The 208,127-nt window shown below is 42.7% G+C and carries 201 protein-coding genes, 4 tRNA genes and 7 pseudogenes; 74 read left to right on the plus strand and 138 right to left on the minus strand.

Annotated elements, in window-relative coordinates:
* Positions 1-169: 169 nt before the first annotated feature.
* Positions 170-1,588: a glycoside hydrolase family 43 protein gene (locus WA325_RS09235; RefSeq protein WP_336183511.1), complete on the minus strand. Its 1,419-nt coding sequence runs from the start codon at positions 1,586-1,588 to the stop codon at positions 170-172.
* 69 nt (positions 1,589-1,657) lie between these two features.
* Positions 1,658-2,647: a Gfo/Idh/MocA family protein gene (locus WA325_RS09240; RefSeq protein WP_326326589.1), complete on the minus strand. Its 990-nt coding sequence runs from the start codon at positions 2,645-2,647 to the stop codon at positions 1,658-1,660.
* 227 nt (positions 2,648-2,874) lie between these two features.
* Here WA325_RS09240 and hutP point away from each other — a divergent pair, with 227 nt between their 5' ends.
* The 6 genes from hutP to WA325_RS09270 all read left to right on the plus strand — a co-directional run bounded on the left by hutP (position 2,875) and on the right by WA325_RS09270 (position 10,349).
* Entirely contained in the window at positions 2,875-3,321 is a 447-nt protein-coding gene (hutP, locus tag WA325_RS09245) for a hut operon transcriptional regulator HutP (protein WP_127696305.1), read from the plus strand.
* A 112-nt stretch (positions 3,322-3,433) separates the two neighbouring features.
* Complete coding sequence (gene hutH / locus WA325_RS09250) at positions 3,434-4,960, plus strand: histidine ammonia-lyase (protein WP_101865013.1); 1,527 nt, start codon at positions 3,434-3,436, stop codon at positions 4,958-4,960.
* Entirely contained in the window at positions 4,957-6,615 is a 1,659-nt protein-coding gene (gene hutU, locus WA325_RS09255) for a urocanate hydratase (RefSeq protein WP_202853170.1), read from the plus strand. The genes hutH and hutU overlap by 4 nt, the downstream gene beginning before the upstream one ends.
* 12 nt (positions 6,616-6,627) lie before the next feature.
* On the plus strand, positions 6,628-7,893 hold the full coding sequence (hutI, locus tag WA325_RS09260) for an imidazolonepropionase (RefSeq protein WP_336183512.1): 1,266 nt from the start codon (positions 6,628-6,630) through the stop codon (positions 7,891-7,893).
* Entirely contained in the window at positions 7,886-8,845 is a 960-nt protein-coding gene (gene hutG / locus WA325_RS09265) for a formimidoylglutamase (RefSeq protein WP_336183513.1), read from the plus strand. The genes hutI and hutG overlap by 8 nt, the downstream gene beginning before the upstream one ends.
* A gap of 76 nt (positions 8,846-8,921) precedes the next feature.
* Positions 8,922-10,349 carry an amino acid permease gene (locus WA325_RS09270; protein WP_336183514.1) on the plus strand — a complete coding sequence of 476 codons (1,428 nt, stop codon included), beginning with the start codon at positions 8,922-8,924 and terminating at the stop codon, positions 10,347-10,349.
* A 42-nt stretch (positions 10,350-10,391) separates the two neighbouring features.
* On the opposite strand, the gene WA325_RS09275 is transcribed toward WA325_RS09270, so the two are convergent.
* From WA325_RS09275 to WA325_RS09360, 18 genes and pseudogenes are all read right to left on the minus strand, one after another.
* Complete coding sequence (locus WA325_RS09275; RefSeq protein WP_227598482.1) at positions 10,392-11,693, minus strand: pyrimidine-nucleoside phosphorylase; 1,302 nt, start codon at positions 11,691-11,693, stop codon at positions 10,392-10,394.
* Positions 11,694-11,721: 28 nt separating this feature from the next.
* Complete coding sequence (gene nupC / locus WA325_RS09280) at positions 11,722-12,903, minus strand: nucleoside permease NupC (RefSeq protein ID WP_024123414.1); 1,182 nt, start codon at positions 12,901-12,903, stop codon at positions 11,722-11,724.
* Between the two features lie 92 nt (positions 12,904-12,995).
* Positions 12,996-13,667 (minus strand): deoxyribose-phosphate aldolase, encoded by a 672-nt coding sequence (deoC, locus tag WA325_RS09285; RefSeq protein WP_059353261.1) that lies wholly within the window; start codon positions 13,665-13,667, stop codon positions 12,996-12,998.
* Positions 13,668-13,772: 105 nt separating this feature from the next.
* The gene (gene deoR / locus WA325_RS09290) at positions 13,773-14,714 is read right to left on the minus strand and encodes a DNA-binding transcriptional repressor DeoR (protein ID WP_336183515.1); all 942 of its coding nucleotides are present in this window, start codon (positions 14,712-14,714) and stop codon (positions 13,773-13,775) included.
* 132 nt (positions 14,715-14,846) lie between these two features.
* The gene (locus WA325_RS09295) at positions 14,847-15,677 is read right to left on the minus strand and encodes a DUF1206 domain-containing protein (RefSeq protein WP_336183516.1); all 831 of its coding nucleotides are present in this window, start codon (positions 15,675-15,677) and stop codon (positions 14,847-14,849) included.
* Positions 15,678-15,741: 64 nt separating this feature from the next.
* Positions 15,742-16,851, minus strand: coding sequence for an ethanolamine utilization protein EutH (gene eutH / locus WA325_RS09300; protein ID WP_336183517.1), 1,110 nt, complete (start codon positions 16,849-16,851; stop codon positions 15,742-15,744).
* A gap of 72 nt (positions 16,852-16,923) precedes the next feature.
* Positions 16,924-18,270 (minus strand): MmgE/PrpD family protein, encoded by a 1,347-nt coding sequence (locus WA325_RS09305; protein ID WP_336183518.1) that lies wholly within the window; start codon positions 18,268-18,270, stop codon positions 16,924-16,926.
* A complete protein-coding gene (locus WA325_RS09310; RefSeq protein WP_326326567.1) occupies positions 18,267-19,409 on the minus strand; it encodes a M20 peptidase aminoacylase family protein in 1,143 nt (380 codons plus the stop codon). The genes WA325_RS09305 and WA325_RS09310 overlap by 4 nt, the downstream gene beginning before the upstream one ends.
* 15 nt (positions 19,410-19,424) lie before the next feature.
* Complete coding sequence (locus tag WA325_RS09315) at positions 19,425-20,174, minus strand: amino acid ABC transporter ATP-binding protein (protein WP_105954550.1); 750 nt, start codon at positions 20,172-20,174, stop codon at positions 19,425-19,427.
* A 12-nt stretch (positions 20,175-20,186) separates the two neighbouring features.
* Positions 20,187-20,861 (minus strand): amino acid ABC transporter permease, encoded by a 675-nt coding sequence (locus WA325_RS09320; protein WP_024123423.1) that lies wholly within the window; start codon positions 20,859-20,861, stop codon positions 20,187-20,189.
* Positions 20,862-20,883: 22 nt separating this feature from the next.
* Positions 20,884-21,678, minus strand: a complete 795-nt coding sequence (locus WA325_RS09325; protein ID WP_095712644.1) for an amino acid ABC transporter substrate-binding protein — start codon at positions 21,676-21,678, stop codon at positions 20,884-20,886.
* A 23-nt stretch (positions 21,679-21,701) separates the two neighbouring features.
* Positions 21,702-22,199 (minus strand): GNAT family N-acetyltransferase, encoded by a 498-nt coding sequence (locus WA325_RS09330; RefSeq protein WP_095712643.1) that lies wholly within the window; start codon positions 22,197-22,199, stop codon positions 21,702-21,704.
* Positions 22,200-22,212: 13 nt separating this feature from the next.
* Entirely contained in the window at positions 22,213-23,538 is a 1,326-nt protein-coding gene (locus WA325_RS09335) for an LLM class flavin-dependent oxidoreductase (RefSeq protein WP_336183519.1), read from the minus strand.
* 186 nt (positions 23,539-23,724) lie between these two features.
* A pseudogene (locus tag WA325_RS09340) lies at positions 23,725-23,932 on the minus strand (hypothetical protein).
* Positions 23,928-24,914: a penicillin V amidase gene (gene yxeI / locus WA325_RS09345; RefSeq protein ID WP_227598479.1), complete on the minus strand. Its 987-nt coding sequence runs from the start codon at positions 24,912-24,914 to the stop codon at positions 23,928-23,930. The pseudogene WA325_RS09340 and the gene yxeI overlap by 5 nt, the downstream one beginning before the upstream one ends.
* A gap of 150 nt (positions 24,915-25,064) precedes the next feature.
* Positions 25,065-25,877 carry a sugar-phosphatase gene (gene yidA, locus WA325_RS09350; protein ID WP_336183520.1) on the minus strand — a complete coding sequence of 271 codons (813 nt, stop codon included), beginning with the start codon at positions 25,875-25,877 and terminating at the stop codon, positions 25,065-25,067.
* Positions 25,878-25,916: 39 nt separating this feature from the next.
* Complete coding sequence (locus WA325_RS09355) at positions 25,917-26,477, minus strand: hypothetical protein (protein WP_305934203.1); 561 nt, start codon at positions 26,475-26,477, stop codon at positions 25,917-25,919.
* Positions 26,467-26,889: a DUF3255 family protein gene (locus tag WA325_RS09360; RefSeq protein WP_044160075.1), complete on the minus strand. Its 423-nt coding sequence runs from the start codon at positions 26,887-26,889 to the stop codon at positions 26,467-26,469. The genes WA325_RS09355 and WA325_RS09360 overlap by 11 nt, the downstream gene beginning before the upstream one ends.
* A 104-nt stretch (positions 26,890-26,993) precedes the next feature.
* Between WA325_RS09360 and cotNE the strand changes: the two genes are divergently transcribed.
* Positions 26,994-27,359: an inner spore coat protein CotNE gene (cotNE, locus tag WA325_RS09365; protein ID WP_095712641.1), complete on the plus strand. Its 366-nt coding sequence runs from the start codon at positions 26,994-26,996 to the stop codon at positions 27,357-27,359.
* Positions 27,360-27,605: 246 nt separating this feature from the next.
* Positions 27,606-27,959 (plus strand): hypothetical protein, encoded by a 354-nt coding sequence (locus WA325_RS09370; protein ID WP_105991057.1) that lies wholly within the window; start codon positions 27,606-27,608, stop codon positions 27,957-27,959.
* Between the two features lie 43 nt (positions 27,960-28,002).
* Here WA325_RS09370 and WA325_RS09375 read toward each other — a convergent pair whose 3' ends face one another.
* Positions 28,003-28,401, minus strand: a complete 399-nt coding sequence (locus WA325_RS09375) for a hypothetical protein (RefSeq protein WP_105991058.1) — start codon at positions 28,399-28,401, stop codon at positions 28,003-28,005.
* A 176-nt stretch (positions 28,402-28,577) separates the two neighbouring features.
* Here WA325_RS09375 and WA325_RS09380 point away from each other — a divergent pair, with 176 nt between their 5' ends.
* The gene (locus tag WA325_RS09380; RefSeq protein WP_336183521.1) at positions 28,578-29,543 is read left to right on the plus strand and encodes an iron-hydroxamate ABC transporter substrate-binding protein; all 966 of its coding nucleotides are present in this window, start codon (positions 28,578-28,580) and stop codon (positions 29,541-29,543) included.
* A 41-nt stretch (positions 29,544-29,584) separates the two neighbouring features.
* Here the strand turns inward: WA325_RS09380 and WA325_RS09385 are convergent, their stop codons facing one another.
* From WA325_RS09385 to iolA, 15 genes are all read right to left on the minus strand, one after another.
* A complete protein-coding gene (locus tag WA325_RS09385; protein WP_227598475.1) occupies positions 29,585-29,932 on the minus strand; it encodes a YxeA family protein in 348 nt (115 codons plus the stop codon).
* Between the two features lie 13 nt (positions 29,933-29,945).
* Positions 29,946-31,814, minus strand: coding sequence for an ABC transporter permease YxdM (gene yxdM, locus WA325_RS09390; RefSeq protein ID WP_336183522.1), 1,869 nt, complete (start codon positions 31,812-31,814; stop codon positions 29,946-29,948).
* Positions 31,789-32,562, minus strand: coding sequence for an ABC transporter ATP-binding protein YxdL (gene yxdL, locus WA325_RS09395; RefSeq protein WP_014115765.1), 774 nt, complete (start codon positions 32,560-32,562; stop codon positions 31,789-31,791). The genes yxdM and yxdL overlap by 26 nt, the downstream gene beginning before the upstream one ends.
* 143 nt (positions 32,563-32,705) lie before the next feature.
* Entirely contained in the window at positions 32,706-33,683 is a 978-nt protein-coding gene (yxdK, locus tag WA325_RS09400) for a two-component system sensor histidine kinase YxdK (RefSeq protein WP_105954561.1), read from the minus strand.
* The gene (gene yxdJ, locus WA325_RS09405) at positions 33,680-34,369 is read right to left on the minus strand and encodes a two-component system response regulator YxdJ (protein WP_105954562.1); all 690 of its coding nucleotides are present in this window, start codon (positions 34,367-34,369) and stop codon (positions 33,680-33,682) included. Before yxdJ ends, yxdK begins: the two co-directional genes overlap by 4 nt.
* 107 nt (positions 34,370-34,476) lie before the next feature.
* On the minus strand, positions 34,477-35,349 hold the full coding sequence (gene iolJ, locus WA325_RS09410) for a 6-phospho-5-dehydro-2-deoxy-D-gluconate aldolase (protein ID WP_336183523.1): 873 nt from the start codon (positions 35,347-35,349) through the stop codon (positions 34,477-34,479).
* Positions 35,350-35,369: 20 nt separating this feature from the next.
* Complete coding sequence (gene iolI / locus WA325_RS09415) at positions 35,370-36,206, minus strand: 2-keto-myo-inositol isomerase (RefSeq protein ID WP_336183524.1); 837 nt, start codon at positions 36,204-36,206, stop codon at positions 35,370-35,372.
* 86 nt (positions 36,207-36,292) lie between these two features.
* On the minus strand, positions 36,293-37,162 hold the full coding sequence (locus WA325_RS09420) for a sugar phosphate isomerase/epimerase family protein (protein ID WP_059335278.1): 870 nt from the start codon (positions 37,160-37,162) through the stop codon (positions 36,293-36,295).
* Positions 37,163-37,183: 21 nt separating this feature from the next.
* Positions 37,184-38,218, minus strand: a complete 1,035-nt coding sequence (gene iolG, locus WA325_RS09425; protein WP_305934196.1) for a bifunctional inositol 2-dehydrogenase/D-chiro-inositol 1-dehydrogenase — start codon at positions 38,216-38,218, stop codon at positions 37,184-37,186.
* Between the two features lie 22 nt (positions 38,219-38,240).
* Positions 38,241-39,560, minus strand: a complete 1,320-nt coding sequence (locus WA325_RS09430; protein WP_105991065.1) for an MFS transporter — start codon at positions 39,558-39,560, stop codon at positions 38,241-38,243.
* A 14-nt stretch (positions 39,561-39,574) separates the two neighbouring features.
* Entirely contained in the window at positions 39,575-40,468 is an 894-nt protein-coding gene (gene iolE, locus WA325_RS09435) for a myo-inosose-2 dehydratase (protein WP_095712630.1), read from the minus strand.
* Positions 40,469-40,483: 15 nt separating this feature from the next.
* Entirely contained in the window at positions 40,484-42,397 is a 1,914-nt protein-coding gene (gene iolD, locus WA325_RS09440; protein WP_336183525.1) for a 3D-(3,5/4)-trihydroxycyclohexane-1,2-dione acylhydrolase (decyclizing), read from the minus strand.
* Between the two features lie 32 nt (positions 42,398-42,429).
* Positions 42,430-43,407 (minus strand): 5-dehydro-2-deoxygluconokinase, encoded by a 978-nt coding sequence (gene iolC, locus WA325_RS09445; RefSeq protein ID WP_336183526.1) that lies wholly within the window; start codon positions 43,405-43,407, stop codon positions 42,430-42,432.
* A gap of 23 nt (positions 43,408-43,430) precedes the next feature.
* Positions 43,431-44,246, minus strand: coding sequence for a 5-deoxy-glucuronate isomerase (gene iolB / locus WA325_RS09450; RefSeq protein WP_336183527.1), 816 nt, complete (start codon positions 44,244-44,246; stop codon positions 43,431-43,433).
* Positions 44,247-44,320: 74 nt separating this feature from the next.
* The gene (gene iolA / locus WA325_RS09455) at positions 44,321-45,784 is read right to left on the minus strand and encodes a methylmalonate-semialdehyde dehydrogenase (protein WP_105954570.1); all 1,464 of its coding nucleotides are present in this window, start codon (positions 45,782-45,784) and stop codon (positions 44,321-44,323) included.
* Between the two features lie 407 nt (positions 45,785-46,191).
* On the opposite strand from iolA, the gene iolR reads away from it, so the two are divergent.
* The 6 genes from iolR to WA325_RS09485 all read left to right on the plus strand — a co-directional run bounded on the left by iolR (position 46,192) and on the right by WA325_RS09485 (position 51,436).
* Complete coding sequence (iolR, locus tag WA325_RS09460; RefSeq protein ID WP_024123450.1) at positions 46,192-46,947, plus strand: myo-inositol utilization transcriptional regulator IolR; 756 nt, start codon at positions 46,192-46,194, stop codon at positions 46,945-46,947.
* 53 nt (positions 46,948-47,000) lie between these two features.
* Entirely contained in the window at positions 47,001-47,933 is a 933-nt protein-coding gene (locus WA325_RS09465) for an aldo/keto reductase (RefSeq protein ID WP_024123451.1), read from the plus strand.
* 214 nt (positions 47,934-48,147) lie between these two features.
* Entirely contained in the window at positions 48,148-48,798 is a 651-nt protein-coding gene (locus WA325_RS09470; protein ID WP_024123452.1) for a hypothetical protein, read from the plus strand.
* 3 nt (positions 48,799-48,801) lie between these two features.
* Positions 48,802-49,110 (plus strand): DUF2653 family protein, encoded by a 309-nt coding sequence (locus WA325_RS09475; protein ID WP_024123453.1) that lies wholly within the window; start codon positions 48,802-48,804, stop codon positions 49,108-49,110.
* A gap of 210 nt (positions 49,111-49,320) precedes the next feature.
* Complete coding sequence (locus WA325_RS09480) at positions 49,321-49,896, plus strand: CGNR zinc finger domain-containing protein (protein WP_336183582.1); 576 nt, start codon at positions 49,321-49,323, stop codon at positions 49,894-49,896.
* 154 nt (positions 49,897-50,050) lie between these two features.
* The gene (locus WA325_RS09485; protein ID WP_336183528.1) at positions 50,051-51,436 is read left to right on the plus strand and encodes a sugar porter family MFS transporter; all 1,386 of its coding nucleotides are present in this window, start codon (positions 50,051-50,053) and stop codon (positions 51,434-51,436) included.
* 44 nt (positions 51,437-51,480) lie between these two features.
* Here WA325_RS09485 and htpG read toward each other — a convergent pair whose 3' ends face one another.
* Positions 51,481-53,361, minus strand: a complete 1,881-nt coding sequence (gene htpG / locus WA325_RS09490; protein ID WP_024123457.1) for a molecular chaperone HtpG — start codon at positions 53,359-53,361, stop codon at positions 51,481-51,483.
* Positions 53,362-53,550: 189 nt separating this feature from the next.
* Positions 53,551-53,802 carry a hypothetical protein gene (locus WA325_RS09495; protein ID WP_024123458.1) on the minus strand — a complete coding sequence of 84 codons (252 nt, stop codon included), beginning with the start codon at positions 53,800-53,802 and terminating at the stop codon, positions 53,551-53,553.
* Positions 53,803-53,920: 118 nt separating this feature from the next.
* Here WA325_RS09495 and WA325_RS09500 point away from each other — a divergent pair, with 118 nt between their 5' ends.
* On the plus strand, positions 53,921-54,742 hold the full coding sequence (locus WA325_RS09500) for an SDR family oxidoreductase (protein ID WP_248337789.1): 822 nt from the start codon (positions 53,921-53,923) through the stop codon (positions 54,740-54,742).
* A gap of 147 nt (positions 54,743-54,889) precedes the next feature.
* Here the strand turns inward: WA325_RS09500 and WA325_RS09505 are convergent, their stop codons facing one another.
* From WA325_RS09505 to WA325_RS09520, 4 genes are all read right to left on the minus strand, one after another.
* A complete protein-coding gene (locus tag WA325_RS09505; protein ID WP_024123460.1) occupies positions 54,890-55,114 on the minus strand; it encodes a Blp family class II bacteriocin in 225 nt (74 codons plus the stop codon).
* Between the two features lie 16 nt (positions 55,115-55,130).
* Positions 55,131-55,361, minus strand: coding sequence for a hypothetical protein (locus tag WA325_RS09510; RefSeq protein WP_024123461.1), 231 nt, complete (start codon positions 55,359-55,361; stop codon positions 55,131-55,133).
* A 192-nt stretch (positions 55,362-55,553) separates the two neighbouring features.
* Positions 55,554-55,979, minus strand: a complete 426-nt coding sequence (locus WA325_RS09515) for a DUF6773 family protein (RefSeq protein ID WP_095431017.1) — start codon at positions 55,977-55,979, stop codon at positions 55,554-55,556.
* Positions 55,969-56,187 carry a helix-turn-helix transcriptional regulator gene (locus WA325_RS09520; protein WP_105954576.1) on the minus strand — a complete coding sequence of 73 codons (219 nt, stop codon included), beginning with the start codon at positions 56,185-56,187 and terminating at the stop codon, positions 55,969-55,971. The genes WA325_RS09515 and WA325_RS09520 overlap by 11 nt, the downstream gene beginning before the upstream one ends.
* A 413-nt stretch (positions 56,188-56,600) precedes the next feature.
* Here WA325_RS09520 and WA325_RS09525 point away from each other — a divergent pair, with 413 nt between their 5' ends.
* Positions 56,601-58,784, plus strand: a complete 2,184-nt coding sequence (locus tag WA325_RS09525) for a peptidase domain-containing ABC transporter (RefSeq protein ID WP_105954577.1) — start codon at positions 56,601-56,603, stop codon at positions 58,782-58,784.
* Complete coding sequence (locus WA325_RS09530) at positions 58,785-60,254, plus strand: HlyD family efflux transporter periplasmic adaptor subunit (protein ID WP_336183529.1); 1,470 nt, start codon at positions 58,785-58,787, stop codon at positions 60,252-60,254.
* Between the two features lie 332 nt (positions 60,255-60,586).
* Here WA325_RS09530 and WA325_RS09535 read toward each other — a convergent pair whose 3' ends face one another.
* A complete protein-coding gene (locus WA325_RS09535) occupies positions 60,587-61,729 on the minus strand; it encodes a TetR family transcriptional regulator (protein ID WP_248337785.1) in 1,143 nt (380 codons plus the stop codon).
* Positions 61,730-61,870: 141 nt separating this feature from the next.
* Here WA325_RS09535 and WA325_RS09540 point away from each other — a divergent pair, with 141 nt between their 5' ends.
* On the plus strand, positions 61,871-63,208 hold the full coding sequence (locus WA325_RS09540; protein ID WP_105954580.1) for an aldehyde dehydrogenase family protein: 1,338 nt from the start codon (positions 61,871-61,873) through the stop codon (positions 63,206-63,208).
* A gap of 122 nt (positions 63,209-63,330) precedes the next feature.
* Here WA325_RS09540 and WA325_RS09545 read toward each other — a convergent pair whose 3' ends face one another.
* From WA325_RS09545 to WA325_RS09555, 3 genes are all read right to left on the minus strand, one after another.
* Positions 63,331-63,756: a DUF5391 family protein gene (locus WA325_RS09545; protein WP_105954694.1), complete on the minus strand. Its 426-nt coding sequence runs from the start codon at positions 63,754-63,756 to the stop codon at positions 63,331-63,333.
* Positions 63,757-64,008: 252 nt separating this feature from the next.
* On the minus strand, positions 64,009-64,254 hold the full coding sequence (locus WA325_RS09550; RefSeq protein WP_336183530.1) for a hypothetical protein: 246 nt from the start codon (positions 64,252-64,254) through the stop codon (positions 64,009-64,011).
* The gene (locus tag WA325_RS09555) at positions 64,193-64,435 is read right to left on the minus strand and encodes a MerR family DNA-binding transcriptional regulator (RefSeq protein ID WP_326327207.1); all 243 of its coding nucleotides are present in this window, start codon (positions 64,433-64,435) and stop codon (positions 64,193-64,195) included. Before WA325_RS09555 ends, WA325_RS09550 begins: the two co-directional genes overlap by 62 nt.
* 157 nt (positions 64,436-64,592) lie before the next feature.
* On the opposite strand from WA325_RS09555, the gene WA325_RS09560 reads away from it, so the two are divergent.
* A complete protein-coding gene (locus WA325_RS09560) occupies positions 64,593-65,048 on the plus strand; it encodes an RDD family protein (protein ID WP_326327205.1) in 456 nt (151 codons plus the stop codon).
* Positions 65,049-65,101: 53 nt separating this feature from the next.
* On the opposite strand, the gene WA325_RS09565 is transcribed toward WA325_RS09560, so the two are convergent.
* The 3 genes from WA325_RS09565 to yxaF form a co-directional block, all read right to left on the minus strand.
* Positions 65,102-66,304, minus strand: a complete 1,203-nt coding sequence (locus WA325_RS09565) for a DUF418 domain-containing protein (protein ID WP_105954581.1) — start codon at positions 66,302-66,304, stop codon at positions 65,102-65,104.
* A gap of 150 nt (positions 66,305-66,454) precedes the next feature.
* Positions 66,455-67,468 carry a quercetin 2,3-dioxygenase gene (locus WA325_RS09570; protein WP_336183531.1) on the minus strand — a complete coding sequence of 338 codons (1,014 nt, stop codon included), beginning with the start codon at positions 67,466-67,468 and terminating at the stop codon, positions 66,455-66,457.
* Between the two features lie 89 nt (positions 67,469-67,557).
* Complete coding sequence (gene yxaF / locus WA325_RS09575; RefSeq protein ID WP_202853702.1) at positions 67,558-68,133, minus strand: transcriptional regulator YxaF; 576 nt, start codon at positions 68,131-68,133, stop codon at positions 67,558-67,560.
* 130 nt (positions 68,134-68,263) lie between these two features.
* Between yxaF and WA325_RS09580 the strand changes: the two genes are divergently transcribed.
* Positions 68,264-69,334, plus strand: coding sequence for an SDR family oxidoreductase (locus tag WA325_RS09580; protein ID WP_105954583.1), 1,071 nt, complete (start codon positions 68,264-68,266; stop codon positions 69,332-69,334).
* Positions 69,335-69,405: 71 nt separating this feature from the next.
* Here the strand turns inward: WA325_RS09580 and WA325_RS09585 are convergent, their stop codons facing one another.
* Positions 69,406-69,837: a MarR family winged helix-turn-helix transcriptional regulator gene (locus WA325_RS09585; RefSeq protein WP_095712611.1), complete on the minus strand. Its 432-nt coding sequence runs from the start codon at positions 69,835-69,837 to the stop codon at positions 69,406-69,408.
* A 223-nt stretch (positions 69,838-70,060) separates the two neighbouring features.
* Between WA325_RS09585 and WA325_RS09590 the strand changes: the two genes are divergently transcribed.
* Positions 70,061-70,465 carry a CidA/LrgA family holin-like protein gene (locus tag WA325_RS09590; protein WP_095712610.1) on the plus strand — a complete coding sequence of 135 codons (405 nt, stop codon included), beginning with the start codon at positions 70,061-70,063 and terminating at the stop codon, positions 70,463-70,465.
* Positions 70,435-71,127 (plus strand): LrgB family protein, encoded by a 693-nt coding sequence (locus WA325_RS09595; RefSeq protein WP_336183532.1) that lies wholly within the window; start codon positions 70,435-70,437, stop codon positions 71,125-71,127. Before WA325_RS09590 ends, WA325_RS09595 begins: the two co-directional genes overlap by 31 nt.
* Positions 71,128-71,258: 131 nt before the next feature.
* Here WA325_RS09595 and WA325_RS09600 read toward each other — a convergent pair whose 3' ends face one another.
* On the minus strand, positions 71,259-71,759 hold the full coding sequence (locus tag WA325_RS09600) for a DUF1433 domain-containing protein (RefSeq protein ID WP_198098237.1): 501 nt from the start codon (positions 71,757-71,759) through the stop codon (positions 71,259-71,261).
* Between the two features lie 61 nt (positions 71,760-71,820).
* Between WA325_RS09600 and WA325_RS09605 the strand changes: the two genes are divergently transcribed.
* Both WA325_RS09605 and WA325_RS09610 read left to right on the plus strand, forming a co-directional pair.
* A complete protein-coding gene (locus WA325_RS09605; RefSeq protein ID WP_336183533.1) occupies positions 71,821-73,290 on the plus strand; it encodes a lipase in 1,470 nt (489 codons plus the stop codon).
* Positions 73,291-73,304: 14 nt separating this feature from the next.
* A complete protein-coding gene (locus WA325_RS09610) occupies positions 73,305-73,715 on the plus strand; it encodes a hypothetical protein (RefSeq protein WP_336183534.1) in 411 nt (136 codons plus the stop codon).
* Between the two features lie 146 nt (positions 73,716-73,861).
* Here WA325_RS09610 and WA325_RS09615 read toward each other — a convergent pair whose 3' ends face one another.
* Together WA325_RS09615 and WA325_RS09620 are read right to left on the minus strand one after the other, a co-directional pair.
* Entirely contained in the window at positions 73,862-74,893 is a 1,032-nt protein-coding gene (locus WA325_RS09615) for a polysaccharide pyruvyl transferase family protein (RefSeq protein WP_105991082.1), read from the minus strand.
* Positions 74,894-74,981: 88 nt separating this feature from the next.
* A complete protein-coding gene (locus WA325_RS09620; protein WP_336183535.1) occupies positions 74,982-76,130 on the minus strand; it encodes a glycerate kinase in 1,149 nt (382 codons plus the stop codon).
* Between the two features lie 193 nt (positions 76,131-76,323).
* On the opposite strand from WA325_RS09620, the gene gntR reads away from it, so the two are divergent.
* From gntR to ahpF, 6 genes are all read left to right on the plus strand, one after another.
* The gene (gntR, locus tag WA325_RS09625) at positions 76,324-77,055 is read left to right on the plus strand and encodes a gluconate operon transcriptional repressor GntR (RefSeq protein ID WP_202853706.1); all 732 of its coding nucleotides are present in this window, start codon (positions 76,324-76,326) and stop codon (positions 77,053-77,055) included.
* Complete coding sequence (gene gntK / locus WA325_RS09630; RefSeq protein ID WP_336183536.1) at positions 77,048-78,589, plus strand: gluconokinase; 1,542 nt, start codon at positions 77,048-77,050, stop codon at positions 78,587-78,589. Before gntR ends, gntK begins: the two co-directional genes overlap by 8 nt.
* A 28-nt stretch (positions 78,590-78,617) precedes the next feature.
* Positions 78,618-79,964: a gluconate permease GntP gene (gene gntP / locus WA325_RS09635; RefSeq protein WP_044160144.1), complete on the plus strand. Its 1,347-nt coding sequence runs from the start codon at positions 78,618-78,620 to the stop codon at positions 79,962-79,964.
* Between the two features lie 25 nt (positions 79,965-79,989).
* Positions 79,990-81,402: a decarboxylating NADP(+)-dependent phosphogluconate dehydrogenase gene (gene gnd / locus WA325_RS09640; RefSeq protein ID WP_248337757.1), complete on the plus strand. Its 1,413-nt coding sequence runs from the start codon at positions 79,990-79,992 to the stop codon at positions 81,400-81,402.
* 290 nt (positions 81,403-81,692) lie between these two features.
* On the plus strand, positions 81,693-82,256 hold the full coding sequence (ahpC, locus tag WA325_RS09645; RefSeq protein WP_024123485.1) for an alkyl hydroperoxide reductase subunit C: 564 nt from the start codon (positions 81,693-81,695) through the stop codon (positions 82,254-82,256).
* Positions 82,257-82,269: 13 nt separating this feature from the next.
* On the plus strand, positions 82,270-83,799 hold the full coding sequence (gene ahpF, locus WA325_RS09650; protein ID WP_059292151.1) for an alkyl hydroperoxide reductase subunit F: 1,530 nt from the start codon (positions 82,270-82,272) through the stop codon (positions 83,797-83,799).
* Positions 83,800-83,910: 111 nt separating this feature from the next.
* Here ahpF and WA325_RS09655 read toward each other — a convergent pair whose 3' ends face one another.
* The 3 genes from WA325_RS09655 to WA325_RS09665 form a co-directional block, all read right to left on the minus strand.
* Positions 83,911-85,263: a polysaccharide pyruvyl transferase family protein gene (locus WA325_RS09655; RefSeq protein ID WP_336183537.1), complete on the minus strand. Its 1,353-nt coding sequence runs from the start codon at positions 85,261-85,263 to the stop codon at positions 83,911-83,913.
* A gap of 290 nt (positions 85,264-85,553) precedes the next feature.
* Complete coding sequence (bglA, locus tag WA325_RS09660; protein ID WP_336183538.1) at positions 85,554-86,993, minus strand: 6-phospho-beta-glucosidase BglA; 1,440 nt, start codon at positions 86,991-86,993, stop codon at positions 85,554-85,556.
* 13 nt (positions 86,994-87,006) lie between these two features.
* Entirely contained in the window at positions 87,007-88,875 is a 1,869-nt protein-coding gene (locus tag WA325_RS09665; protein WP_248337753.1) for a beta-glucoside-specific PTS transporter subunit IIABC, read from the minus strand.
* A 157-nt stretch (positions 88,876-89,032) separates the two neighbouring features.
* Here WA325_RS09665 and WA325_RS09670 point away from each other — a divergent pair, with 157 nt between their 5' ends.
* The 3 genes from WA325_RS09670 to fbp all read left to right on the plus strand — a co-directional run bounded on the left by WA325_RS09670 (position 89,033) and on the right by fbp (position 92,137).
* Positions 89,033-89,743: a GntR family transcriptional regulator gene (locus WA325_RS09670; protein WP_336183539.1), complete on the plus strand. Its 711-nt coding sequence runs from the start codon at positions 89,033-89,035 to the stop codon at positions 89,741-89,743.
* A 69-nt stretch (positions 89,744-89,812) separates the two neighbouring features.
* Positions 89,813-89,971 carry a hypothetical protein gene (locus tag WA325_RS09675; RefSeq protein ID WP_105954597.1) on the plus strand — a complete coding sequence of 53 codons (159 nt, stop codon included), beginning with the start codon at positions 89,813-89,815 and terminating at the stop codon, positions 89,969-89,971.
* Positions 89,972-90,211: 240 nt separating this feature from the next.
* A complete protein-coding gene (gene fbp / locus WA325_RS09680) occupies positions 90,212-92,137 on the plus strand; it encodes a fructose-1,6-bisphosphatase (RefSeq protein ID WP_336183540.1) in 1,926 nt (641 codons plus the stop codon).
* 868 nt (positions 92,138-93,005) lie between these two features.
* Here the strand turns inward: fbp and WA325_RS09685 are convergent.
* The 7 genes from WA325_RS09685 to WA325_RS09715 form a co-directional block, all read right to left on the minus strand.
* Positions 93,006-94,472 (minus strand): DNA cytosine methyltransferase, encoded by a 1,467-nt coding sequence (locus tag WA325_RS09685; protein WP_336183541.1) that lies wholly within the window; start codon positions 94,470-94,472, stop codon positions 93,006-93,008.
* Between the two features lie 393 nt (positions 94,473-94,865).
* Positions 94,866-95,510, minus strand: a complete 645-nt coding sequence (locus tag WA325_RS09690) for a phospholipase D-like domain-containing protein (RefSeq protein WP_336183542.1) — start codon at positions 95,508-95,510, stop codon at positions 94,866-94,868.
* 23 nt (positions 95,511-95,533) lie between these two features.
* Positions 95,534-97,318, minus strand: coding sequence for a DUF1998 domain-containing protein (locus WA325_RS09695; protein WP_336183543.1), 1,785 nt, complete (start codon positions 97,316-97,318; stop codon positions 95,534-95,536).
* Positions 97,308-100,649 (minus strand): DISARM system helicase DrmA, encoded by a 3,342-nt coding sequence (gene drmA, locus WA325_RS09700; protein ID WP_336183544.1) that lies wholly within the window; start codon positions 100,647-100,649, stop codon positions 97,308-97,310. The genes WA325_RS09695 and drmA overlap by 11 nt, the downstream gene beginning before the upstream one ends.
* 15 nt (positions 100,650-100,664) lie before the next feature.
* On the minus strand, positions 100,665-103,001 hold the full coding sequence (drmE, locus tag WA325_RS09705; protein ID WP_336183545.1) for a DISARM system-associated protein DrmE: 2,337 nt from the start codon (positions 102,999-103,001) through the stop codon (positions 100,665-100,667).
* A 35-nt stretch (positions 103,002-103,036) separates the two neighbouring features.
* Positions 103,037-103,516, minus strand: a complete 480-nt coding sequence (gene rlmH, locus WA325_RS09710) for a 23S rRNA (pseudouridine(1915)-N(3))-methyltransferase RlmH (RefSeq protein WP_336183546.1) — start codon at positions 103,514-103,516, stop codon at positions 103,037-103,039.
* An 80-nt stretch (positions 103,517-103,596) separates the two neighbouring features.
* Complete coding sequence (locus WA325_RS09715; RefSeq protein WP_003236479.1) at positions 103,597-103,767, minus strand: CxxH/CxxC protein; 171 nt, start codon at positions 103,765-103,767, stop codon at positions 103,597-103,599.
* Positions 103,768-103,951: 184 nt separating this feature from the next.
* Between WA325_RS09715 and WA325_RS09720 the strand changes: the two genes are divergently transcribed.
* Entirely contained in the window at positions 103,952-104,365 is a 414-nt protein-coding gene (locus WA325_RS09720) for a hypothetical protein (protein WP_326325109.1), read from the plus strand.
* Between the two features lie 32 nt (positions 104,366-104,397).
* Here WA325_RS09720 and fdhA read toward each other — a convergent pair whose 3' ends face one another.
* The 6 genes from fdhA to WA325_RS09750 all read right to left on the minus strand — a co-directional run bounded on the left by fdhA (position 104,398) and on the right by WA325_RS09750 (position 108,850).
* Positions 104,398-105,624, minus strand: a complete 1,227-nt coding sequence (fdhA, locus tag WA325_RS09725; RefSeq protein WP_336183547.1) for a formaldehyde dehydrogenase, glutathione-independent — start codon at positions 105,622-105,624, stop codon at positions 104,398-104,400.
* A 62-nt stretch (positions 105,625-105,686) separates the two neighbouring features.
* Entirely contained in the window at positions 105,687-105,857 is a 171-nt protein-coding gene (locus tag WA325_RS09730) for a hypothetical protein (protein ID WP_024123503.1), read from the minus strand.
* 195 nt (positions 105,858-106,052) lie between these two features.
* Positions 106,053-106,301: a DUF2651 family protein gene (locus WA325_RS09735; RefSeq protein ID WP_336183548.1), complete on the minus strand. Its 249-nt coding sequence runs from the start codon at positions 106,299-106,301 to the stop codon at positions 106,053-106,055.
* Positions 106,302-106,319: 18 nt separating this feature from the next.
* Positions 106,320-107,483 carry a hypothetical protein gene (locus WA325_RS09740; protein ID WP_336183549.1) on the minus strand — a complete coding sequence of 388 codons (1,164 nt, stop codon included), beginning with the start codon at positions 107,481-107,483 and terminating at the stop codon, positions 106,320-106,322.
* Positions 107,484-107,492: 9 nt separating this feature from the next.
* Entirely contained in the window at positions 107,493-108,230 is a 738-nt protein-coding gene (locus tag WA325_RS09745; RefSeq protein ID WP_336183550.1) for a YiiX/YebB-like N1pC/P60 family cysteine hydrolase, read from the minus strand.
* 149 nt (positions 108,231-108,379) lie between these two features.
* Entirely contained in the window at positions 108,380-108,850 is a 471-nt protein-coding gene (locus WA325_RS09750) for a GNAT family N-acetyltransferase (RefSeq protein WP_336183551.1), read from the minus strand.
* A gap of 109 nt (positions 108,851-108,959) precedes the next feature.
* Between WA325_RS09750 and WA325_RS09755 the strand changes: the two genes are divergently transcribed.
* Both WA325_RS09755 and WA325_RS09760 read left to right on the plus strand, forming a co-directional pair.
* Entirely contained in the window at positions 108,960-110,057 is a 1,098-nt protein-coding gene (locus WA325_RS09755; RefSeq protein ID WP_336183552.1) for a Rap family tetratricopeptide repeat protein, read from the plus strand.
* Positions 110,058-110,174 (plus strand): Phr family secreted Rap phosphatase inhibitor, encoded by a 117-nt coding sequence (locus WA325_RS09760; protein WP_010332587.1) that lies wholly within the window; start codon positions 110,058-110,060, stop codon positions 110,172-110,174.
* 40 nt (positions 110,175-110,214) lie between these two features.
* Here WA325_RS09760 and rocF read toward each other — a convergent pair whose 3' ends face one another.
* From rocF to rocD, 3 genes are all read right to left on the minus strand, one after another.
* The gene (gene rocF / locus WA325_RS09765; RefSeq protein ID WP_336183553.1) at positions 110,215-111,105 is read right to left on the minus strand and encodes an arginase; all 891 of its coding nucleotides are present in this window, start codon (positions 111,103-111,105) and stop codon (positions 110,215-110,217) included.
* Positions 111,106-111,178: 73 nt separating this feature from the next.
* Positions 111,179-112,582, minus strand: a complete 1,404-nt coding sequence (locus tag WA325_RS09770; RefSeq protein WP_095712589.1) for an amino acid permease — start codon at positions 112,580-112,582, stop codon at positions 111,179-111,181.
* Between the two features lie 224 nt (positions 112,583-112,806).
* On the minus strand, positions 112,807-114,012 hold the full coding sequence (gene rocD / locus WA325_RS09775) for an ornithine aminotransferase (protein WP_336183554.1): 1,206 nt from the start codon (positions 114,010-114,012) through the stop codon (positions 112,807-112,809).
* A 240-nt stretch (positions 114,013-114,252) separates the two neighbouring features.
* On the opposite strand from rocD, the gene rocR reads away from it, so the two are divergent.
* Complete coding sequence (rocR, locus tag WA325_RS09780) at positions 114,253-115,635, plus strand: arginine utilization regulatory protein RocR (protein ID WP_024123512.1); 1,383 nt, start codon at positions 114,253-114,255, stop codon at positions 115,633-115,635.
* A 223-nt stretch (positions 115,636-115,858) separates the two neighbouring features.
* Here rocR and htrC read toward each other — a convergent pair whose 3' ends face one another.
* The 13 genes from htrC to dnaB all read right to left on the minus strand — a co-directional run bounded on the left by htrC (position 115,859) and on the right by dnaB (position 127,119).
* On the minus strand, positions 115,859-117,058 hold the full coding sequence (htrC, locus tag WA325_RS09785; protein ID WP_336183555.1) for a serine protease HtrC: 1,200 nt from the start codon (positions 117,056-117,058) through the stop codon (positions 115,859-115,861).
* Positions 117,059-117,139: 81 nt separating this feature from the next.
* Positions 117,140-117,934 carry an MBL fold metallo-hydrolase gene (locus tag WA325_RS09790; protein ID WP_024123515.1) on the minus strand — a complete coding sequence of 265 codons (795 nt, stop codon included), beginning with the start codon at positions 117,932-117,934 and terminating at the stop codon, positions 117,140-117,142.
* Between the two features lie 14 nt (positions 117,935-117,948).
* Positions 117,949-118,794, minus strand: a complete 846-nt coding sequence (locus WA325_RS09795; protein WP_105991103.1) for a two-component system regulatory protein YycI — start codon at positions 118,792-118,794, stop codon at positions 117,949-117,951.
* Positions 118,781-120,148 (minus strand): two-component system activity regulator YycH, encoded by a 1,368-nt coding sequence (gene yycH, locus WA325_RS09800; RefSeq protein WP_336183556.1) that lies wholly within the window; start codon positions 120,146-120,148, stop codon positions 118,781-118,783. The genes WA325_RS09795 and yycH overlap by 14 nt, the downstream gene beginning before the upstream one ends.
* On the minus strand, positions 120,138-121,973 hold the full coding sequence (gene walK, locus WA325_RS09805; protein WP_044160205.1) for a cell wall metabolism sensor histidine kinase WalK: 1,836 nt from the start codon (positions 121,971-121,973) through the stop codon (positions 120,138-120,140). Before walK ends, yycH begins: the two co-directional genes overlap by 11 nt.
* A gap of 6 nt (positions 121,974-121,979) precedes the next feature.
* The gene (walR, locus tag WA325_RS09810; RefSeq protein WP_010332599.1) at positions 121,980-122,687 is read right to left on the minus strand and encodes a cell wall metabolism DNA-binding response regulator WalR; all 708 of its coding nucleotides are present in this window, start codon (positions 122,685-122,687) and stop codon (positions 121,980-121,982) included.
* 383 nt (positions 122,688-123,070) lie between these two features.
* Positions 123,071-123,143, minus strand: a tRNA-Phe gene (locus WA325_RS09815).
* A 35-nt stretch (positions 123,144-123,178) separates the two neighbouring features.
* A tRNA-Asp gene (locus tag WA325_RS09820) sits at positions 123,179-123,255 on the minus strand.
* Between the two features lie 82 nt (positions 123,256-123,337).
* A tRNA-Glu gene (locus WA325_RS09825) sits at positions 123,338-123,409 on the minus strand.
* Between the two features lie 10 nt (positions 123,410-123,419).
* Positions 123,420-123,495, minus strand: a tRNA-Lys gene (locus tag WA325_RS09830).
* Positions 123,496-123,717: 222 nt separating this feature from the next.
* Positions 123,718-125,010: an adenylosuccinate synthase gene (purA, locus tag WA325_RS09835; protein ID WP_336183557.1), complete on the minus strand. Its 1,293-nt coding sequence runs from the start codon at positions 125,008-125,010 to the stop codon at positions 123,718-123,720.
* Positions 125,011-125,216: 206 nt separating this feature from the next.
* On the minus strand, positions 125,217-125,636 hold the full coding sequence (locus tag WA325_RS09840) for a VOC family protein (protein WP_336183558.1): 420 nt from the start codon (positions 125,634-125,636) through the stop codon (positions 125,217-125,219).
* Between the two features lie 118 nt (positions 125,637-125,754).
* Positions 125,755-127,119, minus strand: coding sequence for a replicative DNA helicase (dnaB, locus tag WA325_RS09845; RefSeq protein ID WP_024123520.1), 1,365 nt, complete (start codon positions 127,117-127,119; stop codon positions 125,755-125,757).
* A 170-nt stretch (positions 127,120-127,289) separates the two neighbouring features.
* Between dnaB and WA325_RS09850 the strand changes: the two genes are divergently transcribed.
* A complete protein-coding gene (locus WA325_RS09850) occupies positions 127,290-127,490 on the plus strand; it encodes a DUF2188 domain-containing protein (RefSeq protein ID WP_038954329.1) in 201 nt (66 codons plus the stop codon).
* 51 nt (positions 127,491-127,541) lie between these two features.
* Here WA325_RS09850 and WA325_RS09855 read toward each other — a convergent pair whose 3' ends face one another.
* Entirely contained in the window at positions 127,542-127,745 is a 204-nt protein-coding gene (locus WA325_RS09855; protein WP_105991105.1) for a hypothetical protein, read from the minus strand.
* A 117-nt stretch (positions 127,746-127,862) separates the two neighbouring features.
* On the opposite strand from WA325_RS09855, the gene WA325_RS09860 reads away from it, so the two are divergent.
* From WA325_RS09860 to WA325_RS09870, 3 genes are all read left to right on the plus strand, one after another.
* The gene (locus WA325_RS09860; RefSeq protein ID WP_003242786.1) at positions 127,863-128,003 is read left to right on the plus strand and encodes a YycC family protein; all 141 of its coding nucleotides are present in this window, start codon (positions 127,863-127,865) and stop codon (positions 128,001-128,003) included.
* 72 nt (positions 128,004-128,075) lie between these two features.
* Entirely contained in the window at positions 128,076-129,284 is a 1,209-nt protein-coding gene (locus WA325_RS09865; RefSeq protein WP_336183559.1) for a CynX/NimT family MFS transporter, read from the plus strand.
* A gap of 135 nt (positions 129,285-129,419) precedes the next feature.
* A complete protein-coding gene (locus WA325_RS09870) occupies positions 129,420-131,495 on the plus strand; it encodes an ArnT family glycosyltransferase (protein WP_336183560.1) in 2,076 nt (691 codons plus the stop codon).
* A 36-nt stretch (positions 131,496-131,531) separates the two neighbouring features.
* Here WA325_RS09870 and rplI read toward each other — a convergent pair whose 3' ends face one another.
* The 4 genes from rplI to WA325_RS09890 all read right to left on the minus strand — a co-directional run bounded on the left by rplI (position 131,532) and on the right by WA325_RS09890 (position 135,297).
* Positions 131,532-131,981, minus strand: a complete 450-nt coding sequence (gene rplI, locus WA325_RS09875) for a 50S ribosomal protein L9 (RefSeq protein ID WP_010332608.1) — start codon at positions 131,979-131,981, stop codon at positions 131,532-131,534.
* Positions 131,978-133,957: a cyclic-di-AMP phosphodiesterase GdpP gene (gene gdpP, locus WA325_RS09880; RefSeq protein WP_105954631.1), complete on the minus strand. Its 1,980-nt coding sequence runs from the start codon at positions 133,955-133,957 to the stop codon at positions 131,978-131,980. Before gdpP ends, rplI begins: the two co-directional genes overlap by 4 nt.
* A 36-nt stretch (positions 133,958-133,993) precedes the next feature.
* A complete protein-coding gene (locus WA325_RS09885; protein ID WP_336183561.1) occupies positions 133,994-134,923 on the minus strand; it encodes a YybS family protein in 930 nt (309 codons plus the stop codon).
* A 224-nt stretch (positions 134,924-135,147) separates the two neighbouring features.
* Complete coding sequence (locus tag WA325_RS09890; RefSeq protein WP_010332611.1) at positions 135,148-135,297, minus strand: hypothetical protein; 150 nt, start codon at positions 135,295-135,297, stop codon at positions 135,148-135,150.
* Positions 135,298-135,442: 145 nt separating this feature from the next.
* Between WA325_RS09890 and WA325_RS09895 the strand changes: the two genes are divergently transcribed.
* The gene (locus tag WA325_RS09895; protein WP_024123527.1) at positions 135,443-135,928 is read left to right on the plus strand and encodes a spore coat protein; all 486 of its coding nucleotides are present in this window, start codon (positions 135,443-135,445) and stop codon (positions 135,926-135,928) included.
* A 29-nt stretch (positions 135,929-135,957) separates the two neighbouring features.
* Here WA325_RS09895 and WA325_RS09900 read toward each other — a convergent pair whose 3' ends face one another.
* The gene (locus WA325_RS09900; protein ID WP_024123528.1) at positions 135,958-136,335 is read right to left on the minus strand and encodes a winged helix-turn-helix transcriptional regulator; all 378 of its coding nucleotides are present in this window, start codon (positions 136,333-136,335) and stop codon (positions 135,958-135,960) included.
* A gap of 209 nt (positions 136,336-136,544) precedes the next feature.
* Between WA325_RS09900 and WA325_RS09905 the strand changes: the two genes are divergently transcribed.
* On the plus strand, positions 136,545-137,474 hold the full coding sequence (locus tag WA325_RS09905) for a manganese-dependent inorganic pyrophosphatase (protein ID WP_336183562.1): 930 nt from the start codon (positions 136,545-136,547) through the stop codon (positions 137,472-137,474).
* Between the two features lie 33 nt (positions 137,475-137,507).
* On the opposite strand, the gene WA325_RS09910 is transcribed toward WA325_RS09905, so the two are convergent.
* Positions 137,508-137,957 (minus strand): DUF6376 family protein, encoded by a 450-nt coding sequence (locus tag WA325_RS09910; protein WP_105991108.1) that lies wholly within the window; start codon positions 137,955-137,957, stop codon positions 137,508-137,510.
* Between the two features lie 435 nt (positions 137,958-138,392).
* On the opposite strand from WA325_RS09910, the gene WA325_RS09915 reads away from it, so the two are divergent.
* Both WA325_RS09915 and WA325_RS09920 read left to right on the plus strand, forming a co-directional pair.
* Entirely contained in the window at positions 138,393-139,703 is a 1,311-nt protein-coding gene (locus tag WA325_RS09915; RefSeq protein ID WP_059292131.1) for an MFS transporter, read from the plus strand.
* Between the two features lie 155 nt (positions 139,704-139,858).
* Positions 139,859-140,593 carry a MerR family transcriptional regulator gene (locus WA325_RS09920; RefSeq protein ID WP_336183563.1) on the plus strand — a complete coding sequence of 245 codons (735 nt, stop codon included), beginning with the start codon at positions 139,859-139,861 and terminating at the stop codon, positions 140,591-140,593.
* 45 nt (positions 140,594-140,638) lie between these two features.
* Here the strand turns inward: WA325_RS09920 and WA325_RS09925 are convergent, their stop codons facing one another.
* Positions 140,639-141,433, minus strand: a complete 795-nt coding sequence (locus tag WA325_RS09925) for a hypothetical protein (RefSeq protein ID WP_336183564.1) — start codon at positions 141,431-141,433, stop codon at positions 140,639-140,641.
* A gap of 107 nt (positions 141,434-141,540) precedes the next feature.
* Positions 141,541-141,924: a YybH family protein gene (locus WA325_RS09930; RefSeq protein WP_105991110.1), complete on the minus strand. Its 384-nt coding sequence runs from the start codon at positions 141,922-141,924 to the stop codon at positions 141,541-141,543.
* A 161-nt stretch (positions 141,925-142,085) separates the two neighbouring features.
* Here WA325_RS09930 and WA325_RS09935 point away from each other — a divergent pair, with 161 nt between their 5' ends.
* Positions 142,086-142,934, plus strand: a complete 849-nt coding sequence (locus WA325_RS09935) for a pentapeptide repeat-containing protein (RefSeq protein WP_336183565.1) — start codon at positions 142,086-142,088, stop codon at positions 142,932-142,934.
* A gap of 80 nt (positions 142,935-143,014) precedes the next feature.
* Here WA325_RS09935 and WA325_RS09940 read toward each other — a convergent pair whose 3' ends face one another.
* Positions 143,015-144,214, minus strand: coding sequence for an MFS transporter (locus WA325_RS09940; protein WP_202853284.1), 1,200 nt, complete (start codon positions 144,212-144,214; stop codon positions 143,015-143,017).
* Between the two features lie 189 nt (positions 144,215-144,403).
* Here WA325_RS09940 and WA325_RS09945 point away from each other — a divergent pair, with 189 nt between their 5' ends.
* The 3 genes from WA325_RS09945 to WA325_RS09955 all read left to right on the plus strand — a co-directional run bounded on the left by WA325_RS09945 (position 144,404) and on the right by WA325_RS09955 (position 146,308).
* The gene (locus WA325_RS09945; RefSeq protein ID WP_202853285.1) at positions 144,404-145,300 is read left to right on the plus strand and encodes a LysR family transcriptional regulator; all 897 of its coding nucleotides are present in this window, start codon (positions 144,404-144,406) and stop codon (positions 145,298-145,300) included.
* On the plus strand, positions 145,297-145,740 hold the full coding sequence (locus WA325_RS09950; protein WP_105954642.1) for a GNAT family N-acetyltransferase: 444 nt from the start codon (positions 145,297-145,299) through the stop codon (positions 145,738-145,740). The genes WA325_RS09945 and WA325_RS09950 overlap by 4 nt, the downstream gene beginning before the upstream one ends.
* An 82-nt stretch (positions 145,741-145,822) precedes the next feature.
* On the plus strand, positions 145,823-146,308 hold the full coding sequence (locus WA325_RS09955; RefSeq protein WP_105954643.1) for a DUF2798 domain-containing protein: 486 nt from the start codon (positions 145,823-145,825) through the stop codon (positions 146,306-146,308).
* Positions 146,309-146,503: 195 nt separating this feature from the next.
* Here the strand turns inward: WA325_RS09955 and WA325_RS09960 are convergent, their stop codons facing one another.
* Positions 146,504-147,184, minus strand: a complete 681-nt coding sequence (locus tag WA325_RS09960; RefSeq protein WP_105954644.1) for an ArsR/SmtB family transcription factor — start codon at positions 147,182-147,184, stop codon at positions 146,504-146,506.
* Between the two features lie 89 nt (positions 147,185-147,273).
* Between WA325_RS09960 and WA325_RS09965 the strand changes: the two genes are divergently transcribed.
* Both WA325_RS09965 and WA325_RS09970 read left to right on the plus strand, forming a co-directional pair.
* Positions 147,274-147,897, plus strand: a complete 624-nt coding sequence (locus WA325_RS09965; RefSeq protein WP_044160235.1) for a flavin reductase family protein — start codon at positions 147,274-147,276, stop codon at positions 147,895-147,897.
* Between the two features lie 99 nt (positions 147,898-147,996).
* Entirely contained in the window at positions 147,997-148,407 is a 411-nt protein-coding gene (locus tag WA325_RS09970) for a hypothetical protein (RefSeq protein ID WP_202853287.1), read from the plus strand.
* Positions 148,408-148,858: 451 nt separating this feature from the next.
* Here the strand turns inward: WA325_RS09970 and WA325_RS09975 are convergent, their stop codons facing one another.
* The 15 genes and pseudogenes from WA325_RS09975 to WA325_RS10045 all read right to left on the minus strand — a co-directional run bounded on the left by WA325_RS09975 (position 148,859) and on the right by WA325_RS10045 (position 162,139).
* Positions 148,859-149,872, minus strand: a complete 1,014-nt coding sequence (locus WA325_RS09975; RefSeq protein ID WP_124058657.1) for an NADP-dependent oxidoreductase — start codon at positions 149,870-149,872, stop codon at positions 148,859-148,861.
* A gap of 430 nt (positions 149,873-150,302) precedes the next feature.
* Positions 150,303-150,455: a hypothetical protein gene (locus WA325_RS09980; RefSeq protein WP_223203944.1), complete on the minus strand. Its 153-nt coding sequence runs from the start codon at positions 150,453-150,455 to the stop codon at positions 150,303-150,305.
* A 15-nt stretch (positions 150,456-150,470) separates the two neighbouring features.
* The gene (locus WA325_RS09985) at positions 150,471-151,220 is read right to left on the minus strand and encodes an SDR family NAD(P)-dependent oxidoreductase (protein WP_227598405.1); all 750 of its coding nucleotides are present in this window, start codon (positions 151,218-151,220) and stop codon (positions 150,471-150,473) included.
* Positions 151,221-151,531: 311 nt separating this feature from the next.
* Positions 151,532-152,317 carry an SDR family NAD(P)-dependent oxidoreductase gene (locus WA325_RS09990; RefSeq protein ID WP_087990794.1) on the minus strand — a complete coding sequence of 262 codons (786 nt, stop codon included), beginning with the start codon at positions 152,315-152,317 and terminating at the stop codon, positions 151,532-151,534.
* A gap of 74 nt (positions 152,318-152,391) precedes the next feature.
* Positions 152,392-152,550 carry a hypothetical protein gene (locus tag WA325_RS09995; RefSeq protein WP_181185725.1) on the minus strand — a complete coding sequence of 53 codons (159 nt, stop codon included), beginning with the start codon at positions 152,548-152,550 and terminating at the stop codon, positions 152,392-152,394.
* A gap of 109 nt (positions 152,551-152,659) precedes the next feature.
* Entirely contained in the window at positions 152,660-153,718 is a 1,059-nt protein-coding gene (locus WA325_RS10000) for an alkene reductase (RefSeq protein ID WP_105954648.1), read from the minus strand.
* A 14-nt stretch (positions 153,719-153,732) separates the two neighbouring features.
* A complete protein-coding gene (locus WA325_RS10005; protein ID WP_105954649.1) occupies positions 153,733-154,581 on the minus strand; it encodes an alpha/beta fold hydrolase in 849 nt (282 codons plus the stop codon).
* A 109-nt stretch (positions 154,582-154,690) separates the two neighbouring features.
* On the minus strand, positions 154,691-155,266 hold the full coding sequence (locus WA325_RS10010; RefSeq protein WP_105954650.1) for a TetR/AcrR family transcriptional regulator: 576 nt from the start codon (positions 155,264-155,266) through the stop codon (positions 154,691-154,693).
* A gap of 218 nt (positions 155,267-155,484) precedes the next feature.
* Positions 155,485-155,649, minus strand: a pseudogene (locus WA325_RS10015) (tryptophan--tRNA ligase); the annotation flags it as partial.
* A gap of 211 nt (positions 155,650-155,860) precedes the next feature.
* On the minus strand, positions 155,861-156,865 hold the full coding sequence (locus tag WA325_RS10020) for an NADP-dependent oxidoreductase (RefSeq protein WP_336183566.1): 1,005 nt from the start codon (positions 156,863-156,865) through the stop codon (positions 155,861-155,863).
* 11 nt (positions 156,866-156,876) lie between these two features.
* Positions 156,877-157,181, minus strand: a pseudogene (locus WA325_RS10025) (zinc-binding dehydrogenase); the annotation flags it as partial.
* Positions 157,177-157,420: pseudogene (locus tag WA325_RS10030) on the minus strand (TetR/AcrR family transcriptional regulator); the annotation flags it as partial. The pseudogenes WA325_RS10025 and WA325_RS10030, both read right to left, overlap by 5 nt.
* Positions 157,421-157,992: 572 nt before the next feature.
* Positions 157,993-160,167 carry an MMPL family transporter gene (locus WA325_RS10035; protein WP_202853832.1) on the minus strand — a complete coding sequence of 725 codons (2,175 nt, stop codon included), beginning with the start codon at positions 160,165-160,167 and terminating at the stop codon, positions 157,993-157,995.
* Between the two features lie 117 nt (positions 160,168-160,284).
* Positions 160,285-160,926, minus strand: a complete 642-nt coding sequence (locus tag WA325_RS10040; protein ID WP_101865099.1) for a response regulator — start codon at positions 160,924-160,926, stop codon at positions 160,285-160,287.
* Entirely contained in the window at positions 160,919-162,139 is a 1,221-nt protein-coding gene (locus WA325_RS10045; RefSeq protein ID WP_105954653.1) for a sensor histidine kinase, read from the minus strand. The genes WA325_RS10040 and WA325_RS10045 overlap by 8 nt, the downstream gene beginning before the upstream one ends.
* Before the next feature lie 429 nt (positions 162,140-162,568).
* Here WA325_RS10045 and WA325_RS10050 point away from each other — a divergent pair, with 429 nt between their 5' ends.
* The 9 genes and pseudogenes from WA325_RS10050 to WA325_RS10090 all read left to right on the plus strand — a co-directional run.
* Positions 162,569-162,739: a hypothetical protein gene (locus WA325_RS10050; protein WP_105954654.1), complete on the plus strand. Its 171-nt coding sequence runs from the start codon at positions 162,569-162,571 to the stop codon at positions 162,737-162,739.
* Positions 162,740-162,973: 234 nt separating this feature from the next.
* A pseudogene (locus WA325_RS10055) lies at positions 162,974-163,066 on the plus strand (DUF255 domain-containing protein); the annotation flags it as partial.
* A 63-nt stretch (positions 163,067-163,129) separates the two neighbouring features.
* The gene (locus WA325_RS10060) at positions 163,130-163,690 is read left to right on the plus strand and encodes an adenylate kinase (RefSeq protein WP_105954655.1); all 561 of its coding nucleotides are present in this window, start codon (positions 163,130-163,132) and stop codon (positions 163,688-163,690) included.
* Positions 163,691-163,941: 251 nt separating this feature from the next.
* Positions 163,942-164,760 carry a MerR family transcriptional regulator gene (locus WA325_RS10065; protein ID WP_202853955.1) on the plus strand — a complete coding sequence of 273 codons (819 nt, stop codon included), beginning with the start codon at positions 163,942-163,944 and terminating at the stop codon, positions 164,758-164,760.
* A gap of 80 nt (positions 164,761-164,840) precedes the next feature.
* Positions 164,841-165,530, plus strand: a complete 690-nt coding sequence (locus tag WA325_RS10070) for a DUF554 domain-containing protein (RefSeq protein ID WP_105954659.1) — start codon at positions 164,841-164,843, stop codon at positions 165,528-165,530.
* Positions 165,531-165,625: 95 nt separating this feature from the next.
* On the plus strand, positions 165,626-166,501 hold the full coding sequence (locus WA325_RS10075) for an AraC family transcriptional regulator (protein WP_336183567.1): 876 nt from the start codon (positions 165,626-165,628) through the stop codon (positions 166,499-166,501).
* A gap of 516 nt (positions 166,502-167,017) precedes the next feature.
* Entirely contained in the window at positions 167,018-167,356 is a 339-nt protein-coding gene (locus WA325_RS10080; RefSeq protein ID WP_105991122.1) for a DUF4870 domain-containing protein, read from the plus strand.
* Between the two features lies 1 nt (position 167,357).
* On the plus strand, positions 167,358-168,089 hold the full coding sequence (locus WA325_RS10085; protein WP_336183568.1) for a MerR family transcriptional regulator: 732 nt from the start codon (positions 167,358-167,360) through the stop codon (positions 168,087-168,089).
* Between the two features lie 225 nt (positions 168,090-168,314).
* A pseudogene (locus WA325_RS10090) lies at positions 168,315-168,473 on the plus strand (DUF255 domain-containing protein); the annotation flags it as partial.
* A gap of 63 nt (positions 168,474-168,536) precedes the next feature.
* Here WA325_RS10090 and WA325_RS10095 read toward each other — a convergent pair.
* Complete coding sequence (locus tag WA325_RS10095) at positions 168,537-169,373, minus strand: helix-turn-helix transcriptional regulator (protein ID WP_105954664.1); 837 nt, start codon at positions 169,371-169,373, stop codon at positions 168,537-168,539.
* 104 nt (positions 169,374-169,477) lie between these two features.
* Here WA325_RS10095 and fabF point away from each other — a divergent pair, with 104 nt between their 5' ends.
* Entirely contained in the window at positions 169,478-170,710 is a 1,233-nt protein-coding gene (gene fabF / locus WA325_RS10100; RefSeq protein WP_105954665.1) for a beta-ketoacyl-ACP synthase II, read from the plus strand.
* Between the two features lie 595 nt (positions 170,711-171,305).
* Here the strand turns inward: fabF and WA325_RS10105 are convergent.
* The 4 genes and pseudogenes from WA325_RS10105 to WA325_RS10120 form a co-directional block, all read right to left on the minus strand.
* Positions 171,306-171,743, minus strand: coding sequence for a terpene synthase (locus WA325_RS10105; RefSeq protein ID WP_105991125.1), 438 nt, complete (start codon positions 171,741-171,743; stop codon positions 171,306-171,308).
* A gap of 20 nt (positions 171,744-171,763) precedes the next feature.
* Positions 171,764-172,234, minus strand: coding sequence for a hypothetical protein (locus WA325_RS10110; protein WP_105991126.1), 471 nt, complete (start codon positions 172,232-172,234; stop codon positions 171,764-171,766).
* 240 nt (positions 172,235-172,474) lie between these two features.
* Positions 172,475-172,736: pseudogene (locus WA325_RS10115) on the minus strand (protein rep); the annotation flags it as partial.
* Between the two features lie 119 nt (positions 172,737-172,855).
* Entirely contained in the window at positions 172,856-173,188 is a 333-nt protein-coding gene (locus tag WA325_RS10120) for a cystatin-like fold lipoprotein (protein ID WP_433961238.1), read from the minus strand.
* 161 nt (positions 173,189-173,349) lie between these two features.
* On the opposite strand from WA325_RS10120, the gene WA325_RS10125 reads away from it, so the two are divergent.
* Both WA325_RS10125 and WA325_RS10130 read left to right on the plus strand, forming a co-directional pair.
* The gene (locus WA325_RS10125; protein WP_336183569.1) at positions 173,350-174,036 is read left to right on the plus strand and encodes a hypothetical protein; all 687 of its coding nucleotides are present in this window, start codon (positions 173,350-173,352) and stop codon (positions 174,034-174,036) included.
* A gap of 14 nt (positions 174,037-174,050) precedes the next feature.
* Positions 174,051-176,120 carry a thioredoxin domain-containing protein gene (locus tag WA325_RS10130; RefSeq protein WP_336183570.1) on the plus strand — a complete coding sequence of 690 codons (2,070 nt, stop codon included), beginning with the start codon at positions 174,051-174,053 and terminating at the stop codon, positions 176,118-176,120.
* Here the strand turns inward: WA325_RS10130 and WA325_RS10135 are convergent.
* Positions 176,117-177,016, minus strand: coding sequence for a CPBP family intramembrane glutamic endopeptidase (locus tag WA325_RS10135; RefSeq protein WP_336183571.1), 900 nt, complete (start codon positions 177,014-177,016; stop codon positions 176,117-176,119). The two genes, WA325_RS10130 and WA325_RS10135, sit on opposite strands and share 4 nt — an antisense overlap.
* 229 nt (positions 177,017-177,245) lie before the next feature.
* On the opposite strand from WA325_RS10135, the gene WA325_RS10140 reads away from it, so the two are divergent.
* A complete protein-coding gene (locus tag WA325_RS10140; RefSeq protein ID WP_336183572.1) occupies positions 177,246-178,598 on the plus strand; it encodes an MFS transporter in 1,353 nt (450 codons plus the stop codon).
* A 31-nt stretch (positions 178,599-178,629) separates the two neighbouring features.
* Here WA325_RS10140 and WA325_RS10145 read toward each other — a convergent pair whose 3' ends face one another.
* The 11 genes from WA325_RS10145 to WA325_RS10195 all read right to left on the minus strand — a co-directional run bounded on the left by WA325_RS10145 (position 178,630) and on the right by WA325_RS10195 (position 187,293).
* Entirely contained in the window at positions 178,630-179,184 is a 555-nt protein-coding gene (locus WA325_RS10145) for a maltose acetyltransferase domain-containing protein (protein WP_248339728.1), read from the minus strand.
* Positions 179,185-179,202: 18 nt separating this feature from the next.
* Positions 179,203-179,583 carry a VOC family protein gene (locus WA325_RS10150; RefSeq protein ID WP_059335345.1) on the minus strand — a complete coding sequence of 127 codons (381 nt, stop codon included), beginning with the start codon at positions 179,581-179,583 and terminating at the stop codon, positions 179,203-179,205.
* A gap of 56 nt (positions 179,584-179,639) precedes the next feature.
* Positions 179,640-180,575 carry a LacI family DNA-binding transcriptional regulator gene (locus WA325_RS10155; RefSeq protein WP_336183573.1) on the minus strand — a complete coding sequence of 312 codons (936 nt, stop codon included), beginning with the start codon at positions 180,573-180,575 and terminating at the stop codon, positions 179,640-179,642.
* A 61-nt stretch (positions 180,576-180,636) separates the two neighbouring features.
* Positions 180,637-181,395 carry an exodeoxyribonuclease III gene (xth, locus tag WA325_RS10160; protein WP_105991133.1) on the minus strand — a complete coding sequence of 253 codons (759 nt, stop codon included), beginning with the start codon at positions 181,393-181,395 and terminating at the stop codon, positions 180,637-180,639.
* Positions 181,396-181,456: 61 nt separating this feature from the next.
* Positions 181,457-181,696, minus strand: a complete 240-nt coding sequence (rpsR, locus tag WA325_RS10165; protein ID WP_010332656.1) for a 30S ribosomal protein S18 — start codon at positions 181,694-181,696, stop codon at positions 181,457-181,459.
* Between the two features lie 42 nt (positions 181,697-181,738).
* Complete coding sequence (ssbA, locus tag WA325_RS10170; RefSeq protein ID WP_010332657.1) at positions 181,739-182,257, minus strand: single-stranded DNA-binding protein SsbA; 519 nt, start codon at positions 182,255-182,257, stop codon at positions 181,739-181,741.
* A 40-nt stretch (positions 182,258-182,297) separates the two neighbouring features.
* The gene (rpsF, locus tag WA325_RS10175; protein ID WP_105991134.1) at positions 182,298-182,585 is read right to left on the minus strand and encodes a 30S ribosomal protein S6; all 288 of its coding nucleotides are present in this window, start codon (positions 182,583-182,585) and stop codon (positions 182,298-182,300) included.
* A gap of 110 nt (positions 182,586-182,695) precedes the next feature.
* Positions 182,696-183,796 (minus strand): redox-regulated ATPase YchF, encoded by a 1,101-nt coding sequence (gene ychF / locus WA325_RS10180; RefSeq protein WP_024123566.1) that lies wholly within the window; start codon positions 183,794-183,796, stop codon positions 182,696-182,698.
* Positions 183,797-183,922: 126 nt separating this feature from the next.
* Entirely contained in the window at positions 183,923-185,926 is a 2,004-nt protein-coding gene (locus WA325_RS10185) for a molybdopterin-dependent oxidoreductase (protein ID WP_336183574.1), read from the minus strand.
* Positions 185,927-185,976: 50 nt separating this feature from the next.
* Positions 185,977-186,183 carry a DUF951 domain-containing protein gene (locus WA325_RS10190; RefSeq protein ID WP_095712546.1) on the minus strand — a complete coding sequence of 69 codons (207 nt, stop codon included), beginning with the start codon at positions 186,181-186,183 and terminating at the stop codon, positions 185,977-185,979.
* A 93-nt stretch (positions 186,184-186,276) separates the two neighbouring features.
* Positions 186,277-187,293 (minus strand): YkvI family membrane protein, encoded by a 1,017-nt coding sequence (locus tag WA325_RS10195; RefSeq protein WP_049809975.1) that lies wholly within the window; start codon positions 187,291-187,293, stop codon positions 186,277-186,279.
* Between the two features lie 512 nt (positions 187,294-187,805).
* Between WA325_RS10195 and yyaC the strand changes: the two genes are divergently transcribed.
* Positions 187,806-188,423: a spore protease YyaC gene (gene yyaC / locus WA325_RS10200; protein ID WP_024123571.1), complete on the plus strand. Its 618-nt coding sequence runs from the start codon at positions 187,806-187,808 to the stop codon at positions 188,421-188,423.
* Between the two features lie 38 nt (positions 188,424-188,461).
* On the opposite strand, the gene spo0J is transcribed toward yyaC, so the two are convergent.
* On the minus strand, positions 188,462-189,310 hold the full coding sequence (spo0J, locus tag WA325_RS10205) for a stage 0 sporulation protein Spo0J (RefSeq protein ID WP_044160288.1): 849 nt from the start codon (positions 189,308-189,310) through the stop codon (positions 188,462-188,464).
* Positions 189,303-190,064, minus strand: a complete 762-nt coding sequence (gene soj / locus WA325_RS10210; protein WP_010332665.1) for a sporulation initiation inhibitor protein Soj — start codon at positions 190,062-190,064, stop codon at positions 189,303-189,305. The genes spo0J and soj overlap by 8 nt, the downstream gene beginning before the upstream one ends.
* Before the next feature lie 249 nt (positions 190,065-190,313).
* Between soj and WA325_RS10215 the strand changes: the two genes are divergently transcribed.
* Positions 190,314-190,754 (plus strand): PH domain-containing protein, encoded by a 441-nt coding sequence (locus WA325_RS10215; protein ID WP_202853611.1) that lies wholly within the window; start codon positions 190,314-190,316, stop codon positions 190,752-190,754.
* A gap of 43 nt (positions 190,755-190,797) precedes the next feature.
* Here WA325_RS10215 and noc read toward each other — a convergent pair whose 3' ends face one another.
* The 8 genes from noc to rpmH all read right to left on the minus strand — a co-directional run bounded on the left by noc (position 190,798) and on the right by rpmH (position 198,290).
* Positions 190,798-191,649, minus strand: coding sequence for a nucleoid occlusion protein (noc, locus tag WA325_RS10220; protein ID WP_003219249.1), 852 nt, complete (start codon positions 191,647-191,649; stop codon positions 190,798-190,800).
* A 121-nt stretch (positions 191,650-191,770) separates the two neighbouring features.
* On the minus strand, positions 191,771-192,490 hold the full coding sequence (rsmG, locus tag WA325_RS10225) for a 16S rRNA (guanine(527)-N(7))-methyltransferase RsmG (protein ID WP_024123575.1): 720 nt from the start codon (positions 192,488-192,490) through the stop codon (positions 191,771-191,773).
* Positions 192,491-192,503: 13 nt separating this feature from the next.
* Positions 192,504-194,390, minus strand: a complete 1,887-nt coding sequence (gene mnmG / locus WA325_RS10230) for a tRNA uridine-5-carboxymethylaminomethyl(34) synthesis enzyme MnmG (protein ID WP_202853610.1) — start codon at positions 194,388-194,390, stop codon at positions 192,504-192,506.
* A 20-nt stretch (positions 194,391-194,410) separates the two neighbouring features.
* On the minus strand, positions 194,411-195,790 hold the full coding sequence (mnmE, locus tag WA325_RS10235; protein ID WP_024123577.1) for a tRNA uridine-5-carboxymethylaminomethyl(34) synthesis GTPase MnmE: 1,380 nt from the start codon (positions 195,788-195,790) through the stop codon (positions 194,411-194,413).
* Between the two features lie 294 nt (positions 195,791-196,084).
* Positions 196,085-196,732 (minus strand): RNA-binding cell elongation regulator Jag/EloR, encoded by a 648-nt coding sequence (gene jag, locus WA325_RS10240; protein WP_105954684.1) that lies wholly within the window; start codon positions 196,730-196,732, stop codon positions 196,085-196,087.
* Positions 196,729-197,514, minus strand: coding sequence for a YidC family membrane integrase SpoIIIJ (gene spoIIIJ / locus WA325_RS10245; protein ID WP_081638392.1), 786 nt, complete (start codon positions 197,512-197,514; stop codon positions 196,729-196,731). Before spoIIIJ ends, jag begins: the two co-directional genes overlap by 4 nt.
* Positions 197,515-197,655: 141 nt before the next feature.
* On the minus strand, positions 197,656-198,009 hold the full coding sequence (gene rnpA / locus WA325_RS10250) for a ribonuclease P protein component (RefSeq protein WP_024123579.1): 354 nt from the start codon (positions 198,007-198,009) through the stop codon (positions 197,656-197,658).
* A 146-nt stretch (positions 198,010-198,155) separates the two neighbouring features.
* Positions 198,156-198,290: a 50S ribosomal protein L34 gene (gene rpmH, locus WA325_RS10255; protein ID WP_003178075.1), complete on the minus strand. Its 135-nt coding sequence runs from the start codon at positions 198,288-198,290 to the stop codon at positions 198,156-198,158.
* Between the two features lie 630 nt (positions 198,291-198,920).
* Here rpmH and dnaA point away from each other — a divergent pair.
* From dnaA to gyrA, 7 genes are all read left to right on the plus strand, one after another.
* Positions 198,921-200,261, plus strand: coding sequence for a chromosomal replication initiator protein DnaA (gene dnaA, locus WA325_RS10260; protein WP_003242674.1), 1,341 nt, complete (start codon positions 198,921-198,923; stop codon positions 200,259-200,261).
* Positions 200,262-200,452: 191 nt separating this feature from the next.
* Positions 200,453-201,589 carry a DNA polymerase III subunit beta gene (dnaN, locus tag WA325_RS10265; protein WP_024123581.1) on the plus strand — a complete coding sequence of 379 codons (1,137 nt, stop codon included), beginning with the start codon at positions 200,453-200,455 and terminating at the stop codon, positions 201,587-201,589.
* Positions 201,590-201,720: 131 nt separating this feature from the next.
* Entirely contained in the window at positions 201,721-201,936 is a 216-nt protein-coding gene (gene rlbA / locus WA325_RS10270) for a ribosome maturation protein RlbA (RefSeq protein ID WP_003219264.1), read from the plus strand.
* A 15-nt stretch (positions 201,937-201,951) separates the two neighbouring features.
* Entirely contained in the window at positions 201,952-203,064 is a 1,113-nt protein-coding gene (recF, locus tag WA325_RS10275; protein ID WP_024123582.1) for a DNA replication/repair protein RecF, read from the plus strand.
* A 17-nt stretch (positions 203,065-203,081) separates the two neighbouring features.
* Positions 203,082-203,327 carry an extracellular matrix regulator RemB gene (gene remB, locus WA325_RS10280; RefSeq protein WP_024123583.1) on the plus strand — a complete coding sequence of 82 codons (246 nt, stop codon included), beginning with the start codon at positions 203,082-203,084 and terminating at the stop codon, positions 203,325-203,327.
* 55 nt (positions 203,328-203,382) lie between these two features.
* Positions 203,383-205,299: a DNA topoisomerase (ATP-hydrolyzing) subunit B gene (gene gyrB, locus WA325_RS10285; protein WP_105954686.1), complete on the plus strand. Its 1,917-nt coding sequence runs from the start codon at positions 203,383-203,385 to the stop codon at positions 205,297-205,299.
* A 211-nt stretch (positions 205,300-205,510) separates the two neighbouring features.
* Positions 205,511-207,982 carry a DNA topoisomerase (ATP-hydrolyzing) subunit A gene (gyrA, locus tag WA325_RS10290; protein ID WP_105954687.1) on the plus strand — a complete coding sequence of 824 codons (2,472 nt, stop codon included), beginning with the start codon at positions 205,511-205,513 and terminating at the stop codon, positions 207,980-207,982.
* The last annotated feature ends 145 nt before the right edge of the window (positions 207,983-208,127 follow it).

Consider the following 208,127-nt stretch of genomic DNA (forward strand, 5'->3'; position numbering starts at 1 on the left):
TATAAATTCGATATCTGCAATTTTATAGCGGGGATAATAAGCACAAGGAGGACTTTTCATTTAGGTCTTTAACCTCATTTATCATTCTATTTTTTTCTTCCGTTGGACTATTGCTTATAGTCAATAAAGACGATAAAAAACGCCTTCCTACGAAGGCGCCTTCTCTATCTTATTTAGATCCCCATACAGCCTCACCGCTGCCATTCAACACACTAAATGTCATCACATTCTTCTCTCTCACCGAATCCCACTGGTGTAAAAATACGCCATTATACGTCTTGCCGGCTAGCGTGATGTCGGCTGTATCATCTCCAGTTTTCTTCCACGTTCCGGTCATTTCCCCGGAAATGGTGTGGTCTTGGTTAAGCTGAATGTTGATGGTTTTTTTGATGTCGGCTGAGATGTCTTTTCCGTGCTGGATGAGTTTGTATGTTCCTGTGATGTCCTTTTGTTTTACTTTTTTCAAGGTTTCACCTGCGTATCGATATGGCGCTGCTACCGGCCAGCCGTCTTTGTTCATGAACATTTGGTGGACTCTGACTTCGTGTTCTTCACCTCTTCCCGGAAAGCGGGTGTGGAAGATTAAATAAGAACGGCCGGTTTTTTTGTCATAATAGGCTGAGTTGTGGCCCGGTGAGACGTATCCGGCTCCTTTTTCAGTTTCTGTTTCAAATGAATAGCTGCCCATGAGTTTGACGCCGTACGGCTCAATGGAGCGGTCATCGAAGAATGTGCCTTCTTTGCCTTTGACATCAATCATTGGATTGCCCTCTGCATCATAATACGGGCCATCTGGTTTTTTGGAGCGGGCGACACGGATGTTGTAGCCGCCTGTTGCGTCTAGACCGCCATATGATAGGTATAAGTAGTAGTAGTTGGTGTCTGGATTGTAGAGGATATATGGGCCTTCGATTCTGCTGTGGTTGCCGCCGAGCAGTTTTTTGCCGTACCCCTGTCCAGGGAGCGGGAAGCCAGTTTTCGGATTCATTTCCAGGATGAAAATGCCGCCTGAATATGAACCGTACACCATCCACAGCTTGCCGTTTTTATCAAAAAAGGTGTGCGGGTCTACGACGTTCGGGTGTTTTGTTGCGTCATACGGTGTTCCGTCATTGCTTGTGCCTTCCATGCCTGATTTCAAAAAGAGGCCTTTGTTTTTATAGGGTCCTTCGATGTTGTCAGCGACGGCCACTCCCATGGCGGATCTTGGTGAGTCACCGCGGCAGGCATTGTAGTACATATAGTATTTGCCGTCCGCCAGCTGCGCGACATCAGCCGCCCACAGGGTATCGGATTGCGCCCATTCGAAGGTATCTTTTAATTCTTCATAGACATTGGGAATAAGAGGGTTATTGTTGCTGACACTGCCAGTCAGCTGCTGCCATTGAATGAGGTCATTTGTTTTCGCTGAAGCTAAATGAGATCCGAAAACGTAAAAGGTGCCGTTCGTCTCAATGATGGAAGGATCATGGACGCTGACTTCTTTAAAGACGGGTTTTTCTGCCTTTTGTGCATGGATAGCGTTTGGAAGGGTGAAAGCCGTGAGAAGAGCAGCAAGAAAACATACACGAAACAATCGGTTGAACATCTGTACAGTTCGCCTCTCTTTTTTATTAAATTTTTAAGTGCTTACATTTTATGAAGGAACACCGGCCCTTTAGGAAGGCCGGATGTTTTCATATTCAAACGGGTAGGTGATTCCCCACTGTTGTCTTACATTGTCCATGATGCTCATGACATCCAGGGAGAGACTGATGGTTTGGCTGCCTGTTTGATGCAGGACTGCATTTTGCATATCCTCTACTTCATAGTTCAACCCTTTTGCGGTTTCTCCTTCTTCAATCATCTCTGTTTTTCCATTGGCGTACGTAATGAGTGCTTTGTCCGGCCTTGTAAAATCGTCGACTGTGATAAAGCCGTTTTCTCCAGCGACTACGCCTCTTTTTGGCATTTTTGCGCGCATGGTCAGCGATATGACGGCCATTTCATTGTCGGTGTTTTTTAGGATGATGCCTGACTGCTCGTCTACACCTGTATCAGCCGGCTTGGCCGTGCTGAGGATCTCATTCGGCTGGCTCGTGAGAAAATATCTTGCGAACGAGAGCGCATAGGCTCCTGTGTCTAAGAGTGCGCCGCCAGCCAGTTCCTGATTAAAGAACCGGTTTGTGACGTCGTATGGCTTGCACGTTCCAAAGGAGACTTGAACCATTTTAAGGGGCCCGATGCGACCGGCCTTTACGATCTCCCGGAGTTTTTTATACAGCGGCATATGGTAGATGGTCATCGCTTCAGATACAATAAGCTGTTTTTCTTTAGCCAAACCGATGATCTCCTTTAGCTGTCTCGCATTGACGGTAATGGCTTTCTCACAAAGAACATGCATGTGATGCTGAAGGCTTTTCATCATATATTCATAGTGGTTTGAATGCGGAGTGGCAATGTAGACAATATCAACATTCTCATCTAGCAGCAGTTCTTCGTAGCTGCCATAGGCTTTTTCGACATGATGCTCCTTGGCGAACACCTTGGCTTTATCCAAGCTTCGTGACCCTGCAGCATAGACCGTTCCGTTTACTTCTCTCAGCGCTTTGGCGAAATCTGAGGCGATTGCGCCAAGGCCGATGATTCCCCAATGTAAGCTCTTCACTGCACTTCGCTCCCCTTCTATTTGAACTCATATCTAGAGTACGACAGCAGCCGCCCGCACACCTGTCTGGCTATGGTGTGCAATGTGCTAGATTTCTGCGTCACGATATCACAATACCAATCTAACTTGTTAAAGACTGTAAAAAACCTTTTGACTTCTATTGCTGAAACAATTAATATAATACTCAGTTAATAGTTATCAGAATTTTTAGGAATTGAGTGATTCATATGACACTGCACAAAGAGCGCCGTATTGGCCGGCTGTCTGTTCTTCTGCTGCTTCATGAAGCTGAGGAACGTTCACAGGTCGAGGAGCTGGAGCGAGATGGATGGAAGGTCTGTCTCGGCAAGGTAGGATCAATGGACGCGCATAAAGTAGTAGCCGCAATTGAAACCGCTTCCAAAAAGAGCGGGGTCATTCAATCTGAGGGTTACCGTGAGTCACATGCGCTTTATCATGCGACGATGGAGGCCTTGCATGGCGTGACCAGAGGTGAAATGCTGCTTGGATCACTGCTTCGGACGGTTGGCCTGAGGTTCGCCGTTTTGAGGGGAAATCCTTATGAAAGTGAAGCGGAAGGCGATTGGATTGCTGTCTCGCTTTACGGAACAATCGGGGCGCCGATTAAAGGACTTGAGCATGAAACATTCGGCGTTGGAATTAATCACATATGAAACAGCCCATAGATCTTAGACGATAGGGGGCTATGCGTGAAATCAGAATTTCACAGCATAGCCCCTTTTTGTATGGGCGCTTTATCAAAGTAAAGACAAAGGAGTTGGGTTTATGGTGACATTAGACGGTTCTTCATTGACAACAGCCGACGTCGCGCGAGTGCTGTTTGATTTTGAAGAGACAGCGGCTTCCGAAGAAAGTATGGAGCGTGTGAAAAAAAGCAGAGCGGCAGTGGAGCGGATTGTTCACGAAGAAAAGACAATATACGGCATTACCACCGGATTTGGCAAATTCAGTGATGTCCTGATTCAGAAGGAAGACTCGGCGGCGCTGCAGCTGAATTTAATTCTTTCTCATGCCTGCGGAGTCGGCGATCCTTTTCCTGAGTGTGTTTCCAGGGCAATGCTGCTTTTGCGCGCCAATGCGCTGTTAAAAGGGTTTTCCGGTGTGCGTGCTGAGCTGATTGAGCAATTGCTTGCTTTTTTAAATAAACGTGTCCATCCTGTCATTCCCCAGCAGGGATCACTTGGTGCAAGCGGAGATCTGGCGCCGCTCTCCCATCTGGCGCTTGCGCTGATCGGGCAAGGAGAAGTCTTTTTTGAGGGAGAAAGGATGCCGGCAATGAAAGGCTTGAAAAAAGCCGGCATTCAGCCGGTAGCGCTGACATCCAAGGAAGGGCTTGCCTTGATTAATGGGACTCAGGCCATGACTGCTATGGGTGTGGTTGCATACATTGAAGCGGAAAAACTAGCCTATCAAACAGAGCGCATTGCCAGCTTAACGATTGAAGGGCTCCGCGGGATTATCGATGCGTTTGACGAGGATATTCACTCCGCCCGCGGCTATCAGGAGCAGATCGATGTCGCAGAACGAATCCGTTTTTATCTATCTGACAGCAGCCTGACGACCTCTCAAGGAGAACTGCGGGTCCAGGATGCCTATTCATTGCGCTGTATTCCGCAAGTGCACGGTGCGACCTGGCAGACGTTAGGCTACGTGAAAGAAAAATTAGAGATTGAGATGAATGCAGCTACGGACAATCCTCTTATTTTCAATGATGGTGACAAAGTCATTTCTGGCGGAAACTTTCACGGGCAGCCGATCGCCTTTGCCATGGATTTTCTAAAAATCGCAGTATCAGAGCTTGCGAATATCGCAGAGCGCAGGATCGAGCGCCTTGTGAACCCGCAGCTGAATGACCTGCCGCCATTCCTAAGCCCTCATCCCGGTCTGCAATCCGGTGCAATGATCATGCAGTATGCCGCTGCCTCGCTTGTTTCTGAAAATAAAACACTGGCCCATCCCGCAAGTGTGGATTCTATTCCGTCATCCGCCAACCAAGAAGACCATGTCAGCATGGGAACCATCGCCGCGCGGCATGCTTATCAAGTGATCGCAAATACAAGGAGAGTCATTGCGATTGAAGCAATTTGCGCATTGCAGGCTGTTGAATACAGAGGCATAGAACATGCAGCGTCCTATACCAAACAGCTTTTTCAAGAAATGAGAAAAGTCGTGCCGTCTATTCAGCAGGACCGCGTATTTTCCTATGACATCGAACGCTTGACTGCCTGGCTGAAGAAGGAATCTTTATTACCATATCAACAGAACGAAGAATTGAGGGGGATGAACATATGACTGATGTAAAAAAATCAATCCGTGCCAACCGGGGGACAGAGCTTGAATGCTTAGGGTGGGAACAAGAGGCGGTGCTTCGGATGCTTCGCAACAACCTTGATCCAGATGTCGCCGAGAAGCCCGAGGACCTAATCGTATACGGCGGGATTGGCAAAGCCGCTCGGGATTGGGATGCATTTCGCGCCATTGAGCATTCTCTGAAAACACTAAAACATGATGAGACATTGCTCGTGCAATCCGGAAAGCCCGTTGGCATGTTCCGTACGCACCAGCAGGCACCGCGCGTGCTTTTAGCAAACTCTGTTCTTGTTCCAAAGTGGGCGAACTGGGAGCATTTCCACGAGCTTGAGAAAAAAGGGTTAATGATGTACGGGCAAATGACAGCTGGCAGCTGGATTTACATTGGCTCACAAGGCATATTGCAAGGAACGTATGAAACCTTCGCTGAGCTCGCGAGACAGCATTTCGGAGGAACCTTAAAAGGGACATTGACGCTGACAGCAGGTCTCGGCGGAATGGGAGGCGCCCAGCCGCTGTCTGTCACGATGAATGACGGAGTTGTGATTGCCGTCGAGGTTGATGAAAAACGAATCGACAAACGAATTGAAACAAAATACTGTGACCGTAAAACAGCGTCGATTGAGGAAGCCTTAGCGTGGGCTGAAGAGGCAAAGCTGGCAGGAAAACCTCTCTCCATCGCTCTTCTCGGAAATGCGGCAGAGGTTCACCATACCCTTCTGAACCGCGGCGTCACCATTGATATCGTCACCGATCAGACGTCTGCCCATGACCCATTAATCGGTTACGTTCCCGAGGGCTATTCACTTGATGAAGCCGATCGCTTGCGCCAAGACAATCCAGACCTTTATGTGCGCCTTGCGAAACAAAGCATGAAAAAACATGTGGAAGCCATGCTGGCATTTCAACAAAAGGGCTCAGTTGTATTTGACTACGGCAACAACATCCGGCAAGTTGCTAAAGATGAAGGCCTGGAGAATGCCTTTGATTTTCCGGGATTTGTCCCTGCTTATATCCGTCCCTTATTCTGTGAAGGAAAAGGACCATTCCGCTGGGCGGCACTTTCCGGTGATCCGGCAGATATTTACCGTACGGATGCGTTATTAAAAGAACTGTTCCCGGCAAACAAGGCCCTTCACCGCTGGATCGATATGGCACAGGAAAAAGTCACGTTCCAAGGCTTGCCGTCCCGCATTTGCTGGCTTGGATATGGAGAACGAAAAAAGATGGGCCTTGCCATTAACGAATTGGTCCGAAACGGGGAGCTAAAAGCGCCTGTCGTGATTGGGAGAGATCATTTGGACTGCGGGTCTGTCGCCTCTCCAAACCGGGAAACTGAAGCGATGATAGACGGAAGTGACGCTGTCGGCGATTGGGCTGTGCTAAATGCGCTTGTCAACACGGCGGCGGGGGCAAGCTGGGTTTCCTTCCACCATGGCGGCGGCGTCGGAATGGGCTATTCCCTGCATGCCGGTATGGTCGCAGTTGCCGATGGAAGTGAGCTGGCTGACGAACGGCTCGCCAGGGTCTTAACGAGCGATCCGGGGATGGGCATTATCCGCCATGCGGATGCGGGTTATGAACGTGCCGTTGAAGTAGCGAAGAAGCAGGACATTATCGTGCCGATGCAAAAATAAGGGAGTGATAACATGCCGAAACAAATTGATACGATTCTCATCAACATCGGTCAGCTTTTGACGATGGAAAGCAGCGGCCCGCGCGCGGGCAAAAGCATGCAGGATCTTCATGTGATCGAAGACGCTGTTGTCGGAATCCACGAACAGAAGATTGTGTTCGCGGGAAAAAAAGGGGCTGAAGCCGATTACGAGGCAGACGACATCATTGACTGTTCGGGACGGCTTGTAACGCCGGGCCTCGTCGATCCGCATACCCATCTTGTATTTGGCGGATCTCGGGAAAAGGAGATGAATCTAAAGCTTCAGGGCATCTCCTATTTAGATATTCTGGCGCAGGGCGGCGGTATTTTGTCCACTGTCAAAGATACCCGGGCCGCCTCAGAAGAAGAGCTGCTGCAAAAAGGCCGTTTTCATCTGCAAAGAATGCTGTCATACGGCACGACCACGGCTGAAGTGAAGAGCGGCTACGGCTTAGATAAAGATACAGAGCTGAAACAATTGCGTGTCGTGAAAAAACTGCATGAGAGCCAGCCCATTGACCTTGTCTCCACTTTCATGGGAGCTCATGCCATTCCTCCTGAAGATAAGGACAGCCCCGATGAATTTTTAGATCGCATGCTGGATCTCTTGCCAGAAATAAAAGAGGAAGAGCTCGCAGCCTTTGCAGATATTTTTACAGAAACAGGCGTTTTTACAGTCAGTCAATCCCGCCGTTATTTACAAAAAGCAGCTGAGGCGGGATTCGGATTAAAAATCCACGCTGATGAAATTGATCCTCTTGGAGGAGCTGAATTAGCGGCTGAGCTAAGAGCTGTCTCAGCCGATCATTTGGTGGGCGCCTCTGATGAAGGCATACAGCAAATGGCTGAATCAGGAACCATCGCCGTCCTCTTGCCGGGCACGACATTTTATCTCGGCAAACACACATATGCCAGGGCAAGAGACATGATTGATGCGGGTGTACGTGTGAGCCTGGCAACGGACTTTAACCCGGGCAGCTCCCCAACTGAAAATATTCAGCTGATCATGTCGATTGCCGCGCTTCATCTGAAAATGACCGCAGAAGAAATATGGCACGCGGTCACTGTCAATGCCGCATATGCCATAGGGAAAGGAGAAGAAGCAGGGCAGCTTAAAGCTGGCCGCTCAGCAGATCTTGTCATTTGGCAAGCCTCGAATTACATGTATATTCCGTATCACTACGGCGTCAATCATGTACATCAAGTCATGAAAAACGGAACAATTGTTGTCAACAGGGAGGGAGCCATTCTTGGATAATTACCCTTTTCTCAGAGAGGCCGGTTCATCGTTTAAAGACCGGGATGTAACGAAAATGAGCGATCTGATAGAAAAATGGGATGGCCAAGGCATTAAGGGGCCGGCGCTGATAGGTGCCCCCCTGTCAAAATCATCCATCAGTCATTCCGGCGCTTCCTTTGCCCCCGGAACAATCCGCCAGGCTCTAAAGCATTCATCTGCTTATTCTGCGGAGCTTGGAGAACATGTCGTATCAGATTTTCTTTATGATCTGGGGGATGTCGATATTCATGTGACTGATATCGTGAAATCACATGATCAAATCTTCCAAACCATGCATGCTCTGCTTTCAGATCACCCAGATTGGGTACCGCTCATACTTGGGGGAGATAACTCCATCAGCTACTCCACCATAAAAGCGATTGCGCAAACGAAAGGAACGACAGCCGTTATTCAATTTGATGCCCATCATGATGTGCGGAACACGGAGGACGGAGGGCCGACAAACGGCACCCCCTTCCGCCGCCTTTTGGATGAAGAGATCATAGAAGGCCAGCATTTGATTCAACTGGGTATCAGAGAATTCAGCAACAGCTTGGCTTATGAAACATACGCGAAAAATCATCACGTGGACATCCGCACGATGGGAATGATTCGTGAAAAAGGACTGATCCCGACCATTAAAGAGATCCTGCCTGCCGTTCAAACAAGAACAGACTTCATTTTCATATCTGTTGATATGGATGTCTTAGATCAGTCCCATGCACCCGGCTGTCCAGCGATTGGCCCGGGCGGCCTCTATACAGACGAATTACTCGAAGCAATCAAGTACATCGCACAAGAGCCCAATGTCGCAGGGATCGAAATCGTTGAAGTTGATCCCACCCTCGATTTTCGAGATATGACAAGCAGAGCCGCAGCTCACGTTCTGTTACACGCATTAAAAGGAATGAAACGCTCCCGATTCAAGTGATCTTCCGGCAGGTTGTATTTTGGTTACAAGAAAACTCATCTGCCTGATCAACGGCAGCTAAAAGGAGGACGAAACGGTGGGTCTTCAAGAGAAAAGCGGCCATCAGCTAAAACGGACAATGAAAAGCAGGCACTTATTTATGATTTCATTGGGAGGCGTCATCGGAACAGGACTTTTCCTCAGTACGGGCTATACGCTCAGCCAAGCCGGTCCCGGCGGTACAATACTCGCTTATGTAATCGGCGGATTGATGATGTACCTCGTCATGCAATGTCTCGGTGAATTGTCGGTCGCCATGCCGGTGACCGGTTCCTTTCAAAAATACGCCACAACATTTATCGGGCCATCTACCGGTTTTATGGTCGGCATCATGTACTGGGTGAATTGGGTGGTGACGGTAGGTTCAGAGTTTACCGCATCCGGTATTCTCATGCAGCGCTGGTTTCCTGACAGCAGCGTATGGATGTGGAGTGCGATTTTTGCAGCTCTCCTTTTCGTATGCAACGCATTTTCAGTCAAATTATTTGCGGAAACTGAATTTTGGTTTTCGAGCGTGAAGATTGTCACCATCATTTTATTTATCATTTTAGGAGGCGCCGCCATGTTTGGCTTGATCTCTTTAAACGGGACGGCTGATGCCCCTATGTTTTCAAATTTCACAGGTCATGGAGGATTGTTTCCGAACGGCTTTCTCGCTGTATTTATCGCCATGATATCTGTGAGTTTTGCCTTTTCCGGAACAGAATTAATCGGAGTCACAGCAGGAGAATCCGCAAATCCTCAAAAGGATATTCCGCGCTCCATCCGTAATGTCGCATGGCGGACAGTCATTTTTTTCATCGGTGCCGTCTTCGTATTATCCGGACTGATTTCATGGAAAGAAGCAGGAGTAATTGAAAGCCCCTTTGTAGCAGTATTTGCAGAAATCGGAATCCCGTACGCCGCAGATATTATGAATTTTGTTATATTAACAGCCTTGCTGTCCGTTGCCAATTCAGGCCTATATGCCTCAACCCGTATGCTGTGGTCGTTAGCAAATGAAAACATGATCAGCTCTCGTTTTAAAAAAGTCACATCTAAAGGCATTCCACTCAATGCCTTAATCATCAGTATGGCTGTATCTTGTTTATCTCTCGTTTCCAGTATTGTGGCGCCTGGAACTGTTTATGTGGTGATGGTAGCGATTGCTGGATTTGCAGGGGTCGTGGTCTGGATGAGCATTGCGCTGTCTCAACTCTTGTTCCGAAAGAGATTTCTTAAAAAAGGGGGGAATGTAAAAGATCTGACATTTCGCACACCGCTTTATCCTCTTATGCCTATAGCCGCTCTTTTATTATGTTCAGCTTCTTGTATCGGTCTCGCTTTTGATCCCAATCAAAGAATCGCTCTCTTCTGCGGAATTCCTTGTATCATTCTATGCTATCTCATCTACTATTTCAGAAGAAATCTTACGAAAGCAAAAAAAATCGGACAAGAGGAATATCAGGTTGATCACATCCTTTAATCAAAACAGCACACCCCACTCAGGATGGGATGTGCTTTATTTTTATTCTGTAATTAACGTATGAATCAGCTTCGGTGCCTTCGCCTCCGCTGCGATACGGATATTGTCATATACTTTCGCGATGACTTCATCGACATTTTCCCGGTTGGCATAGAGCGTAACGAGAGGTTCGCCTTTTTCAACCTTGTCGCCGACCTTTTTGCGGAGCATGATGCCGACGGCTAAATCGATTTCGTCTTCTTTTGTGGCGCGTCCGGCACCTAACAGCATGGCTGCGACGCCGATTTCGTCTGCGACAATTTCGGAGATGACACCCGCTTCTTTGGCTGGCACATCAATGTGATAAGCCGCTTGCGGAAGCTTAGACGGATCATCAACAATCGAGCTGTCACCGCCTTGGTTTTTCAAGAAATCTTTGAATTTCTCAAGCGCTTTGCCGTTTTTCATGACCTCTTCAAGCTTTGCTCTTGCTTCGTCTAATGTACCTGCTTTTTTCGCAAGCACGACCATCTGGCTGCCGAGTGTTAAGACAAGCTCGTGCAGGTCTTCAGGGCCTTCGCCTTTGAGCGTGTCAATCGCTTCTTTCACTTCAAGCGCATTTCCGATCGCAAAGCCGAGCGGCTGGGACATGTCGGAGATGACAGCCATCGTTTGGCGGCCAACCTTGTTGCCGATTCGTACCATTGCTTTCGCGAGTTCAGCCGCATCTTCCTCTGTTTTCATGAAGGCGCCCGCTCCCGTTTTCACGTCAAGCACGATCGCGTCTGCTCCGGCAGCGATTTTTTTGCTCATAATGGAGCTAGCGATAAGCGGGATGGAATTCACCGTACCCGTTACATCTCGCAGGGCGTACAGTTTTTTATCCGCCGGCGTTAAGTTGCCGCTTTGGCCAATGACGGCAACCTTGTCGCGGTTCACAAGCTTAATAAATTCTTCCTTTGACAGTTCCACGTGAAACCCGTCGATCGCCTCTAATTTATCAATTGTTCCGCCTGTATGGCCGAGGCCGCGGCCGGACATTTTGGCAACCGGCACATCAAGAGCCGCGACAAGCGGTGCAAGCACGAGTGTTGTCGTGTCGCCGACACCGCCGGTTGAATGTTTATCCACTTTAATTCCTTCGATGGCAGAAAGATCAATCGTTTCACCGGAGTTCACCATAGCCATTGTTAAGTCCGCCCGTTCACGATCACTCATATCCTGGAAGAAAATCGCCATGGCAAGCGCGCTTGCCTGATAATCAGGAATGCTTCCGTCCGTATAGCCGTTCACGAAAAACTGGATTTCTTCTGTGGTGAGTTCTTTTCCGTTTTGTTTTTTGATGATAATATCTACCATTCTCATTATAGTCACCGATCCTTTTCGATTATGTTCAGTAAATCAGACCTACAACTGCCGCTGTTAAAAAGCTGACAAGCGTGGCACCGTATAATAATTTCAGACCGAAGCGAGCAACGACGTTTCCTTGCTTTTCATTCAGACCCTTTACAGCACCGGCAATGATACCGATGGAAGAGAAGTTCGCGAACGAAACGAGGAATACTGAGACAATCGCTGTTGTACGGCCGCTGAAATGAAAACCGTTTTGCGAAAGAGACGTCATGGCGACAAATTCGTTCGATACCATTTTTGTTGCCATAATGCTTCCGGCGTTAACAGCTTCATTCCATGGAATACCAACAAGAAAAGCGAATGGAGCAAACACATATCCAAGCAGGTCTTGGAAGGAAATACCGAGTACAGCGTTAAAAATACCATTGATCAAAGCAATAATCGCGACAAATCCGATCAGCATCGCTGCGACAACAACCGCTACTTTGAAACCATCTAAGATGTATTCTCCGAGCACTTCGAAGAAGGATTGTTTTTCTTCATTTTCTACACGAAGCATATCCTCATCTTTTGCGACCTCGTAAGGATTAATAATAGAGGCAATGATAAAACCGCCAAATAAGTTCAATACAAGAGCCGTTACGACGTATTCAGGCTTCAGCATCGTCATGTAAGCACCGACGATTGACATGGATACGGTTGACATCGCAGAAGCGCAAAGCGTGTACAACCGCTGCTGTGACAGTAAACCGAGTTCTTTCTTTAAGGAGATAAATACTTCTGATTGCCCTAAAATCGCAGATGCAACAGCATTGTACGACTCCAGTCTTCCCATCCCGTTAACCTTGCTGAGGGCAAGGCCGATGTATTTAATAATAAACGGGAGGATCTTCCATTTTTGCAGAATCCCGATGAGTGCTGAAATAAATACAATCGGCAAGAGAACGTTCATAAAGAATGTCGATTGATCCGCATTCACCAAACCGCCAAACACAAAGTTGATTCCTTCTGCCGCATAGCCAAGCAGGTAGCTGAATCCTTGTGCAAATCCTCCGACGAGAAAATTCCCGATCCCCGTATTGAGGAGAATGTAACCGAGAATAAACTGCAAAATGAGCATGACAATAATTGGGCGGATCTTAATTCTTTTTTTGCCGCTGCTCGCGATCCACGCAAGGCCTAAAAACACGATTAAACCGATAATCCCAATCAAATACTTCATATGTGTTTCTCCTTTATTCGTATTCGCTTACATTATTATTTCCCCGGAAAGAAAAGAAGGGCACGGAAAGCGAAGTGCCTTCCGTCTGCTTCTTAATAATTATCTCCGCCGGCTCCGTTCTCTCCTTTTACAATGGAAACGCCTGCGCTTGCGCCAATGCGGCTTGCACCTGCTTCGATCATCGTGTCTACATCTTCTTTCGTTCTGATACCCCCGGATGCTTTTACGCCGATATCAGGGCCTACTGTTTTGCGCATTAAAGCGATATCTTCCTTCGTTGCGCCGCCTGTTGAGAAGCCTGTTGAAGTTTTCACGAAATCCGCTCCCGCAGAAACCGCTAAACGGCATGCACGCTCTTTTTCTTCATCTGTCAGCAGGCATGTTTCAATAATAACTTTGACAAGCGCTTTTCCGGCTGCAGCTTCCACCACACCGCGAATATCCGCTTCCACTACGTCGTCTTCTTTGTCTTTCAAAGCAGCGATGTTAATGACCATGTCCACTTCAGTGGCGCCTTTTGAAATCGCATCCTTCGTTTCGAACGCTTTTGTTTCTGTTGTGTTGGCGCCGAGCGGGAAGCCGATGACTGTACATACGTCAACTCCTGTGCCCTCAAGCTCTTTTGCAGCCAGCTGCACCCATGTCGGGTTTACACATACAGAAGCGAATTTGTATGTTTTCGCTTCTTCTATTAATTTCAAAATATCCGCTTTTTGTGTATGCGGTTTCAAAGCTGTATGATCAATTTTATTGGCTAATGTCATCCTTCGCACACTTCCTTTTTTGTTAAGATATTTTTTAGCATACCCGACTTTTGAACATATGTAAATTGGTAATTGAAATTTTGTTCAGCGAACGGTCTGAAGGTGTCACAAATCATTAACAAGTGCCCTTGCGGTATGCTGGTCAATGATTAACACATTGGCATATTTTCCTGTTAACGCACCATGGATGGAGGACACTTTTCGGCTTCCGCCGGCCACTAGTATAGAGCGTTCCTTCAGCCTCAGATCCTCAAGCTCGACGCCGATGGTCCGGTCATTGATGGCGGTGCTGCAAATCTTCCCTTCCTCGTCAAAGAAACGCGAACAGATATCTCCGACAGCCTGATGTTTCAGCAACGCTTTCTCTTCTTCGTTAAAATAGCCGAGCCGGAATAACAGCGCTTCGTCACGGACTGTTCCCACCGTGAAAAGAGCGATATTCGCCTGCTTGCCCATCTCAATGATCCGCTCGATATGACGGTCTTTCTCCACCATTTTCTTCACATCCGCATTATCAAACACGACGGGAAGCGGAAGATAGCGCGGCATCGTTTGAAAAGCCTCTGCAAACAGCTGAATCGTTTCAGCTGAATAGGTGTTTACCCGGGAATGGCTGATGCCGCCTTTCAGCTGGACGACCTCTACGCCTTTTACCTGCTTTGGCTGCATGTTTTGCGCGATCTGATACATGGTGGTTCCCCAGCTGACGCCGACGATGTCGCCGTCTTTTACCATTTCATGCATATATTCTGCACCGTAACGGCTCAAGCCATGTGTGATTGCTGCATAGTCCGGTGTCGGAGAAAACACAACGTGCGCTTCGAGAAGCCCGTATTTCTCTTCCAGCATGGAACCGAGCGCATCTAAATCCTCAAAAGGGTCCATCACGCGAATTTGGACAAATCCTTTTTCTTTTGCGTATTGCAGCAATCGGGAAACGGTCGGCCTCGAAATGCTGAGCTGCTCTGCGATTTGCTGCTGACTGTAGTCAGACTGATAATAAAGCCTTGCCGCTTCTATGCTTAATTGTTGTTTTTCCCGATCCATTCCGCACCTCCCTTGGATCAGTTCATGGTGAACCTGCTTTTGATTTGCTTTTATTATACAGGCTGGCAACAGCTTTCATCCACCTGATTTGCAAGAAACTGAAAAACGCTCTGGAACAGATCTGCCCAGAGCTTATTTTTCCCACTTCATATATTGATAAATGCCTTTCATGTTGGCGTATATTCCATATAACACAAGCCCGCACGCCAAAAAGATCAGAATCACTCTGCCATGCGGCTGCTGCGCGAGCTCGGCGAGCGCCCCGTCAAAGCCTCTTGTGTCGTCCGGATCAGAGGTGAGAGCGGTTTTTATGAGAAAGAAGCCGATGGCTGAGAAAATAATGGCACGGGCGATGTTGCCTGCGCGTCCTGTGTTTTTTGCAATACATATCATCTCTTTGCTCATTTTTGACATATCGAATTCTCTCATAAAAGAAGCCCGGATACCTTTCATGAATTGAACCATCGCAAATAGGATAAATCCCGCTCCTGTGAGTCCCGTCAGCCACTGGCCAAACGGCTGCGCCAATACATAAGCGGACCACGTCTGTTCTGAAGTGCTGCCGCTCCCATGATCAAAGACAAACCGAAGAGCATTCCAGGCAATCGATGCGTATACGGCGGCGCTGAATAAATTTCCCGTTCTTCGCGACAGGCCCCGTCTTCCCGTGCCATGGCCCTCTGTATCCTTAATCGCACTCAGCACCATCCATATGACATACCCGATGAGTCCAATCCCGATGAAGAAAAGCAGAATCGATCCGTATGGCATGCGTGATAAGGTTTGGAGCGCTCCGCTTGAATCCTTTGCCCCGCTGCCAGCTCCGGCAGCCATCATCAATGCCAGAATGCCGAGCAAGATAAAAACGCCGCCGAATGTAAAATAACCAAGCCTTCCGAATCTCTGTATCCAAGGCTTGGTTTCCTGTTTTATTTTAGAGATGCACTGGTCCTTCGCATCCATGTGCCCAACCCTCTTTCCGGAAACGTTACTGTATCATTTCCCGAATGAGGAGAGTTGAAACAGACTATCCTTCAAGAGAATCGTGTCTTTGCTTTTTGGCCGTATAGGCGGGTGTCGTCCACGCAGCTGCCGCGACAGCCGTAATGCCGCCAGCTAATTTCCCGATGATCATGGCCGCTGCCATTTCTTTCTTCATTCCCGCCACAAAGCCGAGATGGCTGCCGAGCACAAAGGCTGCGCTGACCGCAAACGCGACATTGATAACCTTTCCTCTCGGCGTCATGTCTTTTAATAAGGCGAGCATGGGGATAAGATGTGCCAAAGCAGCAACCATTCCCGCTGTCGCTGCCTGATCTAAGTGTAACAGCCTGCCTAATGTATGGAGCGGTTTCTCAAAAGCTTTTGTGATAAAAGCTGTCAGCGGAAAAGCGCCCGCCAATACAACCGCGATGGTGCCTACGGTTTGGATGCCTGTTTCAATCTTTTCGAGGCCAGGTATTAATACAAAGCCTGTCATTGTTTCAATCGAGACAGCAACAAGTCCAATGATCGCAACAATACTGACAGCCTTCCCGAAAACGTGAAATACGCGGATTGTCTTGTCGGTGCAGAGCCATAGTCCAAAAGCGATAACCGCAGAAAAAAGACTTGGAATCAGAATGTTTTTCAGAATTAATACCAGCTCAAATCCCGCAGCTAACCCGCCTGCGAAGCATCCGATCGGCACAGTGCACAGTCCGATTAAAATGCCTTTTGCAAAATACGGGTGATCCTGTTTTTCAATCATGCCGAGAGCGACGGGAATGGTGAACACGATCGCCGGCCCCATCATCGTCCCCAGAAATACCCATGAAAACAAGCCTGCGTCCGGATCTTTCGCCATTTCTTCTGCCAGCGCATAGCCTCCCATATCAATGGCCAAAATGGTGTTGGCAAAGGAGGAAGGGTCTGCGCCAATGGCGGCATAGACCGGAGACACGACGGGAATCAGTATGGCCGCAAGCACTGGCGCCAGCGACACAATCCCGACCATTGACAGCGCAAGCGGCCCCATGGCATTAAAGCCATCCGCAAACCGCTCGCCAAGCCCCCACCTGTTTCCCAAGCAATAATCGGCTGCTCCCACTAATAAAAAGACTGCCAGAATACATACAACCGCATCATTCACCGTCATGGCCTTTCTCCTTTTTCAAACGTATGATTTGGCTTTATCATATCATCTGAAGGAGGGGATGAGAGGCGGATTCTAATCTAAATACGATATAAATTCTTTCATGTCAGCGCGCTCAATGGCCCCTATGATATGCGATGCTTTTTGCACATCACTTGGCAGCGCTGATTTTAATTTTTCTTTTACATCTTCTTCAGACAGACCGTTTCCGGGAGCTCCCTTCGGGCAGTCCACCCGCGCTTCACATATGCGTCCATCTGATAAAAACGCCCGAACAATGGTGAAACGGCCTTTCGGAACCGCTTGAGAGGCTGGCTGAATGCGATTGTCATACACACGCTGAATATGACGCATTGCGGCCTGCATATGATTTGGTATGGGCTCGCTGTTGAAATGTTCAGCAATCAGCTTCTGTCCGTGCAGGGCAAGGGCAATGACATATTCAACGCTGAAGCGGCCTTCCTCTCCTGTTTTTGGTGATCTTGCCGTTAATGCAGCATCTCCGCCAGGCGGAAAAACGACTTCAATCCGTTCTGTATTGTCAGCAGAAATGGCTTCCTGAGAGATAAGCTCGCGAATGGCATCTGCCGCGTGGTGCGCCGCAGAACAAAATGGATAGATTTTAAACCATAAACCTGGCTTCACGATTCTCCATGGTTTGCCCCAATGGCTTAACAGCGTGGTTTGAGCCTTGTCTACATCACCGTATAGGCTGAAGAAACCTTTTTCTCCATCCAGTGCCGTACGAGAGCCTCCAACATCAGATTGGGCCAGCTTAACAGCAAGCAAGCCTGATTGAGCTGCCAGCCCTGCGTGCAGCGGTTTCATTTCTGTACCGAATTGCACCCTCATTCCGGCAGACTGCGTTGCGGCAAAACCGATTGCTTTTTCCATTTCTTCTTGAGTGAGTTCCTCCGCGTACCCTACAGCACAGGCGGCGGCTATGGCCCCGAGCGTTCCTGTATTGTGCCAGCCTTTTTCATAGTGCGGGCTGCCAATCGCCTCCCCAAGCCTTGCCATTACTTCCACACCGACAATATAAGCGCCAAGAAGCCGCTCGTCACTTTCTCGAGCGGCAGCTGAAGCAATGAGTGCCGGCAAAATAACTGCACTCGGATGTCCCCTTACATCGGAATGGACATCATCGAAATCCAGCGCATGGGCGATAAATCCATTGAGCAGCGCAGATTGTAATGGCGCTGCCTTTTTCCCTTGTCCAATAATAGGGACAAGTGGCGTGCCGCCTTCCTCTTCGATCAGATGCAAAAGCTTTTGAATACCGTTTTCTTCTCTTCCGGCAAATGATGCGGCTGTAAAATCGAGCAATCCCTTTTTGGCTTCACGCATCGCGTCAGTGGCGTTCTCAGGCTGTGATAATCTTACGGCCTCAGCAAGACCTGCTGTCAGTTCTGTTTGGATCATTTGATTGACCCCAGTACAATAACAGCCAGTTCAGCAAAGTAGCTGGATGCAACTTGCAGTGCGCCTTCATCCAATGTAAACGCCGGGTGATGCCACTCCTCTGTACCGTTCGTCCCCATCCACACAAAAAATCCCGGGATCTTCTCTTGATACAGAGCGAAGTCTTCTCCGCCCGGAGATTGCTCCGCATGAACCGTTTGATAGCCAAGCCGGGCCGCAGCTTCTGACGCCGCGTTCAAAAACGTGCCGTCATTCTGAACGGACGGCAAATAAGGAAACCACCGGAATTCGGCCTGTGCCCCGAAGCCCGCGGCGATTCCTTCAGCCACTCGTTTCATATGCTCCGGAACGGCCTTTCTCGCTTCTTTTTGGAAGGTGCGAACGGTGCCCTCCATTTCAGCCTGGTCCGGAATCACGTTCCATGAACTGCCTGCCTGTAATCTTGTGATACTGACGACCGCGTTTTGCAGTGAGCTGATGTTGCGGCTGACCACAGATTGCAGACCGCTGACCATTTGGCCTGCCGCTGCTATGGGATCAATGCTGTTATTGGGAATGCCGGCGTGTCCGCCTTTTCCTTTCACAACAATCTCAAACCGGTCTACGCTTGCCATAAGCGGACCTTCCTTTATCCCAATGGTGCCGACAGGCAAATCAGGCTTATTGTGCATGCCAAAAATGGCAGAAACATCATCCAGCACGCCTGCTTCTATGACTTTCCTTGCTCCTGCGGCGATTTCTTCCGCTGGCTGAAAGATAAAGCGGACCGTGCCTTTCAGCTCGTCTCTTCTTTTATTCAGCAAAATGGCCGTGCCGATAATGGAAGCTGTATGAAAGTCATGCCCGCACGCATGCATCGCGCCGTCAATCTTAGAGGCAAACGGCAGGTTCGTTTGTTCTTGGATCGGGAGCGCATCAATGTCCGCTCGTATCGCGATCACAGGTCCGTCTGACTGCCCTTTGATTTCCGCAATTACACCTGTTTCTAATTGAGGAACGTCAAGAATCTCTATATGTTCTTCCTCGAGCCAGCGGCGGATTTTTTTTGTCGTTTCAAACTCTTCAAATGAAAGTTCAGGGTGTGCATGAAGGTCACGCCGCATATTGATTAAACGTGTATGAAACGTTTCTTCGGCCATTCTTCTTCTTCCCTTCTATATAAGCTCTGCAGGCTCTCCCACCTGCTTGATAAATCGTTTCGTCCGTTCGTTTTTCGGATGGTCAAACAGTTCTTCAGGCGTTCCCTGCTCGATAATATGGCCGTCTGCCATAAAAATCACTTTATCGGCAACCTCTCTTGCAAATGCCATTTCGTGGGTGACGATGATCATTGTTGTTTGTTTTTCCGCAATCGATTTGATGACCTGAAGCACACCCGCCACGAGCTCCGGGTCAAGCGCCGAAGTCGGTTCATCCAGCAAAATCGCATGCGGATTAACCGCAAGTGCCCGCGCGATGCCGATTCGCTGCTGCTGGCCGCCGGACATTGTGATCGGGTAGCTGTCAGCTTTATGCTCTAAACCAACCTGCCTCAGAATCTCCATCCCAATACGGTTCGCTTCATCTCGTGATTTTCTTTGAGCCGTGATTAAAGCCTCAGTAATGTTTTGCAGGGCGGTTTTATTTTTAAACAGATTGTAATTTTGGAAGACCATGGCCGTTTGCTGACGGAGCTGGTACGCTTCCTTGCGTGTAAACTTTTCCGCGTTCAGTTTGGCTTCTCCAATTTCAATGATGCCTTGATTAGGGCGCTCCAATAGATTCAAGCACCGAAGAAGCGTTGATTTTCCGGAACCGGACGGACCGATGATCGCCACCACTTCTCCGCGTTTTACTTCAAGGTCGATTCCGTCCAGCACGACCAGATCTTTAAACGCTTTGCGAATATTTTTTACTTTTATCAACTAATATCACCTCTAAGTCCGGTATGGCTTGCTCATGGCGCGTTCAAACAAGTCCTGCAGGATGCTGTAAATGATTGTAAGAACCCAGTAGACAATCGCAACCGCCAAATAGGTTTCAAAATACTTCAGATTTCCTGATGCATACATCTTGCCTTGCGCAAACATCTCCATGACACCCAAAGTAAATGCCAATGAGGTTTCTTTTAGGAGGCCGATAAATGTATTACCCGTTGCCGGTATCGCATTTCTGACTGCTTGCGGAAGGATAATTCGTCTGTAAGCCTGAAGTTTCGTCATACCGACAGACAGGCACGCCTCCAGCTGCCCTTCATCAACAGAGTTAAGAGCGGCGCGGAAGATTTCTGCCAAATAGGCGGCGTTTTTTAAACTTAAACCGATAATGGCAGCTGTGAGAGCTGTCATCTTGCTCATCTCCGGAAACAGCTGCGGCAGCCCGTAATAAATTAAGAACAGCTGCACAAGTGTCGGCACGCCCCGGAAAAATGAGATATACAGCTTTGACAGCTGATGAAGCACTGGAATTTTGTTTTTTGTAATGAGTGCGAGAATAAGTCCTCCGATAATCGCAAAAATCATAGCTGCTACAGCCATAAACAATGTAATCGGAAGGGCCTGAATTAAAGTCGGGAATGCTGAGATCATGAATTCCCAATCAATCGTATTCATTCTGGTGGTTCACCGCCGTTTCTTAATGCTTCTGTTCTGCTGTGATATCTTCGTTAAAATATTTTTCTGAAAGCTTTTTAAGCGTTCCGTCTTTGCGCAGTTCATCGAGCGCTTTATTGACTTTTTTACGGGTCTTGTCGTGCGCGTCATCCTTGGCAAATGGGAATGCGACTTGCTCGTACACAATCGGATCTCCGGCTAGCTTCAACGGCAAGCCTGTTTTCTTAATTTGTGCGATCAGCACACTTCGGCTGTTTACGTAAGCGTCCACACGTCCGTATGCGACATCCTTCAGCGTGCCTTCTTGTGTTTCGTATGTTTTGATATTGATTTTTTTGTCAGGATCTTTGCTTTCAAGATTTTTCGCGTGATTTGAACCTAAAACAGCAGCTACTGTCTTTCCTTTTAAATCGTCTGCTGATTTGATGTCGTTGTTGTCTTTTTTGACGACAATCTGTGTTCCTGCATAAGAGTACGGTTCTGTGAAGTTGTACATTTCCTTGCGTTCATCTGTCACCGCTACCTGATTGGAAATGGTGTCAAGCTTGCCTGTTTGAAGCTCTCCCATCAGACCGCTGAATTCGAGCAGCTTCCAGTCCAGTTTCATGCCGATTTTCTTTGCAACAGCTTCCATTACTTCTACATCAAAACCTGTCAGCTTTCCGTCTTCTTTATAAGCGAATGGGTAGCTCTGTCCGGTCGCACCCACATGAAGTACGTTGTCATCCTCTTTACTGCTGCTGTTTCCATTGCCGCAAGCTGATAGCACGGCTAATAACGCAGCAACTAACAGCACAGTCCATTTTTTCATTTTCATTTGATTTTCCCGCCTTTTATCTTTTATAGGTCATGTCGCAGTTGTTTTTTCATATAGACTGTCATATGTCCTTTGCCCAGATCCTTCTCGCCTGCTCGGACATATCCTTTTCTTTCATACATCTCGATCAGCCACGGGTGCTTATCCGCTGTTCCTAGCGATACAAACGGAACCTTTAGCGTATCGCGCAGGATGGTCTGCTCAAGCCATTGAAGCAGCTTTGTCCCGACTCCCTTTTGCCCGGTTTCAGGATCAACAGCGAACCACCAGATATGAGGAACGCCATACGGTCCAGGCTGCTGCCCCCAAGGCATTCGTAAGGAGATGGTCGCGATGATCCGCCCGTCTTCTTCCATGACGTAACAGGCGTTTTTTCGGATATTGTTTAGGACCAGATCCAGATCCGCTTGGGCCGCGGCAAAACGAATGCCGAGCTTTCGAATCGGTTCATAGGCGCGCCATGTCAGTTCGAGAAGCTGTTCGGCATCACGTTCAGCTGCGAGGCGATATTGCGTCTTCATCGAGCGTTCCTCCTTACTTCGCATAACGGTTTACCGGTTTTTCTAAACCAAAATGCTCTCTCAATGTTGTGCCTTCATATTCGTTTCTGAACACGCCGCGCTCCTGTAAAATCGGAACCACTTTGTCAACGAACAGTTCAATTCCTTCCGGAAGAAGCGGAGGCATGATATTAAATCCGTCACAAGCTTTATGATCGACCCATTCCTGCATCTTGTCGGCAAGCTGTTCCGGCGTTCCGACAAAAATGTGATGGCCTCTGGAGCCTGCAACGTATTTGTAAAGCTCACGTATTGTCATATTGTCTCGTTCAGCCATTTCTTGAACAAGCTTAAATCGGCTCTTCACCGCATTGGATGCATTCGCGTCAAGCTTTGGCAGCGGCCCGTCAAGCGGATATGCAGATAAATCAATACCGCCTAAATAATTCTGCAGGATTTGCAGACCGACAGATGGAATGATTAAATCTTGAAGCTCTTGATATTTAGCCCGCGCCTCTTCTTCAGTGTCTGCGATGACCGGAAAAATGCCCGGCATGATCGCAATTTTCTCAGGATCGCGGCCAAACTCGGCTGCCTGCTTTTTAATTGATTGATAAAATTCCTGTGCCGATTCCAAATGGTTTTGCGCCGTGAAAATCACTTCAGCCGTTTTGGCAGCCAGCGCTTTCCCATCCCCTGATGAGCCCGCCTGAATAATGACCGGCTGGCCCTGCGGCGTTCTTGAAACGTTCAGAGGCCCGCGGACTGAGAAATAATTTCCTTTGTGGTTGAGCTCGTGCATTTTTTCTTTATCGAAGAATTCACCTGTTTCTTTATTGCGGATAAAGGCGTCCTCTTCCCATGAATCCCAAAGCCCTTTTACGGCCTCGACAAATTCTTCTGCCCGCTGATAGCGCAAGTGGTGTTCGAGATGCTTTTCCCCGCTGAAATTCTGCGCTGTTGACTCAATGGATGAGGTCACGACATTCCATCCGGCACGGCCGTTGGACAGGTGATCCAGTGAGGCGAATTGTCTGGCAATATGAAACGGCTCGCTATAAGTAGTAGAAGCTGTCGCTGTCAGGCCAATTCTTGAAGTCACCTGCGCCAGAGCTGAAAGCAAAGTAAATGGCTCAAACCTTGTAAGCACATTCGGATGCGATTTGCTGTCGATTGACAGGCTGTCTGCTAAAAACAGCATATCCAGCTTGCCCCGCTCCGCTGTTCTCGCCAGCTCTTTAAAATAATCCAAGTTCATACTCGCATCCGCAGGCGCGTCCGGATGCCGCCAAGACGCAACATGATGTCCGGTCCCCGCAAGAAAAACTCCTAATTTGATTTGCTTCTTTTTGCTTGTCATGACGTTACTCCTTTTATAATGTTTTTAGGCTGAAAAGTCCGAAAAATAAACTCCTATATTCCTAGTCGTTTAATATGAATAAATCAAAATGTACATTTGTATTGCGAGTTTGTCAATGAGTTGAGATTAATTTTTTCTATTTAAGCTGAAAAGACCCTTGCGTAACCATAAGGGAACGGCATTGGTTCATTCAACTAGTGCAATAACCTCTATATCGGCAAGAAAACTGAGTCTGATGAAGCAAAGACTCAGTTTTTATATAAGATTTCGCCATTTCCTTGCCTTTTCTTTCGCTTTTAGCAAACTGCCTATCCACTCAGACGCCGTAACGATCGTATAAAAAAACAGCTGACTCCGGATTCAAACCGGAATCAGCTGATTGATGTGAATTAATTAAGCTCGTGAATACTTTCTTCTGCTTTAGCGGAAAACACTTTAGGCTCCAAACAGTCAAGGTCTTCATGAAATAAATTTACTTTTTGGATTTGCCGATTGTCATAGTGGTGGAAATAGTAGTTTCCCGTGTCGTTACACATCACGGAAGTATATTGCGTATAATGAATTTCGTCTTTTTCCGTTATCACTGCGCCCTTGGGTATCGTCATATTTGCCAAAATTTGAAGAGCGGCTGTTACACCTTTCGTTTCATCGGCCGCCGGCACTAGGTGTTCTTTCAAATACACAGCTCTGACAAACCGGGAGGGCGGTGTATAGTCCCCCGGCAGGCCTACAGTTCCTAAGCCTTGGCCAAAAGCGGAAAGGGCTAATCCGCCCAGCTCTTTGCTCTCTAATTGCTTCGGTCTGATTCCTGTATATTGCTGCAGATTGGTTACATGCCATATAAAGTCGGGGCTGTTCGTCATGACACCAGGCTGATTGTCATAGACTTTGAGGCCATCTGCTCTCGGTTCTATCGTCAGGCTGCGTCCCGTCCGGTCTGACAATATCCAGTGAAGCGGTAAAACCGTATCCAATAGATCTAATTTTTTCTCTACAATCGTTAAAGATCGAATCTTTTCTTTCACGTCATCCAAAGACTTACAGACTGACAGCGCCCATGTCACAAACTCATGCGGGGCAATGTGTACGGTGTCTTCCCGTATCGTTTTTTCGTACTCCGCGTAGCCCGGAAAATAAAGTGCAGCACACGATAAACCGTTTTCATTAACGCCGTCTGCAAATAAAATATTACCAAGTTTTCTCCCCATACCGATAAATGCGTACTGTGTCTGATGGGCCTTTCCGTCAGCTTCACTACTCCAACTGTAACGGCGCGGATAGAGAATAACCTCTGTCCCCAGCTGAAATGCAAAATCCATTGTTCTCGCTAATACATGTTTACAGTCAGCAGTTTCCAATGTAAGACTTGTGCACATCTGATCAGTCCCCTTTTCAATTCAGATTAATATCATACATATTGTGAACGAATTGGTTTTATCAGCATAACGAAAGTCAAATCGATTCGTCAAAGAATTGACATTATATCAATAAAACGAAAAAATCCAGCCTTTAAAAGGCTGGATTTTTTATTTAGCCAAAACAAGCTCGTGAATCGCATGCGCAACGCCATGTACATTATTGGAGCGCGTTTGAAAGTTTGCGGCCTCAAGCACTTCCGGAATGGCGTTTGCCATGGCAACGCCGCAGCCGGCCCATTCGATCATTGTCAGATCGTTGCCGTTGTCGCCTATGCTCATGACTTCAGCCTGCTCGATTCCGAGCAGATTCGCCAGCTGACGCACAGCGTTTCCTTTGCTTGCTTCCGGATGTAGAATTTCGTAAAAGAAAGGAGCGCTTCTGACCATCGTATACTTTTCTCTCACGTCTTTCGGTATCGATGTAATGACGCGGCTTAAGTGCTCTGGTTGATCAATAAACATCACTTTCGGAATGAGAATGTCTTTAGGCATTTCCTCAATCTTGCGGTAATGAAGCGGCACCTGTGTCACGTACGACTCATATACGGTAAATTCACTGATATCACGGTTAGGCGTATACAGGTTGGCTGAGTCGAAGAAGTGCATCGGTGTCTTCAGCTCTAAGCTCAGATCATATAATGATGCCAAATCATCATAGCCTAGAGACAATTCCGTCACCACTTCTTTTGTATGCGTATTTTGAACAAGCGCCCCATTATAGGCAATGACGTAGTCGCCTTCCTCAATTAAATTGAGTTCATCTAAGTATCTCCGAACACCTCCGATAGGCCGGCCGGTGCAAAGGACAATTTTTACCCCTTCCGCTTTTGCGGCATGCAGTGCGTCGCGGACCTCCGCCGTCACTTCATGATGATCATTTAAAAGTGTTCCGTCCATATCAATTGCTATTAATTTGTACATCCTGCATCTCCTTCGTGTCGTTTTCAGGCTATAGTCCCATCATATCGTTTTTTCTTTTTGATATTCAACTGAAAGCGATGATTTTCTCCTGTTTCTGTTTAGACGTCTGCCTTGTCTCCGGATCCGCGTGCGCGGCTTTCGCTTTGGTTCTGCATCCTTTTCGCCGGTTTCTGCTTGTTTCTGTTTCATCAGCAGGAAGCCGGCAGCTAAAAATGGAATACCTGTGATATTTAAGATTGCAAGCTTCACACCCGCCGCCGTCAAAAAATATGCCCATGAAGATGAAGGATTCCGTCTGATCATCACATAAGCAGCCATTTCCAGAACAATCATGACCGCATGAAGCACTAAACAATAGATAAGCAATGCAATCACAAAAAACAGAACATAATTCACCATGGCGCCCGAGTACATCATAGAACGCAGCATTTGCATAAACGATAACGACTGCATCGTTCCGTTTATGACATTCGGATTGTAGATCGTATAGTCACTAAATAAATGTTTGATTTTGAGAAAAGCCCATAATACCAACAACCACTGAATGATATGTAAAATAAGGCCTGTTAACACCAGTCTTTCCGCTTTTTTATTTCTCATGTTTCTCCTCCTTGCGGGCCTTTGACTCGATTCTTGTCATCGTTTTTTCCTGACCATTTTGCTCCCATATCAACGTCCCGTCTTTCCCTCTTTTCAGTTTGCTTTTGAGCGGATAATAGGAGCCAAGGTACTGGATCTCAATGGAACCGTCAGCGCTTTGAGATATTACCTTGTATTCCATAAAGGGCAGCTGCACCTCTCCTCTCCCTTCAATCACCTCCGTCTCCAGCACCTTGTCTTTGGTAAATGTGACCGTTGCTGATTTCACGCCATCCATGGGACCGGGGATAATGCCCTCATCCCAAGTTCCGTAATAAAACGGCGTCTCGTCTTTTGGCTGCTGACAGCCCGAAATGATGAGACATACAGCAGACAGGAACACAATAACAGGTCCTTTTCTGCTCAGCGTCATCACCGTCCTTTCTTACTTTTTTAGGCGAATGCCGTGGCACTGTGCCAATGACTACATAGATTATAAGGAATTCACCCACATTACTTTTTAAGGAGATTGATTACATGAACCCTTATCAATATTACAGCCCGCAGCTCCCTCAGCAGGAACCCTACTATAGCCAATATGAATACAATCCATATCCGCAGCAGGATGTATACCAGCCATACCAGACGGACAGACAGCCGGCATTGGAAAGAAGAATCGCTGCTCTTGAACGGCAAAACGAACAGCAGACAAGAGAATTAACCCGTCTGTCGAATGAGGATCGCCGTCAAAACCGGGAAATTGCAAGAATGGCCGATCAGGTCAATCAGCTAAGCCAGACTGTTGAACGCCATACACGCCGCTTAAACCGGCTCAATCAGCGCCTCCGCGCGGTAGAAAACAGATTAAATATCCCATTTACTGCGGGCGAAGGCGGTTTCTGAAGCAAGAAAAGAAAAAAGCGGAATACGATTCTCCAGATTTCGGAGTTTCGTTTTCCGCTATTCTTATGTGCAGAGCGGGATATTTACATAAAAAGGGTTTTTACAAGTATACAATCTTTTCCGATTTCATTCAAAGATAGAGGGGGGAAGGAAAATAATTGTAGTTCCCCTTTTGCAGAATTTCTTTTGGTTCGGGTCGCATGATAATACCGACAAATGTCAATTGAACATACGGAGGGGTCATTTATGCACAATACGCAACACAGCCTGCAGCAGCTGAACCAGTGCCGCCAGACAGCTCAGCAGCTTATTCAGCAAACACAGCAAAGCAGCAACCAATATCGTCAAATGCTTCATCAGGAGCAGCAAAACATCCAAATGCTGCAACAGATTCTAAACCACGAACAACAAGCTGCACATACCATTCAGCAAGCGCTGCACGGACATGACACAGCCATTCAAAAATGTCAGCAGGTTGTCAACATGTGCAACCAAATGCAGCAGGAACTTACTGGGCAATCCAGCATGATGAATACGAATGTGTCTACACTTCCATTCGGTCAACAAACGCCATTCCAGCAGCAGTCCTATCAGCAGTAGCATATAAAAAGCTCAACACAATGTTTAGTGTTGAGCTTTTTTCTTACCGTTCTTTGCGAATATGTATATCTTGAATAGACTGTTTCGGCGCATGAAATCTGCTCTCGGCTTCACTTCTTGCCTCAGCAAAGGCCCGTGCCTCCACATTGTCTTTGTAGACATCCAGCTGAATCAGATACAGCGGACGCACTTTAAAACCGTGAATAATCGTCACAGCCCACAATGGGAGCACAATAAGCAATCCGGGCGGATCAGGCAGCACAAAAGCAAACGCAAATACGAAAAAATAAATGATTCCGTATATGATCCACTTTTTATTTCTAACTTTAATGCCAATAAATAAAAAGGCAAAAAAACTGGTAATGGCAAAAGGCATGAAAATAAACAGCATCCACCAGCTATGCAGCCATTCCCATGCGGCACCTCTTTTTGTGATTTCCATATTTTCCTCCTCCTATTTACCTATAATAATCGATTAATCATACCTCGTCACCCATAAACAGGAAAAACTTTCTCCCTTAAAAATAGTGATAGACGGAGAACAGGTTTCTTGCTATATTATTAATTGATAATGATAATCATTACTAATGAATCAAAATACATATTGGAGGGTTCTTGATGAAAAAGAACACATTGCTCGCGGGCATGCTGGTGCTGCTTCTCATGTTTGTCAGTGCTTGCAGCGGCACGGCTTCGAAAGGAAGCTCAGGTGATTCAGCTTCCGAAAAGACAGAAATGAGAACATACAAATCAACAAAAGGGAACGTCAACATTCCTGCACATCCGAAACGCATCGTCACTGATTTTTATGCTGGGGAATTGCTGTCTGTCGGGGCAAATGTGGTCGGCTCGGGCTCATGGTCATTTGACAATCCATTTTTAAAATCAAAGCTGAAAGATGTAAAGGATGTCGGTGATCCGATCAGCGTTGAGAAAGTAATGGAGCTTCAGCCTGACTTGATTGTTGTCATGAATGAAGAGAATGTCGATAAATTAAAGAAAATCGCTCCAACCGTTGTCGTTCCTTATAACACCGCGAAAAACGTCGAAGATACTGTAGCAATGTTCGGAGATATTGCGGGCGCCAAGGATAAAGCAAAAGCATTTATGGCTGACTTTAACAAAAAAGCGGAAGCAGCCAAAAAGAAAATAGCCGGCGTCATCGACAAAGATGCGACCTTCGGCATTTATGAAAACACGGACAAGGGCGAATTCTGGGTCTTCAATGACAATGGCGGTCGCGGCGGCCAAGCTGTATACAACGCGCTTGGGTTAAAAGCGCCTGAAAAGATTGAACAAGATGTCATCAAAAAAGGCGAGATGAAACAGCTCTCTCAAGAAGTGATTCCTGAGTATGCCGCAGATTATATGTTCATTACGGACTACAATCCGAAAGGCGAAAGCAAAACACTCGACAAGCTGAAGGAATCCTCCATTTGGAAAAACCTAGACGCTGTGAAACATAACCGTGTGTTTATGAATGATTTCGACACCTTCTATCCGTACGATCCGATTTCCGTCAGCAAACAGGTGGATATCATCACCGACATGCTGATCAAACGGGCCGAAGAAAATAAAAAATAAAGAAAATGGCACAGTTATGACACTGTGCCATTTTTTATGATTCACTTTAATGCTGACTGTACGGAGTGCGGCATATCTTCAAACCTGACTTCTTCCCAAGTCTCGACATACTTTCCTTTTGCCTTCACCTTCAAATATGCGTTCTTCCGAAGGTCTTTACCGGCGAAAAAGGTCACTTCTTCTTTTTTTCCGGATGCATGATATCCGTCTAATGTATACTCAGTACCGCCTGGGCTAAGATGTTTACCATCTCGATCAATCTGCACATAGACATCTTGCTGGTGAATAAACGGATTAAATCTGTCTGTAACATCGTTATGAAAAAAGAGAAGCCCGCATATTACGGCAGCAGCCGCCAAAACGACCAGGATTGCCAATGCTTTTTTCATCTTTACCCTCCCCTTACTTGTTCATTTTTTTCAAATAGCTTGACCGCACCGCGAGGAAGAATAGAAGCTGAAAAAGGAAAAAACCTCCGATGGTGAGACTGAGCGGCCCCGCTACATCGGAATAGCCATCCACGGCCAATGTTCTCAAGGCAAACAGCGTATGCATAACAGCAATGACAAATGGAAAGAAAAAGAGAATCGCCAATTGTATCGTCATGCTTTGTGACATCTCACGCTCACTCAAACCGATTTTGGCCAGCGAACGGTAGCGCTCCCGATCTTCTTCTAAATCGGTGAACAGCCTGAAATATAAGAAACTTGCTGCCGCGACAAAGAAGACGATCGCGATAAACAGGCCGATGAATAAACTCAAGCTCGGCAGCTGCACCGTATCATAGTAGGTGCCGGCTTTTGCCATAAAATCAGAATGCACATCAATATAGTTGCCGTAAATCTCATTTTTCAAGGATTGGCTGATCCCAAGACTGTCTTTCCAATGATCATAGCTGTAGCCGTATAATGACGCTTTATCACCGAGTGATTTGAGCTGATCAAAGGTTTTATCGTTCACCGCGATGATGGCGTTCAATGAGATCAGCGGTTTTTTAACTTCTTTTACTGACAGTTTTTGTCCGGACAGCTTGCCTTTTTGGTTCAGCAGCTTCAGCTGATCCGGCGCTTCGTTTTTGAAATTTCGGTCATACGTGCCCGGGAAAAAGATAGCCTCATCATTTTTCAGGCCGTTCAGCTTGACATGGAAGTATTTTGATACATCCGATTCGCTGATCATGTAAACAGGGGGAACAGTTTCTCCTTCCTGATAGCGAACATAAGAAACATTTATTTCGTCTTTCTTATACGTAAAACCGTGTGTTTTCAGTTCATGGTCAATTTTTTTCAAATGAGTCTCTTCTTTTGGATTGCCGCTGTAAGATATATACTCCATCTCATAAGCGGACTCTTCCGCCCCGACGGTCGATTTGTACATCGCGAGCACACCCGTAGCAGTAAACGCAACCGCGGAAATAATGCTGACAATAAAGAACAGGCGGGCGTTGTCTTTTAAACGATAGACAAGATCAGAAACCCAAATGACATTTTTCCCGCGCAGATAAAAGGTTTTCCACTTCTTCAGCGCGCGCAGAATCCATATGCTGCTTTGGCTGAAAAAGAAATATGTTCCGATGACGGTGAGCAGTAAAATGATAAACGGTTCGGCCCCGTGGACATTGCCTTTAAGAACCATGCCGTACCCGCCGCAAAGACAGGCGATGCCGAATAAGGACAGAAGCACGGACGGCTTAGGCTCCGGCTTAATCTTGTCAGTGCCCTTTATTAATTTGATAACCGTATTTGATCTGACAAAAAGGATCGTAAACTGCGATAAAAAGAAAAATAAGAGCAGAAATCCGCCGGCCGTAATACCGAGCGCTTTCCAGGGCATATACAAAGGCAGCGCGTCCATTTCTAAAATATAAGCGCCGACCGTAAAGAACGTCTTTGAAAAAATGAATCCTCCGATTATGCCGGCTGCAATTGACATGACGCCGATGATCATGTTTTCCGCAGTAATGAGCTTTCTCAGCTGCCCCGGCGTGATGCCCTGCATGAGCAGGATGCCGAATTCTTTATTTCTTGATTTCAAAAATGCGTTAACCGAATACAGAACAAATAAGAAAGAAAAAACAAAGATCATCCATTCCGCAGCGGTTAAGCCTTTTTTGGCGATATTATTCAGGTAGCCTTCCTTTAATGCCGGATGAAACAGGAACATCGCAAAGGTAAAGAAAATCAAAACGGAAAAAGCGCTGCTTAAAAAGAATGCAAGATAGGCCCTTTTGTTTCTCGTGACGTTTTTATAAGCGAACTGAAGAAAGGTCATTTGCGTTCCCCCCCAGCATAGATAGCACATCGAGAATTTGTTCATAAAATACTTGGCGGTTTTCTCCGCGGTAAATCTCATTAAACAGTTCGCCGTCTTTTATAAAGATGACGCGGCGGCAGTAGCTTGCCGCAACAGGATCGTGGGTCACCATCAAAGCCGTGACATGATCATCCTGATTCAGGCTCTGCATCGTTTCCATGACGTCTTTTGACGCTTTGGAATCAAGGTTGCCCGTCGGTTCATCGGCCAGGATGAGTGACGGCTTATGAATGACCGCTCTTGCGATGGCGGCACGCTGGCGCTGTCCTCCGGATACTTCAAACGTCCGTTTGTTGAGCAGGTTTTCGATACCGAGCTTTGCCGCGATGCCTTGCAGTTTTTCTTCCATTACAGATGGTGCTTCTTTTTCAAGCGTTAACGGCAGCATGATATTTTCACCGATTGTCAGCGTGTCCAGAAGGTTGAAATCCTGAAACACAAATCCGAGCTGCTTGCGGCGGAAATGAGCGAGCTTTGTCCGCTTCAGGCGATGCGGGTTTTCTCCGTGAATCAGGATATCGCCTGAATCCGGACGGTCGATCGTTGAAATGATATTCAAAAGCGTTGTTTTCCCGGACCCGGACGGCCCCATCACCGCCGTAAACTCGCCTTCTTCTATTGAAAATGAAATTTGCTTTAAGGCTTGATAGGATACTTGTCCTTTATAAGTTTTATTTATATGTTTGACTTCAAGCATATTCGCCATGAGAATCCTCCTTATGGTTTTATTCTTGTTGATCTGGGCTGCTTTCATGTAGTGCCGGGACGTTCAACATAAAAATCCCCTTGACATAAATCCATGTTATCAAGGGGAAACAAAGCGGGCTATGTTGTTTTCTTAACGCAGCCTTACATTTTTGTAAGAAATGAAAATCGAACTGATGTCCCTTCACCGGGAGACGAGCTGATGTCCACAGTATGATTGAGCTTACTTGTAATTTCTTTGACGAGATGGAGGCCGATTCCCGTAGATTCTTGGTAACGCCGCCCGTTTTCACCGGTGTAATAAGGGTCAAATACCCGCTTGATGTCTTGCGAGGGAATCCCGACGCCGTAATCTTTGACTTCAAGCACCGTCCTGTCTTCATCGCGGAAGACATTCAGCTCAAGTCTGTCACTCTTGCCCGCTGAATACTTGACCGCATTTGTGACCACTTGGCCGATCGCAAATTTGAGCCATTTTGCATCGGTGTAAATCTGATGATCATCGCAAACGTTCATTTTCGGATAAACGCGATATTGAATAAAAAATCGTTTATAGCTTTGAATAACTGATTGAAGAAGCTCGGACAGGGAAACCGCTTCAATTTTAAAATCCCGTTCAAACAGGTCGAGCCTTGAAGAATAAAGAAGCGTCTCCAGCCCGAATTCAATCTGCCGGACTTCTTTTTTGATTTGTTCAAAAACGGGCTCATCCTCTTCCTGAATGATTAAATTAATGACCGACAGCGGCGTCTTTACTTGATGCACCCATTGATTCATATACGTCACCCGCGCGTCAAGCTTGGCTTCGGTCTCATGGAGCTTCTGGTGCTGAAGCCGGATCAGCTCCATCTGCTTTTCATACAGCTCTGAACAAAACACTGAAGAACCGAGATACGGGATGTCCGTCCCTTCCTGTCCTGAACTGAGCCAATGATACACGCCGCGGTCTTTGTACCAGCGATAGGCAAGATAACCCGCCAAAATAAGAAGCTGCACGCCCAATATGTAAAACAAGTGAGAAAAAGAATGAAGACCCGCAAACCAGTAATAAAAGAAGACAAACAGCCCTTGAAGGAGAAAAAGCAGAATCAGCACTGCATGAGACCGGAGAAACAGCTTCATGACAGCGCCCTCAGCTGGTAGCCTTCGCCCCGCACCGATTCAATCGAAACAGGCGCATTCAGCTCCCGCAGTTTTTTCCTGAGCCGCGTGATATACACGTTAAGTGTATTATCATCGACGAAAATGTCGGTGTCCCACGCTTTTTCCATGAGCCGGTCTCTTCCCGTCACCTTTTCTCCCCGCTCCAGCAGCACTTCCAAAAGCTTACTTTCTTTTTTAGAAAGCTCGCTTTTTTCTTCATGAAAGCGCAGTTCAAACCGTTCCACAAAGAGCTGCACGCCGGCATATTCAACCACTTTCTCCCCCTGTTTTGCGGCGTACTCTCCGTATGCCCTGCGGATCTGGCTTTTGATTTTCGCCAGCACAATATCGTAGGAAAACGGTTTTTCGATATAATCGTCTCCGCCGTTTTCAATCGCCAGCACCTGATCCATTTCCCCGCTTCTGGCTGAAATGAAAATGATCGGGCTTGTGGAGTGCTGGCGGATCTGGCGGCACCAATAATAACCGTCATAGGACGGTAGGTTGATATCAAGCAGCACCACATCAGGCTTTTCTCGCAAAAAGACATCAAGAACAGCCGTGAAATCCGCGGCGACCACGGTTTGGTATCCGTATTTTTCAAGATAATTCTGCAATAGTCCGCGAATGTCTTCACTGTCTTCCACAATCATGATTTTATTCAAACTGAACCACTCCCGTTTCTTACACTGCTGCCATCATCATAATCGTTTCGGGGGTACGGACGCAACACCGCACAAAAAAACCGCCATCTCGGCGGTTTCAGGTCTCTTCAGCCGACCTGCTGCTTAGCTGCTTTACCGGCTGATTCGAACTCTCTCATTTTGCTTCGCACTGTCTCTTCCACGGCTCCAATGCCGGGTGTCATATAGCCGCGCGGTTCGTACAGATCGCTGTTTTCCTGAAACATGCGGCGTGTTTCGTTTGTCCAGGCTACCATACATTCCGTATTGATATTGACCTTCGCGTGGCCGAGCGTGATGGCTTTTTTGATCTGATCCCGCGGAATCCCGGATGCCCCGTGAAGAACGAGGGGAATATCAGTCATGCGGGAGATAGCCTCCATTTCCTTAAATCCGAGATTCGGCTCACCCTGATATTTGCCGTGTACAGAGCCGAGGGCAGCGGCTAGCGCGTCGATATTGGTTTCTTTGACGATCCGCTCACATTCCGTGATATCGGCATAGCGGACCCCGCCGACCAGCCCGTCTTCCATTCCTCCGACCGTGCCGACTTCGGCTTCTACTGACACACCGTACTTTGCGGCATAATCGGTGACTTCTTTTGTCATCGCGATATTCTCGTCAATCGGCTGATGAGAGCCGTCAATCATCACTGAGCTAAATCCGGCATCAATTGCCTGTCTGCAGCGTTCCGCACTGCTTCCGTGATCAAGATGAAGCACCACGGGAACGGTAATCGCCATTTCCTCCATTAACGCGCCGACCATGGCGGCAATCGTTTTAAATCCGCCTAAATAGTCGACAAGGCGATCGGAAGCCGCGGCGATGACTGGTGATTGCTCCTTTTGCGCCGCCTGCAAAATCGCCTTCGTCCACTGCAGGCCGTTGATATTAAACTGTCCGATCGCGTATTGCTCCCGCTTTGCATCTTCAAGAAGCTCTTTCATCGATACAAAAGCCATGTTCACCCCTCCTTTATCCATTACATGCTGAAATATTTTGATACCGCATCAATTGTAGTTTCTTTCGCTGTTTGAATTGTTTCTTCCGCACTGAGCTTATAGTATTCAGGCCGGAACAGCTCAACGGATACCACCTCAGAGAAGCCGATTTCCTTGAGGGCTGATAAGTGGGCATCCAAGTCAATCGCCCCTTGGCCGGGCCATACGCGATCTTCATCCGTTAAAAAGCCGATTGGGAAATCTTCCGTATCGTCAATATGATAAATAAAGATTTTCTTCCCGTCCGCCTGCTTTAAGCTTTCAATATTTGATCCCATCGCATGGAAGTGGAAGCTGTCAAAGACAAGCCCGACATTGTCGCGGCTGACAGTATTGATGATGTCATACGCCTGTTCAAATGTATTGACCGTACATTGCGGATGGCCGACAAACTCAAGGGCGATTTTTACGCCGTACGGTTCGGCAATATCAGAAAGCTCAGTCAGAACCTCTACACAGCTCTTTTTGATCTCTTCTTTTAAGATTTTCTGCTCTGTCACAAGCGGAACGGCCACCACATATTGCACACCGAGGGTTTTGCAGGTTTCCATCATGCCCTTAAATTCAGCAATGATCTCCTGATAGCCCTTTTCATCACGGTTATTGAAGAAAACGAGTGCGTTTAAGGCAAGCGGTTTGATGTGATGGGTTTGAAAGTATTCCGCAAGATCGGCCAATGAATGGTCTTTTAAGTACTCCGGCAGCTTATCCATTGTGCGGATTTCAATATAATCATAGCCATGCTTTTCGCATAGCTCTAAATCCTGTTTAAGATTTGAGTTTTCCAATGTTGTTGCTTCATTAAAACAAAGTTTCATGTCAGACTCCCCCATCTGCGTTTTAGATACGAAGGGAGTTCGGCAGGAAGGCTGTTCGCCATATCCCGCCGAACTCCATGCTCAGCTTATGCCAGACCTAATTCTTCTTTCATTTTTTTAAGCATAAATCGGCTTGATTCATCCGCTCTTTCGTCGACCCAAGCAAACACGGCATTCGTCGCAATTCCGTCGAACTTCATCTCTCTCAGTTTTCTGAAAATCGTATCAAAATCAACCTCGCCTTGACCAATGTCCAAATGCTGGTGAACCGTTACTTTCGCGTCAGGCGGATTGACGATGTAGCGCAGGCCGTGAGCCGCTTTATGATTAAAGGTATCTGCAAATAAAACATGTGTGAGACGGTCGCCGGCTTCGTCAAACATTGTCGCGATATCTCCTTTTCCGTCATCATAGAAGAACGTATGCGCAGTCGAGTAGACAAGGTTGATCCAGTCCTTGTCGAGCGCGCGGATCATATCCATCGCACCTTTGTGCGTTTCGATAAAATCGTACGGATGGGCTTGAAGATTGAGTTTAATGCCTTCTTTTTCAAAGACTGGCAGAAGCTCATCCATGGATTTGATAAATTTTTCTTCGCTTGTTAAAGGATCATATTTTGAACCGCTGAATTCACTGTTCATCAAATCCACTTCAAGTTCAACCGCAATTTCGATCGCCCTTTTCCAGTTGCGCACCGCAGCCTGGCGGCGGTCTTCTTCAGGACCCGCCCAGTGGTAAAGCGGAAGGAGTGATGAAAGCTTAACACCTGTATCCCTTAAAAGCCGCTTTAATTGTTTGATCTTTGCTGAATCGACTTTCGGATATTTATAGAATGGACAAAAATCCTCGCGCGGGGAAAGTTCGATATATTCATAGCCAAGCTCCGCCGTTTTATAGACCATTTCCTCCAACGTTAAATCATCTCGATACATCGATGGATCCAATGCTAATTTCATTTTTTTCACTCCTCCATATTCCTAGTTTTCCACTGTTGTAAAAGATTGATAGAATTCCGGTTTTTCCTTCAATTCAACCTTTTCTTTTTGTCCAGATTCCTGGGCTTTTACACACGCGTCAGTCGTAACGGCAGCAATATAGCCGTCCCATGCCGTCGGCCCGCTGACTTCGCCTTTTTTCTGGATCGAATCAATGAAGTCTTGGATTTCCACATCGTACGCGTCCACAAAGCGTCTCTGCCAATCCATCAGGATATTTGTGCTGAATTTGCCTTCTTTTCTCATGCTGATGCTTGATGGTTCAGGAAGCTTGATGATGCCGTCTTCTCCAACGATCTCACATTGAATGTCATAGCCGTATTTACAGTTCACATAGATCTCAGCATTGATGACGATACCGCCTTTTGTTTCAATGACTACGATTTGCGGATCTTTTAGATGCGGCAGCGCATTTTTCGATTTTTTCGGATAGATGACTTGAACGGACTCGTAGTCATCATTGACGAGCCAGTGCAGCACATCAATTTCATGAACAAGTGTATCGACAACGGCCATATCCGTTGTATAGTTATCAGCTACACTTGGGTTGCGGTGCGCGCAGTGAATCATAAGCGGCTCGCCGATGACATTGTTGTCGAGCGCCTCTTTCAGCTGTACGTAACCGCTGTCATAACGGCGCATAAAGCCGACTTGAACGAGGCGTTTCCCCGTTTTCATTTCCTCTTCAACGATGCGCATGCATCCTTCAGCCGTTGTCGCAAGCGGCTTTTCACAGAACACATATTTCTGGGCTTTAATGGCTTTCAGCACACTCGATTCATGCGCAGGCCCCCAGCTAGTCACTAGGACAGCGTCTACATTTTCATCTGCCAGAAGGCTGTCATCATCAGGATATACTGCTGCGTTTAATTGGTAGTGCTCGACGACGTTCTGTGCGGCTTCTTGATTCACATCCGTTACAGCTACAATTTCTGCGCCGGACAGTTTGTTTGTGATGCGGTTAATATGTTCTTTTCCGATTGCTCCAGTTCCAATTACGCCAATACGTAAACTCATTGACAGCCACTCCTTCTGTTAGTTACATCATTTTGCTTTCAGTTTCTTGCTTTACTTGGCTCCGAGGAGATCCGTAGAGTTCCTCTTGAATTTGTTCAAGCGACTTGCCAGATGTATTCGGCGCGAAAAGAAGCCCGATCATCATGCTGGCCGTCACACACCCGAGGAGAATTGCAGCCATCGTTCCAATGCCGAAATGGCTGATAATCATTGGGACAAACAGACTCCAAATCCCTATTGAGATACGAACAAGAAAAAACATCAGTCCTTGTGCGGAAGCACGGTATTGAGTAGGGAAAATTTCGCTGGCCCATAATTGATAATTCGCCTGCTGGCCGGCTCCGTTATTGATCCCCATCACCACGATAAACAGAAGCAGGACCGGCATTCCTTCAACCGGGAGCAGAAACAGCGTCCAGCCGATGACGGCCATAAAAGCAGCGATTCCAAAAACCGTTTTTCTATATTGATCTGCAAAGGGCATAAAAATCAGAGCGACCCCAAGGCCGGTAAAGATAAACAGACCCATTTGCAAAAGATTTGCCATGTTGGCAGATACCCCGCCAACCTGCTGATAAATGTAAGGCATAAAGAAGCCCATAACGCCGGCGGCTAAGTTCCAAACCAAGTACACACCCATTAAAAACAGAATGCTTTTTACATACTTAGGCTTGAGCAAATCAAAATACGAGGTTTTGTGTAATACAGCCGGCTTCTCTGCCTCCTGTATGTCTGCGGGCTTATTTTTCTGCTGCCACGCGTCTGACTCAGGAAGCCTGATTCTGAGGACGTACGTAATCAGCGCAATCACCAGCAGATGAGCAAACACAATTTTATTTCCCAACAGACCTAAATCACCGACCAACACAGAGAGAAGCAGAACAGCGACTGCCCCTGCGGCCCACGCAACCTGTGCCACGCCGCAGTGGCGGGCCCGGTTTTTCTTAGGCGCGTTTTCCGCGATGATCGTCCATGAGGCGGTGATATCAGCGCCAACTGATAGCCCGATAATCATGTAACCGCTTAACAGCATGGGGAAGTTAACACTAAACAGGACGAAACAAATCCCCAGCGCATAAATCAGCATGCTGTTCGTATAAACAGCTTTTCGCCCGACTTTATCCGCCAAAAATCCGCCGAGCAAAGCGCCGACAGCGGCAGAGATGGCATTCGCGCTCAACGCGCCGAGCAATCCGATTTGGGTATCTGACAGCTTCAGGTAACTGACCCATAACGATAAACCAGCAGATCCAGCCACAATCGAACCGGCATCAATGTAGTTAGCCAATGCTGCCGCGATTGTCCGTTTATTGAAGGCCGAATCTGCATTGGTATTGCTCATATATCCAGTCCCCATTACGCCAGATCCAGCAACTGCTCATCAATATAGTTTCTCGCGATCAATGCATACTCAAGCGGGTTTGCGACATCGGGGTCCTGTTCAGCTTCAATGACAATCCATCCGGAATAATTGTGTTTTAACAGCAGCTGATATACGTCTCTAAAATCAATGCATCCGTCACCGGGAACCGTAAACATGCCTTGTAAAAACGCTTGCTGAAACGATTTCCCTTCGAGTTTGCATTTTTCCATGACATTCAGCCGGGCGTCTTTAAAATGGACATGTTTAATGCGATCGATATGCTTTTTCAGCATGCCCATGTAGTCGCCGTCAGAAATATACGCATGGCCCGTATCGTAGAGAAGGTGCACATGTGCAGGGTCTGTTCCCTCCATCAGGCGGTCCACTTCAGCCGCTGTTTGGACGCCGGTGCCGAGATGGTGATGATATACCAGCTTTAAGCCATGCTGATCGGCAATTTTCCCAAGATGATTTAATCCTTCACAAAGCCGTTCCCATTCCTCATCAGTAAAATGCGGTTTCTCTGTGAACACGTTTTTCTCCAGACTTTGCACGCTGTAGGTTTGTTCAGAGACAACTGCGACATCCGCATTGACTTGCTGCAAATACTCACAATGCAGGGTAAATGCCTTCGCCGCTTCACCAAGTCCGTCACGCAAAATAAAACTGCTGAACCATTTTCCCGCAATGCGTAAATTCCGAAGCTTAAGCTCTTTATTAAGAATGGAAGGCTCGGGGAAAAAGCCCCCGACTTCCGTACCTTGAAAACGCGCGACAACAATATCACTTAACAAATGCTGAAGTGTATTTCCCGCTCCGATTTCAGGCATATCATCATTCCGCCACCCAATGGGAGCGATCCCCCACAGGATTTCATGTTTGCCCATCATGATGCCTCCCCTCTAATACTGCTTAGCAGATTCGAGCATGTTCTCTTTTGCTTCATATGCTTTTTGAACGCTTTCTTGTTCAGATACCTCAGCCACTCCGACATGCCACCAGCTGTCATAGCCGTCAGTCATTGTTTTTGGCAGCACTTTCATTTCAATCAACGTTGATACGTCTTGTTTCTTCGCATCCTCTAACGCCGCTTTTAACTCTTCTACTGTGTTAGCACGGTACGTTTTCGCGCCGTAACCCTCAGCGACTTTCGCGTAATCGACATTTAAGATTTGGTTGTCATCTGTGCGGAACTCACAGTAGTAGCTGCCGCTTCCGTGGTCCATTTGCAGGTTGTTGATACATCCGAATCCTGAGTTGTCAAAAAGCAGCACATTGATCTTCTTGTTATACTGAATCGCTGTGATCAGTTCGGAATGAAGCATCAGGAAGCTGCCGTCTCCGACAATCGTATACACTTCTCTGTCTGGGTGAGCCAATTTAAGCCCCAGTGTTCCGGACACTTCATAGCCCATGCAGGAATATCCGTACTCCAGGTGATACGTATTCGGGACATTGGAGTGCCACAAACGCTGCAAATCTCCCGGGAGAGAGCCTGCCGAACAGATAATCACGCTGTCTTCAGGAATGGTCTCGTTAATCGTCAGCAATGCCGTTGTTTGCGGAAGCTCGGTATTCAACGCATCAGCGTACTCGTTTAGAATCTCTTGAGAGAAATGATGTTTGATTTCCGGATCAAAATCTTCCCGTTTAAATGTCACTTTGCTGAGGCGTTCGCGTTCAGCGAGCCATTCGTCCTTCAGCTCTTGAATCGTTGAGCCGAATTCACTCTTATAGCCTTCAAGCAGGCCGTGCAGTTTGCCAAGCGTCACTTTCGCATCCGCCACCACTTGGAACGCATCGAGTTTATACGCCTGCATTCGGCTGACATTGATGTTCAGAAACTTCGCTTTATCAAAATCAAAAGCGGTCTTAGAGGATGTCGCAAAATCCGTATATCTTGTGCCGATACCGATAATCAAATCAGCCTGGCGGGCCGCCTTATTTGCCGCGAGTGTTCCTGTGATGCCCATTCCGCCCAAGTTGTTCGGAAAATCAGCTTCCACAGTCGATTTGCCTGCCTGTGTTTCAACCAGCGGAATGTCACAGGCCTCAGAAATGGCGATTAATTCATCGCGCGCACCGGAATATTTCGCGCCTCCGCCTACGAGGATCACAGGGTTTTTGCTGGCTTTAATCAGCTCCGCCGCACCTAGAAGCTCACGCTCGCTCGGCTGCATGCGATCAATATAGTGAACCCGTTTGACGAAGAAACTTTCATCGAAATCGTACGCTTCGCCTTCCACATCCTGAGAAATGCAAATGGTCGCCGGACCCGCTTTTGCCGGATCAGTCATGACTTCAAAAGCGCGAAGCAAGCTGCTCATCAGCTGCTCAGGGCGTGTAATGCGATCCCAGTATCTCGATACAGGCTTCAATGCATCGTTTGTTGTAACCGCCGCACTGTACTCTTGCTCCATTTGCTGCAGTACAGGGTCGGGCTGTCTTGTCGCAAATGTATCTGCCGGAATGAAGAGAACCGGGATATTGTTTGCCAATGCAGTGCCGGCTGCCGCCACTAAGTTGGCCGCTCCCGGCCCGACTGATGTAGAGACTGCATATATTTTTCTTCTCAGCATTTGCTTGCTGTACGCCATTGCGGCATGCGCCATTCCCTGTTCATTTTTCCCTTGGTACACTTTTAAATGGCCAGCATCCTGCTCAAGCGCCTGCCCAATCCCTAAAACATTTCCATGACCGAAAATCGTGAAAATCCCTTCTACGAAAGGCTCTTCCTTGCCATCAACATGGATGTACTGCTGGTTTAAGAATGTAATCAGCGCTTGTGCTGTTGTTAAGCGAATTTTCTTCCCCACAAACGATCCCACCTTTACTCGATCTTTTTCAATTATGACTGTGCTTCAATAAGCTGAGCGATTTCATCCGCCGTCGGCATGGCTTCCGATGAGCTGTGCTTGCTGACAACAATGGAGGCTGAGGCGCTTCCGTATTTCAATGCCGTTTCAATGTCTTTGCCGCTGACAAGTCCGTAGATAAAGGCCGAAGCATATGAATCACCGGCTCCGAAGGTTTTCAGCACTTTTGTCTTGTACGCTTGGGCGCGGAAGACTTCGCCGGATTTGCTGTATGCGTAAGAGCCTTCTACGCCATGCTTGATGACGACGAGGTCGGCTGAATGGTCAAATAAAGAATCGACAGACTCTTCATTGCTGCCGCCTGTGCGGTTTTCCATGACATCGAATTCATCCCGTGTTCCGATGACGATATCGGACTGCTCAGCGACCAAAGAATAGTAAACAGCTGTTTCATCGGCTGACTGCCATGTATATGGGCGATAATCCAGTTCGAACACGACTTTTACCTGGTGCTTTTTCGCATATTGAACGGCTTTTAACACCGCTTCCCGTGACGGGCTTTTAGCGAGCGCTGTCCCGGAAACGAGCAGCATTTTCGCATTTGCGATGTAGTCCTCACTTACCTCTGAAGGCTCAAGATAAAGATCGGCCACGTCATCGCGGTACATTAAGATGCTGCATTCTTCCGGGCTCAGAATTTCAGTAAATGCGAGACCGGCTTTATGCCCTTCCTTATCAACGACCATATGCGTTGTGTCTACGCCGGTTTTTCTCATATAGGACTCTATGAATCTGCCATGCTGGTCATCTGGAATTTTGCCGATAAAGCCCGCTTTTAAGCCGAGCTTTGAGCTGCCGATCGCGATATTCGCAGGCGAACCGCCGACGTATTTCGAAAATGTCATCGTTTCTTCCATTGGGCGATTGTATTCAACCGCATTCAGATCAATACACGCCCGGCCGATGGCAACAATATCAAAGTCCTTCTCTTCATTGAATGTATACTTCATCGTAAACAGCCACTCCTCACTTGTTAGCGTTTTAAAATCCACTCATGAGCCGGATCATTATGAAACTTCCATTTTCGTGTCGGTCCTGCCATGACATTTAAATAGTAGGACGTATATCCGTCCGGCACACCTACCGGGTGATATCCCGCAGGAACGATGACAACGTTTTCATTTTCTACAGTCATTGTCTCGTCAATGGAGCGGTCATCTGTGTAAACGCGCTGAAATACAAAGCCTTGGCCCGGATCTAATTCATGGTAGTAGGTTTCTTCCAAGAAGGACTCCTCCGGCAGGTTGTCTTGATCGTGTTTATGAGGCGGGTAGCTGGACCAGTTTCCGCTGTCTGTATACACTTCAACCACTAAGAGGCTGTTAGCTGAAGGATCTGAATCCGGAAGAATATTGTGAACGGTCCGTTTGTTGGAAAACTTTCCGCGATGTTCAATCCCGTTGTCTTCCGCCTTGATCAGCTTTGTCGGAAGCTGTTTCTCTGATGGCGAATAGCAAAGCGCCACTCGCGCATCACGCTCTGCCGTAATCTCAAAGGCACGGTCATTGGAGATATAGACGCTGTCTGTCGGTTTTCTCTCAAATACGCTTTCACGCGTACCGATATGTTCAAACGTAGATTCATGATCCGTCACTGTGATTTTTCCCGTCACTGCCACAATGCAGATTTCTTGTTTTTTCAATTCTTCTGTATAGCTTGAACCGGATGAGAGTTCTAACACTTTGAACTCGACATAGGTAAGATCTGAGTTTGATTTCGTTACTTCATGCACAAGTTTGACGCCTTTTGATACTTCATTCGACTGCGGCTTACGCAACAAATGACTCATGGTTAAGCCCTCCTCTTTCTATGGTAAGAATGAGTCCGAACAGCGCAGAGACACGCCGTTCGGCTGTTCGTCGTTTAGTTAAAATCAGGTGCCGGGTATCTTGCTGTCACCACTTTTTTACGCGTGTAGAAGTCAACGCTGTCTTTACCGTTCGCGTGCAGCGTTCCGAAGAATGAAGACTTCCAGCCGGAGAATGGGAAGAACGCCATCGGTGCCGGCACACCCAGGTTGATGCCGAGCATTCCCGCGTCAATATTTTCACGGAAGTAGCGGATGGCATTCGAATTGGATGTGAACAGGCAGGCGCCGTTCGCAAATTCAGACTTGTTGGCAATCTCAATGGCTTCTTTCAGGTTTTTCACACGAATGACGGATAGGACGGGAGCAAAGATTTCATCTTTCCAGATCGTCATCTCTGTTGTGACATTATCGAAGATTGTCGGGCCGACAAAGTAGCCGTCGTCAGACACATTTTCACGTCCGTCACAAACGAGTCTCGCGCCTTCTTCCAGCCCTTTTTCAATGTAGCTGAGCGTGCGTTTCTTGTTGTCCTCACGAATAACCGGTCCCAAGAACACGCCGTCATCAAGGCCGTTTCCGATTTTAATCTCAGCGGCTTTTTCCTGAAGCTTCGCCATGAATTCATCAGCGATACCTTCTTCAACTGTCACAACCGCACAAGCCATGCAGCGTTCTCCGGCTGAACCGAAGGCTGCTCCGATGATGTTTGTGATCGTGTCTTCGAGATTCGCATCATTCAGGACAATCGTGTGGTTTTTCGCGCCTGTCAGAGATTGAACACGTTTTAAGTTTTCGCTTCCTTTTTTGTAGACGTATTCACCGACCGGCTTTGAGCCTACGAATGAAATCGCTTTAATTTCAGGATGCTCGAGGATGCCATTCACAACGTCATGCGCACCGTATACGACGTTGAAAACACCTTTTGGAAGGCCCGCTTTTTCAAACAGCTCAACCAATTTCTCCGTTAACAGCGGCGTACGCTCAGACGGCTTTAAAATAAATGTGTTGCCGAGTGCAATGGCCATTGGGAACATCCAGCAAGGAACCATCATCGGGAAGTTAAATGGTGCGATTCCGCCGACAACTCCAATCGGGTAGCGGTAGTTGGCCGCTTCCACATCCGTCGCAATAGAAGCAAGTGAGTCACCCATCATCAGAGAAGGCGCGCCTGCCGCGAACTCAACGTTTTCAATCCCGCGTCCCACTTCCCCCAGAGCTTCTTTTGTGTTTTTGCCGTTTTCGATGGTAATCAGATGAGCAAGTTCTTCTTTATGCTGAGACAGCAGCTGCTGGAAGTTAAATAGAATTCTCGCACGGCGCGGAACCGCCACTTTCGACCATGTTTTAAATGCCTCACCCGCTGTTTGAGCCGCGTAATCAATATCTTCTTTTGTAGAAATCGGCACTTGGCACAGCACTTCTTTCGTAGCCGGATTGATAACGTCTTCATATTGATCCGTTTTGCTTTCAACCCATTCACCGTTGATATAGTTTTTTAATTTTCTGATTTCTGCCATTCTTATTGCCTCCTTCATTAGTAAACACATACACTTGTATGGATGGTTCAGGATAGATTCATAAGATAACAATTAAACGCTTTCAAAAAAACAAAAAAATCAATGGTTAGATACACTTTTTATGTAAGCAACCATATCATCACTGAAATCACACACAACAGGTTACTTCTTGGTCATTTCTTGGTTATATTCTAATCGTATAATACCCATAAGTCAATCATAAACACTACATTTTTTCATTATTTTTATTATACTAATCTTTCAGTAATGCAAGAGACCGCCTGGAAGTCCGGCGAATCTTGCAAAAGATACATACCAATGTTATCATTTTTTAAGCAACTATTGATCAACTTTTGGTTTTTATTATATATTTACATTACTTTAAGATTCAAAAAGGAGTTTTTTGTATGAAACTGATGCGGATACAGGAAATGGAGGAGTACATTTTATCGCATGGCACTGTTTCCTTAGATGAGCTGTGCCAGGTTTTCAATGTCTCGAAAAACACAGTCAGACGCGATATCAACAAGCTGACGGAAAAGGGTGCGATCGAAAAAGTATACGGCGGCGTAACATCAATTGAGAAAACCGCACTTGTTCCTTTTGAGAATCGCACCATCCAGCACCAAGATGAGAAAACAAAAATTGCCCATTATGCTTCCCGGTTTATTGAAGACCATGACTTAATCTTCATTGACTCAGGAACAACGACCAAATCGATTCTCGATACGCTTGATCCGAACAAAAATGTCACCATTTTAACCAACAGCTTGGACATTATCAATGCGGCATCTGCTATGAAGAATATCAACTTAATCATTATCGGAAACAACTATAAAAGAAAAACACGCTCCTTTGTCGGCATGGATGATCCGGGCACTTTGGAGAAGTACAATATCAATAAAGCCTTTATGTCTGCAACCGGAACAACACTGACACACGGACTGACCAATTCGGACCTGCTCGAGTATGACATTAAAAAGAGGATTTCTGAAAAAGCGAAAGAAGTGTATTTATTGGCCGACCATTCAAAATTCGGAAAATCAACGCTGCTGACCTATGCGCCCTTTGACAGACTGCACTGTATTGTGACCTCTCAGCCGTTAGATGACGAGTACACGCAGTACTGCCATGAGCACCAAATCGGCATTCATCTGGCCTAACGTTTACAATAGTGTTGAGAGTCTTTCATCAATTTTATTCCAGGAGGTAGATCATGAAAAAAGCAACGCTCGGAAAATCAGACTTGCAGGTATTCCCTATCGGATTAGGAACAAATGCTGTCGGAGGACATAACCTCTACCCGAATCTGAATGAAGAAACCGGAAAAGAATTGGTTCGCGAGGCCATTCGTAATGGCGTGACCATGTTAGACACTGCTTATATTTATGGCATCGGCCGTTCGGAAGAGCTAATTGGTGAAGTGCTGCGCGAGTTCAATCGTGAAGATGTCGTCATTGCCACAAAAGCCGCGCACAGAAAAGAAGGAAATGACTTTGTTTTTGATAATTCGCCTGAGTTTCTGAAAAAATCAGTTGATGAAAGCCTGAAACGTTTGAATACCGATTATATCGATCTGTTCTACATTCACTTTCCGGATGAACATACGCCGAAGGATGAAGCGGTTAACGCACTGAATGAAATGAAGCAAGCCGGAAAAATCCGTTCCATCGGTGTCTCCAATTTCTCTCTGGAACAGCTGAAGGAAGCCAACAGAGACGGTTTGGTCGATGTGCTTCAAGGTGAATACAACCTGTTAAACCGTGAAGCGGAAACAACCTTCTTCCCGTATACGAAGGAACACAATATTTCATTCATCCCTTACTTCCCGCTTGTATCAGGATTACTGGCCGGAAAATATACGGAAGATACGACGTTCCCTGAAGGAGACCTGCGAAACGAACAGGAACACTTCAAGGGCGAGCGTTTCAAAGAAAATATCAGAAAGGTCAACAAACTGGCGCCGATTGCTGAAAAGCACAACGTGGACATCCCTCACATCGTATTGGCTTGGTATTTGGCAAGACCGGAAATTGATATTTTAATCCCTGGAGCAAAACGGGCCGATCAGCTGATTGATAACATCAAAACAGCTGATGTAACGCTTTCTCAAGAGGATATTTCGTTTATTGATAAGCTGTTCGCATAAGAAAAAAACAGCCTTCTCCATGGGGAAGGCTGTTTTTTTTGCCCATAAATTGGTTTGATTTTGATGCAAAACTTACAAAAAGAGCCATGAATCCGATAAAATAAAGGTAGTTTATCTCAGAAAGAAAGTGATTGAAAAAGCTAAACATGATATGAAAGATTGATATGATTCAAACCAGAAATAACGGGCCGTTGCGGTCTACGGAGGAAACAGAATGAAACTGAAATATGTAAAAGCCTTAGTTGCAGTAACCGTTGCTTTAGGTGTACTGCTGCCATCAGCCATGTCTCATGCAAAAAGTTTTAGCGGCCGCTCATCATCCAGTCACAGCAGCCGAAGTTCAAGCTCGTCATACAGCGGAAGCTATAAATCCAGCCCGAAATCAAGCTACAGTTCAGGATCAAGCTCTTCAAGCAAAAAGTCCAAAACGTCTGATGATTCATCATCATCGATTTCGCTGAAAAAGAAATCTTCCGAAAAGACAAGCTCATCAAGCTCTAAAAAATCGTCAGGCACGTTTTCCGGCGCCACATCAAAAGTAAGCGGAAAGACATACAGCGGAAAAACATCTAAAGCTTATGTTGGCGGACGTTATGTTTCAGTAAATCATTATTATAATGCAGGATTCTCGCCATCAGGATGGTTTGGCTATTATAGCGGATTCACAACGAGTATGTTCATGATCAGCATGATGCACCCTTGGGGTTACACCTATCATCCAGTCGGGGGCCCGGGCTATGTTTCTTATGGCGCTTCACCCATTGCCTGGATCGTTGATGTCATCGCTTTGATCATTATTTTAATCATTGTCATCGCACTGATTCGCGCATTTAAAACACCGAAGACGTACAGAAGGAGCTTTTAGGTCATGAAGTTAGTATTAAATGAGCAAGAAATTGTAGACGGGATTTGTGTGTATATTTCTAATGAAGAAGAGATTTACCCTGAGGACGTTGAAGTAAAAGAGCTGTCTTACAACAAGCGTACAGGATTCTTCGCTGAAGCCAAATATGGCCTGCATCACAAGCAGCTTGAGTCAGATGACATTTCAGAAGGCATTATTCAGTTCTTAGAGGAATACCACAACTTCAATCCAGACGTTACCGTCGTTGAATTGCAATTTGATAAGAAAAAAGGATTCTCCGCCTTGGTTTTCGTCAACGAGGGTGAAGAATAAAAATGTCCTAATCAGAACCTTACTCCGGGCGAGTAAGGTTTTTTATGATGTTTTTTGAAATGCAGGTACAGAAACGGCTGTTTCCGGTCATGGGAGAGCACCATCCCTAATGATCAGCAGACTGCCTGACAGATAAAATGGGAAAAAGCCTCCTTTTACTCATATCCTTGCGTGAAAAAGGTTTTGGCGCTTACAATGATTTTGAAAGGAATGATTACATTGGCAAATGCTCAATTCCCTCTTATCACACAAAACCTTTCTCTCGATCTCGTTAATACTGAAATCATAAGCTATGATAAACGGCACGATCTCATCCAGTCAGAAAAAGATCTGATGGCATGGTTTGAAATAATGGGAGAAACTGCTCCTTTTCTCAAGTCTTTTACGCTGCAGCAAGTCCAAGAACAATTGCAACGGATTCATCAATTCCGCGCTGAGCTGAGAAAACATTTTGAGAGTATCGCCGAAGGCAGTAAACCTTCTCTAGCTTTTATCGCTTTCCTGCAAGATCAAATCGCCGCCGCTCCTTTTTCTTATCAAATCTTAGATGACAAACTTGCCCGCATTCCGAATGGAAAACCAGATGATTCTATTTTATCGCTTATCGCTTACGATGCATTATGGCTGATTCATACAAAAGAAATCCAACAGCTGAAACGGTGCGCAAACGAAAAGTGCATTTTGCTTTTTCTTGATAAAACAGGAAGGCGAAAATGGTGCTCCATGAAGATATGCGGCAACAGACAAAAAGTCTCACGCCATCATAAAAAAGTCAATAATGAGTAAAAATCCGTTCCCCAGAGAACGGTTTTTTTATCGAAATCAAAACTAACCATTAAAAATAAAAATGTTTCAAATCGATTAGGAGAAGGGTACTAATCTATTAACTTTGTTACACATCGTACATACTCATTGGCTCAAAGACTGAGGAGGAACATTTGTGAAGACAAACACAAGGAAATATATGATCTACTTTTTCGGCGCTTTAGGGGGGCTGCTTTACGGTTACGATACGGGCGTTATCTCGGGAGCGCTGCTGTTTATCAACAATGATATCCCTTTAACAACACTGACAGAAGGATTGGTTGTCAGCATGCTGCTCCTCGGCGCGATTTTCGGTTCCGCCTTAAGCGGCACGTGCTCCGATCGCTGGGGCAGGAGAAAAGTCGTATTTGTTTTATCCATCATTTTTATCGTCGGGGCGCTTGCTTGTGCATTTTCTCAAACCATTACCATGCTGATCGCGTCTCGGGTCATTCTCGGCTTGGCTGTAGGCGGTTCAACGGCGCTGGTGCCTGTATATCTTTCAGAAATGGCACCGACAAAAATCCGCGGAACACTCGGCACGATGAACAATTTAATGATTGTCACCGGTATTTTACTTGCATATATCGTAAACTATCTATTCACACCGTTTGAAGCGTGGCGCTGGATGGTGGGGCTGGCTGCGGTGCCTGCCGTGCTTTTATTAATCGGGATCGCATTTATGCCTGAATCACCAAGATGGCTCGTGAAGCGCGGGCGTGAAGATGAAGCGAAACACATCATGAAAATCACTCATGATCAAGAAGATATTGAACGTGAACTGGCAGATATGAAACAAGGGGAAGCAGAGAAAAAAGAAACAACACTCGGCTTGCTAAAAGCCAAATGGATTCGCCCTATGCTTCTCATTGGCGTCGGCCTCGCCGTTTTCCAGCAGGCTGTCGGAATTAACACGGTTATCTACTACGCGCCAACCATTTTCACTAAGGCCGGTCTCGGCACATCGGCATCGGTGCTCGGCACAATGGGAATCGGCGTACTCAACGTCATCATGTGTATTACAGCTATGATTTTAATCGACCGCATCGGCCGCAAAAAGCTGCTGATCTGGGGAAGCGTCGGCATTACGCTAAGCTTGGCCGCACTATCGGCTATACTCCTGACGCTGGGGCTCTCAACATCAACAGCTTGGCTGACCGTTGTTTTTCTCGGAGTTTATATCGTATTCTACCAGGCAACATGGGGTCCGGTTGTATGGGTTCTGATGCCTGAGCTCTTCCCATCCAAAGCGCGCGGGGCCGCGACGGGCTTTACCACTTTGGTGTTATCGGCAACCAACCTGATCGTGTCACTGGTCTTCCCGCTGATGCTCAGCGCCATGGGCATCGCATGGGTGTTTACAATTTTTTCAGTCATTTGTCTTCTCTCATTTTTCTTCGCCCTTTACATGGTTCCTGAAACCAAAGGGAAAAGCTTAGAAGAAATTGAAGCAAGCCTGAAACAACGTTTTAAAAGAAAGAACAACAGACAAAGCCGTATGCTCAATGAACGGACGTCATAAATAGAAAAAGGAATCGTCTCATCGGGACGATTCCTTTTTTATGGTTACACCATCACCTTGCACATATTGTTCGTAAATTCCACAGGGTCCTGAATCGGCAGACCTTCGATCAGAAGCGCCTGGTTATACAGGAGATTTGTGTACAGGCTTAGTTTCTCTTTATCTTGTTCGAAAGCGTTCTGCAGCGTCTTGAATACCTCGTGATTCGGGTTGATTTCCAGCACTTTGTCCGCTTTTACATTTTGGCTGTCCGGCATCGCGTTTAAGATTTTTTCCATCTCGATTGTCACTTCACCGTCAGCTGCAAGGCAGACCGGATGAGATTTAAGGCGTTTCGATACTCTGACGTTTTTCACTTTGTCAGACAGAATATTTTTCATTTCCTCAAACAGATCCTTGTACTTGCTTTCCTCTTCTTCAGACTGCTTTTGATCCTCTTCTGAATCGATGCCAAGATCGCCGCTTGATACAGATTTGAACTCTTTTTCTTGATATGAAGCGAGCATTTTGATCGCAAATTCATCGATGTCCTCTGTAAAGTAAAGAATTTCATAGCCTTTGTCCGCTACCATTTCCGTTTGCGGCAGTTTTTCAATGCGATCGTATGAATCACCGGTCGCGTAGTAGATATATTTCTGCTCTTCAGGCATTCTGGATACGTACTCGTCCAGGCTGACCAGTTTTTTCTCTTTGGAAGAGTAGAATAATAAAAGATCCTTCAATTGATCTTTATTCGCGCCAAAATCATTGTACACGCCGAACTTCAGCTGTCTGCCGAACGATTTGTAGAAGGTCTCATATTTTTCTCTGTCTTTTTTCAGCAGGCTCTGCAGCTCGCTTTTGATCTTTTTGCTGATGTTTTTCGCAATCAGCTTCAGCTGGCGGTCATGCTGCAGCATTTCTCTGGAAATGTTCAGCGACAGGTCCTCAGAATCGACCATACCCTTCACAAAACTGAAGTGGTCCGGAAGCAGATCCGCGCATTTGTTCATGATGAGCACGCCGTTGGAATAGAGCTCCAAGCCTTTCTCATATTCCTTAGAATAATAGTCAAACGGCATGTTTTCAGGAATAAATAAAATGGCGTTGTAGCGCACGGCACCGTCAACACTGATATGGACATGAGTGAGCGGTTTATCAAATCCGTAATGCTTTTCAGCGTAGAACGTTTCATAGTCCTCATCTGTCAGCTCGCTCTTGTTTTTTCTCCAGATCGGCACCATGCTGTTAACCGTCTGTTCCTCCTGCACCTCTTCAAATTCATTGTCGCTGCCTTCCTTCGGCTTATTAACCGTTGTATCCATTTTGATCGGGTAGCGAATGAAGTCAGAGTACTTTTTGATGATCGCTTTTAAACGATATTCTTCTAAAAACTCATCATAGCTCTCATCTTCCGTGTTCTCTTTGATCTTCAGGATAATGTCTGTGCCGACAGAATCCTTTTCACACGGCTCAATTGTATAGCCGTCTGCGCCAGCAGATTCCCATTTATACGCTTCTTCGCTGCCGAGCGCCTTACTGATAACGGTCACCACATCGGCAACCATAAACGCCGCATAAAATCCGACACCGAATTGCCCGATGATGTCATGGCCGTCCTTCAGTTCGTTTTCTTTTTTAAACGCAAGAGAGCCGCTTTTCGCAATCGTACCGAGGTGCTGTTCAAGCTCGTCCTTTGTCATTCCAATCCCTGTATCCGTAATGGTCAGTGTTCTCGCGCCTTTGTCAGCCGCGACTTTTATGTAGTAATTGTCTTTATCGAAGGTTAGCGCATCATCCGTCAGCGCCTTGTAATAGATTTTGTCAATCGCGTCACTCGCATTGGAAATTAACTCGCGAAGAAAGATTTCTTTTTGAGTGTAAATGGAGTTAATCATCATATCCAGCAGTCGTTTGGACTCTGCTTTAAACTCTTTTTTGGCCATTCAGCTCGCTCCTTTTTCATGCTTTGTGATGTTATGTAAACTCTTTTCAGCATCTATTTATCATAAATGACGACTCATGTCAATACGGTTTTCATCAAAGATTGATAGATGCATATATATGTAAATTTAACATTAGTTGGGTGTGTTTTCACTATTTTTTCTAGACATTCAGATACGAAAAAGAGAGGATCATCCTCTCTTTTGTCCTGCATCATTCCATCGGCTAAACTCCCGCTTCATCCAAATATGCACCGGATAGAAAAACAAACAGAACGGTATCAGAAACAATAGATTATGCCATGAAGCATTCAGAAATGCGCTAGCTGTAACCGGAAACGTAATCTCTTGCAATAAAAAAGAGATGACAGTCAGCACAGCAAACGCAGCCGGAATCGTAATGAGACAATAAAATTTGAGTTCCTTCTTATGCTGTATCTTCAAAACACATAAAACCTCCCAACAATTTCTAGTTCATTTTAACATATACAGGTATTACTTTTCTCACATGTTTATCACTGCACACAGCGGGAAGACAACTAGAAAAAGGAGGATTCGTGTTATGGGAAGACTTGATAACAAAACCGCTGTGATCACAGGCGCTGCGACAGGCATTGGACAAGCAACGGCAGAGGTTTTTGCCAATGAAGGCGCGCGTGTGATTGTCGGCGATATGAATGAAGATCAAATGAAAGAGACAGTCGAAGCGATCAGACAAAACGGAGGACAAGCTGAGGCTTTTCACCTTGATGTGTCAGATGAAGAAAACGTGAAGCAATTTGCTGATCAACTCAAAGACGCGTACGGAACGATTGATATTCTCTTTAACAACGCCGGCGTCGATCAGGAAGGCGGAAAAGTGCACGAGTATCCCGTAGATCTGTTTGACCGCATTATCGCAGTCGATCTGCGCGGCACGTTTCTTTGCAGCAAATATCTGATTCCGCTTATGCTCGAAAAGGGAGGCTCCATTATCAACACCTCCTCCATGTCAGGCAGGGCTGCGGACCTTGACCGCTCCGGCTATAACGCCGCAAAAGGCGGAATCACAAACCTGACAAGAGCGATGGCAATTGATTACGCAAGAAGCGGCATCCGGGTCAATTCCATCTCACCGGGTACGATTGAAACGCCGCTTATTGACAAATTAGCTGGCACCAAGGAACAGGAAATGGGCAAGAAATTCCGCGAAGCCAACAAATGGATCACGCCGCTCGGCCGTCTCGGCAAACCGAAGGAAATGGCGACGGTGGCGCTGTTCCTCGCATCTGACGACAGCTCATACGTCACAGGCGAAGACATCACCGCAGACGGCGGCATCATGGCGTATACATGGCCTGGCAAGATGTTGATTGATGAGAAATGGAAGGAAGAAACAAAATAACTGAGATAGTCAGTTAAAAGAATTTATAATAAATAGACGCTACAAAACATTATGTATATATAAATACAAATATAACAAGACCGAGAAAAGATATACTCTTTCCGGTCTTGTTACATAATGTTCAAACTAGTTCTTTATGTATTTTTATTACCAAGCGTTTATTCCGCCAACTATACCGCCAACTATGCCGCCAGTAATTGCTCCGCCGGCACCACCAACGGGTCCGCCAACAGCTGCTCCACCGACGCCTACTGTTGAAGCACCGACTAATGCACCTGAAAAAGCTCCGCCAAGGGCACTTCTCCAGCCTCCGCCATCAATTTGTTCCATTTCTTTTACATTCAATTCTGAAAGACGATTATTATTTTCCATTTATGCTATTCCCTCCTTAAAGCCATTTTCCTGCGATTAATGACCCGCCTAAATAACCAACTGACCCTGCAATTGCACCTGCATGGGCACCAAGAATAACACCTGGAACTCCTCCGACTACACCTGCGCCGGCACCTGTAACTACTGCACTGCCAAGATATTTAGCATAACTTCCTCCATCAATTTGTTCAGCTTCTTCAAGAGTCAATGCCTGAAGTTCAACGTCTTTTATGCTTTTTGCGTTCATCAATATTCCTCCTCAAAGTTATTCAGGTAAATAATAATAACTAGTATAAATTTACCATGGGAATTATAATATTACATAATAAATCCTAAATCAATAGTTTTTTCCATAAAATCATCTATAACCTATCGATCAATTTATATATAGTAAAAGAGAGCTTAACCTAATTCAGTTATTTAGGTTAAGCTCTCTTAATTAATTCTCTAATTCTTTTTTCTGCTGCCTGTTTGAAAATTTATATGTAGTATACATGATGAGACTAAAAGGAATTAGCCATAAAATATACATAAGAATTTGGAATAAGAATTCTTTAGTTGTAAAAGGGAATGTAATGATTTTAAATAATACCGACGTTGCCATATACAGAATAAAAGTAAAAACAATTAAAAGAAAGTACGAACTCTTCTTCTTCTTTTTCAGATTTACTCTTAAAATGCCTTTTGACATAGCTCTTAATCCATAATATCCGCTTCCAACAAACAATATGATAATTGTCATTAACGTGCTCGGCATTTTAAACATAATCGAAAGTATAAAAGAGACAAAAACCAAAGCAATTACTAAAAGAAAGCTTTCATGACCTATTTTATTTTCAATATGACTTATTCTCTCATCCTTCATTAGTTTCTTCCTCCCTGTTATACGTCCAAAATACATCATTCAGAGTAACTTTCAATTCTATACAAATTTTCAAACATAATTGTAAAGAAGGATTATACTTCCCTTTTTCAATTAATCCAATCGTCTGTCTTGTCACTCCAATTTTTTCGGCAAGTTGTTCCTGTGTTAAATTCGCTCTTGTTCTTTCCAACTTCAAATTATTATTCATTGGCAAGTCTCCATTGGTTTATTTATCTGTAGCATATCATATATAAAAAAACCATGCAAACTATATATTGCATTTATCCATATATATTTTACATTTTGTCTATTATATCTTACAATGAATTTAACATTTATAGGAGTTGGTAAAATGAAATTGTTCTATATCTTTATAATCGCAGGGGGTTTATTTTGTATATCTCTTTCTTATTTTTTTCACTTAGGTGTATTTAATCTTGCTTTATATCTTATCTATATCAATTACGCATTTATATTATATAAACGTGCCAAAAGCTCTAAATAACAATAAATATTTACCTTAAAAAGGTTGACAAACCATGAAAATGTAATAAAATGATGTCTATTCTTTATATTATTATATATATTCTAAAAAATGACCTTCATTATGGAGAGTAGTATATGTTTTTTAATAGATATCATTGTGTACGACAACTTGATCAAAAAGATTGTGGAGCAGCCTGCCTATCAACAATTGCAAAACATTATGGCTCAAAGCTCTCTCTAGCTTATATACGTGACATTGCTGGAACTGATACACAAGGTACTAGTGCTCTTGGAATGGTAAAAGCCGCCGAACAGTTGGGGTTTTCAGCAAAAGCTGTGCGTGCAGAGCATACAGCTTTTGATCAGTCCATTACTCTTCCAGCAATTGCACATATTATTATAGATCAACAATTATTGCATTACGTTGTTATACATAAAATTAGTAAAGATAAAATTATCATTGCGGATCCTGGAAAAGGGCTCGTTACATATCAAAAAGATGATTTTTTTAAGATTTGGACAGGCATCTTAATACTTTTAGCACCTACTGAGACTTATAAAAAACAGACCGAGACAAGTAATATAAGTGCCGATATTTTCAGGTTGATTCTTCAGCAAAAATCGTTGATTATACATACGTTTTTAGCATCCTTTATTATTACCGTCTTCGGGATCCTCGGTACTTTTTACTTTCAGACGATCATCGATCAAATCCTACCTAATGGATTAAGTAACACATTACATATTCTTTCAATCGGCCTTTTGATTATGTATTTATTTAAGGTTTTCTTAATAGGTTTTAGGCAATACCTAATGATTCTCCTAGGTCAAAAATTAAGTATCTCCATCATGTTTGGATACTTTCAACATGTGCTTACTTTGCCAATGAAATTTTTCAGCAATAGAAAAGTCGGCGAAATTATATCCAGATTTACTGATGCTAATAAAGTGATCGATGCTGTTGTCAGTGCATCGCTTTCGGTCATACTCGATACCATTATGCTTATTATGGTTGGTATTTTCTTATATCTGCAGAATACTACTTTATTTCTCATCACATTGGCTTTCATACCTTTTTATATTTTGACGGTTTGGATTTTTATAAAACCCTACGAAAATATAAATAACACAGAAATGGAAAACAATGCGCAGCTGACTTCAAAGATTGTTGAGACGCTTAACGGCATCGAAACTGTTAAAGCATACAATGCGGAATATATGATGTCATTTGAAACAGAAAAAAGATTTGTGAAATACTTACGATCAGCTTTTAAACACGGAGTTATTGATAACCTTCAGGGTTCCATAAAAATGTTTTTGGATTTAGCAAGCGGTGCATTGATACTGTGGATCGGATCAACTCAAGTCATGAAAGGCACCCTTACTATTGGTCAGCTTATTACATATAATGCCTTATTAACCTACTTCTTAAATCCTTTACAAAACATCATCGGCCTACAATCTAAGCTTCAGTCAGCATCTGTTGCGTCCAAAAGGCTCGGAGAAATTCTAAAGCTAGAACCCGAATTAATAGAGAAAGAGGCGCGAATAACATCGACGTCGTCAATTACAGGTCCGCTTTCTTTTAAAAAAATCAATTTTCGATACGGAACTCGAAGGCTCATCTTAAAAGATATTACACTGCATATTCAAAAAGGAGAGAAAGTTGCCTTTGTTGGAGAAAGCGGTTCAGGAAAATCTACTTTGACTAAGCTTTTAATGAAATTTTATACAGCTGAATCAGGTGAGGTTTTAATCAATGGTTATCATATAAATGATATTCACACCAATGCGTTAAGGGAAAGCATAAGTTATATACCTCAAGAATCTCATTTTATACAAGGATCAATTCTTGAAAACCTTTTGCTTGGGAACTCAGGAAGTTTTACCTTTGAAGAGATTATAGAAGTATGTAAACAAACTAAAGTACATGATTTTATCAATGATTTACCAATGAGATACGATACTCTTGTAGAAGAAAACGGGTCTAATTTATCTGGAGGCCAGAAGCAAAGACTCGCAATTGCCAGAGCATTATTAAGAAAACCTAACATTCTCATAATGGATGAATCAACTAGCAATCTCGATACGACAACCGAACAGGGAATATCAAAGATGATATACGATCAGACTGTTGATGTAACTACGATTATAATTGCTCATCGTTTGAGTACAATTATGAATTGCGACAAAATATTTGTCATGGAAAATGGAGAAATCATAGAGTATGGGAACCACAATGATTTATTGAAGAAAAAAGGCAAGTACTATGAGTTGTGGGAGAACCAAATGCCATCGAGAGAGATGGTGACAATTTAGATGAAACGTAACTTTTTCAATTTAAATGATTTGAGGGATAGCAGAGAATTCTACGAATCAAAACCCAAACCAATTGGTGTTTTCTTTACATATATACTGATAGCTTTACTTATTGCATCTATTGTTTTTAGTTTCTATGGAAAGAAAGAAGTAATTCTAAAAACGACAGCTGACATCCAATATACCAAGCCTAACAGCAACGTAACAAACGAAGTAGCCGGCAAAGTAAAAACAGTTGATATTAAACAGGTTGATAAGGTGAAAAAGGGAGATACTCTATTAACTCTAGACAATACTGAAATCCAAGCGCAGAAAAAAGCTGTTAAAGAAGATATCAAAGATTTAAAAGAACAAGCTGCGTTAAACAAAACTCTAAAAAAAAGTATTGAAAATGACAAAAATTTATTCAGCGAGAACGATCATTGGGGTTATCAAGATCAATATCTCTCATATGAAAAACAAAGTAATTTGTTAGAGTCATCAAAAGAAAATGCAAAAACTCAGCAGAAAAAACTTAAGAAGCAGAAAAAAAGCATAAAAAATAGTCTGGATAAGACAAAAAACAAAGTGAAACTAAAGCTTCAAAGAATTTCTGACCTGCAAGACTCCATTAAAAACAATAAATCCTTTGCCAAACAGGATGATAAGTACAATTCTTACTATAATAGTTATCAAACTAACAAACAAAATGTAGAGCAGCAGCTTGATGATCTACAGAAGATGAAAGATGAGCTCGATAAAAACAGTTTCTCACAGCAGAAAGAGAATCTAAACGGACAGCTTGAAAGTTTAAAACAAGATATGCTAGTAAAACTAAGTGAAGAAAAAGACGAATTAAATCAATCACTTGATGAGATTAACAGTTCAATGAAAAGTGACGATTCTGACAGTGATTCCGATAACTCAGAGGAAACAAATTATAAGCTTTCCATTGAACAGCTTAAAACAAACTTGCTAAATCAAACATCTCAAAAGCAAACAGCTCTTCAGACCACTCTTAAATCAAAAGAAGATGATCTAAAGATGATAGATTTACAATTAGAAAAATATAAAATAAAAGCAACTAGTGACGGCTATGTTAATGTACTAACAAATATATCTCCAGGTGATAATTTACAAGCAGGCACTGCTATTTTGACTATTGTCCCTGATAAAGAGAAGCTTAGAGCTAACATTTATATTCCGAGTCATGAGATCACAAATATTAATGAAAAAGATAAGGTTAGATTCCATATTGAAAATACAAATCAAACCATTAAAGGTGTCATTACAAAAATAAGTCCAGACAGTATTAGTGATCAAAACGGGCAAAAATTTTATATTGCTGAAAGCACGATAGAAAGCAAAGAAATTGTTAAAGATAACGGAACAAAAATACATTTAAAAAATGGCATGCAGACAGATGTATCAATTATCGTTGATTCAAAAAGATATATTGATTATTTTTTAGATGTATTACACTTACGTTAATTTCCATTTAGAGAAATGTGCATATATGTCTCAAAAGCAGATGAGCATCTGCTTTGAGGCATTTTATTTTTTATAAGAAAGGTATAGGACGTATAGAATCATGTCTCAAAACAAACTGTTATTTTTACTCTTTTTATTCTCTTCAATCGTTCGCCTTCTCTTCAATACAATATTGGCCCCCCACTGTAAGCTGGAAGTCTTGGATGGTGAATATTGTTTTTATTGTTTTTATTCTTTTGTCTCTTCTATTTCTCAATCTCACCTTAAAAGAAAGAAAATCAAAAGACCAAGTATCATAACGACCCAAAGCCCGGATCAAGTCTCCGGGCACTTCAAAGCAATACCACCTTATACTTCTTCACATCCAAAAACTGCAAAAACTCCCTCGCCAGCACTTCCGGCGCATGCACCTTCCCTTCCTCGAGCCGATACAATATCAGCCCGATAATCATCGCCGATACATAATAGGCATAAAGCTTTTTCTCCGCAGGAATATTAGTTTGCTGATGCAGATAAAATGATTCCAACGCTTGGAGCATCTCGGGTATCACATGAGGAACACCCCAGTCCCGATTGAGCAAATGGACAATAGGCATGCGGTCTAATGCAGAAAGCAGGCCGGCGAGCGCCTCCTCCGCTTCTTTTAAGGAAAGCTCATTCGGACTTGAGGCAATCGTCAGGTGATCTATCATCTCCGTACATGATTGCTGAATCATGGTCTGCAGCAATTCCTCTTTGCTGGCATAGTGATCATAAAAGGTTGCGCGGCGGATATTGCTTTTCCGGGTAATGTCAGAAATCGTGATGGCCGCGTAGTCTTTTTTCTCTGCCAATACGTCCAGCAAAGCCTTCTGCAGCGCTTCTCTCGTTCGAACCACACGCCTGTCGATTTGCTTGTCCTCCTGCCGCTCCCTTGACGGAGCCTGTCCAAACAGCCAATAAAACCGCTTTTGAGAAACGAGCTCCCAAACTTTTTGGCTGATGGCTTCCGGAGACGCGTCCGCATCCTCATTCAGCCAATAAAGGATAATCGCGTACGTGTACAAAGCCCGGTAATGTCCGTAAATCTCCTGTTCAATCGGCGTCAGATTCACATTGACCGGAGCCAGCAAAACATCCTGCTGAAACACATCCTTAAAAAAACGATGAAAATGTTCTCTGTTCATCATCGTGCCAAAAAAGGATCGATGCTCGTGGACAAAGGACAGAGTCGGATGCACAGTGTGCCGTTTTTTATTTAAATGGAGTGTGTCCATATGCTTGAAGGCGTCATAGAGCGCTTCGCCCAGCCCTTCCTTCATGTCTTCGATCACATCCTCAATAATGGAGAACTTGTCTTCATAATAAAGGTAGAGCGTCCCGCGGCTCACTTTGGCCTTTTCAGCGATTTCTTTCATTGTGATGTGTTGAATATCTCTTTCTTCCAATAAAGCCAGCAGCGCCTGTTTCACTTGAGCTTCAGCAGATTCCGCCACAAAAACACCCCCAGTCATTAGACACATATTCGATATATGTACGGTAACGTATAGATGATTCTCCGTTGTCTTTCTTATAGAAAAGATACCACTTTATAATAGTTCCGAGATAAGCAGAAAGCAAATGAGGGGGATTTTACAATGGAACAGCAAGTAAAAGACGACATTCAGCGCGTCTTCCAGCTTCAGAAAAAACAGCAAAAAGTGCTGCGCGCTTCAACAGCGGAACAGCGTAAAGAAAAGCTTCAGCGCTTTTTGAATTCCGTCATTGCACATGAAGAGGAAATCATCGAAGCGATCCGCAAAGACGTGCGGAAGCCATATCACGAGGTCAAAAAAGCGGAAATCGAGGGTACAAAAAAAGCGATCAGAGATAATATGAACAACCTGGAAACATGGATGGCACCCAAAGAAGTCGGTTCATCCTTAAGCTCTGATGCCAACGGAATCCTTATGTACGAGCCTAAAGGCGTCACGCTTATACTCGGTCCGTGGAACTACCCGTTTATGCTGACGATGGCGCCGCTTGCCGCTTCTATCGCTGCAGGAAACAGCGCCATTGTGAAGCTGTCAGACTTTACAATGAACACGAGCAACATTGCCGCAAAAGTCATCCGAGATGCTTTTGACGAAAAAGAAGTTGCCATTTTTGAAGGAGAGGTTGAAGTGGCCACTGAGCTTCTTGATCAGCCGTTCGACCACATTTTCTTCACCGGAAGCACAAATGTCGGAAAAATCGTCATGACAGCCGCCGCCAAACACTTGGCATCTGTCACGCTTGAGCTTGGCGGCAAGAGTCCGACCATCATCGACAGTGAATACGACTTATTGGACGCAGCGAAAAAAATTGCTGTCGGCAAGTTCGTAAATGCCGGCCAAACCTGCATCGCACCGGATTATATCTTCATTAAAAAAGACGTGCAGGACAAGTTCGCAGGCATTTTACAAACCATTGTCAACGCAGGATTTATGGAAGATGATTACACGCCGGATCGAAACAAATTTACGCAAATTGTCAATGACCGCAACTTTAACCGCGTCAAAGCGTTATACGATGATGCCATCGAGAAAGGCGCGGAAGTCGTGTTCGGCGGCGTATTTGATGCAAGCGACCGTACGATCTCGCCAACCGTTTTGAAAAACGTTACGCCAGATATGAAAATCATGCAGGAAGAAATCTTTGCACCGATCCTGCCGATGATGAACTATGAAGACATCGATGAGGTCATTGATTACGTAAATGACCGCGATAAACCGCTAGCGCTTTATGTATTCAGCCACAACCAAGACCTGATTGACAACGTCCTTCAGCACACCACATCAGGAAATGCAGCGATCAATGATGTCGTCGTTCATTTCAGTGACGTCAACCTGCCATTCGGCGGCGTAAATACAAGCGGAATCGGCTCTTACCATGGGGTATACGGATTTAAAGAGTTTTCTCATGAAAAAGGTGTGTTTATTCAAGCAGCCAAATAAACATGATTTAGAGAATCTGCATCATCTTGCAGGTTCTCTTTTTCTATCATCGCCGACAAAGTTTCATAACAGTAAATAAATGTAGTTCACAGAAAAATCATGCATTAACACAAAATAGAAAACTATGTAAAATCCCTTGTGACAGGTTTCTTTGGCGCAGAACGAAACGCTGCAAAAAACCAAATGATGTTTACAGCCGCTGAAGCGAGACAGAGCCCCATCACAGTGGTTACATCAGAGAGCGGATGGTCACCGAATATACTGACCATCAGCACAATGGCGGCAGTAGATAAGTGAATCAGCAAACCCATGCCGCAAAGCGCCGCCATCACAAATCTCATTGCATCCACACCCAGCATGTAAATGAGGATTGGAATGAGATAGAAAACAAGTATCATACCAATTGCCGACCACATACCGATAGAGTTGAACTGATTGGCTGAGGACCCCGTGTCTGCCAGCGGAGAAAGTGAAGCCGCAGCAATCATCACGCAAAAAAGGAACCCAGAAATCGCAGTCATGATCACCACGCTATTTTTTCTGGACATGATCAATTGACACCTCCTAAAATAGAAATATTAACCTTTATTATAAGGTAAAATCTAATAGAAATCGATGGTATTTCTAAAAACACCCATAAAAAAAGATATACTCCATTCATTTGAAATAGAGTATAACTGGAAAAAACGTTAAGAACTGAACATCTGATCCATTTGTTTCAGTCCATCTTCTGATAATTGAAGATTTGCTGTTTTGATATTCCCTCTTGAGCTGGCCAGGCCGAGTGGCTCCCGGGATGATCAAATCAATCCCAGGCTGATCAACAGCCATGACAAAGCGACCTGTGCCGGCTCCGCTTGTTTTTGTTCAGCAAACCGCTTTAATTTCTCCAGCTTTGCTTCGATCAGCTCCCACACCTGCTGCAAGTCACTTTGCTTCTGTTTCAATTTCTCCTGGTAATTTCTTAGCAGCTCGCGCTGAGTATCATCCAAGCGATCTGTCTGTTCCTGCAGGCTGAGGAACGGCTTCATTTCCTCTAAAGACATGCCCGTTTTCTTCAAACATCTGATGAACAGCAGACGTTTCTTTCTTGTCATCCTCACTAAACACCCGATGGCCGTTCGCCTTTCGTTTAACCGGCGGAAGCAAGCCGATTTTCTCATAATAGCGAACCGCATCCTCAGTCATTTGGCACTGCTCCATGACTTCTTTTAATGTATAAGGCATGTTTTTTCACCGTCTGTGGTAGATTTATATAGTAGAAAAGAAAGGATAAAAGACTCATTTTTCAGTAATATCAGGATTTTATCACCATATCATATTGCAAAAGCTTTTTTTACAAAGTATACTGTTCCAGATTAATTCAAAGGAGAGAGAAATATACATGGAAAAACCGGCAGGATTTTGGATTCGTGTTTTAGCTTATTTGATTGATGGCATTATTGTATCTGTTCCTAGCTATATTATTCTATTTATTATCAATTCCGTATTTATCGCTGGATCCATCGCAACAGACCCATACATGACAAAAGACGAATATATGGTGAAATACTTAACGCTTGCCTTTTTGCCAGCCATACTGATTATGATTGTCATCAGTGTGCTATATTACGGTCTGCTTACAGCTTCTAAAATGCAAGGCACGCTCGGCAAGAAAATTCTCGGGCTGAAAGTAGTCAATGAACAAGGCGGACGCGTGTCTATCGGGCAGGCAATCGGACGTTACTTTGCGTACATATTATCTGGAATTATCTTTTATATCGGTTTTATCATGGTGGCATTCGGAGAGAAAAAGGGCCTTCATGACATCATTTGCCGTACACGGGTTGTATATAAATAATTGAAAACATGAAAAAGTCTAGACGTCAATTATGAGTCTAGACTTTTATTTATCTATGATTTCTTCAAGATCGGCTGCCACTTCATATACGTAAGGCTCCTCCAAAGCCACTCAAACGGCCCCATTCGGAATGCCCGCAGCCAAAGATGGCTGATGATCATTTGAAGGGCACATACCGCGATCGTGATCAGCACGCCCGCAGCCGGATATACTTTTCCGTATAACCCTATCCCGTAATGATAGAAAATCCACGTACAAATGATTGATTGCATGAGATAGTTGGTAAATGCCATTCTCCCGACTGCGGAAAAGTATTGCAGCGGCTTAGCCAGTCTTGTCTTATGATAAAGATACACAATCGTTGTGACGTAGAAAAACATAAGAAAAGGCGCACCAACCAGCAAAAATACTTCCATTTCGGTCACACTGTACAATATATGAGCGCTGATGCCAATGACCAGCCCAGACAGCCATACTCTTTTTAACGCTTTGCGGTGCTTTTCCGGCTGATGCAGAAATCTTGATTTTGCCGCCGCGGCTCCCAGCAAAAACATACTGAAATATGGGATGGAGGCAAAAAAGAAATTCAGCGGATTATAGGTCAGCATGCCATTCATTGACATATAAACGAGCCGATCGTGGATTCGCTGTTCCGCAATGTCTTTCAGGCTGCCGTTTCCGTAAGCATGCAGCGCCTGCTTCGCTTGCTGAATGGCTGCTTGTGCCCATTCTTGTCCGTTTGCTTGATGAAAGCTTGCCAAAATGAACGGAAGAGAAAACAGGAGATACAAAGAGACTGCCCATATCAACAATGTTTTCGGCTTTGCTTTTCTAAACAAAAGTAAAACCAAACCAAGCAGGGCGTATTCTGTTAAGATATCCCCGTCCCATATCAAAAAAGCATGAATGGTTCCAAAGATGAAGAGTGCCAATAATCTTCTGATATAAAGCGGGACAAAACGTTTTCCTTTGCTTAACGCTCTCTCCATCATCACCACCATGCCAAACCCAAATAAAAATGAAAACAGTAAAATACATTTGGTTTGAATCAAAAATTTCAATATTTCTGTTGCAGCAAAGTCTGCACCAGACCACTTTTCCGTGAAAAAATTATCCTTTCCAAGCATAGACAAATACATATCCGGATAACTGAAGTGCGCCAAATTCACAAATAGGATGCCGAAAATGGCAATTCCTCTTAACACGTCAAGCACACCAATCCGCTCATTTGTCAGAGTCGGCTGTAATGAAGCCATATGAATCACGCTCCTTTTTTTTATACCTCAATCCTATGAAAAAAAGAAGCGAAGAAACATCGATTTAGGTGGCAACGCAAAGGAAAAACCTTACAATCTCGTCACCTTCACAATAAAAAACCAGGCTTCACAGGAAGCCCGGCGGAGATATTATGGTTTCATGACCTTTAAATCTAATGTCTCGATATTCTGCAAGACACGGTCGAATCGCAAAGCTTGAGGCTCACTCGGGAAGATATGCCCTTTATACGGATCTCCTAACGTGCGGAAAAACGGCTCAAATAAGCCCGGAACCAATACACCCACCATTTTGGTATAGTGAGAATCCAAGCGATATGAGTGTACAGTGTTGGCAGGAACATGCAGGAAATCTCCAGGATTAAGCTGAATTTCTTCACCATCGGCCCACATCGTCATTTGCCCTTCAAGGCAATAGAAAGTTTCTGTATGATGCTCATGGTAATGATCAACGATGCGATCGCCTTTAGAGCCTTCAGATGATACAACGATAAATTGCCCGTCCGTATTCTTTTGCGCAGCCACAATGCGGTGAAGCTGATCGCCCGTCAATAGGCGGTCTCCTTCTCCAGACTCAAGCACGTATGGAACAACGCCAGCCGGAAGTTCTGTATTCTCCACTAGTTTTGGAGCACCGGCAGGGTTTTCATCCTCCGCAAATATAATGTCCGCCGCCTCAGCCGCTTTTGCAAAACGCTCTTTTGATACCTCTTCGCTTGCGTGCGGCGGATGTTCAGCGTGATCATACGGCGTTCCAAGCACGGAATACATATGTGCGACGTTCCCTTTCATTGTGTAAGACACCAGCCGTGTTCTGTGGCTATGCATCCGGTAGCTGTGCGGCGTTCCGGCCGGAATGTTCGCATAATCACCAGCTACTAAAAGATGATGTTCTCCATCAAGCGTCAGTTCAAGCTTACCGTCCAGAACAAGAAGCCCTTCATGCGTATTTTTGTGAATATGAAGCGGAAAGGCATCTCCTTTTCCCCCAGAAAGCAGCACGATCTCGAACAAATCTCCCGTGCTCTTTCCGTTTGCCAGCACTGTCGCGACCTGTCTGCCGAACAAATAGCGCTCTCCCTCTCCGCTGCGAAGCAAGTAAGGCACTTTTTCTTTGGGCAGTGAATATTTACTTAACGTTTTCATGTTACGCCCTCCAATTTAGACCAGTCTATATATTATGGGTTTCCGGCTAGACCGTTCTATATAATTGTAGGGGAAAGGATAACAAATTGCTACCCTTTTTTCCTCACCAATACTGGAATTTGTTCGGCAATGAGAAGAAGCGGCGTTTTGTCTTTATTCGTTAAAGAAAGCATAATGCCGCCTTCAATCATCGAGTTGATCAGCATTCCCAGCTGGCTTGCTTCTTCTTCTGCAAATCCGTTTTCCATTAATTTTCTGGCGAAAACCGCTTCCCAGCTTTTAAACACCTTCATGCAAACCGTGCGCAGCGGCTCGCTGATTAACGCCGTTTCACTCGCCAGCAAGCCGACTGGAATCCCTTGAATGCTTTCCGTATTGTCAAACTGGCTGGCGGTTTTTTTGATAAAACGCTGAATCGCTTCAACAGGATCAGAGGATTCATCCATGCTTTTCTGTATCACATGTTCAACGATCTTACCCGTATATGTAACCGCTTCAATTGCTAATTCTTCTTTGCCATTCGGAAAAAAGTGATAAAGCGATCCCTTAGGAGCACCGCTTTCTTTCACAATCTGGTTTAAGCCCGTCGCGTGATATCCTTGCAGCTGGAACAGACGTGACGCTGCGTGAAGGATTTTTTCACGTGAATCTCCTCTGCTAGTCATTGAAACATTCCCTCCTAGGTATGGTAGAGCGACTTATATAATATAAAAAAGAACCATGGGATTGTCAAAAGGGGTAAGAACCTCCTGGAAGGGGTAAATGTAGACAAACATGTCTAGGAGGGGATTCTCGATGACAACTGATGATACGGTCACCAATACTGAACAGCTTGAAAAACAGCAAAACCCGAAAACGAAGCTCAAACTGAAAAAAGTAAAGGATCAAGTCATCGTCATTACCGGTGCCACAAGCGGAATCGGCCTCGTCACCGCGAGAATGGCGGCCGAAAAAGGAGCAAAAGTCGTCGCAGCAGCCCGAAATGAAGACGCCCTTCAGGAGCTCGTTGATGAAGTAAAGAAAAAAGGGCACGAAGCCATCTATGTAAAAGCGGATGTGGGAAAAGAAGAAGACGTCAACCGCATCGCAGAAACCGCGATCAGCACATTCGGCCGCTTTGACACATGGGTTAACAACGCCGCTGTTTCGGTTTTCGGACACGCCATGGATGTTACCACCGAAGACATGAAGCGCGTGTTTGACACCAATTTCTGGGGTCCGGTCTATGGAACAAGGGCAGCCGTCAAACACTTTACAAGCAGAGGCGGTCCGGGTGCTCTCATCAATGTAGGAAGCCTGTTCGGCGACAGAGGAACCGTTATACAATCCACCTACGCGTCTGCGAAATTCGCGCTTCACGGATGGACAGAAAGCATCCGAATGGAGCTTGAAAAAGAACAGGCACCCGTCTCGGTCACACTCATCCATCCAGGCAGAATCGACACGCCTTACAACGAACACGCCAGAAGCTACCTGGACAAACAGCCGGCTCATTACCGCTCTATGATCTACCCGCCGGAAACTGCAGCCGAAGCCATTCTGTTTGCCGCTGAACATCCGAAACGCGACATGTACATCGGCTCGCAGGCAAAAGCCATCGCCATGCTGGGTGCACTCTTCCCCCGGCTGACCGACAGGCTGATGGAAAAAATCATGTACTGCAGCCAGCATGCGGAAAGACCGTCCAAACCGCGTGAAGAAAGCGCGCTTTACCATGCGGGCTACGGCATGCATGACAGGGGGACAAATAAAGGGTGGCTTCGGTCAAGAAGCTATTATGTAAAGGCCACAAAGCGCCCGGCGGTAACTGCGGCTGCGGCTGTCGGGCTTGCTTGTGTCTGGGCTGCCGTTAAACGCACTAAATGAGACCTTCCATCATTTGATTGCACACCATAAAAACCCATGCAGATGTAACATAATGCATGGGTTTTTTGATGTTAATCGACAAAGGCCTTGTTCATACGCTGCAGAAGTTCGCCAAACATCTCTTTTTCATGTATTGACCACTCTTTCAGCATCTGTTCATAACGTTCTAAGCGCATCTGCTGATCTGCCTTTAATGCTTGTTTGCCGAGTTTTGTAATGGTAAACAGACTGACTCTTCTATCGGAAGGATCGGTAAAACGATAGATAAGCTCCTTGGCCTCTAAAGCTGCAGCTTGTCTGGAAAGAGTAGAAATATCAAGCTTAAACGACTCCGCCAGCTCTTTTACACGAGCGGGTCCAAACTCATCCAATTGTCTCAATAATAAGTAAGAGGATCTCTCCAAATTCCCTGTTCTTTTCTCTGATTGATCCAGATAAACAGCTCTCCTGATAAATGTGGTCAGCTCATATTCAATCAATTCGACTGGATTCTGTTTTTGCAATGGCTTTCGCTCCCCATTCCGATGTTTGACATTGACAGCATTCTATATACTTGTATAATACAAATGTATAAGCTCTGTATGAATAAGTATTGGGTGATAAAATCTATTTATTTACTTGTATAGTACAACCATATAAAAAGAAAGTAAAGTCATTCCTCAGAACAAACCAAAAGGAAGTCAACCAGAAAGGAGGAAGCTGTTCTAATAGAGAGCAGTACTTGCTGTGAAAATCATTCGAATAATTTTGCAAGTGTTGATATTATATGTGTTTTTTATCATCGGAGAAGCACTTCAGCATCTGTTTCATTTACCGATATCAGGAAGCATAGTCGGCTTGGTATTGCTGCTGATCTGCTTAGCCCTCCGTATTGTGCCGGTTGCCATTATTGAAGACGGAGCCGGGTTTTTATTGTCCTTTCTGCCATTGTTATTCATTCCGGCTATGACCGGAGTGATGAAGTATCCATCTCTCGTTTCATTAAATGGGTTGATGTTGCTGATTACAGTCGTTTTGAGCACCATCTTCACGATCATTGCAGCAGGAGCCGCCAGCCAGGTTCTGGAAAAAAGAGCCAACAAACGAAAGGAGAAAAAGAAATGCAGCAAGCATGTATCGCAATCATTATAATTCTTTTGACAGTTGCGGCTTACTTAGCGATGGTACAGCTCTACAAGCGATTCCCTTTTCCATTTCTTATCCCTGTTCTGACAACGACAATTTTGATTGTCGCGTGTTTGGCGATGTTCCATATTTCGTATGAAGGCTATATGATCGGAGGAAAATGGATCAATTCTTTGCTTGGGCCGGCTGTTGTGGCACTGGCATATCCGCTTTATAAACAACGGCACATTATTATGAAATACAGCATTCCCATTATAGGCGGTGTGCTGGTCGGATTGTGTATGGGGATGATCAGCGGGCTCATTTTCGCGGAAGCATTCGGGGTCAATCATGATCTCGTATTGTCCATTCTGCCGAAGTCGATCACAACCCCAGTTGCTATCCAAATTGCCGCCGGCCTTGGCGGTGTTCCTTCCATGACAGTCGTATTTGTCATGGTCGCGGGTTTTTCAGGCGTCATTCTCGGGCCGCTGATCCTAAAATGGCTTCGTATCCGCAGTTCACTCGGAAAAGGCATCGCATTAGGCAGCGCCTCCCATGCACTCGGCACCTCAAAAGCATTTGAATATGGAGAACTGGCCGTATCCATGAGTTCGGTCTCAATGACGCTTTGTGCGGTACTCGGCTCATTCTTTGGGCCGCTCGTCGTCTGGCTGTTTCATATTTAACAAAAAAAGACTGCCTTCAGCGGGCAGTCTTTTTCCATATCTATTTTACGCTGCTGATGCCGAACTGGCGTCTTGGAAAATGGCAAAGAGGAGAAAGGAAACCGATCAAAATAAACAGGCATTTCGCCTGTTTATTTTAATTCTCCTATGTCTTTTAAATATTGTTCCCGTTCTTCTTTCGTCAAACTATTTAAAAAGTCTTCTTTAACCTCTTTATCAAAATCATCCCAGTTTTCAAATCGATCCGCTAAGTCTTTAGAGAAACTCATGCCATCAACCTTGTTAGAATTATAGATTAAATCAGCAGAAAAATGAAACTTTTCTGGGTCCCCGTTTACATAGCCATCTATAATGATTCTCCCCATCGGGTTAATTTCTATTTCTTTTTCAAAGGTTATCGTTTTTATAAAATGATGAATGTCTTCTTTCTTTAATGTCTCTTCTACTTTAGGCTTCATTTTTTCAGCATATTCTTCTGCTTTTTCTCGATCGCTCTTTTCTTCACTGTTCATATTTTTGTTGCCTCCAGTTGTTTCTTTTTCATTGGTTTTATCAAAATAAAAGTATAAGGCACCTGCAATTAAAATTATTATAATCGCACCTGCACTTATCATTTTCCTCATGGTTATCATTGGAAATTCATCCTTTTTATTTTATTATACAAGATATGTACAAAGATTAGGAGTGGCGTAATTGGCTAAGAATAAGTCTATAAAAATTACGGATGAGGATTATAACCGTATATCGAGTGCTGCCTACGATATTCAAAACTATCATATTGGTGAGATTATATATACTAGTAACAGGCAAAAGCTATACGTTATCGATTATAAAAAAACAGAAAAGGGCCTTAACGCTCTTACTCTTGTTTCTCGTGAGGATTACCGTAGTTCTCATGAAGGCAAACACCCTGAAAAAATCCAAAACGCCATCATCGCATACCGCGGATCAGAACCTATCAGCACTAACCAATTAAAAGAAACGATTAAGGAAACAAATCAGCGTGGAAAAAGAGAAGAGCTCATTAAAGAACTAGAGAAAAAAGGGATCAATATTCCAGCTGAAGAAGATGGGTCTTCTTTTGACTCAGTAACAGGTTTCTCTGAATATGCAAATGAAATCATCCAAGATTGGCTTCACATGGATACTAGTTATCTAGTTGGCAAAAAGCCGTTTGATGACGGGACAGAGAACCAGGCGATTCAGGCAGATCAATATGCAAAAAAAATACATAAAGACTTTAAAAATGCTGACATTCAAGTCACCGGTCACTCATTAGGCGGATCTAATGCAAGCTACGCAGTCGTGATGAATGACTTTATAGACCGCGGTGTCACTTTCGAGAATCCTAACATATATGAAAACCTGCCTAAGGATGTAAAAGCCCGGGCGTTTAAGGGAGAGTTTCGCAGCCGTTTAACAGAATATATTAATTTAAATGATGGATTATCCTTGCTGAATCGGGATGCTGCTGAAGTAGGCAAAGTAAAAGTGATGTATGACGAAGCTTTGCCCAATGGTGTACAGAATAATAGCCTCCCTGATGAAGTGAAAATGCTGGGTCTTGGACTGAAACATTATGGCAATCAATCTCTTGATATCACACTATTTGCTGAAGCCTTGATGGGAAGTCACGGCTTGGATCGATACAGCTTCCATTCAGATGGCTCTGCCCAAACTGTGGATGATGTTTTAAAGAACAACCCTGACTTTGCATTAACGATGCTAAACCAAATGAAATCAACGAATGTGAAGGCCAATACAGGTGTTTCGATTCTTATCAAATCACATGTATTAATGAATACAAGTACTCAGTTGAAACATATTGCCGAAACGGAATGGTCAAAAATGATACGCCAGATTGAAAGAATTGATGACAAAGTAAAGGATTCAATTGAGGATGTCCGGAATATGCATACACGAATGGTTGGTTTTGGCGCCTATGATGAATTATCAGTTTCCGATGTCGATGATCTGATCAATAAGATCAAAATGAACAAACCGCACCACCTTTTTTACTCAAAAGAAAAATATGATCAGGCAGTAGATGCAGCGCTCAATCTGCAACACTTTCTACAGATGATTGCAGATGATCTCGGACATATGGGACATGCGTATCATGATGCAGATCTGGCAGCGGCCAGTCGAATGGGGATTTCATAAGGAGAGAAAGAAACATGGATTTTATGAATAAGAAACCAACAGATGCTGACCGTTTTATGCAAAGAGTGATGAGTCAGCATTCAAGCACTTCGATTTTTTCAAACACTAATGTAAATACCTCTGAAATGACACCTGAACAATTGGCGGCGTTCAAAGAGAAGAAGAGACAAGAACAAAAATTGGCGTTGATGAATTCAATCAAAAAACAATTAAGCTATGCATTCCAGGAAGACCGTAAGAATTTGTCTTCGATCCTTGAAAACATTACAGATGCCGAGCAGGCTATAAAGACAAAACGAGAAATCCTCAACCATCATATGTCTGGAAAAGCAATAGATAGTGTCACTGATCAAATGAAAGATCACCTTTCATTTGATAAAGTTCATTCCGATGTTTCGAGTGTAATCAATTCCATTGGCTTATAAGGTAGAGAGTCAATATAGCTTAAAATAAAGAAGATATCATCTCCGACGAAGTGGCGCAGCGAGAACGAATTACGAATGAAACTGTGCGTCTGGAAAACGATCATTAGCACAGAAAAAAGCAGACTGTTCCCAGTCTGCTTTTCCCATTACGATCTAAAGAAATCAATCAGCGGCTGAAAATCCTTAGACAAATCAACGTCATTCGGCTCTGCTTGAAGCAGGCGGTCAATCATTTGCTCTAATTCCTCAATATCATTTTTATCTGTGTATTCAATGAAGTTTAAGCTTTCAAGCCAATCACGGTATGAATGTTTAGCTTTGCCGTAGCTATTTCCAAAGACGAGGCATGGCGTTTTTGTGATAATCGAGAAGATCATAGCGTGAAGGCGGTCTGTCACCACCAATTGACTGGAACCAATGCGGTCGAGCATTTCCATGAAATGCTTTTCCCGATCCTCGTAATCAATCGTGTCTACCGTATCAAGCACCGTGTCTGTACGCTCCGCATAGGTTGTTTTTTCTGCCCATTTCATCATGTGTGAAATAAAATCTTCATCGGTTACCTTCTCCTTGTCCGCTCTTAAAATAAAAAGAACGCCGTCCCGTTCAAGCTCTTTCGGTACGATATCCAAAGACAGCACCATATCCGGTGTAAAAATGACATCTGCATTGAAGGTTTCTTTCACAACATCGAGCGTCTGTGTCTCCCGCGCGGCAATCGTTAAATTTGGATTTTGATGGTACGCATCCTGTGTTTTTTTCTTTTCTTTGTTTCCGTCCTCTGTATCTTCAAAATAGACGGATTGCGGAAGAGAAATGGATTTATAGTCTTTAAACGCTGCAAAGACCTTCCTTCTGTCCTCCTCAATATCGAGGTAAAGGTTGCCCAGATTTCCTCCGCCGGTAAAGCAGACAATATCGTCTTCACGGATGATCTCCTTCACCAATTCAATGCCTTCGTCCGTCGCGTAGTCCATAATTTCAATATATTCATAGTACGGAAAATGATTTTTAATAAATTTCTCTTCCGCATACGCAATCGCTTGGTCTCCGATGTTTGTGTAACTCGGGGAACCAAACAAAAATACTTTTCGTTTATCATTTAATAAGGCTTCGGGTTTTACATTCGGTGCGATCCCTTTTACTAGTTTTTTGCCTTTGATTTCTTGTACAGTCATGTCTGTGTCCTCCTTCTAGGTTGTGCTTGGTTATCTGTCTGTACCCAGAAAGGAGGGTGTATATGCACGGGCATGTGCTTGACCGGCTTTATATCAGATCCATCGTTTTCGCCAGTTTTAAAGATGCCGCAATATTTCTTGCCGTTCTTTCCATATTCTCGGCTGCATGCTCAAGTGCGTCTGCAAGGGGTACGGCTCCCGGCACGATGCTGAAAAGGGCATCCATCCCGTGTGCATAGACCGCATCACTGTCTCGCGAAACTGATCCCGCAAGTCCAATGACAGGCACATCGTATGCCTTAGCCGCTTTGGCCACGCCAATCGGCGTCTTCCCGTAAACTGTCTGGCTGTCAATCCGCCCTTCGCCGGTAATCACAAGATCTGCATCCTGAACCTTGCTTTCAAACTGGACCGCATCGAGGACGATATCAATGCCTCTTTTCAAATCAGCACGGAGAAAAGTAAGCAGACTCCAACCGAGACCGCCTGCTGCACCGGCGCCCTCTGTTTCCCTGAAGCTTGTTTCAAGCGTTGTTTCTGCCACATCCGCAAAGTGAGACAGGTTCTGGTCAAGTATACGCACCATGTCAGGCGTGGCGCCTTTTTGAGGACCGAAAACAGCGGAAGCCCCTCTTGGCCCTGTTAACGGGTTATCCACGTCGCAGGCGACTTCGATTTTCACATTTCGTAATCTGGGATCAAGTCCTGCCACATCTATTGAGGAAAGCTGAGAAAGCGCACCGCCTCCGGGACCGATCTCATGAGCTGATTCATCAAGAAGCCTTCCGCCCAGCGCCTGAACCATCCCGGCTCCGCCATCATTTGTGGCGCTTCCGCCGACTCCGATGATCAAATGCTCTGCACCCGCATCAAGAGCCGCCGCGATTAATTCTCCCGTTCCTCTAGTAGAAGTGACAAGCGGATCCCTCTTCTCTGCGGGCACAAGATGCAATCCCGATGCGGCAGCCATCTCAATCACAGCCGTTTTTCCGTCTCCCATTAGGCCAAAAAACGCTTTTACCGGTTCCCCCAGCGGACCCGTAACAATCTGCTCTTTTATGATTCCGCCTGTGGCATCGATTAATGACTGTACCGTTCCCTCACCGCCGTCCGCCATCGGCAGCTTCCGATATTCAGCATTCGGGAAAACTGTTTTGAAGCCTCTTTCTATGGCGTGAGCCGCCTCTAACGCTGATAAGCTTTCCTTAAAAGAATCTGGTGCAATAATGATTTTCATCCAATCGCCTCTTTCAAAAAGTGATGATTCACACTGTCTTTTCTTCAATTTACCATAATTACTTTTGGAGATATATACCAATTTATTGGGAAAAATTTTATAAAAAATTAGAAATGAAAGTGTTTGCATTAATAAAATATTCGCGTTATCATACTTGTATACAAGTATACTCCTTAGTGAGGAAGGTGAGCGTATGCTAGACTCCAAGGACCTGTTGTATCCCGCAAAATGGCTTTCAAAAGCGTCAACCGGCGTTCGCGTCGCATGCGAGCTGAGGATGCGGATTATTTCAGGCATGATTGAAAGCGGTACCATTCTATCAGAAAATACAATCGCGGCTGAGTTTTCAGTAAGCCGTTCGCCGGTTCGCGAAGCGTTAAAAATACTGGCTTCCGAAAAAATTATCCGTTTAGAACGAATGGGAGCGGTTGTGATTGGGTTAACTGAAAAGGAAATCGCAGAAATATATGACGTGCGTTTATTATTAGAAACGTTTGTCTTTGAACGGCTTGTCAAAATTGACATTGAGCCATTAGTCAAAGATCTCAGCAAGATTCTAGAAATAATGAAAGTCTCCATCAAATACGAGGACGCGGACGAGTTTTCATTTCAGGATGTGTTATTCCATGAAACGATTATCCGCGCCATTGATCACTCATACATTCAGATGATCTGGAACAATCTAAAACCCGTAATGGAAAGCTTTATTCTTTTATCAATGCGGGTACGGTTAAAGGAAAAGTACGAAGATTTCTCAAGGATTCTGGATAACCATGAGCTTTATATTCAAGCGATCAAAACAAAGGACAGGGCGCTGATGATTCAGTCTCTGCACCAGAATTTTGACGATGTACAAGAAAAAGTAGAGGACCTCTGGCTCTCACAACAAATGCTGGCAAAAGGAGCTGAACACAAAAATGACTAGTTATATGTTAGGAATCGATATCGGTACGACCAGCACAAAGGCTGTATTATTCACTGAAAACGGAGACGTGGTACAGAAAGAAAGCATCGGCTACCCGCTCCATACGCCAGACATCTCAACGGCTGAACAAAACCCGGAATTGATTTTTCAGGCTGTTATCCATACAACTGCAAAAATCACGAAACAGCACCCAGAAAAACAGATCTCATTTATTTCCTTCAGCAGCGCCATGCACAGCGTCATTGCCATGGGCGAAAATGATCAGCCTCTGACACCATGCATCACGTGGGCAGACAATCGAAGCGAGGGCTGGGCGCATAAGATTAAAGATGAACTCAACGGGCATGAGGTCTACAAACGAACAGGAACACCCATTCATCCCATGTCACCGTTAAGCAAAATTGCCTGGATCACAAACGAACGGAAAGAAATCGCTTCCAAGGCAAAAAAATATATCGGCATTAAAGAATACATCTTTAAACAGCTGTTTGATGAATATGTCATCGACTATTCCTTAGCATCAGCGACTGGCATGATGAACCTCAAAAGCTTGAATTGGGACGAAGAAGCGTTACACATCGCAGGGATCACGCCGGATCACTTATCCAAACTCGTGCCGACAACCGAGATCTTTCAGCACTGCAGCCCGGAATTAGCGATCCAGATGGGGATCGATCCGGAAACACCTTTTGTCATCGGCGCAAGCGACGGCGTACTGTCCAATCTCGGCGTCAATGCCATTAAAAAAGGAGAAATCGCCGTTACAATCGGTACGAGCGGCGCTATCCGAACCATTATCGACCAGCCGCAAACCGATGAAAAGGGAAGAATTTTCTGCTACGCGTTAACGGACAAGCATTGGGTCATCGGCGGTCCGGTGAACAATGGAGGCATCGTTCTTCGCTGGATCAGAGATGAATTTGCTTCGTCAGAAATTGAAACAGCAACAAGACTGGGAATTGACCCATATGACGTGCTGACGAAGATTGCTGAACGCGTCAAACCGGGTTCTGACGGTCTTCTGTTCCACCCGTATCTTGCCGGGGAACGCGCTCCGTTATGGAACCCGGATGTACGCGGCTCATTTTTCGGCCTGACCATGTCACATAAAAAAGAACATATGATACGTGCAGCATTAGAAGGGGTCATTTACAATCTGTACACTGTGTTCCTGGCGCTAACAGAATGCATGGACGGACCGGTCACACGAATTCAAGCGACTGGCGGCTTTGCAAGATCAGAGGTTTGGCGGCAAATGATGTCGGACATATTCGAATCTGAAGTCGTCGTTCCTGAAAGCTACGAAAGCTCATGTCTCGGCGCCTGCATTTTAGGCCTGTATGCGACAGGAAAAATCGACTCGTTCGAAGCCGTGTCCGACATGATCGGCAGCACGTACAGACATACGCCAATCGAAGACTCAGCCAAAGAATATAGAACATTAATGCCGATATTCATCAATCTATCGAGATCATTAGAAAATCAATATACCCAAATTGCAAATTATCAAAGAAGCCTAATTACACACAAATAGCACATGACATGAAGGGGAGGGCATTATCATGCCATTAATCATTGTTGCACTTGGGATCTTAGCATTACTATTTTTGATTATGGGCTTGAAATTAAATACATTTATTTCCTTATTAGTTGTATCATTCGGCGTGGCACTGGCACTTGGGATGCCGTTTGATAAAGTTGTCAGCTCCATTGAAGAAGGTATAGGGGGGACACTTGGCCACATCGCACTCATCTTCGGACTCGGTGCGATGCTGGGCAAGCTGATTGCTGACTCAGGCGGCGCACAGCGTATAGCAATGACGCTCGTCAACAAATTCGGCGAGAAAAATATACAGTGGGCTGTTGTGATTGCTTCCTTTATTATCGGAATCGCGTTGTTCTTTGAAGTAGGATTGGTTCTATTAATCCCGATCGTTTTCGCAATTTCAAGAGAATTGAAGATTTCTATTTTATATCTCGGTATTCCGATGGTCGCAGCATTATCCGTCACACACGGGTTCCTGCCGCCGCACCCGGGACCGACAGCAATTGCCGGAGAATACGGCGCAAATATCGGGGAAGTACTGCTGTACGGCTTCATTGTTGCTGTTCCGACAGTCCTGATTGCAGGGCCAATATTTACAAAGTTCGCAAAAAAAATCGTTCCTGCATCATTTGCGAAAAACGGAAATATTTCGTCACTCGGCACACAAAAAACATTCAAGCTTGAAGAAACACCAGGCTTTGGAATCAGTGTGTTTACAGCAATGCTTCCGATTATCATTATGTCGATCGCAACCATCATTGATTTGCTTCAGGAAACAATTGGATTTGCGGATAACGGTCTTCTGGCTTTCATCCGTTTGATCGGGAATGCATCGACTGCCATGATCATCTCACTGCTCGTCGCTGTTTACACAATGGGGATCGCACGCAACATTCCCATCAAAACCGTCATGGACTCTTGTTCTACAGCCATCTCGCAAATTGGCATGATGCTGTTGATCATCGGGGGAGGCGGCGCCTTTAAACAAGTGCTAATCAACGGCGGTGTCGGCGACTACGTAGCGGATTTATTCAAAGAAACGGCATTATCACCGATTCTGCTGGCATGGCTCATCGCAGCGATCCTGCGCATCTCCTTAGGATCAGCAACCGTTGCCGCATTAAGCACGACGGGGCTCGTCATTCCATTGCTGGGACAGTCCGATGCCAACCTTGCATTAGTGGTGCTCGCAACAGGCGCGGGAAGCGTCATCGCTTCACACGTCAACGATGCCGGCTTCTGGATGTTCAAAGAATACTTTGGATTAAGCATGAAAGAAACATTTGCCACATGGACCTTGCTGGAAACAATTATCTCCGTTGCTGGACTAGGATTTATATTATTGTTAAGTTTAGTTGTATGAAATTAATGAAGGAGATGTAACACACATGTTCAATACAATTGGTGTCATAGGCTTAGGCGTAATGGGAAGCAATATCGCCTTAAACATGGCAAATAAAGGCGAAAAAGTCGCCGTCTATAATTACACCAGAGATTTAACGGACCAGCTTGTGAAAAAGCTGGATGGACAATCGCTGAGCCCGTACTACGAGCTTCAAGATTTTGTTCAATCACTAGAAACACCAAGAAAAATCTTTCTGATGGTCACAGCGGGAAAACCGGTCGATTCCGTCATCCATTCGTTAATGCCTTTGCTTGAAGAAGGAGACGTCATCATGGACGGAGGCAACTCCCACTACGAAGACACAGAAAGAAGGTATGACGAGCTGAAGGAAAAAGGAATCGGCTACTTGGGAATTGGCATTTCCGGCGGTGAAGTCGGCGCATTAAAAGGGCCTTCCATCATGCCGGGCGGAGATCGAGACGTCTATGAAAAAGCCGCTCCGATCCTGACCAAAATCGCCGCACAAGTCGGAGAAGACCCATGCTGTGTCTACATCGGACCAAAAGGGGCAGGGCACTTCACAAAAATGGTGCACAACGGCATTGAGTATGCAGATATGCAGCTGATTGCTGAAGCCTATACATTTCTTAGAGAAACGCTTCGTCTGCCGCTCGAAGAAATCGCCAGCATCTTTGAAACGTGGAATCAAGGTGAGCTGAAAAGCTATCTAATAGAGATTACAGCGGAGATTTTACGGAAAAAGGACGAACATACAGGTCAGCCGCTGATCGATGTCATTCTTGATAAAACCGGCCAGAAAGGCACAGGAAAATGGACAAGCATGCAAGCTATTGATAACGGCATTCCATCCGCTATTATCACCGAGTCCTTGTTTGCCCGCTACCTGTCGTCCTTAAAAGAAGAACGTATGGCGGCTGAACAATTGTTAGCCGGTCCGGAAACAGAGGAAAAACATTACGATAAGGATCTCTGGATTGAATACGTCAGACAAGCCTTATACATGGGAAAAGTATGCGCCTACGCACAAGGCTTTGCTCAATATAAAATGTCATCTGAGCTTTACGGATGGGACCTGCCGCTTAAAGACATCGCTTTGATTTTCCGCGGCGGCTGCATCATCCGCGCGGATTTCCTGAACGTCATCAGCGAAGCATTCCAAGAGCAGCCAGATCTCTCAAACCTGCTGATCGCACCTTATTTTTCAGAAAAGCTTAAAGCTTATCAGACAGGCATGCGAAAAGTCGTTTGCGAGGGAATCAGCGCCGGAAGCGCGTTCCCATGCTTAAGCACCGCGCTCTCTTACTACGACGGCTACCGCACAGGGCGTTCCAACGCCAACCTGTTACAGGCGCAGCGCGATTATTTCGGCGCCCATACGTACGAGCGGACAGATATAGATGGCGTTTTCCATACCAATTGGTCTGATGCAAACTAATAGATAAGGCTGACAGCTGGAGCTTTTATACCAGCTGCCAGCTTTTTTTATAGGATAAACTCACAAATCACAACTAATTGAGAATCAGACATATAAAATTTGAATATTTGTCAAAGAGCAATTTATGCTGATAACACCAGCACTTTCCTACACGATGAAAGGAAAAAGAGAAAATAATTAAGGGGTTTTGTCTTGACAAAAAATATATATTAATTAATAATTCATATATAATTAGAATTATTATTGAAAGCACTATTGCTTTCTAAACCATTTTTAGGAGGAATAACATTATGTCTTTAATCGGTAAAGAAGTACAACCATTCGAAGCAAAAGCATTCAAAAACGGTGAATTCATCGATGTAACAAACGAATCTCTAAAAGGTCAATGGAGCGTATTCTGCTTCTACCCAGCAGATTTCTCTTTCGTATGCCCAACTGAGCTTGAAGATCTTCAAAACCAATACGCTGCACTTAAAGAATTAGGTGTTGAAGTGTACTCTATCTCTACAGATACTCACTTCGTACACAAAGGCTGGCATGACAGCTCTGAAAAAATCGGCAAAATCACTTACGCAATGATCGGTGACCCATCTCAAACGATCTCTCGCAACTTCGATGTTCTTGACGAAGAATCTGGTCTTGCTGACCGCGGAACATTCATCATCGATCCAGATGGCGTGATCCAAACTGTTGAAATCAATGCAGGCGGTATCGGCCGTGACGCAAGCAACCTGATCAGCAAAGTAAAAGCAGCACAATACGTTCGTCAAAACCCAGGTGAAGTTTGCCCGGCTAAATGGGAAGAAGGCGGCGAAACTCTTACACCTAGCCTTGATCTAGTAGGTAAAATCTAAGGAGTGCATTCAATTGGTACTTGATCCAAATATCAAAGCACAATTAAATCAATACATGCAGCTAATTGAGAACGACATTGTTCTCAAAGTGAGTGCAGGTGAAGATGACACTTCTAAGGACATGCTGGCTCTCGTTGATGAGCTGGCTTCCATGTCATCTAAAATCACTGTTGAAAAAGCTGAATTGAACAGAACGCCAAGCTTCAGTGTGAACCGCGCCGGAGAAGACACTGGCGTTACTTTCGCCGGTATTCCTCTTGGACACGAATTCACTTCTTTAGTGTTGGCATTGCTGCAAGTGAGCGGCAGACCGCCTAAGGTAGATCAGAAAGTCATTGATCAGGTGAAGAAGATCAGCGGTGAATACCACTTTGAATCTTATATCAGCCTGACATGCCACAACTGTCCTGATGTTGTACAAGCTTTAAACATGATGAGCGTGCTGAACCCGAACATCACTCACACCATGATTGACGGTGCGGCATACAAATCAGAAGTTGAAAGCAAAAACATTATGGCAGTGCCAACGGTTTACCTAAACGGCGAATCCTTCGGAAGCGGCCGTATGACCCTCGAAGAGATTCTTGCGAAAATGGGCAGCGGCGCAGATGCATCTGAGTTCGCTGACAAAGATCCTTACGACGTTCTTGTTGTCGGCGGCGGACCTGCCGGCGCAAGTGCTGCCATTTATACGGCACGTAAAGGAATCCGCACAGGTGTTGTCGCTGAACGCTTCGGCGGACAGGTTCTCGACACCATGAGCATCGAAAACTTCATCAGCGTAAAAGCAACTGAAGGACCGAAGCTTGCTGCAAGTCTTGAAGAGCACGTGAAGGAATATGATATTGATGTCATGAACCTTCAGCGCGCCAAACGACTTGAGAAAAAAGACCTGTTCGAACTTGAACTCGAAAACGGTGCTGTCCTAAAAAGTAAAACAGTCATCCTTTCAACAGGTGCCCGCTGGCGCAATGTCAACGTACCTGGTGAACAAGAGTTCAAAAACAAAGGTGTCGCTTACTGCCCGCACTGTGATGGCCCATTGTTTGAAGGCAAAGACGTAGCCGTTATCGGCGGCGGAAACTCTGGTATCGAAGCAGCGATTGATCTTGCAGGTATTGTTAATCACGTCACTGTGCTAGAGTTCGCGCCGGAACTGAAGGCAGACGAAGTCTTGCAAAAACGTCTCTACAGCCTGCCAAACGTCACTGTACTCAAAAATGCACAAACAAAAGAAATCACAGGCGATCAGAGCGTAAACGGCATCACGTACACAGACCGCGAAACAGGCGAAGAAAAACACGTTGAACTCCAAGGTGTATTCGTCCAAATCGGTCTCGTGCCAAACACAGAATGGTTAGACGAAACCGTTGAACGCAACCGCATCGGCGAAATCGTAGTCGACAAAAATGGCGCCACAAGCGTCCCAGGCTTATTCGCTGCGGGTGACTGCACAGACGGTCCTTACAACCAAATCATTATTTCAATGGGATCAGGAGCAACTGCCGCTTTAGGCGCGTTTGATTACCTTATCCGTAACTAATACAAGAAAGCCTCTATATTGCCTGATTGGCAGCATAGAGGCTTTCTTTTTTACACCATATTGCATATTTTATCCACTTGTAATAGAATTGTAATATTGTAGTGTGAATCGTCACTTCACACTAAGCATATTTGCTGTTTTTAAAGCGAAACGCACTGATTTTCTATTTAAAGTACCTTGATACTTTTTGACCTTGTTTTTCAGATCTTTAATGGTTTTTTCCTTTTTTGCATTTTCTAATGCCACAAGCGCTTCCCAGCGTTTAGCTGTTTCTGTAGAACTGCAGCCGCTAACTGTAGTCACAGGCGGAAGAAGCTTCGTGCTAGATAGCTTTTCGTCAAAAGGAACTGTATCAGGAATCATCTTCTCTTTATAAATATGATCCAATTCATTTTTATTTAAGAAGCTGATAAAATGGTCAAAGTTTTGTGCTTGCCGTTTCTCAGGCTGATGGAAATCAAGTGTTTCAATTAATTCTAACAGTTTTGTCTGAGCCGTTATCTCATTTGCCATGACATGCGTTAACTGATGGTACTCAGCTAATTCCCGCATTCTAGCATCTTTCGGCAGCAAAAGGCTCGGTGTTCCGGCGATCGTCGCTGCGATATTTCCATGCAGTCTTGCGCCAAAGCTCAAATCAGCTTGTTTCAGGAAGTCCAGCCAAGTCGGCACATTTAAAAAGAACCGCACTCTATCATTCTGATAAGCAGGGTCTTCCATGCTGACCGGATAATTATCGGCAGGCTTCGCTAAAGCAGGGGCACCGGCATATGTCAGAATCATCTCTTTCCGCCATTGCGGGATAAAGTAATGATTAGGGAACTCTTTCATGCTTCTCGTAATGAAGTCCAGCACATGCTTAGGAGACAGCCTTGACGAGTTAACCGTCACCATCGATTCTGATGTGATATTGGTTTCTCTTATCTTCAGTTCTCTTCCAAACGCATACATAGAAGGACAGCCAATTACCGTATGGTCAACACCTTCACGGAAGCCTAATCTGGAAAGGTATTTCGCTGTAATCTCACCGCGGACACCGATCATATTGGATCTCTCCAGCACCGCACTCACAAATGCCTTTACATCCTGATCAAATGGGAAACCCTCATTTAACTTCGGTTCAAATGGAGCACGCAACCCAACACCAATTACAACAACCGGAATGGTTAATTTTTTGATTAATTGGGTATATTTCCGTAATGAAGGCACAAAATCCTCTCGGAATGCATCTGCCAGCGGAATAATGTACATATCATACTTTTTATTGATTTGTTCAGCATCTGCCGGATTAATTCGATAATAATCAGGAGTAATTGTTGTTTCTTCCGTCATCAGCGTACGAAACACACTGTAAGCATACACTAGGTTTCCTACGTTGCCGCCGATGGAGTTGCGAACAATCATTTCAGCTGCATTAAATGTATCAAATGGTGATATGCCAGCTCTTATTAAAATGTTTTTCAATGTGATATTGCCCCTTCCTCGCCAAATTTTTGTCAGGAGATGTGCTTAGGGAACTCTATCATGATCTTAAAATCTTCAGCCGGACACCCGCTTTCATCCCTTTTTACTCACAAACCCTCTCCCTTTCTTCCGTTCTAATATTTAATTATACAAAAAAGAATCTTACAGGTGAAATCATAACATAGCGATCAGCGTTGGTAATCTATTCCCATTACTGGATATCGGTTCGGATCACACAAAAAACCCGAACCAGGCACACCAATAAAAGTGCTCGATTCGGGCCATCTGCTTTATAATACCTCACCATTCGTTTGAATGACTTTTTTGTACCACTCAAATGAATCTTTCTTAAAGCGCTTCATTGTTCCGTTTCCTTCGTTATCACGATCAACATAGATCATGCCGTAGCGTTTTTTCATTTCGCCTGTTGTGAAGGAGACAATATCAATAATGCCCCACGGCGTGTAGCCGATTAAATCTACACCATCGTAAGTGACCGCTTTTTCCAGTGCTTCAATATGTGATTTCAAATATTGAATTCGTTCCGGGTCATGGATGGCGCCGTCATCTTCCAGCGTATCAACCGCCCCAAAGCCATTTTCAACGATGAATAATGGAATTTGGTATCGATCATAAAAGCGATTTAACGTGTATCTCAAACCAGTCGGATCAATCGCCCAGCCCCAATCACTGGAGGTGATGTACGGATTTTCAACACTATTAGGCAGCCCGCCGTTTACGACATCTCCTGTATTGTCATTTTCGACATCGCTTTTCACAGTTGTCGACATATAATAACTGAAGCCTAAATAATCGACTGTCCCATTTCTCAAAATCTCGTCATCGCCGTCTTCGAAGGTGATATTGTAACCTTCTCTTTCAAACTCTTTTAACGCATACTTCGGATAATAACCGCGAACCTGCACATCCGGGAAGAAATAACGCTGTCTCATTTCTTCTTCAGCAAGCATCACATCTTCCGGATTAGAGGAGTAAGGATAAATCGGTACGTGTGACACCATGGCCCCAATTTGGAACTGAGGGCTGATTTCTTTACCTTTTGCCACAGCCAATGCACTTGCAAGTAACTCGTGGTGCGCCGTTTGGTACATGACTTCCTTGGCGTTTTCATTTTCTCCGACCACGACACCTGAGTTCGTCCATAGGAACAGAGGGTTGTTCACATCCATCTGGTTATTGATCTCATTGAATGTCATCCAGTACTTCACTTTATCTTTATATCGGTTGAAGCAAACCTCAGCAAATTTGACGAAAAAGTCTACGACTTTGCGATTTCTGAAGCCGCCGTATTCTCTTGCAAGATGCAGCGGAAGTTCAAAATGAGAAAGGGTAATCACCGGCTCGATTCCATGCTTCAGCAATTCATCAAATACATTATCGTAGAATTGCAAACCTTCTTCGTTCGGTTCAGCCTCATCGCCTTTCGGGAAAATCCGGCTCCAACCGATGGACGTCCGCAAGCATTTTAATCCCATTTCCGCAAACAAAGCGATATCTTCCTTGTATCTGTGATAGAAATCAATGGCTTCATGGTTCGGATAAAATTCGTTCTCTTCAACGGACTCCGTGATTTTTCTCGGCACGCCGTGCGCACCCGCTGTCATCACATCGACGACACTAGGCCCTTTACCGCCTTCATTCCATCCGCCTTCAAATTGGTGGGCAGCTAATGCACCGCCCCATAAAAAATCCTTCGGCATGTTTCCCATGTGTTATTCCTCCTCAGCTTACAACTGTAAATAGTTTTTGATCCAGCGTACTTTCTTCAAGTTCCTCGATGAGAATTTCCTGATACGCATGTGAATTGGTGATGATGACTGGAGTAATCGTTGTTAACCCTTTCTGTTCAATGAATGCTTTATCAAATTCAGCAAGCACCTCGCCTTTTTTGACTGTATCTCCCTCTTTCACCTTTAAGGAAAAAGGAGTTCCGTCTAACGTCACTGTATCCAGCCCGATGTGCACAAGCAATTCGACGCCAGACGCCGAACGAAGGCCGATCGCGTGCTTTGTAGGCGCAACCATGACGACGGTTCCGTCAAACGGAGCATAGAGCTTATTATCGGATGGCTCGATCGCCAAGCCTTGTCCCATGGCACCTGAGCTGAATACCTCATCAGGCACCTTAGAAAGCGGAATGACCTTGCCGCTAAACGGAGCATATACGGTTTCTTCATTTGCCTGTGCCGTTTGAAGACTTTCCTTTTCCGGCTGTGCAGCTGTATCATCACCATAGCCAAAGATCTGAATCAGCACAACAGGAAGAATCACCGCAATCGCAGCACCGATTAAAATACCCCAGATGGACGTCGGGAATTGTTCATTGATGCCATTCACGATCGTCAGAGGTCCCGGAAGTCCGGCATACGCAAAGTAATACGGATTAAAGAAACTGGCCGTGATGGCACCAACCGCGCCGGAAATACACCCAAAGATAAACGGCTTTTTAAATCTTAAGGTCACACCGTAGATCGCAGGCTCTGTAATACCAAACAGTCCTGTGACCCCAGCTGAAACGCTGACTTTTCTCGTTTCCTTGTTTTTCGCTTTTAAGATGACGCCAAGCACAGCCCCAACCTGCGCAACCACCGCAATCGTTTGATACGCCTGGAATGAATCCCGGCCGTATAAATCAAAGTTTGCCAATACCATCGGCGTGATGCCCCAGTGTACACCGAAGATCACGATGACCTGCCAGAATGCGCCGATGATGGCTCCAGCCAAAGCCGGCACGTTTTCCGCCAAGAAGTTGTAACCGTTTGCAATTCCATTTGCGCCTAGCGTTGTCACAGGACCAATGAGGACAATTGTTACTGGCACCATAATGACCATGCATAGAAAAGGAACAAATAACGGTCTGACCACTTCGTTCATTCTCTTATTCAAGAATCGTTCAAGGTAAGACAACATCCACACTAAAAATAATGGCGGCAGCACGGAAGACGTGTATGTCGTTTGCGACAAAGCAATTCCTAAGAAAGAAATGCTCTTTCCGTCTGCGATTTGAGCAGCCATCTCCGCCCATGTCGGGCTGACTAACGCGGCACAGCACGCTACAGCGATATACGTGTTGGTCTTAAAATGCTTTGATGCCGTAATCGCGATAAAAATAGGCAAAAACGTAAACGGCGCCCATGATATGAAACTAAAAACCTGATAAGTTCCCGTTTTCTCAAAGCCATCAAACAATAAATTAATGATGATTAATGCACCTTGCAAAATACCGGCCGCAGCCAAAATGTACACAAATGGCGCAAACACAGCTGACATGGTTGCGATAACACGGTTCAACATCGTTCCTTTATTTTCACTCTGTTCATCGGACAGATCAATATTGACCAGCTTCGAAAACGCTTCGAAAACGTCCCCTACGTGCTGTCCAATGACAATCTGAAATTGGCCGCTGTTCTCCACGACCGTAATCACGCCGGGCATCGATTTAACGATATCCTTCGCTTGCGGCTTAGACCGCTTCAGCACCAAGCGAAGCCTGGTAGCGCAGCGAGAAGCCCCTATCACATTCTCTTCCCCGCCTACGGCCTCCAAAATGTCTTTCGCTAGTCTGGTATAATCTCTCACTTTCCCCGACATTTTCACCCACCCCTTTGTTTTGGTTACGCTTTCATTATAATTGTACCGGTATAATTTATCAATACTCTAACAAAATATTTGTGCCTTTATCATCTCTGTAAGCGGTTTATGCTATAATTTTGACAAGTGAAACTATACGAATAAATGAGGAATGCGTATGTTAAAGTACCAGCAAATCGCAGCGGAAATCGAAAAGTATATAGTAGAACACGAGCTTAAACAGGGAGATAAACTGCCAGTGCTAGAAACCCTCATGGCCCAGTTTGAAGTCAGCAAAAGCACCATCACAAAGTCTCTGGATCTATTAGAACAAAAAGGCGCGATCTTTCAGCTCAGAGGAAGCGGCATTTTCGTTAGAAAGCATAAACGAAAAGGCTACCTCAGCCTTCTGTCCAATCAGGGATTTAAAAAAGACCTTGAGGATTTCAATGTCACCTCAAAAGTCATTGAGCTGGACGTGCGAAAGCCAACACCGGAAGCGGCAGAAAATCTCAACATCGGACTTGACGAAGACGTCTACTATGTCAAAAGGGTCCGCTACATCAATGGACAAACCCTATGCTTCGAAGAATCCTATTACAACAAATCCATCGTGACGTATTTGAACAAGGAAATTGTTTCTCACTCCATCTTTCATTACATCCGGGAAGGATTGGGACTGAAGATCGGTTTTTCTGATTTGTTTCTTCACGTGGGGCAGCTTAATGAGGATGAAGCGAATTATTTGGGGCTGAAGGCTGGACTTCCGAAGCTTTATATAGAGAGTATTTTTCACCTGACAAATGGGCAGCCGTTTGATTTCTCGAAAATTTCTTATAATTATAAGCAGTCGCAGTTTGTGGTGCAGGCTAATAGTTTTTTGCTGTAGGGCAGCTGCACCTTGCTTCTAATGAAGAAACACCCCTCTTCTATCAATCAACTATGGAAGGTGGTCGACATGTACAAAATCATCATTCCTGCCATACTAGCCATCTTTGCGCTCTGGATACTCTTACAGATTTCACTAGAGATGAGCATCGTTAAGAATCCAATGAACTACTTTATCGTATTCATTATCTTTTTCCTCTTTATCAAGATGGCGAAAGAAAAGCATTGAAAGGCTATAGGAAACCAGATTTGTACTGAAATCTGGTTTTTTTGTGCTTCACTTTATTCATCCATTTTATCCTCACTCATTTCGCCACCCTCTTTTCCTCATTTTCATTGTCTCTAAAAGGAGTTATGCGTTACTATCGTATAAGGGTCCAATGATGAAAAATAATGACATACTTTTAAATTATCCTGATATGCACATGCTCATAAATAGGGGTTTATTCTAAAAAGGGGATGGACGGTTTTGGAAAGCAAGTACTTAGATTTACTCGCACAAAAATACGATTGTGAAGAAAAAGTGGTAACGGAAATCATTAATTTGAAAGCGATACTGAACCTGCCAAAGGGCACTGAGCATTTTGTCAGTGATTTGCACGGGGAATATCAGGCATTCCAGCACGTGCTGCGTAATGGTTCAGGACGAGTAAAAGAGAAAATACGCGACATTTTCAGCGGTGTCATTTACGATAGAGAAATTGATGAATTAGCGGCATTGGTCTATTATCCGGAAGACAAACTGAAGTTAATCAAACATGACTTTGATGCGAAAGAAGCATTAAACGAGTGGTATAAAGAAACGATTAACCGAATGATTAAGCTCGTTTCTTATTGCTCCTCGAAGTATACCCGCTCCAAACTGCGTAAAGCACTGCCTGCCCAGTTTGCTTATATTACGGAGGAGCTGCTATACAAAACAGAACAAGCTGGCAACAAGGAGCAATATTACTCCGAAATCATAGATCAGATCATTGCGCTTGGCCAAGCCGATAAATTGATCACCGGTCTTGCCTACAGCGTTCAGCGATTGGTGGTCGACCATCTGCATGTGGTCGGCGATATTTACGACCGCGGCCCGAAGCCGGATCGGATTATGGAGGAGCTAATCAATTATCATTCTGTCGATATTCAGTGGGGAAATCACGATGTCCTTTGGATCGGCGCCTACTCCGGTTCCAAAGTGTGCCTGGCCAATATTATCCGCATCTGTGCCCGCTACGACAACCTGGATATTATTGAGGACGTGTACGGCATCAACCTGAGACCGCTGCTGAACCTGGCCGAAAAATATTATGATGATAATCCAGCGTTCCGTCCAAAAGCAGACGAAAACAGACCAGAGGATGAGATTAAGCAAATCACAAAAATCCATCAAGCGATTGCCATGATCCAATTCAAGCTTGAGAGCCCGATTATCAAGAGACGGCCGAACTTTAATATGGAAGAGCGGCTGTTATTAGAGAAAATAGATTATGACAAAAACGAAATCACGCTGCACGGAAAAACATATCAGCTGGAAAACACCTGCTTTGCGACGATAAATCCGGAGCAGCCAGATCAGCTATTAGAAGAAGAAGCAGAAGTCATAGACAAGCTGCTGTTCTCTGTCCAGCATTCCGAAAAGCTGGGCCGCCATATGAATTTTATGATGAAAAAAGGCAGCCTTTATTTAAAATATAACGGCAACCTGTTAATCCATGGCTGTATTCCTGTCGATGAAAACGGCAATATGGAAACGATGATGATTGAGGATAAACCGTATGCGGGCCGTGAACTGCTCGATGTATTTGAACGATTCTTACGGGAAGCGTTTGCCCACCCGGAAGAAACCGATGACCTGGCGACAGATATGGCCTGGTATTTATGGACAGGCGAGTATTCCTCCCTTTTCGGAAAACGCGCCATGACCACATTTGAGCGTTATTTCATTAAAGAGAAGGAAACGCATAAAGAGAAAAAAAACCCGTATTATTATTTACGCGAGGACGAGGCAACCTGCCGAAACATCCTGGCAGAATTCGGCCTCAATCCAGATCATGGCCATATCATCAACGGCCATACACCGGTAAAAGAAATCGAAGGAGAAGACCCAATCAAAGCAAACGGAAAAATGATCGTCATCGACGGCGGCTTCTCCAAAGCCTACCAATCCACAACAGGCATCGCCGGCTACACGCTGCTATACAACTCCTACGGCATGCAGCTCGTCGCCCATAAACACTTCAACTCCAAGGCAGAAGTCCTAAGCACCGGAACCGACGTCTTAACGGTGAAACGATTAGTGGACAAAGAGCTTGAGCGGAAGAAAGTGAAGGAAACGAATGTGGGTGAGGAGTTGTTGCAGGAGGTTGCGATTTTGGAGAGTTTGCGGGAGTATCGGTATATGAAGTGAGGGGTGAAGATATGCTCATCTAAAGGTAGACAGAGATGAAATAAAAAATCTGTATGCCCTAGAGGAGCTTTTTCATGTTTGGAAAATAGTACTCAAGATAAAAGCTATGCATACTTTCGGATGTGATTAGGAAAATGCTTAAGCTAATGGGGTTGCAGATAAAGTTGAAAAAGATCAATAGTAGGCGGTTCTCAGTCAGATTCGGTCCGAAGATCAATATCTTGCAATTTCAGAACTAAATCAAGAGGAAAGCTTCTCTGTCCAGATTTTATATGAGATTGACAAGTTCTCACGTCAAGGGTATTACTAATGGAAGAAGCAAATGCCTTCCGCGAGGAAAAACGGAATGAACAAATTATAGTCGAGATGACATTTCCTCACGAACTTTAGTATCTGGTTTTTGTTTTTGTCTTTGCTTTTGTCACTATATAATTATCTTTGAATTAAACCGACAATTGAATCCGAGAAAACCAAACGAGGGTGAATTTTGTCAAAATCGGCCTGCCACATTAACTGCCGAACCTGTGCTATGAAGACTCCTATTCCAACAAAGTAATCGTTACTTATTTGAACAAAGATATTGTTTTTAATCTTCCATTCATCCGGAAGATTAAAAACTGGAAGTGAGATGCTAAAACGTAAGCAATAAATTGTTTATTTACGCGATGACATTGTATCAGATGTAAAATAGGAGTTACGATTAATGAGTTTTGGGGGGGCTTCGGCAATGAAATGGATTCTAACTAAAACGACCAAGATACTTACTCTTGGTCGTCTAATTTAATTGTAGAATAATTTAATTATGTTTCTTCTTAGATCTGTAAGTAAGTATGAATACTATAATCTATAATGGTGTTGAGGCAAAAAGTTATTTTAAGTTATTATACAACTCACCTGAATTCAACGTAACAAGACTTGTAGTAATTTTACTCTTATCATATGAACAAAGTATTGATTCACCGATGACTTTTGCAAGTTTTGGTGGTACAGCGTTACCTATTTGGCGATATTGGTCATTTCTTCTCCCACAGAAAGTGTAATCTGATGGAAATGATTGCAATAATTGAGCCTCATAGGGAGTTAAAGTTCTTGGCTGCTCAGGATGAATGAATTTAAGTCCATCCTTCTCCATATGTGCCAAAATTGTATTTGATGGCTTATTCCAACTCTGCTTTACATATGTGTCTCTATGTTTATTCCGATTATAAGGATATAGAGTATCCAAAAATTCATTATAGTCTTCAGAATCTCTGTTCATAAAACGTGATGAGTTACTTCCCTGCTTAGTTCCGACGAAAATAACAATATCACGAAAATTATGTTCCCTCGATTGATGATTTGCCAAAAATTTATTGTCTCCAAAAGTGTTGATTCCGCAATCATTAACCAGATCATTATATTTTTCTAAAAAGCTTAAGAGGTTATTGAATTTGTGCGTTTTTTTATCTTTTATTAATTTGTACTCTTTATTTAATTTATGATAGAGCTTCTTTAGTCCTTGCCGACTACCAAAGTGATTATTCATATCTGCCAATTCTTTGATATTCTTTATAAACAAACTTAAACTCTTTTTATAATTATCAGTAATAATATCGATATTCTTAAGTTTCTCTGATATCGAAATTTTAGGCAACCTGACTGGAAGATGCTGAATTTCTCCAACTGTCTTATAAGGAAACCCTTCAGGTCCATGAGTAGGCTTCAACCTAGGCGAGTCAATTCCGAGTCTATTTGCAATGATAAAAATTCTTCTTCTGTGTTGCGGAACCCCAAAATCAGCTGCATTTAATACCTGAAACCGTTCAGATAAACTATTTTCGACTTTTGTAGAATAGCCTTTTGATTCTAGCTCATCACAAATTAATTCAATTACTTGTACTTGTTTATTTTCTACACCTTCGTGATCTACTTTTTTTGATAACATTCCTTCTACATTCTCAAACACTACAAAAATAGGTTTAAGATAATTTACTATTTCAATGAAATGTTTATATAAAGTATTTCTCGGATCATTCTTTAATTTTTCTCTCATTTCTTTTGTACCGGATCTAGCAGGACCAGCAAGTGAAAACGTTTGACAAGGAGGACCGCCAATCACCACATCGATGTCCCCACAGGACTGAAAAACTTCTTTTTTTACATCAGAATTTGTGATGTCTCCTTGAATAACTTTTTCCGATCCCAAATGACTACGTAAAGTATCAGAGGCAGCTTGGTTTATTTCAACCGCTCTAATAATTTCAAATTTTAGATTTGGATGATTAGCCTGTAAAAAACCAGTTGAAAATCCTCCTCCTCCAGCAAATAGATCAAGCACTCTCAATGTTTTTTTCATTCTTTTCTTCCTTTTAAAAAACTAAAAATACGTCCTTAACAATGCAGTAATCTAGATTGCATTATGTGAACCAATATTTACGAACATTCTTTATGAATCAGTTTAGCACAATTGTCAACTGATCGTTAATTTTAATAAATGATGGTCATACTTATATCATAAAGTATGACCATCATAAAGATATCCGAAGCTGATTACACCTAAAACTTTTTGTTTTATAATAACATAGAACGCTCAACAGAAAACCGACCAAAATAACGACCTTAAACGTTGCTTGATTGAAGGCTAGATCTTTGACAGTTAGTAATAGTTCAGAATCAATTTTATGTTTTTATTAATAACGCAAAAGCCGTTTATTGAAATATCCAATAATCTATAACTAATGTCCTATTATCAATTAATTTTTTCAAAAAATTCCCATTCTAGCATTACCTCAAATAATGTCTCTAATTCTCTAACCCCCTCACCATGCAAAATACTACCAATTTCTATATTGTTTATTATTCCATTATAAGATAAATTTGATGATGAAATTAAGGCGTGTTTATTATCAAACACAGCAATTTTAGCATGCAAATTTGAGTAAACTTTAGAGTTGACTAATTTGTAGATTTTAAAGTTTTTATTTATTTCAACAATAGATTTAATAAAATTTTCATCTACATGCTTATCTAAAAAAAACTTAATTATTACGCCTTCAGAAGCTTTTTTGTTCAAAAGTTGAATCAAATCGTTTACAAATTCTGAAATAGTGTATCCCGTAATTAATATAGTGTGTTTTGAAGCATGAATATACTCTCTCAATACACCTATTGTTCTTCTTGTTTTCTTGCTGTGTATTAAAGCTGGAACTGTAGCTACTAATTCAGCTGAGATTACTTCTTTCTCAAACGTTTTATTTTGCAGCTTAAATAACGCTATAATGTTGTTTAAATCGTTTATGTCTAAATTAGGGAAAGTTTTTTTTAATTCTTTAATAATAGCATCTTCCCCATAGATATCTTCATTTCGAATAAAGCTATTTAATTCCTCAGCCAACACGTATAGTCTTGTCTGCACTTTTAAATCAGCCCTTCAAAAAATGGGGTAATATTACTCTCCATTGTATTAACAAGTAGTGACCGGTCTAATAGCATATTCCCTGTTTCACAAGCAGTCTCTGGTAGCATTGTACAAGCAAAACATGAAGCTCCGTTAATATAATTACCTTGTTCTGGCTCTTGCATTGAACACTTAGGATCATTAGAACAGAATTTTGCTTCTTCTAAAGAGGTTAATAACAATTTTCTAAAATTATTTATTTCCCCCATTTCAACAAGTCCTCCTAGTGACCCCTCTTGATCTGAGCTGCCTGTATAGATAAGAATTCCTGACATTTTCTCATTATAATAAATTCGCTCTTTTAGAGCAGATGAAGAGTACCCACATTGTAAAGACATTTCTTTCATCAATAAATGAGACAGCGTATGCATTAATACAAAAATAACATCTTTCTCACTTTGGTGTTTCCAACCCTTCTCATCTAAATAGGCTTTATACATCTTTTTATAATTTTCGGAACGTGAAAAAACTTCTTTATTGGATTGAGCCCAATTTATTAATGATACACGATTAAATTCGACAAAAATTCCTTCGCCGAAAATTTCAACGGCTGGAAGCCAATTTGTATTTGTATCCCCTAGCCAAACAATACTTCTCGGTTCTTTTACATCTGGTTCTGGAATATCATTTCTAGTGAACCCAAGTAACACCAGTATTTCCTTCAATCGTTGAGCTTTTACAATTCGTTTAATATATTTTGTTAGATCAGAAGGAACTCTTTCTTCTTCAGCTTTAAAATCTTTTCCTTGTTGAATCGAACCGGTGAAACCAACTAATGCATCATACTCTATTTCTTTAATTTGTTCATATTTATTAATCTCCTCTGAATCTCTAGCAGCTTTTGATTTCTCAATCTTAAATTTACTCCAATCTGCTAAGAACTCTTCAAAAGTATCAAATATACTCTGAGCCTCTTCTTTCATTGAATATGCAAATTTTAATCCACTTTCTCCACCATGACTTTCAGCAATTTCTAGCTCCTTTGATACCCTTATAAAAAACTCATAACACTCTTCAACCTTTTCTTCTGAGACGGGAATGGAAATTGCACTTCTCAGGACTGGAAAATAAACATTTGAAGCGCCTCGTTGTAATGGAATTACGTTTGCTTCGCATGGTTCTTTATCTTTAGTATTCATTTTATGAGGGTGATTCCCTGTACATTTTAAATCAGTGAACGATTTTTCACGTGTTGCTTGACTCATATTATTAACACTACCACATTTCAAACATTTAACTATCAAAGACTTTAAACTGGAATCACTCCCCTTACTTGTTAATTGTAACTCTCCATCACAATCTTCAATTTCCGAATTTTTATGTGCCCACCACTGCCATGGAAAATCATCTAAATGTTGTTCTTTGCTATTATTGCAAGAAACTACAAATCTTGAAGGATAAGCTTTTTTGCCACACCTAGGACACAATGGTCCCTTCTCTAAATATGATTTCATATCAAAGTTTTCTCTTATGTCAAATAATCTTCTACATTTTAAATTTGAACAAACATGATAGTTAGGAAAAGGAATAGAAGGTAAATCTTTCTTTCCATTGGTAGGTATTTTCTTAAATAAATCTTTTCTTAAAAAATCAGACAAACGATTATCATAAATTTCTTCTAGGTTATCTCCCCAATAATTAATATCTAGAATTACTAATGAGTCGTTAATAGAATCCATTATTGCACCCGGGCCATATGTTGTTATTAATTGACCTGGACGTACTTCACCAACTTCATTTTTCAATTTTATACCACCCTTCTTGTATATAAATCTTAGATGATGCCTCAATTTGTCTCATAGCATCTAAAGTGTCTCTTTCAATGTTTATTTTAGGAGTCCGATCATTAAATCTTGATAATAATCTAACTTCATTCTTTTTAAGGTTCTCAGGAGAAGGGTAGAAATAATACTGTAGACTCGGTTCTGTAACGCTTAAGTTTTGCCAATGATCTAAAAGAATATTTAAATCATTTAATGTATCTGTTAAGTTTTTATTATCTGAAATAGACACTCTTTTTTTGATAATTCCTTTTAACTCAGTTAAATTTATAGAACGAATATTAATAGCATCTTTGTTATTGGCTAAATCTCTATTTTTAAGTCTCAATATTGCTACTAATGAAGCATGTAGTGCTCTATCTCTTGCACGTGCAGCAAATGGCGTTGCCGTCGTACCTTCTACATAGTTATATAATCTACTATGATATCCTTTAAAATTTTCATAGTGTGATAAATCTCGGGGGCGATAAGGATTGTATATTGTAACTACAAGACCAGGTTTACTACGCCCTACACGACTAGATGCTTGAATGTATTCTGAGGTTTGTTTTGGCTGTCCGTTTACAACCATCAAACCAAGGCGATCAACATCCATTCCAACCGATATCATATTGGTTGCCAGCGCAACATCAAGTTCATTATTACCTGTTGATTTATCTAGTAATTCAAGAATTTGTGGGATTCTATACGATGGAATTCGTGATGTTAATTCTTCCACATTATCAATGTATCTCTCTTTAGGAAACCCATAAATTTTCTTCAATCTTTGAATTCGTTTTCGAACGTCATCATCTAATAGTCGAACAGCTCCACCCAGTTCCCTAATACTATTAAAGTATCCAATTAATGTACGATACGGGTCGATATGATCTAAATATTTTGCATATTTGGGGTCTTGGATAATGGTTTCAGATACTTGAAGTAGAACTGCAAATACTCTCAAAACTACAGTTTTCACTGATTGACCGCTAACACAAACACCTGTGTATAAACGGAAAGGAAAATCTTCAAGTTTTTGTTCTCTACCAAAAAAAGAGTTTTCGATACTTAAACCCGAAGGAGGAAATTGACTTGAAGATAAACGTCCAAAAACTTTCTTTACCTGTTCTCCTGCATTTTTTATTGTAGCCGTGGCAGCAATATATTTTGGAGGGTATAATTTTTCATTTATTTTAGCAGTACATAAATTTTCTACAGCCATTTCATAAAGTCCATATATTGTTCCTAATGGTCCAGTAATTAAATGAAGTTCATCTTGAATAATTAATTCTGGTGGATAGAATTTTTTAACTTTGTAAACTTTTGATGATGGATTATTATGTCGAGTCTTATGGCTTTCACCATTTGCAATATATCCACATTTTTCACAATAACGGTCTACCCTTCCAAAAATATTAGCCGTTTTTTCATCCCAAGGTAACCTTGCTAATTTATCCACCGTAGATATTATTATTGATGGTGCTTTACGATAAATTTCTTCGTCTACTAGATAAACCGGTATATGATTTTTATGATAATAACATTTAATGTTTTCACAATAAATTTCAATTCCAGTTTTTTTAGTGTTTACATCGTTGTTTGGTAAGTATTCAAACTTAAGATCTTTTGAACCACAACAAGGGCATTCGATAACTTGTTTTTCTATTTTTTCATATTCCTTTTTGACTTGCCATGCCTGTCTATATCTTGTTTCTTGTAAATCTTCTAGCTTATTTGCAGTAACTTGTCCACCAACCCAAAATCCTATTGAAAACTCACTTTCACCAAATGATTGTTGATCTTGAACACGTAGATATTCTGCTGCTGAAATTAATCTCGTAAGACGATCTCTTTGTTGTGTAGTTAAAAGCCTTAGTGTATAACGTAAAATGATAGTTACGCCACCATCTTTATTGTAGGAACTTACCTCATCTCTAGTAAGACGACGGTACCCCAGTAAAAATGCTATGATACCTAAATATGCTTCAGTCTTACCCCCACCAGTTGGAAACCACAATAAATCTACTAACTCCCTATCTTTAGAAGATGGATCTATTATTCCTCTAATATTTTGGAGGATAAATGCTAATTGGAAAGGTCTCCAGCTAAAATTCTCCTTCGCAAGTTCAGCCTCTAACGTTGTTATCTGATTATTTTTTGAGTAATTCTTCATACTTATTTGAGTATGCATAACTTCATTCATAAAAATAAAAGCTTTATAGGCTTTAGAATTATTACGAAGTATAGCAATACCATCTCTAATGCGCCTGAGGGAATCTTCACACTTATCCATAACAATACTCGCAGATTTTTGATCTTCTACAGAATCAAATCTTAAATCATTAATCCAGTTGTTATATCGATCCGCCAAATTATTCAATTTATCTAGTAAAGTACATGGATTTTGCTCTATTGCCATCTTTCTAATTGAAAAATAATCGTCTGGCAGATTTCCGTATTTCGAATCATAAGGAAGTTCCGTACTCATTCCTTCAACTTCATGGGTAGGTATAAAAGATGTTTTTATAACACTGGCATTTCTAGAGTTGAAATTAAACCATTCTGCAGCACACCCGAAACCTTTTGCAAAAATTGGTTTGTTTCTATATAAATATTCTTGAAAATCAGACTTATCTTTCCTCGCAAGGTTTTCTGGTATAAAGATAGCTGTATTATCAACACCGGATATTTCCATACTTACTTGGTAAATTGATTTTTTTTTCGTTTTATCAATGTTTTTATTCACCAAAAAAATTGATAAAAGATTATTGGTAGTGCCTTCAATACTTACTTTTTTTAACAGTAACTGAATATTTTCCAACATGCCCTTCTTGGGAAGATTTATTTTATAAGAATCCTCATCTAAAGGAATTGTAATAGTATGATTAATTACTTTTCTAACCCATATTGGAATTTCTTTATTAGACTTTTCATCAAACCTTTTATCTTTTTTGTATTCTCCCCATCGAATTATCGCTTTTAATTTTTTCAATTCTTTATCGGTATACATTTTTAAACCTAGTGAATTTTGTCTCCTCTTCGTTTTATCATTTCCAACTTTTTCGTTTTTTGTTTCTTCATCAGTTTCTGTATTCTCATTCTCAATAGTAGATCGAATTATTAGTTCTGAATGGGGCTCATCTAATTCTTCTATTTCTTCGACTTCTGAATCCACAGGACATAACATTCCGGTTAAATAAGCTTGTGAAGGATCTTCTGTTAAAACATCTGCATCATTATATTCTGGGCCAATTAAATCTCTCTTTAATTCTTTAACAAAGATATCACGTACTTCTGAATACTTATGTCTATCCATTTCTCCACCTCATTTTTAGAAAATGCAGCCAATCTCAGAAGTCTTGACTTTATAAGTTTCATCTGATATTGAAGCCACTTTTTTAATTTTAATCGCTTCTTGAACTTCTTCCAAAGACAAATTATATTTTTCAAGAAAAACACTATCGCTTGTATCAATACTTCTTTTTGATAAATAAATGATTTTATTAAGCAACCTTGCTGCGGTTCTTCTCTCAATCCTTATATGTTCCATTGACTTATAATAGTGCTCAGCATCATCAATAAAAACATTTATATCTAACGCTTTACCTAAAATCTTAATATCTTCTAAATCTCTTGGGCCGTAAGAATATCCTGATCGCCAGTTTCTTAATACATTTTTTGTAGATTTATCCCAACCCAGTGCAATCATTTTCTTATAAAGTTTATTATCATCTAATTTAAGAAAAAAGAATTTATCTTCATATAAATTTCTCCATTCCCGAACATTTTTATAGTGGAGTTTTGACAAATTTTTTTCAGTTACATTATCAATAAAGATTGTATATAAATCTTCTTTAATATCATTATTAATAATTAATATTTCTTCATTTCCCTTTAAATTTTTTAAATGATCCTTCCTAATATCTTTTTTACTTTTTATAAGATACCTCACTGCATTTCCAGGTCGTATAAACATTTTAGAGTCATCAGTGAAAGTTACTAATTTGGCTTTGACAGCATTTTCGAATACATATGGCTTACTTAAACGATCGGATAGGTCTAATTTAATTCTGTTGATTGAATCTAAAATATTATCTATTTTAATATTTAACTCTTTATGTCTATCAATATCTATACGTTTAATTTTTTTATAGAGTATTTGATATATTGTTTCATTATTTCTTTTAAAATCTGAAAGAGGGAATTCGTTATCAATGTCAGACAACATATTAAATTTAGATTTTAATTCTCTTATTTCGAGCTGATACAATAGTACAATCATTTTTTTACCTAAGTTCCTCAAAATAGGATCCAAATCACTCACTCTGATAGCTGATGTTAAAATTACTGCATCGAAATTTCCACTTTGAATATCTTTTACATCATGATAGCTTTTTATATATATACCTTTACTTTCCAGATCGGAAATATCTACTTTTAAATTTAAAGAAATCTTCTCTTTTAATCCCAAGCTGTCAATTTTCCCAGACGCTACAATTAAAATGATTTCTTTATTTTTTATTGCTTTATTTATTATCAACTCTAAAGTTTCATATTTAGGAGAAACCGTATCCAATTGATACTTATTAAAAATATCTTCTATTAATTTAATAATTCTTTCAAAGTCTAAATTCTCATATCTAAAATCACTATCTTTTAATTCTTTAATCAAATTTTTAATACTATTATATTGAGGATCAAAGGTAGCAATAAAATCATATTCTACACCTTCAATTGTCATTCTAATTGAGTTGTATAGTAAACTTCTTATAATCTTTAAATCACTACTATTAAAATTATCCCTTTGTAACTTCTGTAATAATTCGAATGCTTCCTCTAAAGCGTCTTCAAATTGAGATTCAATATACTTAAAACTGATTTCATTAATATCAGAGCTAGGTAGGTTAACTTTTTTTTCAATATCTACAAATTTTTTCAACTCAAAATTATCAAATATATAGTTTTTATTTTCTTTTTTGAGTAAATATGGTGTCCTTATATCTAAAGGGTTATCTAAATAAATAAAATATGGTGTATTTCTCTTCACTAAAACATCTATATTACCTTTAATACTATTTCCATCGACAAAAATATAATCAAATTCTTGTAACTCCTTTGTTTCTAAGGTCTTTATAGTATCTGAAAATGTAAAAGTTGGCGGTTGAATATTATCCACTCTCCCCAATGTATTACGTTCTCCTCGGGAGATGGGTTTGAAATTTTTCCGCCCCCTTGCTACTGGCATAATATAGTACAATGGTATTGATCCTGGAATTTTATTGTTAAAATATCTAGATAAATAAGTCCTCCAATAAACCATTGAATAAGTTTTATCATTCATGTCACAAAAAAATCCATTTTCATTTAAAACTTTGTGATACCTATTACATTGCACAAAAACATCAGAAGTTTTTACATTTACTTCTTTAATTTTTTCAATTAGTTTTTGATTTCTAGATATTATTAAAACACTCGACCTTTTACTAAGATTTTTTTTGTATTCTAAATTTTTTTCTAAATTATATACACAACTTATTATCAGCTCTAAAAAGATTTCAATATTAGGATATATAAAAACTGAATTCTTTTTATTAATCCACTCTTTTTCAAAAAATTGAATAATATATTTATTCAACTCATTAACAAGTATTGTATTAAGTACTTTCATTGTTTAGCCTCCTTTCAAGTAATATTTAATTTTCTTTACTTATGATACGGCTCCCCACGATTAATCCGAAAAGACCGATAAACCTGCTCCACCAAAATCAACCGCATCAACTGATGAGGAAACGTCATCTTCGAGAACGACAGCTTCTCATCCGCTCGCTTCATCACCGCGTCACTCAATCCAAGTGAGCCGCCGATGACGAAGGTGACTTTGCTTTTTCCATATGTAGCCAGCTTATCTATTGTATCGGCTAGTTCTTCGGATGTTTTCATTTTTCCTTCGATGGCGAGGGCGATGACGTGGGCGTCGGGGCTGATTTTTGATAGGATGCGGTCGCCTTCTTTGTCTTTTATGATTTTCATGTCCTGGTCGCTTAGGTTTTCCGGTGCTTTTTCGTCCGGGAGTTCGATGATGTCGATTTTTGCGTAGGCCGAAAGTCGTTTGGTGTATTCTTCAATGCCTTGCTTGAGGTATTTTTCTTTTAGTTTTCCGATTGTCACAATATTGATATTCACAGGTCATCCCCACTTTAAAAACAAGTTATTCATATATGTTGTCCACAATTGTGGATATCTTTTCTGTATTTTGTGTAAGATCATTCGTTCCCCACTATATATACTGCGGGGTCTCCACATAATTCACAGGCTGTGGATAAACTGTTAGTATGTTCGATTTTTCTGATTTCGGGCGGCAGCTCGTGGTCGTCTATGTACATATCCAGCACGGTTTCGATGTGTTCTTCACAGGAATAATACGTTTGTTTCATGTTCAAATCCTCCGATGGTTTCTTGCATTTTTGCAAATATTCTCTTCCCAATATAACCTATTTATTCACATGTTAGTAGTGCTTCGGGCTGAGTTTTATCCACAAATCGACAAACAAGCTGTTGATGACTCTATTTCGCCCGTATGTTAGTTTGGATGTAACCGATGTTTGGGGAGGTCTGCATGTGCGCTTCAGATGGGTCTGGCTTTTTGTGATCATGTTGCTGCTTGCTGGGTGTCAGCCGTCTTATTGGGTGTTAGAGAAGGATCGGATCGGTGAAGGGAGTTCCGAGCTAGAATTATACGCAAATTACCTTCAAACACATGATGATGTGAAAGGATACCAAGTCTTCACCATATCAGAAGGCAAAAAAATGGTCGTGGTCTCTCTCGGAAGCAGCGAGAAGGATAAGAAGCTTGAGGTGTCAGACGTCAAATACTCACCTAAAGAAACGATTGTGACTGTGAAGCGAAAGCCGGCTTCCGAGGAAAATGAGAAAAACCCTTATATTTTGATTGGACTGGACAAAATTGAAGGGAATTTAATCGTCCAAGACGAATCAGGAGATCGCTTTGAAGAAACCGATTATCAGCAATAAAGCCGGCGTTCGATTGAACGGCCGGCTTTTTTTTATTTCAATGTTCCATGCGGATCAATCACAAATTTCTTCGCCGCTCCTTTGTCAAAGTCGCTGTATCCTTTTGGCGCATTGTCCAGAGAAATGACAGTGGCGTTGACGGCTTTTGCGATTTGCGCCCTGCCGCTCAGGATCGCTTTCATCAAATTGCGGTTGTATGTCATAGCGGGTGTTTGTCCGGTGACAAAGGTGTGGGCTTTGGCCCAGCCGAGTCCAAAGCGGATTTTTAAAGAGCCTGTTTTGGCGTCCGCATCCTTTGCACCGGGATCTTCGGTCACGTATAAGCCTGGAATGCCGAGACTTCCGCCAACCTGGGTGACGTCCATGATCGAGTTCAGTACGGCGGCCGGCGCTTCTCCTTGGCTGCCGTGTCCAGATGCTTCAAAGCCGACACAGTCCACTGCGGCATCAACGGTTGGTTCACCTAGTATTTGTTCAATTTGTTCGCCGAGGCGGTCGTGTTTTTGCACGTTGACCGTTTCACAGCCAAAGCTTCTGGCCTGTGCCAGTCTGTCTTCATTCAAATCGCCTACAATCACTGTGGAAGCGCCAAGGAGCTGGGCGGAGTGCGCGGCGGCTAAGCCGACAGGTCCTGCTCCTGCGATATAAACGGTAGAACCTGTTTGCACGCCCGCTGTATATGCCCCGTGAAATCCGGTTGGAAAAATGTCGGACAGCATCGTCAAATCGAGAATCTTTTCTAACGCCTGTTCTTTATCCGGGAAGACCAACAGCTGAAAATCGGCGTACGTCACCATGACGTATTCCGACTGCCCGCCGACCCAGCCGCCCATATCGACGTAACCGTAAGCCGATCCCGGCCGGTCCGGATTGACATTCAGGCACACATGCGTTTTCTGCGTTCTGCACATCACACAGCGTCCGCAGGCAATGTTAAAGGGAACGGATACGATGTCGCCTTTTTTGATAAATTCAACGTCCCGACCTGTTTCAATGACTTCTCCCGTAATTTCATGCCCGAGCACTAAGCCATCAGGCGCCGTCGTGCGGCCTCTGACCATGTGCTGGTCGCTTCCGCAAATGTTTGTGGTAATCACCTTCAAAATCACCCCGTGCTCACATTTCCGATTCACATTCGCCTTCGGAACGCCGGGCCCGTCCTTCAAGATTAACTCCGGATAGCCGATATCCTCCACCGCCACGTTTCCTTTGCCTTTGTACACAACCGCTTTGTTTCCTGTCAACGCCATTCCTCCCATTCATGTGTTTGGACTTTGCGTCCTTGAACATGACTTCGGTTCGGCATGACCCTTTCCCTTTTTCACGCCTGCTTTTTCTGTATTCTTACAACAACAAATATGCCAAGAAAGCAGCCGATAATGGTTCCGATGAGGTCAAACCAGTCCAATTTTCCTCCATTCAACAGGAACACAACAACCGCCGAGATGATGCCGATGATAACAGCCAGAAGAATGACCCGTTTGGTGCGCATATGCTTCCTCCTTTATCTGCATCCATTTTACATATTCATTTTACAGTAATTAACACCTGTTTGTTTGAAAAGGCTATTCGATATTTATAGTTTTGAACCTCGTTTAGATGGAGGCTGGACAACGTTCTATCATTGATATGTATCAAATTGTGCAACAGGAAAAAGAGACTTCACAAGTCTCTTCATAAACAGCGGTCAGTTGAATAATAATTTCCTGAGAAATAATGTGACAACACTGGCTGCTAACGCAATTGCAGTATAAAGCACAACCCAAAACATGAATGAACTGTTGCCAGAGGCTAACGTAAACAACAATATCAAACTCGCAATAAAGACGATGAGCGGACCAATCCAAACTCTCTTCCATATGAAATAACCCGCTGCACCAATTACGCCCGATATCATCGGAAAAACAAAAACGATGAGCAGTATAACGGCTCCCAAGCCGGAACCCCCTTCACCTTAAAAATCCTTCATCACCTCAAAATCATACAGCTTTAAATGACTCTTCGGCGTCACGACGTCCTTTACCGTCCCGATCTCTTTTTCCTTCACTTTCTTTCCGGTTTTCAGGCTGTATTGTTCAATGTATGCAGGCTGGTTGTAGGTATATGTGAAGAAATAGAGGCTGCTGCCTTTTTGTGTGATTTCTTTGAAATCGGCCTTCATTTTCTCTGGGGAAAGGGCGAAGGCAATCCGGCTTTTTCCTGTCTTTGCATCGATCTTGTATACCTTTCCGAAGCCGTCAATGAAATACAGGGACCCATGATACGAGAAAAAGCTTTTTTTGAAGCTGAACGGCATAGAGCTGTATATGGTTTGCTCGTCGTTTTTGTATTCGGCGATATCATAAAGCTCCACTTTGCCGTTTTTCTTATTGATTTTCACCATTTGATAGAGATTGCTGGCTTTTTGCCCCCGAACCATCACATATACAGCTTGATCGTCCGCAGTAAGCTGGGATTCGATTGAGGCTCCTTCCCGATACTGCCATTCAGTGATGGTTTGATATGTGAGCTTCTTTTGATCGGCTTGAATCTGAAGGAGCTGGTAGCCTTTCTCATCGTCTGTCGGGACAAGTGCGTAAATGGCGCCACCATGAAAACCGGAGGCTCGGATGTAGTAAGGAATGACGTCTTTTTTCCACTCCCCGTCCAACTGGCGGTACAGCTCTGAGCGGTATCCGCCTCCCTTTTTGTCATAGCCGGAGTTGTAGAGGGTGTAAAAGCCGTCCGTGTTTTGCAGAAATCCTGCGCTGTCACCGGTGTGCTGATAGGCTCTTTTATGGGAGCTCAGACCGTCTTTGATCGTGAAAATCTGGTTTTTGTCCTCCAGCATCACACTGTCGTCATGAGCCTTGGCGGAACCCAGCTCAAGGCCCTTCATCTGAAATGAAGACAGCGACCTGTCTTGGCTGATAAACAGGGCATAGCTTTTCCCGCCGCCAAATGCATCTTGATCCGCAGAGGTTGAGAAATACAGCAGGACTTCTTTGTCGTTCAGAAAATCAGGGTTTCGGAGATCCTGCTGACTCACGGCTTTATGGCTTTTTAGAGGAGAAACGAAGACAAATAATGCGATTCCTGCGAGCATCAGCAAGGCGATGGTGATCATCCACTTTTTCATATCCGCTCCTTAATGGATCGTCATGACGGTTGTCGTATAGGAAGAGCTTGTGATGTCGCGCGGGTAAACGCCTAACCCTTTATTGCTGTCGATATCAATGCCGGCTTTGAGCAAAAATGCGGACCACAGGAGCTTGGAACAGTTTTTGGCGCCGTCATGGCCGGTATTTCTGTTATTGACGAAGTTAAACGAGTATGAGTCGCCGACTTTCGATACCGCCCAGTCGGCAGCGGATGTTTTTTGTGAAGAAGTGACATTGACTGTCTGTACGATGGAGTTGTCTTCCACGTCTCTGGCGTTATAAGCAATTTGTCTGACGCCGTCGCTTGGAACAGATTCAACAATTTTGTCAGCGGCGGAGTACATGCCGACGTGGCCATGGTTGTAGTAGGCTGTGTAGGAGTTGGTGTAGTAGATGTTTCCCTTCGAGCTTGTGGGAAGTTTTTTCGTACCGGATGAGCCGCCCATCATGGACATGCCGCTTTCCTTGGCGAGCTGGTCTCCTTCTGCTTTATCGGCGGTGATTTCATTGTAAAACTGTTTGAGAATGACATCGGTCTTTACGCGCTGCTGTTTGGCAATCTGGCTGGCGGATTTTGTGATTTCTTCTGGGGTCGTGCCTGGCTGAAGCGCTGCGATTTCTTCAGCATAGTTCGTGGCCTTCACAGCTTTGGCGGGAGAAATAAACAGGCTGCTGCACATTGTAAGCGCTACCAAACCAATAAACATTTTTCCCATAATACTCATAACATCTCCTCTTTTCATGTGTGTTAGGAAAGATGATTTCCTTTATCATCATTATATTAGGGAAATGTGGAAGGTAGCTAGGTGATTTACAGAATTTTTAGAAATCATTTACAGGAAGGTTGTCTCACAAAAAAAGGCCTTCCCCAGGCCTAAAGCTTCTTACTCATAATCACATCAGTCTCCTGAAATCCAGCCCGCTCATACAGCCGCCTTGCCGTCTCATTATGAGCAAATACGTGAAGAGACAGCTTTCGAATGCCCATGTTTCCCGCCATCTCATCCAGTGCGTTCAAGGCTTGCTTCGCGAAACCTTTTCCCCGATATGATTCATACAGCCCGAAATCGTAAATAAACGCTTCCTGCTGCGGGTGTTCCGGTTCTGCGTGAATCCAGAGCCAGCCAGCCGTTTCCTTTCCGTTCAGGATGATACTCCACAAATGGTGATGATGCGTTTGCAGCCCATTCGGCAGCAAATCAGAAAAAGTCTGTTTGGACAAAAGCATGGCCTCATCAGGGAGCCACGATCCTGCCTTTACCTTTTCTCTTGCATAATGCTTTGTCGTGTATGTCAGATAGGATCGAAATTCTTCGATCTGCATGGGGGTTAGCGTGATGGTCATATAGCTTCTCCTTTATTTATTGACTAGAGGATTTTACATAAAATAGAAAGAGGTGTTACTATCAAGATAAGCAAATAGATTGATAAATGAATAGAGAAGGGAGTTTCAAATGAATAAGATTGCACCCGCAGAAATCGCTAACATGCTCAACGATTGGTACCTTGCGATCAAGAAACATGAAGTTGAAGAGTCCGCCCGTATCTTTGAAGAAGTGAAGCCTTTATTGGATGATATGGAAGAGGATCAGGAGGTGCTTGCCTACTTCTCCTTATTAGAATTGCGCCATAAAGTATTGCTTCATGAAGCGAGAGGGCTGGGCTTTGAGCATGAGGAGTCTCCTCATATGAATGCTACGTCAGACATGCTGAAATATTACTTTTTTCTGTTTGAAGGCATGTATGAAGCCTATAAAAATAATTACGAAATTGCCATCGGGCTCTATAAAGAAGCGGAGCAGTATCTCAGCAACATCCCCGATCCGATCGAAAAAGCCGAATTTCATCTGAAGGTCGGCAAGCTCTATTATAAACTGGGACAAAATATGGTGTCTCTCAACCATACAAGGCAAGCGGTCAAAACGTTCAGAGAAGAAACGGATTACAAAAAGAAACTCGCCTCCGCATTAATTACGATGTCAGGCAATTTTACCGAGATGAACCAGTTTGAAGAGGCGGAAACCTATTTGGATGAAGCCATTCGCATGACGAGAGAATTAGAGGATCATTTTTTTGAGGCCCAGCTTTTACATAACTTTGGGCTTCTCCATGCTCAAAGCGGCAAATCAGACGAGGCCATCTCAAAATTAGAAGAGGCTTTACAGAACGAAGAGTACGCCCGATCTGCCTATTACTATCATTCTGTTTACTTGCTGATACGAGAGCTGTTTAAGACTGAAAAGAAAGAACAGGCCCTGGCTTATTACCAAAAATTGAAGGGAAAATTCAATACTGAGCCGAATAAGATATGTGAGGCAAAAATTGATATTTTATATGCCATTTACGCAGAAGGAGGTCATGCGGAAACGTTTCACTTATGCAAAGAACATATGGGTGTGTTGATGTCGGAGAGAGAATACGACAGTGTAAGAGAACTTTCCATTTTGGCTGGCGAACGGTATAGGGAAAACGAGCTTTACAAAGAAGCTGCCCACTTTTTTTATGAAGCATTACAGATTGAAGAACTCATTAAACAAACGGAGGTTATGTAAATGAAAAAGTTTCTAATTGGCGCAGGCGTTGCAGCAGTGATTTTATCCGGCTGGTTTATTGCAGATCATCAATCACACTCACAAGAGATGAAAGTCGCTGAGAAAATGATTGGATAATAAAGAAAACCCCCGCTGGGATGCGGGGGTTTTCACATGTCTACAACAATTTCTTCCCTAGCAGGGATTCTACTAGCTCTACCGCTGTTTGGCCAGTCTTGTTTTCATGATCAAGAATCGGGTTAACCTCAACGAATTCAGCTGAGGTAATGATGCCTGCGTCATACAGCATTTCCATAGCCAGGTGGCTTTCGCGGTAGCTGATGCCGCCGACGACAGGGGTTCCGACACCCGGTGCGTCGTTTGGATCAAGTCCGTCCAGATCAAGGCTGAGATGGACGCCGTCGCAGTCTGATAAATAATCGAGGGTTTCTTCGATCACCTTTGTCATGCCGAGGCGGTCGATTTCGTGCATGGTGTACACCTTCATGCCGCTTTCCTTAATATACTGGCGCTCTCCTTCATCAAGTGACCGGGCGCCGATAATGACGACATTTTCCGGTTTGATTTTAGGCGCGTAGCCTTCAAGGTTCACCAGTGACTCGTGCCCGATGCCGAGGCTGACGGCCAGCGGCATGCCGTGAATATTGCCTGAAGGTGATGTTTCAAGCGTATTCAGGTCACCGTGTGCGTCATACCAGATGACGCCGAGCTTATCGTAATGCTTCGCTGTACCTGCGAGCGTGCCGATCGCGATACTGTGATCGCCGCCCAAGACAAGCGGGAATTTTTTCTCTTCAATCACGGTGTTCACCTTTTGAGCGAGCTTTTCGTTTCCTGCCAGTACGGAATTTAGGTTTTTCAGTTCTTCATCGTTTTGGATCTTTTCACGGCTGATCGGAATGTCACCGAGATCTTCAACCGTATAACCCATTTCTGACAGCCTCTCAATCAAATGGGCATATCGGATGGCACTTGGTCCCATGTCCACTCCGCGTCGTGCTTGTCCTAAATCCATTGGCATTCCAATAACCGAAATCGTTTTATCCATCTGTGATTCCACCTCAACATATAAGATAATGTCCTATGCGGGTACTAACAAAGATGACTTGCGGACAACGTTTTTAAAGCTCTAGCTGACGATTTGCCTGCTTGCGTTTTTTAATGACAACATGATAAATGATGTAGCAAATGACCATAAACGGCACTCCGCAATACAGCGCGATACGCTGCTCCGGATCAAACGCGAGACTGATGAGAACGACTGTATTTAACGTCAGGCCGATCAGCGGAAGCACCGGGTATAGCGGTGTTTTAAATTTTAGATCTTCTATCTTGCCGCCTTCACGGATATATTTGCGTCTGAACCTGATTTGGGAAAGTGAAATCGCGATCCAGCCGACCTGTGCGCTCATGCCCGCCAAGGATAGAAGCACCATATACACGGTTTCGGCCGCCGCTACTTTTGACAGAAGCGACAGGCAGGCTACAGCCATCGTTACAATTAACGCGTTCAGCGGCACACCTCTTTTATTTGTTTTGCCGAGCGCTTTGAAGGCCTGTCCTTCATTCGCCATCGCGTACAGGATACGAGTCGATGCGTATAAACCTGAATTCGCAACGGATAGCAGCGCGATTAAAATAACAAAGTTCATAATATCAGCGGCATATGGAATTCCGATTTGCTCAAATACGGCAACAAACGGACTTTCCACAACACCCGCCTGTTTCCACGGAATCATGCCGGCAATGACAATGATTGAAAGAACAAAGAAGACAAGTGTTCTCCATACTGTCTGTTTGATGGACCGCGGAATCGTTTTTTCAGGGTTTTCACTTTCTCCGGCTGCAACCCCGATCAGCTCAGTTCCCTGGAATGCGAAGTTCACGGTAATCATCGTTATCAATATTGCCTTTATGCCGTTCGGGAATAACCCATCTTCATAAAAATGCGTCAGAAACGGCGCTTGCTCTCCGCCTTTTAGGTCAATGAAGCCGAACATAGCGGCTCCGCCGAGAATAATAAATAAAAGGATAATCAATATTTTAATGCCGGAAAACCAAAATTCAGATTCTGCAAAGGCTTTCGCGGTTATTGCATTTAAGGTAAACATTAGGGCCGCAAAGACCAGACACCAAATCCAGACATCAACGTGCGGAAACCAGCGGAGCATCAGCTGCCCCGCTGACAAAAATTCTATTGCGCATGTAACTGCCCAGCCGAGCCAGTACAGCCAGCCGAACGCAAATCCGAAGGCCGGGCTGATAAATTTTGTCGCATAGGTCTGGAAGGACCCCGATACAGGAAAGGCGACCGCAAGCTCCCCTAAGCAGAGCATGGTCAAAAACATGATAAAGCCGCCCACTAAATAAGACAGAACCGCGCCGAGCGGTCCCGCTTGGTTAATGGTAAACCCGGTTCCCAGGAAGAAACCGGTTCCGATCACTCCGCCCAATGAAATCATAAACAAGTGGCGAGATTTCATTGTCCGCTGGAGCTGATTTCCGTTATCTTGGTTCGTATTCACATTCTGCACCCCTTCAGCAACTTGTATTGGATCTAAGCTGGAACATCTATCGTGATGCGTATCCCAGTTTGCTGTCCAAAGAGTCTCTATCTATTTAATATAAAATTCACTTCTTCTCATAAAGATACATTATACTAAAATACTGTAGCTGAGCAAATAGGGAGTGCTAATTTTTCTGTTGTAAATTTATACAAACGAAGTGAATATCCCGCCATGATGCGGATTTATGCCTTTTGCAGCACATGCTTGATTTTTTCAATCGCCCAATCCAAATCCTTTTTGGAAATGATTAATGGCGGTGCAAAACGAATGACAGTATCATGCGTTTCCTTGCATAAAAGTCCTTCATCTTTTAAACGCTCACAATACGGACGCGCCGCATCCGTCAGTTCAACACCGATAAACAGCCCTCTGCCGCGGACTTCTTTAATGATAGGGTTATCAATGCTCTCCAGCTCTTGTTTAAAATACTCGCCAAGCTCAAGAGAACGCTCCGCCAGCTTTTCATCTTCCAGCACTTCCAGTGAGGCGATGGACACCGCACATGCCAGCGGATTTCCGCCAAATGTGGAGCCGTGTGAACCCGGGTTAAACACGCCTAAAACGTCGCGGTCCGCCGCAATGCATGAGATCGGGAACACACCGCCGCCAAGCGCTTTCCCCAAAATGTACATATCAGGAACAATGCCATCCCAGTCACAAGCGAATGTCTTGCCTGTACGTCCGAGACCCGTCTGAATTTCATCGGCAATCAACAGCACATTCTCTTCCTTACAAATTGCCGCCGCTTCCTGCAAAAACCCTTCAGGCGGAATCACAATGCCCGCTTCGCCTTGAATCGGTTCAAATAAGAATGCCGCTGTGTTTGGCGTAATCGCCTGGCGCAGCGCTTCCGCATCTCCGTAAGGGATTAGTTTGATTCCCGGAAGCATCGGGCCGAACCCTCTTTTATACTCCTCTTCAGAAGAAAGAGAAACCGCCAGCATCGTCCGGCCATGGAAATTTCCGACGCACGCAATGATCTCCGCCTGATTGTCCGCCACGCCCTTCACTTCATAAGCCCAGCGTCTCGCTGCTTTCACCGCAGACTCAACCGCTTCAGCCCCCGTATTCATTGGCAGAATCATTTCTTTGCCCGTCAGCTTAGCCGCCTTTTCGTAAAACGGTCCGAGCTGATCATTGTGAAACGCGCGAGACGTCAGCGTGATTTTATCAGCCTGATCCTTTAACGCCTGAATGATCTTCGGGTGTCTGTGCCCCTGATTCACCGCAGAATAAGCACTCAGCATATCCATATATTCATTGCCTTCCGGGTCCTTTACCCAAGCACCCAGCGCTTCAGAAATAACAATCGGCAGCGGATGATAATTGTTGGCACCGTAATGAGACGTCTGATCAATAATTTCTTTGGATTTTGATAAAGCTGGCATATTTGAATTCCCCCTTGTTTTCTGTTTCAACACAATATCCTGCTTTCCCTTTTTATAAATGCAAGTTTCGTGCCAACTCGCACATTCGTGTATTTTCTACAATATTCGAGGCAAGGGTGCAAAAATATTCAGATATTTCGCACGAAATTTTCATATAGTGCAAAATTCTTTTGCATATCCTCTCTATTCTTTTATAAAATAGAAGCAATATTAAGAAAATAAATGAGGGAGGTTTATACTTTGGTCAAAGACAGCGAATTCCTCACATTAGTGTTTCAGAGCATTTTGGATGAAATTGATGTCGGCCTGCACGTCGTGGACGAGCATGGAAACACGATTGTTTATAACAACAAAATGATGCAAATTGAAGATATGGAGAAGCAGGACGTTTTAAATAAAAACCTGATGGATGTATTTATGTTTTCGAAGCAGCAGGACAGCACACTTGTGCAAGCCCTCCAGGAAGGCAAAACGATCAAAAATGTAAAGCAAAGCTATTTCAATAATAAAGGCCAGGAAATCACGACAATCAATCATACATATCCGATCGTCCAAGACGGCAACATCAAAGGTGCTGTCGAAATTGCCAAGGACGTGACAAAGCTGGAACGCCTGATCAGAGAGAATATGCATAAAAAAGGAAATGCGACTTACACATTTGACAGCATTCTCGGCACCAGTCCGGCGATTCAGGATGTCATCGAAAACGCCAAGCGGGCGACCCGCACGTCTTCATCGGTTCTTCTCGCAGGTGAAACCGGCACGGGAAAAGAGCTGTTCGCACAAAGTATCCATAACGGCAGCGACCGATCAAGCGGCCCGTTCATTTCTCAAAACTGTGCGGCTCTGCCGGACAGTCTGGTGGAAAGCATCCTGTTCGGTACGAAAAAAGGCGCGTTTACAGGTGCCGTTGACCAGCCTGGCTTGTTTGAGCAAGCGCATGGCGGCACACTTCTGTTAGATGAAATCAACTCACTGAATTTGAGCTTGCAGGCAAAATTGCTGCGCGCCCTGCAAGAACGGAAAATCAGACGCATTGGTTCGACCAAGGATACACCGATTGACGTGCGCATTATCGCCACGATGAATGAAGACCCGATTGATGCCATTGCGGGAGAACGAATGCGCAAGGACTTGTATTACAGGCTGAGCGTCGTGACACTGATCATCCCGCCGCTTCGGGAACGCAAAGAGGACATTTTGCTTCTTGCGTCAGAGTTCATCCAGAAAAACAACCACCTGTTTCAAATGAATGTCGAACATATCAGTGAAGATGTGAAGCAATTTTTCTTATCCTATGATTGGCCGGGAAATATTCGCGAGCTTGAGCATATGATCGAGGGTGCGATGAATTTCATGACAGATGAACAAACGATTACGGCCAACCATCTGCCATATCAATACCGCATGAAAATCAAGCCGGCAGACATCTCGAAGCCGGAACCCGCAGGACATCAGCCCGCCGCTGATTTAAAAGAAAAAATGGAGAGCTTTGAAAAATATGTGATCGAAAACATCCTTAGAAAACACGGCCATAACATTTCAAAAACCGCTCAGGAGCTCGGCATCAGCAGACAAAGCCTGCAATATCGGCTGAAGAAGTTTTCTCTGCACGCAAAATAAACCTATGTACATCATTAAAATAATAACCAGTAATCATACAGAACAAACCATTAAAATAAACGCTGAAAATGGAAAGCTGACAAGCCCTTACACGCTGTTTCACGTGTAACATCCATCTTGTATTTTCTCATATTCGATCTTTTTTTTGAAATGGAACGGGCGTGACCCCCGTTCCGCTTTTTTACATAAAAAACAGCCTGGCATCAGTGCCAGACTGCTTGTATTAACTTCCTAACTGATCTGCGGAGGACAGCTTCACTTCAATGGACTTTTCTTTTCCGCCGCGGTAAAACGTCACCTTCACCCGATCACCGACTCTTTTCTGATAAAGCCGCTTCCGAAGATCCACAATATCATTTATTTTTTGTCCGTCAAATTCAGTGATGACATCCAGCTCCTTGAGTCCCGCTTTTCCGGCAGGTGATAAGGCATCTACACCCATTATCACCGCTCCATTGGTCACATGTTTAGGAAGCTTCAGTGTTTCATCCCAATGGTAGCTTGCAATGTCGCTTAACGATTTCATTTCAATACCAAGGAACGGACGTTTCACTTTGCCGTATTTCTCTAAATCCTCTATCACCGGGATCACAAGCTTAGATGGAATGGACAGGCCAATCCCTTCAACCGCTGACTCCGCGATTTTCATTGAATTGATGCCAATGACTTTTCCGTCCATATTCAACAAAGCTCCGCCGCTGTTCCCCGGGTTAATGGCCGCATCGGTTTGCAGCACCTCTGCATTCCAGTCAGGCTGACCGTCATCATTGGAATCAACCGGAATCGCCCTCTCTGTTCCCGATATGACGCCCTGTGTGACAGAACCTGCAAATTCAAGGCCTAACGGATTGCCGATCGCAATCACCGGTTCACCAGATTTCACTTTATCTGAATTGCCAAAATCAGCGACAGCTTTGATTTTATCGCTTTTCACCCGCAAAACGGCAAGATCCATCAGCTGGTCGCTGCCGACAAGCTCAGCAGACACACGCGAACCGTCTTTTAAACTGATTTCAATTTGGGAAGCGCCCTCGATCACATGATGGTTGGTCACGACATAAGCAGAGTGGTCATTTTTCTTATAGATGACGCCTGAGCCGCTCCCAGCCTCACCGCTTTCTCCCCAAATATCTGTTTTTTGAATGTTTACGACACCGACAACAGCCGGCGACACATTGCTGACAATCTGAGTGACAGCGTTGTTCACACTGACATTCACTGTTCGAATTGATTCCCGGCCGTTGGTCTGCTGCTGATCCGCCTCGCCCGTATCAAACCCCTCATTTGAAAGGTACGGCATAATAAACGCCATCAATACAGCGCCGACAATCACCCCGATCAGACTTGAAAGAAAATAACCTTTTTTGCTTCTCTTCGGCTGTTCAGGAGTATTATGTTCTTCCTCACGCTCGTAATCCACCATATTCCATCCTTTCAGAGAACGTTGATATGGTTATATTGTGGATTAGAAACTCCTATAATAGTCATGTTACACAAGAAAAAATTATACAGCGCAAAGCGGAGTAGCCTTTTTCGGATCGGTATCAAACAAATCAAATGTTTCGCCTGTCACAAATCCTTTAGAAGCCAATGTCTGCTGGACAGACATTCTGGCCAGCTCTTTCATATTGTTGTCCTGACTCAAATGAGCGAGGTAGATACGAGACGTCTCGTCGCCGATAACATCAGTCATCGCCAACGCAGCGTCTTCATTTGAAACGTGCCCGACGTCACTTAAAATCCGCCGCTTAATGCTCCAAGGGTATCTTCCCATTTGCAGCATGCCGACATCATGATTGCTTTCAAAAACGAACACATTCGCCGAGCGGATAATGCCCTTCATCCGGTCGCTGACATACCCTGTATCTGTCATTAACGCGAGCTTGCGCCCATTACAATGAAACACATAAAACATGGGCTCTGCCGCATCATGAGAGACGCCAAACGATTCTACATCAAGTCCGCCAAACGACTTCACCGTCTCCATCGGAAACTCAAACTTTTGATCGGTATCAATTTTGCCGATCTGGTTCTCCATCGCCTTCCACGTCTTCTCGTTCGCATAGATCGGAAGCTTGTACTTTCTGGCGATAACGCCGAGGCCTTTAATATGGTCACTATGCTCATGCGTCACAAAAATGCCGTCCACATCATCCAGCTTACGTCCGATTTGCGCCATTAATCCATCCATGGCTTTCCCGCTCAAACCGGCGTCCACTAAAAACGCGTGATCCTCTGTTTCCAGGTAAAACGCATTTCCCGTACTCCCGCTCGCAAGAACGCTAAATTGCAAGCTCATTTCAGTTCACTCCATTATTTTGATTGATCTGTATCTAAAATCGTACTCTCCAAAGCATTCACAGTAAAATACTCTTGCACTTTCTTTTTCTCGCCGTTCACTTTTTTATCATACTCCACCGTAACTCTCCATACCGGAGCCAGCACCTGCGTGCTTGTCAGCGGATATTGCGCCACATAGCCGAATTTCACACTCTTTATGGTGCAGTATTCTTTTAATTGATTTTGATAGTACAATAATTCAACCGCATCAAGCTCAGTAATTAAGTTTTCCTTCTGAATCTGTTTAAAGGTTTCAAGCGTCGACTGCTCGTATGACACAACCTCGTTTTTATCGTTTAAGTGCAAAATTACTTGTCCGATCATATTAGAGGAGTTGTCAGTCTTCTGATAAATGTAATGGCCTTCATACGTTTGGAAGTAAATGATTTCTTTTTTAGATTTATCCACCTTCCAAAGCTTATATTTTTCACCATCTTGAATTTTAGAAGACACAAGCGCCTGTGCATCGTCCTCTATGTTTTTCTTTGAAAGGGCTATCGGGCTCGTAAACTTCATCTTTAGGTTCGTTACTTTATGATCATCACTAGGCATATCCATCATAGGCTTTTGATCCTTGAGTGATTCAATATCATCCTTCGTGAAGACTTTTTGATTCGCTGTGATCCGATAGCCTTCTATCGCTTCTTTATCCAGACCTTCATACGTGATATGGTCTGCCTTCATGTCATGCTCTACATCATTTTTAATGACTTCATATTCTTTACTATTAGATTGCTTCTCAAAAAATTGATAGCCTAAGAAAATATCTAAAATGAGGAAGGCAACGATGAAGATTGTTTTTGTCTTATTCCACTCCATTGTCTGCCCCCTCCTTCGTCAATAATTCCTTCGTAATCGGCACCACTTTTCCATTTATTCTCATAGCCCAAACCGGTTCAAGCTCAACAAGAGGATCATCGTTGGTTGATGTTGAGATCATCTGATACGCAGGGAAAATCTGATCAATTTTGTCCGTATCATACGCCGTTTGTTTGGACAGAAGGGCCCTCACTTCCCTGCCGCTCATCAGCTGTGTCTCACTTGTTTTAATCGGATTCGTTCCAAGACTGTAGTTCGGCCGTTTATAGCTGAGAATATCGTCATTGGCCCATTGGACGGTGATTGCCGAAGTTCCGCCAAACGGTTTAGACATGCTGTTAATGACCGGGAGCTGATCCATAAAGATATAGAAGCTCAGCTGCTGGCTGTCGTTGATATTAAAAAATTGATAGTGATCCGTCCAGCTTCCTGTATCCTCTAGGTACTTCTGGCTCTTTTTGATTAATTCACCTGTTTGATACGAAGTGCTCTGCACTAAATTACGCTGCTGGAATTGAACCTGCCGCTGGGTCAGGCTGACATCTAAACGGCTGATGCCGTCCGTCAGTACATTTCTGTTATTATAATTCGAATCTTCTCTTACAATGCTCGGATCGCTGAACAGCGCTTGTTTAAAAGTGTTTGTTTTAATTGATTCCGTGACAAATTCCTTTTTATCCATCGTAAGCGATTTGTTCGGAAGCAAAAACTCTTTCTTTGTGCCGATCGAGAACAAGCTGTACGCAGGCATATTTGATTCTTTGTTTTTTAAATCGTTCATGATATTCCGGTAGTTTGCTGATTCAACCGTCACTTCCAGAATAAGCTGCTTGCTGTAAGATACCAAATAAATCTTCTTATTCGTTTTTGTTTCATCGAATGGGATCATAATATGATCAAACGAGCTGTATTCAAACGATTGATTGGACCATTTAAACAGCGTTTGAATAATATCAATAGGTATCGTGTCACTGAATTGCAGATCAAGCTTGGCAGCAGAACCGCCTCTTCCATAAAACCAGCTCTTAAATCCGGCCTTATCATATTGATCCGATATATCTTTAATGCCTTTTACATCCCAATGCGGCAAATCTGACCAGACTTCATCATAAAGCGTTTCATCATCGACCTTATAATGAGCACCGTCATCATGAATAAACATTTCCCGCGGTTTTACCGTTTCAGACAGCTTTTGGGTATTTTTTTCAATTTTATGCTTCTCACGCACCGTAGACTCTGCTGATGACGAGTCTTCAGAAAAATTAGGCTGAAATGTCCATATGCTCCATGTAAAAACAAGACTGATGACGACGAGTACCGTAAGTAATATTGTTTTTATATTTTCACGCTTCATCCCAATCATCCTCTTGTTCCTCTTTATATGGAAGAGTAAAAGTTATCGTTGTGCCTTTTCCTTCTACACTGTCTGCCCAAATATCTCCGCCGTGCGCCTGAACCATTTCCCTGGCAATGGCAAGTCCCAGACCGGTCCCGCCGAGCTTTCTCGTTCTGGCTTTATCAACCCTGTAGAAGCGGTCAAAGACTTTTTCGACATCCTTTTTCGGAATCCCGATCCCTTCATCCTTAACGCTGATATAGAGAAGTTCTTCCTCTTCATTTACGTCAATTGAGAAGGTGACATGTCCGCCTTCAGGTGAATATTTTAAAGCGTTGGAAATAATATTATCGAGCACCTGCGTAATTTTATCCTGGTCAATCTCCACATACAGGTTTCTGTCCGGCAGATTGCGGATAAATTCCACATGCTGTTCCTTCGTCATTTCAAAACGATCAATAATGAGCGACATAAATCGGACGATTTGAATCCACTCACGATTAAATTGATAATCCTTGCTGTCAAATTTAGAAAGCTGAAGCAAATCGTTTACAAGCCGAATCATCCGCTCTGTTTCATTCTGCGTCACCATTAAGAAACGCGGCGCAATGTCTTTATTTTCCCACGCGCCTTCCGCTAATGCCTCTAAATAACTGCGCATGGTCGTAAGCGGCGTCCGCAGCTCGTGTGATACATTCGCTACAAACTCTCTGCGCTCCTGGTCAATTTTCTCCTGCTCGGTTACATCGTAAATGACAGCAATTAAACCGTCGATTTTACCATGCTCCCTTTGAATCACGGAGAAATTGACACGAAGCACTGTCAATTCATCGTCGCGCTCAATTTCGAGCAGCATAGAGTCCTGCTGTTCGACTAAATCTTCAAAAGTATAATTCTCTTGAATCCCCAGCAAGCTTGTAATCGGCATTTCTAAGGCTGTTTCACGTGAAACGTTCAGCAGCTCCAGCGCCGGGCTGTTCAAGAGAATAATCGCGCCGTTTCGGTTTGTGGCAATAACGCCATCCGTCATATAGGCAATAACAGAGGAAAGCTTTCTGCGTTCACCCTCTGTCATTGCCTGAGCATCTTCAAGCTCTCTCGTTAAGTGATTAAACGTTGTGGCGAGCTGTCCAATTTCATCATGTCCGTACTTTCTAACCTTCCTGGAGAAATTCCCTTTCGCAAGCTCCATTGCCTGCTTCCTCATATCTGAAAGCGGGTGGGTAATGGTTCTGGCCAGAAAAATACCGAGAAGGGCTGTCAAAACGAGGGCCAAACCAGTGCCGGAGGCCAGTATCGTGTTGATGGTCTTCATTTGGCCAAAGACATCTTCCATGCTCGCTACTACATAAATCGCTCCGACAACCTCTTGGTTTTCAGTCGTAACGGGCTTTGCGGAAATGAGGACTCTTATTTTGCTTTTCGGGTCATAATATTTTCTAGAATAAGACTGTTTAGTAGAAAAAATTCTTTTAAAAATGAGATCCGTCGTTTGTTTCCCTGCAACTTCTTCTCCATATGGCCTTGAAGAGCCAACCACTTCATAGCTTTTATCAACAAAACTAATTTCCCGAATCTCATCACTCTTCGTGAAGTCATTCAAAATACGGCTGACATCATCCTTAATGACGGTGCTGTCATTATCGCTCTTATATTCCTGCTCAATATAATAAGAAAGGTTGTCGATTCGCTGATTAAGCGATTGTTCATAAGATGTAATCAGCGACTTCTCTACCTGATTGACAAAATACACACCAATGACTTGCATCGCGATGATAATCAAAAGCACATAAATCAAGGTAATCTTAAATTGGATCGACCGAAAAAAACCAACCTTATTCATTGGGCATTAGTCCTGTTCAGGGTTTCTCAAGTAATAACCGACGCCGCGGCGTGTGACAATCCAATTTGGATGGCTCGGGTTGTCCTCAATTTTTTCACGAAGGCGGCGCACTGTTACGTCAACCGTTCTGACATCCCCAAAGTAATCGTATCCCCATACTGTTTGCAGCAAGTGCTCACGTGTCATGACTTGTCCGATGTGTTTTGCCAGGTAATGCAGCAATTCGAACTCACGATGGGTTAATTCGATCGTTTCATCTCGTTTTGACACTACATACGCGTCAGGGAAGATCACGAGGGAGCCGATATGAATGTCGTTGGAAGATGATTCTTCCTCCGCTGGCGCTGTTGTCAGCTGGCGGCGCAAGTTCGCTTTCACACGGGCTAAAAGCTCTCGTGTGCTGAATGGTTTCGTAACATAGTCATCCGCGCCGATTTCAAGCCCGATGACCTTATCAATTTCTGAATCCTTAGCCGTCAGCATAATGATAGGCATATCGTATTTCTTTCTGACTTCACGGCATACTTCAACGCCGTCTTTATTCGGAAGCATAATATCTAAAAGAATTAAATCAGGCTGAAGCTCTTCCACCATTTCAACGGCTTCATTTCCGTCATAGGCGCAATGCACTTCATAGCCCTCTTTTCTTAAGTTAAATTCTAATATATCTGCAATCGGTTTTTCATCATCTACTACAAGGATCTTTTTATCCATCATTTTTGATTTCCTCCTGCCGAATGGTCTTCATTTCATCTATATCACATTCGTTACATCACTTATGGCCCAAATAGAACAATGGGTCCTTGTCTATTATAACGGTTTAAGGTCAAAAGATAAAAAAAATAAAGGTTTAGAAAAAAACACATTTTTCACCTTCATCCACCAGTTGTCTATCTTTTGTCATGTTTTTCAACTTTTCTTAAAAAAGATAATTTAAATGAAACCTCCCCTCACCTGCGTGCGTCTTTTCATTGACGTCTTCTTCTTTGAACCGGCCGCAGGGCCGGTTCTCCCTTTTTCTTCTATTATAACACTCCGCATGTTTATCCTTTTTATAAAGAAAAAACGCACCTACGATTGCAGATGCGTTTGGTAAGTGGCTCGGGACGGAATCGAACCGCCGACACACGGATTTTCAGTCCGTTGCTCTACCAACTGAGCTACCGAGCCAAATCATTTATTTTTCTCTACTAAGTAAAGTAAAATGGCGGTCCGGACGGGACTCGAACCCGCGACCTCCTGCGTGACAGGCAGGCATTCTAACCAACTGAACTACCGGACCTTACAGTAATTTGTCTGGAGAGCTGTCGTGTCAGCTCTCGCAGACAAATAAGGAATTTAGCAATAACGCTAAAGTAAATCAATGACCCGTACGGGATTCGAACCCGTGTTACCGCCGTGAAAGGGCGGTGTCTTAACCGCTTGACCAACGGGCCTTCACAAAAATGGTGAGCCATGAAGGACTCGAACCTTCGACCCTCTGATTAAAAGTCAGATGCTCTACCAACTGAGCTAATGGCTCTTAAGATGCCGGATTTTTCATAGAGCAAACGACTTGGATCAAGTTCTTATCTTGTACTCTATTGAAGCAGTTTCCGTAACAACGAGATTTATAATATCATGAACAAATAGAAGTGGCAATAACTTTTTTGGTTTTTTTTCATATTTTTTTCTCAGACCAACTTATCTGCAGTTTTCAAACAAAAAACAAGCCCCTGAAAACAGGGGCTTGCGGGTATTCTGCTTAGTTCGCACGGTACACGCTGCGAAGGACATTTGTCTGTGAACGGTCTGGACCGACAGAGAAAATAGAAAGCGGAATGCCTGTCAGCTGAGACACACGCTCAAGATAGTGGCGCGCGTTTTCCGGAAGCTCGCTAAGGCTCTTCGCACCTGTGATATCCCCAGTCCAGCCTGGCATTTCTTCATAAACCGGTTCACATTCTGCAAGTGCTTTAAGGCTTGCAGGGAACTCTTCGATGACTTCTCCTTTGTAACGGTAAGCCACACAAATTTTCAGTGTTTCAATACCTGTTAACACGTCAATTGAGTTCAATGAAAGATCTGTGATTCCGCTGACACGGCGGGCGTGGCGGACAACGACACTGTCAAACCAGCCGACACGGCGCGGACGGCCTGTTGTTGTTCCGTATTCACGTCCGACTTCACGGATTTGATCACCGATTTCGTCTTTCAGCTCAGTCGGGAAAGGACCATCGCCGACACGAGTCGTATAGGCTTTTGAGACACCGACTACGTGCTTTATTTTTGTCGGGCCGACACCTGAACCGATGGTGACACCGCCGGCAACCGGGTTAGATGACGTAACAAACGGGTATGTTCCTTGATCGATATCAAGCATAACCCCTTGTGCGCCTTCAAATAACACGCGGCGTCCTTCATCAAGCGCATCATTTAAAACAACGGATGTATCGCAGACATATTTCTTAATCTGCTGTCCGTATTCATAATACTCTTCTAAGATATCTTCTATTTTAAATCCTTCTGTCTCGTACATTTTCTCAAGCAGACGGTTTTTTTCTTCAAGATTGCGTTCGAGTTTCTCCGCAAACGCGTCACGATCCAACAGATCCGCGATACGAATGCCGATACGGGCTGCTTTATCCATATAAGCAGGGCCGATTCCTTTTTTCGTTGTGCCGATCTTGTTTGCTCCTTTTCGCTCTTCTTCCACTTCATCCAACTTCAAATGATACGGCAGAATCACGTGAGCTCTGTTGCTGATTCTCAGGTTATCTGTACTGACGTTGCGCTCATGAAGATACGCAAGCTCTGTGACTAATGCTTTTGGATCTACAACCATTCCGTTTCCGATCACACACGTCTTATCTTTATAGAAAATTCCAGACGGGATTAAGTGAAGCTTGTATGTGACTCCGTCAAACTTGATGGTGTGCCCTGCGTTATTTCCGCCTTGATAACGGGCGATCACTTCTGCATTTTCTGACAGGAAATCTGTGATTTTACCTTTCCCTTCATCGCCCCATTGCGTACCTACTACAACTACTGAAGACATGTCCGTGCACCTCCGTTAACCTTTCAAAAACGATTCTATTCAAACAAATCAAGTTTATCAGTGAAGAAACAGAAAGTCAATTGTAAATCCGAACATTAAATTCTTGTAAATCCAAATTCGTTCGCTTTAATTGACTTTAGAAGCGTTTTCTTAAAGATTTGCCTTGAAAAGCTCATGAAACTTTTATCCTTTAGCAGAAGAAAGAATCACTTGCCTGAAATCCCTTTTGTGTTCATGAACACGATCCGCCAGCCGTCTGGATCCTCTATCGTCACCCCTCCATGACTCCAGTACGGGTTCTCAGGTTCAGCCTCCTGATAGCCCATGCTTTTTAATTTTGCAGTGATGGCTTTGATTTCTTCTTCGCTCGGCACATAAAAGACGAGCAGGCTGTCTGGGTGGGGAACGGGGGCTGTTCTTTCCTCTTCATGCTGGGTGAATTCCAAGTGGTAATCGGTATGCGGGAGGCCAAACATGACTCCGTCAAACCCATTATGCTGATGAAATTCACCAATTCGTTTTAAGCCCAGCCCTTCTTCATAAAAGCGAATGATCTGATCAAGCCGGCCCGTAGGTCTTGCTATCCTAATTTGCGCGGCATGAAATTGTGAAAAACGATTTCTCATTGTTACCCTCTCCTTTTTGGCTCATTTTATTAAAACGCTTTCATTTTTACATCCGCTAAGTGGCTGGTTCCTCTTCAGTCTTTTGGATGAAAAAACCCCAAGAAGAAGCTCTTGGGGTTTACGCGCCAGGCGGAACACCTGCGTCATCAAAACGCCGTTCCAGGTTGACGAATTTATTGTATTCTTTTACGAACGCAAGAGACACGGTTCCTACCGGGCCGTTACGCTGTTTGGCAATAATGATTTCGATAATGTTTTTGTTCTCAGATTCTTTGTCATAGTAGTCATCACGATAAAGGAACGCGACAATATCCGCATCCTGCTCGATACTTCCTGATTCACGGATGTCAGACATCATCGGACGTTTGTCCTGACGCTGCTCAACGCCACGTGAAAGCTGAGAAAGCGCGATAACAGGGACTTGAAGCTCCCTGGCGATCGATTTCAGTTCACGGGAAATTTCTGATACTTCCTGCTGACGGTTATCCTTTGAACGTCCGCTTCCCTGGATCAATTGCAAGTAATCGATCAAAATCATGCCAAGACCGCTTTCCTGCTTCAAACGGCGGCATTTGGCGCGGATTTCACTGACACGGATACCCGGTGTATCATCGATATAAATCCCGCTGTTGGACAGGCTTCCCATCGCCATCGTCAGCTTGCCCCAATCTTCTTCTGTCAGATTTCCTGTACGAAGGTTTTGGGCATTGATATTTCCTTCGGCACAAAGCATACGCATAACGAGCTGCTCGGCACCCATCTCAAGACTGAAAATGGCTACACTCTCGTCGGTCTTCGTCGCTACGTTTTGCGCGATATTCAAGGCAAAGGCCGTTTTCCCTACTGACGGACGGGCAGCCACAATAATCAAGTCATTGCGCTGGAATCCGGCAGTCATCCGATCAAGCTCAGAAAACCCTGTCGGAATCCCGGTAATATCGCCTTTTCGATTGTGAAGCTGCTCGATGTTGTCATACGTCTGAACAAGGACATCCTTGATATTTTGGAAGGCGCTTGTATTTTTGCGCTGCGCCACTTCCATAATCGTTTTTTCCGCTTCACTGAGTAAATCTTCGACCTCGTCCTCGCGGGTATATCCGTCCTGAGCGATGGTTGTCGCTGTTCTGATTAACCGGCGAAGAATTGATTTTTCCTCAACGATCTTTGCGTAATATTCTATGTTAGCCGCTGTCGGCACCGAGTTTGCGATATCAGTCAGATACGATATGCCTCCCACTTCTTCCAGCAGGTCCGTGTTGGCAAGCTCTGACGTCACCGTAACTAAATCAACCGGTTCACCGCGGTCTCCGAGCACCAGCATCGCATTATAAATTTTTTGGTGGGACATTCTATAGAAATCATCTGGAATCAATACCTCTGAAGCCAGTGTTAAAGCAGACGGCTGTAAAAAAATAGCGCCTAACACGGCTTGTTCGGCTTCTATATTTTGCGGCGGCAGCCGATCATTCAGAAGGTCTGTCATGCTAAGCACCGTCCTCTCATTAAAAAATCTCCAAACTCCATTTTACCATTTATCCAGAAAAAAAATAGAAAAATTCTTTGTTTCCCATTTTTTTCAGTCAGCAGATTGGATAGTTTCGGACAGTGCCAGGCTGGGAAAAAAACTGATAAATCTTGAGGGAGGAATGAATGATGCTGAAAAAATACGCCGTAACACCCAACGTCGATGCGGACGGCTGGTTTATCAAAGTGGAGAATGTGGCGCCTACAGCTTTATACACCTCAAAAGACGCCGCTATTGAAAAAGCGAAGCAGGTAGCCAAAGAGAACAGCCCGGCAAAGCTTGTGATTTATGACCAGCATAAAAATGTGGAAGATGAACTCTCTTTCTAACAAACTGAAAGCCTTCGCTGCCGCGGGGCTTTTTTTAGCGGGGACGACACGCTATTCCATCCATTTGAATCCAATATGCATCATGAGATCCGCCGCCTTTTGATACAGCTCCCACTCTTCAAAGGAAGCAAATTTCCCCATCAGCTCCTGAAGCTTATGCCGCAATGCAATATATTCTTCCAATGTGACAGCTTTCTCTGTGTCTATCTGATGCTCATACAGCATTTGTTTTAATAATGATAACGGTTTGTTCATGTTGAACCCTCCTTATCTCTTTTATAAGGGTTTTCCGAATGCACCATCGCTTTGTGATATCTTCTTACGTTTCACATCTGATTCTTGTACAATGGACAAAAGAGAGGAGGGATCTTTGTGAGACCTTTGCAAATTTCTGCTGAAACTGCACAAAAGCTTGCAGAGTCTTTGAATCTGCCGCTTGAACAGATCATGCATATGCCTCAGCATATTCTGCTTGCCAAAATGGCTGAATTGCAGAAAGAGGACAAATCATAACCTGCACTCGCATACTTGCTTACATGTATCGGAATGATATTAAGTATATGTTAGAAAAGAGGAGTAACTGCTTTGCCACATCCACAAAATAAAAAAATCCAATCGTTTTGGCTGGTTGCCGGTATTATCTTTATCGCGTTTAACTTAAGACCCGCAATCACTTCAGTCGGGCCGGTCATCAGCTCCATCAGGACCGAGCTGCACATGTCCAATGGGGCAGCCGGTTTTTTGACCGCACTGCCGCTGCTTTCGTTTGCCGTTCTTTCTCCGCTCGCGCCTAAGCTCGGACGGCGCCTCGGAAATGAGCGAACCTTATGGCTTGGTCTCCTGATACTGTTTATCGGTGTTTTGATTCGATCTGCCGGCTATACCCCCGCTTTGTTTTTCGGAACGGCACTCATCGGAATCGGAATTGCGATCGGAAACGTACTTTTGCCAAGCTTAATCAAACATAAATACCCTGAAAAGCCAGGGATCATGATCAGCCTGTATACGACATCTATGAATATATTCGCTGCTTTAGCATCAGGTATCAGCGTTCCTTTAGCGTCACAGTTGGATGGCGGATGGAAACAGGGATTTCTTTTATGGGGAGGCTTGGCATTTCTAGCCTTGCTGATTTGGATACCTCAGCTTCGCCATCGGGATGCGTCCAACCAGACGCCGCAGCTTAAAACCAGTCCGATTTGGGCTTCTAAAGTGGCATGGTTCGTCACCATCTTCATGGGCCTGCAATCATTTTTATTTTACAGCAGTATCGCCTGGTTTCCTGAGATTCTCCGTTCACACGGGATTGATACGTCAACCGCCGGATGGCTTGTATCACTCATGCAATTTGCGAGTCTGCCTTCCACTTTTCTGACACCGGTTTTAGCTGACCGCGTGAAACATCAGCGCGGGATCGTTGCAGCGCTGACCGCAGTCTATCTGATCGGTCTATGCGGATTATTAACGGGAGGCAGCCATGCCATGCTTGCCATCTGGATGGTGATTATCGGTATCGGACAAGGCTCCAGCATTAGTCTGGCACTCACTCTCATTGGGCTCCGCAGTGAAAATGCGTATCAGGCTGCAGCGCTGTCAGGTATGTCACAGTCATTTGGCTACCTTCTTGCAGCCGTCGGACCGATCTTTGTCGGGTATCTCTTTGACCAGACACATTCATGGACAATGCCGATTGTGCTTCTTATTGCTGCTTTAATCGTCATGGGAACAGCAGGACTTGGGGCAGGACGCGATCGATACGTCCTTCAGACAGAGAGAAAGAGAAATTCAGCGTAGAAAAAGGGCGGGGAAGATGTCTCCGCCTCTTTTTTTATGGAAAAACTGTCAGACATTCTTTGAATCTTTATGGTTTATTCATAAGTTTTTCATATTTGTTTTTTACAATAAGACATCATAAAGAGGTGAAAAACGATGAAAACCAAACGTTTCGACACAGTCCTTATTGTTATTTTGCTTGCAGCGGCTTTTCTCAACACCTATCACATTTGGCAGGATGACGCCGCGAACCAATACTATCTGGCAGCGGTGAAAAGCATGACGCAAAGCTTCCACAATTTCTTCTATGCGTCATTTGACCCTTCCGGATTTGTAACAGTTGATAAGCCGCCTGTTGTTTTATGGATTCAAACGATCTTCGCGCTGATCTTTGGTGTTCATACGTGGAGTGTCATCATTCCTCAGGCTCTCGCCGGGGTTGGATCGGTATTCCTTCTGTACAGAATGATCAAACCGACATTTGGCATTGGAGCGGCCCGCGCCGCCGCGCTTGTCATGGCGCTGACACCGATCGCAGTCGCCGTCAGCCGGACAAACAACATTGACAGCATGCTTGTCTTTACCTTATTGCTCGGTTCATCATGCCTTCTTCGGGCGGCCAAACAAGGCAAGCTCGTTTGGCTCCTAACAGCTTTTGGCCTGATCGGCCTTGCATTTAATATGAAAATGATGCAAGCCTTTATGGTATTGCCTGCATTTGTGTTATTCTACCTGATTGCTTCTCGGATTTCGCTAAAGAAAAAAACAGGATCGCTGATTCTGTCTCTTATCCTCCTAACCGGTATATCGCTCTCATGGGCGGTTATTGTGGATTCAACATCCTCCTCCAGCCGGCCGTATATCGGAAGCAGCCAGACAAACTCTGTGTTAGAACTCGCCTTCGGATATAACGGCACAGAGCGGCTGCTTGGGCAAACCACCGGCCTTGCACGCGGTGATATGAATGGCGCAGGCGGCGGTAATATGCAGAATAATGGCACGATGCAAGCGCCAAATCACAATGAATCTTCTGACGGAACCTCTTCATCTCAGAACGGAAACAGCAAGGCAGATGCAAATCAAAACAGCACCGGTTCCTTCGGGGGCAATACACCTCAGCCGCCTTCTGGACAAAACGGCGCTTCCAATGGAGGAGGCGGCACACCTCCAACAGGCGGACCAGGGAATGGAGGACCCGGCGGTGGCGGCGGAAAAAGCATGAACATGTTCGGCACAGGTGATGCAGGACCGCTTCGTCTCTTCCAATCTGCTCTTTCCGGCCAGATCAGCTGGATGCTTCCATTCGCATTGATCGGATTACTAGGTGTAATTGTCAGCTGGTACCGTGATCGCCGAGGTCAGGCTACGGAAATGAAAGAAACGGTATTCTGGACAGCATGGCTCGTACCTGTGGCAGGTTTCTTCAGCATCGCGGGATTCTTCCACCAGTATTACTTGATTATGCTGGCACCGCCGATTGCCGCACTTTCCGGTATCGGATGGTATACAATGTATCGCTTATACAAAAACAATAAAGATTGGGCAAGCTGCCTGCTGCCAGCGGCCGTCTTCATTACAGCCGCATTCCAAGTCTATATTTTAAGTGCTTATACAAGCCAAATCGGCAGTGGCTGGATGTATGTACTCGGACTCGCAGGACTCGGCACCACCATTGCTCTGCTCATGCTCAAAAGCAGCAAAAAGCTAATCATTGTCAGCTTATGTGTGCTGCTGCTCGCACCAATCTACTGGTCAGCAACGCCGCTTTTATACGGGGGCAACAGCGTTCTTCCTGAATCCGGCCCGCAGCTTAAAAGCTCGGCAAACGGAGGAAACATGTTCTCCTCAGAAATGGACACCGGTCTCCTGTCTTATCTAAGAGAGCATAATACCGGCGAAGAGTATTTATTTGCTGCGTTGACAACCGTAACGGCTGCGCCATATATCATCAATACAGATGAATCTGTCATGGCACTCGGCGGCTTCAACGGCACAGATCCGATTCTGACTGTCTCTGAGCTGAAAAAACTGGTCAAAGAGGGCAAAGTGAAATACTTCCTGCTGTCAGAAGCTAACTCAGGCAATACTGAACTCGTTTCTTGGATCAAGAAACACGGCCAAGAAATATCTTCTGACGAGTACAGCAGTTCCTCGAGCAGCACAAGCAGCCAGCAAGGCATGAAAAGTGGATCAGGCGGAGAAAGCCAGCAAACCCTTTATCTCGCAGAATAAAAAAAGAGGCTTGGATCAATCCAAGCCTCTTTTCTATTAAGCTTCTTCTTTCACATGTACCTTTAACACAGCCTGCACCTCAGGATGCAATTTCACAGGAACGTTTGTATATCCTAACGCACGGATGCCGTCCGGCAGTTCCAGCTTTCGCTTATCCACTTTAATGTTATGGTCTTTTTGAAGCTGTTCAGTAATTTGCTTGCTTGTGACAGAGCCGAACAAACGGCCGCCTTCACCTGATTTCGCGCTGAGCTCAACAGTCAGTTTTTCTAATGTTTCTTTTAAGCTCTTTGCCTGCTCAAGCTCTGCGATGGCTTCTTTTTTCTCTTTCTGCTTTTGACCGTTTAGTACACTGATGTTTGACGCGTTCGCTTCAACCGCGAGGCCTTTTTTAATCAGAAAGTTATGCGCATAACCGTCTGCTACGTTTTTCACTTCGCCTTTTTTTCCTTTTCCTTTTACATCTTGTAAGAAAATAACCTTCATCTTTGTACGCCTCCCTCAAAATACTCATCTATGGCGCCTTTCAGCCGTTCCAGCGCTTCTGTTACTGAAATGCCGGATAACTGAGTCGCCGCATTTGTTAAATGTCCTCCGCCTTCCAGCGCCTCCATGATGATCTGAACATTCACATCGCCAAGAGACCGCGCACTGATACAAACAGTTTGTTCATCACGTCTTGCTACCGCAAATGAAGCCTCAACCTCGCTCATCGACAGCAGTGAATCCGCAGCCTGCGCAATCAGCACTTGATCGAAATATTCATCCTCATTCTCAGGCAGAGACGCAATCGCGATGTTCTCTTTATAGAGGGCCGTATGCTGGATCAGCTTCGCCCGTTTAATATAGGAATCAACGGTTTCTTTGAGGAACTTCTGCACAAGCACCGTATCGGCGCCTTTCGCTCTTAAATATGAAGCTGCATCAAAGGTCCGCGAGCCAGTGCGGAGTGAAAAGCTCTTTGTATCCACTATTATACCAGCTAATAGGGCGGTTGCTTCAATCATATTGATTTTTAAGCGCTTCGGCTGATACTCTAGCAGCTCTGTCACCAATTCCGCTGTTGATGAAGCGTACGGCTCCATATAGACGAGCAGCGGGTCTCTGATAAATTCTTCGCCTCTGCGGTGATGGTCGATGACCACAATATGTTCAATTTTGTTTACCAGCCGTTCTTCCATGACAAGCGACGGCTTATGTGTATCCACGATGACAAGCAGCGTGTCGTCATTGGCAATTTCCATCGCTTCTTCAGGCGTAATAAACCTGGACCACAGATCTTCATATTTTTTAATTTCCTCAATCAAGCGCTGCACACTTGAACCGATTTGATTCGGATCAATCACAATAAATCCATCTTTGTTATTTGCCTGTGACACCTTTAATATCCCGATCGCCGCGCCGATAGAATCCATGTCGGGGAATTTGTGTCCCATGATAATCACATTGCTGCTTTCAGAAACGATTTCTTTTAAAGCATGAGAAATCACGCGGGCGCGCACCCTTGTTCGCTTCTCCATCGGGTTTGTTTTACCGCCGTAAAACTTCACTTTTCCGTTTGGCAGCTTAATGGCTACCTGGTCTCCGCCGCGGCCCAGCGCTAAGTCCAGACTGGATTGCGCCAAATCGCCAAGCTCTTTCAGCGATGAGACCGAAGCTCCGATACCCACGCTTAAGGTCAGCGCAACGCCGTCAAATGAAGTTTTTTCCCGTACTTCATCCAGAATCGAAAACTTCGAATTTTCAAGTTCGGTTAAAATGTGTTCATTAAGCACAGCTATGAAACGTTCTGATGAAGTCCTTTTCAGGAATATTCCATACTCCTGCGCCCAAGCGTTGAGCAAAGATGTCACTTGGCTGTTCATCGTGCTTCTCGTCTGGTCGTCTAATCCTTGCGTCACATCATCATAGTTATCAAGGAAAATATAGGCCAGCACAGTTCTTTCATTTTCATATTGCTTTTCAATCTGTATCTGTTCCGTCACATCGAAGAAATAAAGCAGACGCTCATCCCGTTTGATGACCACTTTAAATTTTCGGTCATTCAATGTAACCGTTTCCGATTCTACCTCTTGTTTGATGAGCGGCACAACTGATTCACACGTATCATAAAGTGATCTCCCCACTAAAGTACTTTCATTAAAGCAAGAAGAGAGAAACGGATTTGCCCATTCTATATAGTATTGATCATTAAAAAGCATGATGCCGATCGGCATTTCCATCAATGCCTCTTCACCGACTTTTTTCAACCTGTAGGATAACGTAGAAATATAAGCGTCAATCTCTTTTCGAATAAGAGAATCCGCGCGTTTTATAAAAAACAGTATAACTGCAAGCAGCAACACTTCGACGGTTCCTATGATCCAGTTAAAATAAAAGCTGATGAGGATTGTAATGATTGACAAAGCAATCAATGCATAGATGGGATACCGAAACAACGGTTTTTCATAAAAGCTTGGCATTTCTATCACTCCCCACCATGTGAGTACAACTCATATTCACTTCACCTTATTCCTTATGTTAAAGCCCATGTCCATAACGCCCAAAATGCGAATGGCTGCCATAAAAATCGGATGCAGAAAACCAAGAATGACTGCAATGACGGCGACTGCCTTCGGATATTTTTTCTTATGGCAATAGAAAAAGATAAATGATAAACCTTGGATAAAAATAAGAAACCCGAGTATAAACTCCCCATTTAAAGCGATAGAGTACAGCATTTGGCCTTTTTCTAAAGGCAGAAATGAAAGAATGACAATCAACAAATACAGCACTACAACACTTTGCGGAAACTTCAACTCTCTAAAAGGCTTTAGACTAGGAATATCGGGGGAGAATCGCCTTAAGAGCGGCTTAGCGATAAGGTAACTGAGGAAAGAAAAAATGGCTCCTACCATCACGATAGCTGTTGGAAAAAGATATTGAACCGTACTCAATTGTTCTTCCATCAGTTTCATTTGTTTCTCAAGCTCTTCAGCATTACCCGATTGTTTCAAAACAGATTCAACGATATCGAGTGATTGCCGGTATTGTGTCATTGCTTCATCAATGATATTGATACCCAAAAACTGAATGCTTATCACAAAATAAAACACGATACAAAGCATATAAATAAGGGCACCCGAAATAATAGCATGACCGGGTTCTCTTTTTTTGAAAAAATGCCCCATGGCAATGCCCGCACAAGCTGACATAAAAGCTACAATAAGTCCGTTAAAGGACCCGACAATAAAGACAACAGGAAGACTGACAGCGCCCATCCATAATCCTAATTTCAATCCTTGTCTGATCGTATAAAGGATCATAGGCAGCGGCAGTGCAAATAACAGAATTGTTCCAATCAATGGAACATAAACGACCAACAGTGTGATGATCGCAAACAAACTGATTAAAATAGCACCTTCCATTAATGCTCTTGTTTGTTTCACTTAGTCACCTCGTATCATACTGAACATACGAATAGAAAAGAGCAGCATAAACGACTGCTCTTTTTTTCATCGCCGCAACATGTTTTGCACCAATGTTTTCATATCATCTCTAAAATTACTTTTATATTTTAACATAAGTCCAAATCGCAAGTAAAATGACGCCAATGTTTCATGTGAAACATTGCAAACGAAAAGACATTCTTTAAAAGAATGCCCATCACTTCTTATTCTTTATCATCCATAAAACCAGAAGATTCTTTGTTTTTCTTCTTCGTTTTTCTGACATACACAAATATTAAAATCACAAGTAAAAGGGTTGTTGCTTGCAGAACGCCGCTGCTAAACAAGAAAAAGTTCTTTATCATGTCCCACATCGTGTTTCACCTCTTTTTGGATGTTCTCAACCCGTATCCTATATAAGGTGAATTTCCCTTTTTAAAAACTTCAAAACATCATGAACAACATTGAACGTTGGGCATATGCTGATACAGAATCTGATTGATAAAGGAGATTTGTTACATGGATGAACGCAGAACGTTGGCTTGGCATGAAACATTAGAGATGCATGAGCTGGTTGCTTTTCAGGCAAACGGGCTCATTAAACTGAAGAAAATGATTAGAGAAGTTAGAGATCCTCAGCTCAGACAGCTTTATAGCGTGTCCATTCAGGCCGTTGAGCAAAACTTAAAAGAGCTTCTCCCATTCTTCCCTCAGGCGCCGATGCCTCGCGATGATGAAGAAGAAGAGCGCGCGGATAACCCATTTTACAGCGGTGACCTGCTCGGCTTTGCCAAAACATCTGTCCGCAGCTATGCCATCGCAATTACAGAAACAGCAACACCTCAATTAAGAACCGTACTTGTCAAACAGCTAAACGCTGCCATTAAGTTGCATGCGCAGGTTTATCAATACATGTATCAGCATGGATACTACCCATCTTACAACCTTTCTGATCTGTTAAAAAATGACGTCAGAAACGCCAATAAAGCCATTTCGATGAAATAAAAGTAGCAGCAAAGGCTCTCCCTTTGCTGCTACTTCTGCTGTTCTTTTAATAAACTGTTCGAACGACGCGCCTCCAGTACTTCTCGATTGGCGTCGCCCCATTCTTTCATTTGCAATACAATCGGCTCAAGCGTTCGCCCGAATTCTGTCAAAGAATACTCAACCTTGGGCGGCACCTGGTGATAAACTTCGCGATGAACAATGCCATCCGCTTCAAGCTCCCGAAGCTGCAGGGTCAGCATTCGTTGGGTAATACTCGGGCAGATTTTGCGAAACTCATTGAACCGTTTCTTGCCATCTATCATGTGATAAAAAAGGATTCCTTTCCACTTTCCGCCAATGACATCTAGTGTAAATTCAACTGGACAGCCTTCTTTGTTCGGATAAATATTGTTTTTTCGGCTCATGTTCGCCCCTCCAATAGTACCTTTTTTGATACTACAGATCATTTTGCAACTGACCTACCCAGTATTTTACACACCTTTCCTCTTCCACTCAAAAAAAATGCTTTTTATTCACATCAATTTTTAAGGGTTTGCATGATTACACCCGCAGCAAGACGTGTTAAACTATAAAAAGAATGTTTACACTACTTAAAAAAGGATAAGGAGTTATCATGGAAAAAATACTTATTTTCGGACACCAAAATCCAGACACAGATACGATTTGCTCTGCTATTGCTTACGCTGATTTAAAAAACAAACTCGGTTTCAACGCTGAGCCTGTCAGACTTGGACAAGTCAACGGCGAAACACAATACGCGCTAGATTACTTCAAACAAGAAAGCCCTCGTCTTGTAGAAACAGCTGCAAACGAAGTGAACGGCGTTATCCTTGTTGACCACAACGAACGCCAGCAAAGCATCAAGGATATTGAAGACGTTCAGGTTCTTGAAGTCATCGACCATCACAGAATCGCAAACTTCGAAACAGCTGAGCCGCTTTACTATCGTGCTGAGCCTGTCGGCTGTACTGCTACAATCTTAAACAAAATGTACAAAGAAAATAACGTAACAATCGAGAAAGAAATTGCCGGCCTTATGCTGTCTGCTATCATTTCTGACTCTCTGTTATTCAAATCTCCAACTTGCACTGCTCAAGACGTAGCGGCAGCAAAAGAACTTGCTGAAATCGCTGGCGTAGATGCTGAAGAATACGGCTTATACATGCTGAAAGCCGGCGCTGACTTAAGCAAAAAAACAGTTGAAGAGCTGATTTCTCTTGATGCAAAAGAATTCACACTCGGCAGCAAAAAAGTCGAAATCGCACAAGTCAACACAGTGGATATCGAAGATGTGAGAAAGCGCCAAGCTGAGTTAGAAGCGGTGATTTCTAAAGTTGTGGCTGAGAAGAACCTTGATCTGTTCCTTCTTGTGATCACAGACATCTTAGAAAACGATTCACTTGCACTTGCAATCGGTAACGAAGCGGACAAAGTGGAAAAAGCGTTCAACGTCACATTAGAAAACAACACAGCCCTTCTTAAAGGCGTTGTTTCTCGTAAAAAACAAGTCGTTCCTGTGTTAACAGACGCGATTGCAGAATAGTAAAAAAGCATCCCGCTCCCGGGATGCTTTTTCTTATTCGCCAAGCTTTTCAATTTGCCCCATCACATCAGTCATTTGCTTAGCGTTTTGGACCAATTCGGATTGCTCCAATTCCTCAAGCGATACCTTTCCTTCTTCCACTTGCTGCAAGACGTCTTCCGCACTTTTTTGCAAAGTTTCGTTATGCTCCTGCAGGGTGTTGTGAAGCTCCGCTGCGGCATCAGGCGGGGTTAATTCATTAAAATCAGCCGCTGCCTTTTGAATAGACTCAAGCTGTGTCTCTAGTTTTTCTTTTGCCTCAGTGTCATTTACAGCTTCCTCAGCCAATGCAGGCGCTTCCTCTGCAAACGTCTTCACCTTTTCCACATAAGCTGACGCTTCATTTGTATAATCCAGCCCTTCATTCACCTGATCCAGTATTCCGCATCCGCCTGCCCCCAAAAGACCCGCGCCGGCCAAAACCGTCAGAACCATTTTCTTCATTGTTTGCCCCCTTATCGTTTCTTCTTCATTTTTTCTTTTAAGATCGGAATCAATTTCTCTTTCGCTAATGGCAGCCCCTTCTTCACCACTTCACGTTTCAGCCATTTCTTCAGCTTAGACATCGTGAATCTCCTCTCCCTTTTTTGATAAAAATGAAAAAACTCCACCGATTTGGTGAAGTTCAGAAACAAAAAGACCTTCACCAAATCAGATTTGGCAAAGGTCTCGCTAACAATCAAATTGCCAGCAAAGCCGAGGACACTTGTCCCGTAATGACGACTTTACTGTGAAAGCTACTCCCCTTTGGAGTGTTCATTTTTATTACTTTCATTCTAAAGCAATGGGCTTTTCCAGTCAAATTCCTGCTGTCCGTTTACATAAAAGAGAGCTGTGGTATTTAAAATTTGAATGGTATTTACATCCGGAGATCATGCTATGACAGAGGAGGTTTTCATCATGAGTCAAGAGCGCGTGAAACGGCCAGGGCATACCAGATGGTATATATCTTCGTTACTGAGCGGCATTATCATTCTTAATTATTTTGATCGAGTGGCCATTTCTGTAGCTGCCCCGGCGATACAAGATTCGTTTCACCTCACAGCAACTGAACTCGGCATTGTGTTTTCGATTTACACATATTCGTACACACTGATGCAGCTGCCCGTCGGAAGTTTATTGGACAGGTTTGGCGTGGCCTGGGTCACAAGAATCGGAATGACGGTTTGGAGCATTTTAACGATCATTCTCGCTTTTTTACAAGGAAAACTGCTCTTATATGTGTTCCGGTTTCTCATTGGTCTGACAAGCGCATCGGCGTTCCCCGCCGCTTCCAAAGCAACCGCTCTATGGTTTCCGCCAAGCGAACGGGGCCTGGCGAACTCACTGTTTGATTCAGCCGCCAAATTTTCAAACGTAATCGGAGCGCCGCTGGTCGCCTTTCTCGTCACAACCTTTGACTGGCGGGTCGCCTTTTTAACGATCGGATGCATCAATGTGCTGTTTACCATCTTTTTCTGGCAGTACTATGAGCAGCCCGAACGGCACAAACGCATTTCCAAAAGCGAATTAAACTATATTCAGAAACACAATACAATCACAACAGAGCAAATCCCTTACAAAACGGGTCCGCTTTTAAAAAAGCTTTTCACTAATCGTAAAGTATGGGGCTTAATGATCGGATTTACGGGGTACGGCTATACATTCAACCTGCTGCTTACATGGCTACCGACTTTCTTTAAGCATACATACGGAATGGATCTCATGTCATCCGGTTTATTCACCGCCGTGCCGTGGCTGATCTCAACCATTTCCGGCATTGTGGTCGGCGGCTGGCTCGTCGATTACCTTATCAAAAAAGGCTATTCCAACACCAAGGTGTACCGAACCGTGATTATTGTAGGGATGAGCTTCGGCTTTTTCTTTTTAGGCTCCATTTTGACGAATAATATCACCGTTGCGATTATCTGCATTTCAATCGGCCTCGCCGGCGTTTCTGCAACGGCTCCGGTCGGCTGGTCCATCTCCGCAGAACTGGCCCCGATTGGCTCCGTTTCCATGCTGAGTTCCATGGTAAACTTGGCAAACAACCTATTCGGAGGCATAATCGCCGCTTCACTCACGGGATATTTGTTTGATGTGACAGGTTCCTTTACGCTCAGCTTCCTGGTTGCCGGTTTTGTATTGCTGCTTGGGCTGATTTTTTACGTATTTGTGCTAGGAGATGTGAAAAGAATTAAGTTAGAGTAAAGAGTGCTTGTGTGCAAGCACTCTTTTCTTTGATCATAAAACAGCTTTCTCGGGGGCTATATCCCATTCTCTCCGGGCAAAAATAACATCATTTTTATTCTTGACTCCAACCAAAGGTAAGGCCTCATAGTGATAGAGGAAGGAGGAATTGAGCTGTGAAGGTAACGGTAAAAGAACTGTCGCACATTGCGAACGTGACAATCAAAACGCTTTATCACTACCACAAAATCGGCTTGCTGGTCCCAAAAGAAATCAGCGAAGCCGGATATCGGTACTATGGTGCCGACGAGCTAAAAAGACTGCAGGAAATCCTTTTTTACAAAGAATTAGATATTCCTTTGTCAGAAATAAAAAGGTTATTAGATGAGGATGCTGACAGAACTGGCACATTAGAAAAGCAAAAAAAGCTCTTTGAAAAGAAAATTAAAAAGTACCAGCGCTTTGTTCAAACGGTCAATACGTCTTTAGAATACACAAGAAAAGGTGAGAACATGGATCATAAGGTAATGTTTAAAGGATTTGAAACCGCTGACGAATGGAAACAATCTTTAGCGGAACAAAATGACCATTTAAAAGAGCATTACGATTTTGAAGTAGATACCCACGCTATCAATGTAGATGAAATGAACAAAATGGCGATAGAGGCAAAACATTTTCTTGATGGAATGGCTGATTTTTTAAGAAGCGGCGTGACGTATCATGACCCTGCCGTGCAAGAGCATGTCATGAATCATATTACGTTCCTGACTCAAAACGGACATCCGACAAGCAAAGAAGATTACGTAAAACAAACGCGATTTTTTATGCAGGATGATTTTCATCGAGGAATGTTAGAAGAGCAGCAAACCGGTTTATCTTATTATCTGACCGTCGTTACAGAACACCTGTAGCGTGAGTCTTTGCCACTCTATAGGGAGAAAACGCATTCTCTCTACTCAAGTTGCGGCACCGCCAACAATCGATACATTCTGCCGGTCAACGCCAAAATTCCGCCCGTTCCATTTCAATACGGTTTGAACATATCCCAATGAGTCGGCGTTATACCTCCCGGCGATCCGCTGATACGCCAGCAATTCGTATACGCCGTCTCTGTTGAAATCAACCGGATACAAGCCGGATAAAGGATTGACCCAGCCTTCTATCGGCGCTTTTAAAACACCCTGATTCGTATAAATTTCATTCAAATAGTCTCTGCCTTTGTAAGTAAGATCCAGTATATATTGTTCATGCTGGCGTTGACTGACCATGCTCGCTTTATATTGATTTAGATAGCTCACACTGTACTTGAATTCATCATTAAAAGAATCCGAATTGAAAATCTGCCTGAACTGCCGGTTCATATAGGCAAACACATACGCATATATAGAGCCTCCGCTTCCCCCGGTATCGATCACAACAGCCACATCTTCCGTTTGATTGCCTGTCACATCAGCCAGAGAAAGTGACGGATTGTATCCGATATTGTTATGAAGCTGGATTTGCCGTTCCTGATGTGTTTTGCCGTCACGTATCACCAAAGTGATATTTCTCCATAGCGGACTGCCTGACGTTTGATTGCCAGTAAGGAAGACTTCATCATCGGCTCCATCTCCGGTCACATCACCCCGCGCTGCAGTAATAATGGCGCGCGAGAAACCGGGCTGCCTATAGATATATGGATACTGGTAAAGCGTTGATTCTCCGCCATGATAAACCCAATAAGGTGCCATTCTGCTGTTGTATGGATTCAATTGAATTCACCCTTTCCTATTCACCTTCATGAATCATTATATGCAGGAAAAGTACACAGCAGATCACATGCAGCCCGTCTTGTTTCAGAATGTCTAAGCACTATAAACTAAATTAAATCCGTACCATATGAATTATCAATTGCACAAAGCCACTCACCTTGCATATTCTTCTTAAACACATAGGTCGCCCTTCTTTCCATCGCATACTCGGAATTCTTTTTATCCGATTCAAGCAGCGTTTGAGAAAGGACCAGAGCAGTGTCGCCTGCTTCCAAAATGACCATTTCCCCTTGCGTCGGCACAAGCTGATGATTGAAATAATTTGCGATCGCAATAAACGCTTTTTTGATTTCTTCTTTACCGCGTGCGATCATGCCAGGCTTCACAACTAAAATGGCATCCTCTGTATAGTAATTCATCAGTGTATCAAAATCTTCGTTCCGGATTGCCACATCACAAGCAGAAATGATCTCTTTAATTTGCTGTTCCAAAAGGTTCCCTCCCCATCGTCACGGTTGGATATATTATACATTGTTTGAGGGGTTGACTCATGAAAAAATAAAATGAAAAGTATACCTATTTCCTATATAATGCAAATAGTACGAACAAAACCTATATTTTACAAAGTTCCCGAGTGAAGGGGTGAACGATATTGTCTGTGGAATTCACATTACATGACAATAGACAGCATGAGATAAGCGCAGATTGCCAACATTGTTTTGGCCTGTGCTGTGTTGCCTTGCCTTATGCGAAATCGGCCGATTTTGCTTTTGATAAAGATGGCGGAACGCCTTGCCGCAACTTACAATCAAACTACCAATGTGCCATACATGAAGCTCTTAGAGAAAAAGGATTTCGAGGCTGCTCAGCTTATGAATGCTTTGGCGCCGGTCAAAAGGTATCCCAAATTACTTATGAGGGGAAGGATTGGCGAAACAACCCGGAATCCGCGAAAGAGATGTTTGACGTTTTTCCAATTATGCAGCAGCTGCATGAGATGCTTTGGTATTTACATGAAGCTCTTTCTATAGAGGCAGCCAAGCCGGTTCACCGTGAGCTGCGGGCTTGTTTCGAAAAGACGGACAAACTCACCAGGCTCAGCGCGGAAAACCTGCTGAACCTACATGTGTCCGAGCATAGAGCTGAGGTTAATGAATGGCTGTTAAAAACGAGTGAGCTGGTGCGTGCCCAAGCCCGCAATCAAAAACTCCCGAAAAAAATCGGCCGTGGAAGCGCCCTGATCGGCGCGAAACTGAAAGGGCTTGATCTAAGAGGAGCAAACTTCAGAGGAGCACTGCTCATAGCAGCCGACCTGAGACATTCTGATCTGAGAATGACAGATTTCATCGGCGCTGATCTCAGAGATGCTGATTTAAGCGGAGCTGACCTGACAGGAAGCATTTTTCTAACGCAGGCACAAGTGAACGCTGCAAAAGGCAATCCCCGCACAAAGCTTCCGCCTACTTTAAAAATCCCGGCCCATTGGAACAACAGCCAATAAGAAAAGGACCCGCCAGAGGTCCTTTTTTTGTCACCATCATTTCAATTTACTGCCCTGCACCTCAGGACATGTTAAAACAGTCATAGCGCGCTGCCCGACACGTTTTCACTCCTTGCCAGAAATACCGACAGCACGAAGGCAAACAGCAGCATGAACGTGATCATACCGACGACACCCAGCCAATGAAAAGCAGACCAAAACACGCCGCCGACTGTTCCGCAGATACTTGAACCTGCGTAATAAAAGAACAAATACAGCGATGAGGCCTGCGCCTTGTTATGCAGGGCTCTCCGTCCAACCCAGCTGCTGGCGACTGAATGCCCTCCAAAGAAACCAAAGGTAAAAAGGGCAATCCCCAGAATTTTTACTGCTAATATGCCGTTTAACGTTAATAATGCACCTGTGATCACGATAAAAATATTCATCATCAGTATTTTATGATAACCGTATTGATCGACCATTCTTCCAATAAAAGACGAGCTGAAAATCCCGACAATCATCACAATAAATATCCAGCTGACAATTGCTTTGTTAAAGGAATACGGCGGCGCTAACAGCACATACGCAATGTAGTTGAACAATGCAACATTGCTTCCGAGAAGCAAAAAGCCAATGAAGAACAAGCTTAACAGTTTTCGGTCCTTCAAGTGGCTGATTAAAGACATTCCCAACTGCCCGATCTCAAGTTTTCTCGGCGTAAAATGGGTCGATTGAGGCAAATTCATAAAAAATATCATACTCGCTATCAAACTAATCACACCAATTGACCCCATCGCTATATGCCAAGTAAAGTACTCACTCAAGAGCCCTGAAACAATCCTTCCAAAAACGGCGCCGATCGCGTTTCCGCTGATATACAGCCCCATCGCCGACCCCAGGCTTCCGGGTTCAATTTCTTCTCCAAGATAAGCCATCGCAATCGAAGGGAGGCCAGCGAGCGCAATCCCTTGAATGGTTCTCAATACGAGCAGCGTATGAAAATTCGGGCTGAAGGCCGACGCCAGACAGAGAACGGATGCGGCCAGCATGGATACAGCCATAATTGGCTTACGTCCCCATACCTCTGACAACGAACCGAAAACAAGCATGCTGACAGCTAAGAGCATTGTTGTAGCAGATAAAGAAAGACTCGCTGTTGTAGGTGTCACATGAAACTCCCGCGTAAATTCCTCCATAAGCGGCTGTACACAATACAGAATGGCAAATGTATTAAAACCCGCGGCAAAGAAAGCAAACGTAATTTTCCGAAAAGCCGGTGTGCCTTTTTGAATGTATGTCATCGGGACTTTATCTGCCCCTCACCATTTTGTTGAAGACTGCACTCCATAAACACCCATCCTTTAATTCTTGCGATTTCAAACATCCTCGAGTCTGTTTATACATTTATCTTAGCACCGTTGATATATGTTGTATAATGCATAATAAATATCCATTTCATGCTTAAATGTAATGTAGGAGGGGATGACGATTTGGAATGGGAACAACTTGAATATTTTCAAACACTGGCCCGCATGCAGCACGTCACGAAGGCGGCACAAAGTCTGTCGATCACACAGCCTGCGCTTTCACGCTCAATCGCCAGACTCGAAAACCATTTAGGCGTCCCGCTATTCGACAGGCAAGGACGTTCGATTAAACTAAACAAATACGGAGAAATATTTTTAAGACGCGTTCATGCCATGATGAAGGAATATACCGAAGGGAAAGAAGAAATCCAGGCTTTGTTGCAGCCTGACCAAGGCGAAGTGTCTCTCGGTTTTTTACATACATTAGGAACAACGCTGGTTCCCGATTTAATCGGCAGCTTTCAGCAGAAATATCCCGACATTACCTTCCAGCTGAAGCAAAACCATTCATATTGGCTGCTTGAACGATTAAAATCCGGAGATCTGGATCTCTGTCTCCTTGCCTCCATCAAGCCTGAAAAGCTGATCCGATGGATACAATTATGGAGCGAAGAACTGTTTGTATTTGTGCCAAACAACCATCCGTTATCTCATCGCGAAAGCATTGCCCTGACTGAAGTCGCGGATGAGCGTTTCATTTTATTGAAAAAAGGATATGCGCTTCGCATGACGGTTGATGAATTGTTTGAGAAAGCGGACATTCAACCGAACATTATGTTTGAGGGTGAAGAAGCAGCCACTGCGGCAGGTTTTGTGGCAGCCGGTCTTGGCATATCCATTCTGCCCGATCTTAAAGGGTTAGACCAAAGCAAAATCACAAAGATTCGGGTCAGCTGGCCGGAATGTCAGCGCGTCATAGGAATCGCCTGGATAGAAGGCAGATTTTTATCCCCGGTGGCAGAGACCTTTAAACAGTATGTCATCAGCCATTTTTCTGATAAAGAGGAGGATCAATCATGAATGTGAAGAGAATAACGACAGAACATGATTTACATACAGCGTTTGACATCAGAAAGGCAGTATTTGTTGAGGAACAAGGCTGTCCAGTTTCCGACGAGTTCGATGAGTTCGATACACTCCATGGGGATTGCCAGCACATTCTGGTTTACCATGAACAACAGCCGGTCGGCACAGCGCGTGTGCGTATCGTTGATCACGCGGGCAAACTGGAAAGAATCTGTATTCTGAAGCCCTATCGCAAATTCGGGTTGGGTAAAGTGATTGTCGATGAGTTAGAACGCATTGTGAAAGAAAAAAGCATTTATACATGTAAACTGCACGGTCAGACACAGGCAGCAGGCTTTTATGAAAAGCTCGGCTATCAGACAGCATCAGAGGAATTTATATTGGATGGCATTCCGCATGTGCTGATGACAAAAGAAGACGATTCCGGCCAATAAATTGTTCACAAATTTGTCACTTATGAGCATGTGTGATTCATTGGTATACTAATCACCGATTATTGAGAGAAGGATTGATTGTATGCCAGCAAATAAAAAAGAAGGCCTTATCTTTGGCGTGATGATGTGCTTTGGGATGGTCTGCGTCATGTCGATTTACAATGCAGTGATCAACGGAGCCATTCGTGATTTTTCATGGGTTACAGCTTTTGAGATGATCATTGGATTTATTGTAGCGTTACTGTTAGATTTACTTTTAGTCGGGCCGCTCGCAAGAAAAATGACATTCAAAATGCCGTTCGACAAGTCTAAGAAATTATATATGGTCCTTGCCATGTCGACTTGTATGGTGGTTGGTATGGTACTTTGTATGTCTGTTTTCGGATTAATCACGGCAGCTTTATCGAATGGACTTAACGAGAACAGCCTATTCAGCGCTTACCTTATGATCGTTCTGAAAAACTTTATTTTAGCCTACCCATTGCAATTATTCATCATGGGCCCTTTAGTCCGGGGCATTTTCGTAAAGTTTGTAAAACCCAAGGTTCAGCCGCAGTTTGATGGATGACTAATATGAAAAGGAGTGAGCGTACCAACTCCTCCTTTTCCAACATCCTGTCTATTCACCGGACATCCCAACGAGAGACTCCTGTTCAGATTCACCAAACGAATATAAAACAAGTTCAGCAAAAGCCTCTGCCGCCGGCAATGGCCATTTTTTTATTGTTTGAGCCCTTCACCGGTAAAATTTTCTATTCACATCTTAGATACTCAATTTAAAGTATTTCTCAAAAGCAGCTTTTCCGCTTTGTGTAACCTTAATAGCTCTAGTTTTAGGCATACGCACAATCCATTGTTGTTCTAGCATCCTGTCTAATAATGCATGTCCCAAAGCGCCTGCTAAATGATGCTGCCGCTCGCTCCAATCTAAACAGCAAAGCGCAAAAGCTCTCCTCTTATTTCTTTGTTTTTCTTCGTCGACTCCAAAATCCTTTAAAAACAAAGAGCCTTCTGAAGTCACCTCAAAGTGTAAATCTGCTTTTCGTAAGAAGCCCTGCTCGACTAATGAATGTGTCACTTGCACGCCGATATAACCAGCCAGATGATCATAACAGGTACGGGCAAAGTGTAAATCACTTTTTTCTTTTGAATCATTGAAAGACTTCACTTTTGAATCAGGCGAAATACTGAGCAATTGTTCGATCACTTTTGCGGCATCGGCGCTAGCCAATTTATAATACCGATGTCTTCCATGCTTCTCTACACTGATGAGCTGTGCTTCAAGTAATTTTTGCAGGTGAAAGCTCGCAGTTTGAGGCTTGATTTTAGCGAAATATGCAAGCTCTCCAGCAGGGTGTATTCTTCCATCCATAAGGCTCAAAAGAATAGAAGAACGCGTGGGGTCAGATAGTAACGAAGCAACCTTTGCAATATTAGGATTCATCATTCTCCTCCTTACATTCATATTTCGATGATAGTTGAAATGTTAAACCTTTACAATATGAATAAATAATGATGAGGAGGCATTAAGCGTTGAACAGTGAAAAACAAGACACCCTTCATTTTAAAGAAATCAAACCAAACATTATGTACTATGGCACGTCAACATTCCTTCTTTCCACTTTGAATGAAGATGGAACCACCAATATTAGTCCGATGTCTTCCTCTTGGGCGCTTGGAAACTATATTGTTCTGGGAGTAGGACTAGGAGGAAAAGCTATTGAAAATATAAAGAGACACAAAGAATGTGTCATTAACTTGCCCAGCCCCGATTTATGGAAAAACGTTGAAAGAATTTCGTCTTTTAGCGGAAAAAAGAATATCCCGCCTTTGAAGAAACAGCTCGGGTTTACTTACAAAAAAGAGAAATACGAAGCGGCAGGGTTAACACCTTTACCATCAATGACAGTAGCACCAACAAGAATTAAAGAGTGCCCTATCCAAATAGAAGCAGAAGTGAAACATATTCGGATACCAGATTACGAACCATCATTTGCGATTGTGGAAACACAAGCTTTACATTTTCATGCCGAGGAAAAGATCATATTGAACGACAACCACATTGACCCTTCAAAATGGAGTCCGCTTATTTATAATTTCAGACACTATTTTGGTTTAGGAAAAGAAATAGGAAAAACCTTTCGTTCGGAAACATGACTCAATAAACCTTTTAATGGGAAATTGCGTATTATACCTCTTCTATGTTTCAATGGAAATCGTTAGTAACAGCTTAAAATAAAAACGGAGATATTGAAAATGAGAATTTTAAATACGAGATTTAAACGTTTATTGAGATTAAGAGATTTTGAATTCTTTCAAGTAGAATTAAACGATGATGAGAGATGTGCTTTTTTATTATACGTTGATGAAAGATTGCCAGATTCTGAAGAAGGTAACAATATTAATGTTTATTTGATTTCTCACTTTGAGCTACCTGATTCATCATTTCAAGCTGTGCTGCGTTTTAATGATGATCTATTGGGTATGAAACATAATTGTTCATATGTAATGGACACTTTAACTGTTACAGAGGAATTTGATTTCGATTTCCCATTTGATATGCTAGCTATTCGTGAATATGTTCAAGAGTTATTGTCCACTTTAAAAATTGACAAAAACCTTCCTGAATGTAAAGAAACGGATTTCAATTATTTATCTCAAGAATAGTAGATGAAATATAAACGTTTAAGGTTTTAATTTGTTTTTTACTAATAGTTGTTTGTCTGGGGATAGTTTTAAATTTTCCCAGTGTTGTAATTTCGATCTTATCTATTATTCTATCGAATAATTTGATCATGTGATCAAAACAGCAGATTCCTGAAGAAGTCTGCTGTTTTTGTTATGTTAAATTTCTCATTAGTGGCTACGTGTAATAACGTGTCATTGGTGATATGTCTGTTAATGTAAGTAGCTGTCTCAATTTCATTCCAACATTTTTGAAATGGTAGTTCTCCATGTCTTACCATTACTGAGACAGGACTCCGGCTTGCTGAAGTTTTTCTATGATCTGACCTGGCTTTTTATCTTTTCCATTTCTTAATCAGCAGAACACGCGGTTTGTTTCAAAATCCTTTACATAAATGATCTCAACTTTTTGACTGCTTTCCTCATATTCCCCTTAAAATTGAATAATCACTTTCCCTTTTGGTCGTCCATTTGCGACCAGTTCTAGCGCTTCATTTACGTTGTCTATGGTAAATCGTGTTGGATGAATTGCTGGAACAATGTTGTTTTCTTCAATGATTTTTGTAATCTCTTTAAGTTGTGCGCCATCAGAACGAACGAAAATAAAATGGTATTCCACGTTTTGTTTCTTAGCTTTGCGGTCATAATTTGCACCAGCAAGGGAAAATAACATTTGTTTCCATAGCGGGAAATTTTGGTGTTTCCCGAAACGTTTATTTGGTCCTGTACGGAGAGAGAGCAATCTTCCGCCCGGTTTGATGATACTCAATTCACTGTCAAATTCTTTAGGTCCCAGTGTATCAATCACGTAATCCACATTCGACAACAAGTCAACATAGTTTTCTATTTTATAATCCAAATATTGGTCTGCACCCATTTCCAAAGTGCGTTCGCGCGCTTCTGAGCTGCCACTAACAATGACATGTAGGCCCATTGCCTTTGCGATTGGTACAGCCATTTGACCAAAGCTGCCTGATCCACCTGGAATGAAGACAGATTTACCTGACTGTGCCTCAAGTTCTTCATGCAGACCTTGATACGCTGTGAGTCCAGCCAGTGGTGCAGCAGCGGCTTCCACGTAAGACAAATTTTTTGGCATGGGTGCAATTGCAGCAGCGTCAATTGCGGCATATTCCGCAAAAGCACCAATTTTTTCGAGCGGGAGACGTGTATAGATGGCATCTCCTACGTGAAATTCCGTCACATTTTTTCCGACTTTTTCGATAACTCCTGTCAATTCATTACCAAGCGTTAATGGGAATTCATAATCTTGAATCAGTTTCACGCTGCCTGTAATAATTAACATTTCGAGTGGATTGACTGCCGCAGCTTTGACCTTTACCAAGACTTCGTTTTCATCGATTTCTGGAATTGGAATGTCATTGACTTTGGCATGGATATTTTTTGAATACTTGGTGATCTGAGCTGCTTTCATGAGTGTTTTCATTTTTTCATTAGCATCCTTCCTTGAGATTATTAAAGCCGATGTTCCCGCACTCAATCGGTGGAACAGATGTTAGAGTTCATCAGCCCATAGCGTCCGAATGCAGTATACGTCTGCCAGTGTAACGCAATTCATGCGTCAAGCATTTTTCAGTTGTATGCCATTTTTAAGCATTACTGTCCATTTTGTAGGTTCAATTTAAAAACTACTTTTTATTCCCTCTTTTTCGTCACAAAAATAGAGAGTCACTTCCCAGTCCCAAACTGTTTGTGGAACCTTGATATTTGCCATAAGTTATACCTATCCTTTCTGAGATTCTAATTCTTTCACGTAGGATAATCCGTATAACCCTTGCTTTCCGGCACCAAAGAATATTGCAGGGTCTGCTTCGTTCAATGGAGCACCTTCTTTAAGCCGTTCTACTAAATCTGAATTAACTAATGACCATGCACCGACTGGTACCATCAGGAGGTTGTGTACCTTCACTAATAAGTAATCCTATAGATGCTCTTTGAGCATAATAAAGGGAACTTAGTTCTCCTGATGTACCATCTTCTTGCGCTCTGCTACGTGTCATTGGTGCCATCGCCAAACGATTATGTTACCATACTAGTATTGGATAGATCGGCTTTCTCAAATTGAATTCATAGTTTTCATCTACAACCCCCACCACTTCATCTTTGTCATAAACCTCCATCATAAAACCTGCCATTTGCTTAGCTGTGTGGTACTTAGGGAGATTTGCTTTGTAATCAAACTCTTTCATTTCATTTGCATGTTTTGCGAATTCTGTTTCCGTCATTGCTGGTGCTAAAACTTTTGCCTTCATTTTCGCACCTTTCAGTTCAAGTTCTTTTGCAAGCCCTTCGGTGAAGGCACTAACATAATATTTAGAAGCAGAATAAGCAACACTGCCAACAGCAATTACATATCCAAGTGCTGAGGATACGTTAATTAATTGAGTTCCCTCTACATCAGCATAATCTCTTACAAATAGTGTAGAAAGGATTGTCAAGGATTCTATGTTAACGCGTAACATGGTTTCTACTTTATCTAAATTCTGATCTACGACAGAAGAGGTTTCACCAAGACCAGCATTATTAATCCAAGTCTCAATTTGATACTCCTTTAAACTGTTATACAGTGTATATGCCTGATCTGTGACAGATAGGTCACTTGTACGAATAATAACATCTAAATCAGGATTTAGATTCTGAATGGTTGATTTAAGTTCTTCTAATTTATCTAATCTTCTAGCTACAATAATTAAGTTTTTGCCGCGAGCAGCAAATGCTAATGCTGTCTCGTATCCTATACCTGAGCTTGCTCCTGTAATAACTGTGTACTTCATATGATTCTCTCCTTAAAAATATTTCAGATTGGTATTAATTAATTCAAATAACAATATTTAATAATATATGTTTTGCTAATACTCGTATTCCTACGAGTGAATTATGAATAAATTGAGAAAGCCCTTTATATCATAGTGTTTAGAAATTTCTCCTTGTTCTTGACCATGTTTCAGGAGATTAAATAAGAAGGTTTCCGTCTTTATAAAAGTCTCTGTAACTTTTTTAGTAAACGATTTATTCCGTTGCGAGATCTTGGCTAGATGGCAGATCATAATCAACTGCCACTCCACTTCTGGTCACCTCAATTAGGTCAATGCCCTGTTCTTTGCTGTGTGGATCTGACCATACGGGTCACCATTTTGCGCGGCATCAACCGTGGAAGGAATGCCATGAACCGGTTTCGAGCCCCTGGCATTATGAACGTCTTGCCGCGTAAGAAGCCTCGGTACCCTTCCTCAGCCACCTGCCCGGCCTCCATGATAGCACCACTCTGGAACAACTTCGATTCACCAATACCCGAACGATCAACGAAGCCGGTTGACGTCAGTCCCGGACATAGTGCCGTCACAGTCACCCCTGTACCGCTCAGTTCGTTCTCCAAAGCCTCGGTGAACGACAGCACGTACGCCTTCGTTGCGTAGTAAACCGACATCATAGGTCCCGGGAAGAAAGCCACCAACGAAGCCACATTCATCACGCCTCCTTGGCCCCGTTTGACCATATCCGGCAAGAACAGTTTCGTCATAACAGTCAGAGCCTTGATATTGACGTCAATCATATTCGTCTCTTGTTCTAACTGCGTCTCCAAAAACGTTCCGTACAAACCGAAGCCGGCATTATTGACAAGATAGTCGACGACGATCCCCTTCTCCTTGAGCTCCGCAAAAATCTCTTCCGGCACGCCGGGTGACGCCACATCCTTGGCGATGACCGTCGCTTGACTGCCATATCTTTTCCGATATTCCTTCGCGAGCTCCAAAAGCTTACCCTCGCTACGCGCCACCAGCACCAAATTATATCCTCCCTTGGCGAAACGATCCGCCAACTCTTTGCCAATCCCACCCGATACCCCGGTGATAAGAACAGTTTTTTTCATTTCTACAGCACCTCCATTTTTAGTTTAATTAAACCTTTAAAACGTTTTACAGCGTTTCTTACTGCGCGTTGTTACTATGAATGTAGGTTATCCATAATTCGAATTTTTGTATCAAGAGGATTTATACTTGCCGCATATATCTCAACTAAGACCTCGTCATTATTTATTTTAGGCTTAGGGAAGTCTAAAAAATTTGGTTTTTTACCGTAGTTTTCAATCGCTAAAGCTTTCATTACAATCTTCCACATTTTTATTTAACGCACATGTATCTTTTCATAACGAACCTAAGAAAAAAGAATATGAATATCCCCTTCCCTAGATGGGATATTCATATTAAATAAATTATTTTAAGAAAGGATAATCTGTATAACCTTCTTTTCCTCCTGCATAGAGCGTGTTTTGATCGGGTTCGTTTAGGGGAGCACCTGATTGAATCCGTTCTGCAAAGTCTGGATTTGCTAGTACCCAAGTGCCTACTGTGACAACATCTGCAAGATTATTATCTACATCAGACGAAAGCTGATCTAGAGGACGACCTGGACGGTTAACAAGAAGTGCTTGATCCCATAGTTGACGCACATCTTTTAGAAATTGCTCGTTTCCAAAGTGCATTAAATGCAGGTATGCAAGGTTAAGCTTATTTAATTCACTTATTAAATAGCGATACATCTCAAGGCTATTTTCCCCCTCATCAATGCCTTGCAGTGTTCCTTGAGGAGAAAAACGGATGCCTGTTCTTTCTGCTCCTATTTCATCAACAACTGCTTTAGCTACTTCAATAGCGAATCGAGAACGCCCCTCAATCGTACCACCGTATGCATCTTGACGATGATTGGAGTTTTCACTAAGGAATTGTTGGATCAGATACCCATTCGCTCCGTGAATTTCAACTCCGTCTGCACCAGCTTCAATTGCTGAACGTGCTGCTAAACGAAACTCATTAATAACATCTTTTATCTCAAGCTCACTCAATTCTCTTGGTGTTGGAATTTCTTTCATTCCTTCTGCCGTGAAAATTTCTACACCAGGTGCAATAGCTGACGGTGCAACTGCTTGGCGGTGGTGAGGTGTGTTATCAGGGTGTGATACACGTCCCACATGCATAAGCTGAATAAAAATATGACCGCCTTCACTATGAACTTTAGAAGTTACTTTTTTCCACCCTCTAATATGATTTTCTGTATAAATACCAGGTGTATTCGTGTAACCTTGCCCATCATCTGAAGGTTGGGTTCCTTCGCTTATAATTAAACCGACTGAAGCACGCTGACCATAGTACTCTGCTACTAAATCGCTCGGCGTACCATCTGGTAAAGCTCTATTTCTAGTCATCGGAGCCATACCTATACGATTTTTTAAGTCAATGTTTCCAATACGAACTTTTTCAAATAATCTGCTCATATGAATACTCCTTTTTAATAAGAATTAGAATCAAGAAATAAATTTACGTGTTCTGCAAATAGTTCTGGAAATTGAAACAGATGCCCGTGACCAGAATCAGGATATATAATCAGCTGTGCTTTGGGTAATTTCTCTGCTAAGATGTAACTGTTTTTAGTCGGTACCATTACATCATTAACACCATTAGTAACAAGTACAGGGTGTTTGATGTTTTGTAACCATTCATAATCATGATTAGATTTTTGCTTAGCCCATTTTGCAATGGCTTGTAATTGTGCCTCTTTTACTTGTTCTGAACTGTTTACTTTTTTCTGATTAAAAATTCTTTGTAGTGAAGCCATTCCTGCAGATTTACTTGTTTCGGTTTGTGCGTAGAAAAAGAACATAAAATCATTTATTCCATCTTCTTCCGTTCCGCCGTGACGATTCATTCTTTCAAAAATCTCTGGATTTGGATTAATACCAGATTCAGGCGAAGTACCTGCCATAATAATTTTTCTTACTAAATCTCCTTCTTGTAAAGCTAGCTCTTGTGCAACCATACCACCAATGGAAAAACCAAGAATGTCAACTTGTTCTAATCCAAGAGCTTTTATAAATGTTGCTGTATCTTTTGCCATATCAGCAATTGTAGTTGGCGTTAGTCCATCTGTCTCACCAACCCCTTTATTGTCAAATAAGATTACTGGGCGTTTATTTGCAATAGGTTCAAGCATGTCTGGATCCCAGTTTTCCATCGTTCCTCTAAAGTGAACAAGAAATACTAGTGGTATACCATCTTGTGTACCAAATTTTCTATATGCGTAACGAGTTCCATCTGCTTCAATAAATTCTGATTCTGATGGTATTTTAAAGTTTGTCATTTTTGTGTTCCTCCTTAGAAATTAAAAAACGATTTTATAAGGATGCATTATGTGGTTTGTTTCATGCTGATTTTAGAATGAACGTTCTAAATAGGGTAAAAAAAGAAAGCTAGTCCAACACTGAAAGTGCTAGAGTAATGATGCCTTCTAATTCTTTTTTACTGTAATTAGTTTTTATTAGTACTCTTATACCTACCAAATTGTTGTGTAAGAAACGAGATATGTTATCAGAATCGATTTCTTTTGATATCTCTCCACTAGTTTGGCCCCGTTTTAAAAGGTTATTAAACATATCTTCCGTACGGTTAAACATTTTTGTAACTATGCGTCCAATTTCTTTGTCCAACAAAGATAATTCAATGGCTGCATTTACTGATAGACAACCTTTTGGGTATTGTTCAATGGAATTCAGTACGAAAATAAAAACATCACGTATCGCCTGTTTAATAGATGAAGTGCTGCTAATTATGCTTTCCATCTCATTGACGATGAGCTCTTCATAGTGATTAAGGGAAGCTAAAAACAATGAACGCTTGTCACCAAATGTGTCATATATACTCCTGCGGTGTATTCCCATATGATTTACCAAATCTTGCATGGATGTTTTTTCATAACCCTGTTCCCAGAAAAGCTCCATTGCTTTTCTTAATACTGCTTTTTCGTCAAACTCTTTACTTCTAGCCATTTTTTTTCTCCTTAAAAAAATCAATGAACCAATACTAACAAAAACAAACGTCATAATCCATTGTAGAATGAACATTCTAAAATGAACACATGAATTTCAAACCATGATTAAATCATACCCTTTTTAGAACGATAAGTAAAGAATTATAAATTTAATCATCAATATATTTGCTCCACATGTTGAATTTGGTCTTTTCCAACGGGAACAAAATCTGACTAAAACAGGAGAGTATCAGCAGCCCATTAAAATGAGATAGTATATAACCTCATGTTCACACTGGCATCCACATCTAATCCTTCTTCTTTGTTCTTGTCTACTTTTGCTTTGTATGCATGAGCCCTATTCATTAAACCTTTCGGTGTTATAGAAGATAAAATCCAACTGGTCAACCGACTTCACTTGACGGACATCCGCAGAGCAATGCCGATTAAATTAAGGTTATCTTTGATTGCTTGGTCAATGTTTTACTTCGAGCGACTAGTGACAATCGCCGTGTTGCTCATTTCAAGAAACTTTTCGCATATGCATAGCCTATACCTGACGTCCCGCCCATCACTAAAATAGTTCGATTTGTCAATTTTATGTTGTTGTTTCTCACTCTTGTATAATCAGAAGAATCTTTCCTTGAGCTTTCCCTTTTGCGATTTTGGCAATAGCTTCGTTCACTTGCCGAAAAGCAAATGTCGAATCAATGGTTGGTTTGATGCCCGCTTCATCAATCCAATGGGTGATGTTTTTTAGTTGTTTGCCATTTGGCTGAACATATAAGAAATCATATGTTTTCCGTTGAAGACGTGCCGCTATATCAAACGGCATGCCGATCATACCGAAAAGAAGCCTCTGCAACGTTGAAAATCCGCCATGCTGAATTGCAAAACGTGCATTTGGACCAGCATTCAATGACAATAATTTTCCGCCAGGTTTTAAAATACGTAATTCATTCCTGAACTCACTTGCACCACGAGTATCAATCACGTAATCGAAATCTTTCAGCACCTCAACATAATCTTGCTTCTGATAGTCGATGAACTGGTCAGCACCAATGGATAGCGCTAAATGACGAGCTGATTCACTACCACTGACAGCTACAAAAAGCTTCTTTGATTTCGCAAACGGAATGGCAATCTGCCCAAATCCGCCTGTTCCACCAGGAATGAACAGTTTTGCGCCAGGTTTCACGTTCAGTACATCGAATGCTTGAACAACTGTCAGAGCCGATAATGGAATGGCAGCCCCTTCTTCAAAAGTAAGATGTTTTGGCATTTTCGCAACGATATTTGCATCAGCCACAACATATGCTGCAAAGGCACCCATTGTATCTAGTGGCATTAGCGCATATACTCTGTCGCCCTTATTAAAGTCTGTCACCGCTTCACCAACCGATTCAATCACACCTGAAAGTTCATTTCCGAGTGTCAACGGGAAATCATAGTGGTCAAAAACGCGCACCCTTCCAGTAATCGCTAATATAAGATGTGGGTCAACGCCCGCCACATTTGTTTTGATTAACACTTGATGTTTGTTTATTCTTGGAATAGGAACATCGTTGATGTGGGCTTCTAGCTTTTTCGAGTAGCTGTGTATTTGGACTGCTTTCATCATGTCCCCCCTTAAAAATTAATAATCACTTTCCCTTTTGGTCGTCCGTTTGCTACTAGTTCTAGCGCTTCATTTACGTTGTCTATGGAAATAGTGTTGGATAAATCTCTGGAACAATGTTGTTTTCTTCAATGATTTTGGTAATCTTTTTAAGTTTGTGTGCCGTCCGAACGAAGATAAAATGATATTTCAGGTCGTGTTTCTTGGCTTTGTGGTCATACTTTGCGCCGGCAAGGGAAAATAGCTTTTGTTTCCACAATGGAAAATTTCTGTCTTTTCCGAAACGTTTATTTGATCCTGTACGGAGAGACAAATAATTTTCGTATAGCCTGCTTAACGTTACATCTGTTTTCACCTCATTCTTCATTCTCACTTCCATTACTTCTACAAAGTGACTTAAAGCTCTCATAAATAAAGTATGTTTGTCACCAAAAGTGTCATAGATACTTCTGCGGTGAACCCCCATATAGTTCACTAAATCTTGCATGGATGTTTTTTCATAACCCTGTTCCCAGAAAAGCTCCATTTTTCATCAAATTCTTTATTTCTAGCCATGTAATCCCACCTTATAACGTATCATCTATTAACACTGATAAAGTACTGAGAATCATTGATGCACTAGGGCACAATAACTTTATATCATTCATCTCTCCCTATTCTTAAATAATTAAAGAACGATCATTCTCATTTGAGAAGAAAAACAGTTAGACCTAACATGTTTTAAGTATATCAAATTTGAGAACGATCGGTAAAGAATTTAGAATTCATCCTGTGTTTTATATATTTTAAGGCCAAGTGCAAAAACTTTAAAATGGGCTAGTTGTACTATTACCTGAATTGTAACGAATATCACTCCTTCTTATTTCTGCTCAAATCAGTTCTGTAACCGCCATGCTCTTGGTGCCATGTTTGTTTGAATAACCATTTCTTCATTCAGATGACGGAATGAAAAAAGAGTAGACCTTTCAGTCCACTCTTAAATAAATTTTATTTCTCTCGTTCTATATATTCTTCTTTTGTTGTTTATTGCCCATAAACTTTAACCTCTAATACTTTGCCATTAGTTGTATTCCCTTTTAAAAAAGAGGAGTTACATCCTTACATGTTATGAGAACGAGCCTATATTGCTACATACTGATTCGGTGTTTTTGTTCATTATCTATCTCGGGCTGTATCTCCTTTGTTAGATGATGACCCTCTATATCTACATTCGGAATGATTTTGTCTAACCATTTTGGTAAATACCAAGCTGCATTCCCCATCAACTTCATGATACTTGGAATGAGCGTCATTCTTACAATAAATGCGTCAAACAATACACCAAAGGAAAGAGCTAATCCATTTGCTTTGATATAAGCTTCACCAGCAAAGATAAATCCTGCAAAAACAAATATCATGATTAGCCCGGCTGCGGTGACAACAGGTCCACTGTGTTTTAATCCAGCTTGAATCGCTTGTACTGGATTCTTTGTTTTCACATATTCTTCACGCATTCTGCTTACAAGGAATACCTGATAATCCATTGCTAAGCCAAAAAGAATACCAATCGTTAAAATTGGCAAAAACGCGAGAATCGGCCCTTTTTCAGGTATATTGAACAAATCAATTAGATTTCCATCCTGTAACACAAATACACAAACCCCAAGAGTTGCTGTCATTGTTAATATGAAACCTGCTACAGCAACAAGAGGTACTAGCAGCGAACGGAATACGATTGTCAGCAATATAAACGCAAAACCAACAATGAGTACAGCAAATACTGGTATTGCATCATTAAGACGATCTGAAATATCTATATTCACTGCCGTCGATCCAGTTACGAGTAAATCTACTCCGTTTTGATCTGCTAAGCTGCGTACATCTTGCACCAAATTCTTAGTAGCTTTATCGTTTGGACCTGTTGTAGGAACAACCGTAATAATAGCAAAATCGCCTTTTGCATTAGGCATTGCAGGAGTAACACTTGCTACATGGTCTAAATCCTTAATTTCTTTTACTGCATCTGCGAATGCTTCAGTTTTATTTTCTGTTACACTTGTGGCATCCGCCACTATCGTTAATTTGCCATTAAACCCTTCTCCAAAACCTTCGGCAAGCAAGTCATAAGCCTGGCGCTCGGGATTATCCTTAGCTTTCATTCCTGCATCAGGTAAACCTAGCTCCAAATGCATAGATGGAATACTAATGACTAGCAAGATGAGAATACTAAATACACTTAGAAGAATAGGGTTCTTTGTGACAAAGCGTCCCCAGAAATTTGTTTCATCGCTTTGTATTTCTTTTTTCTTGTTTGCTTTCGGAATCATACGTTTCCCTGCTATTGATAAAACGGCAGGCACTAATGTAATTGAAGCTAAAACAGCCATGAACACACTGAGCCCTGCTGTTAGCCCCATTGCGGACATAAAAGGAATATTAACTACAGTCAATCCGCAAAGTGCGACAATAACTGTGAGTCCGGCAAAAACGACAGCACTCCCAGCTGTTCCCGTAGCTCTCGCAATTGATTCATTTTTTTGTATACCTTCACCTAAAAACTGGCGGTGTTTTGAAAAAATAAACAAAGCATAATCAATACCAACTGCAAGGCCGATCATTCCGGCTAATGAAAGACTGACGGAGGCAATATCAAACACTTGTGTTCCAATCAAAGTCAGACCAATGCTTACACCTAAACCAATAAGTGCAGTTAAAATCGGTAAGCCTGCTATTAATAAAGAGCCAAATGTAATAGCTAGAACAACAAAAGCCAAGACAATACCGACTATTTCTGATACACCGCCAATCTCCATCTCGGCTCCTGGTATATCTCCGCTTAACTCCGTTTGTAATCCTTCATCATCAGCAATAGACAAACTATCTTTCACATGTTTTATAGAGTAATCTTTTATATCATCTGCTGGTGATTTGTATTTGATATCAGCATAAGCCACTGTCCCATCTTTTGCGATCGTTCCTGCATGAAAAGGACTTGCAATCGAATCAATAGAATCGTCTTTATTTATTTCCTTTAATGTATTCTCTATTGCTTCTTTTGCTGATTTGGCAGTAAGTTTCTCCCCATCCTTAGCACCGAATATGATCCGTATGCTCCCTTTATCAGGACCATGAGGAAATTCTTTATTGATCACCTTCATTGCTTTTTCCGAAGGCGTGTCAGGTATTGACATATTCTCAGAAAAACTGGGTTTTAATATGCCGGCTGCCCCTATCGTTGCAATCAACACAACGATCCACGCACATATTACTTTAATGCGATGGCGAGCGACCCAGCCGCCTAATTTATATAACATTCTTGACATCATAATCTCCTTTCAACACATTGCTTGATAATATTCTTCCTAATTGTAATTCATAAGGAAATGAAAAAAACGTACATTCGGGCATGTACGTTTGGGCAACTTTTAAATAACTTTGTGTTATATATCTAAAGTTAAAATACCTCTCTGCATGGCAATCGCGACTGCTTCTGTTCTAGAATCCGCTCCCAATTTATTATAAATGGACGTGAGTCTTGACTTCACGGTTCTCTCTGAGATTCCTAAATCAAAGGCTATCGCTTTGCTTTTGAATCCTTTTGCAATTGCCTTTAGAACAACTATTTCCTTTTCCGTTAACTGAGTATCGCTGCTTGGTTTCTTCATTCTTTCCAATTGAATTTCTTGAAAACGTTTAAGAATATCAGGCTGCAGCAGCACTTCTCCTCTTACTGCTGCATCCATTGTATGAAATAGGGTTTCTGAGCTCGTATCCTTCAACAGATATCCTTTCGCTCCTAATTCAATCCCCTCAATCATCAAGTGATCTTCATTATAAGTAGTCAAAATAATAATGGGTATGCTGTGTTTTTCTTTTATTTGTTTAATCGCTTCTAACCCACTCATTTCTGGCATGTATAAATCCATAAGAATGATATCTGGCTTTAATTCATCTGTAAGATAAACAGCCTTTTTTCCATTTTCCGCCTCTCCGATTATTGTGTAGTTATCATTCGTCTCAATTAACAGCTTGAGACCTTCTCTCACAACCAGATGATCATCAACGATTAAAACCTTATTCATCTTCAATCTCTCCCTGATTTGACAAGATTATCTCGATTTGTGTGCCTATTGATTTTTCACTCTTTATATTGAATTGGCCTTTCATTGCTCTGACACGTTCTTGTATACCAAGAAGTCCATAATGTCCTCTCTTTTTCCTGCCTTTTTCAACATCAAAGCCTTTTCCATTGTCTCTGACGGTTAAATGGAGGTTTCCTTTCTCATCCCAAATTGATAACCATATCGTTTCTGCTTCTGCATGTTTTGCTGCATTTGTAAGGCATTCTCCTATGATGTAATAACAATTTTCAGCAGTACGAACATCAGGCAATTGAGTTAATCTGTAGTCTAAAAAACAAGACAGACCTGTTGCATCTTTAAAATGATCCATTTGTAAGGTAATTCTTTCTTTTAAAGAATCGATTTCTTCTGATTTGCTGCGAAGATTGTCAATAGCTGAACGTGCATCAGCTAATGTGCTTTTCACTCTATTCATAGATTGTTGAATGATTTCTTTTGCTCTATCTGTGTTACCTTTCGATATATGAACATTAATAGCATCCAGCTGCATATTTAAACTGACCAGCCCTTGAGCAAGCGTATCGTGTAAGTCCCGGGCCATACGCTGCCTTTCGTTTTGCAGCGTCAGCTGTTCGACCTGCTGATGAGCCAGCCCCAGCCTTTCAAGAGTCAGCTGCGCTTTTATCTTTTCATCGACTTGGGCAAATAATGTAGCGGCATAAGTAATAATCACGATCATAATAGGTACGGCAATGACAAGAAAATGCAAATATTCACCTTTGTGAATCTGATGTGTTGCATTGATTGACAGCAGAAGCAATAAATACAGTATGAGGAAAGTCCTTCTTCTGTCTGCTATTCCTGCAATCTGCCCAATCAAAAATGCATAAAGGCCAATGATGACCAGCACTAAGAAGCCAGTCATGATATTAGCCAGTGTAAAAGTGATCAAACCTTGCAGCACAAAATATAGAATGACCCTTTTCTTAACCCAGCGATATGAATGCCAATGCAGCAATGCAAAAATGGCGGTCAATACTGTAAACACATGAAGCAATAAAATGGGCCAGCTCCCAATAATAAATTGCAGCACGATAGAGGCTATATATATCATGAGAATAAAAGCTAAGCCTGGTACTCTGAGAGCAAGCATATTTAATGCCCGCCTATCTCGTGAAAAGTAGTTTTTATCGAAAGGCTTTCTTCGAAACATATTGCTTCACTTCCTTTCCTTTGACAGTATAATCACAAAGGATCCACAATAAAAATAGGAACAATCCAGTCATATTTGTCATCTTATCATAAGAGCCGGCAGGCATTTCATTTATCGGCCAGCAAGGCAAGATGAACAAAAGTTTAAAAATGCCCCAACGTACATAAGGATATGCCCTTATGTACGTTTTCTATATTCAATTTTAAAATTAAAATATATGGAGAGTTACTTTCATATGGGAGGATTGAAATTTATTGAAACCAATTGATCTCATCATTATAAACTTACAAAGAAAAGGAATCAGGGCTGAAAAAACATTTAAAAATCGGACCCCTCATACATTAAAATCCTCAAAGAAGTAAAGCAGAAGGGATCTACAAAATGCCCCATTAAAGATAAAGAAACCTATAGGGAAAAGAGGAACAAGGTATGTTTTGGTTTTTTGGTGTTTTATTGTACCTTTTCATCGGTACTTATATATTCATAGGAGTCATCAAAGACACTCAATCAGGTTCTTGGTTACTACTTGCATTAGCAGCTCCACTCATTATCTTTGGCTATCCTTACTTTTGTTCGAAGCAGCTTCTTTCCAAAAGATAGATATATATTGATTACGGAGTTATTGAAAATGGTTAGAAGGTTTGAAAATAATGATAGATAACATTTCAAACTCAAACACAATATTTACCTTCAAGACACAGACAGAACATATCATGTTGCGAACCATTGCCCCTGAAACGATATAAATAGCTAAGTCCTGACATGTATTGATGCCATGTTCGTTAGAATAACCAAAACCAGTAATTTGCAGTCCGCACTTTATGAACGATTTTCATTGATTGGTTCCCTCGGGGATAGAAAGCATTTGAAAAAGCGCAACGTGAAAACAAGCCGGTTCACGTCAGCATCGGCTATTCGACTTGTCATTAAGTACAGGTTATATTTCAGAGGTCACTTTATGAAATTATATTCATTTAGGAGAGATGAAGTATGTTATACCTTATTGGTGGTTCTTCAAGGAGTGGGAAGACAACTACAGCAAAGAGAATGTTAGCGGAAACAAAGATTCCTTATTTCTCATTAGACTATTTGATGATGGGAATTGCTAATGGAGTACCAGAAATGGAGGTTAATCCAACTGATGGTGATCTTAAAAATGGACAACGACTCTGGAAAATAGTTAATCCTTTGATGACAGCTATGGTTGAGAACAAAATAGATTACATAATAGAAGGTGTACAATTAATACCTAGTCACGTTTCAAAGTTTGAACAACACTATTTAGGGAATGTTAAGACCTGTTTTATAGGGATAGCAGAAATAGATATAGAAAATAGTGTGGAAAAGATGAAATTTCACTCTAGCATGACCGAAAATGACGGACTGAAAAATCTAGATCATCTTCAGATCAGATTAGAATTAGAGAGGATAAAAACAGATAGTACCCGAATAAGAGAAGAATGCAAAAAGTATAACCTTCAATACTTCGAAAGCTCTTTAAATTTTAATAAAACTATAGAGACAATAATAGCTTATCTCATTACACAATGAATGTAGCAAAGTAAACTGCATGTGGAAACATTAACACGTTATCGAACTTGGCACCATTGCCACGTTCGCTAAAGTAACCACCTGTATTCACCTCAAATCAAATAAAGAATAGATATAATATTTATCAACTCACTCTTGATTATGGCCGTCTATGTAAGGGAAAACTTTACCTTTAGGGTTACTGCATCATATATAATGTGGATGTACATAAACAGTACTAAACACGCTTTAATAACAGAGAGGTTGTTAGGATGAAGGAATTTTTCTCTATTGGAGAAGTATCTAAGTTATTCAATGTAAACATACCTACTCTTAGGTATTATGATGAAATTGGTCTCTTAAAACCAGAATTTACAGACGAACATAATAACTACAGATATTATTCTACACAACAATTTGAAAGATTGAGTACAATCAAGTACCTGAGGACATTAGGTTTGCCAATAAATAAACTACTTGATTTTTATGATTCTCTTGAGGTAGATACTCTGATTCACTTGCTGAAAGACCAGCAAACTGAAATTGACCGAAAAAAGAGGGAATTGGCACGCATTGAGAGAAAGATCTCTCGCCGCATTAAACAAATGGAAGACGCAGTTAATATGCCGCTAGAAGAAATTTCAAAAATCAAACTTCCTGAACTGCGTGTGGCGTATTTACAACATGAATTTATTCTTGGTCAAGATATTGAGTATCCGGTAACAGAATTGAGAACTAAGTTTAAAGTCCACAAAGATCTATTTTTAGGAAAAGTGGGATTATCCATTTCAGCAACAAATATAAAATCAAATCAGTTTGACCGATATTCCAGTATATTTATGGTTCTGGAAGATGAAGATGAAATACATTCACCTGAAATCACTTTCCCCTCAAGAGAATATCTGCAAATTAGATTTAAAGGGTCACATTCAGAAGCAGCAAAATACTACGAAATGTTACTTACATATATGAAAAAGCATCATTATGAATTGGCTGGCGACTCAATCGAAATAACGCTGATTGATTATGGGGTAACTAATAATCCAGACAATTATGTGACTGAAATACTTTTGCCAATCAAACTTAATTAATGGCTGTTACATACACTTGACCCTCAAGTAACTTGAGGGTTTATTTTTTTGAAAGGAACTATTATTGGAGGAGATAGCCTATGTTTGGAACAATTTTTAACACAGTTATGATCATTGCGGGAAGTTTAATTGGAGGTATATTCAAAAAAGGAATGAAAGATGAGTACCAAGAAATACTTATGCAGGCAATGGGATTCGCCGCAGTTGGACTAGGGATCAGCGCCTTTACACAGCATTTGCCTTCTAGTAAATACCCAATTCTTTTTATTGTCAGTTTAGCTATTGGGGGATTGATTGGTCAGAGCATAAATCTAGAATTAAGATTTAACAATTTAGTCAACAAGTTCTCTAAAAGCAATTTAGCCGAAGGTTTATCAACTGCAATCTTATTATATTGTATAGGCTCGTTGTCAATATTAGGCCCTGTTAACGCTGCTCTGCATGAAGATTATACTTATCTTCTAACAAACGGTATATTAGATGGGATCACTTCCATTGTTCTCGCTTCCACATTTGGTTTTGGAATAGCAGCATCTGCGGTTGTATTATTTACCTGGCAAGGCTCAATATATTTATTTGCAAAATTAATGGAAAGTGCATTAAATACAGACCTTATCAATGAAATAACAATTGTCGGCGGTGTATTAATCCTTAGTTCAGGGTTAAGTATTCTGGGAATTAAAAAATTTAAAACTTTGAACCTCCTGCCATCACTGTTGATTCCGCCTATTGTAATTTTAATTATTCATGTATTTGGATTACCATTTTAAATCCTTAATCTACAATTAACCTGCAAAACTGTGCACGGAATGTCGGGTAGAAACATTTCACCCCTGTTATTCTTTTGTTAAAGGAGGTCAAATAAATGGATTTGCTTAAAAGTATGAATAAAGCATTAAAGTATATTGAAGAAAACCTCACTAATGATATTGATGTTAAAGAAGTAGCAAAGCTTGCATTCTGCTCTGAATATCATTTTAAAAGGATGTTTTCCTTCCTTTCTGGTATTTCATTATCCGAATATATTCGTCGCAGACGTCTTACTCTTGCAGCTTTTGAACTTAAAGAAAGCAATGTAAAAGTGATTGACATTGCAATAAAGTACGGATATAACTCACCAGATTCTTTTGCACGGGCGTTCCAAAATTTGCATGGCATAAAACCATCAAAAGCCAGACTTAATGGCCATTCACTTAAAGCTTATCCACGTATGACCTTCCAGTTATCAATCAAAGGAGGAAGTGAAATGAACTATCGCATTGAAGAAAAAGAAGCATTTCGCATCGTTGGCATTAAAAAAAGAGTTCCTCTTATTTTCAAAGGGGTTAATCCGGAAATTGCATCCATGTGGGAAAGTTTAGATGAAGAAGCAATAAATACACTTAAAAAGCTTTCTAATGTAGCGCCTGTGGGACTCATTAGTGCTTCCACGAACTTTTCTGAAGGCCGGACAGAGGAGAAAGGAGAGCTTGATCACTATATTGGCGCAGCCACAACGAAACAGTGTCCAAATAACCTCTCACAGCTTGAAGTTCCTGCCTCAACATGGGCTGTATTCGAAGCAATCGGACCATTTCCGGATACACTGCAAGAAGTATGGGGACGCATTTATTCTGAATGGTTTCCATCGTCAAATTATGAACAAATAGAAGGTCCAGAAATACTGTGGAACGAGCATAAAGATATAACATCCCCTTCTTTTAAAAGTGAAATTTGGATACCAATCTTAAAAAAAGAATAAGTTTTACGATCAATGAAGAGGAATGAAAGGTTCTTTATGGAAGCAAACAATTAATCGCACACATGATGAGTAACTATAAGGATTTTTCAAATTATATATAAAGAAAATAAAAACATACCAATATTCTTTATTTGGTATGTTTTTTTATAATGCAGCATCTGCTTTTCATTCTGCCAATTAAGAGAAGATAATCTTTATATCATTTATGTAATAATTTTAATACTAAAAAATACCTGAAATAATTAACCCAGCTTCTCTACTGGAAAGATGATAGCCGTTTTTTTAGTTGGATATCCATCTAAGGCAAGTATATGTGATTAGATCATTTATATTGCATGTATCTACATCATAAGACATGTCCAAGGTGCCATGTTCGTTAGAATAACCATAACCAATAATCAATAGTCCGCGCTTTATAAAAATTTGCATCGACTAAAAATTATTTATTCTTTATTGATCCTCTCCTCACGTCACCTTTTAAACTAAAATTGAAGTTTAAAAGGAAAGGTGATTTTTATGAAGAAACCCACAAAAAAGGAAATTTTATTAGTGCAGATGATGTTAGGAATTTCTTTAGCTCTAGGTGTATTACCTCCACTCGTTATGTTTTTTTCACATCGAAAGAAGAACATATTTTATCGTGAAGCAAGCAGAAAAGCACTAAACTTCCATTTAACTTTAATCCCCCTCTTTATAAGCAGCAGCTTTTTACCACCTTGGGTCAAGTACGTTATATTAGCAATTGAAACAATGATTATTTTGTTTGCTATGATTTGCATAGCTATGCAAAAACCTTACCAGTATCCTGCAATTCAATATATTAAAAACAAAAAGATTGCAGCAAAAGGAGCATAATATGTCGAATAACTTTTTAACAATTGGGCAATTAGCCAAGCGAACTGGTGTAACAATCCGTACTCTCAGATACTATGACAAAATCGGATTACTTCAGCCGAGTGATTATAATGAAGGTGGACATCGATTATATAGTTTTAAAGAACTCCAAAGGCTGCAACAAATTCAGTCATTAAAATTTATAGGTTTTTCCCTCAAGGATATTTCAGACTTTTTAGTCGCCGAACAAATCGAAAAACGAGATATCACGCATACAATCATGTTTAAAAAAAAGCAGCTCCTCGCAGAACAAGAGAAAATACAACACACAATTGATCAACTAAACCATATGTTTGCTATATTAGAAAACCAACAAAAAGTCTATACAAGTATCTTTTGTTTTATTATTCATTCTATCCTTTGGGAAGAAGAAAACTTAGATGAACTGAATCAAATTGAAAATTCAATTTACAACTTTAGAAGCAATGAAAGATTAGACTTAGACAAAGAATATTTTTCAGTATTTACAAAGTTGAAAAGCCTTGTGATTGAAAATGTAAGCCCTCAATCAGAGGAAGCACAACTTTTTATAAAAGATTTTGTAGCACTTAATAGAAAAACGCTTTTAAAAATTAAAAACTCAAAAGATAATGTGATCAATTTTAATAAGAAAGATCAACTCAATATTCTTGATCCGTTAAATGAAAAAGAAAAACTCTTTATTAAAGATGCATTTTCTTTTATATCAAATTAAATGAAGGGGCAAGTTAGATATAATTCAGAGGAACTTATTCGATTCCTATTAAGTATTGAGGTTTTATCAAAATATGTATCGCAGAAATTATTTTCTAATCTAAAAAGTCAGACTGACAATTAATGAGTATCTCTTTTAATCATAAAAATGAAAAGGGTATTTTATCTCCACTTATGTTAAAAACATGATCATTTTTTAAAACCATCACAGAGAGAAGGTGATCCCATGCCAAATAACAATAAACCCAATAGATTAATCAATGAGAAATCATCATATTTACTTCAACACGCCCACAACCCCGTAGACTGGTTCCCTTGGGGAGAAGAAGCCTTCGAAAAAGCAAAACGTGAAAATAAGCCGGTTCTCGTATCTATTGGGTATAGCTAACCCTGGCTATTCTAAAGAACATTGTCATTTAATGCACATTAGGAAGTGAATTTCTCATAGCTAGCTTTCAATTAAACGTTTTAACTTAAGCTCAGTTTCAGTATTCTCAACTGGAGTATAGACGCTGCATCTTAAATCAGTATCTCCATGCACTTGTAATGAAGTAAGATTAAACAACATTTTACCTACCTTAGCATGACGAAACTCAATTAATACTTCAGGAGCAGAGCTTATCTCATTTTCATTCCAAATTTTATGAAACTCAGGATATGCCTGTTCCATTTCTTGTATAAATTGCTCATACCAGTCATCAGCCACATACTGTCCATAATACGTTCTAAATATTGCAATATATCCTCTAACAAAATGCTCCCAATTCACTGCTAAACTTTTAAATTCCTTTCTTGCGAATAGTAAGCGTATTATATTCCTTTCTGCCGGGATGATTTGTTCAAAATCCAAAAATACATTAGCTGCTGCTTGATTCCACCCAACAATCTGGCTTCTTCTATCTGATATAATCGTTGGGCAATAACGAAGTTCCTGCAACATTTTTACTAATGCCGGACTGATTTCCTTCTCATTCTCATTTATAAAGGGTTGTTTCACTCCTTCCTCTAACGCTAGAGCATACAAATATCTCCTTTCATCGTTATTTAATTGTAATGCTCGAGAAATAGCATCTAATACCGAAGTAGACACTTTTATATCTCTTCCTTGTTCTAACCATGTATACCATGTAAGACTTACACCGGCTAGTTGAGCCACTTCTTCTCTTCTTAATCCTGGTGTTCTTCTGCGGGTTCCTACAGGTAAACCAACCATTTGAGGGGTAATTTTCGAACGTTGGTTCTTTAGAAATTCTGATAAAGCTTGAAGTCTTGTTTCAGGTTTCATTAAAATCTCCTTTTAAAATAGTGTTAATTATACTAGGATAAACAACAACTTGTAATAGGATAACACAAAAGTTAAAGTTATTAAAAAACAAGGAGGGAATGATCATGAAAAGAGTAGTCATTACTGGAATGGGAATTATTTCTCCACTAGGAAATGATGTAAATAGCTTTTGGAATCAACTAGTTAAAGGACAATCGGGAATATCTCTAATTGATTCTTTTGATACTGCTGATTATAAAACAAAGATAGCTGGAATCGTTCGTGATTTTGATGCAGATGGAATATTGGGGAGGAAAGAAGCAAAACGATTAGATCGTTTTAGTCAGTTTGCCTTAGCAGCAGCCGAACAGGCATTAGAACATTCACAATTACAATTAGATAAGGTTGATCTTGAACGTTTAGGGGTATATGTTGGTTCAGGAATTGGAGGCATTCAATCACTTGTTGATAATGTGAATGTATTAAATAAACGAGGTCCCGCGAGAGTAAGCCCTAGTCTTGTACCAATGATGATTTCAAATGCAGCTGCGGCCCAAATAAGCATAAGATTAGGAGCACAAGGACCATCATTATCACCAGTCACAGCCTGTTCAATCGGGAACACCTCTATTGGTGAAGCTTTCAATGCGATCCGAAATGATGAGGCAGATATTATATTTGCCGGTGGAGCAGAAGCTGCAATCACACAGTTATCTTTGGCTAGTTTTGGAAACGCCCATGCACTATCTACAAGAAACCAAGATCCAAGTCGAGCCAGCCGTCCGTTCGATACAGATAGAGATGGTTTTGTTATGAGTGAAGGCGCAGGTATCTTAGTATTAGAATCATTAGAAAACGCTATTCTTAGAGATGCGCCGATATTATGTGAAGTAGTAGGGTATGGAGCTAGTTCAGATGCTCATCATATGGTAGCATCACACCCAGAAGGTAAGGGTGCCTACTTAGCAATGAAAAAAGCATTGAGAAGTGCAAATATATCAACAGGTGAAATTGATGTTATTAGTGCTCATGCAACAAGTACACAAGTAGGTGATCATTCTGAAGTTCTAGCTATTAAGAAATTATTTGGTGCACATTCACATAAACTTCCAACAACTGCAAACAAGTCAATGACTGGGCACATGCTTGGTGCTGCTGGCGGAGTAGAAGCAATTGCTTTAGTGGAAAGTTTGAGACAAGGAATGATTCCTCCAACTATTAATGTAGAGAATCAAGATCCAGATTGCGACTTAGATGTTGTATCAGAAGTGAGACATCTTCCATTGAAATATGGGCTATCAAATTCTTTTGGTTTCGGCGGACATAATTCAGCAATCGTGTTAAAGCATTACGATTGAAGACCCATCTTTATAGTTCAAAGGTGAAATAATGGATCTATCAAGGGTTTATAGCCCTTGGTTTTCATTACGGAATACCTCACAGACAAATCATGACGGGCCTTAACTATCTGGTATATTCGCTCGTTGTCAGTAACAAAAAGGATTTCCTCTTCTCTTAATAATTTCAAGACTGGAGTTTGTCTATTGAAGAAATTATTCTTTTCGTCTTTATTGCGGTTATTGTAAGTCTTTTGTTTCTTAACAAGAGTTCAAAGCATAAAAAAAGGGCAGACACAAAGTCCACTCAACTATTTGAAGGGTTATGCGGTTTTAGTTTTATTTCTAAACAATCTTGTTATCAGGGTAACTAAGGAAGAGGATATTAAGCTTACCAAGATAAGATTCACAATTGTTACTGCTTGTATTCCATCTCTATATGATTGAAAGCTAAACAAAAGAAGAATTATTAGAGAACTTATGCACACCCCTTGTGGGTGCTAAAATCTTACGATTTCCGTCAAGCGTGTTATTGCTATAAAGAGAAACTAGAAGTCTATTTTATTTGCTTAAAAAGGAGTACAGAAATTATCTTCTGTACTCCTTCAATAGAAAATTAATCTTGAGATAAATAAATCCAATTTATATCGTCAAATTCTTTGATAACATAATCTGATCCTATACCACGTAAAATTCTATTAAAGAAAATGATGTCATCTTCATCATCGTAATCATATAAATCCTTTTGAACATATTCTTTAATAATAAAATTCGTTAAATTTGTATTATTAACAAATTCGGAAAAGTAAGATCTTATAGAAATTGAATCATCTTCATTTAATTTTTCATCATTAACAATTGAAATCTTAAAAACATTTAAAATCGCATTAATATCTTCTTCTTCCATATAACATAATGGTTCTAATTTTTTGTCTTCTTCTGTAAATGGCTTTCGAGTATCTTCAATTATTACGTAAGATAAAATGTTACCATCTTTCAGCACACGAAAAACTTCTAAATCACGTAATTTTAAAGCTCTATTAAGTGATAGCATAATTTCCTCCTACTCAAATATTACCCAAATACTAACCTTGGACTCTTTAGTAATTGACCTATTGTTACACCTACTAAAGCTGCTAATGTTACCAAATATGAAGGGTGCCACAATATATCAGTCCAACTAAATTTAGAAACTTTTTTTCGTTCTTTATCTAATTTTTTCTGTTTCTCTAACGCTTTTTTAAAATCACTAGTCTTCTTTACATTTTTTTGTACAGTTTTAGGAACGCCAGCTGAATCTAGAGTCTTATTATGACTTTTCCCTCCAGTTACTCTTTCAGCTCCTTTAACCTTTCCTTTTTCAACATGTACATGCCAATCATTATTGACCCCATCAACATGTGGTCCATCAACCCGATATTTCCAACCAGGAGAACCCGGTACTTGTTTCATAGTAGCAGCTGAAGCTTCACTAGTTCCAAGACATAAAAACATAGTTGTAAGGAATAAAGTACATATCATTGTTAAAATAAAACTCTTTTTCATAAAAACCTCCAAATATATAATATTATTGTAGTACAAATAATATATAAATGGAGACTTTATGTATATATTAAATTGTTAAAATTAAGGTAATTATAATAAATGAGACGCTTGACAATTTCATTTTCTTCAAAATTCACTATATTCCTATATATTTCAACAAAATAGATGGTGCAAGTAAGTAGTGCTGTCATAGAAAGTACAGCTGTACAAAAAATCCCTAGAATAAGTCGGTATTCATTTCTAATTGGTTATATAATTCTTAATGCCAACATGCCAATGCGCCATGACCTCAAATGTCTCCTACTACCTCATCACCATCTTCTTCAATCCTGATCAGATCTCTATCCTCGGGATCCGTCAAATTGAGTTCCTAGTGTATCTCTTTCAAGACCCCACCGTAACCGATCAATTTCCTGGAAACCAAAGCATCATCCAAATAATAGACCGTATCCTCGGTCACTTCATTCCCACGTATCATATCCTTGACTGGATACTTCAAGATTTAAAGAATGATTTCTATGTAAATTTTACAACTTGGTTACAACGTTATCAAGTCTTATTTAAGCAATATTTCTCATGCTCCCTGACAAACTTTTTTAGGAGTAGACATAAAGTCTACTCCTAAGTTTTTGTTTCTTTACCTTTAACCTCTTTGTAATCTGGTGTTTTCTTATACAAGCCTAGACGGTCATACTCTCCAGTTGCAGGCATATGCTCCATTTCTTCATAATCATTCCCCATTTTTTCATAGTATTCATACGAGGAATAATTGAGTGAGCCATCATTATAAAAAGCAAACTGAATATACTTTCCACCATTATATACACGAATTACGGCATTATCCCTTTTGACATCATCATCAGTATCCCTTCCTCTTTCACTTAAAAAGGTCTTATACTTTTTTATTACGTTATCAATCGCATTATCATATTTACTTCCACCGCACGCAGTCAACAGAAGCACGGCGAATATATTATAAAAAGGTTCTTCAAAATAAACACACCCTCCTTTTTCATAATGAAGTTATTGAGGAACTAAAAGATGAGGATACACTACTCTTTAAAAATAACGGTGAGTTCGACGAAGAAACAGCCCTTCGAATTAAAGAGGAAAGAGTGATACCAATTTATACGAGCAAAAACATAAAACATAAAGTACAGTTAATCTCGTTAAGTTTTGATAATGCAGTTAACACAGCTATACTAATGAATTCGGTGAGTAAACACATACTTAATAAAGAGTTCTCATATAGTGATATTAAATGTGGAATAGGAATTGATTATGGTAAAATGCTAGTAACAAAAACTGGTTTCATTAAACAAAATGTTGAAAACACTTCTTACAAGTCATTAGTCTGGTTAGGCAGACCAGTTAATATTGCATCAAAATTAACTGATCTTGCAAATAAAACAACGACTAATATCAAAACCACCCTGACCCCAACTATAAATGAAGGGATTCTTTATCCCTTAACTGATAAATGGCATTGGTCCGAGTATAGTCAAACTGAGTTTTTAGAAGAACGGATTATAGAAACCAATAGCGGGGTATTAAAACACAAGAACAAATATTTTGAAACTTACTTTCTAAGCACAAAAACCGATAAATCTGAAACTTCCACAACGACTGAACCTATTTTAATTACTTCTGAAGTATACAACGGTTTTAAAAATGAATGTCCAGATGACGCATCCATAACAAAAGATATGTGGGAAGTTAAGAATAAAATATCAGTACCAGGGTATAGTGAGGTAATATATGGTGGAGATATAATATTCACAAGCTTTGAAAATCAGAACTGAAAGAAGGTGATCCCATGCCCACTAACAATAAACCCAATAGATTAATCGCTGAGAAGTCTCCATATTTACTTCAACACGCCCACAACCCAGTAGACTGGTTCCCTTGGGGAGAAGAAGCCTTCGAAAAAGCAAAACGCGAAAACAAGCCGGTTCTCGTCAGCATCGGCTATTCGACATGTCATTGGTGTCACGTCATGGCTCATGAAAGCTTCGAGGATGAGGAAATCGCCCGCCTTCTTAACGAACGTTTTGTTGCGATTAAAGTGGATCGGGAAGAGCGCCCTGATGTTGATTCTGTTTATATGAGAATCTGCCAGCTGATGACCGGACAGGGCGGCTGGCCGCTGAATGTGTTTATCACGCCTGATCAGAAGCCGTTTTACGCGGGTACATATTTTCCGAAGACGAGTAAATATAACCGTCCGGGTTTTGTTGACGTGCTTGAGCATCTTTCAGAAACGTTTGCAAACGATCGTGAGCATGTCGAAGATATTGCAGAAAACGCCGCTAAACATTTACAGACAAAAACAGCGGCTAAAACAAGCGAGGGGTTAAGCGAATCAGCGATCCACTGGACATTCCAGCAGCTTGCCAACGGTTTCGATACAATCTACGGCGGCTTCGGACAGGCGCCGAAATTTCCTATGCCTCATATGCTCATGTATTTGCTCCGTTATTATCACACGACGGGGCAGGAAAACGCTTTGTACAACGTCACGAAAACACTGGACAGCATGGCAAATGGAGGTATCTATGACCATATCGGCTATGGGTTTGCCCGCTATTCGACCGATGATGAGTGGCTCGTCCCTCACTTTGAAAAAATGCTGTATGACAATGCGCTCCTGCTGACAGCTTATACTGAAGCTTATCAAGTCACGCAAAACAGCCGTTACAAAGAGATTTGTGAGCAGATCATTACGTTTATTCAACGGGAAATGACCCATGAAGACGGGAGCTTTTTCTCTGCTTTAGACGCGGATACAGAAGGCGAAGAAGGAAAGTACTACGTGTGGTCAAAAGAAGAGATCTTGAAGACGCTCGGAGAGGATCTCGGCACGCTGTATTGCAACGTGTATGACATCACAGAAAAAGGAAACTTTGAGAGCAAAAACATTCCCAACCTCATTCACACCAAACGGGAACAAATCAAAGCGGATAGCGGCTTAACCGAAGAAGAGCTCAGCCGCAAGCTTGAAGATGCAAGACTGAAGCTGTTAAAGACGCGTGAAGAAAGAACATATCCGCATGTTGATGATAAGGTGCTGACGTCATGGAACGCACTAATGATTGCGGGTCTCGCTAAAGCGGCAAAGGTTTTCCAGGAACCCCAATACCTCACCTTGGCTGAAGACGCTATCACCTTTATTGAAAACAATGTAATCATCGACGGCCGGGTGATGGTTCGGTATCGTGACGGCGAAGTGAAAAACAAAGGATTTATCGACGATTATGCCTTTCTCTTATGGGCTTATCTCGACCTCTATGAAGCCTCGTTTGATCTATCCTATTTAGAAAAAGCGAAGAAGCTGTCAGACGATATGATCGATTTGTTTTGGGACGAGGAGCATGGGGGGTTCTACTTTACCGGACACGACGCAGAAGCGTTAATTGTCAGAGAAAAAGAAGTGTACGACGGCGCTGTGCCTTCAGGAAACAGCGTGGCAGCCGTTCAGCTTCTGCGCCTCGGGCAAGTCACAGGTGATTTGTCGCTGATTGAAAAAGTCGAAACGATGTTTTCCGTGTTCAAGCCTGAAATTGAGGCATACCCGAGCGGCCACTCTTTCTTTATGCAAAGTGTGTTAAAACATATGACGCCTAAAAAGGAAATTGTGATTTTTGGGCGCCCGGACGATCCAGACAGAAAACAAATCACAAGCGCGCTTCAACAGGCCTTTATTCCAAACGATTCCATCCTGGTGGCAGAGCATCCCGACCAGTGCAAAGACATTGCGCCATTCGCGGCTGATTATCGCATCATAGACGATCAAATAACCGTGTATATTTGTGAAAATTTCGCCTGCCAGCAGCCGACAACAGACATCGAAGAAGCCTTACAAACATTAAAAAGCAGCAGGGATTAAACACCTTGCTGCTTTCTTTTTGATCTCTTATGGTATTGTACAACGATAAACGCAAAGAAAAGATTAACGACAACCGTAAAGAAAGTCTCCCACATCGGATTTCCCCGTGTGATGGCAAATAAGGAAGGAATATCTCCATATACACTGTTTTTTTCAGTCATAAAAAGACATAAAAACATATTATTCGCGGCATGCACACCAAGTGAAATTTCAAGGCTGCCTGTTTTGACCGTATAATACGTTAAAAGAATCCCAATTGTTACATACTCAATGCCTGCCCAAAAAGCGCCATTACTCATTTCAGGATTGCCAAAGTGTACAGCCCCAAATAGACCGCCGACAATCAGCGTCAATACAAAAGGGTTCTTTATTACTTTTCCAAAAGCCTGCAATAAAAATCCCCTGAAAAACAGTTCTTCCGCAGAAGTCTGGAGCGGCACCAATAACAGAGATGCCACAAGCAGCCACAGAAAACGTGAGGCGTCAAAATCCTGAAAAGTGTATTTCGCCGGATGAATCGCATAATCAATCCCCTGAACCACAGCCATCAGCAAGAAATAAGCGAGAAAGCCAAAGAAAATGCTGCGCCAGTTGATTTTTGCATGCGTTGTAATGACTGACCGAAACGGGCGTTTCAGGATAAATCGAACAGCTAGCCAAACCCCAGGGATCGCAAATACATAAACGATATGAGCTAAAAACAGATCAGCCAAAGAATCGGTTAACATACCTGTCTCCACATCAAACGCGATATGTGGACTTAAAAGTGCAGTCAATAACATCATAAATACATAAACAATGCTTCCAAAAAAGAATAAGCCAACCATCACCAAAAAGGAGAAAAAATATCTCCACAATGTATTGTTTCCTTCTAGAGGACGGATAAATGAATTCATTCCTTCTATGACTCTTCCTTTCAACGAGAATATTACTATATATTTGCATAATTTGGTCTATTAATCTACTGGTTTTGGAAATCTTTTAATCAAAATTAAAGCGAAAAGTGTGAATTTAGTTCTTCCATCTAGTGATTTGAACTCTGTCCCCAATGAATCAAGATACTTATAATAATGCCAAGAGGGGAATGTTCAGTCTTTCTCCCGCTATTAAAAAAGGGGGTTTTTTATGAATACGGGCGTCAAACAGAAACATACACATCCTTTTTCAAACGCGGCAAACCGTTTAGACCGCCTCCCGATTTCACGTGTCCACTTCCAAGTATTAACCGCTCTCGGCATTGTTTACTTCTTTGATCTTGCGGATTTATTTACCCTCAGCAATGTTGCCCCGGCACTGATCGAGCATTGGGGCATCCAGCTTTCAACCATTGCCAATGTAACGGCTGCTTCGTTTTTAGGCATGTTTTTGGGAGCATCACTTGGGGGACGGCTTTCAGATCGAATCGGCCGAAAAAAAGCCTTGAACCTATTTGTCTTCGTTTTTTCAATCGCATCGTTATGCAATGCCGCTGCATGGGACATCCCATCCTTAATGGCGTTTCGTTTCCTCACTGGGTTTGGCGTCGCAGCTGCCATGGTCATCACCAATAGCTATTTAGCAGAATTTTTCCCGTCCAGTGTTCGCGGAAAATATATTTCTTTCTGTGCCATGATCGGATTGATCGGCGTTCCGATCACCAATATCGTATCAGCCTTTGTCATTCCGCTCGGCTCATGGGGATGGAGACTTGTCTTTGTGTGGGGCGCTGTTGGTCTTATATATTTTTTCTTTATTCGGCGGCTGGAGGAATCACCCCGCTGGCATGAAAATCGCGGTGAATATGAAAAAGCCGATGCCATCCTGAAAAGGCTTGAAGCAAGCATTGAAAAAGAAAAAGGCCCGCTTCCTGCTCCGGCGCCGCAAACCTCAAGCGGACAAGTTCAACATGCGGGTTACGCGGGATTATTAAAGGGGAGAAACCTTAAGATAACCATTGTGTTATCCGCGGTATGGATTTTTGAAACCTTTGGATTTTACGGCTTTGCCTCCTGGGTTCCCAGCCTGCTGAAAAGCAACGGGGTCACGATGGAAAATACATTATGGTATAACGTATTGCACTCGGTCGGCGCTCCGCTCGGCGCATTGCTGGGTTCAATGATTTCTGAAAAATTTCAGAGAAAATGGATATTGGCCGCCAGTGCGTTTCTGACTGCCATCGCAGGTCTTTTATATGGCATGACCTTCATTCCAATCATGATTATCGTGTTTGGTTTCATCGTCAATATTACGGAACGGGTTTTCACATCAAACTTATATGCGTATACATCTGAGCCTTTCCCAACAGAATATCGCTCGTCAGGGAGCGGTTTAGCTTATGGGCTCGGGCGCTTTTCGAACATCTTCGGATCATTGCTCGTCGGTTTTATCGCAGTTCAGCTCGGCTATATCAGCGTCTTTTTCTTTATAGGCGGCTGCTGGCTCGCATGCTCCATTTTATTAATCTGCTTCGGCCCCAATACGAATGCCAAGCAGATATAAAAAGTCAGTGCGGCGTTTAACCGCACTGATTTCAATTCAATTCCTTCAGCTTTCTCGCAGGGTTTCCCCCTACAACCGTATTCGCAGGCACATCCTTTGTCACTACGGAACCCGAAGCAATCACCGCATTATCGCCGATCGTCACTCCCGGGTTTATTACTGCCCGCCCGCCAATCCAAACATTATCTCCAATTGTAACAGGTTTACCGAACTCCTTCCCCGACTTCCTTTCAAGCGGATCGAGAGGGTGACCTGCCGTGTAGATATGCACCCCTGGAGCAATCAAACAATCACGTCCTATACGAACTTCACAAACATCAAGAATGACACAGTCAAAATTAACAAATGTACGATCCCCCATATGAATGTGATAGCCGTAATCACAGCGGAATGTCGGCAAAATGGTGACTTGATCACCGATCGAACCCAGCAGATTTTTCAAAAGTTTCGTTCGCACTGACTCATCTTCTGGTGATTCGTTATATTGTTTAATCAAATTTCTCGCATGTTTACGCTCTAGTGATAATTCACGGTCTTCCGAATTGTATAATTCTCCGGCTGCCATTTTTTCTTTTTCTGTCAGCATTCAAGTCACTCCAAGATTTTAAATTGTAATCTCTATTAAATTTCCTTCCTCATCTTCAATTACACTTTCATAGTAGCCGTCCCCCGTCGTCCTTGGGCCGCTAACTACAGCGAATCCGTCCTGCTTTAACCTTTCTGTCAGTTCATCAACATTCTCTTTGCTTCCAGTGGAAAAAGCGATATGCGCCCAGCCTGTCATCGTTTGTGACGGCTGATCAGTCACATCTCCTTTTTTCATGATTTCCAGCCTTGCTCCGGAATCAAACGTCATAAAATACGACTTAAAATCTTTCTTCTCATTATGATAAAGAGAATTGGCTTTGCCATGAAAGTACGTTTCATAAAAAGCCTTCATTCGCTCTAAATCGCTGACCCAGATGGCCGTGTGCTCAATACGCATTTCTTCCTCCTCCTTTGTCTTTCATTGAAGTTATAAGGTATGAAATGCATTTCAGTTCAAGCTTTTTTCATGAATTGGTGCAGAATTTTTATATCTTTGGGACGCTCCTGCAAAAATAACGAAAATGCTGCGGTGCCCAGCTGCTCAAGATTCAGATCAAGCGATGGGAAACAGAGGGCACGGCTGATAGAAGAATTTCCTTCTCCAATGATCTCAACATCCCAGTCTTTCTTTTTGGCAAATATATAAATTCCCGCTGCCACTTCATCACTGTTTGCATAAATAGCTGTTGGAGCCCGGCCGCTTGTATAGAAATACGCACCCGCCTGCTCTCCGTCGTCCATATGATTACAGCCGGTCAGCATATGGCGGTCCTCCAGGCTTCCATAGACGGCCTGATAAGCCGCTGCTTTAACCGCCGTACTCGGGCTCTTGTCGGCGCTTCTCACGCTTGTAAAAGCGATATGTTCATGTCCGCGGTTCTTTAGATATCGAAAGCTTTCTATGTAGGCTGCTTTTCTGTCATTGTAAGCACAAGGAATATCCATGTCTCCAGTATCCTCACAAGCGATAATCGGTCCATATTCTTGATAGGCTATCATACTGTCCCAGTGATTGGCTCGTGATGTAATAATAAGGCCATCTATTTTTTTCATTCTTAACAGCTCTACATATTTGATTTCAATGTCGGGGTTATAGTTGGTAGGGAGGAGGGTTGTTGCATATTCATGTCTAAATGCCGCCTTTGTGATGCCGTTTATGATTTTATCAAAGCAAGGGTGATCGCTGTAGGGCAGGATTACACCGATCGTTTGAGTCTTGCCGCGAATAAGATCGATCGCAGTTCGATTCGGTGTGTAGTCTAATTCCTCCATGACTTGATGCACCAGCTTCCTTTTTTCTTCAGACACATACGGATGATGATTCAGTACACGTGACACAGTCGAAACAGATACATTCGCCAATCTCGCAATCTCTTTTATGTTTGCCATCTCTTTCTCCTTTTTCATCATAAAAAAAAAGCAGTAAGTATCAATCCTTACTGCTATCTCATCATATATTGATTGTAAGTTCAACAGGACAATGGTCGGAGCCCAAGACGTGTGCTGATATCTTGGCATTTTCAATCTGCCCCTTAAGACTTTCAGAAACAACAAAGTAATCCAGACGCCAGCCGATATTTCTGTCCCGGGCACCCGCACGATACGACCACCAGGAATAAGCGCCTTCCAGATCAGGGTATAAATAACGGAATGAGTCGATAAAGCCGGTTTCCAAGAAACGAGTGAATGCTCCTCTTTCTTGATCAGAAAAACCCGCGTTATTCCGGTTTGCTTTTGGATTCTTCAAATCAATTTCCTGATGAGCCACATTTAAATCACCGCACAGGATAACCGGTTTTTTCTTGTCCAATTCGAGAATAAACGCTAATAAAGCCTCTTCCCATTGCAAACGGTAATCAATGCGTTCCAGCCCTCTTTTTGCATTAGGCGTATAAACGGTCATCACATACACGTTTTCAAATTCCAGCGTAATCACTCTGCCCTCTTGATCATGTTCTTCTATTCCGATTCCGTACATGACGTTCAGCGGCTTTTGTTTTGAAAAAACAGCCGTACCTGAATATCCTTTTTTCTCTGCATAGTTCCAATATACATGATAGCCTTCTGGTTCAAGATCCACTTGGCCATCCTGAATCTTTGTTTCCTGCAGGCATACAACATCGGCATCCTCTTCTTTCAAGTAAGAGAGGAAATCCATTTTTCTCATGACAGCCCGCAGGCCATTCACATTCCAAGAAATGAGCTTCATTTTTTATCCCCCCTATAAAAAAGAGCAAGAACCCGAAGGTCCTTGCTCTTTACGTATCAGCTTACTCACCAGTTACGTATGGAAGTAAAGCCATTTGACGAGCGCGTTTGATCGCTGCAGTCAATTTACGTTGGTATTTAGCGTTTGTTCCAGTTACACGACGTGGTAAAATTTTACCGCGCTCAGAAACAAACTTTCTAAGAAGATCTACATCTTTGTAGTCGATGTGCGTGATACCGTTAGAAGTGAAATAACACACTTTACGGCGCTTCGCACGACCGCCTCTGCGTCCTCCTGCCATTGTCATTTCCCTCCTTTCTTTGTCAATTTAGCGATATTCTCATTAGAATGGAAGATCATCATCCGAGATATCAATCGGCTTGCCGTCGTTGGCAAATGGGTCATCATTAAAGCTGTTCCCCTGATTGCGTCTCTGGTTGTTTTGATTTCCCCCGAATGGATTATCATTTTGGCCTCCGCCAAAGTACTGGCCTCCGCCGCTGTTTCCTTCGTTGTATCCACCTGAACCAGAACCGCCGCCGCTTTTCGGCTCAAGAAATTGAACACTTTCAGCTTGGACCTCGGTCACGAAGACACGCTGCCCTTGCTGGTTTTCATAGTTTCTTGTTTGTAAACGGCCATCTACGCCTGCAAGGCTTCCTTTTTTCAGGAAGTTTGCAACGTTTTCGGCTTGTCTTCTCCAAGTGACACAATTAATGAAATCGGCCTCACGTTCTCCAGACTGGTTCGTAAATGTACGATTCACAGCAAGAGTAAACGTGGCAACAGCCGCACCGTTTGGCGTATAACGAAGCTCTGGGTCTTTTGTCAGTCTTCCGACTAATACAACTCGGTTAAGCATAAGAAAGACCACCTTTTACCATTATATATTTCAAAATTGCTTATTCTTCTTCTTTAACAACAATGTGGCGAATGATATCGTCACTGATCTTAGCTAGACGGTCAAATTCTTGAACTGCCGCAGCATCAGCTTGAACGTTTAAGATTTGGTAGAAACCGTCGCGGAAATCGTTGATTTCGTAAGCTAGACGACGTTTACCCCAATCCTTTGTTCCAGTGATCTCCGCACCGTTAGAAGTCAGAACGTTGCTGAAACGCTCGATAACTGCTTTTTTAGACTCATCGTCAATGTTTGGGCGGATAATGTACATAACTTCGTACTTTCTCATCTGTTTGCACCTCCTTTTGGACTAAGCGGCCCGTAATGGGCAAGGAGCAATAATTCTATTACTCACAATTTTATATTATACCAAAGCTCTTGTCCCTTTACAACTGCATCCTATACATTAAATCGGAAATGAATAACATCTCCGTCTTTTACCACGTAGTCTTTTCCTTCAAGACGGACTTTTCCGGCTTCCTTCGCTCCTGCCATGCCGCCGCCCGCAAGAAGATCATCATAAGCAACCGTTTCAGCGCGAATGAAGCCGCGCTCAAAGTCACTATGAATAATTCCAGCGCATTCAGGGGCCTTCATGCCTTTTTTGAATGTCCAAGCTCTGACTTCCTGCTCACCGGCTGTGAAATATGTTGCCAGCCCAAGCAGCGAGTAAGATGCTTTAATCAGCTGATCAAGACCCGACTCTTCAATTCCCAGCTCTTCAAGGAACATTTGCTTTTCATCGCCTTCAAGCTCAGCGATTTCGGATTCAATCTTCGCACAAACGACGATGACTTCTGCGTTTTCGCCGGCAGCGTATTCTCGAATCTTCGCTACATATTCATTGCCAGACGGATCAGCCACTTCCTCTTCACTTACGTTTGCGACATACAAAATAGGTTTTGAAGTCAGCAAATGAAGCTGCTTTACAAGCTTTTGCTGCTCTTCAGTAAACTCAACAGAACGAGCAGGCTTTTCATTTTCAAACGCTTCTTTCAGTTTAGACAAAATGTCAAACTCAAACACAGCCTCTTTGTCTTTTTGCTTTGCAAGCTTGCTGACACGTGTAATCCGCTTTTCAACTGTTTCCATATCAGCGAGAATCAGCTCAAGATTGATCGTTTCGATATCATCAATCGGATCAACTTTACCGGAAACGTGTGTAATATTATCATCAGAAAAAGCACGGACAACGTGGCAGATCGCGTCAACTTGGCGAATATGAGAAAGGAATTTGTTACCAAGACCTTCTCCTTTTGACGCGCCTTTTACGATTCCTGCAATATCAGTGAATTCAAAAGCAGTCGGCACAGTCTTCTTCGGTTTGACCAGCTCAGTCAGCTTTCGCAGACGATCGTCCGGTACTTCTACAATTCCCACGTTCGGATCAATTGTACAGAACGGGTAGTTGGCTGATTCGGCACCGGCCTGTGTAATTGCATTAAATAATGTTGATTTCCCGACGTTCGGCAAACCGACAATTCCAGCTGTTAAAGCCATTCTTTCATCTCCTCTATATAAAACCGTCATAGCATTAACGTATTTTGAACCTAGAGCAATTATAAGGAGGTTCACTGGAAAAGACAAGCTGACAAAAAAGCATTTTCAGCCTGCTGAACCCTCTCATTATGCTTTTTTCAAGCCCACTAAACAGTCAAAAAGCGTACTTCCCATTCCATTATCAGAATTTGTATCATTTGTCAGCGTATTGACGGATCCGCCAAAAGCCGCCCACATGCCTTCATCTATATTTATCGTCTTCGGATGAGCCTGTTTCATCACTTTAACTTTACCATTCAAACGGCCCCGATCATTGAAAATGACAACCTCGTCTCCATCCTGAAGATTCTGCTCAGCCGCTATATCTGAAGAAATATCAACCTGTATGTGCTGAAGCTTCTCGATGAACGGCACATGCTGTGAATGATTAGAGCGCTGCGGATGAATGGACAAAAGCGTGTAAGGGTATTTTTCGGCAAGTTCTTCGTTATGGTAAACAGACTCCTCAGGCACTTCCAATTGAAGTGCGCCGCTAAATCCTTTTTCTTCAGCTAATGAAGAGGTGAACTCAAATTTTCCGCTTGGCGTCAGAAACGTAAAGTCATCCCACGGCACCTGTTTAACCGGAAGCGGGAGGTGGCCTTTTTCTTTCAAGTGCTCAAGCGTTACACCATCTGCCTCCAATGAAGAAAGCCCCATCTCCAAAAGTTCTTCAGTACTGTGTTCAAAAAGCTCTCCAAATCCAAGGCGCTTTGCAAGCTCTGACCATATCCATCTGTCTGACTTCGCTTCACCCTGCGGTTCCACCAGCTTCTTCCCATACTGAACAAAATGATGGTACATACTAGAATAATAAATATCCTCTTCTTCAAAAACAGTGGCAGTCGGCAAAACATAGTCGCACAGCTTTGCCGTATCGGTCATGATGGAATCAATCGCTACAGTCACCGGAACCTTTTCAAACGCCTGTCTAACTTTATTTGTGTTTGGCACCTGAGTCAGCGGGTTCCCGCATGTCACGATAATCATCTCGATCGCAGGATCATCAGCGGTTAAAACCTCTTCAGCCTGTGTCATCATTGAAAAAGAACGTGATTTCGTTTTTAATTCCGGCAGCGTCAGCTTCATTTTTGCAAAGCTTTCACCAATCTGGACATTGCCAAAATTTGCGCCGCCGCCTTTAATCCCAACGTTTCCGCTTGCCGCAACAAGCGCATCAATCCAGCGAATCGTCCCGCCGCCATTTTTATACCGCTGCATACCAAGCCCCATAAAAGTAGACACCGGACCATCCGCATACAGACCTGCAAGAAACTCCAGCTCTTCCATCGTAGTTTCTGTTTTCGCAGTAAACTCCTCGAGAGAAACCGTGCTCAAAAGCTCTTTTACATCATCAAACCCGACAGAATGCTGAGAAATAAAATCCTCATCCGTTCTTCCCGTCTCAATCAGAACCTTCAAAACAGCCGCGGCAAGCCAGCCATCCATTCCCGGCTTTACAGAAATATAACGGTCAGCCAGTTTTGCAGTCGGATTAAAAATCGGATCAATCACCGTCAGCGTTGCGCCCTTTTTCTTTGCCTGCTGCAAATGGTGATAAAGGTGCATATTTGTCCTTGATACATTTCTGCCCCACACAACGACGTGTTTGCTGTTGTAAATATCAAGCGGCCCGTGCCCATACGAACGGCCGAAATCCCAGCTTTGCGCCTCTATACCCGAGCCCCAGCAAATGCTTCCGACAATCTCAGTCACACCGCCATACGCATTAAAAAAACGCTGATCTAGCGCTTTTAACAAACCGTTATTGGCATAATCATGGCTGTGCAAAACTGCTGTTGTTTCTGACGTCTCCTTAATGTCCTGAAGTTTATCGGCGATCTCATCAAGAGCCTGCTCCCAGGAAATCCGCACAAACTCGCCGTTTTGTTTTTTCATCGGATAGCGAAGCCGATCAGGCGAATTTGTTTTCGTTTCTAGCATTCTGCCGCGGCCGCAGATTTTCCCTTCCGTAATCGGATGGTTTGGATCTCCGTCCACTTTTGTTACCTTTCCGTCATCAACAGTCACCACAAAACCGCAGCTGTCCCAGCAATTCAGAGGGCATGCTGACTGATGCACTTTGCTCATCGCCGTCTTCTCCTTACCTTCTATATGAAAAAGCATGAGTGTCAGCCTTTTTATGAAGTAGGCTCCTCATGCTTGACCAGTACTTTTTTTACTTTTCTTTCAAATTCTTTTCTCGGAATCATCACGCTGTGAGAGCAACCCTCACATTTAATCCGAATATCCATTCCCATACGTATAATTTTCCATCTGTTTGCTCCGCATGGGTGCGGTTTCTTCATTTCTACAACATCATTCAGGCCAAAGTCTTTATCCGCCAAGACCCTTCACCTCTCTTCATAAACTGCTGAATCTATTGTACAAAAAAACTGATCATTAGAGCAATCATCATACCCAAAAAGAAAGGAATCCTCTTATTTCCATTTACTTAAAATAGGGTATAACAGCAAACAAACTAATAGATAAAGATTCAGCATTCCATAAATAGGATATAAAAAAGCGATTAAATCGGAAAAACCGAAAGAAGTAAAAGGCACCATCAACACTAACAGAATCAATACGATCATCCATCTCGGCATGTGAAGAAAAGCCATCAGCCGGCTGGATAATCCAAATAAACCAGCCACCGTCGTCGTATATATCGCAAGGCACAGCACCGCAGTCATACATAAAAAAAGAAGATAAGGGGCACCCTCCAGAATGGCAAACAGCGGAATTTCAAATTGAGAAAGGGAGCCAGCCAGTTCTACCAACGTTTCATTATATACAAAAGAGATCACGCCAAAAATAAGACCGCTGGCCACACTGGCGATTTTAGCTTCCCCCAGCCCTTTCATTTCTTTGCCGACAGATGATAAAATCGCGACAACCGAAAGAATATTTAAAGAAGTAAACGTAATGCTGGCAGGCCAGTTATACTGCCGGCTCAAATCTATCGTCCACGTATGGTGATGAGTGCTCTGAAATGAAAATAACGCATACATCAGCCCGGCAACTAAAATAGGAATTAAAATGCCATTCACAGATAAAATCCCTTTCACATCCCAGAAAAACAAACACACCGTCACGATGCAAAGCAGCGCAATTCCCCACCAAAAAGGGAGCTTGTACATTTGCAGCGTCACTCCGCCTCCGGCGATCATCACCATGGTTGTAGAAAATAAATAAAAGACAATGAGAATATCATAAATTTTCGCCAGCCACGGTCCCATTAAATGTTCAAGAACCGGAAGAAAGTGAGTGGATTGAACCTTAAAACTGATTTTCATCACAATATAAGACGAGAAAATGAACATCACTGTAAACAGCACAATAGCCAGTCCGCTTTCTGCGCCAAAAAACTGCCATATCTCCTGACCGCTTGCATATCCGGCGCCGATCAGGCTGCCTAATATAAGCAGCATCCACCTCATTCCGGCTCTCCACAACATTATCACCTCATAAGTACAGAGTTCAGCTTGTTTCCGTTATTGTTACTATATAGAGCGTTAATAACAAAAATGCCTATTTTCATAGGAAAACAAAAAATAATGGTTGAATGTGAAAATACTATACAAAATACACATAAAAAAAAGACCGCCTAAACAGGCAGTCAAAACATAGAATCCCATCCTCCGCTTTCTTTGGCCATTCCTTTATACGCTTCTTCACCAAGATATCATTTTCAATCATTCAGTTATTCCGATCTTATCGTAATCTTCATTAGGCGTTCCGCATATTAATGACTCCTCCATTACCAAAACAGCAGACCATATCTTGCTTCACCTGAAGCGCTGCGGCACAATACTTGTAAATAACCTCTATCTTCTCCTCTTTGTATTCAAAAATCCGTAAACAGACACAAAGCATAAAAAACCTAACTGCTGGATATAATGTAAACAACCTTACATACCAAAAAAACACATCCCTAGCAATTCCGATATCTAACAAGGAAGTGAAACCTATGAATCGAAAAGGCGGGCTTTTTTCTTCTCAGGAACGAGTAAAGCAATATGTTTCACATACAGATACAGCTGCAGCAAAACAAATACAAACGATTCTTTCTTCATCCTTACGTAAAGCTGCCGGCAGACCGATTGTTGTGGTTTGTATCGGAACAGACCGTTCAACTGGTGACTCATTAGGCCCGCTCGTAGGAATGAAACTCAAACAGATGCAGCTCACCAGATTCCACGTCTACGGCACTCTGTCTGATCCTGTGCACGCTGTAAACATGAAGGATAAATTGATGGAAATTCACAAATTACATAAAAACCCATTTATTGTAGCAGTTGATGCTTGCTTAGGGCGTGTGAAAAGCGTAGGTTCATTCCAGATCGGAGATGGCCCACTAAAGCCAGGTGCCGGTGTACAGAAGGATCTTCCTGAGGTAGGAGATCTCCATGTGAATGGAATTGTAAATGTGAGCGGTTTCATGGAGTACTTTGTTTTACAAAATACAAGGCTTCACTTGGTCATGAATATGGCAAATGTTCTTGCTGAAGGACTGAGTTTAACAGATCGAACAGAGTGGAGGCAGGAACGGCTTAATCCGCTGCAAAGACTCACAGGACGATTATAAAACAAAAAACCATCTTCAATAGAGATGGTTTTCTTTCATTACGATTCTCGTTCTGATAAAAGCTCTAAGATCCGTTCAAGATCCTCGTTGGAGAAAAACTCAATTTCGATTTTGCCTTTTTTCTTTTGTCTCTTAATATTTACTGTTGTACCAAAATAATTTTGGAGATACGATTCCCGTTCTTTGATAATCGCATCTTTCACAGGCTCTTTTTTCTTTGTTTCACGTGGAACATTCTGATTTAATTGCTGAATCAGCTGCTCAAGCTGGCGAACGTTAAGCTGTTCTGCAATCACTTTTTGCACAAGCGGTTCAAGCTTGTTTTTATTTTTCAAACCAAGAAGTGTGCGGCCATGCCCCATAGAGAGCGTGCCTTCCGCAATCAGCTGCTGAATGTTCTCAGGCAGTGTCAGCAATCTTAAATGGTTGGCAATATGCGGCCTGCTTTTTCCGAGACGTTTTGCAAGCTGCTCTTGCGTGACATCTAAGTGTTTGAGCAAAGAGTCATAAGCCTGAGCCTCTTCCAGCGGTGATAAATCCTCACGCTGAAGGTTTTCCAGTAAAGCAATTTCTCTCATTAACGCCTCTGATAATTCACGGACAATCGCTGGAACTGTTTCTAAACCTGCAAGCTTTGCCGCCCGAAAGCGCCGTTCACCCGCAACGATATCATAGCCTTTTAAAGATTTTCTGACGATAAGCGGCTGGAGAATGCCATGCTGCAGCACAGATTCCTTGAGCTCAGCAAGAGCTTCGTCGTCAAAGTGTTTTCTTGGCTGATAAGGATTAGGGCGTAAATCGGTAACTTTGATTTCCTCAACTGTCTCTTCAGACAAATCAACCTGATTAAACAACGCATTAATCCCTTTTCCAAGGCCTTTAGCCATTCGCAGCCACTTCCTTTGCTAAATCTAAATATACTTCCGCACCTCTTGACCGCGGATCGTATAAAATGATGGGTTTACCGTGACTCGGTGCCTCACTCAGACGGACATTACGCGGAATAACAGTCTGATATACTTTATCTCTAAAGTATTTTTTTACCTCTTCAATCACTTGAATGCCAAGATTTGTCCGGGCATCAAGCATCGTCAGCAATACGCCTTCAATCATTAAATCAGTATTCAAATGCTTTTGCACAAGACGTACGGTATTTAATAATTGGCTCAGTCCCTCCAAGGCATAGTATTCGCACTGTACAGGAATCACAACTGAATCTGAAGCAGTCAACGCGTTAATTGTCAGCAATCCCAATGACGGAGGACAATCAATAATAATATAATCATAATTCTGCTTCACTGCTTCAAGCGCTCTCTTAAGTCTCACTTCTCTTGAAATTGTCGGAACCAGCTCGATCTCAGCTCCTGCAAGCTGTATCGTCGCAGGAATCACATCCAAATTCTCTACTGAAGTTGCTTTAATAATATCTATTACATCTGCATCATCTACTAAAATATCGTACACACACTGATCTACATCGGCTTTTTCAATCCCCAATCCGCTCGTTGCATTCCCCTGCGGATCAATATCTACCAGCAGAACCCTTTTCCCTATGTAAGCTAAGCATGCTCCAAGGTTGACAGACGTCGTTGTTTTTCCGACTCCGCCTTTTTGGTTCGTAATTGCTATGATTTTTCCCACGATGTCACCTACTTTCACATGAACATGTACTGTCATGTTTCTATTTTATCAAAAAAAGATTAAAGCGTTTCACTTTTTTCATCATTTTGTTTTTTATCAGAAGGGAATATTTGAAAAATTTAATCAGCGCTTTATTGCTTTCTCTTATAAATTCTTAAACTGATATGTTTTTTTGACTTAAAAAAGGGATTTCTATTAGAAAAAAAGAAGAAGTTACAATGCAGAAAGTACAAACAGGACGGTGATCATATGGTTTACAAAACAAAAAGAGATGCACCCGTTACTCTTATGATTGTGTTTCTCATATTACTCATACAAGCAGATGCCATAGTTCCTTTTGTGCTGGGACATATGAGGATATCCGGCTGGATCATTTTTGTTCTGCTGACTCTTTTCAATGTGCTCATCATTTGGAGTTTCATTGATCTGAAATATGTATTGAAGGAGCACCGTTTGATCATTAAAGCCGGATTGATCAAACATCAAATTCCTTACGAAAAAATCGACAAAGTGATTCAGCAAAAGAAGCTGTGGTCAGGTTTTCGGCTTATTGGCTCACGGCGTGCGATTACGATTTATTATCGGGGAGGCTGGGGACATGCAGTCATTTCTCCAAAAGACACGGAAGAATTTATCCACAAGCTCAAAGAAAAGAATTCTAATATAACAATTGTAACTAAAAGTAATTAATTCCCTTTTAGCGAAAAAGCTCTCCTGGACAGCAGGAGAGCTTTTATTTTGGTATGCGAATCGTCAATTGAATATATTCTTCAAATTCCTCTTCTTCCGTATTCAATTTTACGCCGCTGTCTTCAACCATTGACAGTGACTGGCGAATCGTGTTCATTGCAATTCTAGTATCCCTGCTGAACGCTTTGCGTCTAGGCTTTGGTTTTCTCTGGCCTTGCTCCAGCATTTTAACCACGCGGTCTTCTGTCTGCTTTACATTTAAGCTTTTCTCAATTATCTCTGTGAGCAGTGTGACTTGGAGCTCAGGCTGTTTCAGGGGAATCAGCGCTCTGGCATGACGCTCTGTGATTTTCTTCTCCATGATTGCGTCTTGAACCGGCTGAGGCAGCTTTAATAGCCGCAGTTTGTTCGCAATCGTTGACTGCCCTTTTCCTAAACGCTGCGCCAGTGCTTCCTGTGTTAAATCATGAAGCTCAAGGAGCCTTGCGTAGGCATGCGCTTCCTCAATCGAAGACAATTCCTCACGTTGCAAATTTTCAATTAACGCCACAGAAGCGGTTTCCGTGTCGGAAAAATCCTTAATAATGGCCGGAATCTTTTCCCACTCGAGCGATTGCACCGCTCTCCAGCGTCTTTCACCTGCAATGAGTTCGTATTGGCCTTCTTCTTCTGTATGCCTGACAACAATCGGCTGAATAATGCCGTGTGTATGAATGGTCATTGCTAACTCTTTGATTTTTTCATCTGAGAAAATGGTGCGTGGCTGAAAACGGTTGGGAACGATAGCATTTACCGGTATTTCCAGAATCTCTTCTTTGTTTGTCTCATGTTCAGCAATCTCCGGTTCCTGTTCCTTCTCACCAAGCCCGAAGAAACGAGAGAATGAATGCTTCATGTACCTACACCACCTTTAAAAACTGCCATTTTTATAATTCTATTTTCTCATGGTTTTTCCTGCTGTACCGTCATTAATTTTGAAGAAAATATGATGGTATTGTCATATCAGGCTGTCTAAATTACCCTTCAATTGGCGATTTATTAGGAGTTCCCGGTTTTCTTGGATACTTCTTAGGTGTATTTTTGATCTTGCGTATCACCATAATATTACGATCGCTTTCTTCAATAGGCAGCTTAAAGGAATGGGTATTCTCAAGTTCTCCTCCAAGCGTTGTGATTGCTTTTTTCCCCGCATTTAATTCTTCTTCAGCAGATGCGGCTTTTAAAGCAACAAATAAACCGTTTTTCTTAACCAGAGGCAGGCAAAGCTCACTTAAAACAGAGAGTCTCGCAACCGCTCGCGCTGTCACGATATCATAGCTTTCCCTTACGTCCTTCCGTTGTCCGAATGTTTCAGCTCTGTCATGGCAAAATGTCGTATTCTCCAATTGTAAAGCTTCAGACAGCTTTTCTAAAAACGTTATTCGTTTGTTTAGTGAATCTACGATTGTGACATGAAGGTGCGGAAAACATATTTTAATCGGCAGACTCGGAAAACCCGCTCCCGCTCCGACATCACAAATCGTATTCATCTGATTGAAGTCGACATAAAATGCAGCTGTAATGGAATCATAAAAATGCTTCAGATACACTTCTTTTTTCTCTGTAATCGAAGTCAGATTGATTTTTTCATTCCACTCAACCAGCATATCGTAATACAGCTCAAATTGCTCCAGCTGACGAGGAGAAAGGGAGATCCCTTTTTCCGCCAGTCCAGAAGTGAATTCTTCAATATTCATGCCGTCATCCTTTCTACTCGGCTATCTTCGCAATGCGGCCCTGCTCTAAATATACCAATAGAATTGAAATGTCTGCCGGGTTCACACCGGAAATACGGGAAGCTTGGGCAACAGACAAAGGCCGTACGTTTTTCAGCTTTTGACGAGCCTCGGTTGCAATCCCCTTAATTGCGTCATAATCAATTCGATCAGGGATCTTTTTGTTTTCCATCTTCTTCAGTTTTTCCACTTGCTGAAGGGATTTTTCAATATACCCTTCATATTTCACTTGAATTTCTACTTGTTCTGCCACGTCTTGCGGAACCGGCACTTCTGGCGGCGCCAGTTTTGTAACAGTTTCATAGTTCATTTCAGGACGTTTCATCAAGTCTGTGCCGCGTACCCCATCTTTCAATTCGCTTCCGCCAAGAGAACGGATATATTCTTGATTTTCTGGAGACGGCTTGATAATCACAGAATGCAGACGTTTTTTCTCCGCTTCGATCGCCGCTTTTTTCTTCTCAAAAGCCGCAAATCGCTCATCAGAAATCAATCCAATGCGGTGGCCGATTTCTGTCAGACGCAGATCGGCATTGTCATGACGGAGAAGCAATCTGTATTCAGCGCGAGATGTCAAAAGACGGTATGGCTCATTTGTCCCTTTCGTCACAAGGTCATCAATGAGAACACCAATGTAGGCGTCAGAACGGCTTAGAATCACTTCTTCTTTTCCAAGCGCTTTTCGTCCTGCATTGATTCCCGCCATAATCCCTTGTCCTGCAGCTTCTTCATAACCGGATGTTCCGTTAATTTGGCCGGCAGTGTAGAGATTGGTGATTTTTTTCGTTTCAAGCGTCGGCCATAGCTGCGTCGGTACAATCGCATCGTACTCAATCGCATAGCCGGCTCTCATCATTTGAACGTTTTCCAGGCCCGGAATCGTTGCAAGCATTCTTTGCTGCACGTCCTCTGGAAGACTAGTAGACAAACCTTGAACATAAACTTCCTGCGTATTTCTGCCTTCTGGCTCAAGGAAAATTTGATGACGCGGTTTATCATTAAAACGAACAACTTTATCTTCAATTGACGGGCAGTATCTCGGACCTGTACCTTTGATCATACCGGAATACATCGGTGAGCGGTGCAGGTTGCTGTCAATAATCTCATGTGTCTCAGGGCTCGTATATGTCAGCCAGCAAGGAAGCTGATCTGTGATATAATCAACCGTTTCATATGAGAAAGCGCGAGGCACTTCGTCACCAGGCTGAATTTCCGTTTTGCTGTAATCAATCGTGTCGCTTTTGACGCGAGGCGGCGTACCTGTTTTAAAACGAACAAGGTCGAAGCCCAGTTCTTCCAAATGCTCAGAAAGCTTAATAGAAGGCTGCTGGTTGTTCGGACCGCTTGAGTAAGAAAGATCACCGAGAATGATACGTCCTCTCAAATATGTTCCTGTCGTCATAACAACTGCTTTCGCGCGGTAATTCGCACCGGTTTGTGTAATGACACCGCGGCACTCGCCGTCTTCAATGATCAGACGCTCTACAATTCCTTGCAGCAGCGTTAAGTTTGGTTCTTTTTCAAGCGTATTTTTCATTTCATGCTGATATTGGAATTTATCTGCTTGCGCACGCAGCGCACGGACAGCAGGACCTTTTCCTGTATTCAGCATTCTCATTTGAATATGCGTTTTATCAATATTTCTGCCCATTTCTCCGCCAAGCGCGTCAATTTCGCGGACGACAATCCCTTTTGCAGGACCGCCGACAGACGGATTACATGGCATAAACGCAACCATATCTAAGTTGATGGTCAAGACAAGCGTTTTGGCGCCTTGACGTGCTGATGCGAGGGCAGCCTCAACACCGGCATGCCCGGCGCCAATCACTATCACATCGTATTGGCCTGCTTCATACCCCATGATTCTAGTTCCTCCTTTATTTATTTTCCTAAACAGAACTGTGAAAAGAGCTGATCAATTAAGCTTTCATGGACAGCGTCTCCAATGATTTCGCCCAGAAGCTCCCAGCATCTTGTAAGATCAATCTGCACCATGTCGATCGGGACATCCTGTTCGATGCCGCTAAGCGCGTCTTCAATGGCGCGTTTTGCTTCCTGTAAAATTGATATATGGCGTGTATTGCTGACATACGTTAAATCTCCGCTTTCAATAGCACCTGTATAGAACAGCGATTGAATCGCTTCCTCCAAATCATTAACGCCTTCTTCTTTTAGAAGAGATGTCGTTACAACAGGACGTCCATTGGCCAGCTCGCGTACACGTTCTATGTCAATTTTCGCCTCGAGGTCAGTCTTATTCATAATGACGATGACGTCCATTCCCTCAACGGCTTCAAAAAGCTTCACGTCTTCTTCAGAAAGTTCTTCACTATAATTAAGCACAAGTAAAATCAGGTCTGCTTCCTTCAGAACCTGACGAGAGCGTTCAACACCTATTCGTTCAACAATATCCTCTGTTTCACGAATACCCGCAGTATCAACAAGACGAAGCGGAACACCTCTTACATTCACGTATTCCTCAATCACATCCCGTGTCGTACCCGGAATATCGGTAACAATAGCTTTTGCCTCATGAACCAGGCTGTTAAGAAGAGAAGACTTTCCGACATTCGGACGGCCGATAATGACAGTAGAAAGACCTTCCCGCAAAATTTTGCCCTGCTCAGACGTTCTAAGCAGCGCCTCAATTTCTTTTTTAACGGAGCTTGCCTTTTCAACTAAAAGCTGATGTGTCATTTCTTCTACATCATCATACTCCGGATAATCTATATTTACCTCAACATGGGCCAGCGTTTCTAAAATATCATCGCGTAAACGGCGCACCAAAGCAGAGAGACGCCCTTCCATTTGATTCATAGCGACGTTCATTGCCCGATCCGTTTTCGCTCTGATTAAGTCCATCACCGCTTCCGCCTGTGAAAGGTCAATTCGCCCATTTAAAAACGCGCGTTTCGTGAATTCACCAGGCTCCGCCAGTCTCGCTCCCTCTCTTAAGGCGAGCTGGAGCACTTGGTTTACTGTCACAATTCCCCCGTGGCAGTTTATTTCTATAACATCTTCACGTGTAAAAGTTCTCGGTGCTTTTAACACCGATACCATTACTTCCTCCACGACCCGATCCGTACGTTTGTCTACAATATGGCCGTAATGAATCGTGTGTGATTCGACCGAACTGATCGTTTTCCCTTTCGGCCCTTTATACATTCTGTCGGCGATCTGGATTGCTTCCGGTCCGCTCAGCCGCACAATAGCAATCGCACCCTCTCCCATCGGTGTAGAAATGGCCGCAATTGTATCCATGTTGTTCACCTCTCTTTTCTATACTCTCATTCATCTATATAAAAAAATATTTTATTATGCCAAAACTAAAAGATAACATAGTTTGGTTCGAAGTGGAAGATGTGTTATCCACAGACTTAGAAATTCATCCCTTATTACTTTAACTTATCCACATGTGAATAACAATTAATTTTATTTCCTGAACTTCCTTTTTATCAACAGGATACACCTAAAAAGGAAAAACTTAAACGGAAAAAGCTTGATATTACAAGGAAAAATAGATTTTTCTATACAAAAAAACCGAAGCTCCGATTTTTATCGGACTTCGGTTTTATGGTATCTTTTCTGGGAAATAACGAGGTGGCGATTTTCGCCTTCACCCATTGAATACGTTTCGATCTGCTGATTTGCATATCTGGAAAGGGCATCATGAATGATTTTTCTTTCACTGGACGGCATCGGTTCTAAATGAACATCTTTTTTCGTTTTCAAAACCTGGTCTGCCAGTCTCACAGCCAGCTGACTCAGCGTCTCTTTCCTTTTCAAACGGTAGTTTTCTGCATCTACCGTCACATTTAAATACTGATCTGAATAACGATTAAGGACAAGCTGGGTCAAAGTTTGAAGTGCATTTAAGGTTTGTCCTCTTTTTCCAATTAACAATGCCGTTTTTTCACCCGTTATATGGAAACTCACTGCCTTTTTGCTTTCTTTTACAGTCACATCAGACTTTCCTGCAATGGATTCGGCAATTCTTTCAAGATACATCTTTGTTTCCTGAATTGGATCAAATTTTTCAGCCAGCTTCACGATTGCCGGCTTTTTGCCGAATATACCAAGAAAACCTTTGTTTCCCTCTTCAATAACGGTAATTTCAACTTCATCCTTCGTTAATTGCAGTTCTCGTAATCCGGACTGTACTGCTTCATCGACATTTCGCCCTGCAGCAGTCACATTCCTCACTTTTTCTTTCCTCCGGCTTTTTGCGGCTGAGGATCTTTTTTAATATCAGGCCCTTTAATGAGGAAAGTTTGCGCAATCATAAACAAGTTACCGACTACCCAATAAAGAGAAAGCGCCGCCGGGAAGTTGATCGCAAACACAATGATCATAATCGGCATAATCCAAAGCATCATTGCCATTTGCGGATTTTGCTGCGCATTGCCCGCCATCATTAATTTTTGCTGTACGAAAGTAGCAACACCGGCAACAATCGGAAGAATATAGAAAGGATCTTTTTCTCCTAAGTCAAACCATAAGAAACTGTGCTCTGAAATCGCCTGTGTTCTCATGATCGCATGGTAGAATCCGATTAAAATCGGCATTTGAATTAAAATCGGGAAACACCCTGCCAATGGGTTGACGCCATGCTTTTGAAATAAAGCCATTGTTTCCTGCTGAAGTTTTTGCTGCGTTTTTTGATCCTTTGAGCTGTATTTTTCTTTAAGCTTTTGCATTTCCGGCTGTAAAGCCTGCATCGCTTTCGAGCTTCTCAGCTGCTTGATCATCAGCGGCAATATTAATAAACGGATTAATATTGTAACAATAATAATTGACAGTCCATAGTTGTCTCCCGTCAATTTCGCAACATACGTAATGAGCTCAGACAATGGAAATACTACGTACTTGTCCCAAAAATGCGGACTATCTGCAGTGATCGGCTCTTTGACACTCGAGCATCCAGCCAATAGCATGAATACGCCGACCATACTTAATAGCAACCATATTCTCCTTTTCAACAACATTTCCTCCTATAATCATTCTTTACACTCTCTTATTACAAAACATACTTGTATGTATTTTAGCATCTTTCAGTTTTAAATGGTGTCTTTTTCTGATCAACCAGAAAGGAAGCGCTTTTAAAAGTTTTAAGAAAGCAGTGCCATCTACTTTTTTGACGAAGTTTTCTTATATAATGAGGCCTTCCTGAATAAATGCTGCAGACTTTTTTTCGTTTCCTCAAATGTCAGCTGACTTGCTGGTTTTCTGGCAATAATAATGTAATCCTTTTGCTTCAGTCTGTCTCTCTCTTCTAGAAAAGCTTGCCGGATCAAACGTTTTATCCGATTTCGCATTACTGCATTGCCAATTTTTTTGCTGACGGAAAGACCAACGCGCAGCTCATCGTTTTCAGGCTGATCAAGCGTATATAAGACAAACTGGCGATTCGCTACTGATGTGCCATGCTTGAACACTTTTTGAAAATCTTCATTTTTCTTTAAACGATTTCGCTTCTTCAAATTGACTCACTCCGATACTGGCTGGCAGAAACTTTTAATTTTATTTGAAAATGAGATGCGCAGAGACAGGGAGATCCCCTGCTCATACACATCACATATATCTTTTCCCTTAAAGTGAAAAAAGACCACTGACATTATTCAGTGGCCTAAGCTGATAATACTTTTCTGCCTTTGCGGCGACGGCGTGCTAAAACTAGACGACCGTTTTTTGAACTCATACGGCTTCTGAAGCCATGAACTTTACTGCGTTTACGGTTATTCGGTTGGAATGTTCTTTTCATTTATGACACCTCCCTCGAGGAATAGCTGTTAAAGACAGTCTTACTTATTATATTTGCGTTACCTATTCATTGTCAACTTCACTAGTGCTTTTATTTCTTGCAACCATAATAGGATACCATACCTTCTCGACTTTCGAAACCTTATTTTTCAGATTCCTGAAATTAACGAAAAAAAGTCCTGATTCAAATAACATTCTGAGCTGAAAATACGCGATGTGGATATCTTTTTTCCCTTTTTTCAATATCCACAAAGGTTATCGACAACATTTTCACACCGCCAACCCCTGTGGACAAATTTTTTTCAACAGGTTGTCCGCTTTGTGGATAAGATTGTGACAACCATTGCAAGCTCTCGTTTAATTTGGTATTATATTTGTGTTTTAACTCTTGATTACTAATCTTGCTTCCACTCATTATCCACAAACTGTGGATAACTTGTGGATTGATTTCACACAGCATGTGTAGAAAGTTGTCCACAAGTTGTGAAATTTGTCGAAAAGCTATTTATCTACTATATTATATGTTTTCAACATTTAATGTGTACGAATGGTTACCGCCATTTGCTCTTTTTTTGTGTTCTATAACAGGAAAAGACGTTATTTTCTTAGAAAAGGAGGGACGTGCCGGAAGATGGAAAATATATTAGACCTGTGGAACCAAGCCCTTGCTCAAATCGAAAAAAAATTGAGCAAACCGAGTTTCGAGACTTGGATGAAATCAACGAAAGCCCACTCACTGCAAGGAGATACATTGACAATTACCGCTCCTAATGAATTTGCCAGAGACTGGCTGGAGTCCAGATACTTGCATCTCATTGCAGATACTATATATGAATTAACCGGGGAAGAATTGAGCATTAAGTTTGTCATTCCTCAAAATCAAGATGTCGAAGACTTTATGCCAAAACCGCAAGTCAAAAAAGCGGTAAAAGAAGATACATCTGATTTTCCTCAAAATATGCTCAACCCAAAATATACATTTGATACTTTTGTCATCGGATCTGGAAACCGATTCGCTCACGCAGCTTCCCTGGCAGTAGCGGAAGCACCTGCAAAAGCATACAACCCTTTATTTATCTATGGGGGCGTTGGCTTAGGGAAAACACACTTAATGCATGCGATCGGCCATTATGTAATAGATCATAATCCTTCTGCCAAAGTGGTTTATCTGTCTTCTGAGAAATTTACTAACGAGTTCATCAACTCTATTCGGGATAATAAAGCAGTTGATTTTCGCAATCGCTACCGAAATGTTGATGTGCTTTTGATAGATGATATTCAATTTTTAGCCGGGAAAGAACAAACGCAAGAAGAATTTTTCCATACTTTTAACACGCTGCACGAAGAAAGCAAACAAATCGTCATTTCAAGTGATAGACCGCCTAAAGAAATTCCGACACTTGAAGACAGATTGCGTTCACGCTTTGAATGGGGTCTGATTACAGATATCACGCCTCCTGATTTAGAAACGAGAATTGCGATTTTAAGAAAAAAAGCCAAAGCGGAAGGCTTGGATATTCCGAACGAGGTTATGCTTTACATCGCAAATCAAATCGACAGCAACATTCGGGAGCTGGAAGGGGCGTTAATCAGGGTCGTTGCTTATTCATCTTTAATTAATAAAGATATCAATGCCGATCTGGCCGCTGAGGCATTAAAAGATATTATTCCTTCCTCAAAACCGAAAGTGATTACAATAAAAGAAATTCAGAGAGTAGTAGGCCAGCAATTCAATATTAAGCTTGAGGATTTCAAAGCAAAAAAACGGACAAAATCGGTAGCATTCCCGCGTCAAATCGCTATGTACTTATCGAGAGAAATGACTGACTCCTCTCTCCCTAAAATCGGAGAGGAATTCGGAGGACGTGACCATACAACCGTTATTCATGCACATGAAAAAATTTCAAAACTGCTGGCAGATGATGAACAGCTTCAGCAGCATGTAAAAGAAATTAAGGAACAGCTTAAATAATAGGGCCGGGGATAAATCGGGAGAAGTGTGAATAACTTTTCTAAAGTCATGCACAGTCTGTCCACATGTGGATAGGCTGTGTTTCCTGTCTTTTTCACAACTTATCCACAAATCCACAAGCCCTACTAGTACTTCTACTACTTTTTTTAAAAAAATATATATATTAAACATTATCCGTTAGGAGGATAAAAATGAAATTTACGATTCAAAAAGATCGTCTTGTTGAAAGTGTCCAAGATGTATTAAAAGCAGTTTCATCCAGAACTACAATTCCGATTTTGACCGGTATTAAGATCGTTGCCTCAGATGAAGGGGTATCTTTTACTGGAAGCGATTCAGATATTTCCATCGAGTCTTTTATTCCAAAAGAAGAAGGAGATAAAGAAATCGTTACGATTGAACAGCCAGGCAGCATTGTATTACAAGCCCGCTTCTTTAGTGAGATTGTAAAAAAACTCCCGATGGCAACTGTGGAAATCGAAGTGCAAAATCAATATCTGACGATTATCCGCTCTGGAAAAGCCGAATTTAACCTAAATGGGCTTGATGCCGATGAGTATCCGCACTTGCCGCAGATTGAAGAGCATCATGCGATTCAGATTCCTACGGATTTATTAAAAAACCTAATTAGACAAACAGTGTTTGCGGTGTCCACCTCAGAAACACGCCCTATCTTGACAGGTGTAAACTGGAAGGTGGAGAAAAGTGAATTATTATGCACTGCAACGGATAGCCACCGCTTAGCTTTAAGAAAAGCCAAACTTGATATTTCAGAAGACAGATCCTATAACGTCGTGATTCCGGGTAAGAGCTTAACTGAACTCAGCAAGATTTTGGATGACAACCAAGAACTTGTAGATATCGTCATTACAGAAACCCAGGTTCTGTTTAAAGCAAAAAACGTCTTGTTCTTCTCACGCCTGCTGGATGGAAATTATCCGGATACAACCAGCCTTATCCCGCAAGAGAGCAAGACAGAAATCATTGTGAACACAAAAGAATTCCTTCAGGCGATTGATCGTGCATCTCTATTAGCCAGAGAAGGACGCAATAACGTGGTGAAGCTTTCTGCAAAACCTGCTGAATCAATTGAGATTTCTTCTAATTCACCTGAAATCGGAAAAGTGGTGGAAGCGGTTCTAGCAGATCAAATCGAGGGTGAGGAATTAAATATCTCATTTAGTCCAAAATATATGCTGGATGCATTAAAGGTGCTTGAAGGAGCAGAGATACGTGTAAGCTTTACAGGAGCTATGAGACCTTTCTTAATTCGCACGCCGAATGATGAAACAATCGTACAGCTTATCCTCCCTGTCAGAACCTATTAATCCGATATACGGCTGCCGACCTGCTCGGCAGCTTTTCTATTCGTAATCTGCTCCGTCAAGTTTTCCCTTTCCCTAATTCGTTTTTTTTTAGTACAATTAGATATTAGTGATATTTGAAAGAGGTCGATATAATGGCAAATCCGATTTCTATTGATACAGAGATGATTACACTCGGGCAATTTCTGAAATTAGCCGATGTGATTCAGTCAGGCGGCATGGCAAAGTGGTTTTTGAGCGAGCATGAAGTGCTTGTGAACAATGAGCCGGACAATCGCCGCGGCAGAAAGCTGTATGTTGGAGATGTGGTAGAGATTGAAGGATTTGGTTCATTTCAAGTCGTCAATTAAAGCGGGTGACACTGATTGTATATCCAGAACTTAGAACTGACATCTTACCGCAACTATGAACATGCTGAACTTCAATTTGAAAATAAAGTAAATGTGATCATTGGAGAAAATGCTCAGGGGAAAACAAACCTCATGGAAGCGATCTATGTCTTGTCCATGGCAAAATCGCATCGGACTTCAAATGACAAAGAACTTATCCGGTGGGACAAAGACTATGCTAAAATAGAGGGAAGAGTGATGAAGCAAAACGGAGCGATCCCGATGCAGCTCGTCATCTCCAAAAAGGGTAAAAAGGGCAAGGTCAATCATATCGAACAGCAAAAGCTCAGCCAGTATGTCGGCGCCCTCAACACCATCATGTTTGCACCGGAAGATTTAAACCTTGTAAAGGGAAGCCCTCAAGTGAGACGGAGATTTCTTGACATGGAAATCGGCCAAGTTTCTCCCGTCTACCTGTATGACCTTTCTCTTTACCAGAAGATTCTTTCCCAGCGAAATCATTTTTTGAAGCAGCTGCAAACAAGAAAACAAACTGACAGAACAATGCTTGATGTTCTGACTGATCAGCTTATTGAAGTTGCCGCAAAAGTCGTCGTAAAACGTCTGCAGTTCACGGCACAGCTCGAAAAATGGGCGCAGCCTATCCATTCGGGCATCTCAAGAGGGCTTGAGGAATTGACGCTGAAGTACCATACGGCGCTTGAGGTATCAGATCCTGAAGACTTGTCGAAAATAGGAGATAGCTATCAAGAAGCGTTTTCTAAATTAAGAGAAAAAGAAATCGAGCGCGGCGTCACGCTGTCTGGACCTCATCGGGATGATGTTCTTTTCTATGTGAACGGACGCGATGTGCAGACGTATGGGTCTCAAGGACAGCAGCGGACGACGGCATTATCCCTTAAGCTGGCTGAGATTGACCTGATCCATGAAGAAATCGGAGAATATCCCATTTTACTATTGGATGATGTGCTGAGTGAGCTGGATGATTATCGCCAATCGCACTTGCTTCATACCATCCAGGGCCGTGTACAAACGTTTGTCACAACGACAAGCGTTGATGGCATTGATCACGAAACCTTACGGCAAGCAGGAATGTTCCGTGTGCAAAACGGTACGTTAGTGAAGTGAAGAAAAGAGGTGAGCAATTGTATATTCATTTAGGTGATGATTTTGTGGTTTCAACACGCGATATTATTGGCATTTTTGATTTTAAAGCCAACATGTCGCCAATTGTTGAAGAATTTCTGGAAAAACAGAAACACAAGCTGGTGCCTTCCGTAAACGGCACACCCAAATCTATCGTAGTCACGGTTCAGAATATATATTACTCTCCCTTATCTTCCAGCACATTAAAAAAACGTGCGCAATTTATGGTTGAAATAGATTCTTAGTGATTTTTTATAACGAATATATTGTTTAAGAAAAGTGTAGGTGAATAACGTGGCTATGGAACAGCAGCAAAATAGTTATGATGAAAATCAGATACAGGTACTAGAAGGATTGGAAGCTGTTCGTAAAAGACCGGGGATGTACATCGGTTCAACCAACAGTAAAGGCCTTCACCATCTGGTATGGGAAATTGTCGACAATAGTATTGACGAAGCCTTGGCCGGTTATTGTACAGATATCAATATCCAAATTGAAAAAGACAACAGCATCACGGTAATTGATAATGGCCGCGGGATTCCAGTCGGTATTCATGAGAAAATGGGTCGTCCTGCGGTTGAAGTCATTATGACTGTGCTTCACGCCGGCGGAAAATTTGACGGAAGCGGATATAAAGTGTCCGGAGGATTGCACGGTGTAGGTGCCTCGGTCGTTAACGCGTTATCAACAGAGCTTGATGTGACTGTTCACCGTGACGGAAAAATCCATCGTCAAGTCTATAACCGCGGTGTCCCAGTTTCTGATCTTGAGGTTATTGGCGAAACGGATCATACAGGAACGACTACACACTTTGTTCCAGATCCTGAAATCTTCACGGAAACAACTGAGTATGAATATGATTTGCTTGCTAACCGTGTTCGCGAACTAGCCTTTTTGACAAAAGGCGTAAACATCACGATTGAAGATAAACGTGAAGGCCAAGAGCGCAAAAATGAGTATCATTACGAAGGCGGAATTAAAAGCTATGTAGAGTATTTAAACCGCTCCAAAGAAGTTGTCCATGAAGAGCCGATTTATATTGAAGGCGAAAAGGACGGCATTACGGTTGAAGTCGCTCTGCAATACAATGACAGCTACACAAGCAATATTTACTCATTTACAAACAATATCAACACGTACGAAGGCGGTACCCACGAAGCCGGTTTTAAAACGGGGCTGACTCGTGTCATCAATGATTACGCCAGAAAAAAAGGACTCATAAAAGAAAATGATCCAAACTTAAGCGGAGATGATGTGAGAGAAGGGCTTACCGCGATTATCTCAATCAAACACCCGGATCCGCAGTTCGAAGGCCAAACGAAAACAAAACTAGGCAACTCAGAGGCGCGGACGATCACAGATACGTTATTTTCTGCGGCGTTGGAAACATTTATGCTGGAAAATCCAGATGCGGCCAAAAAAATCGTTGACAAAGGTTTAATGGCAGCAAGAGCAAGAATGGCTGCGAAAAAAGCGCGTGAATTAACGCGCCGCAAAAGCGCTTTGGAGATTTCAAACCTTCCCGGTAAATTAGCGGACTGCTCTTCGAAAGACCCGAGCATCTCCGAGTTATATATCGTAGAGGGTGACTCTGCCGGAGGATCTGCAAAACAGGGACGTGACAGGCATTTCCAAGCCATTTTGCCGCTAAGAGGTAAAATCCTAAACGTTGAAAAAGCAAGGCTTGATAAAATTCTTTCTAACAATGAAGTTCGTTCTATGATTACTGCACTCGGCACAGGTATCGGGGAAGATTTCAACTTGGAAAAAGCCCGTTATCACAAAGTCGTCATTATGACAGATGCCGACGTTGACGGCGCGCACATCAGAACATTGCTGTTGACGTTCTTTTACAGATATATGCGTCAGATCATCGAAAACGGCTACGTGTACATCGCGCAGCCGCCGCTCTACAAAGTCCAGCAGGGTAAACGTGTTGAATATGCATACAATGACAAGCAGCTTGAGGAATTGTTGCAAACTCTTCCTCAAACGCCGAAGCCTGGATTGCAGCGTTACAAAGGTCTCGGTGAAATGAATGCCACCCAGCTTTGGGAGACAACAATGGACCCGGACTCAAGAACGCTTCTGCAGGTGACTCTAGAGGATGCAATGGATGCGGATGAAACTTTCGAAATGCTGATGGGAGACAAAGTAGAACCGCGCAGAAATTTCATAGAAGCAAATGCGAGATACGTGAAAAATCTCGATATCTAATAATAAAAAGCCTTATTTCCAATAAGAAATAAGGCTTTTTTCTGAACGGGACAGGACGCAGGGATTCTTGTAAAACCTATATATTCTAGTAATTTAATGTGTATAAGTATAAGTTTATTGATATAATGGAGAATAGTGAAATCGTATTGAAGATCATAATGGACAATCTACTCCCACATAATTTCATGTGATACTTCAGGGAGGTTTTTTAATGAGTGAACAAAACACACCAAAAGTTCGTGAAATAAATATCAGTCAGGAAATGCGCACGTCCTTTTTGGATTATGCGATGAGCGTTATCGTATCCCGGGCACTGCCGGATGTGCGTGACGGTTTAAAACCGGTTCACAGACGGATTTTATACGCGATGAATGATTTAGGCATGACGAGTGACAAGCCGTATAAAAAATCGGCTCGTATCGTCGGAGAAGTTATCGGGAAATACCATCCTCACGGTGATTCAGCGGTATATGAATCTATGGTCAGAATGGCGCAGGATTTCAACTACCGTTATATGCTGGTGGACGGTCACGGAAACTTTGGTTCTGTAGACGGAGACTCAGCCGCTGCGATGCGGTACACCGAAGCCAGAATGTCTAAGATCGCCATGGAAATTCTGCGAGACATTACAAAAGACACGATTGATTATCAAGATAACTATGATGGTTCGGAGAGAGAACCTGTTGTCATGCCGTCAAGATTCCCAAACCTGCTTGTAAATGGAGCAGCCGGTATTGCAGTCGGAATGGCTACAAATATACCGCCGCACCAGCTTGGAGAAATTATTGACGGAGTGCTTGCCGTAAGCGAGAACAAGGACATAACAATCCAAGAGCTGATGGAATTCATTCCTGGACCGGATTTCCCGACTGCCGGACAAATTTTAGGCAGAAGCGGAATTCGCAAGGCATATGAATCCGGAAGAGGTTCTATTACGATTCGGGCAAAAGCAGAAATTGAAGAAACTTCGTCAGGGAAAGAAAGAATTTTAGTAACAGAACTCCCTTATCAGGTGAATAAAGCGCGTCTAATTGAGAAGATTGCTGATCTTGTCAGAGATAAGAAAATTGAAGGAATAACTGATTTGCGTGATGAATCTGACCGGAACGGTATGCGGATTGTCATTGAAATCAGACGAGATGCCAATGCGCATGTTATCCTGAACAATCTTTACAAACAAACGGCCCTGCAAACTTCCTTCGGGATTAACATGCTGGCGCTTGTTGACGGTGAGCCGAAGGTATTAAATTTAAAGCAATGCCTGGTGCATTATCTAGATCACCAAAAAGTCGTTATCAGACGCCGTACTGCTTATGAATTGCGTAAAGCGGAGGCAAGAGCGCATATCTTGGAAGGATTAAGGATTGCTCTCGATCATCTTGATGCAGTTATTTCCCTTATCCGTAACTCTCAAACGGCTGAAATTGCGAGAACAGGGTTAATTGAACAATTCTCGCTGACCGAAAAACAAGCCCAAGCTATTCTAGACATGAGGCTCCAGCGTTTAACAGGATTGGAACGAGAAAAGATTGAAGAAGAATACCAATCCCTGATTAAATTAATTGCAGAGCTTAAAGAAATCTTGGCCAATGAAGAAAAAGTGCTTGAGATCATCCGTGAAGAGCTCACAGAAATTAAAGAGCGTTTCAACGATGAAAGACGCACTGAGATTGTTACTGCCGGCCTTGAAACAATCGAAGATGAAGATCTCATCGAAAGAGAAAATATCGTTGTCACTCTGACGCATAACGGATATATCAAACGTCTGCCTGCTTCGACTTACCGCAGTCAAAAGCGCGGAGGAAAAGGCGTTCAGGGAATGGGGACAAACGAAGATGATTTCGTTGAACATCTGATTTCTACTTCAACACATGACACGATTCTCTTCTTCTCAAACAAAGGGAAAGTGTATCGTTCAAAAGGGTATGAAATCCCTGAATACGGTAGAACCGCTAAGGGAATCCCAATTATCAATCTGTTGGAGGTAGAAAAAGGTGAATGGATTAACGCAATAATCCCAGTCACTGCATTCGAAGAAGATCTCTATCTCTTCTTCACAACAAAACATGGGGTTTCAAAACGCACTTCACTGTCTCAGTTTGCTAATATCCGTAACAACGGCTTAATTGCGCTGAGCCTGCGTGAAGATGATGAATTAATGGGTGTCCGGCTTACTGACGGCACAAAACAAATCATCATCGGAACGAAAAACGGCCTGCTGATTCGTTTCCCTGAAACAGATGTTAGGGAAATGGGAAGAACAGCGGCAGGCGTAAAAGGCATCACCCTTACTGACGATGATATTGTCGTCGGCATGGAAATATTAGAGGAAGAATCTGATGTCCTTATCGTGACCGAGAAAGGTTACGGCAAACGAACTCCGGCTGAAGAATACAGAACTCAAAGCCGAGGCGGAAAAGGACTGAAAACATGTAAAATCACGGAGAACAACGGCCATTTAGTAGCGGTGAAAGCTACCAAAGGTGAAGAGGATCTGATGATTATTACTGCCAGCGGTGTACTGATCAGAATGGATATCAATGATATCTCAACTACCGGACGCGTAACTCAAGGTGTACGTCTCATCAGAATGGCGGAACAAGAGCATGTGGCCACAGTCGCATTAGTTGAGAAAAACGATGATAATGAAGAAAATGAGCAAGAAGAGACACAAGAAAGTTAAGAAAAAGCGCAGCTATACCGGGACTGACCCCATAAGATGAGACAAATAAAAAACACCTTCAAGTTTGAAAACGGATGATTGTTAGCCGAAATTAGACTTGGAGGTGTTTTTTCTATGGGGACAAGAGTGAGTTATCCGGTTGAAG

The organism is Bacillus sp. 205(2023) (assembly GCF_037027485.1).
GTDB lineage: Bacteria > Bacillota > Bacilli > Bacillales > Bacillaceae > Bacillus > Bacillus halotolerans.

Coding starts and splice junctions, on each gene's coding strand:
- WA325_RS09235 (WP_336183511.1), bottom strand. CDS start 1,588: ATGTTCAACCGATTGTTTCGTGTATGTTTTCTTGCTGCTCTTCTCACG.
- hutP (WP_127696305.1), top strand. CDS start 2,875: ATGACACTGCACAAAGAGCGCCGTATTGGCCGGCTGTCTGTTCTTCTG.
- hutH (WP_101865013.1), top strand. CDS start 3,434: ATGGTGACATTAGACGGTTCTTCATTGACAACAGCCGACGTCGCGCGA.
- hutU (WP_202853170.1), top strand. CDS start 4,957: ATGACTGATGTAAAAAAATCAATCCGTGCCAACCGGGGGACAGAGCTT.
- hutI (WP_336183512.1), top strand. CDS start 6,628: ATGCCGAAACAAATTGATACGATTCTCATCAACATCGGTCAGCTTTTG.
- WA325_RS09275 (WP_227598482.1), bottom strand. CDS start 11,693: ATGAGAATGGTAGATATTATCATCAAAAAACAAAACGGAAAAGAACTC.
- nupC (WP_024123414.1), bottom strand. CDS start 12,903: ATGAAGTATTTGATTGGGATTATCGGTTTAATCGTGTTTTTAGGCCTT.
- deoC (WP_059353261.1), bottom strand. CDS start 13,667: ATGACATTAGCCAATAAAATTGATCATACAGCTTTGAAACCGCATACA.
- deoR (WP_336183515.1), bottom strand. CDS start 14,714: ATGGATCGGGAAAAACAACAATTAAGCATAGAAGCGGCAAGGCTTTAT.
- WA325_RS09295 (WP_336183516.1), bottom strand. CDS start 15,677: ATGGATGCGAAGGACCAGTGCATCTCTAAAATAAAACAGGAAACCAAG.
- eutH (WP_336183517.1), bottom strand. CDS start 16,851: ATGACGGTGAATGATGCGGTTGTATGTATTCTGGCAGTCTTTTTATTA.
- WA325_RS09305 (WP_336183518.1), bottom strand. CDS start 18,270: ATGATCCAAACAGAACTGACAGCAGGTCTTGCTGAGGCCGTAAGATTA.
- WA325_RS09310 (WP_326326567.1), bottom strand. CDS start 19,409: ATGGCCGAAGAAACGTTTCATACACGTTTAATCAATATGCGGCGTGAC.
- WA325_RS09320 (WP_024123423.1), bottom strand. CDS start 20,861: ATGAATACGATTGATTGGGAATTCATGATCTCAGCATTCCCGACTTTA.
- WA325_RS09325 (WP_095712644.1), bottom strand. CDS start 21,678: ATGAAAATGAAAAAATGGACTGTGCTGTTAGTTGCTGCGTTATTAGCC.
- WA325_RS09330 (WP_095712643.1), bottom strand. CDS start 22,199: ATGAAGACGCAATATCGCCTCGCAGCTGAACGTGATGCCGAACAGCTT.
- WA325_RS09335 (WP_336183519.1), bottom strand. CDS start 23,538: ATGACAAGCAAAAAGAAGCAAATCAAATTAGGAGTTTTTCTTGCGGGG.
- yxeI (WP_227598479.1), bottom strand. CDS start 24,914: ATGTGCACAAGTCTTACATTGGAAACTGCTGACTGTAAACATGTATTA.
- yidA (WP_336183520.1), bottom strand. CDS start 25,877: ATGTACAAATTAATAGCAATTGATATGGACGGAACACTTTTAAATGAT.
- WA325_RS09355 (WP_305934203.1), bottom strand. CDS start 26,477: ATGAGAAATAAAAAAGCGGAAAGACTGGTGTTAACAGGCCTTATTTTA.
- WA325_RS09360 (WP_044160075.1), bottom strand. CDS start 26,889: ATGACGCTGAGCAGAAAAGGACCTGTTATTGTGTTCCTGTCTGCTGTA.
- cotNE (WP_095712641.1), top strand. CDS start 26,994: ATGAACCCTTATCAATATTACAGCCCGCAGCTCCCTCAGCAGGAACCC.
- WA325_RS09370 (WP_105991057.1), top strand. CDS start 27,606: ATGCACAATACGCAACACAGCCTGCAGCAGCTGAACCAGTGCCGCCAG.
- WA325_RS09375 (WP_105991058.1), bottom strand. CDS start 28,401: ATGGAAATCACAAAAAGAGGTGCCGCATGGGAATGGCTGCATAGCTGG.
- WA325_RS09380 (WP_336183521.1), top strand. CDS start 28,578: ATGAAAAAGAACACATTGCTCGCGGGCATGCTGGTGCTGCTTCTCATG.
- WA325_RS09385 (WP_227598475.1), bottom strand. CDS start 29,932: ATGAAAAAAGCATTGGCAATCCTGGTCGTTTTGGCGGCTGCTGCCGTA.
- yxdM (WP_336183522.1), bottom strand. CDS start 31,814: ATGACCTTTCTTCAGTTCGCTTATAAAAACGTCACGAGAAACAAAAGG.
- yxdL (WP_014115765.1), bottom strand. CDS start 32,562: ATGGCGAATATGCTTGAAGTCAAACATATAAATAAAACTTATAAAGGA.
- yxdK (WP_105954561.1), bottom strand. CDS start 33,683: ATGAAGCTGTTTCTCCGGTCTCATGCAGTGCTGATTCTGCTTTTTCTC.
- iolJ (WP_336183523.1), bottom strand. CDS start 35,349: ATGGCTTTTGTATCGATGAAAGAGCTTCTTGAAGATGCAAAGCGGGAG.
- iolI (WP_336183524.1), bottom strand. CDS start 36,206: ATGAAACTTTGTTTTAATGAAGCAACAACATTGGAAAACTCAAATCTT.
- WA325_RS09420 (WP_059335278.1), bottom strand. CDS start 37,162: ATGAAATTAGCATTGGATCCATCGATGTATCGAGATGATTTAACGTTG.
- iolG (WP_305934196.1), bottom strand. CDS start 38,218: ATGAGTTTACGTATTGGCGTAATTGGAACTGGAGCAATCGGAAAAGAA.
- WA325_RS09430 (WP_105991065.1), bottom strand. CDS start 39,560: ATGAGCAATACCAATGCAGATTCGGCCTTCAATAAACGGACAATCGCG.
- iolE (WP_095712630.1), bottom strand. CDS start 40,468: ATGGGCAAACATGAAATCCTGTGGGGGATCGCTCCCATTGGGTGGCGG.
- iolC (WP_336183526.1), bottom strand. CDS start 43,407: ATGAAGTATACATTCAATGAAGAGAAGGACTTTGATATTGTTGCCATC.
- iolB (WP_336183527.1), bottom strand. CDS start 44,246: ATGAGTCATTTGTTGCGTAAGCCGCAGTCGAATGAAGTATCAAAAGGC.
- iolA (WP_105954570.1), bottom strand. CDS start 45,784: ATGGCAGAAATCAGAAAATTAAAAAACTATATCAACGGTGAATGGGTT.
- iolR (WP_024123450.1), top strand. CDS start 46,192: ATGAAACTGATGCGGATACAGGAAATGGAGGAGTACATTTTATCGCAT.
- WA325_RS09465 (WP_024123451.1), top strand. CDS start 47,001: ATGAAAAAAGCAACGCTCGGAAAATCAGACTTGCAGGTATTCCCTATC.
- WA325_RS09470 (WP_024123452.1), top strand. CDS start 48,148: ATGAAACTGAAATATGTAAAAGCCTTAGTTGCAGTAACCGTTGCTTTA.
- WA325_RS09475 (WP_024123453.1), top strand. CDS start 48,802: ATGAAGTTAGTATTAAATGAGCAAGAAATTGTAGACGGGATTTGTGTG.
- WA325_RS09480 (WP_336183582.1), top strand. CDS start 49,321: ATGATTACATTGGCAAATGCTCAATTCCCTCTTATCACACAAAACCTT.
- htpG (WP_024123457.1), bottom strand. CDS start 53,361: ATGGCCAAAAAAGAGTTTAAAGCAGAGTCCAAACGACTGCTGGATATG.
- WA325_RS09500 (WP_248337789.1), top strand. CDS start 53,921: ATGGGAAGACTTGATAACAAAACCGCTGTGATCACAGGCGCTGCGACA.
- WA325_RS09505 (WP_024123460.1), bottom strand. CDS start 55,114: ATGGAAAATAATAATCGTCTTTCAGAATTGAATGTAAAAGAAATGGAA.
- WA325_RS09510 (WP_024123461.1), bottom strand. CDS start 55,361: ATGAACGCAAAAAGCATAAAAGACGTTGAACTTCAGGCATTGACTCTT.
- WA325_RS09515 (WP_095431017.1), bottom strand. CDS start 55,979: ATGAAGGATGAGAGAATAAGTCATATTGAAAATAAAATAGGTCATGAA.
- WA325_RS09520 (WP_105954576.1), bottom strand. CDS start 56,187: ATGAATAATAATTTGAAGTTGGAAAGAACAAGAGCGAATTTAACACAG.
- WA325_RS09525 (WP_105954577.1), top strand. CDS start 56,601: ATGTTTTTTAATAGATATCATTGTGTACGACAACTTGATCAAAAAGAT.
- WA325_RS09530 (WP_336183529.1), top strand. CDS start 58,785: ATGAAACGTAACTTTTTCAATTTAAATGATTTGAGGGATAGCAGAGAA.
- WA325_RS09540 (WP_105954580.1), top strand. CDS start 61,871: ATGGAACAGCAAGTAAAAGACGACATTCAGCGCGTCTTCCAGCTTCAG.
- WA325_RS09545 (WP_105954694.1), bottom strand. CDS start 63,756: ATGTCCAGAAAAAATAGCGTGGTGATCATGACTGCGATTTCTGGGTTC.
- WA325_RS09550 (WP_336183530.1), bottom strand. CDS start 64,254: ATGTCTTTAGAGGAAATGAAGCCGTTCCTCAGCCTGCAGGAACAGACA.
- WA325_RS09555 (WP_326327207.1), bottom strand. CDS start 64,435: ATGCCTTATACATTAAAAGAAGTCATGGAGCAGTGCCAAATGACTGAG.
- WA325_RS09560 (WP_326327205.1), top strand. CDS start 64,593: ATGGAAAAACCGGCAGGATTTTGGATTCGTGTTTTAGCTTATTTGATT.
- WA325_RS09565 (WP_105954581.1), bottom strand. CDS start 66,304: ATGGCTTCATTACAGCCGACTCTGACAAATGAGCGGATTGGTGTGCTT.
- WA325_RS09570 (WP_336183531.1), bottom strand. CDS start 67,468: ATGAAAACGTTAAGTAAATATTCACTGCCCAAAGAAAAAGTGCCTTAC.
- yxaF (WP_202853702.1), bottom strand. CDS start 68,133: ATGACTAGCAGAGGAGATTCACGTGAAAAAATCCTTCACGCAGCGTCA.
- WA325_RS09580 (WP_105954583.1), top strand. CDS start 68,264: ATGACAACTGATGATACGGTCACCAATACTGAACAGCTTGAAAAACAG.
- WA325_RS09595 (WP_336183532.1), top strand. CDS start 70,435: ATGCAGCAAGCATGTATCGCAATCATTATAATTCTTTTGACAGTTGCG.
- WA325_RS09600 (WP_198098237.1), bottom strand. CDS start 71,759: ATGATAACCATGAGGAAAATGATAAGTGCAGGTGCGATTATAATAATT.
- WA325_RS09610 (WP_336183534.1), top strand. CDS start 73,305: ATGGATTTTATGAATAAGAAACCAACAGATGCTGACCGTTTTATGCAA.
- WA325_RS09615 (WP_105991082.1), bottom strand. CDS start 74,893: ATGACTGTACAAGAAATCAAAGGCAAAAAACTAGTAAAAGGGATCGCA.
- WA325_RS09620 (WP_336183535.1), bottom strand. CDS start 76,130: ATGAAAATCATTATTGCACCAGATTCTTTTAAGGAAAGCTTATCAGCG.
- gntR (WP_202853706.1), top strand. CDS start 76,324: ATGCTAGACTCCAAGGACCTGTTGTATCCCGCAAAATGGCTTTCAAAA.
- gntK (WP_336183536.1), top strand. CDS start 77,048: ATGACTAGTTATATGTTAGGAATCGATATCGGTACGACCAGCACAAAG.
- gntP (WP_044160144.1), top strand. CDS start 78,618: ATGCCATTAATCATTGTTGCACTTGGGATCTTAGCATTACTATTTTTG.
- gnd (WP_248337757.1), top strand. CDS start 79,990: ATGTTCAATACAATTGGTGTCATAGGCTTAGGCGTAATGGGAAGCAAT.
- ahpC (WP_024123485.1), top strand. CDS start 81,693: ATGTCTTTAATCGGTAAAGAAGTACAACCATTCGAAGCAAAAGCATTC.
- bglA (WP_336183538.1), bottom strand. CDS start 86,993: ATGGGAAACATGCCGAAGGATTTTTTATGGGGCGGTGCATTAGCTGCC.
- WA325_RS09665 (WP_248337753.1), bottom strand. CDS start 88,875: ATGTCGGGGAAAGTGAGAGATTATACCAGACTAGCGAAAGACATTTTG.
- WA325_RS09670 (WP_336183539.1), top strand. CDS start 89,033: ATGTTAAAGTACCAGCAAATCGCAGCGGAAATCGAAAAGTATATAGTA.
- WA325_RS09675 (WP_105954597.1), top strand. CDS start 89,813: ATGTACAAAATCATCATTCCTGCCATACTAGCCATCTTTGCGCTCTGG.
- WA325_RS09685 (WP_336183541.1), bottom strand. CDS start 94,472: ATGAAAAAAACATTGAGAGTGCTTGATCTATTTGCTGGAGGAGGAGGA.
- drmA (WP_336183544.1), bottom strand. CDS start 100,649: ATGGATAGACATAAGTATTCAGAAGTACGTGATATCTTTGTTAAAGAA.
- drmE (WP_336183545.1), bottom strand. CDS start 103,001: ATGAAAGTACTTAATACAATACTTGTTAATGAGTTGAATAAATATATT.
- WA325_RS09715 (WP_003236479.1), bottom strand. CDS start 103,767: ATGAAACAAACGTATTATTCCTGTGAAGAACACATCGAAACCGTGCTG.
- fdhA (WP_336183547.1), bottom strand. CDS start 105,624: ATGGGAGGAATGGCGTTGACAGGAAACAAAGCGGTTGTGTACAAAGGC.
- WA325_RS09730 (WP_024123503.1), bottom strand. CDS start 105,857: ATGCGCACCAAACGGGTCATTCTTCTGGCTGTTATCATCGGCATCATC.
- WA325_RS09740 (WP_336183549.1), bottom strand. CDS start 107,483: ATGAAAAAGTGGATGATCACCATCGCCTTGCTGATGCTCGCAGGAATC.
- WA325_RS09745 (WP_336183550.1), bottom strand. CDS start 108,230: ATGAGTATTATGGGAAAAATGTTTATTGGTTTGGTAGCGCTTACAATG.
- WA325_RS09750 (WP_336183551.1), bottom strand. CDS start 108,850: ATGACCATCACGCTAACCCCCATGCAGATCGAAGAATTTCGATCCTAT.
- WA325_RS09755 (WP_336183552.1), top strand. CDS start 108,960: ATGAATAAGATTGCACCCGCAGAAATCGCTAACATGCTCAACGATTGG.
- WA325_RS09760 (WP_010332587.1), top strand. CDS start 110,058: ATGAAAAAGTTTCTAATTGGCGCAGGCGTTGCAGCAGTGATTTTATCC.
- rocF (WP_336183553.1), bottom strand. CDS start 111,105: ATGGATAAAACGATTTCGGTTATTGGAATGCCAATGGATTTAGGACAA.
- rocD (WP_336183554.1), bottom strand. CDS start 114,012: ATGCCAGCTTTATCAAAATCCAAAGAAATTATTGATCAGACGTCTCAT.
- htrC (WP_336183555.1), bottom strand. CDS start 117,058: ATGGTGGATTACGAGCGTGAGGAAGAACATAATACTCCTGAACAGCCG.
- WA325_RS09790 (WP_024123515.1), bottom strand. CDS start 117,934: ATGAGCTTGCAATTTAGCGTTCTTGCGAGCGGGAGTACGGGAAATGCG.
- WA325_RS09795 (WP_105991103.1), bottom strand. CDS start 118,794: ATGGAGTGGAATAAGACAAAAACAATCTTCATCGTTGCCTTCCTCATT.
- yycH (WP_336183556.1), bottom strand. CDS start 120,148: ATGAAGCGTGAAAATATAAAAACAATATTACTTACGGTACTCGTCGTC.
- walK (WP_044160205.1), bottom strand. CDS start 121,973: ATGAATAAGGTTGGTTTTTTTCGGTCGATCCAATTTAAGATTACCTTG.
- walR (WP_010332599.1), bottom strand. CDS start 122,687: ATGGATAAAAAGATCCTTGTAGTAGATGATGAAAAACCGATTGCAGAT.
- purA (WP_336183557.1), bottom strand. CDS start 125,010: ATGTCTTCAGTAGTTGTAGTAGGTACGCAATGGGGCGATGAAGGGAAA.
- WA325_RS09840 (WP_336183558.1), bottom strand. CDS start 125,636: ATGAGAAATCGTTTTTCACAATTTCATGCCGCGCAAATTAGGATAGCA.
- dnaB (WP_024123520.1), bottom strand. CDS start 127,119: ATGACAGACCTTCTGAATGATCGGCTGCCGCCGCAAAATATAGAAGCC.
- WA325_RS09850 (WP_038954329.1), top strand. CDS start 127,290: ATGCTGAAAAAATACGCCGTAACACCCAACGTCGATGCGGACGGCTGG.
- WA325_RS09855 (WP_105991105.1), bottom strand. CDS start 127,745: ATGAACAAACCGTTATCATTATTAAAACAAATGCTGTATGAGCATCAG.
- WA325_RS09870 (WP_336183560.1), top strand. CDS start 129,420: ATGAAAACCAAACGTTTCGACACAGTCCTTATTGTTATTTTGCTTGCA.
- rplI (WP_010332608.1), bottom strand. CDS start 131,981: ATGAAGGTTATTTTCTTACAAGATGTAAAAGGAAAAGGAAAAAAAGGC.
- gdpP (WP_105954631.1), bottom strand. CDS start 133,957: ATGCCAAGCTTTTATGAAAAACCGTTGTTTCGGTATCCCATCTATGCA.
- WA325_RS09890 (WP_010332611.1), bottom strand. CDS start 135,297: ATGTGGGACATGATAAAGAACTTTTTCTTGTTTAGCAGCGGCGTTCTG.
- WA325_RS09895 (WP_024123527.1), top strand. CDS start 135,443: ATGGATGAACGCAGAACGTTGGCTTGGCATGAAACATTAGAGATGCAT.
- WA325_RS09900 (WP_024123528.1), bottom strand. CDS start 136,335: ATGAGCCGAAAAAACAATATTTATCCGAACAAAGAAGGCTGTCCAGTT.
- WA325_RS09905 (WP_336183562.1), top strand. CDS start 136,545: ATGGAAAAAATACTTATTTTCGGACACCAAAATCCAGACACAGATACG.
- WA325_RS09910 (WP_105991108.1), bottom strand. CDS start 137,957: ATGAAGAAAATGGTTCTGACGGTTTTGGCCGGCGCGGGTCTTTTGGGG.
- WA325_RS09915 (WP_059292131.1), top strand. CDS start 138,393: ATGACAGAGGAGGTTTTCATCATGAGTCAAGAGCGCGTGAAACGGCCA.
- WA325_RS09940 (WP_202853284.1), bottom strand. CDS start 144,214: ATGACATACATTCAAAAAGGCACACCGGCTTTTCGGAAAATTACGTTT.
- WA325_RS09950 (WP_105954642.1), top strand. CDS start 145,297: ATGAATGTGAAGAGAATAACGACAGAACATGATTTACATACAGCGTTT.
- WA325_RS09955 (WP_105954643.1), top strand. CDS start 145,823: ATGCCAGCAAATAAAAAAGAAGGCCTTATCTTTGGCGTGATGATGTGC.
- WA325_RS09960 (WP_105954644.1), bottom strand. CDS start 147,184: ATGAATCCTAATATTGCAAAGGTTGCTTCGTTACTATCTGACCCCACG.
- WA325_RS09970 (WP_202853287.1), top strand. CDS start 147,997: ATGAGAATTTTAAATACGAGATTTAAACGTTTATTGAGATTAAGAGAT.
- WA325_RS09975 (WP_124058657.1), bottom strand. CDS start 149,872: ATGAAAACACTCATGAAAGCAGCTCAGATCACCAAGTATTCAAAAAAT.
- WA325_RS09980 (WP_223203944.1), bottom strand. CDS start 150,455: ATGGCACCAATGACACGTAGCAGAGCGCAAGAAGATGGTACATCAGGA.
- WA325_RS09985 (WP_227598405.1), bottom strand. CDS start 151,220: ATGAAGTACACAGTTATTACAGGAGCAAGCTCAGGTATAGGATACGAG.
- WA325_RS09990 (WP_087990794.1), bottom strand. CDS start 152,317: ATGAAAAAAACTGTTCTTATCACCGGGGTATCGGGTGGGATTGGCAAA.
- WA325_RS09995 (WP_181185725.1), bottom strand. CDS start 152,550: ATGAAAGCTTTAGCGATTGAAAACTACGGTAAAAAACCAAATTTTTTA.
- WA325_RS10000 (WP_105954648.1), bottom strand. CDS start 153,718: ATGAGCAGATTATTTGAAAAAGTTCGTATTGGAAACATTGACTTAAAA.
- WA325_RS10005 (WP_105954649.1), bottom strand. CDS start 154,581: ATGACAAACTTTAAAATACCATCAGAATCAGAATTTATTGAAGCAGAT.
- WA325_RS10010 (WP_105954650.1), bottom strand. CDS start 155,266: ATGGCTAGAAGTAAAGAGTTTGACGAAAAAGCAGTATTAAGAAAAGCA.
- WA325_RS10020 (WP_336183566.1), bottom strand. CDS start 156,865: ATGAAAGCAGTCCAAATACACAGCTACTCGAAAAAGCTAGAAGCCCAC.
- WA325_RS10035 (WP_202853832.1), bottom strand. CDS start 160,167: ATGTCAAGAATGTTATATAAATTAGGCGGCTGGGTCGCTCGCCATCGC.
- WA325_RS10040 (WP_101865099.1), bottom strand. CDS start 160,926: ATGAATAAGGTTTTAATCGTTGATGATCATCTGGTTGTGAGAGAAGGT.
- WA325_RS10045 (WP_105954653.1), bottom strand. CDS start 162,139: ATGTTTCGAAGAAAGCCTTTCGATAAAAACTACTTTTCACGAGATAGG.
- WA325_RS10050 (WP_105954654.1), top strand. CDS start 162,569: ATGTTTTGGTTTTTTGGTGTTTTATTGTACCTTTTCATCGGTACTTAT.
- WA325_RS10060 (WP_105954655.1), top strand. CDS start 163,130: ATGTTATACCTTATTGGTGGTTCTTCAAGGAGTGGGAAGACAACTACA.
- WA325_RS10065 (WP_202853955.1), top strand. CDS start 163,942: ATGAAGGAATTTTTCTCTATTGGAGAAGTATCTAAGTTATTCAATGTA.
- WA325_RS10070 (WP_105954659.1), top strand. CDS start 164,841: ATGTTTGGAACAATTTTTAACACAGTTATGATCATTGCGGGAAGTTTA.
- WA325_RS10075 (WP_336183567.1), top strand. CDS start 165,626: ATGGATTTGCTTAAAAGTATGAATAAAGCATTAAAGTATATTGAAGAA.
- WA325_RS10080 (WP_105991122.1), top strand. CDS start 167,018: ATGAAGAAACCCACAAAAAAGGAAATTTTATTAGTGCAGATGATGTTA.
- WA325_RS10085 (WP_336183568.1), top strand. CDS start 167,358: ATGTCGAATAACTTTTTAACAATTGGGCAATTAGCCAAGCGAACTGGT.
- WA325_RS10095 (WP_105954664.1), bottom strand. CDS start 169,373: ATGAAACCTGAAACAAGACTTCAAGCTTTATCAGAATTTCTAAAGAAC.
- fabF (WP_105954665.1), top strand. CDS start 169,478: ATGAAAAGAGTAGTCATTACTGGAATGGGAATTATTTCTCCACTAGGA.
- WA325_RS10105 (WP_105991125.1), bottom strand. CDS start 171,743: ATGCTATCACTTAATAGAGCTTTAAAATTACGTGATTTAGAAGTTTTT.
- WA325_RS10110 (WP_105991126.1), bottom strand. CDS start 172,234: ATGAAAAAGAGTTTTATTTTAACAATGATATGTACTTTATTCCTTACA.
- WA325_RS10130 (WP_336183570.1), top strand. CDS start 174,051: ATGCCCACTAACAATAAACCCAATAGATTAATCGCTGAGAAGTCTCCA.
- WA325_RS10135 (WP_336183571.1), bottom strand. CDS start 177,016: ATGAATTCATTTATCCGTCCTCTAGAAGGAAACAATACATTGTGGAGA.
- WA325_RS10140 (WP_336183572.1), top strand. CDS start 177,246: ATGAATACGGGCGTCAAACAGAAACATACACATCCTTTTTCAAACGCG.
- WA325_RS10145 (WP_248339728.1), bottom strand. CDS start 179,184: ATGCTGACAGAAAAAGAAAAAATGGCAGCCGGAGAATTATACAATTCG.
- WA325_RS10150 (WP_059335345.1), bottom strand. CDS start 179,583: ATGCGTATTGAGCACACGGCCATCTGGGTCAGCGATTTAGAGCGAATG.
- WA325_RS10155 (WP_336183573.1), bottom strand. CDS start 180,575: ATGGCAAACATAAAAGAGATTGCGAGATTGGCGAATGTATCTGTTTCG.
- xth (WP_105991133.1), bottom strand. CDS start 181,395: ATGAAGCTCATTTCTTGGAATGTGAATGGCCTGCGGGCTGTCATGAGA.
- rpsR (WP_010332656.1), bottom strand. CDS start 181,696: ATGGCAGGAGGACGCAGAGGCGGTCGTGCGAAGCGCCGTAAAGTGTGT.
- ssbA (WP_010332657.1), bottom strand. CDS start 182,257: ATGCTTAACCGAGTTGTATTAGTCGGAAGACTGACAAAAGACCCAGAG.
- rpsF (WP_105991134.1), bottom strand. CDS start 182,585: ATGAGAAAGTACGAAGTTATGTACATTATCCGCCCAAACATTGACGAT.
- ychF (WP_024123566.1), bottom strand. CDS start 183,796: ATGGCTTTAACAGCTGGAATTGTCGGTTTGCCGAACGTCGGGAAATCA.
- WA325_RS10185 (WP_336183574.1), bottom strand. CDS start 185,926: ATGAGCAAAGTGCATCAGTCAGCATGCCCTCTGAATTGCTGGGACAGC.
- WA325_RS10195 (WP_049809975.1), bottom strand. CDS start 187,293: ATGTTGTGGAGAGCCGGAATGAGGTGGATGCTGCTTATATTAGGCAGC.
- yyaC (WP_024123571.1), top strand. CDS start 187,806: ATGAATCGAAAAGGCGGGCTTTTTTCTTCTCAGGAACGAGTAAAGCAA.
- spo0J (WP_044160288.1), bottom strand. CDS start 189,310: ATGGCTAAAGGCCTTGGAAAAGGGATTAATGCGTTGTTTAATCAGGTT.
- WA325_RS10215 (WP_202853611.1), top strand. CDS start 190,314: ATGGTTTACAAAACAAAAAGAGATGCACCCGTTACTCTTATGATTGTG.
- noc (WP_003219249.1), bottom strand. CDS start 191,649: ATGAAGCATTCATTCTCTCGTTTCTTCGGGCTTGGTGAGAAGGAACAG.
- rsmG (WP_024123575.1), bottom strand. CDS start 192,490: ATGAATATTGAAGAATTCACTTCTGGACTGGCGGAAAAAGGGATCTCC.
- mnmG (WP_202853610.1), bottom strand. CDS start 194,390: ATGGGGTATGAAGCAGGCCAATACGATGTGATAGTGATTGGCGCCGGG.
- mnmE (WP_024123577.1), bottom strand. CDS start 195,790: ATGGATACAATTGCGGCCATTTCTACACCGATGGGAGAGGGTGCGATT.
- spoIIIJ (WP_081638392.1), bottom strand. CDS start 197,514: ATGTTGTTGAAAAGGAGAATATGGTTGCTATTAAGTATGGTCGGCGTA.
- rpmH (WP_003178075.1), bottom strand. CDS start 198,290: ATGAAAAGAACATTCCAACCGAATAACCGTAAACGCAGTAAAGTTCAT.
- dnaA (WP_003242674.1), top strand. CDS start 198,921: ATGGAAAATATATTAGACCTGTGGAACCAAGCCCTTGCTCAAATCGAA.
- dnaN (WP_024123581.1), top strand. CDS start 200,453: ATGAAATTTACGATTCAAAAAGATCGTCTTGTTGAAAGTGTCCAAGAT.
- rlbA (WP_003219264.1), top strand. CDS start 201,721: ATGGCAAATCCGATTTCTATTGATACAGAGATGATTACACTCGGGCAA.
- gyrB (WP_105954686.1), top strand. CDS start 203,383: ATGGAACAGCAGCAAAATAGTTATGATGAAAATCAGATACAGGTACTA.
- gyrA (WP_105954687.1), top strand. CDS start 205,511: ATGAGTGAACAAAACACACCAAAAGTTCGTGAAATAAATATCAGTCAG.